This window comes from Curtobacterium sp. Curtsp57, assembly GCF_047324335.1.
Taxonomy (GTDB): Bacteria; Actinomycetota; Actinomycetes; order Actinomycetales; family Microbacteriaceae; genus Curtobacterium.
Genome location: NZ_CP168511.1, coordinates 857,339 through 1,085,490, shown reverse-complemented (window position 1 = coordinate 1,085,490; position 228,152 = coordinate 857,339). Strand labels below are relative to the sequence as shown.

Below are 228,152 nucleotides of genomic sequence, written 5' to 3'. Positions count from 1 at the left end.
TCGGGCGGCTCGGCATCGCCACCCTCGGGGAGTTCGCCGCGTTCACCGACGAGCAGGTCCGCGACCGCTTCGGGGTCGCCGGCGCGTTCCTGCACCGGCTCGCGGGCGGACGCGACCCGCGGGAGGTCTCGTCGCGGCCGGTCCCGCCCGAACTCCGGGTGGAAGCCGCGTTCGAGCCGCCGCTCGACCGTGCCGACCAGATCGCGTTCGCGTTCCGGCGGACGGCAGACGACTTCGCCGCCCGGCTCCGTGCCGCGGGGCTCGTCGCGACGACCATCCGCGTCGGCATCGTCGACGAGCGGGACATCCTGCTCGAACGCACGTGGGCGCACCCGCGCTGGTTCGACGCCGCCGACGTGGTCGACCGGGTGCGCTGGCAGCTCGCCGGCGGCGTCGACCCGACCGGGCTCGAAGCCCCCGTGACCTCGGTCGTGCTCGAACCGGTCGCGGTCGACGACATGGCGAACCACGAGCGCGGGCTGTGGGGGTCCGGGCCGGACGAACGTGTGCACCACGGCCTCGCCCGCGTGCAGGGCATGGTCGGTCACGACGGGGTGGTGACGCCGCGCGTCGGTGGTGGCCGCACCCTGTCCGAGCGGGTCGTGCTCGTGCCGTGGGGCGATGCTCCCGCCGCCGACCTCGCGTCCGTCGCCGACCGTCCCTGGCCGGGCAAGCTGCCGGGGCCGCCGCCGGCGACGGTGCTCGAACGGCCGCGTCCGGTGGACGTGGTGGCGTCGGACGGCGGCAGCGTCGACGTCGACGACCGCGGGGTGCTCTCCGGAGCGCCGGAGCGGTTCCGCGCCGAGGCGGACCGCGGTGGCCGGTTCGCCCCGGTCACGGCGTGGGCGGGGCCGTGGCCGCTCGTCGTGCGCTGGTGGGACGCCGGCGGACGACGACTGCACCGGCTGCAGCTCGTCGACGCCGAGGGACGCGCCTGGTACCTCGTGCTGGCGGACCACCGGTGGTGGGCGGAAGCGGTGGCGACGTGAGCGGGGGTGCCTGATGGGCTACAGCAACCCACCGATCCCGTGGTCGGAGTTCGAGCGCGCCCTGTCCGACAAGCGGAGCCCCGGTTCCACGAACGCCGGCGACGGCGGGGACAGCCCGGCGTGGTCCAGGAAGCGTGCGCCGTACGTCCCCGCGGAGCCGACGCAGTCCGACGGTCCGCCCGCCGTTCCCTACGCCGAACTGCACGCGCACTCGACCTTCAGCTTCCTCGACGGCGCGAGCCAGCCGGAGCACCTCTTCGAAGAGGCCGCCAGGCTGCGCCTGCACGCCCTCGCGCTCACCGACCACGACGGCTTCTACGGCGCCGCCCGGATGGCAGAGGTGGCAGAGGCCTACCCGGCCGTCGGCACCGTGTACGGCACCGAGCTGTCCCTCGGACTCACCGAACCGCAGAACGGCGTCCCCGACCCCGAGGGCTCGCACCTGCTGTTGCTCGCCGACGGCCAGGACGGCTACCACCGGCTCGCCGGCGCCGTGACGAGCGCGCACCTCGCGGCCGGGTCCGAGAAGGGGCGCCCGCGGTACGACCTCGACGACCTCGCGTCCCGCGCGGACGGACACTGGCGGGTGCTCACCGGCTGCCGGAAGGGCACCGTGCGCCAGGCGCTCGAGCAGGGCGGGGAGTCGTCGGCGGAGACGGCGCTCCGCGTGCTCCTCGACCGCTTCGGGACCGGCAACGTCGTGGTGGAGCTGCTCGACCACGGCGACCCGCTCGACAGCGCCCGCAACGACGTCCTCGCCGCCCTCGCCGCCCGGCACGCGCTGCCGGTCGTGGCCACCGGCAACGTGCACTACGCCACCCCCGACCGCTTCCCGGTGGCCACCGCCCTCGCCGCGGTCCGGGCCCGGCGCAGTCTCGACGAGATCGACGGCTGGCTGCCGGCAGCCGACTCGGCACACCTGCGATCCGGCGCGGAGATGGCCAGGCGGTTCGCCCGCTACCCCGGCGCCGTCGAGTACAGCGTGACGCTCGCCGACGAGCTCGGGTTCCGGCTGAAGACCGTCAAACCGGGGCTGCCCGACCTCGACGTGCCGGACGGCCACACGGCGATGTCGTGGCTTCGGGAACTCACCTGGGCCGGGGCACGGCGGCTGTACCCGGGCAGTGCGGACGGGGTCGACCCGCACAAGCGGCAGCGCATCGAACGCGAGTTGTCCGTGATCGAGGACAAGAACTTCCCCGGGTACTTCCTCATCGTCCGCGACATGGTGCAGTACGCCCGGGGACGGGGGATCCTCTGCCAGGGACGCGGGTCGGCGGCGAACTCGGCGGTCTGCTACCTGCTCGAGATCACGGCGGTCGACTCCATCCGGTACGGGCTGCCGTTCGAGCGGTTCCTGTCGGCGATGCGCGACGAGGAACCCGACATCGACGTCGACTTCGACTCGGACCGCCGCGAAGAGGTGATCCAGTACGTCTACGAGAAGTACGGCAGGTACAACGCCGCACAGGTGGCGAACGTGATCACCTACCGGCCGAAGGGCGCCGTGCGGGACATGGCGAAGGCGCTCGGGCACAGCCCCGGCCAGCAGGACGCCTGGTCGAAGCAGGTCGAGCGGTGGGGCTCGGTCACCGAGAGCGAGGACCACGACATCCCCCCGGCGGTCGTCGGGCTGGCGAGCGAGGTCCTGGGGTTCCCGCGGCACCTCGGCATCCACTCGGGCGGGATGGTGCTCACCGACCGTCCCGTGGGCGAGGTGGTGCCGATCGAGCACGCCAGGATGGACGGCCGCACGGTCCTGCAGTGGGACAAGGACGACTGCGCGTACATGGGCCTCGTGAAGTTCGACATGCTCGGGCTCGGCATGCTCGCGGCGCTGCAGTACTCGTTCGACCTGGCTGCCGAGCACTGTGGGGAACGCTGGGAGATGCACTCCATCCCGAAAGAGGAGCAGGGCGTCTACGACCAGCTCTGCCGCGCGGACACGATCGGGGTGTTCCAGGTGGAGTCACGTGCGCAGATGGGCACGCTGCCCCGGCTGCTCCCGAGACGCTTCTACGACCTCGTGATCGAGGTCGCGCTGGTCCGACCCGGGCCGATCCAGGGCGGTGCGGTGCACCCCTACATCCGTCGGCGCACCGGTGAGGAACCCATCACCTACCTGCACCCGGCACTCGAACCCGTGCTCGAACGCACCCTCGGCGTACCGCTGTTCCAGGAGCAGCTCATGCAGATGGCGATCGCGGTCGGCAACTGCTCCGGGGACGACGCCGACCTGCTGCGCCGGGCGATGGGGTCCAAGCGCGGGCACGAGAAGATCGACCGGCTCCGCGACAAGCTCTACGCAGGGATGGCCGACAACGGCATCCACGGCGCCGACGCCGATGCGATCTACGCGAAGATCCAGGCGTTCGCGAACTTCGGGTTCGCGGAGAGCCACTCGATCAGCTTCGCGCTCATCGTCTACGCCAGCGCGTGGATGCGGCTGCACTACCCCGGGGCGTTCCTGGCGGCACTCCTCCGGGCGCAGCCGATGGGGTTCTACTCGCCGCAGACCCTCGTCGCCGACGCCAGGCGGCACGGGGTGACGGTGCTCCGGCCGGACATCCTGCGCTCGGGTGTCGACGCGACGCTCGAGCCGACGGGGGAGCCGGCGCCGGCGACCGACGACGCGTGCCTCGACCCGGAGCAGGCACCCGTGCTGCCGTTCGACAAGGCGCTTCCCGACGACACGGCGAGACACCGCCGTGACGGTGCGTTCGCCGTGCGCCTCGGACTCGCCGAGGTCGCGTCGCTCGGACGGAAGAGCGCCGAGCGGATCGTCGCCGAGCGCGATGCACACGGACCGTTCGCCGACATGTCCGACCTCGCCCGCCGGGTCGGGCTGACCACCGCGCAGCTCGAGGCGCTCGCCGCCGCCGACGCGTTCGCACCGTTCGGAGTCGACCGCCGGGGTGGGATGTGGTCGGCGGCGCAGGCCGCCGCCGAGCGTGCCGACCAGCTGCCGGACACGCAGGTCGTCGTGCAGCCGCCGCTGTTCGGGCAGATGACCAGCGGGGACGTCCTCATCGCGGACATGTGGTCCACGGGCATGACGACGGACGACCACCCGGTCCGGCACGTCCGCGACCGGCTGCGTGCGAAACGGGTGCTCAGTGTCGGGGACCTCGCCGCTGCGGAGACCGGACTGCGGATCGAGGTGGGCGGGATCGTCACGCACCGGCAGCGACCGGCGACCGCATCCGGCATCACGTTCATGAACGTCGAGGACGAGACCGGGCTGGTGAACGTGATCTGCAGCGTCGGGGTGTGGGGACGCTACCGACGAGTCGCCCGTGAGTCGCCGGCGGTGATCGTGCGGGGCATCCTCGAGCGGTCCCAGGACGGCGTGGTCAACGTGGTCGCGGACCGCATCGAGCACCTGCCGCTCGCGGTGCGCACCCGCTCGCGGGACTTCCAGTGAGCGCAGCGCTGCCGCGGGCGCAGCGCTGCCGCGGGCGCAGCGCTGCCGCGGGCGCAGCGCTGCCGCGGGCGCGCGCCCGACTGGTCAGCGCACCTCGGGGACGCGGATGGTGACCTCGAGACCACCGGAACGGACGTTGCGGAGGGACGCAGTGCCTCCCGCCTGTTCCGCGATCGCGCGCACGATCGCGAGCCCGAGACCGGAGCCACCGGGCAGCGGGATGCCGCCGGTCGCCGGGTCCGGGTTCGGGCGGGACTTCCTGGCCTCGTCCGGCCGGGTGAAGCGGTCGAAGGCGACGGCGACGAACGACTCGGGGACCCCTGGCCCGTCGTCGGTGACCTGGAGCTCGCCGAAGCCCGGCGTGCTCCGCCACGTCACCAGGATGCCGCCGCCGCGGGGCAGCGCCGCGACCGCGTTGCCGGCGATGTTCGTCACGAGCTGCGCCATCGCGCCGGTGTCGAGCCGGTACCGGGGCTCCACCGTGCCGCCGCCGATACCGGGGCCGGAGCCGCCGACGGAGACCGGGGCCTCGAGGTCGAAGTCGACGGTGATGTCCTTGGTACCAGCGATCAGCCGGACGCGGTCGACGGCGGCCATCACCTCGTCGCCGAGGTCAGACCACGCGGTCAGCGTCTGGCGGTCCCCGTCCTCGGAACGACGCTCGGACTCCTCGATGCGCGACAGCGTCAAGAGGTCGTTCGCCAGTCGGGACAGCCGTGCGACGTTGTTCTTCGCCCGCTCGATGTGCTCGGCGAGCGCCCGGGCGTCGTCGGCGTCGAGCGAGGCGAGGTCGAGCTGGGTGGTGAGGATCGCGAGCGGTGTCCGGAGTTCGTGGCTGGCGTCGGAGACCATCTGGCGCTCGCGCTCGGTCGCCTGCCTGGTCCGCGCGAGGAACGCGTTCAGGGTCGTCGCGAGCGACGCCAGTTCGTCCTGCGCCGGGCCGACCGGCAGCTCCGCGCGCTCCGGGGCGACGGAGAGGCGCTCGGCCTCGCGGCGCATCCGGTTCACCGGGCGGAGAGCCGCCGTGGCGAGCGCCCACGACGCGACTCCGAACGCGACGAGGATCGCCAGGCCGGTGATCGACAGGGTGGTGGTGAGGTCGTCGACGACGATCGCCTCGGCCTGCGAGTTCCGCGCTGCGACGACGGTCCAGCGTCCGGCCTGGTTCACCGGGTGCTCGACGACGACGCGGTACTGGGACCCCGAGACGTCGATGACGCTCGTGCCCGCCTCGGTCGACGTCAGGCTGCCGAGGGCGCGCTCGACCCGCGTCGGCATCGTGGAGAGCACGATGTCGCCGGAGGGGGAGACGACGGCGACCAGCTGGGCGTTCCCTGGCGGGGAGAGATCAGGGTCGCTGTCGACCTCGAGCGTCGCCACGTACGGGTCGGCGTCGGCGTCGAGCAGCGTCCTGGTCGCGGAGGCGACCACGCTGACGACCTGGAAGCGCATGACCAGGACGAGCAACACGATGACGACCGCGGCGATCGCCGTCGAGCCGATCGTGATCCGCGACCGGAGCGAGAGCAGCCGGAGCGGCCTGACGAAGCGCATCGGTGCGACGGGCCTGCCCGTCAGGAACCGAGCAGGTCGAGCCGGTAGCCGCGGCCACGCACGGTGGAGATCGCGACCGTCGCCTCGTGCGACGTGAGCTTCTTCCTGAGGTACGAGATGTACTGCTCGACGACGTTCGGGTCGACGTGCTGCGACCCGTCCCAGACCTCTTCGAGGATCTTCGGACGGTCGACCACGGTGCCGACGGAACGGGCGAGCAGACGCAGGAGCGCGAACTCGGTCGGGCTGACGGCGACGCGCTGGCCCTGGATGGAGACGCGACGGGCCTCGGAGTCGATCGAGACGTCGCCGACCTCGATCGTCCGCGGTGCTCCGGTGGCCTCGCGCCGGCCGAGTGCTCGCAGTCGGGCGGTGAGCTCGGCGAAGGCGAACGGCTTCGTGAGGTAGTCGTCGGCACCGGCGTCGAGACCGAACACCCGGTCGTCGACGGCGTCGCGGGCGGTGACGAGCAGGATGCGGACGGGGTCCTCGCGTTCCCGGATCCGTCGAGCGAGCTCGAACCCGGACATGCCTGGCATCATCACGTCGACGACCGCGAGCTCGAATGCCTGCTCACCGAGCGCGATGAGCGCCTCGACACCGTTCTCGACCGCGGTGACGCGGTACCCCTCGGCAGCGAGACCGCGTTCCATGAGGGCGCGCATCTCGTCGTCGTCCTCGACCACCAACAACCGCATAGTGGACCTCCTGGGACCCATCGTGGCATCGAACCGGCGTTCACGGGAGGACCGACGGGCATCCCGACTGAATCTCGTCACAGTGAACACGGGGCGTGACCCACGATCGAGGGACGTGAGGACTGCTTGCGTCCTTGCTAGGCTCCCCGACCGGACGTCTGTACCCGACAGAACGTCCTGTCTCTGGGGGAGCCATGAACGACGAGCCGGACCACCCGGCCATCATCCGCCTGCGCACCGAGCTCGATGCCGCGTGGAAGGGGGTCGGGGCGCTGGGACAGATGGACGACGGTCGTCGTGAGCGCATCGTCGCCGAGCTGCGCGCCTCGGTGCCCGACGTCGCCAGTCGCGCGGCGCGCGAGGCCGGTCAGGAGGCGGTGTTCGCCGAGATCCGTCGGTTCGCGGACGCCGAGGTGGTGGTGTCCGATCCCTCGGTCCCGACGCGGACGATCTGGGGGCAGATCGTGCACACCGCGGCCGAGGCGGCGATCGCGGCACGCTGACGGTGGGGCGTTCCGCGCGTCGGAAGCTGAATCGCGCGTAGGAGGCCCGAATTTCCGACCTCCTACGCGCGAAACGACCTCCGACGCGCGAAGGCGCCCTACCCCGAAACGCCCCACCCCGAAACGCCCCCGCGCCCCCGACCGGTCAGTCGTCCTCGCCGAGGAGCTCCTCGCGGACGCGGCGGATGTCCTCGAGCAACGCCCCGATGAGGATCCAGTGCCGGGAGTTCGGCCGCACGACCTCGAGCGGCGCCGTCAGCGCGGGTTCCGCAGGGTCGTCGAACCCGTCGGCGGCGGACGCGGAAACCGACGACGAGGTCGCCGACGCCACGACGGCCGACTCGACCTGGGCGCCGAGCGCCCGGACGTCGGCACCGATCCTGGCGACCTCCGTGGCGATCCGCCCCACCATCGGGTCCGCACGGAGATCCGGCGCGGTGTTGTCCTGGATCGCGCGGGTCATCCCGGTCACGCGGGTGACGAGCACACGCAGGTGCTCGGTGACGACGACGTCGCGCTCGAGGATGGTGCGGTGCCGCCCACCGCGGGGGTTCATCGTGAGGGACTCCTGCGCGGAGGTCAGGGCCGCCTCGGCCTTGGCGTGCTGCTGTCGCAGGGATCGTGCACGGAGGAGGGCGTCGTGCCAACGGTCGCGGTCCCAGCCCTCGGTGAGTCCGATCGCCACCCGCTCGAACGCCACCGCGGTGTCGCGGGCGAGCCGGGCGACGGCCAGGTGGGCGGGGCCGAGCAGGACCGGCGGCACGATGACGGCGTTCACGACGAGCGCGACGGCGGCGCCGAGCACGGTCTCGAGGATCCGGTCGGCGGAGTAGTTCGGCGTGACGATCCCTGCGGTGAGCACGAGCATGCCGCTGATCGCGACCTGCGTGGCCGAGGTCGGGGTCAGGCGCAGGGCCCACGCGATGAGGATCGCGACCACGATGACGAGCAGCACGACCCACACGGAGTCACCGAGCGCGAAGTGCAGCCCGGTGGCGAGCAGCACCCCGAGCACGACACCGGCGCTCCGCTCGAGGCCCTTCACGAAGGACTGGTTGATGCTCGGCTGCACGACGAGGAGCGCCGCGATCGCCGCGAAGGTCGGGAACGGGCCGTTGATGACGACCTGGCACAGCAACACCGCCGCGACGACCGCGACCGCCGTCTTGACGACCTGCAGGAACGGCGTGCGACTCGAGCTGCGGAGGCGCGCGACGGGGTTCACGACGACCACGGTAGCCACGCGCACGACGCCGAGCCGTGCACGAACGCGACGAATCCGCGTCGACCCTGTTGACTGATGTCGTGTGGCCCAATCACGAGCGAGTCATCCCGGAGGCATTCGTCGGCTCCGGGACCACCGTCGTCGCCGCACGCGCCCACTCGGTGGAGCCATCCGGGAACGGGTACCTGTACGGCTACGAGGTCGACACGGTCGACCGGAACGGCCAGCGCGGGACCGTCCTGACGTACGTGGACACCGGTGGGACGCACGACCAGAACAGCGCGCTCGTCACGGATCCGTCGACGGGTGAACCGGTCTCGGTGTGGGCGTACCCGAACGACCCCGGTCTCCCCGTGCTGCCGCAGGTGACCTACCGCGACGCCGTCGCCGAGCTCCTGACCACGCTCGGGATGCCGGTGACCAACCCGACCCTGACGGTGGCGGCCTACCGTCCTGGCAAGCGTGCCGTGGTCCGGGTCGACGCGCCGGAGGGCACGCTCTTCCTCAAGGTCGTCCGGCCGCACCGCGTCGCGCCGATCGTGAAGACCCACGAGCAGTTCGTGGCGGCGGGGCTCCCGGTGCCACGCGTGCTCTCGAGTCGCGGTGACGGTCTGCTCGTGCTCGAGCGGATCCGCGGCGTGCCGGCGGGCAGCAGGATCCTCGACATCGCCGACGACCCGCGCTTCGTCGCGTCGCTCGCCGCGCTCACCGGACGCATCGCGACGGTGCCGATGACCCAGCAGGCCCGCGCCGACGCCATGGACCACGCGGACTGGCACCGGAGGACCCTGGTCTCGGCGCTGCCGCAGGACGCGCTGCAGATCGACGAGCTCTACGACGCGATCGGCCGCCGTTCGATCGGGTGGAACAACTCCGACAAGCAGGTCGTGCACGGCGACCTGCACCTCGAGCAGGTGTTCGTGGACGACGCCGAACCGTGGCGGATCTCCGGACTGCTCGACATCGACACGGCGGGGTGGGGCTACCCCGTCCGCGACATCGGCGCCGTGGTGGCGCACCTCGTCGTCACCGGGCTCTGGCACCGCTCCCGCGGCGACGCCGACCGCGGTGCCGCCGCTGAACGGCTCGCCGACGCGATCGCGCGCGACTGGGCGACCCGCAACCCCGCAGGGGCCGAGCGGCTGGGACCGGCCATCGGTGCCCAGCTGCTGGCCCACGCCGGAGGGCAGGCGACCACCGGCTCCGCGAACGGCATCGCCACCGCGGAACAGCTGCTGGCGGCGACACGTGCCGCGCTCGCGGAACCGGCCCCGGTCCTCCCGGCCCAGCCCACGGCCCGCCCGCGGTCCGCACCGCGCGTCTGAGACGCGCGTTTCGGCCACCGACGCGCGTTCCGTCCCGCGGTGGGCTGGGCGGGGCGGACGGGAGGCACGACTCGCGCGGGGTGCGCCGACTCGCCTCCGTCGGTGGTCCGGGAGTAAACTGAGCGCGCACGCACCGCGTGCCCGCGCGTCGGGTCGATTCCGGACACGACGAGTCGGTCACTTGACCGACGTGGGCACCGGATCCGCGACCGCCCTGGGACGACCCAGTCCTGCAGCGTCGCGTGCGTGCGACGGCGCCGGATCTCCGCGCAGACCGTCCCATCGACGAGGACTCCCACCCGGGTGTCCTCGACGGGAACGGTCGCACACACGTCGCGGGGATCGGCGGGCCACGGTGGCCCGTTGCCGGCATCGGTGCGACGGACGCACCGAGGAGACTTCCGCCCGCACGGGCGGCTCGCCCCGGTCTCGGGGTGGAACAGGAGGAGCCTTGGCTCGATCAGGCACGCGGCGTGCAGCCGGTGGGACGCGGACCGCGTCGCGCCGGACCCGGCCGCTCGACAACGACGGTGTCATCCCGGTGCTCGCCCGCGCCGTGCGCGAGGTCGAGGCGGCCGCGCAGCGCGGACCGTTGAAGGCGTCGAACCGCACGAAGTTCCAGGCGGTCGCGCTGCTCATGCGCGAGGAACGCGCCCGGGTGAAGGCGGACACGACCCTCACCGACGCGCAGCGCTCCGAGCAGATGAAGCGGCTCGACGGTGTCGCGCAGATCCTCGCGAAGACCGCAGCACGGGACACCAGTGTGATCCAGCTGCTCGCCGAAGAGGCATCGGTGTCGGAAGCGACGCGCACCGTGAAGCGGGACATGATGATCGCCGGTGGCGTCGAGATGCAGCCGGAGGACCTCGTCATCGCGGCGGAGCCCGCCCCCGTCGCGGTCGCGCAGGAACGCGCCGTCGTCCCGCAGGCGGTCGTGCAGCGCCAGCTCGCGAACCCGTTCCTGCCGCCGGACTTCGCCCTCGCCGACCAGCCCGTCGCGCACCCGCGTCGTCTGGCGAACTGGGAGCTGTTCGGCCCGCTGTTCAAGTCGTTCGAGTACGGCGCCGGCGGGGGAGCGGCGACGATGCCGCTCCCAGAGCCGCCGACGCAGCACTCCGCGTCGGGCACCACGCTCATGAAGCACCAGGCCGAGCTCATCGCCGCGGCCGCTGACGGGCACCGCACGTTCCTGCTCGCCGACGAGCCGGGTCTCGGCAAGACGGCGCAGTCGCTCCTCGCAGCCGACGCCGCGAACGCGTTCCCGCTCCTCGTCGTGGTGCCGAACGTCGTCAAGACCAACTGGGCACGCGAAGCCGAACGCTGGGTGCCGAACCGCCGCGCCACGGTGATCCACGGTGACGGCGACGACCTCGACGGGTTCGCGGACATCGTCATCGTGAACTACGAGATCCTCGACCGGCACGTCGGCTGGCTCGGCGCCTTCGGGTTCAAGGGCATGGTCGTCGACGAGGCGCACTTCATCAAGAACAAGGACTCGCAGCGGTCGAAGTTCGTGCTGCAGCTCGCCGAGAAGATCCGCTCCAGGACCTCGTCGCCGCTGCTCATGGCCCTGACGGGGACACCGCTCATCAACTCCGTCGAGGACTTCCGCACCATCTGGGAGTACCTCGGCTGGATCGACGACAAGAAGCCCCGCGCGAAGCTCATGAACGAGCTCGAGGAGATCGGGCTCACACCGGCCGACCCCGGCTTCTTCAGCGAGGCCCGTCGCGCCGTGATCGACATGGGCATCGTCCGACGCCGCAAGGTCGACGTCGCGGCGGACATCCCCGCCCGGCGCATCGCGGACATCCCGGTCGAGCTCGACGGCGAAGAGGGTCGATCGATCCGCGACGCCGAGCGCGAGCTCACCGCGAAGCTCGTCCGCCGGTACCACCAGGCGCTCGACGCCCGCACCGGTCAGGACCCGGTCGTCGGCATCGACCACAAGCTCGTGCGGCAGGTCGCCCGCTGGGAGCTCGAGGACCAGGACGCCTCGTCGACCGGCGAGAACGTGTTCTCGATGGTCCGGCGGATCGGCCGCGCGAAGGCGCAGCTGGCGGCGGACTACGCGGCGCAGCTGGCGTCGAACGTCGGCAAGGTCGTGTTCTTCGCGAAGCACCTCGACGTGATGGACCAGGCCGAAGAGGTCTTCGCACGCCGGGGCCTGCGGACCGCCACCGTCCGCGGCGACCAGACGCCGGCCCAGCGCACGGCGGAGATCGACTCCTTCGTGAACGACCCCGACGTCGCCGTCATCGTCTGCTCGCTCACCGCGGCGGGCGTGGGGCTCAACCTGCAGGTCGCGTCGAACGTCGTCCTCGCCGAGCTCTCGTGGACCTCTGCCGAACAGACCCAGGCGATCGACCGCGTGCACCGCATCGGGCAAGAGGAACCGGTCACCGCGTGGCGCATCATCGCGGCGCAGACGATCGACACCAAGATCGCTGACCTCATCGACAGCAAGGCGGGGCTGGCAGCGCGCGCGCTCGACGGCTCCGACGAAGAGGTCGTCGACTCCGGCGACATCCAGCTCGACGCGATGGCGGCGCTGCTGACCGAGGCGCTCGGCGGCTAGGGTGCGGCTCCCGCTCAGATGCGGGACTGCACCTCGGCCAGGGAGGGGTTCGTCGCGGTGCTGCCGTCGGGGAACACCAGCGTCGGCACGGTCTGGTTGCCGCCGTTCACCTCGGCGACGAGCTCGGCGGTGCCAGGGGTGGCCTCGATGTCGACCTCGCGGAACGGCACACCGGCCTTGGACATCTGGTTCTTCAGCCGTGCGCAGTAACCGCACCAGGTCGTGGTGAACATGGTGACCGCGCCGGCTTCGGGCACGAACGCGTCGCGGGTGATCGTCTCGCTCATGTCCACAGGCTAACCCGCGTGGTCCTCCGTACCCTGGACGGGCTGGTAGACAAGAGCGTGTGACGGACACGCACCTCGAGATCGAGCGCACGTACGACCTTCCAGACGGAGCCGAGCTCCCCGACCTCATCGGGGCAGGAGGGATCCTGCAGGTCGACCACCAGGACCCGTTCGAACTCGACGCCACGTACTGGGACACCGAGCGCTACGACCTCGTCGCCTCCCGCGTGACGGTCCGCCGTCGCACCGGGGGACCCGATGCCGGCTGGCACATCAAGCGCGCCGAGTCCGACACCGTCCGACACGAGCAGCACTTCCCCCTCACCGACGACGCCGACACCGTTCCCGAAGCCGTCCTCGCCGCGCTCTTCACCGAGCGCCGGGGCCGCGGACTGCACCCGGTCGTGCGCATCACCACCACCCGGACCGTCACCCGCCTCCTCGACGAGGACGGTGACCAGGTCGCCGAACTCGCTGACGACCGCGTCAGCGCCCAGCGCCTCGACGCGGACGCCCCCGCGGACCCGCGCACCTGGCGCGAGGTCGAGGTGGAGACCGTCGAGGGCGTCGACCCGCAGATCGCCCACGAGTTCCTCGGTTCGCTCGACGGCCGCTTCGCCGCCGTCGGAGCCGGCCCCGCCGCCGTCGCGTCCAAGCTGGCGCGTGGGCTGGCAGGTGCACCGGCACCGCGCCTCCAGTCCGCGGACAAGCCCGAGAAGGGCACGACCGCACGGATCCTCACCAAGCGACTCCGCAAGCTGCGTTCCGCACTGCTCAGCCAGGAGGCCCGGCTCCGCTCCGGCGACACGGCCGACCTCCGCCACGCCGCCGGGACGGCACTCGAGATCGCCGCGATCCTGGAGACGTACCGGTCGGCGTTCGCGACGGGCGACGCGGGTGACCGCGCCGCCTCGGCAGCAGACGGTCTGGCGAACGTCACGGCGCGTGCGGCGCTCGCGGAGTACCTCATCGACCGGCTGCCCAGGGCGTCGACGCCGGCGCAGGACGACCTCGTCGACGCGATGACGCGCGAGCGGATCCTCGCGTCGACGCGGGAGCGGCGCGACCACGCGGTGCGCGACGTCGTGGCGTTCCTGCACGGTGAGCCGTTCCTCGAGCTCCTCGACGCCCTCGACGACGCCGTGGAGCGTCCGGCACCGACGCCGTGGGCGCTCCGCTCCCCGAAGCACGTCGCGCAGGACGTCACTGCCGTCGTGAAGCCCGAGGTCCGAGAGCTCGTGCGTGCGGCGGTCGCCGACGACGAGTCCGAGACCGCCGCCGAGCGTGAAGCAGCCGACCGTGCGACGACCGAGCGGGCGTGGCAGGGCACGATGCGCGCCCGGATGGCGATGGACGTGCTCGGGGACGACGCGTTCCCGCACGCACTCTGGAAGCGCATCGGCACCGCGGCGGACGTCCTCACCGAGCGCGTGCGGTCACTGCACGCCCTGGACGCGCTGCGTACGAACGCCGGCATCGCCGAGCGCGGTGGCGAGGGGACGTTCGGGTACGGCGTGCTCGCGGGGGACCGGGTCCGCCTGGCCGAGGAGTCCTACGACGAGGCGGTGCACGCGCTCAACCGCGTGTGAGCGCGGGCGCCGCCGCGGGCGTCGCTCGCCACCGGTGCGGTGCGGTGCGGTGCGGTGCGGTCGGCTGACGCGCCCTCCGCGGGATCGATTGCGCAGCAATGCCGTCCTGGGGCGCCTGCGCGTCGCCGTTTCTGCGCGCTCGTTGGCTCGCCGTGCTGTAACCGACCGGCGGGCGGACAGTCCTTCGGCGCGACCGAGTGCGCAGCAATGCCGTCCTGGGGCGCCTGCGCGTCGCCGTTTCTGCGCACTCGTTCGCTCGCCGTGCTGTGACCGACCGACCGGCGGGCGGACGGGCCCCCTGCGCGATCGAGTGCGCAGCAATGCCGTCCTGGGGCGCCTGCGCGTCGCCGTTTCTGCGCGCTCGTTCGCTTGCCGTGCTGCGACCGACCGGCGGCAGGCCGGTCGACCGGACGTCAGGACGCGATCGGTGCTGCGGTCGCTGCGGCGGGCGAGACCTCGGCGAGACCGAGCGTGTCGAGGAGCCACGCGAGCTCGAACGCGCGCTCCTTCCACGACGCGTACCGCCCGCTCACCCCGCCGTGGCCCGCCGCCATCTCGGTCTTGAGGAGCACCGGAGCACCGACCTCCCGCAGCTTGGCCGTCCACTTCGCCGGCTCGACGTAGAGCACCCGGGTGTCGTTGATCGACGTCACCGCGAGGATCGCCGGGTACTGCACGTCGTCGCGGACGTTCTCGTACGGGGTGTACTCGCTCATGTAGCGGTAGACCTCGGCATCGTGCAGCGGATCGCCCCACTCGTCCCACTCGATGACGGTGAGCGGCAGGTCGGGGTCGAGGATGCTCGTCAGGGCGTCGACGAACGGCACCGCGGCGAGGATGCCGGCGAAGCGATCGGGGGCGATGTTCGCGACGGCGCCCATCAGGAGCCCGCCCGCGCTGCCGCCCTCGGCGACGAGCTGTCCCGCCGTGGTGCGACCGGTCTCGATGAGGTGGTCGGCGACCGCGACGAAGTCCGTGAAGGTGTTCTTCTTCGTGAGGGTCTTGCCGTTCTCGTACCAGTGACGTCCCATCTCGCCACCACCGCGCACGTGCGCCACCGCGAACACGACGCCCCGGTCGAGCATCGACAGTCGCATCACGCTGAACCCGGGGTCGATGGAGTGCTCGTACGAGCCGTACCCGTAGAGGTGCAGCGGGCTCGGCGTGCCCGTGTCGACGGCGTCACGACGCCACACGAGGGAGATCGGCACCCGTGTGCCGTCGGCAGCCGTTGCCCAGTCGCGCTCTTGCACGTAGTCGGCGGGGTCGTAGCCGCCGAGGACCGGCTGGCGCTTCAGCACCGTCACCTGCCCGGTCGCGAGGTCGAGGTCGCTCACCTCTGACGGGGTGACGAACGACGTGAACCCGATGCGGAGCGTCGGCTGGTCCCATTCCGGGTTGCCGCCGAGGCCGGCGGAGAAGAGCGCCTCGTCGAAGGGGACCTCGTGCGCATCGCCGAACCCGTCGCCCTCGATCGGGATGATCGCGACACGGGGCAGCGCTTCGGCACGGTACTCGAGCGCGAGGTGCCCGGCGAAGGCGTCGACGGACTCGATGCGGCGTTCAGCATGGTGCGCCACGACGACACGGCGGTCGGTGTCGGAGGTGGGGTCGTCGGCGGGGACGTCCACGAGCTCGAAGTTCTCGGCGCCGTCGTTGTGCAGGACGAGGAGCCGGTCGCTGCCGCCGACGATGGCGTGCTCGATCTCGTACTCCACGCCGTCCCGACGCGGCCACACCACGTGGAAGTCGCCAGTCGGGTCGGCCGCGTCGAGGATCCAGGCTTCCGAGGTGATCTTCGACCCGAGCTCGATGACGATGTACTGCGAGGACCGGGCGACCCCGACGCCCACCCAGTACCGGTCGTCCGGCTCTTCGAAGACGACGACGTCGTCCGTCGCGGCGGTGCCGACGGTGTGGCGCCAGATCCGGTCGGGACGCCAGGAATCGTCCACCGTGGGGTAGAAGACGTAGCGGCCGGACGGGTCGAACGTCGCACCGGACCCGGTGTTCTCGACGACGTCGTCGAGGTCCTGCCCGGTCGTCAGGTCCCGCACGTGCAGGGTGTAGCGCTCGTCGCCCTCGACGTCGACGCCGTACACCAGCCGGGTGCCGTCGTCGGAGATGTCGTACGAGCCGAGCGAGAAGAAGTCGTGGCCGTCGGCGAGGACGTTGCCGTCGAGGACGACCTCTTCCCCGGGGAGGGCACCGGCGCCACCGTCGAGTGACGGCGGCGTCCAGTCGTCCGGATCGCTGATCGGCGCCCGGCACTGCACGCCGTACTGGCTGCCCTCGCTGGTGCGGGTGAAGTACCACCACCCGCCCATGCGCACCGGCACCGAGAGGTCGGTCTCCTGCACACGGCCCTTGACCTCACCGAAGATCCGGTCGCGCAGCGGGGCCAGGTGGTCCGTCGCGGCCGCGGTGTAGGCGTTCTCGGCTTCGAGGTACGCGACGGTGTCCGGGGACTCCTTGTCACGCAGCCACTCGTAGTCGTCGACGAAGTCGATGCCGTGGTGCGACCGGGTGACCGGGCGCTTGTCGGCGGTGGGCGGGGTGGTCGCTCCGTGCTCGCTGCTCACCGCACCAGCCTAGGCCGCAGCGACGTCGAGACGCCTGCGCAGGCGGTCCATGTCGACGGTGGATCGAACGCGCTCGGCGAACGCGTCGACCTCCGTCGCGACGTCCAGCACGAGCCAGGCCCGTCGGCGGCGGCGGGACGTCACGGATCGGATGATGCCGGCGCGGTCGAGCGCGACCGCCAGGTCGTCCGGCGACCTGCCCGACTCCGCTGCGAGGGCGGTCAGGTCGTCCTCGGTCATGACGGGGTCGTGGAACAGCGCGCCGACGTCCCACGGCAGACGCCGTGCCGCATCCGCAGCGTGCTCGTCGAGCACCAGCGCCGTGAGTGCCGCTTCGTCGCAGGCGGTCCCGATCGCGATCGCCAGGTCGGCGACGAAGTCGTGGACGGACCCGAACCGGTAGCGCACCAGGTGGTCGAAGTACCGGGAACGGTCGGCGACGAGCGCGGTCGCGATCGGCACGGTCGTCCTGCTGACACCCCGGCGTCGCAGGACCGCGCCGATCAGCGCCCGCCCGATGCGACCGTTGCCGTCGGTGAACGGGTGGATCGACTCGAACTGGGCGTGGGCGATCGCGGCCTGGGCGACGGGGTGCAGGTCGTCGCGGGCGAGGAACACCAGGAGGTCCGCCATCGCCTCCGGGACCAGGTCCGGTGGTGGCGGGACGTACGTCGCGAGCCGCGGGCTGCTGCCACCGCCGATCCAGTTCTGGACGGTCCGGTACCGACCGGCGTCGCGTCCGTCCAGGGGGTCGTCCCGCATCAGGTCGAGGTGCGCGGCACGGACGGCGTCCGCCGTGATCGTGCCGGACGCCGCGTCCGTGACGAGGCGGTCCAGCGCCCTGGTCGCGGCCACCATCACCGTCGCGCTGTCGTTCGCACGGACACCGACGACGGCGCGGGCGTAGTCGTCGAGGCCGGCGTGCTCGTCCTCGATGCGGGAGGACGCCACTGCCTCGGTCCGGGCGAGGACACCGCCGAGTGCGCCGATCCGCGTCCCGTGCTCGCGATCGAGCCGTCGGAGCGCGGCGACCGCCCGGTCCAGCAGCGCGTCGTCGCCGGGTGCCGCACGGTACCGGGCGGTCGCGATGCGTGGCGGGATCCACGTGGTCACCGCGGTGCAGAGCCGGTCGGCGCGCGGTCCACGCACCCCGCTCCGCCACGGCCGCTCGGCTCGCTCGTGGCGCGGCCAGTCGGTGATCCGTGTCGTCGTGTCCTGGTGCACAGCGGCCTCCGTCCGTCCCGACGACGGTAGACACGGTCGGCCGGCGAGCGCCAGGAACCGGTATGTCGTACGTCGCCGGTCGTGTCGGCGGCGACGGCTACCGTGGACCGCATGACCAACTCCTTCGCCATCACCGGTGCCCACGTCGTCCCCGTCACGGCGGACGAGTTCGACGGGGGAGCGGTCGTCGTCGAGGACGGGCGCATCACGGCACTCGGTCCCGACGTCACACCCCCACCGGGGATGCCCGTCGTCGACGCTGCTGGTGCATGGCTCGTCCCGGGGTTCGTCGAGGCGCACGGCCACGTCGGCATCCACGAAGAGGCGAACGGCCCGGCCGGCAACGACACGAACGAGCTGACCGGGCCGAACATGGCAGCGGTCCGCGCGATCGACGCCGTCGACATCGACGACGAGGGCTTCCGCGACGCCCTGTCCGGCGGCATCACCTCGATCGTCGTCAAGCCCGGCTCCGGCAACCCGATCGGTGGTCAGTCCGTCGCGATCAAGACCTGGGGCGGCCGGACCATCGACGAACAGCTCATCTCCGACGCCGTGAGCGTGAAGAGCGCCCTCGGCGAGAACCCGAAGCGCGTGTACGGCGACAAGGGACAGACCCCGTCCACCCGACTCGGCGTCGCCAAGGTGATCAGGGAGGCGTTCGTCGCGGCCCAGGACTACCGCGCCGCCCGTGACGCCGCCGCTGCGAAGGACGAGCCCTTCACGCGCGACCTCACCAAGGAGACCCTCGTCCGCGTGCTCGACGGCGAGCTCGCCTGGGATCAGCACACCCACCGCCACGACGACATCGCGACCGCCGTCCGACTCGCCGAGGAGTTCGGGTACCGGCTCGTCGTCAACCACGGCACCGAGGCGCACAAGATCGCCGACGTCCTCGCCGAGAAGGACATCCCGGTCATCTACGGACCGCTCTTCACGAGCCGGTCCAAGGTCGAGCTCCGCGACCGCGGCATCCCGCACCTGGCCGCGCTCGCCGCGGCGGGCGTCCGGGTCGCGATCACGACCGACGCCCCCGTCGTGCCGATCGCCATGCTCGTCACGCAGGCGACGATGGCCGTCCGGGACGGACTCCCACGCCAGACGGCACTCGAAGCGCTCACCACGAACCCGGCGACGTTCCTCGGTTTCGGCGACCGCGTCGGGCGGATCGAGCCCGGCTACGACGCCGACCTCGTGCTCTGGTCAGGCGACCCGCTCGACGCGACGAGCCGCGCAACGCGCGTCTGGATCGAGGGCCGCCAGGTCTTCGAGTGGGCGGACGGCGTCGGCGTCACCTCGCCACGCTGGTAGCGCTCTGGTCGGACGGGAGGCCCGGATCGCGACGTGCGCGCACGTCGCGATCCGGGCCTCCCGTCCGACCGCCGGCGGTGCGGCGTCAGGACTCGCGCGACAGCAGGAAGTCGTTGATGCGGGTCGTGAGCTCGGCGTCCACGGGGACCTCGTCGCCGTTCACCAGCCGGATCGGCGCCGCCTGCCGGACGCTCGACACGAGCCAGAGCGCATCGGCCGCGCGCAGGTCGTCCATGGTGACCAGCTCGTAGGCGGTCTCGATCCCGGCCTCGTCGGCGAAGCGGAACACGTCCGCCTGCGTCGTGCCGGCGAGGATCCCGATGTCCGTGCGCGGTGTGACGAGTCGACCACCCACGGACATGATCAGGTTCGCGCGCGTGCCCTCGAGCACGTAGCCGTCCGTCGACACGAACAGCGCGTCGTCGGCCCCGCGGCGCGCGGCCTCGCGGAGCGCGGCCATGTTCACCGCGTAGGACAGCGTCTTCGCGCCCTGTAGCAGCCACGGCGACGTGCGTTCCACGTCGTGGCGGTACCCGCGGTCGAGCGTGACGACCGCGATGCCCTCGGTCCGGTCGGCGGTCGAGTCCGGCGACGCCGCGGCGTACACCCACCCGGTCGGACGCCCTGACCCCTCGACGCCGCGGGTGAGGACGGTCTTCGCGAACGCCTCGTGCACGGGGTCGAGCTCCGCGCACACGGCCTCGATCGCGCGGCGCCACGCATCGAGGTCCGGAAGCGGCAGGTCGAGCATGCGGGCGGACCGCTCGAAGCGGGCGAGGTGCGGCTCGAGGGCCTGCGGGCGACCGTCCACGACGGTGATCGTCTCGAAGACGCCGTCGCCCCGGATGATGCCGAGGTCCTGCACCTGGACGTGCTCCTCGAGCGGGGCCGCGAACGTGAAGGCGTCGGCGGACGGATCGTGCGGCGCGGCGTCGCGGGAGGGCTGGTTGAGGACGGCGAGCACGGTGTCGGTCATGCAGCCATCCAACCCCACGTCAGCGCTGCTCCGGTAGGGCGCCCATCAGCTTCCAGACCGCCTCGGTCAGTTCGGGGTGCTGCAGCGCGATGCGACGCAGGCGGTGGTACTCCTCACCGAGCTGGGTGCCGTGGCCGGACGCCGGGTGCATCGACCACTGTGCACTCCGCTGCCCGATCGCGGCGTCGAGTTCGAGGGCCTCTTCGCGGAGGATGAGCACGACCTGCTCGTCGACGGTGGGGAGCATCGGCATGAACTCCCACGGGTCGTCGCCCTGCCGCGAGCGGTGCTCGACGATCATCGAGATCTCTTCCGCCGCCTCGGCACGCAGCACTTCAAGGCTGCGCCCGAATCTCCGGTGCTCAGCCATGGTGCCCCCGCAGCACACCTGCCATGGAACGAGCGTACGCCAGATCATCGGCCACACTGGACACGTGACCGAGCGCGACGAGACGAAGAACCAGCACCCCCGCGTCGTCGTCGTGTACCTGCTCCGGGACGACGGTCCCGGGCCGTCGGTGCTGCTCGGCGAGAAGCGCCGCGGGCTCGGGAGCGGCCGCGTGGTCGGCCCCGGTGGCAAGCGTGAGCCCGGGGAGACGGCGGTCGAGACCGCCGTCCGCGAGGTCGCCGAGGAGGTCGGCCTGCGGCTCGACCCGGCCGACCTGGAGGCTCGTGGCACGTTGGACTACCGGTTCCCGTTCCGGCCGTCCTGGTCCCAGGTCTCCGACGTGTTCGTCTGTCGGGTCTGGTCCGGCACGCCGGTCGCGAGCGACGAGCTCGAACCGCGGTGGATCCCGCTCGACGACGTTCCCTACGACGCGATGTGGGACGACGCGAAGTACTGGCTCCCCGAGGTGCTGCGTGGTGGCACCGTCGCGGCGCGGTTCACGTTCGCCGAGGACAACGCCACGGTCGCCGGGTTCACCGGGGTCGGCGTCGACGCGCCGAACGCCTAGCGCTGCGTGCGGGTGCTGCCGGTCCTGGCTTCCTCGGCCGCGGCCATCACGTCGGCGTCACCGCTGCGGCCGCCGAGCGGACGGACGAAGAAGTCGATGATCCCGAACACGATCGCGCCGACCATCGAGAACATCGCCCAGCCGACGAAGAGCCCTGCGGTGTTCCGGCCGTCCGCTGGCGCGAGGATGACGCTCGCTGCGTAGAACACCACGGTCAGCGCCAGGAAGACGATGACGAGCGTGATGAGGAGACGGTGCCAGGCGCTACGGGTCATGATGCCTCAGGATACCGCTCAGCGCGCGGCGTGCCGGCTGTGCTGCTTCTCCCCGGACCGCTCGTGCTGCGCGGCATCGGCGGTCGGCCGGACGACGGGGATGCTCCTCGTCGTCAGTGGCTCGTTCTCGAGACCGTCGCGGCCACCCGTGAAGACGTCCCCTGTAGCGCGTTCGTCCTCCCAGAACTCGTCGTCGCGGAGGACCTTGAGGGTCCCCGTCTCGGTCGAGGTCAGCCCGTGGCGCTCGAGCTCCACGTCGCGCTGCTTGCCGAGGAACTCGCGGTTGGCGGTCTGGGCGTCCATGAACATCGTCGTACGCCCGGTGACGATCGCGCGGATGCGGCGGTGCTCCCACCACTTCTTGCCGAAGTACATGAGCACGAGGCCGGCCGCTGCGTAGCAGCCCATCGTGATGAGCCCACGCGCCGGACCCGGGCCGACGCCGTAGATCTGGTGCTTGATCATGTCGACCATGCTGGAGCCGACCACCACGTGGTTGAGCCAGGCGAAGGGCTCCGGCATGAACCACTTCGGATAGGCGCCACCGGATGACGGCATCGACAGGAAGACGAAGCAGATCATCGCGGGGGCGGCGATGAACCGGCCGACGAAGTAGCTCAGGCCGTTCACCGCGAGGCCGATCGCCACGATCCAGCCCCACGCGATGAGCACGAGTTCGATCCAGTGGCCGTGGATGGCGCCGACGACGGGCCCGGCGAGCGTGTTCGTGATGAGCGAGATGACGAGCCCGCCGATGACGATGACGGCCATCCTGGTGCGGTGGCGCAGCGGGCCGCCCATGATGCCGATGAACATCGACACCATGTAGCCGCCGATGCACCACGCGAGCATGACGTACATCGCGACGGTGCCGTACTCGTCGTACGCGGGGAGCGCGGCGAGCTCGGTGACCTTCGGTGTCGCCACCCCGGTCGCCGTCAGCACGGCCGACAACGTCGCGGGGACGAGGCTCGCGACCTGGAACTGGTGCGCGCTCGCCTTGAAGAACTCGTTCGTCGCGGGGTCGTACGCCACGGCCATCGATCCGGCGATCACGTCCCGCTTGGCGGCGACGAGGGAGTCGTACGTGTGGGAGACGTACTCGCCCGGCAGCGCCTTCTGCACCGCGGCGACGAAGCCGGGGTCGCTGCCGACGAGGGCGATCGGCACGTCGTGCGGGTGCGGCGCGTGGAACGCGAAGACGTAGCAGAGGCAGAAGCCGACGATGAAGAACAGCGGCATCCAGAGCTGCAGGCCGATGAGCTGGAGCGACGGGTGCAGCGTGCCGTACCAGCGGCGGTACGCGCTGATCTTCTGCGGTGCCGGGACGGGCGCCTGACGACGCTGCTTCGGACGCGAGGACCCGGCGACCTTCGAACCCCGACGCGGCTTGGTGCCTCGGGCGGAGGGGCGGGTGGTCCGCTGCTTCGGAACGGACTTCTGCTGCGCCCCACCGGAACGGTCCGGGGTGTCGGTGTTCTTCGGGACGTCGTTCCGCGGCGTGCTCACTCGGCGCTGTGCTCCTGGTTCTCGTGTCGGGTCCGGCCAGGATACGCCGCACGGCTGACCGCGTCCCGGGCAGACCGACCTCCAGGCCGCCTACGAGCGGCTGCGGGACGCCTGGGCCGAGTCCATCGCGAGCTCCTCCGCATCGAGCGTCACGAGCACCCGGCGCATCACCTCTTCGTCGAGGTTGCCGCGCTCGCGTTCCTCGAGCACGATCTCGCGACGGCGGTCGAGCAGCTCGCGGCGGATGTCCTGGATCTGCGCGCCGCTGAGCCGGACCGGTGCGTTCCGTTCCTCGGACTCCTCTTCCTCGGCGTCGCGTCGGAAGGTCTCCGCCTGACGCTCGAGACGGGCCTTGAGCCGGGAGACGACGGCCTCCACCGCGTCGGTGCCGAACTGCGCCGACCACTCGGGCTTCCGGTCGTCCAGGAGCTGGATCGCCGCCTCGGTCGTGCGCTGGTTGAGCCGCATCTCGCTGCGGATGTCCTCCTCGCCCTCCGCCGGGTCCTGCACCTTGAGCCGTCGGATCACGAACGGCAGCGACAGCCCCTGCAACAGGAGTGTCCCGACCGTCACGAAGAACGCGATCACGAAGATGGTGTCCTGTGCCTTGATGTCGACCGGGTTCGCGACGACGGAGACCGCGGCGGCGAGCGTGACCACGCCGCGCATGCCGGTCCACGAGATGACGGTGAGCTCACGCCAGTTCAGCTTCGGCTCGGCGGAACCGCGCAACCACCGCAACGAGGGATGTCCGCGGGACAGCCGGATCCGCAGCGGTCGAAGCCACCGGCCGTTGAAGCGGTTCCGGACGTAGGACTCGAAGACGAAGAGCGGTCTGACGACGATCACGACGGCGAGGACCACGGCGGCCGCGGTGATCGTCTGCCCGAGACTCCGCTCGCTCTTGATGAGGTCCTGCACGACCGTGTTGAGCTGCAGCCCGATGAGCGCGAACACGAAGCCCTCGAGGATGACGTCGATGCTCGTCCACAGCGGACGCTCCTGCAGCCGGGTGGCGTACCCCTCCTTCGGCGAGTTGTACCCGATGTACAGGCCGGCGGTGACGACCGCGATGACGCCGGACCCGGAGAGGTCCTCGGCCAGGATGTACGCGACGAACGGCAGCAGGATGCTCATGATCGTCTCGACCACCGGGTCGTTGATGCGCTGCCGGATCCAATGCACGAGCACGCCGAGGACCCCACCGACGGCGAGTCCCACGCCGATGGCGAGCCCGAAGATGCCGAGGTCCTGCCAGATGGTGAGCGACGTCCCCGCGGCGATGAGGGTGAACACCCGCACCAGGGTCAGCGAGGCAGCGTCGTTGATGAGGCTCTCGCCGGACAGCACCGTCATGACGCGACGGGGGAGTCCGAGCTTCCGGCCGATCGCCGCCGCGGACACCGCGTCCGGCGGCGCCACGATCGCCCCGAGCAGGATCGCCGCCGGCCAGTCCATGTCCGGGATGACGATGTACGCGGCCAGGCCGACGGCGAGGGCGGTGACGATGACCAGGAAGATGCCGAGACGACGGATCTGCTTGATCGACGTCCGGAAGCTCTGCCACGAGACGTCGAGCGCCGCCGAGTAGAGCAGCGGCGGCAGGATCAGCGTGAGGATGACCTCGGAGTCGATCTCGATCGGGGGCAGCCCCGGCAGGAACGACGCCGCGAGCGCCACCGCTGTGACGAGGAGCGGAGCGGGGAGCCCCTTCGCCCGTGCGAAGCCGGTCACCGCGAGCGATCCGACCAGCAGGATGAGGAGCTCGACGGTGTCCATGGACCCATTCTCCCATCGGAATGCCTCCGAACCTGAACGAGTCTGCAGTCGACATGAACGGCTGGTGACCGATCGGGGTTTGCTCGGAACGCCCCGGACTGGGACACTTGCCCGCGGTGGACATCACACTCATAGTCGTCCTGGTCATCGCGTTGGCCCTCTTCTTCGACTTCACAAACGGTTTTCACGACACCGCCAACGCGATGGCGACACCGATCGCCACCGGGGCCATGAAGCCCAAGGTGGCGGTCACGGTCGCAGCGGTGCTCAACCTCGTCGGTGCGTTCCTGAGCACCGCCGTCGCGACGTCGATCTCGCACGGCCTCATCAACGAGGGTCCCGGCGGCGTCGCGATCTCGCCGGAGATGATCTTCGCCGGGCTCATCGGCGCGGTGGTCTGGAACATGATCACGTGGCTGCGCGGCCTGCCGTCGTCGTCCTCGCACGCGCTGTTCGGCGGGCTGATCGGCGCCGCGATCGTCGGCGCCGGGTTCCAGTCCGTCAACTACCTCGCGCTGATGACCGTCGTGATCATCCCCGCGTTCCTGTCGCCGGTCATCGCTGCGCTGGTCTCGTACCTGTCGACGCGCATCGCGTACCGGATCACCCGGCGCCCGGTCTTCCCGAACGAGCGCGGCGGCTTCCGGATCGGGCAGATCTTCACCTCGTCGATGGTGTCGCTCGCGCACGGGACGAACGACGCGCAGAAGACCATGGGCGTCATCACACTCACGCTCATCGCGTCCGGTGCGCAGTCGTCGAACAGCGGCGTGCAGCTCTGGGTCGTCGTCGCCTGCGCCCTCGCGATCGCCCTCGGGACCTACACCGGCGGCTGGCGGATCATCCGCACGCTCGGCTCCGGCATCACGGAGATCCGCGCGACGCAGGGCTTCGCGGCAGAGGCCTCGACCGCCGCCACGATCCTCGCCTCCAGCCACCTCGGCTTCGCGCTGTCGACGACGCAGGTGTCCTCCGGCTCGATCATCGGTGCCGGGCTCGGTCGCCGCGGCTCGAAGATCCAGTGGTCCACGGCCGGCAAGATCGTGATCGCCTGGTTCATCACGCTGCCCGCGTCGGCAGCGGTCGGCGCGGTCGCGTCCGGGATCGCCCGGCTCGGTGTCGTCGGGCTCGTGATCGACGCGCTGGTCGGTGCCGCGGTCATCCTCGGCCTGTACCTGTGGTCGCTCCGGAAGCCGCACGGCTCCGCCTCCGCGATCGAGGTCGACGTCGCCGCCAACGCCGTCTTCACCCGCAAGGAGCTCCGCGACCTGCAGCGCAAGAAGCGCGCGGAGAACGTGGCCGCCCGCCGCGAGGAGCTGAGCCGCGAGCGCACGCTCCGCCGCATGGCCGCACGCAAGGGAGGGCGTCGCTGATGGGCATCGACTGGTTCGCATTCTTGACGGTGGCGCTCGTCGCCGTCGTGTCCTCCTGCTTCGTCGTCGCCGTGTACTCGGTCGGCCTCCGCTTCTGGAGCGCCGCCGACACCCGCGAGGGCAAGTTCACCGTGAAGGACGACGGGACGATCGGCCCGGCGACCGCAGGGTTCCCGAACCCGCAGGGCGCCACCACCGCCGTGCGCGGGTTGCGCGCAGCGGCCATCGCCTGCTTCGTCGTCTGCGGCGCCGTGGTGCTCTACGGCATCTACCTGATCGTCCCGCAGTTCCACTGACGGACGGGAGGCTCGTGGCGGGGCCGCCACGAGCCTCCCGTCCGCCGTCTGGTCGCCGCGCGCCCACCGGACCGGCTGGACGGGACGGACTACCCTCGTGACGTGATCCACGACGAGGAGGCGCACGTGAGCGTTGGTACCCGCACCGAGACCGATTCCCTGGGGTCGAGGGAGGTGCCGGCCGATGCGTACTGGGGTGTCAACACGCTGCGGGCGCTGGAGAACTTCCCGATCACGAGCGTGCCCATCGCGGTGTACCCGGACCTCATCGAGGCGCTCGCGACGGTGAAGCAGGCCGCGGCCCGTGCGAACAAGGCGATCGGCGTGCTCGACGACGAGCGTGCCGATGCGATCGACCGTGCGGCGCAGGAGGTCCGCGACGGAGCCCTCCGCGACCAGTTCGTCGTCGACGTCGTGCAGGGCGGCGCCGGCACGTCGACGAACATGAACACGAACGAGGTGCTCGCGAACCGGGCGCTCGAACTCCTGGGGCGCGAGAAGGGCGACTACGCCTACCTGCACCCGATCGACCACGTGAACCGCAGCCAGTCGACGAACGACACCTATCCGACGAGCGTGAAGATCGCGATGATCTTCGGCGTGCGACGGCTCGTCGAGCAGCTCGAGCAGCTCTCCGAGGCCTTCGCCGAACGCGGAGCGGCGTTCGCGGACGTGCTCAAGGTCGGACGGACCCAGCTGCAGGACGCGGTGCCGATGACCCTCGGCCAGGAGTTCACCGGCTTCTCGCACACCATCCAGGAGGACGTTCTCCTGCTCCGCCGGGTCACGCCGTTGCTCGCGGAGATGAACCTCGGCGCGACCGCGATCGGCACCGGGATCACCGCCGACCCGCTGTACCGCGACGAGGTGCGCCGTCAGCTGCAGGAGGCGAGCGGCATCGACGTGGTGACCGCCCCGGACCTCATCGAGGCGACGAGCGACGCCGGTGCGTTCATGACGCTCTCCGGCACGGTCAAGCGGAGCGCGATCAAGCTCTCGAAGATCTGCAACGACCTGCGGCTGCTGGCGTCGGGACCGCAGGCCGGGTTCGGGGAGATCACGCTGCCGGCTCGACAGGCGGGTTCGTCGATCATGCCGGGCAAGGTGAACCCCGTGATCCCCGAGGTCGTCAACCAGATCGCGTTCGCGGTCGCCGGTGCGGACGCCACGGTGACGATGGCGGCGGAGGGCGGGCAGCTGCAGCTCAACGCCTTCGAGCCGATCATCGCGCACTCGATCATGCAGTCGCTGCAGTGGATGACCCGCGGGTGCGCCACGCTCCGCGAGCACTGCGTCACGGGCATCGAGGCGAACGAGGCGAAGCTCGCGGCCCAGGTGGACACGAACGTCGGCGTCGTCACGGCCCTGACGCCGTACATCGGCTACGCGGCGGCGGCGTCGATCGCGCACACCGCACTGACCACCTCGACGCCGATCTCCACCCTCGTCGTCGCAGCGGGGCTCATGGAGGCGGACCAGGTGCAGCGTGTGCTCAGCCCGGCGCGGCTGTCCGGCATCGAACTGGCCACCGGCGCGATCCCGGTGATCACGGAGGCCATGCTCGACGCGGAGGCGGCCAGGAAGCAGTAGCGGCCAGGAAGCAGGAGCGGTCAGGACAGGGGGAGCGGCGGCTCGCCGACCCTGACCTGGTCGGCGACCGTGCGGAGGCGCTCCTGCTCCTGGTCGTGCGGCTCGGCCTGGGGGAGGCGTGCCGCCGCGGTCCTGACCTCGTGCGCCGCTGCGACGTCGGCGTCACGCCAGCGAGCGAGTGTGAAGTTGCGCGTGACGTCGCGGAGCGGGAGCCGGATGGCCTCGTCGGCCTCGATCCCGGCGAGGAGCTGCCGCATGCGGATCACCTCGGAGTCGAGTTCGCCGCCGACGACGAGCACGAAGTTCGAGAGGTACAGGTAGACGAGCAGCAGGATCGCGCCGCCGAGCCAGCCGTACGCCCTGTTGCCGCCGCCGACGGTCTCGACGTAGAGGGCGAACCCGAACGTGGCGATCGCCCACGCCACGATGGCGAAGGCGGCACCGGCGGACACCCACCGCAGCTGCGGCGTCTTCACGTTCGGCGTCGCGTAGTAGAGCACGGCGACCATCACGACGAGGTCCACCGCCAGGATCGGCCACTTCACGACGTTCCAGAGGTCGTCGATCCACGTCGCCCAGCCCAGCTGGTGGACGATCGCGGCCGAGATGGTCGGGGTCCCGAGCAGGATGACGATGGCGATCGCGCCGCCGACCATGACGAGCAGCGTGACGAGGAGCATCATGCTGCGGAACTTCCAGATCCGGCGGCCCTCCTCGACCTCGTACGCGGTGTTCATGGCGCGGCCGAAGGCGGTCGCGTACCCGGACAGCGACCACAGCGTCAGCACGACGCCGGTCGAGAACCCCAGCCACGGGTTGTCGAGGGTCAGGAGTTGGCGCAGTGGCTGTTCGAGGTGCTCGGCGGTCTCCGGCCGCACGATGAAGCCGATGATCTCGATGATGTCGGCCAGGCTGTCCCCGGCCCGGTCCACGATCGCGAGCGCCGACACCACGGTGAGCGTCGTCGGGAACACGGTCAGCAGGGCGAAGAACGTCAGGGATGCTGCTGCGTCGACGACACGGTGCCGGATCACCGAGTGGTAGGTGCGGCGTACGACGGCGCGGACCCCGGTCCGCTGGAGCTCGCGCGCAGTCGGGTCCGGCATGTGGACGAATCTACCCGTCCACGCGCCCTGGTCCGGTGACCCTGTCCCGGAACTGCCGGACGGTTGTTCCGCGAAAGTGACACTCTGCTGCGGAACTTCCGTCGCAGACTGTCGCTTTCGCGGGGCCCGGGCAGAGGCCGCGCGGGGCCCGGGCGGAGGCCGGGCGAGACGCGCGGGTCAGTTGGCGTGGGGGTGCAGGGCGTCGTAGCGGCGGAACGACGGGACGAGGCGCAGGAGCAGCGCGACGAGACCGATGATCGCGACGCCGCCGAGGATCGGCGGGACGGCGATGCCCGCGGCGACGACCAGACCGGCGTACAGGTCGCCGAGGCGAGGGCCGCCGGTGACGACGACGATGAAGATGCCCTGCAGCCGTCCACGCATGCCGTCGGGCGACGCGGACTGCAGGATCGTGTTCCGGAACACCGAGCTGACGTTGTCCGCGCCGCCGGCCAGGGCGAGGAAGAGCGCGGCGAACCCGAGCGCCGGCAGGATCCCGGTGCTGAACGCGTCGCCGGCACGACCTCCGAGCACGTGCGCGAGGGCGACGACCACACCGAACGCGGCGATCGCGGCGCCGTAGGCCGTGATCGCCCACCCGACGGCCTCGCCCTGACGGCGGACGTGGCCGAGCGGGCCGGAGAACACGCTCGAGAGCAGCGCACCGACGGCGTAGGCGGCGGTGAGCGTCCCGACCGTGACGGCGCCGCCGCCGATCACCAGGGCGCCGATCGCGGGGAAGAGCACGCGGGGCTGCCCGAAGGTCATCGCGACGATGTCGAGGACGAACGTCATCGTGATGTTGCGGGACTTCCGGAGGAACCTGGCGCCCTCGACGAGGGATCCGAGCCCGGGCTTCAGGGCACCGTGGTCGGCGGTCATCCTCGGCAGCGTGAACACGCCGGCGAACGCGAACGTGAACAGCACGACGTCGATCGTGTAGGTCGGCGCGAACCCGACCGACGCGATGAGGACACCGGCGATCGCGGGGCCCACCGTGACCTGGAAGCCCGAGGCGATGCCACCGAGGGCGCTCGCCGCCGGGAGCAGGTCGGTGCCGACGAGCCTCGGCACGATCGCGGAGCGGGAGGCGTTGCTGACGGTCGCCGCGACGGCGTTCACGGTCGCGAGGACGTAGAGCAGCGCGACGCTGTGCAGACCGAGCCACGAGTGCGTCGCGATGAGGGCAACAGCGGCCCAGGCCACGATGCTCGACACCAGTGCCACGGTGCGCCGGTCGAACGCGTCGGCGAGCATCCCGCCGTAGAGGCCCGCGACGATCATGGGCAGGAGCGCGATCACGCCGACGAGTGCGACGGCGAAGGTCGAGTGCGTGATGTCGTACACCTCGAGGCCGACGGCGACGGTCGTCATCTGCGTCCCGATGCCGGCGATCGCGGTGCCCGCCCAGAGTCGGGCGAACGCGGGGGACCGGCGGAGCGGGGTGAGGTCGGCGAAGACGCGGCGGCGCGGCGGTGCTGGGGTGGGTTGTGTCACGGTGGAACCATTCTGGGGGCTGTCCGCCGTCTCTGGTTGACTTGCGGCATGACTGACCTGAACAGCAAGCCCGAGTTCGACGCCCCCGAGGGCCCGGCCCCCACCGACCTCGTCATCACCGACATCGTCGAGGGCACCGGGGACGAAGCGTCCGCCGGCTCGACCGTGAAGGTGCACTACGCCGGCGTCGAGTACGAGTCCGGCGAGGAGTTCGACAGCTCGTGGAACCGCGGCGAGCCGATCGACTTCCCGCTCGCGGCGCTCGTCCGCGGCTGGCAGGAGGGCATCCCCGGCATGAAGGTCGGCGGGCGTCGCAAGCTCGTCGTCCCGCCGGAGCTCGCCTACGGGCCGGCCGGCGGCGGACACTTCCTGTCCGGCAAGACCCTGATCTTCGTGATCGACCTGCTCGGGGTGCGCTGATGGCGGCGGCCGTCCCACTCGCCCCGACGGTCGAGCTCAACGACGGGCACCAGATGCCCGTGCTGGGCCTCGGCACGTACTCGCTCGACGGCGACGAGGGTGCTGCCGCGATCGGCACCGGCATCGCGAGCGGGTACCGCCTGCTCGACACCGCGCTGAACTACGGCAACGAAGACGCCGTCGGTCGTGCGGTGCGGGAGTCGGACGTGCCGCGCGACGAGCTCTTCGTCACGTCGAAGCTCCCCGGTCGCCACCACGGCTGGGACGAAGCGCACAAGTCGATCGACGAGACCCTGGGGAACCTCGGCCTCGAGTACGTCGACCTGTACCTGATCCACTGGCCGAACCCGTCCGTGGACAAGTTCGTGGACACGTGGAAGGCGTTCGTCGACCTCCGCGACAGCGGCAAGGTCCGCTCGATCGGCGTCTCGAACTTCACGCCAGCGCACCTCGCACGCATCATCGACGCGACCGGGATCGCCCCCGCGGTGAACCAGGTCGAGCTGCACCCGTACTTCCCCCAGGCGGACCTGCGAGCGGTGCACGCCGACCTCGGGATCGTCACCGAGAGCTGGAGCCCGCTCGCCAAGCGGTCCGAGCTCCTCACCGAGGAACCGATCACCGCTGCGGCTGCCGCACACGGAGTCACCCCCGGGCAGGTCGTGCTGCGCTGGCACACCCAGCTCGGCGCGATCCCGGTGCCGAAGTCCGGCGACGCCGACCGGCAGCGCGAGAACCTAGACGTGTTCGGGTTCACGCTCTCCGATGACGAGGTCTCGGCGATCTCCGGTCTCGAGCGCGGCCGGCTCTGGGACGGCGACCCGGACACCCACGAAGAGATGTAGCGCGTCCGCCTGTCGGGACAGGGGGACTACACTGGATACCCCTGTCCCGAAGGGTGGCGTGTGTCCGAACCGACCGAGATCGACCGTGAGCGTACGTACGTCGACGGGCTCTTCGCCCGACTCGACGAACTGACCGCCGAGGCCGGACAACGCCTCACCGAGACCCGCCGTCAGGCGGTCGGTGGGAACCACCAGAGCCGCAGCGAGCGTGACGCGTTCGCCAAGCTCTACGAGGACACCATCCAGACGCTCGAGCGCGTCGGGGACCGGCTCGTCTTCGGTCGGCTCGAAGTCGCCGATCCCCCCGCCGGCGAGGACGCCTTCCGGTACATCGGCCGCGTGGGGCTCCGCGATCGAGACCACCGCCCGCTCCTGCTCGACTGGCGCGTCCCCGGTGCCAGCGCCTTCTACCAGGCCACTGCCGCGCACCCGATGGGCATGCGTGCCCGTCGGCACCTCTCGCTCGAGGGCCGATCGGTCGTCGGCGTCGAGGACGAGGTCTTCGACGCCACGCTCTACGACGACGAGCGCACGCACCTGCAGGGCGAGGGTGCGCTGCTCGCCGCGGTCACCGCCGAGCGCACCGGCCGGATGACCGACATCGTCGCGACAATCCAGGGCGAGCAGGACCGCATCATCCGCTCGCCGCTCGAGGGCGTCCTCATCGTGCAGGGCGGACCCGGCACGGGCAAGACCGCCGTCGCGCTCCACCGCGCCGCGTACCTGCTGTACTCCTACCGCGAGCGGCTCCGGGGCTCCGGCGTGCTCGTCGTCGGGCCGTCCCCGGCGTTCCTGACCTACATCGAGCAGGTGCTGCCATCCCTGGGGGAGACCGGCGTCGTGATGGCCTCGCTCGGGTCGCTCTACCCCGGTGTGCACGCGACGACGCACGACCGCCGGGACACCGCCGCGGTGAAGGGCTCGGCGGAGATCGCCGACCTGCTCCGTCGCGCGGTCCGCTCGCGGCAGGTCGTCCCCACGGAATCGGTGACCCTCGACGTCGAGGGTGAACGGCTCGTCGTCCCGCCGCAGCTCGTCGCGGACGCGATGCGCCGTGCCCAGGACCGTGGGAAGCCCCACAACGTCGCCAGGGTCACGTTCAACAAGATCGCGCTCGATGCCATGACGAAGCTCCTGGCCGACCAGCTCCGCGAGCGCGGCACCACCGTCGACGACGCGGACATCAAGGTCCTGCGCGAGGACATCCGCTCGTCGTACGACGCCCGCGTGCTGCTCAACACCGCGTGGCTGCCGCTGCCGGCGGAGAAGCTGCTCGAGGACCTGTACGCCCGGCCGAACTGGCTCGCGTCGCTCACCCCGAACTGGACTCCCGAGCGCCGTGCCCTGCTGGTGCGCGAGCGTGGGGCGACGTTCACGGTCGAGGACGTCCCGCTCCTCGACGAGGCCGCCGAGCTCCTCGGTACGTTCGACCCGACGGGCGGTGCCGCGAAGCGCCAGGCGAAGGCGAGTCGCAACCGGGACATCGAGAACGCCAGGCAGGCCATCGAGAACATGGGCGTCGAGGGCATCGTCACCGCCGAGCAGGTCGCCGGCGCCTTCGCCGAGGGCGGCGACCCCCGGAGCACCGCGGAGCGCGCCGCCGAGGATCGCGAGTGGACGTACGGCCACATCGTCGTCGACGAGGCGCAGGAGCTCTCCCCGATGCAGTGGCGCGTGCTGGCCCGCCGCAACCCGCTCCGATCGTTCACGATCGTCGGCGACATGGCGCAGGGGTCCTCGCCGGGAGCCGCCCGGACCTGGGACGACGTGATCGGCGCGCTCGCCCGACGCCGTCGGGGCCGTGCCCCGCAGGTGCCCCTCGACCACCGTGTCGAGGAACTCACCGTCAACTACCGCACGCCGCGGTCCATCGTCGAGGCGGCGGGTGCGTTCGCCGCGTCCGCCGGACTCACGGTCACCGCGAACCAGGCGGTCCGGGACGGCGACCCCGTCGTGCGGCTCCGAGCGTCCCGCGCCGAGGTCCTCGACACCATCGCCACGACGGTGGCGTCCGAGCGCGAGCACATCGGCTCGGGGACGATGGGCGTGATCGTGCCGGACGCCCAGGTCGACGTCGTGCGACAGCGTCTGGCGCAGGGCGACCTCGACGTCCGGAGCCTCGGGTCACCGCGTCCGGGGTCGGTCACGGTGCTCACCGGTGCCGACGCCAAGGGGTTGGAGTTCGACGGCGTGCTGCTCGTGGACCCGGACGGCGTCGGGGACGACGCGGCCCGCGCGGCGGCCGCGGTCTACGTCGCGATGACGCGTCCGACGCGTCGCTTGACGGTCATCGACGTCGCCTGACCGGTTCACGGTCGGGTCCGTCAGGTCGGGTCGCCCTCGGCACGCACCCGGTCCACGAGCGCGGCCCACTGGCCGTCGAGCTGGCTGCCCGGCATCCGCACGGTGGTCCTGGCGACGGTGATCGTCCACTCGAAGTCGTCCGGTACCCGTCCCCGGCGTCGGACCGGCGGCTCGCGGGGGAGGGCGTCGACGAGGTCGTACCAGCCGTCCGGGTCGTCGCAGGACTCCGTGTCCACGCGCCACCCCCGCGTGAGGCCGGCGACCCCACCACTCCGGCGGACGACGATGTGCATGCCCCGAAAATACCCCCGCGCGGCACTGTCCGGCCGGGAGATCAGGGGAGCACGCCGACCGTGCGCCACGCCTCGGTGACGGCGGACGACTCGCGGGAGTCCGCCCCGAACCGGGCGTCGGCCTCGGACACCGTGACACGGGCGAAGCCGGCGAAGTCGATCGAGGCAGTCACCTCCGCCGAGGTGAGCGCGTCCCACCACACCGCGCCGGCGCCGTCCCACGCACGACCGCCGATCGCCGTCGCCGCGAGGAAGAACGCGTGGTTCGGGATGCCGGAGTTCGTGTGGACGCCGCCCGAGTCGTCCTCGGTGTCGACGTACCCGGCCATGGTCGCGGGCTGCGGGTCCTTGCCGAGCACTGGGTCGTCGTACGCGGTACCCGGTGCCTGCATGGACCGGAGCGCCACCCCGTGCACGGCCGGCGTGAAGAGGCCCTCGCCGATGAGCCAGCTCGCCTGGTCGGCGGTCTGACCTGCGGCGTACTGCGCGACGAGGGAGCCGAACACGTCGCTCACCGACTCGTTGAGTGCCCCGGACTGCCCCTGGTAGGTCAGGTCGGCCGTGTACTGGGTGACCCCGTGTGCGAGCTCGTGCCCGATGACGTCGAGGGCGATCGTGAAGCGCTCGAAGACCTCGCCGTCCCCGTCGCCGAACACCATCTGCTTACCGTCCCAGTAGGCGTTGTCGTAGTCGTTCCCGTAGTGCACGCTCGCGTCGAGGGGGAGCCCGGCGCCGTCGATCGACACCCGCCCGAACACGTCGAGCCAGAACGCGTGGGTCGCACCGAGGCCCGCGTACGCCTCGTCCACGGCCGCGTCACCGGTGTCCGGGGCTCCTTCGCTGCGGACGAGGGTGCCGGGGAGCGAGGTCGACCCGTGCGCGTCGAAGATGCTCCGCTGCGGCGACCGGTCGGGGGCAGCGGCGGCGTGCCTGACGCCGAGCCGTGCTTCGCGCTTGGGTGCCTCGACGACGGCGAGCGAGGCCAACGCCGTGCGTGCGGCGGGAGTCGCGCGGGGGAAGGCGTCCGACGGTGCGTCCGCGATGGCGCGCAGCAGGTAGGGCGGGACGACGGATCGGCGGCCGACGGATCGGGGCTGGGCGGAGGTCATGGTGACCATGGAACCCCCGACAGCCGACAATCGGGGCCGAGCCGGGCCTCCTGTCAGTCGCCCTTGCGGTTCTCGACCAGGGCGAGCGCGTACGACTCCCACCACTGGCCGGCTGCCGGGCCGCCGTTGCAGGTGCCGTCGCTGAGCCCCGGCGTCTTCACCCAGAGCAGGGCGTCCAGCCGGCTCGACCCGGCGGTCACGTGCGGGTCCTGCCCGAGTCCGGCGCCCTTCGGGTTGCACCAGTCGCCACGCCAGCCCTGACCGTTCCTCGACACGTCGATGACGAAGTGCGGATCGCCACCGACGGCATCGGCCAGTCGGTCGGCGTACGCGCGCTCCTGGTCGACGCGGTAGAAGTTCGACACGTTCGTGAAGAACCCCTGCGTCTCGTCGATCCCGGCCTCGCGGAGCCACTTCGCCATCGACGCCGTCGGCACGCGGTTCTCGTTGCCGCCGTCGAGGTAGACCGTCAGCCCGTGGCCGGTGAGTTCATCCACCGCCTTCCTGAGCAGGGGCAGCCGGGAGTCCTGGAGCCGCTTGCACACCTGGATCTGCGCGATGGCGTCGGGTTCGACCAGCACGACGGCCTTCGACCCGGCCATCGCCCGCACCGCGGAGCGCACCCACGGGACGTACTCGGACGCGGCCGTGCCGCCCTTGGAGTAGTGACCGCAGTCCCGGTCGGGCACGTTGTAGAGGACGAACACCGGCGTCCTGTCCTGCTTCCTCGCGTTCGAGACGACGTCGCGGACGGTCTCCCGGGTCCGGGCGATCGAGGGGTTCGTCAACCACGTGGCGATCGGCTGGTCCGCGATGACGGCGATGCGGTCGGCGGTGTCCTGCTCGCCGTCCTGCCGGGCGGCTGACTCCCGCATGCCGGGCTGGTTCTCGTTCGCGGGCTGTCGTGCGAGACCGCCGGGGAACGCCTGGGCGGCGCTCTTCCGCTCGACGATGCGCCGGCCGTCCGGGCCGTTCGGTCGGTTCGGCAGCCAGAGCGCGACGGCCGCGACGACGGCGATCACCACGACGGCGGCACCGCCGATCCACAGCCACTGGCGGGCAGCACTCGGCACGCGGGTCCGGTGCGGGCGATTCGTCTCGTGGTCCGGCATCGGCGGTCCTCCCTGGTCTGACCGTTGTCCGTCGGGCGCTGCGTTCGTGCGGTTCCGGGCGGCCCTGTTCCACCCGTGGCCCCATGCTTCCACCCCGAGGACCCGCCTGACCACCACGGGCAGGCGTTCCCTCAGCATCGGCGGTGCTCCTGCCCAGGAGTGCTCCAGGTGTCGCGCAGGCCGGTGACCCACACTGTCCGGATGCTCCGGAAACTCCTCCTGCTCGCCCTCACGGCGGCCTACGCCTGGGTGATCTGGCGGATGACGTTGACCCCGCACGTCTTCTCCGACGCGCAGCAGTCCTTCGTCTCGCACGCGATCGTCTGGGCGCAGCAACTCCCGGGTGGCGCCTGGCTCACCTACGACCGGACGGAGTTCCTCGCGAACATCGCCATGTTCGTGCCCGTCGGGATGATCGCCGCGATGTGGTTGCCGCGCCGCTGGTGGTTCGTCGCCGCCGTGCTGGCGGTCGGCCTCTCCGCTGGGATCGAGATCGCGCAGGGCGCACTGCTGCCGTACCGCGTGGCCGACCCGCACGACGTGCTGTCGAACGGCATGGGCGGGCTGCTCGGAGCGACGCTCGTCGGGCTCGCGCGCAGTCTGATGCCGGCGCCGCGTCGTCGTCGACTCCGGGCCAGGACCGCGTAGCCCGTCTGGTAGTCTTGTGCGGTTGCCGTCGAACGGCCGCGGACAAAGAGCGCTCACGCATCCGGTGTGGGCACCGCGCAACGGACAGAAGGGGATCACCATGGCACTTGACGCGAAGGTCAAGCAGGAGATCATCGAAGAGTACGCGACCCACCCGGGCGACACCGGATCCCCCGAGGTCCAGGTCGCCGTTCTGACGCGTCGTATCAACGACCTGAACGAGCACCTCAAGGAGCACAAGCACGACCACCACTCGCGTCGTGGTCTGCTGCTCATGGTCGGTCAGCGTCGCCGTCTCCTCGGTTACCTCTCCGACGTCGACATCGCCCGCTACCGCGCGCTCATCGAGCGCCTCGGCCTGCGCCGATAAGGTCAGCGTCGCTCGTCGACCGACACACGCTTGACCGAACGCCCCGGTCCTCCTCGTGAGGCCCGGGGCGTTCTCCGTGTGCCCGGGGGCGTCGGCGCACCGGCGCACCGGTGCGTCGGATGCGTCGGATGCGTCGTCCCGAACCCGCCAAAGCGACAGTGTGCCGCGCACTGTCGGCAGCAATTTGTCGCCTTTGCGCTGTTGACGGTGTGGGGGTGCGGGGAAGTGTCGCTTTGGGGACGTGACGGGGACGCACGCGGAGGGGAATGGTTGCGAGGGGAGCCCGGTTGGGTACGATGTTCATGCAAACGCATTGAAGATCGGGAGTCACCATGACCACCATCGCCGTCGTCTCCGCCGGGCTCTCCGAGCCCTCGTCGACCCGCCTGCTCGCCGACCGCCTGGCCGCGTCCGCCGTCGCCGCCATCGAGCAGGACCGGAGGGGAGGCTCGCCCCGCGTCGTGCACGTCGACCTGCGTCCGCTGGCCCACGAGATCACCGACGCGATGCTCACCGGCTTCCAGGCCCCCGCCCTGGCAGCGGCGACCGCTGCGGTCGTCGAGGCCGACGCGCTCGTCTTCGTCTCGCCGATCTTCACCGCAGGCATGAGCGGCCTGGCGAAGTCCTTCCTCGACGTGATGGACAAGGACGCCCTCGCCGACATGCCCGTCCTGCTCGGCGCGACGGGCGGCACTGCGCGGCACTCCCTGGCACTCGAGCACGCGATGCGCCCGGTGTTCGCGTACCTCCGCGCGGCCGTCGTCCCGACCGGGGTGTTCGCCGCGACCGACGACTGGGGCACCCAGGGTGACCAGGCGGCCCTGGACGGTCGCATCCGCCGGGCCGGGACCGACCTCGCCTGGGCGATCGGAGCCTCCCGTCGGTCACCGCAGGAGGCGGACGCCCTGCCGGAGGTGCAGGACTTCGCGAGCCTGCTCGGCGGGCTCGGTCACTAGAGCGGGCGGACGAACAGCCGGAACCGGACCGGACGTCCGTCCGCGTCGGTGTCGGTCGTGCTCACGAACTCGCGGACGAAGGTGAAGCCGGCGCGCTCGGCGACCTTCGCGGAGGCGGTGTTGCGGACGTCGGCGCGGATAGCGGCACGGGTGCCGACACCTCCGGATCGGATGCGGTCGCAGATCTGCGCGACGGCGATCGCCGTCACGCCACGGCCGCGCATCCACGGGGCGATGCCGTAGGCGATGTTGACGTCGCCCGGATCGAGGCCGTCGTGGACGTCGGGGTCGTAGTCGATGGTGCCGACGCAGTCACCGTCGACGAGGACCGCGAACGCGCGTTTGCCCGCGCCGGCCGCTGCATCGCGGGCGAGTCGGTCGACGTAGGCCTCGGTGCCGACGACCGTGCTGCGGCCGCCGCTCAGCCAGCGGATCGTCTCGTCGTCCTCTGCCGCGACGATCGCCGCGGCGTGCTCGTGCCGCAGCGGCTCGACGATGACGTCCACGCGTCCACCGTACCGGGCTCTTAGGTGGACCACAGGGTTCCTCGGGGAGCGGCGCAGCTGACGCCCGGCGTCCTCATCGTCACCGCCGCGAGCCTCGTGGTGACGGCGAGGAGGAACGATGGACACCAGGGACAGTGGGAAGCGCTCCGCACGGATCACGAGCGCGCTGGTCGGTGCCGGCGGGCTCGTGGTGGCGCTGGTCACCGGCGGCGGGCTGTGGCTCGGGCACACCGAGACCGCGACGACCGGTGACACGAGCACGTCGACGTCGACCTCCACGGAAACGGACACCGGGACGTCCGCGGACACCGGGACGTCCGCCGGCACCGGGACGTCCGCCGGCACCGGGACGTCCGCCGGCACCGGGACGTCGTCCGACACGGGCGTCAGCCAGGGCACGACCGGTGGTACCGACGCGACGACGACGGGATCGTGACCGTGCGCGCCGCCACCTCGTGGGACGTCTGGACCACGACCGCCCGGGTCGTGCTCGACCACCGCGACCGCCGCCACCTCGCCGCGGCGGAGTCGTGCGTGCGCGAGGTCCTCGCCGCCGTCGACGCCGCGTGCAGCCGCTTCCGCCCCGACTCCGAGCTGCGCTCCCGTGCCGCGGCACTCGAACGCGGCGCCGTCGTCTCACCCCTGCTCGCGAGTCTCGTCCACCAGGCACTCGACGCCGCCGAGACCACGGGCGGCGACGTCGACCCGACGCTCGGGGCGCGCATGGTCGCACTCGGGTACGACGCAGCCTTCGCCGACGTCCCGCCGACCGACACCCCGACGGAGCTCGCCGCGGCGCTCGACGGGCGGCCGGCCTGGAAGCGCGTCCTGCTCTCCGGCACCTTCCTCCGGGTCCCGCACGGGGTGGTCCTCGACCTCGGCGCCACCGCGAAGGCCGCTGCTGCCGACATGGCCGCCGCGAGCGTCACCGCCCGGTTCGGCATCGGCGTGCTCGTCTCCCTCGGCGGGGACGTCGCCACCGCGGGTCCGGAACCGCACGGCGGATGGCAGGTGCTGGTGCAGGACCTCGACGACGACCCGACCGAACGGGTCACCCTGTCGCCCGGGTGGTCGATCGCGACGTCGAGCACCCAGAAGCGCCGATGGGAGCAGGACGGGGACGCACGGCACCACATCCTGGACCCGCGGTGGGGGCTGCCGGCTGACCCGGTGTGGCGGAGCGTGACGGTCGTCGCACCGTCGTGCGTCCTCGCGAACACGTTCACCACCGCAGCGGTCGTCCGAGGTCACCGTGCTCCCGCGATGCTCCGGGCGCACGGCGTCGCAGCGAGACTGGTGGGGGCGAACGGAGACGTCGTGCGCCTCGGGGGATGGCCGGACGAACGGCTGGTCGCCTGATGGACACCGCGCTGTGGGTCCTCGGGCGGGGCATGGGTGTGGCGGCCGTCGTGCTGCTCTCCCTGACGGTCGTGCTCGGCATCGTCACGCGTGGCGGCCGTCCACTCCGGGGCCTCCCGCGCTTCGCCGTCCAGCTCGTGCACCGGGACGTCGCCCTCGCCGCGACGCTCTTCGTCGTCGTGCACGTGGTGACGCTGCTCCTCGACACCGAGGCCGAACTGCGGCTGGTCGACACGGTCGTGCCCTTCGTCGGCACCTACCGCTGGTTCTGGCTCGGGCTCGGCACGCTCGCGGTGGACCTGCTCGTCGTCCTCGTCGTCACCGCGTTGCTCCGGCGGGTGATCGGCCCGCGGGTGTTCCGCGTCGTGCACTGGACGGCGTACGCGATGTGGCCGGTCGCGATGGCACACGCGATCGGCACCGGGACGGACGGGACCTCGGCGTGGTTCCTGGTCGTCGCCGGTTTCTGTGCGGCAGCGGTCACCGGTGCCGTCGTGTGGCGCTGCTCCGACCGGGTCACCGAACACCGCACGTTCCACCTCGAGAGGACGGCCCGACCATGACGACCACCACCGCGATCGCTCCACCACTCGGCGTCCGGAGACTCCTCGCAGCGCCGGGCCCGCACTCGCCGACCACGTGCGGACGCACGGCCCGATGCCGTCCGTCCGACCGGGGATCATCGACGAGCTCGGACTCGCCGGCATCGACGGCCGGGGCGGAGCCGGGTTCCCGCTCGCGCGCAAGCTCGCTGCGAGCGTCGCCGCCGCGCGCACCGAGCGGGCGGCCTCCGTCCACTCGCGCAGGCGCACACCCCTCGTGATCGGGAACGCCGCCGAGGGTGAGCCCGCGAGCCGGAAGGACGCCGTCCTGCTCGCGACGAGCCCGCACCTCGTGCTGGACGGACTCGTCGTCGCGGCGCTCGCCGCGGGGGCGACCGACGCGGTCCTGGCGACCGGCGCGGCGAACGCCGACGTCGTGCAGCGAGCACTCGCCGAGCGGCACGACGCAGTCGCGATCACGCTCCGGGTGCTCCCGCACACGTCGTTCGTGTCGGGCGAGGCCGCAGCGCTCGCGTCCGCCGTGGCCGGCGGTCCGGGGAAGCCGACGGACCGGGTCGTCCGGCTCGCCGAACGCGGCCCGAGCGGACGCCCGACGATCGTCTCGAACGTCGAGACCCTCGCGCAGGCCGCACTCGTCGCACGCTGGGGCGCGGCGTGGAACCGCTCGATCGGGACCGCGTCGGCACCCGGGACCCGTCTCGTGACCGTCAGCGACGTCCGTGACCCGGCCACGGCGGTGGTGCTCGAGGTGGCGGGCGGGACGGTGCTCGGGGAGGCGATCCGGGCCTCCAGGGCGGTCCCCGACCCCGCACGGACGCGAGCCGTGCTGGTCGGCGGATGGGGCGGGACGTGGGTGCCGGCGGCCGCGCTCGACGCGACGCTCGATGCGGACGGACTGGGGCCGTGGGGTGCCTCGCCGGGTGCCGGCGTGGTGGCGGTGCTCGACGACGCGACATGCCCGGTCTCGGTCACGGCCCGCATCGCGGCGGCGCTCGCCGGGGCGTCTGCGGGACGGTGCGGGCCGTGCGTGAACGGGCTGCCGCGTCTGGCCGACGTGCTCGGGGCGCTGGCCGCCGGTGCGCGTGGCGCTGACCTGGCGGGGGAGGTGCGTCGCCTGACCGGGCTCGTCGACGGGCGGGGTGCGTGTCACCACCCGGACGGTGTCGCACGGATGGTGCGGAGTGCGCTCAGCGTGTTCCACGAGGACGTGCAGGCACACCTCGGCGGCACCTGCGCGGTGCGGCGATGAACGGCCGCGCCGGGGCGAGCCCCCGCGCCGGGGCGACGGCGCTGCACGTGGACTGGACGCGGTGCCGTGGGCGCGGGCTCTGCACGGAGCTCCTCGCCGAGCGGTTGGACCGCGACGAGTGGGGCTTCCCGATCGCCCGTGACGGGGGTCCGACCCGCGATGTGCCGCTCGCCCCGTCGGACGTCGCTGCGGCACAGGACGCCGTCGCGATGTGCCCGGTGCAGGCGCTCCGACTCGTCAGTACCAGTGCGGGTTGACGCTCATCTCGTGGTTCCACGCGCCGCACGGGGTGCCGTAGCTCGACTTGATGTACGCGAGACCCCAGTTGATCTGCGTGTTCGCGTTGGTCCGCCAGTCGGCACCCGCCGCACCGAGCTTCGATGCGGGGAGTGCCTGGGGGATGCCGTACGCACCGCTCGAGGAGTTCAGGGCGTTCGCACGCCACCCGGACTCCTGGGTCCACAGGGAGACGAGGCAGCCGTACTGGTCGTCGCCCCAGCCGTAGTTGCCGAGGACGCTCCTGGCGTAGGCCTTCGCGGCCACCGGGTCGACCGTGACGCCGGAGGTGCTCGGGTACGAGGTGCCGGTCGACGGCGTGGTGACCGCGGCCTCGGCGGCGGCCTGCGCTGCTGCCGCCTGGGCCGCTGCCTGCGCCGCGACGGCCTGGCCGACCTCGTACTGCTGCTCGGTGGCGGCGGTCGTGTCGTTCAGCGACGCGAGCTGCGCGTAGAGCTCGTTGCTGTGGTCCTTCGTGGAGGCGACGGCGGCGTCCGCCTTCTGCTCGGCGGTCTTCGCCGCGGCGGAGCGTTCCTCGGCCGCCTGTGCGAGCGACGCACGCTCGTCCTCGGCGCGCTTCGCCTGGTCGTGCAGGGACGACGCGGTCTTCGCCGCGACCGATGCCTCGTCCATCACACCGGCCCACGTGCTCGACAGCTGGTCCATCGCGCCGAGCTGGTAGAGCAGCTGGTCCGGGTTCTTCGCGGTCGCGATGCGCGTGGTCATCTGGTTCGTGGACCCGTCGCGGTACAGGTTCGCGGCGAGCTGGCCGGCCCGCGTCTGCGCGCGCGTCGCGGTCGCCGACGCTTCGTCGGCCTGGGACTGGAGGCTCGTGGCGGTCTGGGTGGCCTCGCTCAGGTCCGCCTCGGCCTTCGTCGCCTTCGCAGACGCGTCGAGCGCGGTCTGCGACTTGGCAGCGGCGTCCGCCTGCGCGGACTGCAGCGCTGCCTGGACCTTCTTCACCTCGGCCGCCTTGGCGTCCGCGTTCCCCTTCGCCTTCTGCACGTCCTGCCAGGTCGGGTAGTCCGTCGCGCTCGCGGGTGCAGCGGTCACGACGGGGGCGACGAGCGCACCGACGACCACGGCGGCCGCGACGAGTACGCGTCTGGCAGGGGATCGACGCATGGACGCAGGCTATCGGGGACACGCCCGTTCGCCACGAGCCTCGCCGTCGATTCACCGCCGACTGCTAAAGTCGAGGCGTCCGGGGACCGTTTCCCGTGACGACACACAACATCGCACGCAGACCGGCACGAAGCTGGTCATCGGTGGTGGCATGCGGGCCGACCTCGTCCCGACTGCTTCTACTGCTGGCCAGGCATGCGTTCCGCGTCGTGGAGCGCACGTGCACGCGTGTGCCCGAGGCCGGGTCTGCTGCATCACAGACGCAAGGAGGCATCCTCTTGGAGGGTCCCGAGATCAAGTTCGCTGAAGCGATCATCGACAACGGTCGCTTCGGCACCAGGACGGTCCGGTTCGAGACCGGTCGTCTCGCGCAGCAGGCACAGGGTGCCGTCGCCGCGTACCTGGACGAAGAGACCATGCTGCTGTCTGCCACCAGCGCCGGCAAGCACCCGCGCGAGGGCTTCGACTTCTTCCCGCTGACGGTCGACGTCGAAGAGCGCTCGTACGCCGCCGGCAAGATCCCCGGCTCGTTCTTCCGCCGCGAGGGCCGCCCCTCGACCGAGGCGATCCTGGTCTGCCGGCTCATCGACCGGCCGCTGCGCCCGTCGTTCGTCGACGGCCTCCGCAACGAGGTCCAGATCGTCATCACCGTCCTGAGCATCGCTCCTGACGAGTTCTACGACGCGCTCGCGATCAACGCGGCATCGGCGTCGACGCAGATCTCCGGTCTGCCGTTCTCCGGCCCCATCGCGGGTGTGCGCCTGGCGCTCATCGGCGACCAGTGGGTCGCGTTCCCGAAGGCGTCGCAGCTCGCCGAGGCCGTCTTCGACCTCACCGTCGCCGGCCGTGTCGTCACGGACGAGGCGGGCAACGAGGACGTCGCGATCATGATGGTCGAGGCCGAGGCCACCGAGCACAGCTGGGACCTCATCCAGGGCGGCGCCACCAAGCCCGACGAGGCGATCGTCGCGCAGGGCCTCGAGGCGGCGAAGCCGTTCCTCAAGGTCCTCGTCGAGGCGCAGGCGAAGATGGCCGCGCAGTCGGCCAAGGAGATCCAGGACTACCCGGTCTTCCCGCCGTACGCCCCCGAGGTCTACGACGCGGTCGAGGCCATCGCCCTGTCCGAGCTCGGCGACGTCTACAAGATCGCCGGCAAGCTCGAGCGCCAGGACGCGGACGACGCGCTCAAGGCGCGCGTCAAGGAGGCCATCGCCGCCAAGGTGACGGCCGGTGAGCTCCCGGAGTCGGCCAACGGCCAGGTCAGCGGCGCCTACAAGTCGGTCACGAAGAAGGTCGTCCGCGGCCGCATCCTGACCGAGCAGGTCCGCATGGACGGTCGCGGCCTCGCCGACATCCGTCCGCTCGACGCCGAGGTCGCCGTGATCCCGCGCGTCCACGGCTCGGCGATCTTCCAGCGCGGCGAGACGCAGATCCTCGGCGTCACCACGCTGAACATGCTCAAGATGGAGCAGCAGATCGACTCGCTGTCGCCCGTCACGAAGAAGCGCTACCTGCACCACTACAACTTCCCGCCTTACTCGACCGGTGAGACCGGCCGCGTGGGTTCGCCGAAGCGTCGCGAGATCGGGCACGGCTTCCTCGCCGAGCGCGCCCTCGTGCCGGTGCTGCCGTCGCGCGAGGAGTTCCCCTACGCGATCCGTCAGGTGTCCGAGGCCCTCGGCTCCAACGGCTCGACGTCGATGGGTTCCGTCTGCGCCTCGACCCTGTCGCTCCTCAACGCCGGTGTGCCGCTCAAGGCCCCGGTCGCGGGCATCGCGATGGGCCTCGTCTCCGACACCGTCGACGGCCAGACCCGCTACGCGGCGCTGACCGACATCCTCGGTGCCGAGGACGCCCTCGGCGACATGGACTTCAAGGTCGCCGGTACCTCGGAGTTCGTCACGGCGATCCAGCTCGACACCAAGCTCGACGGCATCCCGTCGTCGGTGCTCGACGCCGCGCTGAAGCAGGCCAAGGAGGCCCGCTCGGCCATCCTCGGTGTCCTCACCGAGGCGATCGACGCACCCGATGAGATGGCGGACACCGCGCCGCGTGTCATCTCCGTGCAGATCCCCGTCGACAAGATCGGCGAGCTGATCGGCCCGAAGGGCAAGACGATCAACGGGATCCAGGACGAGACCGGCGCCGACATCTCGATCGAGGACGACGGCACCGTGTACATCGGCGCCGTCGACGGTCCGTCGGCCGAGGCCGCTCGCGCCCAGGTCAACGCGATCGCGAACCCGACCAACCCGGAGATCGGGGACCAGTTCCTCGGCACCGTCGTGAAGATCGCCACGTTCGGCGCCTTCGTGTCGCTGCTCCCGGGCCGCGACGGTCTGCTCCACGTCTCCGAGGTGCGCAAGCTCGCCGGTGGCAAGCGTGTCGAGAACGTCGAGGACGTCCTCGGCGTCGGCCAGAAGATCCTGGTCGAGGTCACCAAGGTCGACGACCGCGGCAAGCTCTCGCTCGCGCCGGTCGTGGCCGAGGAGTCGGACACCGACAGCAGCGGTGCACGCGAGGAGTCCTCGGACGCCACCGTCTGATCCACTCCTGCACGCAGAACGGCCGTCGTCCTTCGGGACGGCGGCCGTTCCGCGTGTGCGGGGTGCGCTGGCGGGGTGCGGGATGCGCTGGCGGCGGGCGGGGCACCGGCTGCCGACTCGGAACGACGAACTCGCTGTCGTACGACAGCGACCTTGTCGCTGCCGCGCGTCCGCAACAGTCCGCTGCCGCAAGGGACGACAGCGTCGTTGTCGAACGACAGCGGCGCTGTCGTTTCGAGTCGAGACGGGCGCGCTACTCCGCGGGGGTCTCCTGCGTGCCCATCAGCACGGCACGCGCGAGGAGGTGCTCCCGCAACATGAACCCGACGACCGCGGGGGTCGCATCGGCGGGGACCTCGAGCAGCGGGACGTCGAGCGCACTCAGCGTGAAGAAGTACCGGTGGGACCCGTGCCCGGCGGGAGGCGCGGCACCGAGGAACGTGTCCGACCCGAACTCGTTGTGCCGACGGAGCGCCGCGGCGGGCAGGAGCGCGTCGTCCGTGCCGGCACCGGCAGGGAGCGACGTGACGTCGGCCGGGATGTCCGACACACACCAGTGCCAGAAGCCCGATCCCGTCGGTGCATCGGGGTCGTACACGGTGAGCACGTAGCTCTGCGTGTCCTCGGGGGCTCCCGACCACTCGAGGGCGGGGGAGCGGTCCTCGCCACCGACGTCGCCGCCGCGCGCGGACGTCGGCAGCTCGTCACCGTCGGTGAAGTCGGAGCTGGTGAGGGTGAAGGTGGGCACCTCGGGGAGGCGCCAGAGCGGGTCGTTTGCCATGCACCCAGGCAACCACCCGTGCCATGGAGGCGACCGGAGGCGGACAGGCGCGGGCCGCTCAGCGGTGGCGCGAAGCGCCACGCGGCCCGCGCCGACCGAGCTTGCGAGGGAGGGCGGAGCGAGCGCGCACCGAGCCTCCTGTCCCACGGATCAGGCCGGGCCGGTCGCGCTCCCCGGGTTGCCGCTGGCGACGATCGCTCCGTTGACGCCCTCGGGGAAGAAGCCGCCCTTGTCGATCTGGTTCGGCGTCAGGAACACCACGTTGAGGACCCGTTCGGCGGTGCGACCGTAGGCGAGGGAGTTCGCGTCGGTCGGCACGAGGTTCACCGCGCCGCTCGACGTCGTGATGCCCTGGTCGTCGTCCGCGGGGCCGTCGAGCGAGTCCCGGGCGTCCGAGATCTTGTTCGCCGGCACCTGCAGGCCCTTGTCGGACAGCTTCGACCGGATGATGCCGGCGTGGTAGGCCTCGACGGCGAGGATGCCGGCAGCGGCGCTGAGGTACGTCTTGCTGGAGATCAGGGGAGCAGCGCCCTTGTAGGCGGTGACCCCCACGTCCTCGAAGACGTACGCCCCGAGGAGGAAGTTCTCCTCGCTCGCGAACGGGTCGAACGTGCCGGTGGGCCCGACGACCCCGGCGGCTCGGGCGGCGGCAGTGAAGCTGCCCACCAGGTCGATCTTGGGGCGGGACACCTTCGCGTCCCCGAGCGCGCTCCGGAGGAACGCGACGTGCGCGCGTTCGTCGTTCGCGATCTCGGTGGCGATCCCGCGGATCGCTGCGGTCTTGAACGGCACCTTCTTGCCACCGATGACCGGCCCCTGGGGGTCGATGCCGGTGATCATGCTGTCGGTCAGGCCCGTGCCGAACACGGCGCGGAGGTAGAACTCGGCCTCGAGGTACTCGAGGTTGAGCGCGAAGTTGAGGATCGCGGCGTCGGAGACGGCGGCGTCCTCCTCGGGGGTGGCGGAGGCGGGGGCGGCGGTGAGCACCGACGAGCCGAGCGCGGCGATGCCGGCTGAGGCGCCGGCGACACCGGCGGCTGCGAAGAAGCGTCGTCGGTCGAGCGCGTTCTCGGCGCTGCGGTCGATGGCGTGACGGATGAAACGGTTGTCGAACATCGTTGTCCTCGAGACGTGCGGGCAGCACGGGGCCCTGGCCGACGCTGCAGGGAAACGGGTCAACCGGGGCACGATCGGCGGGTTGGTCGACCGTGCGGTCACGGTACCCCCGAACAGGGGCCGTCACCAGGGGTGCGCGGAAACCGGCGGACGCGCAGCTTCGAGCCGGGTCCGGGCGCGGTTCAGATGGGTTCGGGCCAGGTTCAGCCGGCGAGGACGCGTTCGGCGACGCGACGGAGTGCCGCTGTCGCCGCGATGGCGTCGCCGGCGTAGGCACCCGACATGGCGCCGTCCCGCGCGAGCATGAGCTCGTCGGCGCCGTCGCCCGGGAGCGGGTGGCCGGCGGCCTGCAGGAGTTCCGCGAGACGTTCCGTGTACCAGTCGCGGTGACTCGCGACCACCTGGCGGACGGGGTCGCGCGGGTCGTGGTACTCGGCGGCGGCGTTGAGGAACGCGCAGCCGCGGAACTCCGCCTCGTTCACCTCGTCCGAGACGGCGTCGACCCAGGCGCGGACGGCCAGGGGCGCTTCGCCGGCGTCGGTGACGAGGCGCTCGAACCGGTCCTGCACGCGCTCGTGCTGCGTCCGGATGTAGGCCAGGATCAGGTTGTCCTTCGACCCGTAGTGCTTGTAGAACGTCGCCTTCGTGACGCTCGCCTCGGAGATGAGGCGGTCGACCCCGACGCTGTGGATCCCCTCTTCGTAGAAGAGTCGCGTCGCGGTCTCGAGGATGCGGACCTTCGCGCCGCCGGAGCGGGGAGCCGGGGGGACGCTCGACCCGTCCGACGACGCGAGGTTCGGATTGCTCGGCCCAAGGAGACGCTGGACGGCCGGTTGGGGGGAATCGACCGTCACAGCGTGGCTCCTTGGGACTCATCGGCTCCGCGGCTGAGTGGGGGGACTCGTGCCGCCGAGGACTGATGTCCCGAGCCACCGGATCGGAATCTAGGGGGGCTACCGATCCGGCGTACGCAACTGTAGCACATGGAGGACAGACAGACGTGTCGGTCTGTCCTCACTTTGTGTACCCCATTTCGAGGCACACGCGGACTTCGGCCCGGCACCCGGGGAACGTCAGTAGGCTCGACCGCGATGAACCACCCAGTGCCGTTGCCCCTCGAGGCCCCGGACACGTCGTTCCTGACGTCCGGGGGATCCTTCGTCCGCCGCACCGTCCTCCCCTCGGGCGTGCGCGTGCTGACCGAGGCCGTTCCGGCGTCCCACTCGACGAGCATCGGGTACTGGGTCGGAGTCGGGTCCCGTGACGAACGCGCCGGGCAGTACGGCTCCACGCACTTCCTCGAACACCTGCTGTTCAAGGGCACCACGACCCGCAGCGCGCTCGACATCGCTGTGGCGTTCGACTCCGTCGGTGGCGAGCACAACGCCGCGACCGCCAAGGAGTACACGTGCTACTACGCCCGTGTCCGTGACGCCGACGTGCCGATGGCCGTCCGGGTGATCGGTGACATGGTCACGAACTCGGTGCTCGAACCGGAGGCGTTCGACGTCGAGCGCGGCGTCATCCTCGAAGAGCTCGCGATGGCCGCCGACGACCCGGCCGACGTCGCCGGCGAGGCCTTCTTCGCCGCGGCCTTCGAGGGGCACGCGCTCGGCCGTCCGATCGGCGGGACGCCGGAGAGCATCCGCGCGGTGCAGCGCGACGAGGTCCTGTCCCACTACGCCGAGCACTACGCGCCGAACGGGCTCGTCATCACCGCGGCCGGAGCCGTCGACCACGACCGCTTCTGCGCCCTCGTGGAAGAGGTCTTCCAGAGCGCCGGTCGCGCCCGTCCGGTCGCCAGGCGCACGGCGCAGCCCGTGGCGGACCCCGCCGTCGAGAAGCTCACGGTGGTGCACCGTCCCACCGAGCAGGCCAGCATGCTCCGCGGCTCGCAGGGTCTGGACCTCCGTGACGACCGCCGTCCGGTGCTCAGCGTGCTGAACGCCGTCCTCGGTGGCGGCATGAGCTCCCGGCTCTTCCAAGAGGTCCGTGAACGCCGAGGGCTCGCCTACGCGGTGTCCTCGTTCGCGCCCGCCTACCTCGACAACGGTGCGTTCGGTGTTTACGCGGGCTGCGCTCCCGACAAGGTCGGCGGCGTGATCGAGATCGTCGACGCCGAGTTCGCGCGGATGGCCGACGACGGCATCACCGACGACGAACTCCGCCGCGCGAAGGGGCAGATCGAGGGAGCGGTGACGCTCTCCCTCGAGGACTCCGACGCGCGGATGACCCGGCTCGGCCGCGCCGAACTCGGCACCGGCGAGTTCACCGACCTCGACACCGCGCTCGAACGGGTCGACCGGGTCACGACGGACGACGTGCTCGAACTCGCCAGAGACCTGCTGACCCGCCCGAAGATCACGTCGGTGGTCGGCGACGTCGAGCGCTCGGCACTCGAGTCCGCGATCGGCATCGGCGGTCGATGACGGAGATGTCGCACTACCTCTACCTCGTCCGGCACGGCGAGCACCAGGACGCCGAGCACGGACTCCGCGACGGCAAGCTCTCCGAGCGCGGCAAGCGCCAGTCGATGCTCGTCGCCGACCGGCTCGGCGGCGTGCCGTTCGACGGCGTCTGGCACTCGCCGCTCGAAGCGCCGAGCGAGACCGCGTCGTTCCTCGCGCAGCGGTTGCCCGCGATCCAGCCGGAACCGTCGACGCTGCTGTTCGACTGCATCCCCTCCGGACCGACGCCGGACATGCCCGCTGCGTACAAGAAGTTCTACGGCGGCATCACCGAGGAGGAGATCATCGCCGGGCAGGCCCAGATGGGCGATGCGGTGGCGGAGTGGTTCACGCCGGCGATGCAGGACCGGCACGACCTGATCATCACGCACAACGCCGTGATCGGCTGGTTCGTGCGCGAGGTCTTCCGGGCGCCCGAGTGGCGCTGGATGGGGACGAACGTCGCCCACACGGCGCTGACGATCATCCGCATCCGGTCGGCGAAGCCCGCCGAGCTCGTGACCCTCAACGACACGGCGCACCTGCCGGTCGAGCTCCGGACCGGCCTGCCGGTCGACCAGCCGCTCTAGTCGCGACCGCGATCCGGACTGGAGGCTCGTAGCGGCCCCGCCACGAGCCTCTCCCCACCGGCACGGCCGGCCCGCCGCTGGCGCGTCGGTCCGGGACCGGCGGCGTGGGCCCAGCCCCCGTCAGCCCGCGTCCGGGGCCACCGGCTTGCGGTACCAGGCGGTCGCGTTCGGGTTGTCGTTGAACGGCTCGACGCGCGCGTAGCCCCGCGAGCGGTACATCGCACCGGCTGCGACGAGCGAGTCGTTCGTGTCGAGCACGATCGACGTCGCGCCGAGTCCGGCGGCCGCGCGCTCCAGCTCGTCCATGATCGCCGTGGCCACGCCCCGCCCGCGGCCCTCGGGCGTGACGAACACGTGCTTCACCTCGAACCGCACGTCGTCGCCGTCGTCCGCGATGCGCCGGAGCCCGCCACACCCGAGCGCCCGTCCCGCGTCGTCCGAGGCGACCGCGAACACGCCGTTCGGCGGGGTGAACTCCGCGGCGGGCGTCCGCTTCCGCGAGTAGCTGCCCTGCACGCTCGGGAACGTCGCCTCGCGCTCGTCGAGGTAGGCGTCGAGCAGCACGTCGACCTCCGGCAGGTCGGCCGGGACGATACGGACGGTGACCCGGGTGCGCTCGGTGGTCATGCGTCGATCCTAGGATGGGGCGCATGGTCACTCCCGTCGCCGTCGTCGGCGCCACCGGTCGTCTCGGGGGCCTCGTGGCCGCCGTCGTCGAGGAACTCCCCGGGTTCGAGCTCGTCGCCAGCCTGTCGTCCAAGGACGGCGCGCACGAAGCCGGGCCGTCGGTCTTCAACGGCGCCGGGATCGTCGTCGACGTCACCGTCCCGGCGCTCAGCCCCGCGATCGTGGCGAACGCGCTGGAGAGCGGTGCGAACGTGCTCGTCGGCACGTCCGGCTGGTCGGCAGACCGTCTCGTGAAGCTCCGGTCGTCGCTCGAGGCTCGTCCGGAGCAGGGCGCGCTCGTGGTGCCGAACTTCTCGATCGGATCGGTCCTCGGCACCCACCTGGCGACGATCGCCGCGCCGTGGTTCCCGGCGATCGAGATCGTCGAGACCCACCACGCGGGCAAGATCGACTCCCCGTCCGGCACCGCAGTGCGCACCGCCGAGCTCATCTCCGACGCCCGGCGGGCGGTCGGCCCGGTCGACGCTCCGCACGTCGACCAGCGTGCCCGCGGGCAGCAGGTCGCGAGCGTGCCGATCCACTCGCTGCGGCTGCCGGGAGTCACGGCCGTGCAGGACGTGGTGCTGAGCGGCCCGGGGGAGACCCTGACGATCCGGCACGACACGAACGACGACGTGGCCTACGCACCAGGCATCCGCGCCGCCCTCGCCGCTGTCGGCGACCTCCGCGGCCTCTCGGTCGGGCTCGGCACCGTGCTCGGCATCGGCTAGGAGCACCGCGTGAAGCCATCTCCCGGGAGCGCCGCGTGAAGCTCCGCTCGCCGTTCTGGGGCGCCGCCCTGATGACGGTGCTCCTCGCGCTCTACATCGTGCTCGTCGGGCAGCGCGCCGTGGCGTTCATCGCGACGGGCCTCGCCGTGGGCATCGCGATCGGCGTCGCGCTCTTCGTCGTCGCGGCCATCGGTGCGCTCCTGCTCGTGCTCGAGTTCCGGTTCGGGCTGCGCATCACGCGGCTCGGTACCCGCCTCGAACGCGAGCACGGCACCCCGGCCGACGTCGTCCCGCTGCGCCCGTCCGGCCGACCCGACCGTGCGGCGGCAGACGAGCTCTTCCCGCAGTACAAGGCCGCGGTCGAGGCCGCTCCGGACGACTGGCGTGCCTGGTTCCGACTCGGGGTCGTCTACGACGCCGCAGGCGACCGGAAGCGAGCCAGGGCAGCCATGCGGACCGCCCTGGCCCACTCCCGCTAGAACGCCGCGTCGACCGCGGCTTCTGCCCGGGTGTACCGGAACGCGTAGCCGGACTCGAGCAGCTTCGTCGGGACCATCTGCTGGCTCGACAGCAGCATCTCGTCCGCGGCGTCCCGCAGCAGCGCCTTCAGCGCGAACTCCGGGATCCGGAAGAGGTAGGGGCGGTGCAGGTCCTCGGCGACGCGCTTCGTGATCCGGTCGGCGACGGCCGGTTCCGGACCGGCGAGGTTCACCGGGCCGGACACCTCGGCCGCGGAGGACACGGTCGCGAGGTGCACGATCGCACCGACCTCGTCCTCGAGCGCGATCCACGGCCAGTGCTGGCCGCCGGTCCCGAGTCGTCCGCCGAGTCCGACCTTCGTGAGCGGTACGAGCGGTGCGAGCGCGCCCCCGCCCTTCCCGACGACGATGCCGGTCCGCAACGTGACCACCCTGACCCCGTCCGGCGCCCGGTTCGCGGCGGCTTCCCATGCGGTGCACACCTCGGCGAGGAAGCCCGTCCCGGCATCGGCGTCGTCCCCGAGCACGTCGGAGGGACGGTCGCCGTAGACGCCGGACGCGGACCCGGACAGGAACAGGCGCGGCGGGGTCGTCGCGTGCCGCATCGCCTCGACGAGCGTGTCCGTCGCGTCGACCCGGGAGCGCAGGATCTCCTGCTTGTACGTGTCCGTCCACGGCAGCTTGCCGATGTTCGCCCCGGCGAGGTTGACGACCACGTCCGCGCCGTCGAGGACCGCGGGGTCGAGCGGTCGGCTGCCGGGGGCCCACCGGAACTCCGTGGGGGTGTGCGGCTCGCGCCGCACCAGGGTCGAGACGTGGTGCCCGGCATCGCGCAGGGCACGCACCAGCGGGGTCCCGATGAAGCCGGACGCGCCGGCCACCAGGATCGAGAGCGGTTCGGTCATGGAGACCACGCTACGCAGTCGGTCTGGAGGCTCGGGGGACGTCGCGCACGTCGACTCGCCAGTGTGGGTGGTCGCGTTTAGGCTTCGGGTGTGACCGACACCGCGACCGTCCAGCCCGACGCCACCGTTGCCACCCCGTACGAAGACCTGCTCCGGCGCGTCCTCGACGACGGCGCTCCCAAGGGCGACCGCACCGGGACCGGCACACGCAGCATCTTCGGTGCGCAGCTCCGGTTCGACCTGTCGGAGGGCTTCCCCCTCATCACGACCAAGCGCGTGCACTTCAAGTCGATCGCGTACGAACTCCTGTGGTTCCTGCGCGGCGACGGCAACGCGACCTGGCTGCAGGAGCACGGCGTGCGGATCTGGAACGAGTGGGCGGACGGATCCGGCGACCTCGGCCCGGTCTACGGCGTGCAGTGGCGGTCGTGGCCGACGCCGTCCGGGGAGCACATCGACCAGATCGCCCAGGTCATCGAGCAGATCCGGACGAACCCCGACTCGCGCCGGCTCATCGTGTCGGCGTGGAACGTGTCGGACATCCCGGACATGGCGCTCGCACCGTGCCACGCCTTCTTCCAGTTCTTCGTCAACGACGGCAAGCTCTCGTGCCAGCTCTACCAGCGGAGCGCCGACATGTTCCTCGGCGTGCCGTTCAACATCGCCTCGTACGCGCTCCTGACGCACATGATCGCGGCGCAGACCGGGCTCGAGGTCGGTGACTTCGTGTGGACGGGCGGCGACTGCCACATCTACGACAACCACGTCGAGCAGGTCCGCGAGCAGCTCTCCCGCACGCCGTACGCGCCGCCGACGCTCGAGATCGCGCACCGCGACTCGATCGACGACTACGAGTACGAGGACTTCCAGGTCCTCGGCTACCACCACCACCCGGCGATCAAGGGCGCGGTCGCCGTCTGATGCCGCCGGAGCAGTGGGTCGAACCCGTCCGGGGTGTCGGCCTGGTCTGGGCGCGGTCGCTCGACGGGGTCATCGGCGCGGACGGGGGGATGCCGTGGCACGTGCCGGAGGACCTCGCGCACTTCCGGCAGGTGACGGGGGACGCCACCGTCGTGATGGGTCGGCGCACCTGGGACTCGCTGCCGGAGCGCTTCCGACCGCTCCCGGGTCGCCGCAACGTCGTGCTCACCCGCGATGCGTCGTGGTCGGCCGACGGCGCGGAGGTCGTGCACGACCTGGCGACGGCGCTCGACACCGACGAGCCCGTCTGGGTCATCGGCGGGGGACAGGTCTACGAGGCGGCGGTGCCCTTCGCGGACCGGGTCTCCGAGACCGTGATCGACACCGAGGTCGCCGGCGACACCGTCGCGCCGACGCTGGACGACGCGTGGGCGCTCGTCGACGAGGGCCCGTGGCAGACCTCCCGCACGGGCGTCCGCTACCGCTTCCTGGAGTGGCGCCGCCGCTCGTAGCGCGCGCCGCGCCCTCGATCTGGTGGGGGCCGTGTGTGGGGCGGGACCGGCGTGACGGACGCGCGCCGAGCCTCCCGGCCGGCCGCTGGTGCCGCACCGTCCGGGCGGACGGCCTCGCCCACGCGCATCCCCGGTACGCTGGTGGCCGTGTCCCCGCGTGAGAATCCCTTCGGTCAGGTCCTCGTCGCCCTCGTGACCCCCTTCACCGCCGACGGTGAAGTGGACTGGCCGGGCGTCGAGCAGCACATCGACGACTGCATCACCGCCGGTGCCGACGGCATCGTCGTGACCGGCACCACCGGTGAGACGTCCACGCTCACCGACCCGGAGAAGCTCCGGCTGGTCGAGGTCGGCAAGTCCGTCGCGAACGGCCGCGCGAAGATCATCACGGGCGGCGGCTCCAACGAGACCGCACACGCGATCCACCTCTACAAGCAGAGCGAGCGGGCCGGCGCCGACGGCGTGATGATCGTCACGCCGTACTACAACAAGCCGACGCAGTCCGGCGTGCTGACGCACTTCCGGATGATCGCGGACGCCACCGACCTGCCGGTGATCCTGTACGACATCCCGGGCCGCACGGGCATCCCGATCACGTACGAGACGATCGTGCGGGCCTCGCACCACCCGAACATCGTGGCCGTCAAGGACGCCAAGGGCGACTTCGCCGAGGTGTCCCGCGTGCTCAACAACACCGACCTGATGTACTTCTCCGGCGACGACACGAACGTGCTCCCGCACCTGTCGATCGGCGCGACCGGACTCATCGGCGTGACGGCGAACATCACGTCCACGCCGTACCGGACTATCATCGACGCGGTGAACGCCGGTGACCTGGCCACCGCGACGCGCGAGCACCAGCGCATCGAGCCGCTGGTCCGTGCCGTGATGACGCACGTCCCCGGCACCGTCGCGGCAAAGTACATCCTGCACGGGCTCGGGCGCATCGGCAGCCCCCGTGTCCGCCTGCCGCTCGTCGGCCCCGAGGACTCGGAGGCGTACGCCATCGAGACCTCCCTCGAAGCCGTGCACGGGATCCCCGGCGCCGACTTCTCCAACTTCCGCCCGGACCGCAACGCGGCCGCGGGAGGAGCGCTTCCGAAGGTGCCAGGCACCACCCGTTGATCGACCGCGGCGCGCAGGACGCGCGCCGCCGAAGCAGTCAGGACCGAATGCCCACGCAAGTCTCCGAACCCCAGCCCCTCGAGCCGGGCACCCTCCGGGTCATCCCCGTCGGTGGCCTCGGCGAGATCGGTCGCAACATGACCGTCTACGAGTACGAGGGCAAGCTGCTCATCGTCGACGCCGGCGTGCTGTTCCCCGAGGAGCACCAGCCGGGCGTCGACCTGATCCTGCCCGACTTCGCGCCGATCCGGGACCGCCTCGACGACGTCCTCGGCGTCGTGCTCACGCACGGTCACGAGGACCACATCGGCGCCGTGCCGTACCTGCTGAAGCTCCGCCAGGACATCCCGCTGATCGGGTCCACGCTGACCCTGGCGCTCGTCGAGGCGAAGCTCAAGGAACACCGGATCAAGCCGTACACGCTCGTCGTGCAGGAGGACCAGACCGAGCAGCTCGGCCCGTTCCACCTCGAGTTCGTCGCGGTGAACCACTCCATCCCCGACGCCCTCGCCGTCGCCATCACGACCCCGGCAGGGCGCGTGCTGCACACCGGCGACTTCAAGATGGACCAGCTGCCGCTCGACGACCGCATCACCGACCTCCGTGCGTTCGCGCGGCTCGGCGAGGCCGGCGTCGACCTGTTCCTGCCGGACTCCACCAACGCCGACGTCCCCGGGTTCACCGCTCCGGAGCGCGACATCGGCCCGGTGCTCGAGAACATCATCATGCGGGCGCGCAAGAAGGTCGTCGTCGCGAGCTTCTCCTCGCACGTGCACCGCGTGCAGCAGGTGCTCGACGCCGCGGCCGCCGCGAACCGCCGTGTCGCGTTCATGGGCCGCTCGATGATCCGCAACATGACGATCGCCGCCGACCTCGGGTACCTGCGGGTGCCGGAGAACGTGCTGATCGACACGAAGAAGGCCAAGGACGTCCCGGACGACCAGATCGTCTACATGTCGACCGGGTCCCAGGGCGAGCCGATGGCCGTCCTCGCCCGCATGGCGAACCTCGAGCACCAGATCGAGATCGGCGACGGCGACACCGTCATCCTCGCGTCGTCGCTCATCCCGGGCAACGAGAACGCCGTCTACCGCGTGATCGACGGCCTGACGAAGCTCGGTGCGAAGGTCGTGCACAAGGGCAACGCGAAGGTGCACGTCTCGGGCCACGCGTCCGCCGGCGAGCTGCTGTACTGCTACAACATCCTGCGTCCGCGCAACGTCCTGCCCGTGCACGGCGAGCACCGGCACCTCTACGCGAACGCCGACCTGGCGATCCAGACGGGTGTCCCGCCGCGCAACGTCATCCTCGGTCAGGACGGCATCGTCGTCGACCTGAAGGACGGTGTCGCGAACGTCGTCGGACAGCTCGACATCGGGTACGTCTACGTGGACGGTTCGACCGTCGGTGAGATCACCGACGCCGACCTCAAGGACCGTCGTGTCCTGGCGGAAGAGGGCTTCATCTCCGTCTTCTGCGCGGTCGACTTCGCAACAGGTCAGTGCGTCATCGGCCCGGAGATCCAGTCGCGCGGCTTCGCCGAGGACGACTCCGTCTTCGACGACGTCCGCCCGCAGATCGCCCGTGCCCTGGCCGACGCGGCCGGCAACGGCACGCGGGACCAGCACGCGTTCAGCCAGGTGGTCCGCCGGACCGTCGGACGCTGGGTGAACACGAAGCACCGCCGTCGTCCGATGATCGTCCCGGTGATCATCGAGGCGTAGGGCCCGCGCGCGGTCCGACCGGAGGCCCGCCGCACGTCCGTCCCGGACGCTGCGGCGGGCCGTTCTCATCCCTGAGCATGATCTTTCGTCGGGATGCCGGTCACTAGTATTCCTGTGTGATCGTTCTGCGACGCTGGGTGTGGCCCGGCCTCAAGTTCCTGGTGTTCGCCGCCATCGCAGTGGCACTCGTCCGGCTCGCGTTCTTCGCCGCTCAGCCGCCGGAAGCCGACAAGGTCCCGACCGGCAAGATCGACGACCCCGTCGTCACGGTGGAGAAGGGCGACATCAGCAACGACGTCGAGGCGAAGGGCACCATCCGCTCCGTCGCGTCCACCCCGGTGCGCTCGACGGCAGCCGGCACCGTGAACCGCCTCTTCGTGGCGAACGGCGACCACGTCGAGCAGGGTGCGGCGATCCTCGACGTCCGTGTCGAGACCCCGGTCGACGGTGTCACGGCCGACGGCAGCCCGCTCCCGCCCAAGGTCACCTTCTCGACCGTCGCCGCTCCGGCCGCGGGCACCGTGTCCGGGCTCGACCTGGTGTCGCAGCAGCCGGTCGACATCGGCACGACCGTGGCCCGCGTCGCCCCCGAGTCGTACCGCGCGAGCGCCACGCTCGAGGCCGCGCAGCTCTACCGCCTGATCAACCGTCCGTCCGAGGCGACGGTGACGGTGAAGGACGGCCCTGCGCCGTTCACCTGCACCAACCTGTCGTTGACGAGCGCGGCCGCGTCCGACTCCTCGTCGTCGGACACCGACGCCGCTGACGGGTCCGGCGCGGACGCCTCCTCCGGCGGGACGCAGCTGGAGTGCGACGTCCCGGGCGACGTCACGGTGTTCCCGGGGCTCGAGGTGACGGTGGCCGTGCCCGCCGGCAAGGCAGAGGGCGTCCTGACCCTCCCGACCACGGCCGTCCAGGGCACCGCGCAGAAGGGTGTCGTCACGGTCGTCACCGACGAGGAGAAGCACGAGACGCGCGACGTCGAGCTCGGCATCAACGACGGTGAGCTGGTGGAGGTGAAGTCCGGGGTGGCCGAGGGTGACCAGGTCCTGCAGTTCGTGCCGGGCAAGGAGCAGTCCGAGGACGACTCCGTCGAGGGTGGCGCGGTGATGGTCGGATGAGTCTGGTCTCCGTCCGCGGGCTGCAGAAGTCCGTCACGCTGCCGGACGGCTCCACGCTCGAGATCCTCCGCGGGATCGACCTCGACGTCGAAGCCGGCAGCACCACCGCGATCGTCGGCCGCTCGGGCTCCGGCAAGTCGACGCTGCTCAACGTCCTCGGGCTGCTCGACACCCCGACCGACGGCACGCACGAGTTCGGCGGGGTCGACGTCGGCCGGGCCGGGTCGCTCCGTCGCGACCGGATCCGCGGGGCCGACGTCGGCTTCGTGTTCCAGCAGTTCAACCTGCTGCAGGGCCGCACCGCGGTCGAGAACGTCGAGATCCCGCTCCTCTACGCGACCGGGAAGGACTTCTGGCGTCGTCGTCGTCTCGCCACCGAGATGCTCGACCGCGTGGGGCTGGCCGACCGGGCCGACACGCAGCCGCACCGGCTCTCCGGCGGCGAGCAGCAGCGCGTCGCGATCGCCAGGGCGCTCGTCCGCTCGCCCCGGCTCATCCTGGCCGACGAGCCGACCGGAGCGCTCGACGTCGACACCGGTCGCATCGTGATGGAGCTGCTCGAGACCGTCGCCGCCGAGACCGGTGCCGCGCTCATGACCATCACCCACGACGCCGCCGTCGCGGCCCGAGCGGAGACCGTCCACCGGATCGACCACGGCCTCGTGGTCGACGCGTTCGAGGAGGCCGCCGCGTGAACGGCGTGTTCAGCACCGTCGTCGGGACCTTCGTCGAGTCCTGGCAGGAGCTCCGCGTGCACCGGGGCCGTGTCGTCCTCAGCCTGGTCGGTGTGACCATCGCCGTCGCGTCGCTCGCCGTCGTGGTCGGGTTCGGATCGCTCGCCGAGAAGGCGACGGAGGCGTTCAACGAGCAGTACGGTGGCCGGCCGGCGACGTTCCAGCTCACCGCGTCGACGAAGTCGGGGGACGCCCTGCCCGACGAGGACGCGGTGTTCGACCAGCTCCGTGCCGGGGCTGCTCGATACGACGTGTCGTACGCGAGCGAGGCGGCGGAGGGGCCGCGGAAGGTCCAGTTCCCGGACGGCGTCGGCGACGTGTGGACGAAGACCGTCGATCCCGGGTACGCCGAGATGCACCGGGTCCGGATGGCCGACGGATCATGGTTCACCGAGTCCGACCGTGACCGGCTCGCGCCGGCGATCATCGTGAACCGGGCCTTCCTCGACCGTCTGGGCGACCCCGACCTCGTGACGCACCCGACCGTCCGACTGCCCGGGACGCCCGCGGTCACCGCGGTCGTCGTCGGGGAGTACAAGACGTCCGAGTACGACACCGAGCCCGGCATGTTCCAGCTCGCGCGCACGACGGCCGCCGCCGGGACCGTCGTCGACCCGGAGACGGGTGGCAGTCGCACGTTCGAGGTGTGGATCCCGGCATCGGGCGGCAAGCAGCTCGCGAAGCGGATCGCGAGCGACACCGAGCGGACCCTCGGCGGCGGCGTCGAGGTCACCGCGAGCCGCATGGACGCCGGTGCCACGGTGGACGGTGACCCGCTCGGGCCGCTGCGCTACGTCATCGCCGCGGTGTCCGTGCTGGTCCTGGTGCTCGGCGGGCTCGGGCTGCTCAACGTGTCGCTCGTGAGCGTCCGGCAGCGGATCCGCGAGATCGGCATCCGGCGCGGTGTCGGTGCCTCCGCCGGCCGGATCTTCGTCGCCGTGCTGCTCGAGAACGTCCTCGGGACCGCCGTCGCCGGGGGCGTCGGCGTGATGCTCGGGGCGGCGGTGCTCAGCAACGAGACCGTGCGGACCGCGATCACGGGCGGCGCCGACATCGGGGGAGCACCGTTCCCGCTGGAGGCCGCGTTCGTCGGGATCGGCGCCGCGGTGTTCGTCGGGGCGCTCGCCGGACTGCTCCCCGCGCTCGTCGCGGTGCGCGTCAAGGTCATCGACGCGATCCGGTACTGACCCGTCGGGAGCCCCGCCGCCTCGTGCGGCGGGGCTCCGTCGGTTTGTCCCCAGGTGGCGTTAGGGTCTACCCCATGGCCGGAGGCACCAAGTCGACCACGCGCTCACGCGCGTCATCGTCGTCCCGTGGAAGCGGGTCGCGCGGGACGTCGCGCACGCAGGCCACCACGAAGAAGCTGCCGCAGGCGAAGCCGTCGGTCGAGTTCACCGGGCAGAACCCGCTCGTGACCGCCTGGATGGGCATGGCCCACGGCGTCGGTGCGATGTTCCGGCTGCTCGGGTCCGAGACCCTCGAGAAAGACCAGCGTCGCGACGGCTTCCCGTTCTTCCTGTTCGTGCTGGCCATCGCCGGCGCGGTCGTCGAGTGGCTGAACCCGAGCAACGGCGTCTCGGTGGCGCTCGACGCGTACACGTTCGGCGGGCTGTTCGGCCGGCTGGCGTTCGCGCTCCCCGTCATCATGATCGTGTTCGCCGGCTGGCTGTTCCGGCATCCGGCGTCCGTCCACGACAACACCCGCATCGGGATCGGCCTCGGGCTGCTGCTCGTGTCGATCTCCTCCCTGTGCCACGTCTTCGGCGGCCAGCCGAGCGCGTCCGACGGCATGCCGGCGCTCGCCACGGCTGGTGGTGTGATCGGCTGGGTCGTGATCGGCTGGCTCGTCGCGGTCGCCACCGTCTGGATCGCCGTCCCGGTGGCGATCGTCCTGCTCGTGCTCTCCCTCTTCATCATCACCAAGACGCCGCCGAACAAGGTCGGGCGTCGACTCCACGAGCTGTACGCGTACCTGTTCGGCGCGCCGGCCCCTGCCGCCGAGGAAGACGTCCCCGCCGAACCGGCGAAGGCGCCGCGCAAGGGCGTCGCGGGCAAGACGGACTCGCAGGGCCTGCAGCTGTTCGACGACCTCGGGTTCGGCGACGGCGAGCAGCCGGACGACGACGCCGAGGCGCACATCCCGTGGTGGCGCCGCAACAAGTCCGGTCGCGAAGAAGACCCGGCGTACGACAGCCCGGTCATCCCGGCCTCGACCGCCGCGGTCGCACCGGCACCGGCACCGAGCCCGAACGCCGGTGCCGCTGCCGGCCTCGTCGACCACACGCCCGCCGAGCCCGCGTCGGTGAACCTCAACGACTCCCTCGAGCAGGACGTCGCCGCTGACCTCGACCGTGCCGAGCAGGCGCTCCGTGACTTCGGCGCCCCCGTCCCGGACGACCGCACCGAGGTGATCCGTCCGGAACGGGACCTGCCCGCGGCGGCCGCACCGAGCCTCCCGTCCGCTCCGGCCGACCCCGTCGACGACGCGACAGCTCAGGCGGACGACGCGATGGCGGCGGCATCGGCGGACGACCCGTCGAAGCCGTACCGGCTCCCAGCGGCCACGACGCTGAGCGCCGGGACGCCGTCAGTGGCGCGCAGTCAGGCGAACGACGACATCGTCGCCGCCATCACCGGTGTGCTCACCGAGTTCAAGGTCGACGCGAAGGTGACCGGCTTCTCCCGTGGCCCGACGGTGACCCGGTACGAGATCGAGCTCGGTCCGGGCGTCAAGGTCGAGCGCGTGACGGCGCTGTCGAAGAACCTGTCGTACGCGGTCGCCTCGAACGAGGTCCGCATCCTGTCCCCGATCCCGGGCAAGAGCGCCATCGGTGTCGAGATCCCGAACTCGGACCGCGAGATCGTGTCCCTCGGCGACGTCCTGCGCTCGAGTGCCGCGACCAAGTCGAAGCACCCGATGACGATCGGTGTCGGCAAGGACGTCGAGGGCGGCTTCGTCGTCGCGAACCTCGCGAAGATGCCGCACCTGCTCGTCGCCGGCTCCACGGGGTCCGGCAAGTCGGTGTTCATAAACTCGATGATCACCTCGCTGCTGATGCGCGCGAAGCCGTCCGAGGTCCGCATGGTCCTCGTCGACCCGAAGCGCGTCGAGCTCTCGATCTACGCCGGGGTCCCGCACCTCATCACGCCCATCATCACGAACCCGAAGAAGGCTGCGGAGGCGCTGCAGTGGGTCGTGAAGGAGATGGACATGCGGTACGACGACCTCGCGTCGTTCGGGTTCCGGCACGTCGACGACTTCAACAAGGCGATCGAGAACGACGAGATCGTCCTGCCCGCCGGCAGCGAACGGAAGCTCAAGCCGTACCCGTACCTGCTCGTCGTCGTCGACGAGCTCGCCGACCTCATGCTCGTCGCCCCGCGGGACGTCGAGGAGTCGATCGTCCGCATCACCCAGCTCGCACGTGCCGCCGGCATCCACCTGGTGCTCGCGACGCAGCGGCCGTCGGTGGACGTCATCACCGGCCTCATCAAGGCGAACGTCCCGTCGCGGATCGCGTTCGCTGTGACGAGCGTCACCGACTCGCGCGTGATCCTCGACCAGCCCGGCGCCGACAAGCTCATCGGGCAGGGCGACGGGCTCTTCCTGCCGATGGGGTCCTCGAAGGCCGTCCGCGTGCAGGGCGCATGGGTGCAGGAGAGCGAGGTCGCCGAGGTCGTCCAGCACGTCACCCGGCAGGCCCAGCCCGAGTACCGCCAGGACGTCCAGGCCGTGGTCGAGCGCAAGGAGATCGACGCCGACATCGGCGACGACCTCGAGCTGCTGCTCGCCGCGGTCGAACAGGTCGTCTCCACGCAGTTCGGTTCGACCTCGATGCTCCAGCGGAAGCTCCGCGTCGGGTTCGCGAAGGCCGGGCGGCTGATGGACCTCATGGAGTCGCGCGACATCGTCGGGCCGTCCGAGGGGTCGAAGGCGCGAGACGTCCTCGTCACCGGCGACCAGCTGCCGGCGGTGCTCGCGAAACTCCGCGGCGAGGAGCCGCCGCCGGAGCCGGCAGCGCCGGCACCGGTGTCGCCGCCGGTCCCGTCGCCGTCCGATGACGGGGACCGGTACAGCGCTGACCCGGTCGGCGACATGACGCGCGGGTACGATCGAGTCGAGGAAGAACCGGACGAGGACGCCTGGGGCCTCACGGGCAGGGAGTGAAGACGATGACCGCCTCGGAAGGCACCAACACGAAGCGGTTCCCCTGGCGGGGACGTCTCGTCCGCAAGGGACCGGGTCCCGCGTCGACGGCGAACGTCGCGAACATCATCACCGTCATCCGGATCCTGATGGCGCCGCTGTTCTTCGTCCTGCTGCTGGCCGATGCCGGGCAGGACGGGCCGACGCGCATCTGGGCGGCCGTGCTCTTCGTCGTGGCAATCGTCACCGACAGTGCGGACGGCATCATCGCGCGGCGTCAGGGCCTCGTCACGGACTTCGGCAAGCTCGTCGACCCGATCGCCGACAAGGTGCTCATCGGCGGAGCGCTCGTCGCCCTGTCCATCCTCGGCGAGCTGCCCTGGTACGTGACGGTCCTGATCATGGTGCGCGAGATCGGCATCACGGTGTTCCGGTTCGCGGTGCTCTCCGACCGGGTCATCCCGGCGAGCCGCGGCGGCAAGATCAAGACCGTGCTGCAGGCGGTCGCCATCACGCTCGCGCTCTTCCCGTGGTGGAACATCGCCGGCGACTTCGCCCACTGGACGAACGGGATCCTGATGACGGCCGCGTTCATCGCCACGGTGTGGAGCGGGCTGGACTACCTCTGGCAGGCGTGGAAGCACAACCGGACCGCAGCGTGACCCTCGCGTCATCGGTCGTCGCGGCGCTGAACGCGCGGGGTGAGACCGTCGCCGTGGCGGAGTCGCTCACCGGCGGGCTCGTCGTGTCGGAACTCGTCGGCGTCCCAGGAGCGAGCGCCGTCGTCCGTGGGGGAGTCGTGGCCTACGCGACGCCCGTCAAGGCGTCCGTCCTCGGCGTCTCCGCGGCGCTTCTCGCCCGGAACGGCGCGGTGGACCCGACCGTGGCGGCGCAGATGGCCACCGGCGTGCGGACCGCGCTGGCGGTCGACGGCGTACCCGCGACGTGGGGGATCTCGACGACGGGTGTCGCCGGACCCGACCCGCAGGACGGCCAACCCGTCGGCACGGTGTTCGTCGGCATCGCATCAGCGGCGGGCGCGGAGGCGTTCGAGTTGCACCTCGACGGGGACCGTCAGGCAATCCGGCAGGCCGCTGTCTCCGAACTCCTGACACGACTGCACGTCACGCTCGAGACCGGGGAATAGCCCGCGTTACCGCTGGGTTACATCTCACGCAATCTCCAGCAGGACGGCAGCCCAGGTGGCTAGCATGCTGCAACCGGCAACGCTAGTGTTGCTGAACCCGAACCCGGTCACCCTGGCCGGTCGGGCGCGGAGACGACAGAGAGGAGGAGTTCTCATGGTTCTCGTTCGTCAGGAAATCGGCGACGTTCTGCGGGACTTCCGCTTGCAGAAGGGCCGGACCCTCCGTCAGGTCGCGTCCAAGGCCAGCGTTGCTCTCGGGTACCTCAGTGAGGTGGAGCGCGGTCAGAAAGAGGCCAGCTCGGAGATCCTCGCTTCCGTCGCGGATGCGTTGGACACCCCGATCTCCACGATCATGCGCGAGGTGGGAGACCGCCTCGCCGTGGTGGAAGGTCTCACCCCGGTCCCGGACACGCTCCCGGACGAACTCGTCGCCGAGTTCGACAACGACCTCGCGGTGCGCTGAGACGCACTGCACACGAACGCCCCCGTCGGTCCGCCGGCGGGGGCGTTCGCCGTTCGTGCTGACGCTTAGGGTGGTCTGATGCGTGTGAGTGAGTTCTGGCGAGCCGTCGACCAGGTCTTCGGGGAGGCCTACGGCGCGGTCGTCGCCCGTGACGTGGTGCTCGAGGAGCTCGGCGGGCGCTCCGCTGCCGATGCCATCGCCGCCGGGATCGACACCCGGAAGGTGTGGGACGCACTGTGTGACTCGCAGGACGTCCCGCAGGACCGGCGGCACGGCAAGGGGCTGTTGGAGCCGCGCGACTAGCGTGCCGCCACCGAACATCTGTTCGGCGTGTCGCTCGAACGCGTGTTCGATGGGTGATAGCTTCCTGCACAGCGGCGTGATCGGCGGATTCATCCACAGTCAGCGCGGTGATCGGCATCGATGTCGGTGGCCCGCCCTAGGTTCGAAGCCATCGGGAACGTCCGAAGCCTTGTCGAAGAACCAGGGGCCTTGCACCACCGGCCCCGGGGGACGAGACAGCCTACAGGCGGCCGACATCGAGCACGAAGGAGCACACCATGCCATCACCCGCAGACCGCGAGAAGTCCCTCGAGACCGCACTCGCCCAGATCGACCGGCAGTTCGGCAAGGGCGCCGTGATGCGCCTCGGCTCCGACGAGCGTGCACCGGTCGCGACCATCCCGACCGGTTCCGTCGCCCTCGACGTCGCGCTCGGGATCGGTGGGCTGCCGCGTGGCCGCATCATCGAGATCTACGGCCCGGAGTCCTCGGGTAAGACCACCCTGACGATCCACGCCATCGCGAACGCGCAGCGCAACGGTGGCATCGCCGCGTTCATCGACGCCGAGCACGCGCTCGACCCCGAGTACGCCAAGAAGCTCGGCGTGGACATCGACGCGCTGCTCGTGTCGCAGCCCGACACCGCCGAGCAGGCACTCGAGATCGCCGACATGCTCGTCCGCTCCGGCTCGATCGACCTGATCGTCATCGACTCCGTCGCGGCGCTCGTGCCCCGCGCCGAGATCGAAGGCGAGATGGGTGACTCCCACGTCGGCCTCCAGGCGCGACTCATGTCGCAGGCGCTCCGCAAGCTCGCCGGTGGGCTGAACCAGACGCAGACCACGATGATCTTCATCAACCAGCTGCGCGAGAAGATCGGTGTGTTCTTCGGCTCCCCGGAGACCACGTCCGGCGGTAAGGCCCTGAAGTTCTACGCGTCGGTCCGCCTCGACATCCGTCGCATCGAGACGCTGAAGAGCGGCACCGACGCCGTCGGCAACCGCACCCGCGTGAAGGTCGTCAAGAACAAGATGGCGCCGCCCTTCAAGCAGGCGGAGTTCGACATCCTCTACGGCACGGGTATCTCGCGCGAAGGCTCGCTGCTCGACTTCGGCGTGGACCACGGCATCGTCAAGAAGTCCGGTGCCTGGTACACCTACGACGGCGACCAGCTCGGGCAGGGCAAGGAGAACTCGCGTTCCTTCCTGATCCAGAACCCGGAGATCGCCGCGGAGATCGAAGGCAAGATCCTCGCCAAGCTCGGCATCGGTGGTGCCAAGGCCACCGAAGAAGCAACGGCGCCGGTCGAGTCGCTCGAAGCCAAGCTCACCGCACGCAAGGGCGCGTGACCGGGCACGACGACGGCAGCGACGACCTCGCACCGGTCACCGACCTGTTCGGTGCGAGGTCCCGCCGCCGTCGGACACCGCCGCTGCCCGAACCGGAGAGCGAAGCGGACGCCCCCGGCGTCGAAACGACGCACGATGCCGATGCCGCTGCGAGCGCGCCGGTTCCGCTCCGTGGACACCGTGCGGAGTCCGAGTGGGTCTCGCCGGTCGTGGGGGACGGCTCCGGTCGCGGCGCCCGCGCCGAGCAGGACGGCTACGACACCGACGTGGCCGATGCCACGACGGCGTCGGTGTTCTCGATCGCCGGCGGTGACGAGATCGACCCCGCTGACGCGCCCCGGCCGCTGGACGAACAACGCGCCGACGCCGAGCGGCTCAGCATGCGCGCACTCGGCCGGAAGGGCGTGAGCGAGTCCGAGCTCCGGACGATGCTCCGGGGCAACGACCTCGACCCGGATGTGATCGAGCACGAGGTCGAGCGGCTCACCCGTGTGGGACTGCTCGACGACGTCGCCCTCGCGACCGACCTCGTGGACCGACTCCACGATCGCAAGGGACTCGGGCGCCAGGGTGTCGTCGCCGAGCTCCGCCGACGTGGCATCGACCAGGCGGCGATCGACGCAGCTCTCGATGCAGCGGCGGACGACGAGGACGACGAGTTCATCCGTGCGATCGAGCTCGCCGAGAAGCGTGTCGGTCAGCTCAGGGGACTCGACCGTGCGACCGCAGAGCGCCGGCTCTCCGGGTTCCTGATGCGCAAGGGCTACAACGGCGGTGTCGTGCGCATCGCGGTGGAGCGCGCGCTCGACGGCGGCGGGTCACGGAAGGGTGGGCCGCGCGGCACGGTCCGGTTCGAGTAGGCACCGATTTACACTGGGACGACCATGGCCACCGTCGCAGCGCAGCCCCGCACCTACGAAGTCCGCACCTACGGGTGCCAGATGAACGTGCACGACTCCGAGCGCCTCAGCGGGTCGCTGCAGGCCGCCGGGTACGTCGCGGCGGACGGCACTCAGGCGGACGTCGTCGTGATCAACACGTGCGCTGTGCGTGAGAACGCCGACAACCGGCTCTACGGCAACCTCGGGCAGCTCGCGGGCATCAAGCGGGACCACCCCGGCATGCAGATCGCGGTGGGCGGCTGCCTGGCGCAGAAGGACAAGAACGTCATCCTCGAGAAGGCGCCGTGGGTGGACGTCGTCTTCGGCACGCACAACATGGGGTCGCTGCCGACGCTGTTGGAGCGCGCCCGGCACAACGGTGAGGCGCAGCTCGAGATCCTCGAGTCCCTGGACGTCTTCCCGTCGACGCTGCCGACCAAGCGCGACTCGACGCACAGCGGGTGGGTGTCGATCTCCGTCGGCTGCAACAACACCTGCACGTTCTGCATCGTCCCGTCGCTCCGTGGCAAGGAGAAGGACCGTCGTCCCGGAGACGTCCTCGCGGAGATCCAGGCGCTCGTCGACGACGGCGCGATCGAGGTCACGCTGCTCGGTCAGAACGTGAACTCCTACGGCGTCGAGTTCGGGGACCGGCAGGCGTTCGGGAAGCTGCTGCGCGCGGCCGGGCAGATCGAGGGCCTCGAGCGCGTGCGGTTCACGAGCCCGCACCCGGCGGCATTCACCGACGACGTCATCGACGCGATGGCCGAGACCCCGAACGTGATGCCGCAGCTGCACATGCCGCTGCAGTCCGGCTCGGACCGGGTCCTCAAGGCGATGCGCCGCAGCTACCGGAGCGAGCGGTTCCTCGGCATCCTGGACCGCGTGCGCGCCGCGATCCCGAACGCGGCGATCTCCACCGACATCATCGTGGGGTTCCCCGGCGAGACCGAGGCCGACTTCGAGGACACGATGCGCGTCGTCGAGCAGGCCCGGTTCGCGTCGGCGTTCACGTTCCAGTACTCGATCCGCCCCGGCACCCCGGCGGCCACGATGGACGACCAACTCCCCAAAGAAGTCGTCCAGGCACGCTACGAGCGGCTCACCGCGCTGCAGGATCGCATCACCGCGGAGGAGAACCAGCGGCAGGTCGGCCGGACGGTCGACGTCCTGGTGGCGACCGGTGAGGGCAAGAAGGACGGCGCCACGCACCGGATGTCCGGACGCGCCGAGGACTCCCGCCTCGTGCACTTCTCGGTGCCGGCCGGCTCCGACGTCCCGCGCCCCGGCGACGTCGTCACGGTCGAGGTGACCCGTGCTGCACCGCACTTCCTGATCGCGGACACCGACCAGCCGCTCCGCATCCGGCGCACCCGTGCAGGCGAGGCATGGGACCGTGCGCAGGCCGAGTCCTGCGGTGTCCCGACCCCGGCGGCACCTGGTGACGGGCCGAAGCCGGTGTCGCTCGGTCTGCCGACGCTCCGTGTCGGCCGCTGACCCCGCACCGGGGCTGCACGACGAGCCAGGCGAGCCCGCGGCCGACACCCTCTCGCTGATCGCCGTCGTCGGCGCGACCGGCACCGGCAAATCCGACCTGGCGATCGCGATCGCCGATCGACACCGTGCGCACGGCCGGAACGCCGAGATCGTCAACGCCGACGCGATGCAGTTCTACCGCGGCATGGACATCGGGACCGCGAAGGTCCCGCTCGCCGAACGACACGGCATCCCGCACCACCAGCTGGACGTGCTCGACGTCACCGACGAGGCGAGCGTCGCCGCGTACCAGCGCGACGCGCGAGCGGTCATCGGCCGCATCGTCGACGACGGTGGGGTCGCGGTGCTCGTCGGGGGCAGCGGCCTGTACGTGTCGTCCGTCCTGCACGACCTCGAGTTCCCCGGCACCGACCCGGAACTCCGCGCCGCGCTGGAACGCGAGCACGCGGAGGACGGACCGAACGCACTGGTCGCGCGGCTGCGCGAACTCGACCCGGCGGCCGCCGAGACGATCGACATCCGCAACCCCCGGCGGTTGATCCGCGCCGTCGAGATCGCGAGCCGATCCGACCGGGTCACCCCGAGCCTCCCGTCCGCGCCGCGCGCGTGGCGACCCGCCCGTGTCCTGCACCTGCGTCGTGATCGTGCGCAGCTCGTCGCCGCGCTCCATGACCGCGCAGCGGGCATGTTCCGTGACGGACTCGTCGACGAGGTCGCCGCGCTGCGGACGCGCGGGCTCGAGCAGGGACGCACCGCGCGTGCCGCGATCGGGTACTCCCAGGCGCTCGACGTCCTGCGCGGCGACGCGACGGTCGCCGATGCCGTCGAGGCGACCGCGGTGGCGACGCGGAAGTACGCCAGGCGACAGGTCTCCTGGTTCAAGCGGTACGCGGACGCCGAGGACCTCGACGTGACGGGGGCGGACCGGCAGGAGCTCTCGGACGTGGCCCGTAGGATCGTCCCGTGACCGAGCTGCACTTCACCAAGGGCCAGGGGACCGGCAACGACTTCGTCCTGTTCGCCGACCCGGACGCGACGGTCGACCTGACCCCGGACCGGATCCGCGCGATCGCCGACCGACGGTTCGGTGTGGGGGCCGACGGCGTGATCCGGGCGGTGCGGGCCGATGCCCTCCCAGAGGGGCGCGCCATCGCTGCGTCCGCTCCCGAGGTCACGTGGTTCATGGACTACCACAACGCCGACGGCACGGTCGCGGAGATGTGCGGGAACGGCATCCGTGTCTTCGCGCGCTACCTGACCGAGTCCGGGCTCGTGGAGCTCGAACCCGGCGAGACCCTCTCGGTCGGGAGCCGCAAGGGCATCGTCGACATCCAGCGGCAGGCGAACGGGTTCGCCGCCGACCTCGGGCGGTGGGACCTCGGCATCGAGGGCGGTGGGTCCTCCGACGTGCTCGTCCGCGCCAAGAACCTCGACCGTGCCCGGCCGGGCCTCGGTATCGACGTCGGTAACCCGCACGTCGTGGTCGCCGTCGCGACGGAGGACGAGCTCGCCGACCTCGACCTGACCTACGTCCCCGTGCTCGACCCGGCACCGGCAGCCGGTGCGAACGTCGAGTTCGTACTGCCGGGGGACCCGCTCGTCCAGGACGGCGTCGGGCAGATCACGATGCGGGTGCACGAGCGAGGGAGCGGCGAGACGCTGTCCTGCGGCACCGGGGCGGTCGCCGCGGCGCTCGCGACGCGGTACTGGGCGGGAGCGAGCGCGCCGGACACCTGGCGCGTGCGGGTCCCTGGTGGCGTCGTGACCGTACGGATGTTCGCGGCCGAGGACGGCGAGCACGTGTCGCTCGCCGGGCCGGCCGAGCTGGTGTTCTCCGGCGACCTGACCGTCTGACGCGGGGCGCGCGGCGCGGCGGCGCGGCGCACGAGACGCCCGCCCGGCCGGCGATGGAGCCGAGAGGTCACGAAACCCCGCTCACTGCCGTTGAGTGGTCGCGAGCTGTCGCCTTTGCTCGCCGCGAACGACGATCGGTGACCGCTCGGCGACCGCAAGCGGGGTGTCGTGACCACTCGACGGCGGCCGCGGACGCAGGCACCGCGCGGGCACGGGCACCCGCGCGGTCACGGGCGCATGGGCGGGCACGCGTGCGGGCGCACGGGCGCTCGCACGGGCAGACGAACGCCTCGGCCGAGGTGCGCGCGCACCGCGTGCCCCACCTCGCTGGTCCGTGACGCGGCTACTCCGCCGTGCGGTGCACGCGCAGCACGCGGAACCCCTTGTCCGTCGATGCCCGCGTGACGTGGAACGACGGCCCGAGCGTGTCGTGGAGCCATCGCTGCAAGGAGTCACCACCGAGGTCCTTCGACACGACGAGCCAGGCGTCGCCGGACACCTCGAGCCGGGGGAGCCAGGTCATCAGGATGTCGTGGAGTTCGTCCTTGCCGACCCGGATCGGCGGGTTCGACCAGATCGTCCGGAAGCGCAGGTCCGCCGGGACGTCGGAGGGCACCCCGATCGTCACGTTCGTGACCCCGGCGGCTTCGGCGTTGGCGCGCGCGAGGCCGAGCACGCGCTCGTTCACGTCGACGCCCCAGACCTGGGCGCCCGGGGAGTGGAGCGCCATCGTGATCGCGATCGGCCCCCACCCGCAACCGACGTCGAGGAGTGCACCGTCGTGCGCGGGCGGCGGAACGGAGCCCAGCAGCACCCGGGTCCCGCGGTCGATGCCGTCCGGGCTGAAGACCCCGGACGCAGTGGTCAGCGCCAGGGAACGACCCGCCAGCGTCACGTGGATCTGGCGCGGGCGCGCCTGGCTCTCCGGGGTGGCCGAGAAGTAGTGGTCGTTCGCCATGGATGAACCGTACCGGCAACCCCGTGTGTCCTGGAGCCCGCAGAGGTACCCTGTGGACAGCATGACGGATACCCACAACCAAGCTGAAGGCGACGGCGTCGTCGAGCGCGTGCTGCGCAACGCCGACTCGCGAGCCAGCTCGTCAATCTTCGCGCCGGCACAGGCGATCCAGACCCGCTCGGTCGACGAGCACGGCTGGGCCGGTGACGGCGACCAGTACGACCGCGACGACCGCGCAGCGCTGCGCCGCGTGGCCGGCCTCTCCACCGAGCTCGAGGACGTCACCGAGGTCGAGTACCGGCAACTCCGGCTCGAGCAGGTCGTCCTCATCGGCGTGTACGCCCAGGGCGACGCGGCCGACGCCGAGAACTCGCTCCGTGAGCTGTCGGCACTCGCCGAGACCGCGGGTGCCGTGGTCCTCGACGGGCTGCTGCAGCGACGGCCCCACCCCGACCCCTCGACCTACCTCGGCAAGGGCAAGGCCGAAGAACTCGCGATGGTGGTCAAGGCCACCGGGGCCGACACCGTGATCGCCGACACCGAGCTCGCCCCGTCCCAGCGGCGTGCGCTCGAGGACGTCGTCAAGGTGAAGGTCATCGACCGGACCGCCGTGATCCTCGACATCTTCAGCCAGCACGCGAAGAGCCGCGAGGGCAAGGCGCAGGTCGAACTGGCGCAGCTCGAGTACCTCCTGCCTCGACTGCGCGGTTGGGGTGAGTCGATGTCCCGTCAGGCCGGTGGTCAGGTCTCCGGCGGTGCCGGCATGGGGTCGCGTGGTCCTGGTGAGACGAAGATCGAACTGGACCGTCGCCGCATCCACACGCGCATGTCGAAGCTGCGCCGGCAGATCGCGTCGTTCCGTCCCGCGCGAGAGGCCAAGCGCGCCGACCGGCACCGCAACGAGGTGCCGAGCGTCGCGATCGCCGGGTACACGAACGCGGGCAAGTCGTCCCTCCTCAACCGGCTGACGAGCGCCGGCGTGCTCGTGCAGAACCAGCTCTTCGCGACGCTGGACTCCACGATCCGCCGGACGAACACCGGCAAGGGCCGCGAGTACACCTTCGCGGACACGGTCGGCTTCGTGCGCAACCTGCCGCACCAGCTCGTCGAGGCCTTCCGCTCCACGCTCGAAGAGGTGGGCGAGGCCGACGTCATCGTGCACGTCGTCGACGGCTCGCACCCGGACCCCGCAGCGCAGCTCGCGACCGTCCGGGACGTCATCGGCGACGTCGGCGCCCGGGACATCCCCGAGATCGTCGCGTTCAACAAGTCGGACCTCATCGACGACGCCCAGCGGCTCGTGCTCGTGGGGCTCGCCCCGGACGCCGTGTTCGTCTCGGCGCGCACCGGCGAGGGCATCCCGGAGCTCCTCCGGGCGATCGAGGCGAGGCTCCCCGAGCCCGACGTCGAGCTCACCGTGGTGATCCCGTACGAGCGTGGCGACCTGGTGTCGTCCCTGCACGACGCGGGTGCGGTCGAGTCCGTGGACTACGTCGAGGCGGGGACGCGACTGCGCGTGCGCGTCTTCCAGCGCCAGGTCGCCGAGCTCGACCCGTTCGTGGTCGCGCCCGTCACGACGGCCTAGTCCCCGCAGGCTCGCTTCGTCGGCCTGGAGGCCCGGCTCGCCTCCGCCAGACACGGCTCGGTCCCTGAGACAGTCCTGGACACACGAAACGCCGCCGAATCCGGCGGCGTTTCGTCGTTCCCGAGGTGTCTCGCGCGTCAGATGCTGCGGAGGACGGCGACCACCTTGCCGAGCACCGTCGCGGCGTCGCCGAGGATCGGTTCGAACGCGGAGTTGCGGGGGAGCAGCCACGTGTGACCATCCCGCTGGCGGAAGACCTTGACCGTGGCTTCCTCGTCGAGCATCGCCGCGACGACGTCGCCGTTCTCGGCGGTCTGCTGCGACCGGACGACGACCCAGTCGCCGTCACAGATCGCCGCGTCGATCATCGACTCGCCGACGACCTTCAGCATGAAGAGGTCCCCGCTGCCGACGAGCTGACGGGGGAGCGGGATGATCTCGTCGACGTGCTGCTCCGCGGTGATCGGAACACCCGCGGCGATGCGTCCGACGAGCGGGACGAGGGTCGTGGCGTCGACATCGGGGCCGTCCGCGTCCGGAGTCGGCTCGTCGACCAGGACCTCGAGCGCTCGCGGGCGGTTGGGGTCGCGGCGGATCCAGCCGCCGAGCTCCAACTGGCCGAGCTGGTGCGACACGCTCGACAGTGACGAGAGGCCGGCAGCGTCGCCGATCTCGCGCATGCTCGGCGGGTACCCCCGGCTGGCGATCGACGCACGGATCGCGTCGAGGATCGCCTGCTGCTTCGCCGTCAGCGGTTTCTGTCCCCGCAGTTCGTCCGCCACGTCGTCTCGCCTTCTGGTCGGACCGGAGACGGCCTCTGCGGGAATGTCGGTGGTCCCCGTCAGGCTTGTCCCAGTCAGTCGAAACAGTATCCGACGGCATGCTGCCGGACAAACACCTGTTCGAGCGTGTCGCACGAAAACTCCCCAGAAATGTGTCCAGGGGACTTGTGCGGCTGCCCGTTCGAACGTATGTTCGGTACATCGCTTCGGTTCACCAGAGCAGGAAGGCACCACGACATGAGCACCATCGCACTCGCAGACATGCAGGGCACGGCCGTCCGTACCCGGCTCCGCATCACGCGCCGCGGCCGTGTGGTCTTCACGACGCTCGCCGCCCTGCCGGTCATGATCGTCGTCGGTCTGTTCGCGCTGAACGGTGGCCAGGCCGCTGCCGGCAACACCTCGGCGGACGTGCACTTCCAGACGGTGACCATCGAACCCGGGGAGACGCTCTGGCAGCTCGCCGAGCAGACCGCGCCCAACGCCGACCCGCGTGACTTCATCGCGGACGTCGTGAGCCTCAACGCGCTCGACGGCTCCGGTGTCCAGGCCGGCGAGCAGATCGCCATCCCGGCCAAGTACGCGCCGGCAAAGTAAGCACCACGCCCCGGCGAAGCAAGCACCACCCGTCGGCGGGTGCACAGGGCATGACCGTCCGGACGGCCGGTCACCGTGCAGCCCGACCGCTCTACGATGGATCGGTGGCATTCACGCTCGAAGACCTCCCGATCCGAGACGACCTCCGCGGTCAGAGCCCCTACGGGGCACCGCAGAAGCACGTCCGCGTGCAGCTCAACGTCAACGAGAACACGCATCCGGTGCCGCAGGACGTCGCGGACGACATCGTCGAGTCGGTCCGTCGGGCGCTCGAGACGGTGAACCGGTACCCGGACCGCGAGTTCACCGAGCTGCGCGAGTCGCTCGCGGGGTACCTCGGGCACGACCTCACAGCCGAGCAGATCTGGGCGGCGAACGGCTCGAACGAGGTCATCCAGCAGCTCCTCCAGGCGTTCGGTGGTCCCGGGCGCAGCGTGCTCGGTTTCCCGCCCACCTACTCGATGCACTCGATCATCGCGTCGGGCACCGGCACGCAGTGGATCGCTGCCGAGCGCGACGCGGAGTTCCGCATCTCGCCCGAGACCGCGGTCGCAGCCGTGCGTGCGCACCGCCCGGACGTCGTGTTCCTCTGCGGACCGAACAACCCGACGGGCACCCCGCTGGACCTCGCGACGATCGAAGCGGTCTACGACGCCACGGACGGCATCGTCATGGTCGACGAGGCGTACGCCGAGTTCATGCCGGTGGGGCAGCCGACCGCGCTGACACTGCTGCCCGGTCGCGAACGACTCGTCGTGTCCCGCACGATGAGCAAGGCGTTCGCGTTCGCGGGCGCCCGCGTCGGGTACCTCGCGGCGCACCCCGCCGTGGTCGACGCCCTCCGTCTCGTCCGCTTGCCGTACCACCTGTCCGCGCTCACGCAGGCGGCGGCGGTCGCGGCGCTCCGGCACGCACCCGAGATGCTCGCGATGGTCGATGACATCCGGGGTCAGCGCGACCGTATGGTCGACGGGCTCCGCGCGATGGGCTACTCGCCGTACGAGACGTGGTCGAACTTCGTCCTCTTCGGCGGTGTGGCCGACCCGCGTGCGGCGTTCGAGTCGCTGCTCGAACAGGACGTGATCGTCCGGGACCTCGGGATCCCGAACCACCTCCGGGTGAGTGCCGGCACCGAGGAAGAGACCACCGCGTTCCTCGACGCCATGCGCCGGGTGGCCGCCGCACAGCCGCCGGTTAGGGTTGCAGCATGACCGCGCGTACCGCCGAGATCACCCGCTCGACGAGTGAATCGACCGTTTCCCTGTCGCTCGACCTCGACGGCACCGGCAAGTCCGAGATCGCGACGAGCGTGCCGTTCTTCGACCACATGCTGACCGCGTTCAGCAAGCACTCCCTCATCGACCTCCGCGTGCAGTCCTCCGGGGACACCGACATCGACGTGCACCACACGGTGGAGGACACCGGGATCGTGCTGGGCCAGGCTCTCAAGCAGGCGCTCGGCAACCGGGCGGGCATCGGTCGGTACGGCGACGCGCTCGTCCCGCTCGATGAAGCACTGGCGCAGGCGGTCGTCGACGTGTCCGGCCGTCCGTTCCTCGTGCACTCGGGTGAACCGGCCGGCTTCGAGTTCCACCGGATCGGCGGCCACTTCACCGGGTCGATGGTCCGTCACGTCTTCGAGGCGATCACGTTCAATGCGGGCATCACCGTGCACGTCCGCGTGCTCGAGGGCCGCGATCCGCACCACATCGCGGAAGCGGAGTTCAAGGCGTTCGCGCGGGCGATGCGCCGTGCGGTCGAACTCGACCCGCGCGTCGACGGCATCCCCTCGACCAAGGGAGCACTGTGACCGCGAAGCCGAACGTCGTCGTCCTCGACTACGGATCGGGGAACGTGCACTCCGCGGCGAAGGCGCTCGAGCGTGCCGGCGCCGAGGTCACGCTGACGGCCGACAAGCGCACGGCGCTCGACGCCGACGGACTGCTCGTCCCCGGCGTGGGCGCGTTCGCGGCCGTCATCGACCAGCTCGAAGGCGTCCAGGGCGGCGAGATCGTCGACCACCGGCTCGCGGGTGGCCGTCCGGTCCTCGGGATCTGCGTCGGCATGCAGGTGCTGTTCTCCCGCGGGGTGGAGCGCGGCGCTGACGTCGAGGGCCTCGCGCAGTGGCCCGGGACCGTCGAGCAGCTCGACGCCGAGGTCCTGCCGCACATGGGCTGGAACACGATCGACGCCCCGGCGGACTCCGTGCTGTTCGACGGCATCCGCGACGAGCGGTTCTACTTCGTGCACTCGTACGGCGTCACCGATTTCCCGCTCGAGGCGTACGGGCCGTTCCGCGCGCCGAAGCTCACGTGGGCCGAACACGGTCAGCGGTTCGTCGCCGCCGTCGAGAACGGACCCCTCACCGCGACCCAGTTCCACCCCGAGAAGTCCGGCGAGCCGGGCATCCAGATGCTCCGCAACTGGGTGAACTCGCTCTGACCCGCGCCGCGTCGTGGGCCCGACCACGGTCCAGGTGAGGAGCGTGCCGGACCCGCACCGAGCCTCCCGTCCGGCCACGAGCCGGCACCGCACCCCGCAACGAAACCGACAGGACCATGACCGACCTGACCTCGACCCCGCCCCTCGTCCTGCTGCCCGCCGTCGACGTCGTCAACGGCCAGGCGGTCCGCCTGACCCAGGGCGAAGCCGGCAGTGAGACCTCGTACGGCGACCCGGTGACCGCTGCGCGGACGTGGCGCGACCAGGGTGCCGAGTGGATCCACCTGGTGGACCTGGACGCGGCGTTCGGTCGCGGCGACAACCGCAAGGTGATCGCGCACGCGATCAAGGAGGTCCACGGCGTCTCGGTCGAGCTCTCCGGTGGCATCCGCGACGACGCGTCGCTCGAAGCCGCGCTCGCGACCGGCGCTGCACGCGTCAACCTCGGGACCGCCGCGCTCGAGAACCCCGCGTGGGCCGCGCGGGTGATCGGGGAGTACGGCGAGCAGATCGCCGTCGGGCTCGACGTCCGCGGCACCACCCTGGCCAGCCGCGGTTGGACCGAGGACGCCGGCGACCTGTGGGAGGTCCTCGACCGCCTCGAGGACGCCGGGTGTGCCCGCTACGTCGTGACGGACGTCACGAAGGACGGCACGCTGCAGGGGCCGAACGTCGAGCTGCTGCGCCAGGTCTGCGACCGTACGGACCAGCCCGTCGTGGCGTCCGGCGGCATCTCGACCCTCGACGACCTCGTCGCGCTGCGGGAGCTCGTGCCGCACGGACTCGAGGGCGCGATCATCGGCAAGGCCCTGTACTCCGGCGCGTTCACGCTGCCGGCCGCGCTCGACATCGCGTCGGAGTAGCGGATGGTGGGCATCTCGAACGGGCGCGGCGGCGGGCCGGAGGACGGGGCGACACCCCACGACCACGCGGCGGACTCCGCCGGGTTCCCGTGGGCCGGTCGGACGTTCGACAGCCACGACGACGCGTTCGCCGATGACGACGGACTCGCCGACCCGGCCGTGCTCGCCGCGATCGCCGCGCTGCCCGCAGGCTCGTCGCAGGCTGACGTCGTCTCCGCGTTGCGAACGGCTCGCCTGCTGATCCCGCTGGTCGCCGAGGCCGGCGAGGTCGGGGAGACCCCGGACGGCCGGATCGTCGACAAGACGCAGGAGCTCTCGATCGTCACCGTCGCCGGGCCGGACGGCCGAACCGTCATGCCCGCGTTCACCTCGGTGGCGGCGATGCAGGCATGGGATGCCACGGCACGGCCGATCCCGGTCGAGTCCCGCCGGGTCGCGATGGCCGCCGCGAGCGAGGACACGCAGCTCGTGGTGCTCGACCCGACGTCAGCGAGCGAGTTCGTCCTCCGTCGGCCGGCGGTCTGGGCGATCGGGCAGGACCTGCCGTGGACACCGTGCTTCGAGGACCCGGGTGTCGCGGCTGCCTTCGCCGCCTCGGTGGACGGCGAGCAGAGCGTCGCCCGCGTCGAGCTCGAGCCGGGCGACCCGCTCGGCCGCTTCGCCGGCCCGGAACTGACCGTGGGGCTGGCACTGCACCCGGGGCTCGACCGCGCGCAGGTCGGTGAGCTCGTCGGGCGTCTGCAGCAGCGGTGGGCGGGCGACCCCGTCATCGCGGAGCGGGTCGACAGCATGCGGGTCGCGTTGCGGGCGGCCTGAGCCCGGCGGTGCGGCCCGGCTCCGGTCGCCCGCGCTTGTACGATGGCCCGGTGAGCACCAACCCGACGACACAGCCCGGCACCGGCGAGACCACGTACGGTCCGACCGGCCGGCCCGTTCGGGAGTTCCCCGTTCCGGAGGAACTCGACGGTCACGGGCCCGCACGCATCATCGCCCTCTGCAACCAGAAGGGCGGCGTCGGCAAGACCACGACGTCGATCAACCTCGGTGCCGCGCTGGCGGAGTACGGCCGCAAGGTCCTCGCCGTCGACTTCGACCCGCAGGGTGCCCTGTCCGCGGGGCTCGGTGTCCGCACGCACGACATCCCCACCGTGTACGACCTGCTGATGGGCTCCATCAAGGACCCGAACCAGGTCATCCAGCCGACGAACACGCCGTACCTCGACGTCATCCCGGCGAACATCGACCTGTCGGCGGCCGAGGTCCACCTCGTCAACGAGGTCGCCCGGGAGCAGATCCTCGCGAGCGTCCTGCGCAAGGTCGCGGGGGACTACGACGTCATCCTCGTCGACTGCCAGCCCTCGCTCGGCCTGCTCACCGTCAACGCCCTCACCGCCGCGCACGGCGTGCTGATCCCGCTGGAGTGCGAGTTCTTCGCCCTCCGTGGTGTCGCGCTGCTCATCGAGACGATCGACAAGGTGCGCGACCGGCTGAACCCCGCCCTGAAGCTCGACGGCATCCTCGCCACCATGTACGACTCGCGGACGCTGCACTCGCGCGAGGTCATGGAGCGCGTCGTCGACACCTTCGACGAGAGCGTGCTCGACACCGTGATCGGCCGCACCGTGAAGTTCCCGGACGCCACGGTGTCGGCCCGCCCGATCACCCAGACCGCTCCGGACCACGCTGCGGCGCACGCCTACCGGCAGCTCGCACGAGAGCTCGTCCAGCGTGGCGCCGTCGCCTGACGCCACCGACGGGTCGGGCTTCCGCGTCCGGCTGCGGAACTTCGACGGCCCGTTCGACCTGCTGCTGTCACTCATCACGAAGCACGAGCTGGACATCACCGAGGTGTCCCTCGGCGTCGTCACGGGGGAGTTCATCGCTTACGTCCGGCTGGCGGAGTCCGCGGACGAGCTCGACGAGGCGAGCGAGTTCCTCGTCGTCGCCGCGACCCTGCTCGACCTGAAGATCGCCGGGCTGCTGCCCCAGGGCGAGCTCGTCGACGCCGAGGACGTCGCACTCCTCGAAGCGCGTGACCTCCTCTTCGCCCGACTCCTGCAGTACCGGGCGTTCAAACAGGCCGCCGACTGGTTCGGTGCGCGCTGGAACACCGAGTCGCGCCGGCACGTCCGCAGCGTCCGGCTCGAGGAACGCTTCCGCGCCCGCACGCCGGAGCTCGTGTGGACGCTGTCGGTGCAGGACTTCGCGGCACTCGCCGCGCTGGCGTTCGCTCCGCGGGAGATCCCGACCGTCGGCCTCGACCACCTGCACGCGCCGCTGGTCAGCATCCGGGAGCAGGCAGCCGTCGTCGTCTCGATCCTCCGCACGCGCGCCGGATCGGGCGATCCGGACGTCTCGTTCCGGGAACTGGTCGCCGGCGTCGACATGACGGGTATCGTGGTGGCTCGCTTCCTCGCGGTCCTCGAGCTCTACCGGAACGCGTCGATCACCTTCGAGCAGGACGAACCGCTCGGGGAGCTCACCCTGCGGTGGACCGCGGAGCACTGGACCGACGAGAGCCTCGCCAATCTTGGAGCCGACTATGACGGATGACGTCCACGACGTCTCGAGTGCCGAACCGGGCGGTGCGGACGAGATCGCCGACGCCCGGGCGATCGAGCAGTCGATCCGTTCCGGTGCCGCCGATGCGCCCGTGTCGGACGCCCCGGTCGGGTCCGGTGCATCGGTGCGGTCCGACGCGCCGGTCGACCGGCAGCTCGAGGCGATCCTGATGATCGCGGACGAACCACAGTCCCTCGTGTCCCTCGGAGCGGCCGTCGGCGCGCCGGTCCCCGTCGTCCGCCAGGCCATCGAGCGCCTGGTTGCGGACTTCGACGGCGTCGACGGCACCGTCCGCCGCGGATTCGAACTGCGCGAGGTCGGCGGTGGTTGGCGCTTCTACGTCCGAGCCGACCTGGACGCCGTCGTCGAACAGTTCGTCGAGGCCGAGCGCCCGTCGCGGTTGTCGCAGGCCGCACTCGAGACGCTGGCCGTCGTCGCCTACAAGCAACCGATCACCCGCTCTCAGATCGCTTCGATCCGGGCCGTCAACGTCGACGGGGTCGTCAGGACGCTGGTGGCCCGCGGGCTCATCGAGGAGTCGTTCACCGACTCCGAGACCGGTGCCATCAACTACGTCACCTCCGGGTTGCTCCTGCAGCAGCTCGGCATCAACTCGCTCGACGAACTCCCGCTCATCTCGCCCCTCCTGGAGGACGGCGCCGACGGCTTCGAGCAGAACGAAGGGATCCCCGATGGCCGCGTATGAGGACGGACGACACGGCGGCGCCGGTCGCGGGGGTGCGGGCCGCGGAGACGCCGGCCGCTCCGGCGGTGGACGCACTGGAGGCTCGGGTCGCCCGGGCGGGTCGGGTCGCGACGGGGACCGGTACTCTGGTCGTCCCGGTGGTGCGGACCGCGGGTACGGCGACCGTTCCGGCGGTCGCTCGGGTGCCCCTGGCCAGCGCGACGACCGTGGGTACGGCCGCCGGGACGACGACCGCGGAGCGCCTCGCCGGGATGACCGTGGTGCGGGTGACCGTGGGTACGGTCGTCGTGACGACGACCGTGGGTACCGTCCGCGTCAGGACGACCGCGGGGTGCCCCGTCGGGACGACCGTGGTGGTCCCCGTCGGGACGACCGTCGCGATGACCGTGGTACCGGGAGCGGTGGGTACGGCCGTCGTGACGACGATCGTGGGTACCGTCCGCGTCAGGACGACCGCGGGGTGCCCCGTCGGGACGACCGTGGTGCGGGTGACCGTGGGTACGGTCGTCGTGACGACGACCGTGGGTACCGTCCGCGTCAGGACGACCGTGGTGGTCCGCGTCGGGATGACCGTGGTGGTCCGCGTCGCGATGACCGTGGCGCTGCGAGTGGTGGGTACGGCCGTCGTGACGACGATCGTGGGTACCGTCCGCGCCAGGATGACCGTGGTGGTCCCCGTCGGGAGGACCGTGGCGCCGGTGACCGTGGGTACAGCCGTCGTGACGACGACCGTGGGTACCGTCCGCGTCAGGACGACCGTGGTGGACCCGGTCGTGACGACCGCGGCGCCCCCCGTCGCGACGACGACCGCCGCGGCGCGCCGACCGGAGACCGACGGACGGATCGCCCCCGGTGGAGCAACGCCGACCGCGACCAGCGCGACCAGCGAAACCGCCGGGACGACCGCGGCCGGGACGACCGCGGCCGCGATCGCCGCGAGGACGACGGGCAGGCCAGCCGCGTCTGGCACAACGGTCGACGCTACGTCGGCGGGACCGCGACCGTCCGGAACCGTGCGACGACGCCACGACCAGCGGGGGAGCGCGACGCCGCGGGGACCCCGGTGGAGGGTACCCCGGAACGCCCGATCATCCCCGAGTGGGACGCAGCCGAGAGTGCGTCGACACCGGCCGACCTGCAGCCGGACGGTGAGCGCCTCCAGAAGGTCATCGCTGCGGCCGGTGTCGCGTCGCGTCGGGTCGCCGAGAACCTGATCGCCGAGGGGCGTGTCACCGTGAACGGTGCCGTCGTCGAGGCCCTCGGGCGTCGGGTCGACCCGGAGACGGACGCGATCGCGGTCGACGGTGTGCCCGTGCAGGTCGACACCTCGCGCCGCTACGTCCTGCTGAACAAGCCGACGGGCGTCGTGTCGAGCATGCTCGACGAACGCGGCCGTGCTGACCTGTCGCAGTTCGTCGAGAAGTTCGAGGAGCGTCTGTTCAACGTCGGGCGGCTCGACGCCGAGACCTCGGGCCTGCTGCTGCTCACGAACGACGGTGCACTCGCCCATGTGCTCGCGCACCCGTCGTTCGGCGTGACCAAGACCTACATCGCGAAGGTCGCCGGCAACGTCAACCCCGCCACGATCCAGCTGCTGCTCGACGGCATCGACCTGGAGGACGGCCCGATCGCCGCCGACAAGGTCCGCCTGCTCGAGTCGTCGCGGGGTGAGTCCCTGGTCGAACTGACGCTGCACTCGGGCCGCAACCGCATCGTCCGCCGCATGTTCGACGCGGTCGGTCACCCGGTCAACGAGTTGGTCCGCCGGTCGTTCGGGCCGCTGCACCTCGGGAGCCTGCCGAGTGGCCGGACCCGCGAGCTGAGCAACGTCGAGCTCGGCAAGTTGCTCGGCATCGCGCGCGGTGCGAGTGCGCCGACGGGACCGGACTCCGCGGAGACCAGCGACTGATCGCCCGGGCTCAGGAACGCTGCGCCGCACGGTAGGCCTCGGCCCCCGCGCGCCAGCGTTCCGCCTCGACGTCGAAGTCCGGCACGTCGTCGAGATCCGGGCCGCCGGCGGCGAAGTGCTCGACGATCGCCTCGTTCGCACTCCGTCCGATCGATGCACCGCGGTCGATCACGACGCGCTCGGCCGAACGGATCGCCTGGTCCAGGTCGGTGCCGTCCCGGAGCGCACCGACGATCGCCCGAGCCAGTTCGGCCGCGTCGAGCAGTGCGAGGTTCACCCCGTTGCCCCCGAACGGCGACATGACGTGGGCGGCGTCCCCGAGCAGGGTCACCCCGGCCACGGGGCGCCACTCCGTCGGCGTCGGGAGCGCCATGATCGGGCGGTTCGCGAGCGAGCCCTCGCTGTCGACGACCACGCGGAGCAGCTCGGGGGAGAAGCCCCGGAACCGCACGAGCAGTTCGTCGCGCACCCGCTCGGTGTCCGTTGCCTGCGTGGCGTTCGCGTCGAGCGCCGGGCTCTCGGCCAGCACACCGCCGCGCCCGTCCGCCGTGCCGAGGCCGGCAGCGGCGAGCCAGTCGAGGTCCACGCGCATCCCCAGGTAGCCGCGGACCACGTCGTCGCTGTTGCGCTGCAGGACCATCGTCCGGCCGTCGCCGTTCGCCCAGAGATGCCCGTCCCCGACGAGTTCGGCGATCTCCGGGTGTGCCGTGGAGACCGCCGTGAAGAGGACCTCGACGAAGCTGACGCCGGTGTAGTGGGGAAGCGTGTCCGTCAGTGCCGCCCGGACCCGTGACCACGCGCCGTCGGCACCGATGACGAGGTCCGCGCGTTCGACGGCACCGTCCGCGAAGACGAGCTCGTGTGGCGCGCCGGGCACGACCTCGGTCAGCTTCCGGCCCCACCGGATGGTCCCGGGCGCCAGCGACCCGGCGAGCATCGTCCGGAGCTGGGCACGGTCGATCTCGGGCGCAGCGAACTCGTCCGGTGACGCGACGTGCTCCATCAGCAGGGTGCCGTCCGGGGCGACCATGCGCTTCGACTGCCCCTCCGGCCGGGCGAGGGCGGCGAACTCGTCGACGAGCCCCGCGTCCTCGATCGCGATCTGACCGCTGTCGGCGTGCAGGTCGAGCGTGCCGCCCTGGTTCCTGGACGCGAGCGACGCGTCGGCGTCGTACACGGTGAGCCGCAGCCCCGCGAGCTGCAGCACCCGGGCGCAGAGCAGTCCACCCGGTCCGGCTCCGATGATCGCGATGCTCAGTTGGTCGTCCATGGTCCATCCCTTCCTCATTGCCGAACGATCGTTCGGTCAGCACGACGATATCCACCGAACGATCGTTCGGCAAGTAGGATGGCGACCATGAGCAACGCGACCTCGACCCGCCGACCCGGCAGCGAGACCCGCGCGGAGATCCTCCGCGTCGCGCTGGAGCTCTTCACCAGCCGCGGGTACGAAGGCACCTCCATCCGGGACATCGCCGAGGCGCTCGGCGTCACGAAGTCGTCGCTCTACTACCACTTCGCCAGCAAGGAGGCGATCATCCGCGCGCTGCTGGACGATCGCCGCGGTGAGCTCGACGCCCTGCTCGCCTGGATCGACGAGCAGCCGCCGGGCCCGGACCTGCTGCGCCGGACCGCCCTGCGCTGGGTCGACTCGACCTCACCCGGCCGGATCCGCGGGATGCGGTTCGCGCACGCCAACCGGCCGATGATGCAGAAGTTCGCGGAGGAGGGCGGCGACATCCGTTCGTGGTTCGACGAGGTCGTCGATCGGCTCGTCCCGGCGGACGCCCCCTGGACCGAGCGGCTCCGCGCGCGCATGGCGTTCGACACCGTGAGCGCGGCACTGTTCGCCGCGCTGGGAACCCGCGCATCGGAGGAAGAGGTCCTCGCGACCGCCCGTGCCGCGACGATCGCACTCACCGATCCGGAACGACCGGGACCGGTCGGTAGGGTTGCCAGGTGACCCAGACGCCCCATCCCGGCACGACACCGGAGCCCGACCGCCGGCTCCGCGGACCCGTGCGCGTGGTCGGCGCCGGCCTGCTCGGCGCGTCGATCGGCCTCGGTCTCCGACAGAAGGGCGTGGAGGTCATCCTCGACGACGTCTCACCAGCAGCGCTCGCGCTCGCCGTGGACTACGGCGCCGGCCGTCGTCCGGCCGACGGGGACGCTCCCGAACTCGTCGTCGTCGCGGTCCCGCCGGACGTCACCGCGCAGGTCGTCGAGCGGGAGCTCGCCGCCTACCCCGACGCGGTCGTCACCGACGTGGCAAGCGTGAAGTCGGTACCGCTCGAGCGTCTCCGAGCCGCTGGAGCCGACGTCACGCGGTACGTCGGGTCGCACCCGATGGCCGGTCGCGAGCGCAGCGGCCCGACCGCGGCGCGCGCCGACCTGTTCATCGGTCGCCCGTGGGTGATCGCCGGCCACGACGACATCACGCATCGCCGGGCGGCCGTGGTCGAAGCGCTCGCCCTCGACCTCGAGGCGACGGTCGTCCCGATGGAGCCCGAACCGCACGACCAGGCCGTGGCGATCATGTCGCACGTCCCGCAACTCGTCTCGACGCTGATGGCGTCCCGACTCCGCAGTGCTCCCGAGTCGGCGCTCGGACTGGCCGGCGGAGGCGTCCGCGACGTCACCCGGGTCGCGGCGAGCGATCCAGGGCTCTGGGTCCAGATCATCGGGGCGAACGCGGCGCACATCCGGCCGGTCCTGAGCGACCTGCGGGACGAGCTGACGAAGGTCATCGACGCCCTCGCCGACCCCGACGCACCCGGTGCTCCGCGGACGATCGCCGAGACCATGGCATCCGGCAACCGCGGCGTCGAGCGACTCCCGGGCAAGCACGGCACCACGAAGCGCTTCGCCCAGGTCGTCGTCCTGGTGGACGACCGACCCGGGCAGATCGCCGAACTCCTCACGACCATCGGCGAGATCGGCATCAACCTCGAGGACATGCGCCTCGAGCACTCACCCGGAGCACCGATCGGCATCGTCGAGGCGTCGGTCGTGCCCGAGCAGGAACAGCGACTCGTCGACGAACTCGAGAGCCGCGGATGGAGGATCGCAGCAGCATGGGCCTGAACGACCAGAACGAGTCCGGCGTGACCGGTGGGCCGGACGGCCCCGACACCGGGCTCCCCACACCCGTCGACCAGCCCGGCCCGGTGACCGGTGGCGACATCGGCGGCGCGGACGGCCAGGGCAGTGGCGAACCGGGCCTGACCCGCGAGCCGATGCCGGCCGGTCTCGCGGACGGCGCGTACGTCGCGAAGTTCGTGATCGCGGTGGACGGTCCGGCTGGCAGCGGCAAGTCCAGCGTCTCCCGGGCCGCCGCTCGGGCCCTCGGGTTCGGCTACCAGGACACCGGCGCCGCCTACCGCGCGCTGGCGTGGCACGCCCTGCAGCAGCAGGCCGACCTCGACGACGCCGACGCGATCCTGGCGAGCTGGGACACGTTCGACTACGAGATCGGCACCGACCCGGACGCGTACTTCGTGCGTGTGGCGGGCACCGACGTGACCGATGCGATCCGGACCCCGGAGGTGACGGCGGCGGTGGCGCACATCGCGAAGCTCCCCGACGTCCGGAAGCGCCTCGTGCAGCTGTTCCGGAACGTGATGCGCAAGACCGATGCGAAGGGGATCATCACCGAGGGCCGGGACATCACGACGGTGGTCGCGCCCGACGCCGACGTCCGGATCCTCCTGACCGCCGACGAGCAGGTTAGAATGGCCCGACGCTCGGCGGAGGTCACGACCCAGTCGGCCGCCGAGACCTCGGCTGCACTCGCCCGACGTGACGCAGCCGATGCGAAGGTCGTCGACTTCATGAACGCCGCAGACGGCGTGACGACGCTCGACTCCACCGACCTCGACTTCGACCAGACCGTGCAGGCGGTCGTCGACCTGGCCCGCGCGGCCGGACACTGACACCGGCCCGACGGGCCCGAACACACGCGGCCGACCGGCCGCCGGCAAGGAACCCACCATGGCGCAGCTGGACAACGGACCAGAGCACGACGACTTCCCGGAGTACGACGACGCCCTCGGCGAGCGTCTCGCGGGCCTCGACGAGTCGGAAGCGGAGCAGCGGGCGACCGCACTCCGCGCCGGCCTCGAGGACTACGACCTCGACGAGGAAGACGTCGCGCTCCTCGACTCCGCGCAGTTCGGCGAGGACGGCGTCGCGTACCTGCCGGCACTCCCGGTGCTCGCGATCGTCGGTCGTCCGAACGTCGGCAAGTCCGCGCTCGTGAACCGCATCATCGGTCGCCGCGAAGCCGTCGTGCAGGACGTCCCCGGCGTCACGCGCGACCGTGTGAGCTACAAGGCCGAGTGGAACGACAAGCGGTTCACCCTGGTGGACACCGGCGGGTGGGAGCCCGACGCGAAGGGCATCAACGCCTCGGTCGCGCTCCAGGCAGAAGTCGCGATCGACCTCGCCGACGCCGTGCTGTTCGTCGTCGACGTCACGGTCGGCATCACCGCGACCGACGAGCACGTCGTGAAGATGCTGCGCGGCACCGACAAGCCGGTGATCGTCGTGGCGAACAAGTCCGACGACGACCGCCGCGACCTCGACGCCTACGAGCTCTGGAACCTCGGGCTCGGCGAGCCGCACCCGGTCTCCGCACTCCACGGTCGTGGCGTCGCGGACCTCCTCGACCTCATCATCACCACCCTCCCCGACGTCTCCGCCGTCGCGAAGCAGGAGATCGGCGGCCCGCGTCGCGTGGCGATCCTCGGACGCCCGAACGTCGGCAAGAGCTCGCTGCTCAACAAGGCGGCCGGTGAAGAGCGCGTCGTCGTGAACGAGCTCGCCGGCACCACCCGCGACCCCGTGGACGAGCAGGTCGAGCTCGGCGGCCGTGTCTGGCGCTTCGTCGACACCGCCGGCATCCGCAAGCGCGTGCACCTCCAGCAGGGCGCGGACTTCTACGCCTCGCTCCGTACGACGGCCGCGCTCGAGAAGGCCGAGGTCGCCGTGGTCGTCCTCGACGTCACCGAGCCGGTGTCCGTCCAGGACCTCCGCATCATCGACCTCGTGCTCGAGTCCGGTCGCGCACTGGTCCTCGCGTACAACAAGTGGGACCTCCTCGACGACGAGCGTCGTCGGTACCTCGAGCGTGAGATCGAACAGGACCTCGCGCACGTGGCCTGGGCGCCGCGCGTGAACATCTCGGCGCGAACCGGCCGGCACCTCGAGAAGCTCGTCCCGGCCCTCGAGACCGCGCTCGAGTCGTGGGACACCCGCATCCCGACGGGCAAGGTCAACGCCTTCATCGCCGAGCTGGTCCAGGAGCACCCGCACCCGGTCCGTGGCGGACGCCAGCCGCGCATCCTCTTCGGCACCCAGGCCGCGAGCCAGCCGCCGACGTTCGTGCTCTTCACGACCCAGTTCCTCGACCCGCAGTACCGCCGGTTCATCACCAGGCGTCTGCGCGAGGTCTGGGGCTTCGCTGGAACGCCCATCACCGTCAACATGCGCGTCCGCGAGCGCCGGAAGCGCACCTGACCCCTCCCCGGAACGACATGCACGGGCGTACGCTCCGTGCATGTCACCCGGGCACGGGCCCACGCCGAACGGCTGGGCAGCGATCGGCGCGGCCGGCGTGATCGTCGCCGCGGCGGTCTTCTTCTGGCTGCTCGCTCCGGCCCCGACGGCGCACACGGCCGTCGAGCGTAGGCCGACGAACGCCATCGCGACCGTGCCACCGCACCCGGAGCCCTGGTACCGCACCGGGCTGCCGGTGGACGGAGACATCGTCCCGATCGGCGTCGACACGACGGGCCACGTCACGGTGACGAGGTCGGGCGAGCGTGCGCTGCGCGTCACGATCACGGACTTCCGGACCGACCTCGCGACCGCGGACGTCCGGGTGCAGCTGACCGGCGGCGACGTGGTGGGCACCGGGCAGGAAGCACGATGGGTCCCGGACGGCGACCCCGTCGAGGTCGGCACGATCCCGCACGGCGCGACGTCCGCGGTCATCGACCTGCGCGTCCCGCAGATCTTGCCGCCCCAGGTGCACTCGCTCGTGATCCTCGACTGGAACACGACCACCATCCTGGGTGGTGCCGAGCTGCTGCCAGCCGGCTGACGCCGTCGACCCCGCCACGCCGGTCGCGCAGGGTGCGCGCCGGTCGCGATCCGAGCCTCCCGGCTGGTCGGACGGGAGGCTCGTGGCACGTGATCCGCGCCGGATACGGCACCATGGACGGGTGACGCAGCAATCCATCGCGGACCGGGCCGACCGGCTCTGGTGTCGTCTCCGGCTCGACCGCCTGGCCGGCGGCCGCCAGGCCGACTACGTGATCCGTGAGGACATGCTCGCGCACCCCGCGACCGTGCGGTCGTTCCGGTGGATCCGCTGGTTGCTCGTCGCCGAGACCGTGGTGGGTCTCGCCGCGATCGTCGTGGCGATCCTGCTCACGCGGGCCGGCGAGACGATCCCGTGGGCCGTGTGGTTCCGGGCGACCGTGGTGCTCCTCATCACGCTGACGCTGTACGTGTTCGCCTGGCGAGCGCAGCTCGGGTACTACTGGGCATACCAGCGGTTGCGGTTGTTCAGCAGGATCTTCCCGATCGTGACGCTCATCATCGCGGCGATCCCCGGGCTCTACCCGTTCTGGATGGTGATCGAGCAGATCGTCTTCTCGGTGTTCATGATCGGCATCGGTGACGTGCTCACGTCCGACCACATGCGCTCGGCCTTCCCGAAGCCCGCGAAGCGTACGGCTCCGTAGGATCGCGTCATGACGATGTTCGGCGGGGTGCGGTTCGACCCGGAGGACCTGCCCCGGTTCGCCGGTGACCTGTTCGACCACGTGGCTGCGGGCGGGACGGCCCCCGACGTGGACGGCGCACCGTTCGCCGACGCGGTCGGGATCCTCGCCGGGTCCGGGGGCGGCGCGGTCGACGCCGACGTGTTCGACGCGGCGGAGTTGCTCGGGTACCTGCTCGCCGTGGTCCACGCGGAGACGTCGTTGCCCGACGCCGTGTTCGTCGAGCCTGTGGACGCCCGCGAGCGGCGTTCTCGTGTGGAGGAAGCGGTTCGCCGGATCGTCGGGTACCGCGCCTAGGACCCCGGGTCCCAGGGACCATCGGGGCCTGTCACCGATCCCGGTCCAGGAGGATCGTGGACGACATGACGAACACCACCCTCCCCGGCGGCACGTACCGTCTCGCCGACGACCTCGAACTCACCCGCGTCGGGTACGGCGCGATGCAGCTGGCCGGACCCGGGGCGTTCGGCCCGCCCGCCGACCACGACGAGGCGATCCGTGTGCTGCGCGAGGTCGTCGACCTCGGCATCACGCACATCGACACGTCCGACTACTACGGTCCGTTCGTGACGAACGGCCTCATCCGCGAGGCGCTCGCGCCCTACCCGGACGACCTGCGCATCGTGACGAAGGTCGGTGCCCGACGCGACGAGCAGGGTGGGTGGCCCGAGGCGCGGGAGCCGCACGAGCTCGTCGAGCAGGTGCACGGCAACCTCCGGAACCTCGGCGTCGAGCGACTCGACGTGGTGAACCTGCGCATGGGCGGCATGGAAGGCCCGCGGCCCGGATCGATCGCTCCCCAGTTCGAGGCGCTCGCCGAGCTCCAGCAGCAGGGGCTCATCAACCACCTGGGGCTCTCGACGGTGAACGCCGAACAGCTCGCGGAGGCGCAGGGCATCGCACCGGTCGTGTGCGTGCAGAACCTGTACAACGTCGCGCACCGTGAGGACGACCCCTTCGTCGACCTCACGGCTGCGCAGGGGATCGCCTTCGTGCCCTACTTCCCGCTCGGCGGCTTCTCGCCGATCCAGTCAGGGGCGCTCGACGCGGTCGCCGCCCGTCTCGAGGTGTCGCGCCTGACCGTCGCGCTGTCGTGGCTGCTGCAGCGGTCGCCGAACATGCTCCTGATCCCGGGGACGTCGTCGGTCGCCCACCTGCGCGACAACGTCGCGTCGGCGGGCTTCGCGCTGCCGGCCGACGCGGTGGCTGAGCTGGACGCGATCGGCACCGCCGCGTAGACGGGCCGTCCCGTCCGTCCTGTGGACACGTTGACGGGCTGTCGCGGCACGTCCATAAGATGGTCGCGGGGGTGACGTGTGAAACTCAAGATGACCATCGGCGGCACGGCAGGGGGCGATCGCGACGTCGTCGTGACGGCGGACGTGACCGCGACGATCGGGAGCCTCGCGAACCGGTTGGCGACCGGCAGTCCGTCCGGGGTGCACCCGCTCACGTTGCGCGTGCAGTTCCCGGACCGCCCGCAGGCCCGGCTGCTCAACCCGTCGGCGACGGTGCACGAGTCCTCGCTGCGGTCCGGCTGCCGGGTGGAGGTCGTGCCGGTCACCGAGCGGCGGCGTGGGGACGACGTGGAGGACGCGCCCGCCGCCGTCGTGCAGGTCCTCGCCGGTCCGGAGGCCGGGCACGAGTACACGCTCTCGCGCGGCGTGAACCTCATCGGACGCGACGCGATGGCGCAGGTGTACCTCGCCGGTGACGACGAGGTCTCCCGCCGCCACGCGTCGGTCACGGTCGGCGAGACGATCGAGGTCGTCGACCTCAACTCGGCGAACGGCGTCTCCGTCGACGGTCGGCTCGTCGCACGGGCCTTCGTCGAGCCGTCGTCCGAGGTGCAGGTGGGGGAGTCCCGGCTCCGCATCGTGCCACTCGCGTCCGGTGGACTCCCGACGCTCCCCGGCGCCGCCGAGATGCCGTCGGAGTTCTCGCGGTCCCCGCGGGTGGACCCCGCGTACCGGGGCCGGTCGTTCACGCTGCCGGAGATCCCCGTCCCCGGCGAGAAGCCACGACTCCCGATCATCGCGATCATCGCGCCGATCGTGCTGGGCGCCGTGCTGTTCCTCGTCACGAAGCAGCCGTACACGCTCATCTTCATCGCGCTGTCCCCGGTGATCATGATCGGGACGTGGATCGACCAGCGCGTGCAGGTCAAGCGGCGGAAGCGCGACGAACGGCAGCGCTTCGAGGACTCGCTCGCGGACGTCCGCACGCGGCTCGCGGCGGAGCGGGCGCGCGAGATCGACGCCCGGGTGGCCGAATCGCCCGCTCCCGCCGTCGTGACGGCGGCGATGCGGACGCGGTCCGAGCTGCTGTGGACGCGCAAACCCGAGCACACCACCTTCCTCGAGGTCCGGTTCGGCGCAGGGACCCAGCCGTCGCGCGCATCGATCACGCTGCCGTCGAAGAACACCGGCAGCGTCGACGACTGGAACCGCGCAGAAGCACTCGCCGACGAGTACGCCACCGTCGGTCCCGTCCCGGTCATCGAGACGTTCGAACGAGCCGGCGCGATCGGCGTCGCCGGGACCGGACTCGCTGCCGACGACGTCGCCCGGTCGCTCGTCGTGCAGCTCGTCGGACTGCACAGCCCGGCCGACCTCGTCGTCACGGCTTTCGCCGGCGGCACCACGACCGAACAGTGGGGGTGGTTGAAGTGGCTGCCGCACGTCGACTCCGCGTACAGCCCGCTCCGCTCCGGCGGGCTCGTCAGCGACTTCGCGGGCGCGTCGACGCTGCTCGCGGAACTCGAGGGGCTCGTCGCCACCCGCCGTGACGCCGGCGCAGGTCGCGGTGAGCAGGTGCGGTCGCGCCTGGACGAGGGGCACGCGCTCGACGAGGAGCACGGCGAGTCCGTCGACCGGCTGCCGGCGACCCCCGCGGTGCTCGTCATCGTCACCGCCGAGGCCCCGGCCGACCGCGCTCGACTGGTGGCGCTCGCCGAAGAGGGTGCGGACTTCGGCGTCTTCGTGCTGTGGCTCGCCCCGACGCAGCAGGCGCTGCCGGTGGTGTGCCGGACGTACATCTCCCTCGACCGCTCCACCGGGACCGCGACCGTCGGGTTCGTGCGGTCCGGCCAGGCGGTCGTGCTCGACGAGCTCGACCGCGTCGACGTGATCGAGGCCGCGACCGTCGCCAGGGCCATCGCACCCGTCCAGGACACCGGCGCCCGCGTGCTCGACGAGACCGACCTGCCGCACAGCGTCGCGTTCGTCGACCTGTACGAGGGCGACCTCGCCGGGGACCCGGTGGCCGTCGTCAGCCGCTGGGCGAAGAACGACAGCATCACCGCGGACTGGGTGCCTGGCGCCGGTCGCGAAGCAGGCGGGATCCGGGCGGTCATCGGGCAGGGACCGAGCGAGCCGCTCGCGCTGGACCTCAGGACCCAGGGCCCGCACGCGCTCGTCGGCGGGACCACGGGTTCCGGCAAGAGCGAGTTCCTGCAGACGTGGATCATGGGGATCGCGGCCGAGTACGCCCCGGACCGCGTGACGTTCCTGCTCGTCGACTACAAGGGCGGTGCGGCGTTCGCCGAGTGCGTCGGGCTGCCGCACACGGTCGGACTCGTCACCGACCTCAACCCGCACCTGGTCCGCCGCGCCCTGACGTCGTTGCGGGCGGAACTGCGGTACCGCGAGCACCTGCTCAACGAGCGGGGTGCGAAGGACCTCGTCACGCTCGAGCAGCGCGGCGATCCGGCAGCGCCGCCGTCGCTCGTGATCGTCATCGACGAGTTCGCCGCCCTCGCTTCTGAGATCCCCGAATTCATCGACGGGGTCATCGACGTCGCACAGCGTGGTCGTTCGCTGGGGCTCCACCTCGTGATGGCGACGCAGCGGCCGAGCGGGGTCATCAAGGACTCCCTGCGCGCGAACACGAACCTCCGCATCGCCCTGCGCGTCGCCGACGAGGTGGACAGCGCCGACGTCCTCGGTGTGCCCGACGCGGCGTGGTTCGATCCGGGCACCCCCGGGCGCGCTGCGGCGAAGACCGGACCGGGGCGTGTCCTGGACTTCCAGACGGCGTACCTCGGCGGACGGTCGGACGACATCGTGCACGAGCCCGACATCGACGTGCAGGACTTCCCGTTCGGGCCGGGCACGATGTGGCCGAGTGCCGCACGCGCTCCGCGGGACACCGCTCGCGCGAAGGACATCGAGCGGCTCGCCGGCACCATCGCGGCCGCTGCGGACCGACGCTCGCTCGCCGTCCCGCGGAAGCCGTGGCTCGACCAGCTCGGCGAGAGCGTCGACCTCGACGCGGTCGGGCGATCCGACGGAGCGTCGCTCGTCATCGGCACGCTCGACGTCCCGGAACACCAGCAGCAGACCGCCTACGCCGTCGACCTCGACGTCGTCGGCAACGTCGCCGTCCTCGGGACCGGTGGCTCCGGCAAGTCCACGGTGCTCCGCGCCGTCGCCATCGCGGCGTCCTCAGTGGCCGACGAGCACCCCGTGCAGGTCTACGGACTCGACTTCGGCGGCGGCGGGCTCTCGATGCTCGACGCGCTGCCCACCGTCGGGTCCGTGATCAGCGGGCCGGACGACGAACGCATCACGCGCCTCCTGGTCGATCTGGAGACGACCATCTCGGACCGTTCGCGGCGGTTCGCAGCGGCCCGAGCCTCCTCCCTGACCGAGTACCGGGCCGTCACCGGCGAGGCGGAGCCGCGCATCCTGGTGCTCGTCGACGGGATGGGCGCGTTCCGGAACGAGTACGAGTTCCGACCGGGCACGCTGCAACTGTTCGACCAGGTGCTCGCGATCGCCTCCACCGGGCGGGCGCTCGGCGTGCACCTCGTGATGTCGGCCGACCGTGTCGGGGCCTTCCCGACGAACCTGCAGGCGAACATCGGCGAACGGATCGTGCTGCGGCTCGCGAGCGACATCGAGTACAACGCGGCCGACGTCGCCGCGGACGTGCTCGAGGACGCCGTCCCCGGGCGTGGACTCGTGGGATCGCACGAGGTGCAGATCGCCGTCCCGAGCGGCTCTGCCGATCTCGTCGTGCAGGCCGCTTCGGTGGAGTCCCTGGCCGGTTCCCTGGTGGCGCGCGGCGTCCCGGCGACGCCGGCGGTCCGACGGCTGCCCGCCTCCGTCGGGATCTCCTCGCTGCCCGTGTCGGTCGATGGACGTCCGACGATCGGGGTGGCCGACGACACGCTGTCGGCCATCGGCATCCCCACCGACGGGCTGTTCGTCGTCACCGGACCGTTCGGGTCTGGACGGAGCACGACGATGCGCACGCTCATCGGGTCGGTCACGGCGACGTACCCTGCTCGCCCTGCGTACCTGGTTGTCGGCCGCCGGAGTGCGCTCCGGGACGCGGCGGACTGGGCCGCGGTCGCGAGTGACTCCGACTCGGCCGACGCGCTCGCCAGCCAGCTGGCGTCGTCGCTCGAAGCAGGCGGGACGATCGACCCGTCGCCGTTCATCGTGATCGAGAACGTCGGCGACTTCGAGGGGCTGCCAGCCGAGTCGCAGGTCGCGCGGTTGATCAAGGCCGCTCGGCGCGCAGGGGTGTTCGTCCTCGCGGAGGCCGACACCGTCACCGCGCCGAGCGCCTGGCAGCTGTTCGGGGAGCTCAAGACCGCCCGCGCGGGCATCGCCCTGCAGCCGGAGGAGACGGACGGGCTGACGCTGTTCCGGACCGCCTTCCCGCGCTGCACGCGGTCGGACTTCCCGCTCGGGCGGGGGTTCATGGTCGACTCCGGGCGGGTCACCCGGGTGCAGGTCGCGCTGCCTGTTTCCCATCGCATGGGTGAGGAATTCTCCTCCTCTGGTAGCGTGCCAGAAGTCGCCGGAGGGGCTGGCGACGAGAACCGAACAAGGGGATGACCATGCCGAACATCAACGTGTCCTACCAGGAGCTCAACGGCAACGCGGACCGGCTGCTTGCTGGTCGTGACGAGATCAACGCGACGCTGTCGAAGCTGCAGGCGCAGATCGCGTCGCTGACGCAGGCGGGGTTCCAGACGGACCGGTCGTCGGGGGCGTACAACGACGCGTACCAGCGCTTCACCTCCGGTGCGCAGAACACCATCGGTGGCCTGAACGACCTGGCGCAGTTCCTGCGCACCACGGCGACCACGCTGGGTGACGTGGATCAGCAGCTGGCATCGAAGCTGGGTCGCTGAGCCGGTCCGTCGTGTGCGGCATCCGTGTGATGCCGCTACGGGGGTGAACTGTGTACGGGGAGATGGCGAACCTGCGGGCCAAAGCCCGCACGCTCCGCGACGACGCCGCCGGTCTGCGCTCGCGAGCTTCCGGGCTCGTGGCGCAGGCCGACGCGCTCTCGTCGTCGTCCAAGGCCGCTGATGCTGTGCGTCGGCGCGTCCACGAATCCGGTGCCGAGCTCGGCAAGAAGGCCCAGCTGCTCGACGATGCAGCGGAGGCGCTCGAGGCGCATGCGAAGGCGGTCGATGCCGTCAAGGCGAAGATCGCCGAGGCGGAGCGGATCGCGCGTGATCTCTGGAACCAGGCGTCCAGCCTGGTCGCCAACGTCGTCGACAGGGTGAAGGACGTCGCCAGCGGTGCCGTGAACGGACTGATGAACGTCGTCGGGGCAGCGCTGTCCGGCAACCCGGACGAGATCCGCGTGTCCGTCCACGAGGTCAACGGACGAGAGGTCTCGAGTTCCGAGGTGTCGAGCGCCCGGGCGTTCATCGGGCAGGTGCCCGCACCGCCCGCAGCGGGGTCGAAGGACTGGCTCGACGTGCGTGGGGCAGCGATGCGGAACGGCGTCGGATGAGCGCGGCGCCGAGCACTGACGTCATCGAGTGGGAGCTGTCCGTGGACGAGCTCCAGACGCTGCGATCCCACCTGCCCGGCCTCGTGCTGCCGTCGTTCGTGCCCGCCGGCGACGGTCGGGACGACCTCGTGGCGGGGCTCGCTTCGCGAGGTGTGCTGGAGCGTTCTCCCGCTCTCGACGCCGATTCGTGGGCCGAGGACCTCGACGCGCCGTTCCTGCTGGCGCTCGCGCTGCAGAACGCCGGGTCGATCGTCATCCAGGTCACCGCGTGGACGCCGGGCGGGACGGCCGCGCACTCCACCGTGATCCAGGCGTCGGCCGCCTCACACCTCACGGTGCACGGCGACGGTTCCGCCCGTCTCCGGGGAACGACACTCGAGCAGGCCTGGCCGACCCTCGCAGGGCTCGTACCGGCAGTGTCCGTCGACGGCCCTGCACGCGGCGCGGTCACCGTCAGCACGGTCGCGTCGCAGGCACTCGTCGACGCGATCGGACAGCGTGATCCGCGCTTGCTCGACGCCGTCGTGCGCGAGCTCCAGGTGCCGGCCGAGGCGGTCGACCTGTTCCGCGGACTCGCGGACCCCGTGCACTCGGGGTTCCGAGTGAAGGCGTTCACGCTCGACCACGGGCCGGTGTTCGTCGGTAACTGGTTCGGTACCACCCGAGGCTGGCTGCGGATGGGCGTCGGACTCGAGCCCGAGGCGCGTGGCGCCGAGGTCACGCCAGAGCTCATCACCGATGCCGGGACCGTCACGGTGACGGCGCAGACCGACGAGGACATCCGTACGGAGCTGCTGAGCCTCGTCGCAGGACTGATCAGGGACAGGGACAGCGATGTCTGAAGGGCTGAAGGTCGACTTCGCCGAACTCGACCGGATGACGAACGGGCTGACGGACCTCAATGCGTACGCGTTGCCGTTGGTGCCGAAGGTCGGGGCGATCTCGGCAGATGGTGATCTGTTGGCGTCGGCGATCCTCTCCCCGGGAACGGCCGTGGCGGCTGAGTCGGCGGTGTTGACCGCGTCGGTGCAGCTCGGGGTGACGGTCGCGTCGACCGAGGCGCTCGTGGTGATCACGGCGTCGATCGTGAAGGTGTACCAGACGGCTGAGGCTGCGCTGGTCGTTGCGGCGACCGCGATCCGGGTGACCGCGGAACGTGCCGTCGACTTCGCGGGACGGGTCGTGACCGATGCCGTGCTCGCGGTGAAGACGGTTGTCTACACCGTGGTCCTCGTGAAGACCGTCGTTCACGAGGCGTTGGCGAGCGGACTCGTCGGCGACGTCGCAGGGATCGCGGTGCACTCGCTGAAGGAAGCCTTCGACAGTGCGCTCGAATCCGATGGCAGCCTCCTCGATCGTCTGGAGTTGTTCGCGACCGAGGCGGCCAACAATTTCTCGACGAACTTCATGGCGGCGCTGCCGGCGCTCAGCCCGAAGATCGTCGCTGTGGGACAGCAGTCGCTCGGGGACCTCCGGAGCATGGGCGTGTACGACGACCTCCTGGGCACACTCATCGCGGACGGTCACCGATTCGGGCTGTTCGAGGACGGGGTCCCCGAGTTCGTCACGGACGCTATCGATCCGGATGAGCGTCTCGCGAGAACGCAGGATGCGCTCTCCGACAGCGAAGCGGCCCTCGACGGCCGGCTGCAGATCGACGCGAACGGCAACATCATTCCGACCGATGTGGCCTCGCTCTTCGCGAGCTCCAGCCAGATCGACGGGATCGGTCAAGACGACTTCGCGAACATCCGCATCTTCAAGACGATCGGTGAGGACGGGACGGTCCGCTACACCGTGCAGATCCCCAGCACGCAGAGCTGGGACCCCGAGGCCGGGACCACGCCGAACGACCTCTCGTCCGACGTCATCGCGATGCGCTACGGAAACAACTCCGCATTGTCGACTGCCGTGATGGATGCGATGAAGCGAGAGGGCATCACCGACGAGCCAGTGATGCTCGTCGGGTTCAGCCTCGGTGGCATCACCGCGGGCACGATTGCCGCTGATCCGCATGGGTACAACATTCAGCAGGTGGTGTCTGCAGGCGCTCCGATTGGTGCGATGCCGATCCCGAGTTCGACGCACGTCACGTCCTTCGAGTCCACCAGCGACCCCGTCGCCGCCCTCGACGGGCGGCTCAACCCAGACTCCTCGTCGTGGCAGACGGTTCGTGGCGATGCTCCTGTGAAGCCGACCGAGGGCGGTCAGCAGCCCACGCTCGTGAATGCCCACGACGCGAATCGTTACGCTGTCATGGCGCAGGACAACCCGTCGGTGAACTTGTCGTCGGACATCGGGCAGTTCCTCGGGGGCAAGGGAAACCAGACCTCGGTCAACGACTGGGAAGTGGAACGGAAGCAGTGAAGTTACCTCGCGCCGCGATCGCGGTCGTCGCGGGCCTCGGTCTCGCGTCTGTGTTCGCGATCGCTGGATGCAGCCCGACCGACCCGGGAGACGAACCGACCATGACGACGTCCTCAACAGCTCAGGGCGGCGAATCACTCGATGCCGCGCGAGCACAACTCGCGGAGATGGCTGGACTCTCGGACGCGACCATCAAGGTCAACAAGACGGTGTCCGGACTGCAGACCAACCGGCGCATCTGGTTCGAGGCGACGAGCAGTGCGCTGTCTGCGGACGAGCAGACGAAGCAGGTCGAGCAACTCCTGGAGCTCGGTTGGTCCATCAACGACGTCGATGCGAACAACGGCGTCAGCGTGCGGCTGCACACCTCGCCGCAGGTGGTCGTCGGCGACCTCCTCGACTCGTCGTGGACGGACCTCGAGTACCGATCATCGCCCGAAAGCTTCAAGGAACTCGTCGTCGTCCCGCGCTCGTCGCTCGAAGCAAAGCTGGGGGCATGGCCGGGCGACGTCCCCGACCTCAGTTCGTGAAACTGAGCGCCTCGCTAAATGACACCGGGCTTCGTGCCCAGGGCGAGAAAGTGCCGTCCCGACTGCGCACGATGCGAATCGGTACGCCGTGATGGCGAACGGTGACCCGACCCTCAACAATGATGGCTCAGTTCTCGATGGCGATCAGTCGGTCACCGATTACCGGGTGGAGCGGCAGGAGGAACATGAAGCGTGCTGTGGTTCTTGTTGGGCTGATGGCGACGGCGCTGGTGCTCGCATCCTGTGCAGATAGCTCCCCTGTGGGACAGACGCCGGCGGCGGCGGAGAGTGCTCTGAAGACTCTGCCCGGGGTCGAGGACGCTTCGGTCTCAATAGAGAAGGACACGAGTGGCCTCTCGGCGGCGAACACGAGCCGTGCGGTGGTAATTCTCAAGATGGATTCTGGGACCACGAATGATCAGGTGAGCGACGCTGAGGTCGATTTCATCTTGCAGACAGGATGGTCGATGGGTGCAAGTAGGCCTCTGGTTCGAGGTGTCACCGTCGGCGTTGACGGTGCTGAGGCGCTCAGCGTCGGGAAGCTCTTGGATCGAGCAGGTTGGGTCGAGAGCGGCTCCCCAATTCCGGGTGCACAGTCGGGCAATGTGCCTGCCCGGCTGCTCGAGGACCCTTTCGGTAAGTGGCCAGGTAAGCCATCGGAGACGTACGGGAAGGAATGACGCCAACGTCGGGGCACCTACAGCTCGTGCAGGGAGTGCTTGGAAATCTGTACTGCGGGCCACGATCTGTTCATGACGAGGAGCCGATCATGAGAGTCACACGGATCCTCGCGATCACAATGGGGGTCGCACTCATGACCGGATGCGCCGCCAACACGTCGACTGTGGCGCAGAGTCCGAAGCAGCGAGTGGCCGACGCGAAAGCGCGAACACAACGGTTCGAACTGCGAGTCGCGGAACTCGTGCCGGACACGGTCATCGATGAGATCAGGCAGCTCCCGAATGGCTCGCTGCAGTCGTGCGAGCAAGGCGACATGTGGGCGGGCGGCGTCACGATCAACCTGCGCACGGACGCACAGCCAGACCTTGTCCTCGGCGAGCTCGGCCAGCGTGCGGGCGACGCAGGCTTGGAGGTGGAGCACAGCAAGTCGTTCAACGGGACGGAGCGCATCACGGTGTCGGACCATGAGGGGGTCTCTGTGTTGCTGGACAGCGCGCCGCACAGCATCGATGGAGGATCCTTCTCGGACTGCTTTTCTCTTCCGAAGGAGTTCTACCGAGGCGGTGAGTTCTGAACCGGCGCCGCAGGACGTTTGCGCAACGAGTGGATCGACCGGTGATGCAACAGGGCTTCGGGTGCGAGTGAGGTGAGAGCGAGTGATGCCGATCGTCAAGCCGGTCGACGTTGCATTCGTTGTGGGTGCCCTCGCCAGATGCGCGAGAAACTCTGCGGGTCAAGGCGACCCGTTGGAACGCCTCGCTACTGCGAAGCAGTTGACGATGACTCCAAGCAACTTCGCATCTACTGAGGTGCGGGACGACGACCGCTACGCTGCCGACCGTGGGGACGGAGCGGATCGCAGGAGCTGACCGCAACGGTTGGCGGCATCTCTGGTGGACACTGCCGCTTGCGACCGTGGTCGCCTTTCCTCCGTGGGTGCTCGCCGCGTTCGAGTGGGGAGGATTCGGCAGCCGTGAAGTGCTTCCCGCCGTCGCTGGGATCGTCGTCGTCGCCCTCGTGTACTTCGGCGCCGTCACCATCCCGACGAAGCTGACGGCCCGGTCCGGCACCGTCGGCGCACTCGTCGGGGTCGCTGCAGCCGCGATCGGCGCGCTCGTCATCGTGCTCATCACCCCATGAGCGCAGCGCCGCAGGAGACCGTCGATAGCATCGACTGATGACCTCGCAGCGACCGCCGTACCGTGCCGACATCGTCGGCAGCTTCCTCCGCCCCGCCAGCGTCAAGGACGCCCGTCAGCGCGCTGCCGCGGGCACGATCGACCCGATCGAGCTGCAGTCGGTGGAGGACGAGGCAATTCGCGGCCTGATCGACTCCGAGGTCGAGGCCGGGCTCCAGCTCGCGACCGACGGTGAGTTCCGCCGTGCCTGGTGGCACCTCGACTTCTGGGGTGGCCTGAACGGCGTGGAGGTCGTCGAACTCGACCACGGCATCGCGTTCCAGGGGGTCGAGACCACCCCGAAGGGCATGCGGGTCACCGGCCCGGTGTCCTTCCCAGCCGATCACCCGTTCCTCGTGCACGCCGCGTTCGTGGTTGCCGAGGCATCGCGGCGTGGTGTGACGGCGAAGATGACGATCCCGTCGCCGACCGTGTTCGACTTCCGGCTCGACGCCGACCAGATCCGCACGGACCACTACGCCGACCGCGATGCGATCACCGACGACCTCGTGCAGGCCTACCGCGACGCGATCGCCGCGTTCTACGACGCGGGCGTCCGTTACCTGCAGCTCGACGACACGGCGTGGGCGTACGCCTGCTCTGATGTGGAGATGGAGAAGGCACAAGCTCGGGGGATCGAGACCGACGGTATCGCGGAGCGGTTCGCCACGATCATCCGCCGGGTCCTCGACGGTCGGCCCGACGACCTGGTCGTGACGACGCACGTTTGTCGCGGGAACTTCCGGTCGACGTGGATCGCGTCGGGCGGGTACGAGCCGGTGGCGGAGCAGATGCTCGGACACACCGGCTACGACGGGTTCTTCCTGGAGTACGACAGCGACCGCGCGGGTGGGTTCGAGCCGCTGCGGTTCCTGCCGAAGGGCGACCAGGTCGTCGTCCTCGGGCTGATCACGTCGAAGTCGGGGGAGCTCGAGGACCCGGCGGTCATCGAGCGTCGGATCGCCGAGGCTGCCGAGTTCGCCCCGCTCGACCAGCTGGCGCTGAGCCCGCAGTGCGGTTTCGCGTCGACCGAGGAGGGCAACGTCCTGACCGAGGACCAGCAGTGGGCGAAGGTCCGTTCCGTGGTCGAGATCGCGGACCGGGTGTGGCCGACCGCTGCGCGCCCCTAGCCAGCCCGCACGGCGGCAAGACACCAGCCAGCCCGGACGGCGGCGGGACGCCCGCTACGCCACGGTAGCGAGCGCGAACGGCAGCACGGCAGATGCCCCCGCACGCCGCAGCTCCCGCCCGGCGACGGTCATCGTCCAACGGCTGTCGACGAGGTCGTCCACGAGCAGCACCGGTCCTTGGTGCGATTGCAGCGCTGAAGACAGAGCAGGCCCGACCGTGAAGCTGTCCCACACGCCGGCCAGCCGGTAGGCGCTGTTCGTCGCACCATCGCCACGCGGCGTCCCGCCGGTGCGGTCGAGCGTCCCGAGGAACTCGAGCTTCCCGATCGACGACAGTGACTGCGCGAGCGACGAGACGAGCTGCGGTCGGGACTGCGACGACATCGCCACGACACCGGTCGGCCGGGTCTCCCACGGCCAGTCCTTGAGCGCCCGGATGCACCCGTCGAGGAGTTCGCGCGAGACCGGTGCGTCGGCGACCCCGGACGCGAAGAGCGCACGCAGCGGACCACCCCAGCCGAGGTCGGTCAGACGGGCGACGGCGCGACCGGGTGCAACGACCTCGTCGGCGGCGAGCTTGCCGCGCACGGGCACGTTCAGCGCGGACATGCCCGAGGGCCACTGCGCGCGGGGAGCGATCTCGACGCCGACCTGGTCGAGCGCCGATGCCGCGCCGGTGGACGCACCTTCGGGGACGTCAGCCGGGTACCAGGCGCCCGCACAGTTGTCGCAGCGGCCGCAGGGTTCTGCCGATGGGTCGTCGAGGTCCTGCTGCAGGAGCTGCATCCGGCAGGCGGAGGTCGACTCGTAGTCGAGCATCGATGCGGCCTCGGCCGCACGGGCGGCGGCGACGCGTTCGTAGCGCGCGGCGTCGTACTCCCACGGCTGCCCGGTCGAGACCCATCCTCCGGTCACGCGACGAACGGCGCCGTCGACGTCGAGGACCTTGAGCAGGAGCTCGAGGGTGGACCGCTTGATGTCGACGAGCCCTTCGAGTGCGACCGTCGACATCGCCGAGTCGGTCGACAGCGCGCCGAGGACCGCGGAGGCGCGGGCTTCGGTCGGCATCGAGGCGCTGGCGAAGTACTTCCAGATCTCCTGGTCTTCGTACCCGGGGAGCAGGAGCACGTCGGCGTTGTCCGTCGCACGGCCGGCACGACCGATCTGCTGGTAGTAGGCGACGGGGGAGGACGGCGCCCCGACGTGCACGACGAAACCGAGGTCCGGTTTGTCGAACCCCATGCCGAGGGCGCTGGTGGCGACGAGGGCCTTCAGCTCGTTGCCCTTCAGCTGCTGTTCCAGCTGCTCGCGCTCGTCGGTGTCGGTGCGCCCGGTGTACGCACGGACGGCGTACCCGCTCTCTCGCAGGAGCCGCGCGATGTCCTCTGCCGCGGAGACGGTCAGCGTGTAGATGATGCCGCTGCCCGGCAGCTTACCGAGGTGCGCCAGGAGCCACCCGAGCCGGGCTCGGGCATCGGGGAGCGTGAGGACCCCGAGACGCAGGGAAGCGCGAGCCAACGACCCGCGGATCGTGAACACCGGATCGGCTGGACCCGCGGTGAGCTGCTCGGCGACGTCCTCGACCACGCGCTCGTTCGCGGTCGCGGTGGTCGCCAGCACGGGCACGCCGTGCGGCAGGGACCGGATGAGCTCGGCGAGGCGCCGGTAGTCCGGCCGGAAGTCGTGGCCCCAATCCGAGATGCAGTGCGCTTCGTCGACGACGAGCATGCCCATCCGGGCGATCAGCGTCGGCAGCTGTTCGTCGCGGAACTTCGGGTTGTTCAGCCGCTCGGGGGAGACGAGCAGGACGTCCACCTCGTCACGGGCGAGCGCGGCCTGCGTGTCGGACCACTCGTGGGCGTTCGCGGAGTTGATCGACACGGCCCGGACACCCGCTCGGGCAGCGGCAGCGACCTGGTCGCGCATCAGGGCCAGCAGCGGTGACACGAGCACCGTCGGGCCCCCGCCGCGACGCCGCAGGAGCAGGGTCGCGAGGAAGTACACCGCGGACTTGCCCCACCCGGTGCGCTGGACGACGAGTGCGCGTTGCCGGTGTTCGACCAGGGCCGATATCGCTTCGAGCTGGCCGGGGTGGAAGACGGCGTCGGGACGCCCGGTGAGCGCAGCGAGCGCAGCCTGCGCCTCGGCAGCGATGTCTGCAGAAGGCGAGGCGTTCGGCGGGGCTGCAACGGGGGTGTCCATGGCCCCATGCTGTCAGGACCGACCGACGAAACGCAGGCCGAGCCTCCAGTCTGTGGACAACCGGCGACCGGAACCCGCTACTGGTACGTGACCAGCGACGGCGTCGGCGCCACGGCCTGCATGGTCTGCGCAGGCGTCAGCATCGGATGGTCCTCGTCGTAGAAGTTCTTCCAGCCCCAGTGCGTGCCTGCTGGCGCATCGGCGTGCAGCGCCTTCCACGTCGCCTGCTTGTCCGGCTGCGATCCCTGCCCGTCAGCGTGGATGAGCAGGTCGAGCTCGGGGTGCGACTCCAGCGACGAGCGGTCCTGGATCATCGACAGCCGGAACTGGTGCAGGACGAGTGCCTTGGGCGGCAGCCCCTCGGATCGGACGAGCTGTGCGAGCCAGTCCGAGACCTGGTTCACCTCCGAGGCGTTCACGCTCCCGATCTGCTGCAGGGGCACCTGGTCCGCCGTCAGCCGCCACTCCGGGTCGAGCGCCAGCCATACACCAGGCTGCTTCAGGAGCGACTCGTACCGCTTCGCCTGGGAGAGGAAGTCCGAGCGGCCGGGCTGCAGGTCGATGATCACGGGCATGCCGGCGTCGTGCGCGGCGTCGACGTAGGGCTCCAGCGTCGAGACGGGGAGCTCGGTCGAGTAGTCCCCGTCGGCGCCGGGGTCACCGGCCGCGACGGTGGCGATGACCTCGAACGCGGGGGTCACGGGCTCGTCGGACACGTCGTCGTACGACGCCGCGAGCTGCTTCGCGCGCGACACGGACGCCGCCGGGTCCTGCTCGCCGAGCACGCCGAGGGCCGGGGCTCCTGGTGCGCCGTACATCGCGACGTACCGGTGTCCGTCGAACGGGCGCTGCCCGCCATGTGGCAGCTGGAAGCCGCTCTCCGCAGCGCGGACGGTCCACGTCGGGTCGCCGAGCCCACCGAACGCGGACCCGACGAACAGCGTCGGCGCGTCGCGGTGGTCGTGGAGCGCGGTCACGACGTCGGGTGCTGCAGCCGGGTCCGTGACGCCGTCCGGCATGGTCACCACGCGTGCACCGGCCGCCTTCGCAGTCGCCACCGGGGCGGCGTCGGCCGTCCCGTCCGCCACCACCACGGTCGTCGGCCGGGAGGACCGGGTCGACTCCGGCGCGTCCCCGTCCTCCGGCGCGGATCGCCGCTGGGCGTCGGTGTCGATGCGGACGTCGCCCTCGGCCTGGTACCAGGTGGCGCCGAGGCGGTCGAGCTCGCGGGCGACGGTGTGTTCCTGCTTCGGGCTGGTCAGGAGCAGGGGGACGTGTGCTCTCGTCGCAGCGTCGGCTGCGGTCTCGATGGCCCTGTCGTTCCCGGCTGGCGCGACGACGGCGCCGGGTGCGGTGGCGAAGAGCGCGCGACTCGCCCGGATCGACCGTTCGACGGGATCCTGTTCGTCCGCGACGGACACGGTGTCGGGGGAGGCCTTGGTCAGCGTCGGCCGGTCGTCGTGGGCTTCGGCCTTCGTGCATCCGGCGGCGCCGAGCACGAGGCCGGCTGCCGCGAGTGCGACGAGGGCACGGGCGGTACGGGAACGCATCGGGCCACCCTACGAGCCGGGTGCTGGGCGCCACATGTCCGGGGTGGGGTCGCTCTGGTGCTCTCTCGGGGGTCGCGTGGGCGCTGGCTCGGTGGCGCGCGAGATCGAGTGCGCGGACGTGGGGCCTTCCAGCTCCGGAAGGTCCCCGTTCCTGCGCACTCGATGCTCGGACGCGGGACCGGAACGGGACGTGGCGCGGCAGGGGTCCGGCGTCCGCTATGCTGGTCGGGCTGCTCCGCGCTCGGTCGGGTGCGAGTGGCGGAGTCCTCCGGGACTCCGGGTCCGCAAGGGCTCGCGGGCTGTGGCGCAGCTTGGTAGCGCACTTGACTGGGGGTCAAGGGGTCGCAGGTTCAAATCCTGTCAGCCCGACCGAATCGAACGAGTCCGTGTAGGACTCGACCGTCACGAGAGGCCCACAGCCAACTGGTTGTGGGCCTTTCTTCGTGATCCTGCCGCGCCCGGCCACGGAACGGACACGTCACCGCAGCCAGCGGTACTCGTACTCCGGTCGACCGGGCCCGCTGTACCGCACGTCCTTGTCCACCTGACCGACCGTCTTCAGGTGTTCGAGGTAGCGACGCGCAGTCACGCGCGACGTGCCGGTCTCCCTGGCGACTTCGGTGGCGGAGGCCCCGCTGGTCGACCGCATCAGGACCGCTCTGATCGATTCGAGCGTGTCGCTGGAGATGCCCTTCTCCAGATCCGGACGCGTCACCGGACGCAGGGCGCGGAGTCGCTCGTCGATGTCCGTCTGGCTGAGCGACCGACGGTCCTCGAAGCCCAGCCTGAAGTCGCGGTAGGTGGCCATCCGTTCGGCGAAGGTCCGGAAGCTGAACGGCTTGACAAGGTACTGCACGATGCCGAGCGCGATCGCGTTCTTCACTCCTCTGGCGTCGTTCGCGGCCGTCACCGCGATCACGTCGATGGCGGAACCGGCACTCCGGAGCGCCCGGACGAGCTGGAGACCGTGCGCGTCGGGCAGATCGAGGTCCAGCAGGACGAGGTCCGGCCGATCGGCGGTCACCGCGGCGAGCATCGCCCGGCCGGTCGGGACCGACCCGACGAGCTCGAACCCGTCGAGCCGAGCCAGGTAGGCAGCATGCGCCTCCGCGGTGAGCGGCTCGTCCTCGACGATGAGGACACGGATCGGTGCCGTCACGATCGGCACCGATCCGTGGGGAACTCGACCACGAACGCGCTCCCGGCGGGACCCGTGGTCACAGTCATGTGAGCGCCGATCCGGTCGAGCGCGGACCGCACCAGGCCGAGTCCGATCCCTCGTCCCTCCGGGCCGGAGGCCTTCGTTGACCAGCCGTGCTCGGAGGCGACCTCGATGTCGGTGATGCCCGTGCCGTCGTCCCGGACGACGAGGCGGACGGCGTCGTCGTCGGAGGTCACGGCGACCGAGACCCGTCCCTTCCCGGAACCCGCTGGACGCTCGGCGGCTGCGTCCACCGCGTTGTCCACGAGGTTGCCGAGGACGGTCATCACGTCACCAGCAGATCCCTGCACCGCTGTGCGGAGCCCCGTGGTGTCCGCCGTCAGCAGGACTCCGCGCTCGTGGGCCTGCGCTCGTTTGCCTCGGAGCACCGCCGAGAGCACCTCGGGTTGGACCGCGGAGCGCATCTCGGGCTGGACCGCCGAGCCGTCGGCGTCGGGACGCTCGGGCGATTCGATCGGCGCCGAGCGGTCTGCGCTCCGGTCGATCTCGTCCGAGGCGAAGCGGATCGCTTCACCGAACCGCTCGAGCTCGAGGAGCGCGACGATCGTGTGCAGTCGGTTCGCGAACTCGTGGGTCTGGGACCGGAGGGCGTCGGTGAGCGTCCGCGTTGCCGCGAGCTCGCCGGACAGGTGCAGCAGCTCGGTGTGGTCGCGGAGCGTCACGACGGTGCCGAGAGGCTTCGACGACGTCCGGGAGAACGCCATCTCCTGGTTGACGACGAGGACTCGGTCACCAGTCTCGTACGTCTCGTCGACGGCGCGGTCGCCGGACGCGAGCAGCGTCCGGAGGCCGTCGGAGAGGACGATCGAGTCGAGTGGGACCGGCGTCTGAGGGTCGGTCGGCGCAGGCAGGTCGAGGAGGTCCGCCGCTCGGTCGTTGTACAGCACGATGGTTCCGGAACCGTCGAGCACGACCAGTCCTTCGTGGACCGAGTGCAGGACTCCTTCGTACGAGGCGAACACGCGTGCGAGTTCCTCGGGTCCTCGGCCGGCGGTGACGCGGTCGAGGTACCGGCTCAGCAGCCAGGAGAACAGCGCGGAGACACCGATCACGGCCAGTGCCAGCGCGACGACCGACACCAGCCGGGGTACCAGCGCGGTCGCGATGTTCGCGACGGTCACGCCTGCTGACACGAGGCCGACGACGTGGCCTTCCGCGTCGGTGATCGGGGTCACGGCCCGGACGGAGGGGCCGAGTGTGCCGGCGGACGTCTCCGTGAAGGTCTCGCCTCGGAGCGCCGGTGCGATCGTGCCGCGGAACGGTCGTCCGATCTGGGATCGGTCCGGGTGGGTCCACCGAGTGCGATCGGGAGCCATGATCGTGATGAAGTCGGTGTGGGTCCGGCGCATGACGTCGAGGGCGTACGGCTCGAGCTCGGCCGAGGGATCGCGTGTGGTCGCCTGCTCGACCACGAACGGGTTCCTGGCGATCGTCACCGCGATCACGCTGCTCTGATGGGCCGCGGCCGCCTCGAGCTCCGACCGCGCGGACGCCCAGGCCCACACAGATCCCACCCCGACGCCGACGACCACGAAGAGCAGTTGCAGCGTGAACAGCCGCCGAGCGATGCTCCATCGACTCGATGTCGTCATCCACCCCTCCTCGCTCCGTCGCGGGACCCCATTCTGCGGCATCTCGACTCGGCGTGGTCGGACCGTGAACGCAATGAACGCAACCGACCCGAGCCGCGCATCGGGGACCAGGGTGTCCATGGTCGCCGAGAACGGGCCGACCGGAGCGACGGAGCTCCGGTCCTGATGACGAGGGAGTCTCATGGCATCGACGCAGCCGTCCACCGCACGTCCCGCACGGCGGAGGGGCCTCGACCGCTCGCACTGGCTCTACATCGCGGTGATCGCCGCGGTCGCCGCCGGTGTCGCGGTGGGGCTCGCCGCTCCGGACTTCGCCGTCGGCCTGAAGCCGATCGGTGACGGGTTCATCGCGCTCATCAAGATGATGATCGCTCCCGTGATCTTCTGCACGATCGTCCTCGGCGTCGGCTCGATCGCCAAGGCGGCGACCGTCGGCAAGGTCGGCGGGCTGGCGCTCGGGTACTTCATCGTCATGTCGACGTTCGCGCTGGCGATCGGCCTGCTGGTCGGCAACCTCATCCACCCCGGCGACCACCTCGACATGTCGAATGCGACGTACGAGGTGTCCGGCGGGTCGACGGAGGACGCATCGTCGACGAGCGGTTTCCTGCTCGGGATCATCCCCACGACGCTGATGTCGTCGTTGACGAGCGGCAGCATCCTGCAGACCCTCTTCGTGGCCCTGCTCGTCGGCTTCGCGCTCCAGGCCATGGGGCCGAAGGGAGCGCCGATCCTCACCGGGATCCGGCACATCCAGGCGCTGGTCTTCCGCATCCTCGCGATGGTGATGTGGGTCGCTCCCGTCGGCGCGTTCGGAGCCATCGCCGCCGTCGTCGGCGCGACCGGTGTCGCAGCGCTCGTGGCACTGGGGACACTCATGGTGGCGTTCTACATCACCTGCATCGTCTTCGTCGTGGGCGTGCTCGGGGTCCTGCTCCGCGTGGTCACCGGCGTGAACATCTTCCGTTTGATGAAGTACCTCGGTCGCGAGTACCTGTTGATCGTCTCCACGTCCTCCAGCGAGGTGAGCCTGCCGCGGCTCATCGCGAAGATGGAGCACCTCGGCGTCTCGAAGCCCGTCGTCGGCGTCACGGTCCCCACCGGCTACTCGTTCAACCTCGACGGCACCGCGATCTACCTCACGATGTCGGCGCTGTTCATCGCCAACGCGCTCGGGAAGCCCCTCGACCTCGCCGAGCAGGTCTCCCTGCTGGTCTTCATGGTCATCGCGTCGAAGGGCGCGGCCGGCGTGACCGGAGCCGGCCTGGCGACCCTCGCGGGTGGCTTGCAGGCGCACCGCCCGGACCTGGTGAACGGCGTCGGTCTGATCGTCGGTATCGACCGGTTCATGTCCGAGGCCAGGGCGCTCACGAACTTCACCGGCAACGCGGTCGCCACGGTCTTGATCGGCACCTGGACCCGGCAGATCGACACGGCACAGGTCGAGCGGGTCTTCGCCGGGTCGTCGCCGTTCGACGAGCGGACGATGTCCGCCGACGGGCACGGCGACGCGTCGGGACACCCGTCCACCGAGCGCATCTCCACCGACGCGGTCCGGACGATCGTCGACCCGGAACGCGCCGACGCATCGTCGGACCGGCGCTGACGTCCGGCCGTCATCTCTCTGAAGGGAGGCACGGTGCCGGCTGGCACCGTGCCTCCCGTCCGCCTGTTCGCCGGGTTCTCCACAACCGTCCACCCGGACGGCCGGGCACCGTGCCCCGTCCCCTACGATTGTCAGCGTGTCCAAGGTCCTGAGCAGTCTCCCCGTCGGCGAACGAGTCGGCATCGCGTTCTCCGGAGGTCTCGACACCTCCTGTGCCGTTGCCTGGATGCGTGAGAAGGGCGCGGTGCCCTGCACGTACACGGCCGACATCGGCCAGTACGACGAGCCGGACATCGACGCCGTACCCGGTCGCGCCCACGAGTACGGCGCGGAGATCGCCCGGCTCGTCGACGCGAAGAGCGCCCTCGTCGAAGAAGGCCTCGTCGCCCTGCAGACCGGCGCCTTCCACATCCGCTCCGGCGGCAAGACGTACTTCAACACGACGCCGCTCGGCCGCGCCGTGACGGGCACGATGCTCGTCCGCGCCATGAAAGAAGACGGCGTCGACATCTGGGGCGACGGCTCCACCTACAAGGGCAACGACATCGAGCGGTTCTACCGCTACGGCCTGATGGCGAACCCGCGTCTGCGCGTCTACAAGCCGTGGCTCGACTCCGAGTTCGTCGAGGAGCTCGGCGGCCGCAAGGAGATGAGCGAGTGGCTCGTCGCGCGGGGCTTCCCGTACCGCGACTCCACCGAGAAGGCGTACTCCACGGACGCCAACATCTGGGGCGCCACGCACGAGGCCAAGAGCCTCGAAGAGCTCTCCAGCGGCCTGGACATCGTCGAGCCGATCATGGGTGTCGCCGCCTGGCGTGACGACGTCGAGGTCGCGACCGAGGTCGTCTCCGTCCGCTTCGAGGCCGGTCGTCCCGTCGCGATCAACGGGGTCGAGTACGCCGACGCCGTCGCACTCGTCTACGAAGCGAACGCCATCGGTGGCCGCCACGGCCTCGGCGCGTCCGACCAGATCGAGAACCGCATCATCGAGGCGAAGAGCCGCGGCATCTACGAGGCCCCCGGCATGGCGCTGCTCCACATCGCCTACGAGCGCCTGCTCAACGCGATCCACAACGAGGACACCGTCGCGTCGTACCACAACGAGGGCCGCCGCCTCGGCCGCTTGATGTACGAAGGCCGCTGGCTCGACCCGCAGTCGCTCATGCTCCGCGAGTCGCTGCAGCGCTGGGTCGCCTCCGCCGTCACCGGTGAGGTCACCCTGCGTCTCCGTCGCGGCGACGACTACACGATCCTCGACACCACCGGCCCGGCGCTGTCGTACCACCCCGACAAGCTCTCGATGGAGCGTGTCGGCGACGCCGCGTTCGGCCCGGACGACCGCATCGGCCAGCTCACGATGCGGAACCTCGACATCGCGGACTCGCGTGCGCGCCTCGAGCAGTACGCGGCTGCCGGCCTCATCGGCGGGGCGACGGGTGAGCTCGTCGGCAAGCTCGAAGCCGGCGAGTCCGAGGAGATCCTCGGTGGCGCCGTCGTCACCTCCGACGCGGACGACGCGCTCGGCCGCGCGACGGACGCCGCGTCCGAGGGCGCGGCCTTCGACGCCGGCACCGACTGATCGGAACCAAGCCAGAGACGGACGGGAGGCTCGGTGCCAGCTGGCACTGGGCCTCCCGTCCGTCTGTGGTGGCGACCGATGCCGCAACGCACCCCGCCATGCACGTCGCGCCCCGTCGTGAGCGGGCGCGATGTCCACACGGGGGTGCGACCTGACGTCAGGCCAGCACCGACTCCACCACGTCGGCGACGATGTCGGGTCGGGTGATGAACGGGTGGTGCCCGGTCGGGACGTCGACGGCGCGTGTCGCGCGTGCCGCGTGCGAGCGCTGGAGCGCGACGGTGGTGCTGCGGTCGTCGGTGCAGACCAGGTACGTGGAGTCGACGCCCTGCCAGCCAGCAGCGCTCGTCGGGGTGACGAACGAGAGGGCGGTCTGGCTGGTCACGCGCTCCCAGGCGGCTCGCTGCACGGACTCGTCGGCATCCTGCAGGAACCGCGCGCCGAACGAGGCGGCGTCGTAGCCCGTGATCCCGAGGGTGCCGTCACCGGCGTCGCCGATCGACACGGGGTCCGGTTCGTCGGCCATGATCGCGCCCTGCGCCTGCCCGACGTCGGGGAGGTACGACGACATGTACAGCAGGTGCCGGACGGCAGGGTGGGATCCGGCCTCCGCGATGACGGTGCCGCCGTAGGAGTGCCCGACGACGATGGCGTCGTCCACCTCGTCGAGTGCTGCGCGGAGTGCTGCGGCATCGGCGACGAGGCCACCGGCGGGACGGCCGGAGGTGGTCTCCCCGCATGACGGGAGTTCGACGGCCCGACTGCGGATCCCGGTCCGTTCGAAGAGCAGGTCGGCGGTCGGCTGCCACCACCAGGCACCGTCTCGGACCAGGGCGCCGTGCACGAAGAGGAGTTCCATGGTGCCGACGCTACGACCTCAGCGCTCCAGGTGGGCGTAGTCAAGCTGCGCCGATTGGGGTGTACCACCAGGGCGTTCCACGTCAGCACTACGGCTCGTACCGTGGTGGGCATGTCGAACAAGGACGACGTCAAGGAGTTCCTGACCTCCCGTCGTGCAAGGGTGACCCCCGAGCAGGTCGAGCTCCCCGGCGGTCCCGGCCGTCGGGTGCCCGGTCTCCGGAGGACCGAGGTTGCGATGCTCGCGGGCATGAGCGTCGAGTACTACGCGCGTCTCGAGCGCGGGGACCTCTCCGGGGTGTCCGACGTCGTGCTCGCGTCCCTCGCCGACGCGCTGTTGCTCGACGACGCGGAGCGGGAGCATCTCTTCGACCTCGCACGAGCGGCCAACGCGTCCCCGGTGCGGCGCCGTCGACGCCAGCCCGCGCAGTCGGTGCGCACGAGCATGCAGTGGGCGCTCGACGGCTTCACCGCCGGTCCCGCGTTCGTCCGGAACGGTCGGATGGACGTCATCGCGGAGAACCAGCTGTTCCGCGGCCTGTACTGGGACATGTACGCGCAGCCCGAGCGTCCGGTGAACCTCGCCCGGTTCACGTTCCTGCACCGCGACCTCGCCGAGCGGTTCTACCCGAGCTGGACGACGGCGGCGGACATCAACGTCGGGATCCTCCGCACCGAGGCCGGCCGGAACCCCGACGACCGCGCACTGCAGGACCTCATCGGCGAGCTGTCCACGCGGAGCGACGAGTTCCGGACCCGCTGGGGTGCCCACGACGTCCGGCACCACGCGAACGGCAGCAAGCACTTCCACCACCCGGTCGTCGGCGATCTCGACCTCGTCTACGAGGCCATGGAGCCGATGGGCGACCCCGGACTGAACTTCCTCGTGTACTCGGCCGAGCCCGGCTCGCCGACCGAGGACTCCCTCCGGTTGCTCGCGAGCTGGGTGGCGACGCAGGAAGACGAAGCACGACAGAAGGAGCGCCATGCAGATCGATCCAAAGCAGCCCACGACCAAGAACCCGCCTGAGCAGTTCGTGGGCGACGTCTACCTCGACCCGATCGCCGGACCGAAGGAGCCGGGTCAGACGATGACCGTCGCCAAGGTCCGCTTCATGCCGGGTGCCCACACCGCGTGGCACTCGCACGCCAATGGGCAGACGCTCCACGTCACCGAGGGTGTCGCCCTGATGGGTACGCGTGACGGCGGCGTCATCGAGGTCCGCCCCGGGCAGACGGTCTACACGCCCGCCGGCGAGGAACACTGGCACGGCGCGACGCCGGACGACTCCATGGAGCACCTCGCGATGCTCGACCTCGCGGACGACCCCGCGACCACCACGACCTGGCTCGAGCACGTCAGCGACGAGGAGTACCACCGCCCATGAGCACCATCGCCATCATCGGAGCAGGCAAGGGGCTCGGCATGGCCGTCGCCCGGCGATTCGGACGCGAGGGCTTCTCCGTCGCGCTGATCGCCCGCAACCAGCAGCGCGTCGACGCACTCGTCGAGACCCTCGGCGACGAGGGGATCACCGCAGGCGGCTACACGGCGGACGTCCGCGACCAGGACGCCCTCCGCACCGCGCTCGTCCGTGCGAGCGAGGACCTCGGCCTGATCGAGGTCCTGCAGTACAGCCCGCTGCCGGCGAAGGAGTTCATGCGCCCGGTCCTCGAGACCGTCGCCGACGACCTCGTCGGCCCAGTGGAGTTCTCGATCTACGGCCCCGTCACCGCGGCGCACCAGGTCATCCCCGGGATGCGGGCGCTCGGCCGCGGCACGATGCTGTTCGTCAACGGCGGGAGCGCGGTCCGGCCCGGTGCCCGGGTGACCGGGACGTCCGTGGCGTTCGCGGGGGAGAGCGCCTACGCGCAGCTCCTGCACGACGCCCTCGCCGACGAGGGCATCCACGTCGGCCAGGTGATCATCCCGTTCGGGATCGACGACGGGGATCCGTCGCACTCGGGGGAGTCCGTCGCCGAGCGCCTCTGGTCGATGCACGTCGAGCGCGGCGACTTCCGTGTCTACGCGGAGGCCATGCCCGACTGAGTCGACGGTGCCGACGACGGCGGCGGCGCTGCCGTCGCTGTCGTCGTCCCCGCCGCCGGCGGCTGTGCTGCCGCTGCCGTCGTCACCGCCGCCGGACGAGCACCACGCTGTCGAGGAGCTCGTGCACGGTTCCGTCGTCGCGCTGCACCGATCGCGGTCGTGTCTCCGCAGCGACGACGTCCCACTCGTCGGGCGCGAGCGCGAGGGCGTCCAGGTCGTCCGACGGCGTCGGGAAGCGGTGGCCGTGGAACTCCTCGGGGACGCCGCCAGGGGGTGCGGCGTGCGCGGTGACGAGCAGGTGCCCACCGGGTGCGACGAAGCGGGTGGCCCGGTGCAGGATCGCGTCGCGGGGGATCTCGACCGGCCAGGACTGCAGGAAGGACGCCGTGACGAGGTCGAAGCGCTCGTCGGTGTCCCACACGGCGAGGTCCGCGGCCACGAAGGTCGTACGGTCCCCGAGCCCGGCAGCCTCCGCCGCAGCGCGTCCGCGGTCGGTTGCCGTGCCCGACAGGTCGACGCCGGTCGCCGCCCACCCCTGCGCCGCGAGCCAGAGGACGTCGCCGCCTTCCCCGCACCCGAGGTCGAGCGCACGCAGGTCCCGCGGATCCCGTCCGCTCCGCGGCGAGACGTGCCGTTCCACCGTGTCGGCGAGCACCGCGTTCACCCGGCCGGACCACATGCGGTCCTGGTCGGCGTAGCGGGCTTCCCAGTACGTCGCCGGGTCGGGAGACGCGTCTGCGGAGATGTCGTGATGCTCGTGCATCGTGCAATCCAGCCACACGCCGCGCTCGGCGGGCAAGCCCCGTTGCCGGATCAGCAAGGACCGGTGCTACTCCGTGGGGACCGGGTCGGCGTGCTCGATGCGGGCGCTCGCCGTTGCCATGTGCTCGTCCATCGCACGCTGGGTCGCCGCGACGTCGCGCGAACGCATCGCGTCGAAGACCGCACGGTGCTCGCGGTACGCGGCCTCGGTCGCCTCACGCGTGGTCACCCGGCGACCGACCCACACGCTGAGCATCGAACGGAGGCTCTGCAACAGGTCGGCGAGCACGTCGTTGCCACCGGCCCGGGCGAGCAGGATGTGGAAGCGGACGTCGGCCTCGATGAAGGCGGTCGGATCGTCGAGTGCCGCGTCCTGCTGGTCGAGGGTCGCGCCGAGTGCGTCGAGTTCCTCGTCCGTCGCGCGCTGCACGGCGAGGATCGCCGCCGTCCGTTCGAGCGACGAGCGGATCTCGAGGAGTTCCCGCGTCCGGTTGGACGCGAGCATCAGGCCCCAGGACAGCGTCGTGGGGAGGAGGTCCGACGTGCCACCGCGCAGGTACGTGCCCGATCCCGGCCGGATCTGCACGATGCCGAGGATCTCGAGTGCCGCGAGCGCCTCACGGACGGCCGAACGACCGACCCCGAGCTGCTCGGCGAGGATGCGCTCGGACGGCAGGCGCGACCCGGGGGCGAGGTCGCCGGCGGTCAGCAACGAGACGAGCTGACGGGCGACCTCCGAGGCGGGCGAACCCGTCGGCACGGACTCGAGCTCGAGTCGCATGTTGAGCGGGTCGTTCTCGCTGAACGCGGGCATGGGGAGATCGTACCGTTCGGTCAACTGGTCAACCGGTTGACAAATACGAGGGGTGCGATGCACACTGTCCTGGGCGCGCCGAAGCGCCCCGAACTCGTTCCGGAACCCGCACGCGCAGCAGCGCCGGACGAGGTCGACCACCCCATCGAGCAGGAGTCATCGTGGACATCCCCGCCACGCGAGGTATCCCCACCTCGGTCGTCGAGAAGACGACCATCCGCAAGATCGCCATCCGCATCGTGCCGTTCGTGGCGCTGATGTTCTTCATCAACTTCCTCGACCGCACCGCGATCTCGTTCGCGGCGCCGAACGGCATGGAGGCGGACCTCGGTCTGACCGCCGCGCAGTTCGGTTTCGCCTCCGGTGTGTTCTTCATCGGCTACCTCGTGCTCGAGGTGCCGTCCAACCTGGCCCTGCACAAGTTCGGCGCGCGGATCTGGCTCGCCCGCATCATGATCACGTGGGGCATCGTCTCGCTGCTCTTCACGTGGGTGCAGAACTACCCGCAGCTCGTCGGCCTGCGCTTCCTGCTCGGCATCGCCGAGGCCGGGTTCTTCCCCGGCGCGATCCTGTTCCTGTCGACGTGGGTACCCGCACGCCACCGCGGCAAGATGCTCGCGCTGTTCTACCTCGCGCAGCCGCTGACGAGCGTCATCGGCTCCCCGCTCGCCGGCTGGCTGATGACCCACGAGGGACTGCTCGGTGGACTCGCCGGCTGGCGCTTCATGTTCCTCTGCGTGTCGATCCCCGCGATCATCGTCGGCATCCTGTGCCTCTTCGTCCTCAAGGACAAGCCGTCCCAGGCCAAGTGGCTCGACGAGGACGAGAAGGTCTGGCTGGAGATCGCGCTCGCCAAGGACGCACAGGGCAAGAACGACGGCCACGGCAAGGGTGGTCTGCGCGCCGCGTTCGGCAACGGCCGCGTGTGGATGCTCGCGTTCGTCTACTTCGGCTTCATCTACGGGCTCTACGCGCTGAGCTTCTTCCTGCCGACGATCATCGACGGCTTCCAGGAGCAGTTCGGCACGTCGTTCGACCTGTTCCAGAAGGGGCTCATCACGGCCATCCCGTACGTGCCCGCCGCGGTCGTCCTGTACTTCTGGTCGCGTGACGCCTTCCGCCGCGGCGTGAAGGTCTGGCACATCGCGCTGCCCGCGCTCGTCGGCGGCCTCAGCATCCCGGTGGCGCTCTACATGAACTCCCCGGCGGCCACCGTCGCGGTCATCGCGATCACCGCGTGCTCGATCTTCGCCGCGCTGCCGAACTTCTGGACGGTGCCGACGCAGTTCCTGTCCGGTGCCGCAGCGGCCGCCGGCGTCGCGCTCATCAACACCGTCGGCAACCTCGGTGGGTTCGCGGCGCCGTACATCACGGGCGCGGTCAGCGAGTGGACCGGCGGGTACCAGATCCCGATGTTCATCGTCGGCTTCTTCATGATCCTGTCGAGCGTGCTCATGGTGATCGTGTCCCGGCAGCACCGCGGCACTGGCGACGCCGGCTCCGCACCGACGACGACCGACGCCGAGCGCGCGGTCACCACGGAGGCAGGCGCATGACCCGGCTGTTCAACGATCCGGCGGACTTCGCGGACGAGATGGTGGACGGGTTCGTGGCGGCGAACCAGCGGTGGGTGCGGAAGGTGCACGGTGGTGTCGCTCGGTCCACTGCGAGCCCGGACGGCACGGTCGCCCTGGTGATCGGTGGTGGCAGTGGCCACTACCCGGCGTTCGGCGGGCTCGTCGGCCACGGGCTCGCCGCCGGTGCGGCGATGGGCAACCTGTTCGCCAGCCCGAGCGCGCAGCAGGTCGCCGCGGTCGCCCGCGCAAGCCAGCACGGCGGCGGCGTGTTGCTGAGTTACGGCAACTACGCCGGCGACGTGCTCAACTTCGACGCCGCCGCCCGCGCACTGACCGAGGCGGGGATCGAGGTCCGCACGGTGCGCGTCACCGACGACGTCGCGTCCGCGCCGGCGGGCGAGACGCACAAGCGGCGGGGGATCGCCGGGGACCTGTGCGTGTTCAAGGTCGCCGGCGCCGCCGCCGAGCAGGGCAAGTCCCTGGACGAGGTCACCGCCGTCGCCACCCGTGCGAACGACCGCACCCGGTCCTTCGGCGTCGCGTTCTCCGGCTGCTCCCTGCCGGGCGCGGACGAACCGCTCTTCACCGTGCCGGAGGGGCGGATGGCGATCGGGATGGGCATCCACGGCGAACGGGGCATCGACGAAGCCGACGTCCCCACCGCTTCCGAGCTGGCGACGCTCCTCGTGGAGAAGCTCCTCCAGGAGCGTCCGGAGGGCGCCGGAGACCGGGTCGTCCCGATCCTCAACGGCCTCGGCAGCGTGAAGTACGAGGAGCTGTTCGTGGTGTTCAACGCTGTGCAGCAGCGCCTCACCGATGTGGGCATCACGATCGTGGAGCCCGAGGTCGGGGAGCTCGTCACGTCGTTCGACATGGCGGGGGTGTCGCTGACGCTGTTCTGGCCGGACGCGGAACTCGAAGCGCTCTGGGCGGCGCCCGCGAACGCGCCCGCGTACCGGAAGGGCGCTGCGGTCGCGCAGGAGCGTCTCCCCGAAGACGTCCTCACCGCCGGTGCGCAGGTCCAGGTCACCCCCGGCACCCCCGAATCCCAGGAGTCCGCCCGCGTCGTCGCCGAAGCGATCACCGCGATCCGCGCGACCATCGACCGCCATGCCGACGAGCTGGGTCGGATCGACGCGGTCGCCGGGGACGGCGACCACGGCATCGGCATGCAGCGCGGCTCCACCGCCGCCGACGCGGCAGCACGCGACGCCGCCGAACGCGGCGCGGGCGCCGGCGCGGTCCTCACGATCGCGGGGGACGCGTGGTCGGACAAGGCCGGTGGCACGTCCGGTGCGATCTGGGGTGCCGCACTGGAGGCTCTGGGTCGCGTCATCGGGGACGAGGAACGTCCGACAGCGGCGACCGTCCAGCGCGCGGTGCACGCCGCGACCGACGCGGTCCTCGCGTTCGGCGCGGTCGTGGGCGACAAGACCATGGTCGACGCCCTCGTCCCCTTCGACGACGTCCTCACCACCCGCATCACCGCCGGCGACGACCTGACCACCGCCTGGTCCGAGGCATCAGCGGCTGCCACCGGCGCTGCCGACGCGACCGCGTCCCTCCTGCCCCGCATGGGCCGGGCGCGCACCCACGGTGAGGACGCCGTCGGCACACCCGACGCCGGCGCGATCTCGTTCGCCCTCATCACCGCAGCGGTCCTGTCGACGATCTCCGTCCCGGCCTGACCCGCACGCACCCCCTGAAAGGCATCACCATGAGCACACAGTTCCGTCTGGTCGTCGGTTCCGACGACGCCGGGTTCGACTACAAGGAGATCATCAAGGCCGACCTGGCGAAGGACCCGCGCGTCGCGTCGGTCGTCGACGTGGGCGTCGACGCGGACGGGCACACCGCCTACCCGCACGTCGCCGTCGACGCGGCCCGCATGGTCGCGAACGGCGACGCCGACCGGGCGATCCTGATCTGCGGCACCGGGCTCGGTGTGGCGATCGCGGCGAACAAGGTCCCCGGGATCCGTGCCGTGACCGCGCATGACTCGTTCTCGGTCGAGCGGTCGATCCTGTCGAACGACGCGCAGGTGCTCTGCATGGGGCAGCGCGTCGTCGGGGTCGAGGTCGCCCGCCGGATGGCGAAGGAGTGGCTCGGCTACGAGTTCGACCAGACCTCCGCCAGCGCCGAGAAGGTCGCCGCGATCTGTTCGTACGACGGCTCCGCTCCGGTCGGGACGGACGCCTGATGACGGCCACGGCAACGCCCCGACTCACGATCGGGGTGTCACTGAAGATGTACTTCGGCCACGCCCGGACGGTCGAGTGGGCGTCCACCGTGGCCGACATCGCCCGCGAGCACCCCGCCGTCACGAGCGGCGCCGTCGACCTGTTCGTGATCCCCACGTTCCCGTCGCTCGTCCCGGTCCGGTCGGTCCTCGAGGGCACCCCGGTGCTCCTCGGTGCCCAGGACCTGGCGTGGGCTGACGAGGGTGCGTTCACCGGCGAGGTCTCCGGGCGTGAGCTCGCGGAGATCGGCGTCGAGCTCGTGGAGATCGCGCACGCGGAGCGTCGCAGCCTGTTCCACGAGACGGACGACGACGTCGCCGGGAAGGTCCACGCTGCCTTCCGCAACCACCTGCGTCCCGTGATCTGCGTCGGAGAGGCGACCCGAGCCTCCCGTCCGGAAGCGATCTCGGACGTGACGGCGCAGCTCGACCGGTTCGTCTCGACGGCCGTCGCCGACGGCATCGCCGGCCCGGTGATCGCGGCGTACGAGCCGGTCTGGGCCATCGGCGCGCCGCAGCCGGCGCCGGACGACCACATCGTCGAGGTGCTCGCGGGCATCGAGGCACACCTCGCGACCCGGCCGGAACTGGCCGGGAGCGTCGTGATCTACGGCGGGAGTGCCGGACCCGGCCTGCTCACCCGGGGGCGGGGAGGCATCGGAGGACTGTTCCTCGGCCGCTTCGCGCACGACCCCGAGGCGATCAGGACGATCCTGGACGAAGCGCAGGCCCTGGCGGTGACCGCATGACGTCGCTGCTCGGGCTCTCCACGTACGCCTACTTCTGGCGGATGTCCGACCGTGTGCCGTCGCCGATGTCGCTCGACGACGCGATGCGGGACGCGGCGGCGCACGGGGTCGACCTCTTCCAGATCTGCGACCACCTGCCGCTCGACACCGCGTCGGCCGAGCGTCTGGCTGCCATCCGCTCGCTCGCCGGGGAGCTCGGGCTCGTGCTCGAGGTGGGGACCAGGGGGACCGCGCCGGACCACCTCGCGCGGTACCTGCACATCGCGGTGGCGCTCGGCGCGACGCTCGTCCGCTCGATGTGGAGTTCCGGCGACGACCTGCCGTCCGGCGACGAGACCGAACGCCGGCTGCGTGCGGCGCTGCCCGCGTACGAAGCCGCTGGCGTGACGCTCGCCCTCGAGACGTACGAGGTCGTGCCGACCGTGGACCTCGTCGCCGTCGTCACAGCGGTCGCGTCCCCGTCCCTCGGGATCTGCCTGGACCCCGCGAACACCGTCGCGAACCTGGAACACCCGTCCGACGTCGTCGCCGCGTGCGCCCCGCACACCCGGAACTGGCACGTCAAGGACGCCGACTTCACCCGCTCGCCGGGATGGGTCGGGTTCCAGTACACCGGCGTCCCGATCGGCACCGGACGCATCGACCACGAGGCCGTCCGGGACGCGATCGACCCGCACGGTCGGGACATCAACCGGGTCATCGAGTTCTGGCTCCCGTGGCAGGACGCCACCGTGGGCGCAGACGGCGATCCGGCACAGACCACCACGCGCGTCGAGGCGGCGTGGACCGAACACACCATCGAGTACACCAGGAGCAAGGAATCATGACCGACACCGCCATCAGCCACACCATCGCAGCAGGTTCCGGCACCGCCGACGTCACCGTCGCCGTGATCGGTGCCGGCGGCAAGATGGGCACCCGCGTCTCGAACAACTTCGCGAAGAGCGAGTACACGACGCTCTACAGCGAGGCCTCGCCTGCGGGTCAGGAGCGCATCGAGGCCCTCGGCCGATCGATCACCGACAGCCTCGACGCCGCCAAGGCAGCCGACGTGGTCGTCCTCGCCGTGCCGGACGTCCTGCTCGGCACGATCTCCGAGCAGCTCGTGCCGGTCATGCGGCCCGGTGCGACGATCCTGACGCTCGACCCGGCCGCCGCGTACGCCGGGCTGCTCGCGAAGCGCGAGGACATCCACTACGCCGTCGCGCACCCGTGCCACCCGTCGGTGTTCCTCGAGCGCACCACCAAGGAGGAGTGGGACGACACCTTCGGTGGCATCGCCGCCCCGCAGGAGGTCATCGCTGCGTTCGACGCGTCGGAGTCCCTCGGCGACGAGGGCGATGCCGCCAAGGCCGTCGCCGAAGCCGTCATCTCGACCATGTACGCGCCCGTCATCCAGGTGCACTGGGTCACCGTCAAGCAGCTCGCCGTCCTGGAGCCGACCCTCGTCGAGACGATCGCCTGCATGATCGGCGACTTCCTCAACGACGCCCTCGAGGAGACCGTCACCGGTGTCGGGGTTCCCCGTGAGGCCGCCCGCGCGATGCTCTACGGCCACACCTGGATCGCGCTGACGAACGGGCTCCGCGGCTCGAACCCGTTCTCGGACGCCTGCCACATCGCGATGGGCTACGGCCGCGACAAGCTCATCAAGGAGGACTGGAAGCAGGTCTTCGACGACAGCGAGCTCGACAGCGTCATCGCGAAGATGCTCAAGATCGACGCCGTCAAGCGCTGACGCCGTCCGCTGGCGCCGTCCGCTGACCGCGGCGGCGCGGCCGGCCGGCCCCCAGTTCCTCGAGCAACGCGTCAACGGCGTGCTCGAGGGCCGGGAGCGCCACCGCGCCGTACCCGAGCACGACCCCGTTGCCCGCCGAGCCCCGCGTCACCTCGTAGTCCGCGAGCTCCGCCACGAGGACCCCGCGCGACGCCAGCCGGGCGACGACGTCGGCGGCGGCGGGGTGACCCGGCCACGAGACCACCGCGTGCAGCCCGCCGTTCAGGGCCCGAGCCTCCAGTCCGGTCGTGCCGGACGCACCGGCCAGCCGCGCCGCGATCAGCTCCCGTCGGTGCGCGTAGTCGCGCCGCACCCGCCCCAGGTGTCGGCGGAACGCGCCGGTCCTGAGCAGGTGCGCGACCGCCGCCTGCACGGGCTCCGCGACGACCGCACCACGCGCGATGCGTGCCGCGACGACGGCTTCGGCGACCACGGCGTCTGCTGCCCGGTCGTGGTCGGGCAGCACGACGTACGCGCAGCGCAGCCGCGGGTCGAAGGTCTTCGAGAACCCACCGACGTGCAGGACCGACGCGTCGAGCGCGGCGAGGGCCGGGACGGGCTGCCCGCGGTGCCGGAACTCGGAGTCGTAGTCGTCCTCGACGACGAGCGTGCCCGTGTCTGCGGCCCAGGCGAGCAGGCGCTGCCGGTTCGCGACCGGCATCACCGAGCCGAGCGGGTACTGGTGGGTGGGCGTGACCATGACGGCGTCCACGGTCGTGTCGGCGAGGTGTGACAGCGAGATGCCGTCCGGCCCGACGGGAACCGGCACGACGATCCCGCCCGCACTCGCGATCGCACGGTGGCCGGAGCGGTAGCCGGGGTCCTCGACGGCGACGCTTGGTGCGCGGCCGAGCGCGTTGCGGAGTGCCTCGGTCACGAGCGACACCGCGTCGGAGGTCCCGGCGGCGACGACCACCCGCGACGGGTCGGGGGCGAACCCGCGGCTCAGCCCGAGCTGCACGGCGATCTGCTCCCGGAGTGCCGGCAGGCCGAGCGGGTCGGACATGGTGTTCCGGAGTGGCAGGTCCGCCGCCGCACGCCAGGCGGCGCGCCAGTCCCGGGCGGAGATCGCGGTGACGGCAGGGATCCCGGGGCGTGCGTCGACGACGCCGGCCTCCGGAGCCCGCGCCGCCCCGGCGGCCCGCGCAGCCCCGGCAGCCCGTGCCGCCCCGGCGGCCCGCGCAGCCCCGATCGCCCGCGCGCCCGCGTCCGCTGACGGGTTCGTGCCCATGCCCGTGCCCGGGGCCGGGTCCACCGACGCGACGACCCGCGCCGCCGCCCCGTGCCTGGTCCGGATGTACCCCTCGCCGTCGAGCTGCTCGTACGCCGCGACCACCGTCCCGCGGGCGACCCCGAGCTCGGCAGCGAGCACCCGCGTCGAGGGCAGGGCGTCCCCGGCGCGGAGCGTCCCGTCGTGCACCATGCCGCGCACCCGGGTGACGACGCCGGCGGTCTTCCCGAACTGGTCCATCGCACTCGATCCGATCTGGACTACTGACTGGTCCACTCCCGAACCTAGCGTGATCGCCATGACCAGCACCCCCGCCGTCCCCTCGATGTCCGTCCGCCGGAAGCGCGACCGCCAGGCCACCGATCCCGAAGCCCTCCGCGAGGTCCTCGCCGAGGCGTTCGTCGCCCACGTCGGCTTGGTCCGCGACGGCCACCCGATCGTGCTGCCGTTCCTCTGCGGCGTCGGCGACCTCGGCGCAGGGCCGGTCCTGCTGCTGCACGGATCGACCGGGGGCGGCCTGTTCCTCGACGCCGGCGCCGATGGTGTGCCGGTCGCCGCGACGGTGACGCACCTCGACGGCATCGTCTTCGCCCGCTCGACCTTCGACAGCTCGGCGAACTACCGGAGCGCGATGATCGCCGGCCGCGCGACCGTCGTGCCCACCGAGCTCCGCGCCGAGGCGCTGTGGCAGGTCAGCGACCACCTCATGCCCGGCCGCCGTGACGAGGTGCGCGAGATGGCCGCCAAGGAGGTCAGGCAGACCCAGGTCCTGCAGGTCCCGCTCGAGCACGCGAGCGTCAAGATCCGGTTCGCCGGCGTCGGCGAGGACCCCGCGGACGGCGAGGACCACGGCGTCTGGGCGGGCGTCCTGCCGGTCGCGCTGCGCGCGGGAGCCCCGATCGCGGGGGACATCTCGGGGGACGCACCGGTCGACGCGTCGGTCCTCGGGCTGGCGGCGCGCCTCGACGACGTCGCGGCCGACCGGGAGGCCCGACTCGCCGCCGTCATGCGGCCGACGGTCGACGAGCCGGTCGCCTGAGGAACCTGGGAGACCGGGCGGTTCCTGTGACGGCCCGCAGGGACTCGCCGGTCTTCCCCAGCCGGGATCAGGTTCGTGACCAATACGTTATCTTCCCGAGTCGCCGTTCCCGACGGCGCGATCGCACCGCTGCGACCGTGCCCGTGCACCACCGCTCGACGGCTCGAGACCCGGAAGGAACCATGGGACGCCACGCACTGCCCGCAGCAGCCGACGACCGTCAGCCCGCGCCGCCCGCTCCTCCCACCTCCCGTGCCCGCGGTCGACGATCGGCATCCGGTCCCGTCGCGGCCCGTTCCACCTACGTCGAACACGCGAAGCCCGCCAGGGTGATCGCACTCCGGCAGGCGTCCTCGGGACGGCCGGTCGCCGTGGCCCAGCCGGCTGGCGCCGCCTTCGTGTCCCGCTCCGGCGCGCTCCGCGCGGAACGTGCGCTCGATCCCCGGCACGTGCGTCGTGCGACGAACGCCAAGCGTGCCGCGATCCTGCTCGCGCCGGCGCTCGCGTTCACCTCGGCGCTGACCCTGTCGATGCCGGCGAACGCCGCGACGCCGGACGTCACCGCGGCGCAGACCGTGTCCGCCGCCGAGCCGCTCCAGAACTACACCGTGGCGCACGACGTCGAGGTGCCGATCACCACGACCGACGGCATGAGCGCGACGACCACGACCGTCGTCTCGTACCCGACGCTCGTGACGCGCTTCGGCGTGACCACGGCCCAGGCGCAGGCCGCACTGTCCACGGCGCTCTCCGCGGGCGGGGACCGGGCGACGATCCTGTCGACGGCGCTGCAGTACCTCGGCGACCCGTACGTCGAGGGCGGGGCGAGCCACTCGGGCATCGACTGCTCCGGGCTGACGATGGTGGCGTACCAGGCGGTCGGCATCCAGCTGGCGCACTACGTCCCGACCCAGGACGCGGCCGCGACGACGATTCCGGAGTCCGAGGCGAAGCCCGGCGACATGGTCGTGTACGACAACGAGGACCACGTGGGCCTGTACCTCGGCGAGGGTCTCGTGCTGCAGGCGCCGCACCCCGGCGAGGTCGTCGACATCGTCCCGATGTACGCCGCCGCGCACCACTTCGCCCGCCTGCTGCCCGCCGGTTCCTGACCGGACGCCGGCCCGCGCCACGCGTCCCGTAAGCTGGAGTGATGGCCGCCGACACCCGAACCCCGTTCGAAGAGCAGCGCTCTGCTCGCCCGCAGGTGCGTCCGCGCACCGAGGGCTGGACCCAGGCCACCGACGGCGAGGGCCGTCCGCTCCTGCAGTTCGCGTCGCCGAAGCGCGGCAAGCCGCCGGAGCACCTCGCCGACCTGTCGGTGGAGGAACGCGAGGCCAAGGTGGTCGAGCTCGGCTTGCCGAAGTTCCGGGCCAAGCAGCTGTCGACGCACTACTTCACGCACTACTCGTCCGACCCGTCGACGATGACCGACCTGCCCGCCGCCCAGCGCGAGCAGCTCGTCGCCGGCATGCTCCCGCCGCTCCTCACCGAGACGAGGCGCCTCGCGACGGACAAGGGCGACACCATCAAGTTCCTCTGGAAGCTGCACGACGGCGCCCTCGTCGAGTCGGTGCTCATGCGCTACCCGGGGCGCATCACGCTCTGCGTCTCGTCCCAGGCCGGCTGTGGGATGAACTGCCCGTTCTGCGCGACCGGACAACAGGGCCTGACGCGCAACATGTCCACGGCCGAGATCATCGAGCAGATCGTCCGGGCGAACGCGGCCATCGCCGCGGGAGAGCTCGGGGGAGATCCGCGCAAGGGCGGCAAGGACCGTGTCGACGCCGAGCGCGTGACGAACATCGTGTTCATGGGCATGGGGGAGCCCCTGGCGAACTACAAGCGGGTGATGGACGCCGTCCGGACGATGGTCGCGCCACAGCCGCACGGCCTCGGCATGAGCGCTCGCGGCATCACGGTGTCGACCGTCGGGCTCGTCCCCGCGATCAACAAGCTCGCCGACGAGAACATCCCGATCACCTTCGCGCTGTCGCTGCACGCGCCGGACGACGAGCTCCGTGACGAGCTCATCCCGGTCAACTCGCGGTGGAAGGCCGACGAGGCCATCGATGCCGCCCACAACTACTACGTCAAGACCGGGCGACGGGTCTCGATCGAGTACGCGCTCATCAAGGACATGAACGACCACGCCTGGCGAGCCGACCTGCTCGCCGAGAAGCTCAACAAGCGCGGCAAGGGGTGGGTGCACGTCAACCCGATCCCGCTCAACCCGACGCCCGGATCGGTGTGGACCTCGTCGGAGGTCCACGTGCAGGACGAGTTCGTCCGTCGACTCAACGCCGCCGGCATCCCGACGACCCTCCGCGACACCCGTGGCAAGGAGATCGACGGGGCCTGCGGGCAGCTCGCCGCTGCCGAGTAGTCGGCCGTTCCACCTCGAGGGGCACAGTGCGTTCGCGCACTGTGCCCCTCGTCGTCCCGGGGGTCCGCCGGCACTGGAGCAACGCCGCCGTCGCTCGAAGGATCGAGTGCGCGGACGATGCGCTCCCGGCGCCGGAACGGCCGCCACTCCTGCGCACTCATGCTGATCGCCGCACCCGTCCATGGGCGCCCGGACGCGCGACACGCCCGGGGGGAGCGACGGTTGGCAGGGCCCCCGGGGCGTGTGTAAAGTAATCACTCGTTGCCGCTGAGGCGGAGAACGGAACGGCCGAGACGGACACCAGGGTGCAAGCCCCGGAAGTCGCAGTCCGGACGGGTTCCCGCTCTGGCAACCACCCCCCGCAGAAGCCGAAGAGATTCGGCGTGCTCGGGGAACAAGAACGAATGCCTCTCTGGCGGAACCTCTTTCGGGGTCGAGCGGGGAGTGCGTCTGGTCCTTGAGAACTCAACAGCGTGCACATTGTCAATGCCAATTTATTGACCCCGTGCTCGGCCGGTTTTGCTGGTCGAGTCGGAGACAATTCCTTTTGGATTGAAGATTGTCAGTAGACAGTCAACAGTCAAGATCAACTCGGCCTGACGCTTTCGGGTGTTGGGTCTGTAATTTTTTTACGGAGAGTTTGATCCTGGCTCAGGACGAACGCTGGCGGCGTGCTTAACACATGCAAGTCGAACGATGATGCCCAGCTTGCTGGGTGGATTAGTGGCGAACGGGTGAGTAACACGTGAGTAACCTGCCCCTGACTCTGGGATAAGCGTTGGAAACGACGTCTAATACTGGATATGATCACTGGCCGCATGGTCTGGTGGTGGAAAGATTTTTTGGTTGGGGATGGACTCGCGGCCTATCAGCTTGTTGGTGAGGTAATGGCTCACCAAGGCGACGACGGGTAGCCGGCCTGAGAGGGTGACCGGCCACACTGGGACTGAGACACGGCCCAGACTCCTACGGGAGGCAGCAGTGGGGAATATTGCACAATGGGCGAAAGCCTGATGCAGCAACGCCGCGTGAGGGATGACGGCCTTCGGGTTGTAAACCTCTTTTAGTAGGGAAGAAGCGAGAGTGACGGTACCTGCAGAAAAAGCACCGGCTAACTACGTGCCAGCAGCCGCGGTAATACGTAGGGTGCAAGCGTTGTCCGGAATTATTGGGCGTAAAGAGCTCGTAGGCGGTTTGTCGCGTCTGCTGTGAAATCCCGAGGCTCAACCTCGGGCTTGCAGTGGGTACGGGCAGACTAGAGTGCGGTAGGGGAGATTGGAATTCCTGGTGTAGCGGTGGAATGCGCAGATATCAGGAGGAACACCGATGGCGAAGGCAGATCTCTGGGCCGTAACTGACGCTGAGGAGCGAAAGCATGGGGAGCGAACAGGATTAGATACCCTGGTAGTCCATGCCGTAAACGTTGGGCGCTAGATGTAGGGACCTTTCCACGGTTTCTGTGTCGTAGCTAACGCATTAAGCGCCCCGCCTGGGGAGTACGGCCGCAAGGCTAAAACTCAAAGGAATTGACGGGGGCCCGCACAAGCGGCGGAGCATGCGGATTAATTCGATGCAACGCGAAGAACCTTACCAAGGCTTGACATACACCGGAAACGGCCAGAGATGGTCGCCCCCTTGTGGTCGGTGTACAGGTGGTGCATGGTTGTCGTCAGCTCGTGTCGTGAGATGTTGGGTTAAGTCCCGCAACGAGCGCAACCCTCGTTCTATGTTGCCAGCGGGTTATGCCGGGGACTCATAGGAGACTGCCGGGGTCAACTCGGAGGAAGGTGGGGATGACGTCAAATCATCATGCCCCTTATGTCTTGGGCTTCACGCATGCTACAATGGCCGGTACAAAGGGCTGCGATACCGTAAGGTGGAGCGAATCCCAAAAAGCCGGTCTCAGTTCGGATTGAGGTCTGCAACTCGACCTCATGAAGTCGGAGTCGCTAGTAATCGCAGATCAGCAACGCTGCGGTGAATACGTTCCCGGGCCTTGTACACACCGCCCGTCAAGTCATGAAAGTCGGTAACACCCGAAGCCGGTGGCCTAACCCTTGTGGAAGGAGCCGTCGAAGGTGGGATCGGTGATTAGGACTAAGTCGTAACAAGGTAGCCGTACCGGAAGGTGCGGCTGGATCACCTCCTTTCTAAGGAGCATCTGGCATCGCTTGCGATGTCCAGGCACCGGATCGAGACGAACGTTCTCGCCGGTAGCTCATGGGTGGAACATTGACAGTGCAGTCGGGAGCGCGGCTTCCGGTCTTAGTACGCCAGGTCTTCGGGTCTGGTTGGAAGGGGTCGGGGGTGAGCGGGCCGGCTGGTGCACGTTGTTGGGTCCTGAGGGACCAGGCTTCCTGCCGTCCACGTGAGTGGTGGTGGGGGTTGGGCCGGCGGAGTGATCCGCATGGTTCTTCGATGGGCCACATGAAGCTAGCTGTTATGGCTGGGGGAGTGTGGTGCCGATCGTATGTTGAGAACTACACAGTGGACGCGAGCATCTTAGATCGCTCGCAACGATGACTGCCTTTCGGGGTGGTCGTGTTGTCGATTCGATCGCAATTTTAATCTTTGTGGTCAAGTTTCTAAGAGCAAACGGTGGATGCCTTGGCATCTGGAGCCGAAGAAGGACGTAGAAATCTGCGATAAGCCTCGGGGAGCTGATAATCGAGCTGTGAGCCGAGGATTTCCGAATGGGGAAACCCCGCCAGGCGACTTGTCGACCTGGTGACTCCCGCCTGAATATATAGGGCGGGTAGAGGGAACGTGGGGAAGTGAAACATCTCAGTACCCACAGGAAGAGAAAACAACATGTGATTCCGTGAGTAGTGGCGAGCGAAAGCGGATGAGGCTAAACCGATCATGTGTGATAGCCGGCGGGCGTTGCATGGTCGGGGTTGTGGGACACGTCGCTCAGTTCTGCCGGACTGGGGCGGTTACAGCGCATCATAGTCGAACCGGTTTGAAAGCCGGGCCGTAGTGGGTGCCAGCCCCGTAGACGAAATGGTGTTATGGCCGGATGTGTATCCCAAGTAGCACGGGGCCCGAGAAATCCCGTGTGAATCTGTCAGGACCACCTGATAAGCCTAAATACTCCCAGATGACCGATAGCGGACAAGTACCGTGAGGGAAAGGTGAAAAGTACCCCGGGAGGGGAGTGAAATAGTACCTGAAACCGTTTGCTTACAAACCGTCGGAGCCTCCTTGTAGGGGTGACGGCGTGCCTTTTGAAGAATGAGCCTGCGAGTTAGTGATATGTGGCGAGGTTAACCCGTGTGGGGCAGCCGTAGCGAAAGCGAGTCTGAATAGGGCGATTCAGTCGCATGTCCTAGACCCGAAGCGAAGTGATCTATCCATGGCCAGGTTGAAGCGACGGTAAGACGTCGTGGAGGACCGAACCCACTTCAGTTGAAAATGGAGGGGATGAGCTGTGGATAGGGGTGAAAGGCCAATCAAACTTCGTGATAGCTGGTTCTCTCCGAAATGCATTTAGGTGCAGCGTTGCGTGTTTCTCGCCGGAGGTAGAGCTACTGGATGGCCGATGGGCCTCAACAGGTTACTGACGTCAGCCAAACTCCGAATGCCGGTGAGTGAGAGCGCAGCAGTGAGACGGTGGGGGATAAGCTTCATCGTCGAGAGGGAAACAACCCAGACTACCAACTAAGGCCCCTAAGCGTGTGCTAAGTGGGAAAGGATGTGGAGTTGCATAGACAACCAGGAGGTTGGCTTAGAAGCAGCCACCCTTGAAAGAGTGCGTAATAGCTCACTGGTCAAGTGATTCCGCGCCGACAATGTAACGGGGCTCAAGCACACCGCCGAAGTTGTAGATTTCGCATGTTAGACAAGCCTTCGTGGTTCAGTCGTGCGGAGTGGTAGGAGAGCGTCGTGTGGCGAGTGAAGCGGCGGAGTAATCCAGCCGTGGACGCCACACGAGTGAGAATGCAGGCATGAGTAGCGAAAGACGGGTGAGAAACCCGTCCTCCGAAAGACCAAGGGTTCCAGGGCCAGGTTAATCCGCCCTGGGTAAGTCGGGACCTAAGGCGAGGCCGACAGGCGTAGTCGATGGACAACGGGTTGATATTCCCGTACCGGCGAACAACCGCCCAAGCTAATCCAGTGGTGCTAAGAGTCCTAACCCGTATTCAGTGGATCCCTTCGGGGTGAAGCGGTGCGGTCTAACGCTCGACCCCATGCTGGTGCGGTTAGCGTATGAACAGGTGTGACGCAGGAAGGTAGCTGAGCCAGGCGATGGTATCCGTAAGGTGAACCTGGTGTAAGGATGTAGGGCTGACGATAGGCAAATCCGTCGTCTGTACGCCTGAGATCCGACGCGTACCCGTTAGGGGAAATCAGTGATCCTATGCTGCCGAGAAAAGCATCGACGCGAGGTTGCAGCCGCCCGTACCCGAAACCGACTCAGGTGGTCAGGTAGAGAATACCAAGGAGATCGAGAGAATCGTGGTTAAGGAACTCGGCAAAATGCCCCCGTAACTTCGGGAGAAGGGGGGCCGGACACGTGACCGGATTTACTCCGCGAGCGTTGAAGGCCGCAGAGACCAGTGGGAAGCGACTGTTTACTAAAAACACAGGTCCGTGCGAAGTCGCAAGACGATGTATACGGACTGACGCCTGCCCGGTGCTGGAAGGTTAAGAGGAGGGGTTAGGTTTCGGCCGAAGCTCTGAATTTAAGCCCCAGTAAACGGCGGTGGTAACTATAACCATCCTAAGGTAGCGAAATTCCTTGTCGGGTAAGTTCCGACCTGCACGAATGGCGTAACGACTTCCCAGCTGTCTCAACCGCGAACTCGGCGAAATTGCACTACGAGTAAAGATGCTCGTTACGCGCAGCAGGACGGAAAGACCCCGTGACCTTTACTACAGTTTGGTATTGGTGTTCGGAGTGGCTTGTGTAGGATAGGTGGGAGACTGTGAAGCGGGCACGCTAGTGTTCGTGGAGTCATTGTTGAAATACCACTCTGGTCACTTTGGATGTCTAACGTAGGACCCTGATCGGGTTCATGGACAGTGCCTGATGGGTAGTTTAACTGGGGCGGTTGCCTCCCAAAGAGTAACGGAGGCGCCCAAAGGTTCCCTCAACCTGGTTGGCAATCAGGTGGCGAGTGTAAGTGCACAAGGGAGCTTGACTGTGAGACTGACAGGTCGAGCAGGGACGAAAGTCGGGACTAGTGATCCGGCAGTGGCTTGTGGAAGCGCTGTCGCTCAACGGATAAAAGGTACCTCGGGGATAACAGGCTGATCTTGCCCAAGAGTCCATATCGACGGCATGGTTTGGCACCTCGATGTCGGCTCGTCGCATCCTGGGGCTGGAGTAGGTCCCAAGGGTTGGGCTGTTCGCCCATTAAAGCGGTACGCGAGCTGGGTTTAGAACGTCGTGAGACAGTTCGGTCCCTATCCGCTGCGCGCGTTGGAAATTTGAGAAGATCTATCCCTAGTACGAGAGGACCGGGATGGACGAACCTCTGGTGTGTCAGTTGTTCTGCCAAGGGCACCGCTGATTAGCTACGTTCGGACCGGATAACCGCTGAAAGCATCTAAGCGGGAAGCCGTCTTCGAGATGAGATTTCCATGCACCTTGAGTGTGAGAGGCTCCCAGCAGACTACTGGGTTGATAGGCCGGATGTGGAAGCGGGGACTAACGACCCGTGGAGCTGACCGGTACTAATAAGCCGAAGACTTGACAACACAATTATTTCCGTGGCCTTCGGGTCACGGGCTCGCGTCCACTTTGTGGTTCCCGACAGACGATCGGGAATCAATTGAATACTTCAGCAACGGCTTGAAGGAACATGTTGAGACCAGATCATGGTCGACAGTGTTCCGGTGGTCATAGCGAGAGGGAAACGCCCGGTCACATTCCGAACCCGGAAGCTAAGCCTCTCAGCGCCGATGGTACTGCAAGGGGGACCTTGTGGGAGAGTAGGACGCTGCCGGACTTCTTTTGCAACACCAGGGAACCCCTGACCAGTACTGGTCAGGGGTTTTCTGCATTCTACGACCGCTCCAGCGCCGTTCCCGGTCGTCGTCGCGAGAGCAGTGGCAATAGGATCAGCCAGGGTCGGCCGACGGAGGAACGATGACGCACACCTGGCCGGCGCTGCCGGATGGCTCCCGCCTGGCGCTGCGGGAGATCCTCATCCACGGGGTGCTGTCCCGTGCCGAGATCGCGCGGTCTCTCGGGCTCTCCAGGGCGAGTCTGACCCGGGCCATGCGACTGCTGGTCGCACACGGCATGGTCGTCGAGGTCGGGACCGATGTCCGTGGTGCGACCGGTCGTCCGTCCGAGCTCCTCCAGGTGAGCTCGGGGGCGTGGGAGTTCCTCGGGGTGAAGCTCACGAAGGACCGCCTGTACGCGGCGGTGACCGACCTCGGTGGACGGATCCTCGCGCTCCACGAGGAGGTCATGACGTCCACGGTGCCGGAGGACGTCGCCGCGCAGATCACCGTCGTCACGGCGCAGCTCCGGCAGTCGAACCCGGCCCTCTGTGCGATGGGGGTGTCCCTCCCTGGCGACGTGCTCGTCCGGAGCGGGGAGCCGATCGTCGCCGCGTCGGTGTTCCTCGGATGGGCCGACGTGCCGTTCGCGCGGATGGTGTCCGAACGGACGGGCCTCGCGACGTTCACCGCCAACGACGTGCACGCGCTGACCGCGAAGGAGCACTGGTTCGGTGCCGGCGCGGGCCGGGAGTCGATGGCGCTCGTCACCGTGGGTGAGGGTGTCGGTCTCGGGCTCATCGCCAACGGCCAGGTGTCGACCGGGCAGAACGGGCGGCTCGGGAGGATCGGACACCTGCCGGTCCTCGGCGGTGGTCCCGACTGCGGCCTGGGGCACCTCGGCTGTGCGTCGAGCTACCTGCCGAGTCCGGTCATCGTGCGGAACTCCGGACACGTGGGTGCGACGTACGACGAGGTCGTGGAGCTCGCCCGGGACGGGGACGCCCCGGCTCTCGCGGCCTTCGCGGATGCCGGTCGCGCGCTCGGGGTCGTCCTGGCGTCGGTCGTGCACGTCACCGATCCGTCGGCGATCGTGCTCACGGGCGACGGTCTGCCCGTGTACGACATCGCCCGGAGCGCGGTGGACGACGCACTGCGTGGTGCGCTCGTGCCGAACACCGACGCCCTGACGATCGAGGTCCAGCCGTTCGAGTTCTCCGAGTGGGCGCGCGCGGGTGCGGTGCTCGCGATCCGCGGCCTCCTCCAAGACTGAGGGCGACTTAGTTACACGCGTTGACAAACACCGGGCGAACCGGGAGGCTGGTGCGGTCCCACCATCGAAGGAGATGCCGTGACCGCTCGGACCACCCCTCCCTGGCCCACCGCCGGCCTGTCGTTCGGCGGTGACTACAGCCCGGAGCAGTGGCCGCGCGGGGTCTGGCACGAGGACGTCCGGCTCATGCGCGAGGCCGGGGTGAACCTGGTCACCGTCGGGGTCTTCTCCTGGGGGCTGCTCGAGCGGGCGCCGGGGGAGTACACGTGGGGGTGGCTCGACGAGGTCCTGGAGCTGCTGCACCGGAACGGCATCGCGGTGGACCTCGCGACGCCGACCGCCGCCGCGCCGAGCTGGCTGGTCGCGGCACACCCGGAGATCCGCCCCGTCGACCGTCAGGGCATCGTCCGGCAGTCCGGTGAACGGCTCGGCTGGTGCCCGGACTCACCGGTGTTCCGCGAGCACGCCACACGGATCGTCGACGCCGTCGCCGAGCGCTACGGCAGCCACCCCGCCGTGCGGCTCTGGCACGTCAGCAACGAACTGGGCGGTGGCAACGCGCGCTGCACCTGCGCGAACTCCACTGCGGCGTTCCGGGAATGGCTCCGTGCGCACCACGAGTCGATCGACGCCCTCAACGACGCCTGGGGTACGGCGTTCTGGGGACACACGTACACGGACTTCGACGAGGTGTCCCTGCCGCGGGGCCCGCGCGACGGTGCGCCGAACCCGGGGCTGTTCCTCGACGCCGAGCGGTTCTCGTCCGACTCCCTGCTCGCCCACTACCTGCACGAGAAGACCGTCATCGAACGGCATTCCGCCGTCCCCGTCACGACGAACTTCATGGTGGGCGCGGCATCGCAGACCGTCGACTACGCGGCATGGGCCGCGCACGTCGCGATCCCCGCGAACGACCACTACACGCTCGTGGAGGACCCGCGTCGTGAGCAGGACCTCGCGGCTGCTGCCGACCGGATGCGGGGGATCACCCGGGGGCGTGGCCCGTGGCTCCTCATGGAGCACTCGACCGGCGGCCCGAGCTGGCAGGAGCGGAACCGTGCGAAGGAGCCGAGCGAACTCGTGCGGAACGCGCTCGCCCACGTCGCCCGCGGCTCGGACGGCGCCCTGTTCTTCCAGTGGCGGGCGTCGACGGCCGGTGCGGAGCAGTTCCACTCCGCGATGCTGCCGCATGCCGGCACCCGGACCCGGATCTGGCGCGAGGTCACCGCACTCGGTCGGGCGATGCAGGCACTCGCGCCCGTGCAGGGCAGCGTCGTCGAGCCGGCCAGGGTGGCGCTCGTCGTCGACGACCCGTCCGGTTGGGCCGTGCAGTCCGGACTCAAGCCGCACCGGGCACTGTCCTACGCCCGGGAACTCCGCGCATGGCACCGCGCGTTCTTCGACCGCCAGGTGCTGACCGACGTGGTGCCGGTCGACGCGGACCTCGACGCCTACGACGTCGTGGTGCTGCCCACGCTGCTCGTCGTGGACGACGCCACGGCGGCTCGGCTCTCCGCCGTGGTGGACCGGGGCGCGACGCTCGTCGTGACGTACCTGTCCGGTGTCGCCGACGAGCACGCACGCATCCGCACCGGCGGGTACCCGGGCGCGTTCCGCGACGTGCTCGGCGCGTGGAGCGAGGAGTTCACCCCACTGCAGCGCGAGGAACGCTGGTCATTGGACGACGGCGAGGTGGTCACCGACTGGGCCGAGGCGGTCCTCGTGACCGATGCCGACGTCGTCCTCGCGTACACGGACGGGCCGCTCGCCGGTCGCCCGGCGGTCACCCGCCGACAGGCGGACGCCGGCGACGCCTGGTACGTCTCGGCGATGCTGTCGGACGACAGCATCCAACGGCTCGTGGACCGGATCGTGGCGGAGCGGGCGATCCCGCGGACCGTCACCGGGCCTCCAGGACTGGAGGCCGTGCGTCGCGTCGGACGCGACGGTTCCGCGTTCCTGTTCCTCCTCAACCACCGTGCGGACCCCGTCACGGTCGTCGCGTCCGGCACGGACCTGGTCGACGGCTCCGTCCACGGACCGGAGACCATCGTGCCGGCCGGACGCGTCCGCGTGCTCCGCGAGGAGCGTGCGGCATGACCGTCGTCGACCGCGGCGCGCGCCCGCTCGGTCCCGCCGAGCCGGTGCGGCCGGTCCACGTCCTCCGTGCGGCCGGGGTGTCGCTCGTGGTCGCCGCCGCGGTCGACGGGCTGCCGGAGGTGCTGCACTGGGGCCGTGACGTCGGCCAGATCGCCGACACCGACGCCGACGACGTGGTCATGGCGCTCGGCCGCCCGGTCTCGCCGAGCGCGTTCGACGAACCGTGGCCGCTCACCGTGCTGCCGACGGAGCGGGACGGCTGGGAGGGGCGGCCCGGGATCGCCGGGCACGTCGACGGCGCGCCGCTCGTGCCACGCTGGCGCGACGCCCGCGTGGCCTCCGACGGGATGGAACTCGTCGTCACGGCGCACTCCGACGTCCTGGCACTCCGGAGCGTGTTCGCGCTCGACGGTGCCGGCGTGCTGCGCGTGCGCCACGCGGTCACCGGTCGGGGCGACGTGCCCGTCCATCTCCAGGCGCTCGAGGCGACGCTGCCGGTGGGGGAGCGCGTGGCAGAGGTCCTCGACCTCGGCGGGCGGTGGACCCGCGAGCGCACGCCGCAGCGTCGCGCACTGACCGCCGGGAGCCATGCACGCGAGAGTCGCCGCGGACGGACGGGCCACGACGCGCCGACGTTGCTGGCGCTCGGGACGCCGGGGTTCGACGACGCCGCCGGTGAGGTGTGGGCGGTGCACCTCGCGTGGAGCGCCGACGCCGTCCACCGGATCGACCTGCTCGCCGAGGCCCGGCCGTTGCTCGGGGCGGGAGAACTCCTGCGCGCCGGCGAGGTGGTCCTCGGGCGCGGCGAGACGTTCACCACCCCTGACGCCGTGTTCGTCTGGAGCGACGAGGGGCTCGACGGTGTCTCCGCCCGGTTCCACGACTCGCTCCGCGCACGCCCCGGACACCCGCGACGGCCCAGGCCCGTCGTCCTGAACACCTGGGAAGCCGTGTACTACCGCCAGGAGCTCGCGCCGCTCGTCGCCCTCGCGGAGACCGCCGCGGACATCGGCGTCGAGCGGTTCGTCCTCGACGACGGGTGGTTCCTCGGGCGCCGGTCCGACAGCACCTCGCTCGGCGACTGGCGGGTGGACCCCGCGGTGTGGCCGGACGGGCTCCGGCCGCTCGTCGACCGTGTCCGGGAGCTCGGGATGGAGTTCGGGCTCTGGTTCGAACCCGAGATGGTGAGCCCGGTGTCCGAGCTCGCCGTCGCCCACCCGGAGTGGCTCCTGCAGCGCCCGGACGACGACGTGCGGACCTGGCGCAACCAGTACGTGCTGGACATGGCGAACCCGGACGCCCGGGCGTTCGTGCTCGAAGCGATGTCGGCGGTCATCGGCGAGCACCACGTGGAGTTCGTCAAGTGGGACCAGAACCGGGACGTCGTGCACGCGGTCCACGACGGGCGCGCGGGACTCGATGCGCACACCCGCGGGGTCTACGCGCTGATGGACGAGCTGCGTGCCCGGCACCCGTGGCTCGAGATCGAGGCCTGTGCGAGCGGAGGAGCCCGCGTCGACCTCGGGGTGCTCAAACGGACCGACCGGGTGTGGCCGTCGGACACGAACGACGCCCTCGAACGGCTGCCCGTCCAGCGCTGGACCGAGGTGCTCCTGCCGCTGGAGCTCATCGGGTCGCACGTCGGACCGGAGGTCTCGCACACCACCGGACGGCACCTCGACCTGGACTTCCGGATGGCGGTGTCGTTGTTCGGCTCGGCCGGGATCGAGACCGACGTCACCACGCTGACGCCCGTCGAGCTCGACCGGATCCGTGCCTGGACGGCGCTGTACCGGCGGGAGCGCGGGCTGCTGCACACCGGACGGCTCCGGCACCTCGACCTCGGCGACCCCGGTCTCGCGACCACCTCGGTCGTCGCCACCGATCGGTCCCGCGCGCTCGTCCGCGTCGCCAGGACGGCCACCGGGCCGCAGTCGCTCGCGGTACCGCTCCGGCTGCGCGGGCTCGACAGGACGCGGCGCTACCGGCTCGCCCCGGTCGCGGGCATCGGCGTCCCGCACGGTCTCGACATGGTGCCGCCGCAGTGGATCGAGCGCGGGTTCCTCGAGCTGCCCGGTGCCGTGCTCGAGGACGTGGGCGCGCGCCTGCCGATGCTCGCGCCCGGGACCGCGATCGTGCTGGAGTGCAGCGCGCTCGACTGACGCGTCCGAGCGGCGGCGCTACCCGCGCAGGTCCCCGGCGTGCCGGAGTACGAGCGGCGACCCGAGTGCCACGGTGTCGACACCTGGTGCGCCCGTCACGGTGAACGTCACGGACTCGCCTGGCAGCAACGACACGAGTCCGTCGTCCACGCGGGCGGCAGGGTCGACACGGTCCGGGAAGACCGACACGTCGCGGGCGTAGGACGTGGCGGTCACGGTCACCCTGGCGCCGTCCTCGGTGGGCGTCGCCGAGACGGTCAGGGGCGCAGGCGTGAGCCGCTGGTCGACCACCTCGGCGAAGTCGTGCACCGTGCGGCCGAGCGGACCCGAGACGACGAGGACCTCGGTCGCGGGGTCCTCCGGAACGGCGAGCGACACGGGCAGTGCCACCCGCGCGGCATCCGCGGGCGCAGCGCCGACGTCGAACGACCCCGATGCGAGGACCGAACCGTCGAACCCGACCCGCTCGACGGTCACGGTGTCCTCGACGCGAGCGCCCGACGCGTTCACCAGCACCAGGTCGAGGCCGGACCCGTCCCCGGGCTGCACGGTGAGCAGCACCGGCTGGTAGGCGTGCCGGACGGCGTACCAGACCGGCTTCCTGATCCCCGCGTGGTCCACGAGCGACCAGGACACCACCGGCCAGTCGTCGTTCAACTGCCACACGATCGTCCCGGTGTTGTGCGGGGTGCGCGACCGGAACCGCTCCATGCCGAACCGGATCGCGTGCGCTTGGTTCAGCTGCGCGGACCAGTGCCAGTCCTCGATCGACGCCGGCTTCGGCAGGTGCCCGCGCATGCCGTCGGCGAGCTTCCGGTTGCCCTCGTCCGCCTTCTGGTGCACGAGCATCTCGTGCCCGTCCGGGTCGAGCGGTTCGTCGTGCACCACCGCGGTCAGGGTGGACCACGCCGGCGGCCCCTGGAACCCGAACTCCGCGACGAAACGCGGGTCCCAGTCCGCGTAGGCGCGGTAGTCCAGCCGGTTCCAGACGTCCCAGATGTGCACGCTGCCGTTCCGCTCGTCGTTCGGCGTCAGGTACTCGTCGAAGGAGAACGGGCTGCCGGGCGTGTACGGCCGCGTCGGGTCGAGCTCCGCCACGATCGCGGGCAGCAGCGACCGGTAGTACCCGTTGCCCCAGGTCCGGCCGACGAGCGACGGCCGCCAGCCCCACTCCGCGTACGCCACGAGGTTCTCGTTGTTGCCGTTCCACACCACCAGCGACGGGTGCGGGGACAGTCGGGTGACGGCCTCGCGGGCCTCGGCCTCGACCTCGTCCGCGAGCCACGGCTCCTCCGCGTAGGCGGCACAGGCGAACAGGAAGTCCTGCCAGACGAGCACGCCGAGCTCGTCGCACCGGTCGTACAGGTCGGCCGACTCGTACACGCCGCCGCCCCAGACCCGCAGCAGGTTCACGTTCGCCTGGACGGCGTCGTCGATCCGGTCGGCGTAGCGCTCCGGTGTCATCTCGGTCAGGAACGCGTGGTCCGGGATCCAGTTCGCCCCGCGGACCAGCACCGGGCGCCCGTTCACCCGGAGCAGGAAGGGCGCGCCGTCGGCGTCCGCCGCCGTGTCGAGCGTGACCGTGCGGAAGCCGACGCGGCCGGTCCACACCGCGTCGCCGACCTCGACGCGGACGTCGTGGAGCGGCTGGTCGCCCTCGCCGCGCGGCCACCAGACCGCGACGTCGGGCACGACGACCCGGACGGTGGCCGTCCCGTCCACGACGGGGCGCGAGCCGACGATCCGGACGGGAGGCTCGGCGCCGGATCCGGGGGACGTGGCGGACGCGCGGTGCGGGGCCACGGTGATCCGTGCCTCCAGTCCGGTCGTTCCGTCACCGCCGGTGGACGTGACGGGTGTCCCGCCGATCGCCTGCGAGAAGGCGCCGGTGGAACCGGCGTGCTCGACCTCGACGTGTGCGGTGAGCACCCCGTCGGCGCCGTCCAGGTCGACGAGGGGGCGGACGGACGCGATGCGGACGCCGCTCCAGGACTCGATGCCGATCGACTTCCAGATGCCGCTCGTCGCGACGTCGATGCCCCAGTCCCAGCCGAAGTTCGACGCGTTCTTCCGCAGCGCGTTGTACGGGTGGTGGTTGACGTGCGGGAGCTCGCCGCCGTGCAGCGCGGATTCCCGCTCGGCAGCGGGCACCGGGGCGTCGAACGTGACGACGAGCTCGTTCGTGCCGGGGCGGAGCAGGTGTCCGACGGGGAACCGGTACGAGCGGTGCTGGTTCCTCGTGGTGCCGACGACGATGCCGTTCAGCTCGATGGTGGCCAGGGTGTCGAGTCCGTCGGCGACCAGGTCGTGGCGCTCGGCGTCGGGTGCTGCCCACTCGAACGTGCGGCGGTACCGCCAGACGGTGTCGCCGATCCACTGCGTCGCTGCTTCGTTGTCGCCGTCGAACGGGTGGGGGATCAGGCCGGCGCGCAGCAGGTCCGTGTGTGCGCAGCCGGGGACCGTCGCCGCGATCCTCCCGGTCGGTGCCTCGGCCGGGCCGTGCACCGCCTCGAGGGTCCACGTGCCGTCCAGTGTCGTCCGCTCCATCGCGTCTCCAGTGCTCGTCGGGCCGCGTCGTCGCTGCCTCTTGACCGACTTAGTTTATGCGTGTAACAATCACGCTCACAACGTGGACCTGCGACGACGCAGACCGAGAGGACAACGATGTTCAACCCAACCCGTTCACGGCTCGCCATCGGCGGAGCCGTTCTCCTCGCAGCCGGCCTCGCGCTGAGCGGCTGCAGCTCCAGCGGCTCCGCCAGCACCGGGGACGCTGCCTCCACCCTGATCGCCTACACCGGCCAGTCCGGCGACTACCAGATCAACTACAACCCGTGGTCGCCCTCCAACATCGGCGGCGTCGGCACGATCTACGAATCGCTGTTCTTCATCACCAACGTCAACACCAAGGACCCGAAGCCGCTCCTCGGCAAGTCCTACGAGTGGAACGGCGACGGCACGCAGCTGACGATCACGCTCCGCGACGGCGTGCAGTGGAGCGACGGCAAGCCCTTCACGGCGAAGGACGTCGTCTTCACGCTCGACATGCTCAAGAAGCAGAAGGCGCTGAACTCCATCGGCTACGACGGCACCGCGAAGGCCGACGGCGACGACACGGTCGTGGTGTCGTTCGACAAGCCGTCGTTCGTGCTCGGCCCGAACCTGCTCGGCAAGACGTGGATCGTCCCAGAGCACCTGTGGAAGGACATCGACCCGACCACCGACGTCGTCCGCAAGCCCGTCGGCACCGGTCCGTACACGCTCGGCACCTTCAAGGCGCAGGCGTTCACCCTCGAGGCGAACAAGGACTACTGGGGCGGCGCACCGGCCGTGAAGACGATCCGCTACCTCTCGCTCTCCGGCAACACCGCCGGCGCCGACGCCCTGTCGCAGGGCTCCATCGACTGGCAGACCGGTCCGGTGCCGAACATGGACGACATCCCCGGCAAGTACCCGGGCTACGACGGCATCACCATCGGGCAGAACCAGATGGCGCTCCTCACCTGCTCGTCCACCGCGCTCGGCTGCTCCGGTCCGCAGACCGACTCCGCCGTGCGGCACGCCATCGCCGACGCGATCAACCGCAAGCAGTTGAACTCGCTCGCGTTCTCGAACACGGCCAGCGAGATCTCGCCGACCTTCGCGCTCACCACGACGCAGAAGGACACCATCTCGAAGGACGTCTCGCCCACGGTCATGCCGTCCGGAGCCGACACGGCCGCCGCGGCGTCGACGCTCGAGGGCGCCGGGTACACGAAGGGCGCGGACGGCATCTACGCCAAGGACGGCAAGAAGCTGTCCCTGACCGTCGAGGTCGTCACCGGGTGGACCGACTACATCACCGCGATCGACACGATGACGCAGCAACTCAAGGCAGCGGGCATCGAGCTCAAGGCGCAGCAGTCGTCGTGGAACGAGTGGACCGACAAGAAGACGAAGGGGAACTTCGAGCTCGCGATCGACTCGCTCGGCCAGGGCCCGACCGCGAACCCCTACTACCTGTACAACAACTACTTCTCGACCGCGAACACCGCGAAGGTCGGCGAGGCAGCCCCGATGAACATCGCCAGGTACAGCAACCCCGAGGTCGACGCCGCGCTCACGAAGCTCGCCGCGATCAACCCCGAGGACACCGCGGCGACCCAGCCCGAACTCGACGTCATCCAGCAGCACGTCGTCGAGGACATGCCCTACATCCCCGTGATGACCGGCGGCACGACGAGCGAGTTCCACGCGTCGAAGTTCACCGGGTGGCCCACCAAGTCCGACCTCTACGCCTTCCCGGCCGTCTGGGCGAGCCCGGACAACGCCGAGATCTTCAAGGCGCTCAAGCCGGCGAAGGGCTGACGCCGATGGGATCGCGACCGAGGAGCACGCGACGATGACCTACTTCCTGCGCAAGATCGGCTTCTACGTCGTCGCACTCTGGGCGGCTCTGACGCTGAACTTCATCATCCCCAGGCTCCTGCCGGGGAACCCGGTGGACATCCTGCTCGCCAAGCTCCAGCAGCGCGGCGGACAGGTGACCCCGGCGACCCGGCAGGCGTACGAGCTGCTCCTCGGTGGCGATTCCTCGGAACCGATCATCGTCCAGTACGGCCGCTACCTCGGCAACGTGTTCCGGGGTGACCTCGGCGTGTCCGTCAGCTACTTCCCGGCGCCCGTCACCGAGGTCATCGCGAGCTCGCTGCCGTGGACCATCGCCCTCGTCGGCATCGCCACGATCCTCGCCGCGGTCATCGGCGTCGGCCTCGGTGCGTTCGTCGGCTGGAAGCCCGGCACCTGGCTCGACTCGTTCGTGCCGGCCACCACCCTGCTCGCCGCCGTGCCGTACTTCTGGCTCGCCCTGATCCTGGTGTACTTCTTCGCCACCGGCATGCACCTGTTCCCGGCGCAGGGCGGCTACGACGTCGTCCTGACGCCTGGGTTCAACCTGGAGTTCATCGGGTCGGCGATCAAGTACGGCGTGCTGCCCGCCGCGACGATCGTGCTCGCGTCCCTCGGCGGCTGGCTGCTCGGGATGCGCAACATGATGGTGTCGACCCTCTCCGAGGACTACATCACCACCGCGCAGGCGAAGGGCCTGTCCGACGGCAAGATCCTGCGGAACTACGCCGCCAGGAACGCCGTGCTGCCGTCCGTCGCCGGGTTCGCGATCTCCCTCGGGTTCATCGTCTCCGGGTCGGTCGTCACCGAGCAGGTGTTCTCGTACCCGGGCATCGGATCGAAGCTCCTCTCCGCCGTGACGAACAACGACTACGCGCTCATGCAGGGGATCTTCCTGTTCATCACCCTGGCGGTCCTCGGCGCGAACCTCGTCGTCGACCTGCTGTACGGGATCATCGACCCCCGCACGCGGGCACGGAGCTAGGGAGGAGACGACATGACCAACATCCAGGAAGAGACCGAACCGACCATCGGGGCGCTCGCCGAGGAAGCGGACACCACCACGTCGATCGCCACCCGGCGGCAGGCCAAGGGCGGCATCCGTCGGTTCCTCCCCGCGCTCACGCCGTGGCTCGTCACCGGCATCGTCCTCGTCGCCGGCGTCACGCTGTTCGGCGTCATCGGGCCGCTGCTCGTCGGCGACCCGACCACCATCCGCGACTCGGGGCTGCAGCCGCCGAGCGCCGAGAACATCCTCGGCACCACCCAGACCGGCCAGGACGTCCTCGCCCAGCTCGCCTACGCCACCCGCGGGAGCCTGCAGATCGGGCTGATCGTGGGGCTCCTCGCCACCGTGCTCTCCGCGTTCTTCGGGATCCTCGGCGCGTACCTCGGCGGGATCATGGACGAGGCGTTCTCGCTGTTCTCGAACGTGTTCCTCGTGATCCCCGGTCTGCCGCTCGTCATCGTGATCTCCGGGCTCGTCCCGCGCGAGGCACGAGGGCTCTGGACCATCGCCGTCGTCCTCGCGATCACGTCGTGGGCGGGGTCCGCGCGGGTCCTCCGCGCCCAGACGATGTCGATCCGCAACCGCGACTACGTCTCGGCGGCACGGGTCGCCGGCGAACGGCCGTGGCGGGTGATCGCGGTCGAGATCCTGCCGAACCTGCTGCCCGTGCTGGCGTCGCAGTTCGTGTTCGCGGTCATCGCGGCGATCCTCGGGGAAGCCGGGCTGTCGTTCCTGGGGCTCGGGGCGTCGAACTCCTCGACGCTCGGCACGATGCTCTTCTACGCGCAGAACGGCTTCGCGCTGGCCAACGGCGCCTGGTGGTGGTTCGTGCCGCCCGGGTTGTTGATCGCGCTGCTCGGTATGGGCCTGTCCCTCGTGAACTTCTCGATCGACGAGGTCATCAACCCCCGCCTGGCGAACGTGCGGGCACAGCGCCGCCGGGAACGCGCCCTGCGCCGGCTGAAGGGAGCCAAGCGATGACCGCCGTCCTGACCATCGACCACCTCAACGTGGTCTACGAGACCGAACACCCCGTGCACGCCGTGAAGGACGTCTCCCTGACACTCGCACCCGGCGAGATCCTGGGACTCGCGGGGGAGTCCGGGTGCGGGAAGACCACGCTCGCCTACGCCATCACCCGGCTGCACCGACCGCCGGCGAAGGTCGCGTCGGGGAGCATCACGTTCCACGACCGGGACGGCACCGACATCGACCTGCTCGGGCTGCCGCACGAGCAGCTCCGCGCGGTGCGCTGGTCGAAGCTGTCGATGGTGTTCCAGGGTGCGATGAACGCGCTCAACCCCGTCACGACCATCCGTGCGCAGCTCGACGACGCCCTCGTCGAGCACCGGAAGGGGCTCTCCCGCAAGGAGCGCCGTGCCATCGCCGAGGACGCGCTCAGCCGTGTCGGCGTGGACCCGTCCCGCATCACCGCGTACCCGCACGAGCTCTCCGGGGGCATGCGTCAGCGCGTGATGATCGCGATGGCGATGCTGCTCGAGCCGCAGATCATGATCATGGACGAACCGACGACCGCGCTCGACGTCGTCGTCCAGCGGGAGATCCTCCGGGAGATCGTGCGGCTGCGGGACGAGCTCGGGTTCGCCGTGGTGTTCATCACGCACGACCTGCCGCTGCTGCTCGAGATCAGCGACCGGATCGCGATCATGCTCCGCGGCGAGGTCGTCGAGTGCGACCGGGCAACGGTGATCCAGCACGACCCGCAGCACCCCTACACGAAGCGGCTGCTGCAGTCGTTCCCGAGTCTGTCCGGGGAGCGCGGCGCGTTCATCCGCAGCGGCGTCGATGAGGAGACCCTCGCATGACCAGCGTCACCGTCAGCCACCTCGGCAAGGACTTCCACACCCGCAAGGGGCTGAAGCGCACCACGCTGCGCGCCGTCGACGACGTGTCGTTCGAGCTGCTCCCCGGGCGCACCGTCGCACTCGTCGGGGAGTCCGGGTCGGGGAAGTCCACCATCGCCAGGATGCTCGCCAAGCTCGAGTCCACGACGCGCGGGTCGATCGACGTCCGGCTCGAGGACGGCACGCCCGTCGTCGGCAGCATGTACCGCCGGCACGTGCAGATGGTGTTCCAGGACCCCTTCGCCTCGCTCAACCCGTTCCACTCGATCGAGCACCACATCGCCCGTCCGCTCCAGCTGCACCACCGCGCCCGTGGAGCCGCCGAGACCGCCGATCGGGTCCGTGAACTGCTCGGGCGCGTGAACCTGGACGAGGACTTCGCCACCAGACGCCCGCACGAGCTCTCCGGCGGGCAGCGGCAGCGCGTCGCGATCGCCCGGGCGCTGGCACCGGGGGCGCAGGTGCTCGTCGCCGACGAACCCGTGTCGATGCTGGACGTGTCGATCCGCCTCAGCGTCCTCAACCTGATGGGGCGGCTGCAGCGCGAGGACCACCTCGCCGTGCTGTACATCACGCACGACCTGGCGACCGCGCGGCACTTCTCCGACGAGATCCTGGTGCTCTACCGCGGTCGGGTCGTCGAGCGGGGGCCGTCCGACGCCGTGATCCTCGATCCGCACCACGACTACACGCGGCTCCTCGCCGAGGCCGCCCCCGACCCGGAGCGCGGCGAGCGACGGGTCACGGCGGGTGCGCCGCTCGACCGCTCCACGATCGACAACACCACCTGCTACGACCACACCGTCGGCGCGTGGGTGTCGAGCGAGCCGGCGCCGGTCGGGGCTCGATGAGCGCGGACACCGTCGACTGGGTCACTGCCGGGTTCCGCGCGAGGTTCCGGCTCGCGCCGGACCGTCCCGCCGCCCTCGTCTCGTTCCAGCCGACCGGCGGAGTGGACGCGCGCGTCGGCGGACCCGACGGGCCCGCCGAACTCGACGACCCCGCCGATCTCGACGACGTGCAACCCCTCGTCGAGCTGACCACCATCGGCAACGGGCGGTTCCCCGGCGGGTACCGGCACGTGGACACCACGATCGGGGCGCGACTCCGCCCTGTCTCGCACCACGTGCAGGCGGACGGGACCGACCTGTGGTTCCGGATCCTGCAGGAGGACGCGGCCACGGGCCTCCAGGTCGAGTCGGTGTTCCGGGCCCGCGACGGCGTCGCGGCCTTCCGGACGTGGACCGAGGTCTCCGCGCTCGGCGACCGCGAGCACGTCGTGGACGCGGTGTCCTCGTTCACGACCGGAGCGTTCCTGACCGACTCGGGTCGCACCGTCGACGACCTGTCGCTGGTGCACGCCGCCAACGACTGGGCCGCCGAGAGCCGGTGGCGGACCGACGCCCTGCGGGACATCGGGCTCGCCCGGATCGACCGGGAGGCCCAGCACCACCCGCCCAGGAGCCGCGCCGTCGTGCAGAACCGCGGATCGTGGTCCACGGGGGAGGCGCTCCCGATCGGCGTGCTGCAGACCGACGGGTACGCGCTCGTCTGGCAGATCGAGCACAACGGGCCGTGGCTGTACGAGCTCGGGGAGACCCGGCGTCACGCGTACGTGCTCCTCAGCGGACCCACCGATCAGGAACACCAGTGGACGGCGACCGTCGCACCGGGACGCCCGTTCGTGTCCGTGCCGGTGTCCGTCGGCATCGCGGCGTCCGTCGACGGCGCGTTCGAGGTGCTCACCGCGCACCGCCGAGCGATCCGGACCGTGCGTGCCGCCGACGATGCGCTGCCTCTTGTGTTCAACGACTACATGAACACGCTCATGGGCGACCCCACCACCGCGAAGCTGCTGCCGCTCATCGACGCAGCGGCCGAGGCCGGCGCCGACCTGTTCTGCATCGACGCCGGCTGGTACGCCGAAGGGCACTGGTGGGACAGCGTCGGGGAGTGGCTGCCGGCCGCGACCCGGTTCCCGGACGGACTCGGAGCCGTCGTCGACCACATCCGGTCGCGCGGCATGCAGGCGGGGCTCTGGCTCGAGCCCGAGGTCATCGGCATCCACTCGCTCCTCGCGACGACCCTGCCCGACAGCGCCTTCGTGCAGCACCACGGCGTCCGCGTCGCCGAACACGGGCGGCACCTGCTCGACCTGCGCTCGCCGGACGCCCGGGCGCACCTCGACGAGGTCGTCGACCGGCTCGTCGGGGACCTCGGTGTGACGTTCTTCAAGATGGATGACAACACGATGACCGGGCCGTGGGCGGGCAGCGTCGACGGCGGGCGCGCGCTGCTCGACTGGCTCGACGACGTGCAGGCCCGGTACCCGGCGCTGCTCATCGAGAACTGCGCATCTGGGGCGATGCGCGCCGACTTCGCGATGCTGTCCCGGCTGCACATGCAGTCCACCTCGGACCAGCAGGACCCGGTGCTGTCCGCGTCGATCGCTGCCGCTGCGCCCGCGGCGATGCTCCCCGAGCAGGCCGGGAACTGGGCGTACCCGGCTCCGTCGATGTCACCGGACGTCTTCACGCTGTCGCTCGTCAACGGTGTGCTCGGACGGATGTACCTGTCCGGCCACCTCAACGAGATGTCGCCGTCGCAGCGCGCGGTGGTGTCCGAGGCGATCGCGGCGCAGCGGGCCGTGCTGTCCGTGATCACGACCGCGATGCCCGTCTGGCCGCTCGGGCTGCCCGCGTGGGAGGACACCTGGATCGCGCTCGGGCTCCGCGCGGCGTCCGGCGAGCTGTACCTCTCGGTGTGGTCGTTGCCCGGTGCGCCGGACGCGGTGACGCTGCCGCTCGACGGGTTCCTCGGGCAGGACGTCGTCGTCGAGTCGCTGTTCCCCGTCGAGGTGGCACCGTGGGTGCCCTCCTGGGATCGGGAGGAGGGGGTCCTCCGTCTCAGCAACGGCGGTGCCACCCCGACGGCGCGGGTGTTCCGCATCCGGCCTGCGGCCGGCTGACGGGCGGACGGACGCCGATGGCAGCGGCGTGCGTCGGGGACGGACTGGAGGCTCGTGGCGGGCAGGCACCGAGCCTCCAGTCCGGTGTGGGGTCGCGTCCGGGTGTGGGGTCGCGTCGGGGGCCGGCGCCGAGCTCGGCGCGGAGCCAGCGTGCGGTGCGACTCTCCGCGGACTGCGCGACCTCCGCCGGGGTGCCGGCAGCGACGACCTTGCCGCCCTCGTCGCCGCCGGACGGGCCCATGTCGATGACGTGGTCGGCCGCGGCGACGACCGACATCGCGTGTTCGACCACCACGACCGTGTTGCCGGCGTCCACGAGCCGGAGGAGCTGCGTCGTGAGGAGCTCGACGTCCGCAGGGTGCAGCCCGGTGGTCGGCTCGTCGAGCAGGTACAGGGTGTGTCCGGAGCGTGCCCGCTGGAGTTCGGTCGCGAGCTTGATCCGCTGCGCTTCCCCGCCCGACAGCTCCGGCGCCGGCTGTCCGAGGCGCAGGTACCCGAGTCCGACCTGTCGGAGGGTCTCCAGCGCGCGAGAGGCCACCGGCAGCGACGCGAGGAACGACGCCGCGTCCTCGACGGTCATCCCGAGCACGTCCGCGATCGTCGCGTCGTGCCACCGGACGTCGAGCGTCTCGGCCGTGTACCGCGACCCGTGGCACTCCGGGCACGGGGCCCAGCTCCCCGGCAGGAACAGCAGCTCCACCGACACGGATCCCTCGCCCTGGCACACCTCGCACCGGCCGCCGACGACGTTGAACGAGAACCGGCCGGCGGTCCACCCGCGGGCCTTCGCCTCGTCGGTGGCGGCGAACGCTGCCCGCACTGCATCGAACAGCCCGGTGTACGTGGCGAGGTTCGACCGGGGCGTCCGGCCGATCGCCTTCTGGTCGACCTCGACGACCCGGTCGATATCAGGGTGCTCGAGGGCCACGGACGGCAGGACCCCACCGACGAGCGACGACTTGCCCGACCCGGACACGCCCGTGATCGCGGTGAGGACCCCGAGCGGCAGGTCGACGTCGAGCCCGCGGAGGTTGTGCCGCGTGACGGCCCGGAGCTCGAGCGTGCCCGTCGGCGTCCGCGGCGTTCGCTCGACGTCGGGCCGGCGGGGCTGCAGGTAGCGGCGGGTGACGGATTCCTCCACGGACGCGAGCCCGGGCACCGGCCCGCTGTACAGCACCGTCCCGCCCGACGCGCCGGCACCCGGGCCGACGTCCACGATCCAGTCGGCCTGCCGCACGATGCTCATGTCGTGCTCCACGACGAACACGCTGTTGCCGCCGGCGCGGAGTCCGTCGAGGACCTCGACGAGCGGTTCGACGTCGGCCGGGTGCAGACCGGCACTCGGCTCGTCGAGCACGTAGACGACGCCGAAGAGCCCCGACCGGAGCTGCGTGGCGATGCGGAGCCGCTGCATCTCGCCGGGGGAGAGCGTCGGCGTCGCCCGGTCGAGCCCGAGGTAGCCGAGGCCGAGCCCGGTGAGCACCTCGACCCGGGTCAGCAGGTCCTTCGCGATCGCGACGGCGACCTCGGTGCGCTCACCCGACGAGGCGCGGGACGTCGCCGGCGCCGCATCCGTGAGCTCCGCGACGGGGCGGAGCACCTCGGCGAGTGCGGTGAGGGGGAGTGCGTGCAGCTCGGCGATCGTCTTCCCGCCGAACGTCACCGCGAGCGCCGCCCGCGTCAGCCCGGTGCCGCCGCACAGCGTGCACGGTCCGGACTCGACGAACTGCAGCACCTTCTTCCGCTGCGTCTCGCTCTGCGAGTCAGCGAGCGTGTGCAGCACGAACTGCCGTGCGCTCCAGAACCGTCCCTTGTAGGGCTTCGCGATCCGGTCGCGCTGCGGGTGCACCTCGACGACGGGCTGCTCCTCGGTGAACAGCAGCCAGTCGCGGTCCTCGCGGGACAGCTCCCGCCACGGCCGGTCGATGTCGTACCCGAGGACCGCCGTCACGTCGCGGAGGTTCTTACCCTGCCACGCACCGGGCCACGCGGTGATCGCGCCGTCGCGGATGCTCAGCGACGGGTCGTGCACGGCTGAGGCCTCGGTGACCTCGTGCGCGGTGCCCAGCCCGTGGCACCGCGGGCACGCCCCGGCGACGGTGTTCGGGGAGAAGGAGTCGGACTCGAGCCGCTCCGCCCCGGGAGGATACGTGCCGGCGCGGGAGTACAGCATGCGGGTCGAGTTCGACAGGGTCGTCAGCGTGCCCACCGTCGACCGGGAGCTCGGGGCGCCGCGGCGCTGCTGCAGCGCCACCGCCGGCGGGAGGCCCGTGATGGACTCGACGTGCGGCGTCGACCCCTGCGCGATGAGCCGCCGCGCGTACGGGGCGACGGACTCCAGGAAGCGACGCTGCGCCTCGGCGAAGATCGTCCCGAATGCGAGCGACGACTTCCCCGAGCCGGAGATCCCGGTGAACGCGACGATCCGGTCGCGGGGCACGTCCACGTCGACGCTCCGGAGGTTGTTCTCGCGGGCACCGCGGACGCGGATCATGCCGTCGATCGCGGTGGACGGGGTCGGTCGTGCGTGCGGGGCGGGCATTCGTTCGACTCTAGACGCGCGCGGCTGACCGCGGCCGTCAGAGGATGCGCAGCTCCATCGCGCGCGTCACCGCTCGGGTGCGGTCGCCCACGCCGAGCTTCTCGAACACGTGGCCGAGGTGTGTCTTCACCGTCGTCTCGCTGAGGAACAGCGTGCGACCGATCGCCGGGTTGCTCTGGCCCTGCGCGACGAGCCGGAGCACGTCGAGCTCCCGGGGCGTGAGCGATGGCCCGGTCGGCACGGCGCCGGTCGCCCGGCGGACCAGTGCGGCTGCTGCCGAGGGCGCGAGCGCCGTCTCGCCCCGCGCGGTCGCCCGGACCCCGGCGAGGATCTCGGACTCGGGAGCGGCTTTCAGCAGGTACCCGGTGGCGCCGGCCTCGATCGCGGCGAGGATCTGGTCGTCGGACTCATAGGTCGTGAGGATCAGCACGCGGATCCCGGGCTCCACGGCGAGGATCTGCGCGGTCGCGGCGTCCCCGTCGATCCCCGGCATCCGGAGGTCCATCAGCACGACGTCGGGTCGCTCGGCGAGCACCGTCGACACCGCTGACTCGCCGTCGGCGGCCTGACCGACCACCTCGACGTCGTCGGCGTCCTGGAGGAGCGCGACGATGCCCGCCCGGACGACGGGGTGGTCGTCCGCCACCACGACGCGGATCACCGGGTCACCGCCGCAGCGGGGTACTGGACAGCCGGGAGGCTCGGTGTGGCCCCGGCGGGCAGGCTCGCCTCGACGACGGTGCCGCGTCCAGGGTGGCTGGTGATCCGGCAGGACCCGCCCGCCAGGGCGAGGCGCTCCCGCAGGCCGCGGAGTCCGTGGCCCGCGGTCGGGTCCGATGCGTCGAAGCCGACCCCGTCGTCCGTGATCCGCAGGACGGTCTGCTCCGGCGAGGGGCGCAGTGCGACGCGCACCGAGGCGGCGCGAGCGTGCGCGCGGACGTTGCCGAGGGCCTCCTGGGCGACCCGGAGCAGCACCACCTGCGCGTCGCGGTCCAGCGCGCAGTCGGGCGCGTCCACCGTGACGGGCGTGCCGGTCTCGCGGGTGTGCCGCTCGCCGAGGCGGTGCAGCGCGCCGCCGAGGCTGTCGCGGGTGACACCGGCGGCACCGGCGGCGATGAGGGCTCGTGACTCCTCGAGTGCTGCGCGGGCGGATTCCTCGAGGACGGTGAGGCGTTCCTCGAGCGCGTCGGTGCGGTCGCTCGCGAGGTCGCTCTGCGCGCGCTCCGTGAGCATCACGATCCCGGCGAGGTTCTGAGCGACGGTGTCGTGGATCTCCCGGGCCAGGCGCTCCCGCTCGCTCGCGATGCCGGCGGTGCGGTTCGCCTCGGCGAGGGACGTCTGTGTCGCGCGGAGTTCGTCGAGGAGTCTGCGGCGCTCCTCGGACAGGCCGGCGACGCTCGAGATCCAGACGCCCATGGCGCACGCGCCGACGACGCTGATGCCCTCGATGAGGAGGGTGCTGACGAGCGCCCCGGCGCCGCTGGAGACCTGCAGGCCGATGCCGCTCGCGACGCCGATCGCGATCGAGAGGAGGACGGCGCTCCTGATGCGTTCGGACTGGACCCACACGAGCGGGAACAGGATGCACTGGACGAACGCGGTGCTCGGGGCGACGGCGGGCAGGACCAGCGCGGCGGCGACGAGCAGGGGGAGGAACGCCGCGGCTGCCCGGGGCTCGTCGTAGCCGCGATGCCCGAAGGCGGCGTAGGCGACGACCAGCACGGCGATCGCGGCGTACGCGGGCCAGCGGGTGCTCCACGGCGACCAGCCGTAGGCGGTGATGAACGCCGTGAGGGCCATCGTCGCGGCGAAGAAGGCGTGCAGCCACCGGTTCCGCACCCAGGTCGCACCGGTCATACCGTCAGCATCCCACCTGTGTCGCTCCCTTCCCGTGTTTCTCGGCATCATGCGTCCTTGCGGTTCCAGCGGAACGTCAGCACGCAGGCCACCGTGCCGAGGACCAGCCACGCGACCAGGACGAGCGTTCCGAGGCCGAGCTGCCACGAGCCTCCCGGCTCGGCGGACGCGAAGGCGTCCGGCAGGAAGACGGAGCGCATCCCGCTCGCCATCCAGCGGAGGGGGAAGACCGACGCGACGTTCTGCAGCCAGCCGGGGAGCTGCGTGAAGGGGAGGTAGACGCCGGAGATGAACTGCAGGACCAGGACCACGGGGACGATCGTCGCGGTGGCGCGGCGGCCCTCGCGGGGGAGTGCGGAGATCGCGATGCCGAGGACGCAGCTCGTCGCGATGCCGAGCAGCATGATGCCCGCGAAGCGTGCCCACTGCGCTGGCGCTGTCGGCAGGTCCACGCCGAAGACGATGCTCGCGATGCCGATCAGCAACGCCGTCTGGAGGATCGTCGTGACGAGGACCATGCCGATCTTGCCGATGAAGTAGCTCAGCACCGGGAGTGGCGTGCCGCCGAGGCGCTTCAGGGTGCCGTCGCTGCGTTCCGTGGCGATGTCGACGCCGAGGGACTGGGTGCCGGAGAGGAGGAAGCCCGTCGCCGCCAGGCCGGGGAGGTAGTACGTGGCGTAGTCGACGCTGGCGCTCCCTGCTCTGATGTCCGCGGCGCTGCTGAAGGCGACCGAGAAGAGGGCCAGCATGATGATCGGGAAGAGGAACGTGAAGAACACCGCGTCGGGGGCGCGGAAGTAGGAGCGGATCTCGTAGGTGATGCGGTTCACTTCGACCCCACCATCTCGAGGTAGACGTCCTCGAGGGACGGGCGGATGACTTCGAGGTCGTGCATCGGGTCTGTGCTTGCCCTGATCAGGGCTGCGGGGTCGGTCGTGCGTTCGTCGTGCTGTTCGTTGTCGCTCGTCCACCTGACTCGGGGGGTGCGTGCTTCGGCGCCGCCCAGCTCGTCGATCGGGGCGAGGTCGAGGAGCCTGCCGTCGGCGATGACGGCCGCCCGGTCGGCCAGGTGTGCGGCCTCGTCGAGGTAGTGCGTGGTCAGGAGGATCGTCGTGCCCTCGCCTTGGACCTGCCGGAGGAGGCCCCAGAACTGGCGGCGAGCCTCTGGGTCGAAGCCGGTCGTGGGTTCGTCGAGGAACAGGACCTCCGGACGGCCGATGATGCCGAGGGCGACGTCGACGCGGCGGCGTTGGCCGCCGGAGAGCCTCGCTATCCGGGTGTTGCGTTGTTCCGTGAGCCCTGTGGCGTGCAGGGTCTCTTCGACGTCCCGACGCCTCGGGTAGAGCGTTGCGAAGTGGCGCAGCTGCTCGGCCACGGTGACGTTCGGGGACTCCGCGCTGGACTGCAGGACGATGCCGATCCGGGCGTTGTGGCTGCGGCTCGTGCGGGCGGGGTCGTGGCCGAGGACCGTGACCGTGCCGTCCGTGCGCGATCGGTAGCCCTCGAGGATCTCGACCGTGGTGGACTTGCCGGCGCCGTTGGGGCCGAGGAGGGCGAAGGTCTCGCCGGCCTCGATGGTGAAGGAGACGTCGTCGACGGCGAGCTTGCCGGTGGGGTAGCGCTTCGTGAGGTGGTGGACCTCGACGGTGGGGGTGGCGGGCATGAGACCAGCGTGGTCCGTCTTCGGGCCGGCCAGATCGGCGGAGGGGGCGGGAGGGGGTCCTCCGATCGGAGGATCTCAGCAGACGAGCTCGCCGCGAGATCGTGCGAAGAGGGAGTCGCCGTCACCCAGGCGAAGCGCCGGGCTCACCAGAAACCGTTGGTGCTGAAATCATCGGGGACCACGAAACACTGGGAAGACGACTTGATCGAGATCGTGTCCGCGATTCCGCCGACACTCACCAAGTAGCCCTCACCGTCTTCGCCGAAGACCTCGACGTTCGGCTGGCCCGAGTCGTCTTAATGTCGTCCGCCGCAGCCGACACCTTCGCCGACGCCGCATCGAGGGCGGCGTAGACGACCTTGAGCTCACTGCTCACACGTCGCCCCGTGACACATGGTTCATCCCCTCAGATGGTGCAGACCGCCAGCCCCTCCGGCGACCCGCAAATCACGCTAGCAGACAAGAAATCCTCACCCATGCGATTGGAACGGCATGCGTCCATGGAGTTGAGAGCGAGCTTCGAGCGACCCTGTGCTGATATGTTGCCGATTGGGGTGATGCGAGATGGGAATCTGGGTGGGGAGACGGCGGGGGCTGCTCGCTTCGGCGCTCGTGCTGGTGTTCGGGACGGTGCTGAGCGGCTGCACGGTGTGGCCGGCAGCCTCGCTTTCGGTTGACGACGCGAAGCGTGAGGCGATTGCATTCCTCGAACAGACCGTGGGCCAGGAGGCCCACGTCGCCTGGCCAGTAACCCCGGATCCGATCGCCACTCGGTGTGCCGGTGGCGATGGTGTGCGGTTCCAGTACCTGGTTGTCGCCTCCACGAAGAAGGGGAGTCACCTCGCGGAATCGCTCGGCACGTACTGGACTTCGGCGGGATTCGAAGTGGTCCGGTCGCAGGAGGACTTCGGCGAACACGGGGTGCTGTACTCCGCGACTGCCCGTGCCGACGAGAAGCCATGGGGATCGTACGAGATCTCCCGTTCAGGCATCAACCTGTACATCGACTCGCGCTGTGCTGCAGGCGACGTTCGGAACTTCGAGTGAACCTGCGCAGGGTCGTCGGGGCCTTGTGCGGGGTCGTCACGCTCGTCGGCGCGGCTGGGTGTGCGGCGACGATCGATCGGGAGGAGCCGATCACCACCGCGGAGGCGCGGAGTCGCGCGGTCGAGGTGTTCCGCGACCTCACCGCGCTCGCACCCACCACCTGGCCTGACGGCGTACCGGATCCGATCGCGAACGACTGCCAGATGGGCAGGGACCGAGGGGTCCAGTTCACGTACTTCGCCGAAATCGATGCCCCCGCAGACCCACGTGCGCTTGTCCACCAGGCCGCTGCGCACTGGCGCGAAGACGGATACACGTTGACTGCAACGGACAAGCCGATCGATGACGAGACCGGTCACATCTTCACGGTGGTCGCTCGCGCCTCGGGGGAGTCGCGTGTGTCGATGAGTGCCACGCGAATCCGTGCCCACATCTACATCGACTCTGTGTGCGCCGGAGGGGACCCCGATGACTACCGGTGATCGCCTGGTCCGGAAGCGCAACAAGTCCAAGCGGACGAGCGCGCTCGTCTTGGGGACCGCGGCGATCCTCTCGCTGTTCATGCTCGTCGGATGCTCTACCGCGCAACCGGGTCCAGCAGAGGCGAAGCGGTCCGCGGTAGAGCTGCTGAAGAAGACCGAAGCGCGCGTCGCCGTCGACTGGCCCGGGACCCCGGAGCCGAGTGCGGAGCGATGCGACCGAGGGGTCCGGTTCGGATACTTCGTCGCGGTGCAAGCGCCGACGGATTCGAGAGCAGTCGTGCGCGAGCTGCAGGAGCTCTGGCGGTCCGAGGGCCTGGAAGTGTCCCCTTCGGAGACCGACTTCGGTCAGGAGACAGGAGTGCTCGTCTCCGCCACCGCGGACGCGAACGGAGGACCAGGCGCGGCCTACCAGCTCAGCGACGCGGCTCTGGTGATCCGCGTGACTTCCCCGTGCGCCAACGGGGCGATCGAGGACTACGAGGAGTGATCCGTTCAGCGCATCCGCGTCGACGCGATCCCGCCGTCGACGTCGATCGTGCCGCCGTTCACGAAGAAGGCTTCGTCGGAAACGACCCACCGCACGGCACGGGCGATCTCCACTGGCTGGACCGGACGGCCCGCGGGGGTCCCCTGCGTCATCGCCGCCAGCACGTCTGCTGAATCCGCGTTGCCCGGCGTCGCCGTCGCGACCGGGGCCACCGTCACCACGCGGATGCCACGCTGCCCGTACTCCGCGGCCCACGCCCGGGTCAGCTGCTCCACCGCTGCCTTCGTCGCCGGTACAGCGCCATGAACGGCACATCGACCCGTGCCATCCACGAGCCGATGTTCACGATGTTCCCGCCGCCGCGCGACACCATCGACGGCGCCAGCGCTGCGACGAGGACGTGCGGAGCGCGGATGTTCGTCGCGAGGAGTGCCTCGACCGTGTCGTCCGACATCGACTCCGTGGGACCGCCCGGGTACACGCCGGCGTTGTTCACGAGGACGTCGACGTGCCCGCCGAGCTGCGTCAGCGCCTCTGCTGCGAGGGCGCGGACGACGTCGGCGTTCTGGGACAGGTCGGCAACGACCGGGACCGCACGTCCGCCGCGCTCTTCGATGGCAGTCGCGACCGCTCGGGTGCGGTGCTCGTCGCGGCCGTGGACGGCGACGGTCATGCCGGCAGCGGCGAGTTCGTGGGCGATGGCCTCGCCGATGCCGCTCGACGCTCCGGTGTGGCGGGGGTCCTCCCCGCAGGAGACGTACGTCGCCGCTTTGCCCGGTCATCTGCGCGGCTGAGCGTGTACAGGCCTTGTGGCAGAGACATCCGGCACTCCCAAGCCAGGTAGGCTCGCGGGGTCTGTTAGACGCAAGTTAGGCAGTCTCGAACTCGTGATTGACGCATCCGCGCTCGCTCCGGATGGGAAGTTGAGGATAGTGCTCGATCCTAAGCCCTCGCTACCGCTGGCTTCGTTAGAGGAAGCCCCTGTCGGCGGCAACCCATCTCGTCCGCCAAGGGTGGGGCGATTCTCTCCCCCTCGCGTTCACCGTGCAATAGAAGCTCTGCGCGCTGACACCAGGCGAGCGCTCGAGTCCAAATGGCTAGCCGCGGTGTGTGCGTTTGCCAGTGAGGCTCGGCCAGATCTCAAGGAATCCTTCGAGACATTTTTAGGGATAACTTCCTCGAGCTCCAATTATCTACGCGGAATGACCATTGGCGAAGTTGGCGTAGTTTACGAAGCGCTCTTGGCAAATCTCGGTCGTAGTGAACGCAAGGCTAGCGGGCAATACTTCACACCCGACGACGCTGCAGCATTCATGGCTGAACAATCGCGCACGTTCCCAGACGAAGGCGTTTGGCTCGACCCTTGTACGGGCGTCGGGAACCTCGCCTGGCACCTCGCCGCTGCTCAGGCGGACCCTGCTTCGTTCGTTAAACACAGGCTCACCCTTATCGATCTGGATAAGACTGCTTTGATGACGGCTGTCGTAGTCCTCGTGAGCACCTACGCGGAGGAAAACGATCGAACCGCTCTGGCAGCGATATGGGGTCGGAGTCAAGTCCGGGATTTTCTCTCAGACGAGGATTTGCCGCCCCATGACTTTGCGATTGTAAACCCCCCGTACGCCAGGAGTGCTCGTCGGAGTGGGTTCAGAACGGCCGCGGCGAACGAGCTGTTTGCCTACTTTATAGAGCGAGTATCATCTACGTCTCGCGGTCTGATCGCTGTGACGCCAGCTGCATATTTGAATGCACCACGATATCAGACGCTACGTGATCATCTCGACCAAACTCAAACCGGAGGGTACGTATTCGTTTTCGATAATGTGCCAGACACGTTATTTCGAGGCTACAAGTACGGATCAACAAATACATCAAGCACCAACTTCGTTCGCGCTGCGATCACAGTTTGCGCCCCAGATAGTGCCGGATGGCGGATAACTCCAATCCTTAGGTGGGCTGCCGGATCGCGGAGTCGAATGTTTCTGCAAGCTCACGACCATCTTGTGAATCGGCGCATTGGACCTGACGGGCAATGGGCAAAAGTGATGCGCGGTACCGAGCAGTTGTGGCAATACCTAGAGAGTGCGACGCATTCGCTTTCAGATTTCCTCGTTCAAGGCCCGACTGAGTACCGCTTGGAAGTCGCTTCGACGCCGCGCTATTACGTCTCGGCATCAATCCGTCCGCTCGATCGCGCGAGCAAGCATATCCTATTCTTTGCGAACGTCGAAAGTCGCGATCGTGCTTATCTCATGATAAACTCTTCTGTAGCGTATTGGTGGTGGCGTGTGATCGACGGAGGGGTTACTTTGCCGCTTCGCGCGTTGCGATCTTTGCCAATGCCGGAGTTTGCTCCGGATGACTCTATTGTCGCTCGTCTTCGGCATTCTGAAACAACAGACGTGGTATCTAAACTTAATGCTGGACGTCACAATGAGAATGTCAAGCGGTCTCCGGCTTTGGTGGAGGCAGTGAATCGGTGCGTGTTGGGAGGTGCGCATTGGAGTTTTCGAGAGGTCTACGCTCCTGACTTATTCGCCGTCTGACTTTGGCCCTCGGACTGGGGTTTGATCATCTGAGAAGTAGTCGGTATTGTGACGCGTGTGAATCAGGGTGCTGACCAACGCGACGTTCGTAACCCCGAACCGTCTAGGCCGAGAACGCATCGAGTGGGTCTCGAGCGAGAGTTCATTCCTGCAGAAACTCTGACAGAGGCGACAACCCGAGTCCGAATGTTGACTGGTGTTACTCCTGAATCAACTCGGGGAGAAAAGCGTGCGCTCTTGGCTCTGCGCGACGCACTGGGTCTCGATATAGCAACCGTTGAAACGAACGCTGTACTCGGGTCTGCGCTTGCCGAGGCTCTCGATGTCGCCTGGTTGCCAGCGATTTACGTTGACGCAAATAGGCTCACTCTCGCTGGCGTGAATGCGCTTCTTGAAGGCGCGACGTTCGCGTACCAGGAGGGTGCACTGCGGGCTCTGCAGCCTAAGCGCTCCGACCATTTCGCTGCACCGGCCTGGGCTGACTTTCGGCCTGCAGTTTCCAAGATCGAGGCTGTGACTCGTATTGCGGCCCTGACCAACTCGAGCCCGGAGTGGTTGGGGCCTGGTAGTAAAGAACACAAAAGCGTCCTCGTCAACCTCGGCGCTAGCTTGCTGCCCAGTCTCGATCAAAGTGGATTGAGTAAGACGCAGCTGGCTGCCGCGATCGCTGAAGGTCTTGACGCGCCGTGGAGTGACGACTTCATTTCAACCGGGGAGACGATTCGGTTGAATGGATTGAATGCAATTCTGGCCGGCGCTGAGCGTCGACTTGGTAGGCTTGGGTCCTCTTACGCTGCTGGCTTGACGCCCGAAGGGGAAGGCGTTGCCCTGGTCGATGCGCTCTGGCAGAAAATGCTGACCGAAAAAGAAGAGCGTTGGGATGGTAGGAAGAAAATTGAATGGCTTCGCGACGAGGGTACCCGTCAGGAAAATCAGATGGAGTGGCCTGGTTTCTATTTCGAGTATCGTGGTCGCGACGTGCTCAATAGCACATTTCGCCCTAACCCGCACCCTTTGCGAGTGAAGTATGGACACACGGTCTTTGACTACTCGCTGAATCATGTTTGGGATCTGAAATCGCACACTGCTGAACGTGAACGGCCCGGCTATGCCACGGTGATGCGAGGTGACGACGAGGTTCAGCTCAATGATGCGTCTGCGGTTCGTGCTTGCGTCGACGAGCAAGGTCTTGGCTTCATTGTTCTCACCGGTAGGGCAGTCAGTGACGAAGACGGTGAATTCAAGCGCTGGCACGACGAGTTCAAGGGTAAACCGAGTCGGCCGAGCTTGAGTGGAAAATCACGTGCACGCAAAGCCGCGTTCCTGCCCCTGGCGGTGGAGGCGTTTTGGATTTCCAACACAGCCGCTTTGGACGCGGGGGTATTGAGTGGAGCGCTCAAAGCAGTACCGCAGGGCCGGCAATCATCTGGTGCAGCGAGGCCAGACAAGTTCCACATGAGGCTTGAGCCTGCGCGGCGGATCATGAGTGTCGCTTCGCGCGCTTCCCGTCTCGGGTCTTAGTGCCTAAGGCGATCCGCAGGGTGCTCGCCTTGAGGGCCTTCTGTCGGGAGGCCCCTCGAGGGACGTCGGGGATCTCCGTGACCTCCTCGAGTGGGATGCCGAACTCGGGACGGACGCGGTTGCAGCGGTCGGCGCGGTCGATGACGGACCCCACGCCGGACCGCAGCGACTGCCCGCCCTCGGCGACATCCGCGCTACCGCACGTACAACGTCGCCGGCTTCCCCGGCCCCTCCGCAGCCTTGGCGTCCGTCGCCGTCAGCAGCGGCACCATCGCCCGTCGGAACGAGTCCGGCAGCAGCCGCTCACCGAGGACGGCTTCGTGCAGCCCCCGGAGCGCGGACATGGTGAACGGCGAGGGCAGGAGGCCGTGCGGGTCCGGCGCCCCACGATGATCGGCACGGAGCCGAGCGACCGCGAAGCCGAGGATGTCGTCGTGCCCGTGGACCATGCCCGTCGCCTCGCCGATCGGCACGAGTCGTGCGTCGTCCCCGAGATCGAGCGACGCTGCCGGCACGACGTCGAGGTGCGCGACAGACAGCACCCACCCGCGGTCGTCTCGCGAGGGATCGTCGAACACGTGCAACTGCCGCGGCGCGAGCCCCGTGACGCCGGCCTTGTCGCGAAGCGATCGGAGCACAGCGTCCGCGAGCCGCTCGCCCTCGTGCACGAACGTTCCCGGCAGCCGCCAGTCGCCGTCTGACTGGTCCCGGACCTGCACGACCGCTAGCGCCCCGCCGACCGGGACGGTGAGCACAGCGGTGTCGACGGCGACGGAGGGTCGCGGGTAGTCGGCCAGGCGCTTGCCGTTCGCATCGCGATACTCGGTCACGGCACGAGTTTACGCATGCTTGCGTAAACCTGTCGACGGGTGCATGCTGGGTTTACGCAATTCCGCGTAAATCTGGAGGGGCCATGACGAACACACTCGACCGTGCAGTCGGCGCAGTCCTGGGATCCGCTGCGGGCGACGCCCTCGGCGCCGGCTACGAGTTCCAGCCACCCGTCCCGGAGCCCAAGCCCATCCGCATGAAGGGCGGCGGCGCGTTCAACTGGGCACCGGGGGAGTGGACCGACGACACGAGCATGGCCGTCCCGATCCTGCGCACCGCCGCTCGCGGCGGCTCGTTCGCGGACGACGCGGCGTTCGACGGGCTCGTCGCGGCCTGGGCGGACTGGGCACGGACCGCGCCGGATGTCGGCATCCAAACACGCAGCGTCTTGGCCGGTCTGGAGGCTCGGACCGCGTCCGCCTCGCGGGCGTCGGCCCGGCGGGTCCACGACCAGAGCGGTCGTTCCGCTGGCAACGGATCGTTGATGCGGACGACGCCACTGGTCCTGGCGTACCTGGACCCGGCGGAGGACACCGATCGTCGGCTCGCTGACGCTGCCCGGGCGGTCAGCGACCTGACGCACTACGAGGCCGATGCCGGCGATGCGTGCGTGCTCTGGTGTGTCGCGATCCGGCACGCCGTCCTGACGGGGTCTCTCGACGTCCGTCGCGGTCTCGACCAGCTGCCGAGCGAGCGGCGCCGACTCTGGGCTGAGCGACTGTCCGCTGCCGAGGCCGGCCAGCCCGTCGACTTCACCGCGACGAACGGCTGGGTCGTGTCCGCGCTGCAGGCTGCGTACGCCGCGGTCCTCCGGACGGACTCGCTCGAGGGGGCGCTCGTCGCAGCGGTCCGATCCGGCAACGACACCGACACGGTGGCGGCGATCGCCGGGGGACTGTCCGGGGCGCTGTACGGCGCGTCTGCGCTGCCGGGCGACTGGCGGGAGCTGCTGCACGGCTGGCCCGGGCTCCGAGCGGACGACCTCGTCGCGCTGAGCTCGCAGGCGCTGCGGGTTCGAGCGGCCTGATCTCAGCGGTGTTTTCGGCGGTGTCGGAGGCTTCGATGGGGGGAGCCTCCGGCGCCGCCATACACGTGGATAGGCTGCGGGTGATGGTCGAACTGGTGGAGCACCGAGCGGAGTGGGGCGCGCTGTTCCGTTCGGAAGCCGATCGGCTCGCTTCCGCCCTGGGCCCGGCCGTCACTGCGATCGAGCACATCGGGAGCACCGCGGTCCCAGGGCTCGTGGCGAAGCCGATCATCGACCTCGCGGCTCGTGCTGCTGCGGGCGTCGACCCGTTCACGCTGTCGTCCCTCGTCGCGCCGCTCGGGTACGAGCGGCACCGTCGCGGCCCGAAGAACCACGGTGTCTACGTCCGCTCGATCGGAGAGCAGCGGACGCACATCCTGCACGTGTTCGCGGCGGACGAGTGGGAGACCTGCAACCAGCGGCTCTTCCGCGACGCACTGCTCCGGGATCCCGCGGCTCGAGCGCGGTACGGGGAGCTGAAGCGGGCGCTCGCCGGAGCCGCTGACGGGCGGGACTACACGGCGGGGAAGCGGGACCTCGTGGAGGAGGTCCTCAACGTCGAGCGTGCGCGACGAGGGCTACCGCCGACGTCGGCCTGGGACAAGTGAGCGTCGGAGTCACTCGATGTCGTTGTAGTAGTCGTCGACGTTGCCCGAGCCGCACATCGACTCCACGGTGATGATCATGCGGCTCGTGGTTGCCGAGAACTCGATCGTGCTGACGATGTGATCCTGGGAACGGACCCGATGCAGGATTTCGCCGTCCGCGCGTTCGACGTTCTGCGTCCATGTGGGCAGTCCCTTGTCTCGCCAGGCATGGTCGACTCGTTCCATGACGGCTTTCGGGTTGTCCACGGCACCTTCGGAGATCTGATCCCACGAGAACGAGACCCCGGTGAAGCCGCGCGGCCTCGGGCACTCGTCCGGGGACGGGCCGTCGCTCGTGCTGGTCCACTCGCCTCCGGCGACGTCCATCGTGTCGCGAACCAAGGCCTGCATCTGGTCCGATGCGTCCTCCGCCGTCAGGAGGGGCGCTTCTGTCGTTCTTGTGCACCCTGTGACGGCAAGGAGGACCGTCACGACGAGTGCGGCGGTGCGGGTCCTCAATTGAAGTCGCTGGCGTTGCCTTCGGCGCAGTCCGACGAAAGCTGGATCACGGTGTTCATGGCACTGGCTCCCAGGCCGATCGTCGAACCTCCATCGCTCTCGGCGCCGACGTAGTACAGGGGTCGGTCGTCGTTCAGAGAGCTCTTGGTCTGGTGCGTGGAGTAGCCGTTCTCCTTGAGGACCGCTTCGGCCCGATTGATGTAGTCGCGAGGATCCGAAGGCGGTGCGCCTTCTACCGACCAGCTGAACTTCACGCCTTCATCAGATCGTGGTCCACAATCAGTCGCGGTCGGCTGACGGAGCTCCGGTATGGCCGCATCGTCCAGCGCACGGAGCTTCTCCACGATCGCCTCGCTGCCGCTACGTACTTCATCCGGGGTCATGCGCGATTCCGATGCGGTCTGGGGAGTCCCTGTCTGAGTTGCGCAGCCACTGGCGAGGAGCACCGCGGTGACGACTCCGACCCGGGAGGTCAATGCTCCGATCACGAGTACCGACGACGGTCCGAGAGCGACAATTCACCCGCCTGCCTCGGGGGCGTCTCATTCGTAGTCCGCAAGGTCGCCCCCCGCGCAAACCGAGTCGACGGTAAGGGAAGAGGTCTGCTGATTTGCGGTTGCCGACACCGCGGGGCGGTCGCTGTCCTTGGTCTGTACCTGGTAGAGAACGCCGTACTTGCCGAAGTCTGTGCTCCGAGTCGACACTGCAAAATCGTTCTTACGAAGAGTGGCTGCGACCGCATCGATCCACGCTTTGGGATCGGTCGGAGGTGTGCCGCGAGAGTCCCAGTGAAACTGGACACCTCCGTGCGGATCGCCGTCGTGGCTGCACTCGGTCGGGGCTGGTTCTGCTGTCCGACTGACCGATGACCATTCGGAACCGGCGACATCGAGCACGAGGTTGCGTGCTGCCTCTGCATCTTGGCGATTCCTTTGGACATCCATCGTGTCTTCTCCCGTTGCTGAGCAGCCACAGAGCGCCGTGACCACTGTGATGAGGATCGCTGTCAGCGGCATCCGCAAGTTCCACGTGCGCGTCACCATGGGTCCAGGGTCGCCTTTGCTGTGTTGATGAGGGCTGAAGTATCCGGGTCAAGATATCCGAATGGGTCGCTGTCCGACTTGTGTTTCACCGGGTCGTGAACGGTGACGCCGTATGTCGGGCCGTCGATGTTGCCGCCGTGAACAGAGTCAGCGTCCGTCGGAAGGTCCTCTGCCCCGAAGGCCGGAGCGCTCGGATCGGTGCGCCCGCTCACGAGGCGTCCACCAGGTGCGACCCATTCGTCTCCGGTGCCGGCGTAGACGTGTTCGGCACCAAGGTTCCCAGCATCGTGGATCCAGGAGGGGATTCCCGCGGAGCCGAGGTTGACCGAGCTCTGGATGCCGAGGTCAGGTTGCGTCGCCATGGCGATCGCCGTCGTGGTGGTGCCGTAGGAATGCCCGACCAGATTGAGGACAGCGCTGTCATTCCTGCTCGCGCGGAACCCGACGAGGTCGGACACCAGCTGCTTGGCACCGGCGTCCGCCTTGTCGTCGCTGAAGACTTCTCGCGATCCAGTGCCGAAGTTCTTCGGGGTGTCGTAGTTGATCCACTCGACAACTGCGGTCTCGCTCGGGTCGCCGGTGACGTGGTCTTGGACCTCCTTGAGGTTCCGCACGCCGCGCTGTAGAACTGTTGCGTCGCCGAGCGTCGTCCCCATGCCCGGCACCACGTAGCTCACGTTCGGTGCCGTGTCCAAGTCGCCGACCGAGATTGCTCCGAGCGGCGGCTTCCCCATTCGAAAGCTCACCACTTGGACAGGGGTAGCAGAGAAGGTCTCGTCTGGTAGCTGGCTGCCCCGAGCGGCGCTCGCGAAGTTCTTCAGCTGATCGTTCAAGAGCTGCTCCTCGACGAGCTCCTGAGCGAGGTCGTAGGGGCGGAGCCCGGCCGAGACGGCATCCTCGATGGACTTCTTCAATGCGCGGAGTCGATCATCCGACGCCTTCTTCTGGCGCTTGAGTTCCGCCCTGTTCGCGGTGTCCCGCGCCCAGTACGCGACGCCGTTGAGGTTCCCGATCACGGCAGGGAACGCCGCGATGAACGCATCCTGCGCGGCCGAGTGGGCGCCCTCCGAGCCCTTCCCGTCGTCACCGCCGAGATCAGACCACCACTTCGCGACTGCCTTCGGGTCGCTCACCTTGCCCAGGCGATCGGCGAGTGCCTTGTCGCCGGCGAACGCGGCGATCTCCTCCGGCTTCAGTCCGCCCAGGAACGCGAGCAGCTGCGCGTCGGTCATCCCCGCGATCGTTGCGGCGCTCGTCGCGAACGCGCCGATCACCTCGGACTCACCGAGCTTCGACGCGGTCTCCGCATCCGCAGCCTTGCGGCGAGCGACGAGGTCCTGCCACGACTGCTCGAGCGCGACCTTCAACACCTGCAGGCCGGCGGCTTCGGCGGAGAGCCCGAGCATCTTGGCGGGGGCGTCGTCGGCGTCGGACTTCTGCAGCTTGTCGACCGCTCGCGCGTTCGAGGTCAGGTCCTGGTGATTTCGGCTCTGCGCCGCTTTGATCGTCTGCGCTTCGGTCTGGATCTGCTCGATCCGTGTGGCGTAGGAGATGAGGATGGTCGCGGCCTGGTCGATGTGGCCGGCGATGCGCTCGCCGCCGGCACCCACCTCGGCCGCCGCGGAGACGAACGATGCCTTGTTCTTCGCCTTCCACTCTCCGTCGGAGACGACCTCCGCCTGCCGGTGTACCTGGTTCGAAGCGGTGCGGATCTTCGACGATCGCTGCTGCAGGCGCTGCGCGACGGAACGGATCGACTGGGGGTCGCCTGCAGTCGGGTCCGCGCTCACGAGCCGGCCGCCCGTGCTCGGGAGGCGTCCCACTCCTCGAAGGCAGCGACGACGCCGTGAGCCTGTTTCGCGACGGCGCCCGTGTTGTTCTCGAGCGCGGTGGTCATGTTGGTTTGCACGCGGAGCGACATCTCGAATGCGGACTGCACCTCGGCTGCACCGAAGTCCGCACCGCCGAGAACGGTGACCGCGACGCTGCTGAGCTGCGTCTGACTCTGCTCGATCTTGCCCGCGATGCCGCGGATTGCCCCCGCGTCGATGACGACGTCCGTCACGATGTTCCTTCCCCCGAAGTGGTACGTCCGGCAGCATATCAGCCACGGTCCCGGTGTCGGGCGCCGCTGTTACGGTGCAGCAATGCAGATCACGCCCGAGGGCCACGCGCTCCTCAGCCCGAGCGACCTCACCACGTGGGCGTCGTGCGAGTGGGCGTTCCTGCGCAGGCTCGACGCCAAACTCGGCCGCGGGGAAGCTCTGCCTGAGTCGCACGACGACATGCTCGACCGGACGGCGAAGCTCGGGGACAAGCACGAGCTCGACTACCTCGAGATCCTCAAGGCGACCCACGATGTGGTCGAGTTCGACCGCCCGGCGCCGCAGGACTACGGCACCGCTGCCGAAGCGGCACTGCAGACCATGCGCACGGGCGCGGACGTCCTCTACCAGCCGACGTTCCACCGACCGCCGACCGCGGAGGAGTCGGGCTTCATCGGCTTCGCGGACTTCATCATCCGCAACGACCGCGGCGAGTACGAGGTCTACGACACCAAGCTCGCCCGCCACGCCAAGATCAGCGCCCTGCTGCAGCTCGCCGCCTACGCCGAGCAGATGCGCGCACACGACATCCCGACGGGCGAGCAGGTCCACCTGGTCCTCGGCGACCGCACGACGACCACGCACGACCTTGCCGACATCACGCCGGTCTACCGCACGCAGCGCGCCGAGCTCACACGGGTGATCGCGGAGCGGATCGCAGCGGACGAGCCCCTGCGGTGGGGCGATCCGCGGTACAGCAGTTGCGGTCGCTGCGCCGTCTGCCAGACCCAGGTGGAGGAGCACCGCGACCTGGTCCTCGTCGCAGGGATGCGCCTCGACCAGCGGACGAAGCTGATCCGGCAGGGGGGTGCTGACGATCGACGACCTGGCGGTCCGCACCGCACCGGTGCCCGGCATGTCGAGCACGACGCAAGGTCGCCTGGTCCGTCAGGCGAGCCTCCAGGTCGAGTCGGAGCGGACGGCGACGAAGAAGCCGGCATGGGAGCTGGCAGACGCACGAGCCCTCGACGCGATCCCCGTACCGGACGCGGGCGACGTGTTCTTCGATTTCGAGGGGGACCCGCTCCACACCGAGGACGGCGTGCACTGGGGACTCGACTACCTCTTCGGCCTGGTCGACGACTGCGCGGCGTTCACGGCGTTCTGGGCGCACACGATCCGCGACGAACGACAGGCCCTCGTGGACTTCCTCGCGTTCGTCGAGGAGCGTCGACGCGAGCACCCCGGCATGCACGTCTACCACTACGCCGCCTACGAGCGGACGCACCTGCTGTCCCTCGCCGCGCGGCACGGCGTCGGCGAGGAAGCCGTCGACGACCTGCTCCGCGCGGGTGTGCTCGTCGACCTGTACCCGATCGTCCGCAAGGCGCTCGTCGTCGGCAGCCACAGCTACTCGATCAAGAAACTCGAGCCGCTGTACATGGGCGAGGACCTGCGCCTGAGCGACGTGACGAATGCCGTGGACAGCATCACGGCCTACGTCGACGCGATCGAGGAACTCCGGAACGGCGATGCCGCCGAGGGCCAGCGGATGCTCGACCAGGTCGCGGACTACAACGCGTACGACTGCCGCTCGACTCTGCGTCTGCGTGACTGGCTGCTGTCGCTCCGGCCGCCGTCCACGGAGGCGCCGGCCGAACTCGACCTGCCGCCGATCCCCGTCGAGCGCGAACCGAACCCCGTGTACGTCGCCCTGGCGTCCGAGCTCGAGCACGTCGAGGCGCTCGACCGCACCCCTGACCAGACCGCGTTGGCGCTCGCCGCGGCCGCGATCGACTACCACCGGCGCGAAGCCAAGACCTTCTGGCAGGACCACTTCGACCGGCTCCGCAACCCGGTCGACGAGTGGGCAGACACCCGCGACGTCCTCGTCGTCGAGCGTGCGTCCGTGGAGCGCGACTGGGACACGCTGCCGCGTGCCCGCTCGCAGTCCCGAGAACTCCGGTTGTCGGGGACGCTCGCGCCCGGCAGTCGGCTCCGGCCTGGAGGCTCGCCCCACCTCGTCTACGACGACCCACCTCCGCCATCGGTCGGCTCACCGGGCCCCGGGTCGAAGGGTGCGACGGACCGCGCCGTGATCCTGGACGTCCACGATGACGGCGAGGCAACAGAGGTACTCGTGCTCGAGCGCCTACCCGTCGGTGGGGAGCCGCACCACGAGTTCCCGGTCGCGCTCGCGCCGTCCTCGCCGCCGCGCGCGAAGCCCCAGCCCGAGGCGATCGCCGAGTGGGGTGCCGAGGTCCTCGACGCGCTGCCGGAGATGCTGCCCGACCCGGCGTTCGACCTGCTCCGGCGGGTGCCCCCGCGCGGGGCGATCACGCCCGTGGTCGGTGACGACACCGTCGCCGCGGTGATCGCGACGCTGCTCGGGCTCGACCGGTCGTACCTGGCGATCCAGGGCCCTCCCGGCACGGGCAAGACCTACGTCGGGTCGAACGTCGTCGCGCGACTCGTGCGTGAGCACGGCTGGCGCGTCGGCGTCGTGGGACAGTCGCACGCGACGAGCGAGAACTTCCTGACCTCGGTGGTCCGAGCGGGAGTGCCGGCCGACCGCGTCGTGAAGCAGCCGAAGGCCGGTGCCGACGCCGACGAGATCGAGGCGGCAGCGTGGACCCCGGTGAAGAACGGCGCCGCGATCGCCGCGTTCCTGGAGTCCTGCGAGCAGAGCGGCACCGGGGGAGTCGTCGGCGGCACGGCGTGGACGTTCGCGAACGAGTCGACGATCGCGCGGCGCTCCCTCGACCTGCTCGTCGTCGACGAAGCCGGACAGTTCTCCCTCGCCCCGACGATCGCGTCCTCGATCGCCGCGACCCGGCTGCTCCTGCTCGGTGATCCGCAGCAGCTGCCCCAGGTCTCGCAGGGGTCGCACCCCGAGCCCGTCGACGAGTCGGCACTCGGGTGGCTGGCGGACGGCGAGCACGTCCTGCCGGCGGAGTTCGGGTACTTCCTCGCACGGACCCGGCGGATGGAGCCGGCGCTGACGTCGGCGGTGTCGGGGCTGTCCTACAACGGACAGCTCACGTCGATGGCGACCGGGCGGCACCTCGAGGGCATCGACGCCGGTGTGCACCCGGTGCCGGTCGTGCACGCGGGGAACACCACGTCGTCGCTCGAGGAAGCGGCACGTGTCGTGTCCCTGGCGAAGGACGTCGTCGGTCGGTCCTGGACCGACGGCGACACCGTGCGGACGCTGACGGACGAGGACGTCATCGTCGTCGCGCCCTACAACGCGCAGGGCGCGGTGATCCGCCACGAGCTCGACCGCGCGGGCTTGACCGGTACCCAGGTCGGGACGGTCGACATGTTCCAGGGACGGGAGGCCGTCGTGTCGATCGTGTCGCTCGCGGCGTCGAGCGCGGCCGACATCCCACGGGGGCTCGACTTCCTGCTCATGCCGAACCGCCTGAACGTGGCGCTCTCCCGTGCGAAGTGGGCGGCGTACCTCGTGCACTCGCCCGCGCTGACCACGGCCCTGCCGCCCTCGATCCCCGGCCTGTCCCTGCTGTCCCGCTTCATCGAGCTGGTCGAGCCGCCTCGACCGCTCTGACCGCTTCGACCGCTCGGAGTCGCATCGCAGCCCTGCACGCCAGGCTGTCGCCCGAACGTGGGCTTTCCTCGAACAGTGAGTGATTGCGATGCTCGGATCGTGACGGACCTGACGACGCCCATCGCGAACGGTGCCGACCCGGAGCGCCCATCGGGATCTCGAGCGACGCCGGTCGGGTCCCTGCCGCTGACCCTCCGGGCTCGGCGGCCTGGGTATGCCGTGATGCAAGAGTGCCTACGCATCCAGTCCTCCGTGCCGAGCCGAACGAGTGCGCAGCGTTTCTGGGGTTCTGACCCGGTCATCCCAGCGGCACGTTCGTGGTTCAAGGGAGCGGTCGGAGAGCGGCGCGTCGCCGCGGAGCTCGAACGGCTCGGACCCGCGTTCACGGTCCTCCACGCCGTTCCTGTGGGCACGGGATCGACGGACATCGACCATCTGGTCATCGGGCCGAGCGGCGTCTTCTCGATCAACACGAAGAACCACAGCGGCCAGCGTGTCTTCGTCGGTGGCGGGTCGTTCATGGTCAGCGGGAAGAAGACGTCGCACATCGGAGCAGCGCAGAGTGAGGGCCGGAAGGCCACGCGGTTGCTCTCGGCGGCAGCAGGGGGGCCGATCGAAGTGGAACCACTCCTCGTCGTAGCTGCTGACCAGATCCGGTTCGGGAAGAAGCGTCCGCCCGTCGTCGTGTTGACGCCCGAGCAGGTGCGGCCCTGGATATCCGGCCGTGCTCGAGCCCACTCCGACGAGGCGGTCCGGTACCTCTCGATGCTGGCAGAGGATCGCGGGACCTGGCACGCTGCGGCAGTCGTGCTGGACGACACGCTCCGCCTTGAACAGCGCTTCGAGCGGCTCGTGCGAGAGGTCGAGGGGGCTCGACTGCGTCGGCGTCGAGTGGCGCTCGCTGTGTTCCTCGGTGTGGTCGGGGTCCCGGTGGCGGGATTGATCGCGCTGTCCAGCGTCGCGGCGTCGCTGCTCGGCGGTTGACCGCTGGTCGCCTCAACCCGACCCGGCCGGGGCCGCTTCTGCTGATGATGCTGACCGATCTGGTTCTCTGAGCCCGGACTTCGCGAACCGGATCGGTCACGGGTGAGCCCGGATGCGCTCCGGGCCGCTCATGCGCTCAGGCTTCGACGGCCGCCTCGTCAGCGACCGCGCCGCGGAGCTCGGCGCGGATGGCCGCGAGGGCGTCCGCGTGCAGGAAGTTCGCCGCCTCGCCGCTCGTCGGGTCGACGACGATGCCGAACTCCTCGGGCACGGCGGTCACGAGCTCGGCCATCCGGACCGGGCGTGCCTCGGTGTCGGGGAGCCCGGCGGCGAGCTCAGCTGGATCGGTGAACACCGGCACGAAGGGCAGGTCGCGGATCATCACGTGCGCGATGCTCCCGCCGTCCGGGGCGTCCGCTGACTTCCAGGGCACCCAGGCGGCACTCCCGAGGAACCCAGCCGCCGACGACGCCATGCGCCGCCGGAGCTCGCTCGCTGCGGTCGACGCCCTGTTCTCGACACCGCGGCCGAATGCCGACCCGGTCGACTGGTCGTTGCTCATCGGACTCCTCCAAGTGGTGGACGGCCATGGTCCCACGCGCGAGGGCAACGGGCCTGGATGCGCACTCCGGACACCGGTATCGGAGCCGGGGCATACAGTCCGATCCAGTGCCCGATCCAGTGCCGACGTCGTCCGATGAGTTCCGTGCCACCATCGCAGTTGACCCGCCGATCGCTGTTGACGGGTGTGTTCGGAGTCGCCGGCTCGGCGTCGCTGGTCGCACCGCGGCTCCGCGCGGCGCTCAGCTCGACGAGGCGGTCGCGGCCGACGCGGCTGTGACGCCGGCCAGCATGATGGCGGTCTGCACGTCCTGCAGCACCCGCTTCACGGCGACCGACGCCCAGGTGCCGGACGTGATGTCCTGGACACGCGCCTTGTCCACCTTGCCGAACTGTCCGCGCAGCGTGCGGGTGGCATCGAGCAGGCCGATGACCGCAGCTGCGAACGGGGTCGGTGCGGCATGCCCGTCGAGGACGCTCAGGACCGTGGTCCGGAGCTGCTGCTCGGGTCGCCCGTCCGCCTCGGGGAAGGACGTCGTCGTGAAGATGCGGAGCGTCGTGCGCTGCGTCGACGTCAGGAGCCCCTTGCTGACCAACTCGGCGTAGACGTCGTCGCGGAGCTGGCGTTTCCCGAGCCTGGTCACCCACCACTTCGCCCCTCGCGGTCCGCCCGACGCAGCGATGGTCCCGACCACGTCGTCGAGGACCGCACTGCCGGTGGGCGCGCCGCTGACCACCTGGACGTGCTTGCCGTCGAGCGAGACGACGCCGCGGACCGCGAGGTCAGCCAGGACCGCACCCGCGAGTCCGGCGTCGAACCGCTGGGCGTCGAGCACCCGACGACCGTCGGGCTCGGTCAGGAGCAGGGCGAACGCCTGCGGGACGGTGAGTTGCTCAGCCATGCCAGCATGCTGCCACGACCGGCGGAGACGAGTCGTGCCTCCTGACCGTCGCGCAGCCGTCTCGGGATCAGCACCGCTCGAGCACGCGGGACATGGCGTCGAGCTCCGCAGGGACGACCCACAGCCGGTACTCCGTCTTCACCGTGATCTGGTGCTCCACGTAGGTGCAGCGGAACGCGGTGTTCGCCGGCAACCAGGTGGCGGCGTCGCCGGAGCGCTTCTGCGCGTTCGAGTGCTGGTCGACGGCGAAGAGGTTCTCCGGATCGTTCGCCAGGGCCTCTCGCTCGGACTGGTCGAGCTGCTGCGCGCCCGTGATCCACGCGTTCTCGAGGGCGACGACGTGGTCGATCTGGACCTCGGTCGAGGTGGTGTCGCCCCGCACGAAGTCGATCGCCCCGCCGGTGTACGGCGAGACGAGCTCGCCACTCGTGACCGTGCACGGGCCGCGCTTGGTGATCTCGGTCAGGTCGCGTGCGAGGACGTCGTTCCGGGTGTCGCACCCGTTGCGGTCGACGTCGAGCCAGGCGGTGCCGAAGTCCGCCGTGCGGTCGTACCCGGTCGCCGCGGCCTTCCCCTTGACGGGCAGGGCCGCCAGCAGGGTGCGCGCACGCGCCGCGTCGGCCGGACTGGAGGCTCGGCTCGGCTCCGGCGCGCTCGCTGCGGTCGGCGTGTTCGTCGGTTCGCCGACCGGGCTCGCGCCGACGGACGTGGTCGCCGTTGGTGCCGCCTCTGCCTCGGTCGGCTGGAGATCCGTGGTGTGGAGGGCGTACCCGATGACGGCGATGCCGAGGGCGATCAGCGCGGAGGTCAGGGTCAGGCGGGTCCTGCGGCGTCGGCGTGACGGCATGGTGGGTGGTGCTCCAGGTGGTGCTCGATGGTGTGTCCCTCGATCCTGGTGGCAGCGTCCGACATCGCCGCGTAGACACGATGGCATGACCGATTTCGCAGAACCGTCCGTACCGGTGACCGGCGGAGCGATGCCGCTCCTCGGCTTCGGGACCTGGCAGATCGCCGACGCCGACGCCCCCGCTGCGGTGCACGCAGCACTCGAGGCCGGATACCGGCACATCGACACGGCCACCGGCTACAGCAACCAGCGTGGCGTGGGGAAGACCGTCGCGGCCTCCGGGCTCGCCCGCGACGACGTCTTCGTCACGACGAAGCTGCCGCCGGACAACGCCGACCGGGTCCGCGCCACGATCGAGGAGAGCCTCGACCAGCTCGGACTCGACCACCTCGACCTCTGGCTCGTGCACTGGCCGCCGAACGGCGAGGCGCGACCGGACGTCTGGGAGCAGGTCGTGCAGGCGCAGCAGGACGGCTTGACGAAGGCCGTCGGGGTGAGCAACTACTCGCTCGCCCAGATCGACGAGCTCACCGAGGCGACCGGTGTCACCCCGGCGGTGAACCAGATCAAGTGGAGCCCGGCCGAGTTCGACCGGACCGTGGCCGACGGGTTGCGCGACCGCGGCGTCGTGCTCGAGGGGTACAGCCCCTTCAAGGCGAGCAACCTGCAGGACCCGACGCTGGTCTCGATCGCCGAGGCGCACGACGTCGACACGGCGCAGGTCATCGTGGCCTGGCACGTGGCACACGGCTTCGTCGTCATCCCGAAGTCGTCCCAGCCGGAGCGCATCGCCTCGAACGCAGCCGGCGCCCGCGTCGAGCTCACCGACGACGAGGTCGACCGCATCGACGGACTCGGGAGGTAGCGTCGGCGGAGTGAACACCGCACTCCTCGTCATGGACTACCAGAACGGCATCGTCGAGCGTCTCGGCACCGACGAGGGACTCGCCGCCGCGACGGCCGCGGTGTCGGCGGCGCGGGAGCGGCGGATCCCGGTGCTGTTCGTCCGCGTCGCGTTCCGACCCGGCGCGCCAGAGGCTGCGGCGACGAACAAGATGTTCGGGGGCATGGCGTCACGGATGGCGCAGCAGTCGCCGGACGCGACCGAGATCCACCCGGCGTTCGGCGCCGGCGATGACGACATCGTCGTCACGAAGTTGCGGGTGAGTGCGTTCGCGGGTTCGGACCTCGAGGTGCTCCTGCGTGGGCTCGACGTCCGGGACCTCGTGCTCTGCGGCATCGCCACGAGCGGCGTCGTGCTGTCGACGGTGCGGCAGGCCGCGGACCTGGACTTCGGCCTGACGGTGTTGTCGGACGCGTGCGTCGACTCCGACCCGGAGGTGCACCGGGTGCTGCTCGAGAAGGTCTTCCCGCGCCAGGCAGACGTGGTCACCACGGCCGAGTGGACCGCGTCGCTCGGCTGAGCGTGCCGCGCCGGATCAGGCGAGCAGGGAACGGATGTCCTCGGCGGTCAGGTCGTCGGCGAACAGGGCGTCGTCGTCGATCATCGTGGCGAAGAGCTGGGCCTTGCGGGCCGCGAGTGCGAGGACCTTCTCTTCGATGGTGTCCTCGGCGATGAACCGGTTGACGTTCACCGACCGGGTCTGCCCGATGCGGTGGGTCCGGTCGACGGCCTGTGACTCGGCGGCGGGGTTCCACCACGGGTCGAGCACGAACACGGTGTCCGCTTCGGTGAGGGTCAGCCCGAAGCCGCCGGCCTTGAGCGAGATGAGGAACGCCGGGGCGGTGCCGTTCCGGAAGCGGTCGATCACCTTCGTGCGGGCCCGTGTCGAGCCGTCGAGGTACTCGTACCCGATGCCGCGGTCGTCGAGGGCCGTGGCCACCATGCGGAGGAACGACGTGAACTGGCTGAACACGAGTGCGCGACGGCCCTCTGCCGCGAGCTGCTCCAGTTCGTCGAGCAGCAGCTCGAGCTTGGCGGAGGGGATGTCCTCTGACTCACCCGACACCAGCGCGGGGGAGAGCGCGAGCATCCGGAGCAGTGTCAGCGACCGGAACACGATCATCCGGTTGCGGTCGAGGTCGTCGATGAGGTCGAGCACCTTGAGGCGCTCACGGTTGAGCGTCCGCTCGTAGACGTCCCGGTGCGCCGGGTCGAGCGTGACCCGGACGACCTGCTCCTGCTTCGGTGGCAGGTCGGCGGCGACGCTCTCCTTCGTCCGCCGCAGCATGAGCGGGCGGATCCGACGGCGCAGACGTGCCGTGAGCTCCTGGCGCGCGGAGCCGCGGAGGTCGGGAGAGGCGAGGGGCTTCACGTAGTCGTCGCCGAACCGCGTCCACGACGACAGCAGCCCGGGTGCGACGATCGAGAACAGCGCCCAGAGGTCGGTCAACCCGTTCTCGAGCGGGGTGCCGGTGATCGCGATCTTCACGGGGGCCTGCAGCTCCGCGGCCGCCCGGTGCGTCTGCGACTGCGGGTTCTTCACGAACTGCGCTTCGTCGAGGAGCAGCGCCGACCACGGCAGGTCGGTGTAGGCGCGGGCGTCGAGCCGGAGCAGCGCGTAGGAGGTCACGACGACGTCCGACGCGGCAGCGGTCCTGGCGACGAGCGCGGGGTCCTTCAACGAGGTCGTCTCGATCGTGGCGACCCGCAGCGACGGGACGAACCGTGCTGCCTCGGCCGCCCAGTTCCCGACGACCGAGGTCGGTGCGACGACGAGGAACGGCGGGTCGTCTGGCGCGGTACCCCGGCGCGCGGCGATCATGGCGAGCGCCTGCAGGGTCTTGCCGAGTCCCATGTCGTCGGCGAGCACCCCACCGATGCCGTTCGACACCAGGAACGACAGCCAGGCGTACCCGGACAGCTGGTACGGCCGGAGGTCTGCGTGGACGGTGTCCGGGACGGCGACGTCACCAGGGGGCGCCGCGTCGAGGAGCCGCGCCGCCATCGCCGCCCACCGTTCGTCGTGGTCGGTCTCGTCGGCGAGCTGGTCGAACTCGGACCACAGCCCGGCCTGCAGGGGGGTGACCGTCATCGGCTGCGACGGCTCCCACTCGTCCTGGTCGCGGGCTTCGTCGATGAGTTCCTTCAGCCGGTCGAACGCCGGGTCCGCGAGCGACAGGTACGAGTTGTCGACGAGCTTGAGCCGCCGCTGCCTGCTCGCGAGCGCGGTCAGGAGCGGCGTGAACGGGATCTCCTTGCCCTTGACGCTGACGATGATGCCGAGGTCGAACCAGTCGTGCTTGTCGGAGGGCATCGTCGTGACGCGGATGTTCGGCTTGCCGGTGAGGCGCTCGTAGTCGAGGCGCTCACCCTGCACGACGACCCGCACACCGTGGTCGGGGAGCGCGGGGAGGAGCTCGTTCGCGAGGACCGCGACGTCTGCTCCCTCGACCGTCCCGTCGACGAACCACGCCAGCGACTCCGCCACGTCGTCGGCGGCGCGGACACCGGTCAGGTCCGGCAGCGGCCCGTGCATCGACACCGGGTCCTTCCGGCCGTCGACGTGCCAGCGCCACTGCAGGTGTGCGACGTCGTCGGTCCGGGGTGCGCGGGCCGGTTCGAAGGTCACGGTGAGCACGAGTTCCGGCGGAGTCCGCTCGGGGAGCTCGATCGAGCCGTCCGAGCTGACGAGCCCGAGCGCGCCCCGGAGTCGTGGCGACCAGTCCGCCAGGAACTCGGACACCTCGGGAGCGGGGACCTGGATCCTGGTGCCCTCGACGAGCATGCGCCGCCGGTCCGCTGGGACGGGCTCCGGCGTCGGGGCGAGCTCGACGCGGAACTCCGGCGACTCGCGGAACACGTAGAGCCCGTGGTCACCGATGAGCCGAGCGGCGCCGTCCGCTACGGGACGGCCGTCGAGCACGGCGCTGGTGCCGATCACGATCCCGGTGTCCGAGCGAGCGACGTCGAGCAGCACGCGGGCGTCGGTGCCGAGCGTTGCCCCTCCCTCGCGCTTGCCGGTCACGAAGGCGACCCCGAGCGACGGAGCCTGTCGCAGCAGCGGCCAGAGGAGGGGGCTCTGGAAGTCGTCGAGGTGGATCCAGTCGCTCTCACCGGGGAGTCCGGCGAGCGCGCCCGCACGGTGCAGGGCGGCGAACTGCAGGAACCACGCGTGCTGTTCGGCGCCGAGGCCGAGCCGGTTCATCGAGTACGGGAGCGTGCCCCAGGTGAGCTGCCCGCGCACCCAGTTGCCAGCGTCGCTGCGGGTCACGGGGCGGACGCCGAGTCGGACCGACCGCGACGCCGTCGGCAGCGCCCGACCGGCCGATCGCGCGCGCGCAGCCATGCGCGCGGGCACCGCGTCGCGGAGCTCGAACTGCAGACCCAGCGGGGTCGACGTGGTGGACGTGACCGGTGGCGGGGTGTCGCCGGCGAGGCGGGCGACCTCGTGCCTCCAGTCCGGGGCCGGCGGAGCCGGTTCTTCGGCTCGTGGGCCGGCGTGCGCGGCCACGGCACGGGCGTTGATGGTGAGGAGCGCGGCGGCGACGTGCTTGCACTCGCCGCCGATCGGGCACGTGCAGCGCGACCTGACGGGGCGGACGAACTCGCCGCGTGCGGCGGTGGTGTCGACGTGCACCTCGTACGGTTCGTCGGCGGAGCCGGCCACGACCCCGGTGATCGTGCCGTCGTCGTGCCATGTGGCGTCGTCGACGAGCCCGCGGCGGACGATGTCCCGCGCACGACCGAACGTCTGCGGCCCGACGAAGCGGATGACGTCGACGGCGTCGATCATCGGGGCGGCTGGCACGGGTCCATCGTGCCAGCAACCACCGACCCCCGCGGCCGGAGCCGAAGGCGCACGGCCACCCGGACAGGGGCTGTCCGCGGCGGCGTCGGCAGGGCATGCTCGAACGCACGATGTTGCATTCACTGGTCTACATGAGCTCGGCTCGCGAGCGCTTCGACGACGACGAGCTGGAGACGATCCTGTCCTACGCGCGGGAGCGGAACACCGGCGACGGTCTCTCCGGCCTCCTGGTGTACCGCGCCGGTCGGTTCATGCAGCTCCTCGAGGGGCCGTACGACGCCGTGATGGCGACGTACGCGCGGATCCTCGAGGACGATCGGCACCACGACGTCTCCCTGCTCGTCGAGGAGTCGATCCACACCCGGCGCTTCCCGGAGTGGACCATGGCGTTCGACCGCGACGAGTCGTCGGAGCTGCCGGAGGGGTTCAGCTCGTTCCTGGGCTCGGGGGACGCCAGCGCGGACCAGAGTCGAGCGCGCGAGCTGCTCCGCTGGTTCCGGAACCACCCGCTGGCGGATCCGACCGCCGCGGCGGGCAAGCACCGACGCGAACAGGCCTGAACGTCGATCGGCGGTGGCCAGCACGCGTCCACCGTGCCGCCACCGCCGACCATCATCGACGGGGCGCGATCAGACCTTGGCGGCGATCGCGTCCACGAGCTTGTTGAACCAGACCGGCGTCTTGTTGTGTGCTTCTCGTGTGACGTCGAATTCGCGCGCGTTGATGACCTTCACGTCGTAGATCCCCGAGCGCATGAGGATTCCGAACTCTTCGCCGTTGAGCGAACCGAAGTAGCCAGCGCCCACGAGTGCGCCGCGGCTTCCGTCGTTGATGAGGTATGCCATTCCGAGGTCCTGTTCTTCGATCGGCGGCGTGACGACGCCACCGGGCACCGCGACGGGTGCATTGCTGAGGATGGAGCCGGGATCTGCTGATCCGGCCGTGGTGCGGTACTCGACGTGCAGATGTGGGCCGGTCGAGTCGCCGGTCGATCCGACGTCCCCGATGCGGGTGCCGGCGACGACCTTCTGTCCTGTTGATGCGCGGATCCGACTCATGTGTCCGTATCCGGTGGTGGAGCCGTCCGCATGTCGGATCCGCACGAAGTTGCCGTAGCCGCCGAGCACACCGGCGACGATCACTTCGCCGTCCCGCATCGCGTAGATCGGTTCGTTGTTGGGCGAACCGATGTCGACGCCGTCGTGGAAGGTCCTCACCCCGGTGATCGGGTGGATCCGGTACCCGTACGGCGACGTGACGGAGTACTTGCGGGTGTGCGGGTAGTACCAGGTCGTCGCAGCGAGTGCCGGAGCGGCGGCGAAGGCCCCTTCGGCTGCCATCGCCGCGACCGCTGCTGCTGCGAGTTGGATGATCCTTCGTCGTGTGACGTCAGGTGGTGAGCCTGAGGGCTCGTTCAGTTTCCCCATGCGATGAGCATGGCAGAACCATGGGTCTACTCGCTAGACCCGATCCGCCAGCTTGCTGTGCTTCCGCGAGTACCCGAAGTACACCCCGAGCCCGATCGCGAACCACACCGCGAACCGCACCCAGGTCTCCCACTGCAGGAACGTGACGAGCCACAGCGACGCGATGACGCCGATGATCGGGACGATCGGCATCAGTGGCAGCGTGAACTGCCGCGGCAGGTCCGGCTGGGTGTAGCGGAGCACGACGACGGCGGTGCACACCACCACGAAGGCGAGCAGGATACCGATGTTCGTCAGCTCGGCGACGACGCCGATCGGCAGTACCCCGGCGAGGACCGCCGACGAGATGCCGAGGATCCAGGTGACGCGGGTGGGGACGTGGCGCTTCGGGTCGGTCTTCGAGAACCACTTCGGCATCAGGCCGTCGCGGCTCATCGAGAACCACACGCGAGAGGCGCCGAGCATGAACGTCACGAGCACCGTGACGATGCCGACGATGGCTCCGATCGCGATGATGTTCGCCACGCCGCCGAGCCCGACGGACGCGAACGCCGACGAGAACCCGGACGCGGGGTCGATGTCCGTGTACTTCTGCATGCCGGTGAGCACCAGGGTCGCGAGCACGTAGAGCACCATCGAGATCGCCAAGGACAGCAGGATCGCCTTCGGCATGTGCTTGCGGGCGTCCTTCGACTCCTCGGCGGCGGTGGACATCGCGTCGTAGCCGAACACCGCGAAGAACACCGTCGCGGCACCGGTCATCACGCCGCCGAAGCCGAACGGGAAGTACGGGGAGTAGTTGGCGCTGTTGATGTGGAACACCCCGAGCACGACGATGAGCACCACGAGCAGGACCTTGATGCCGACGGCGACGAACTCGAACCGGGCGGCGCTCCGGATGCCGCGGGTCAGCACGAACGCGGTGAGCAGACAGAGGATGATCGCGAAGACGTCGATCACGTGGCCGTCCCCGGTCCCCGGCGCGCCGAGCATCCAGGCGGGCAGGTCGATGCCGAACTGACCGACCAGGAACCCGACGTAGCCGGAGATGCCGATCGCGACAACCGCCACGATCGCGGTGTACTCGAGCAGCAGGTCCCAGCCGATGAACCATCCGACGATCTCGCCGAGGACCGCGTACCCGTACGTGTAGGCGCTGCCTGCTTTCGGGATCATGCCCGCGAACTCCGCGTACGACAGGGCAGCGGCGGCGCTCGCGACCCCGGCGACGAGGAACGAGATGAGCACCGCAGGACCCGCGATGCCGTGCGCGACGGTGCCGGCGAGCGTGAAGATGCCCGCGCCGATGATGCCGCCGATGCCGATCGCGGTGAGCTGCCAGAGACCGAGGTGGCGTTTCAGGCCGTCCTCGCCCCCGGTCTCGTCGTCGATCTGGTCGATCGGCTTGCGGCGGAAGAGCGAGGGCTGCGGCGTCGTTGTCACCCGGCCACTCTGCACCCTGCGGCGCTCCTGCGCTCGGCCCGGCGGTCCGGCCGGCCAGACGCCGCCGGGGTGCTGAGGTGGCGGACGGGAGGCTCGTGGCGGGCCCGCCACGAGCCTCCAGTCCGTCAGCCCGGCAGGTACGGGGCCCACGGTGGCGGCGGCACCGCTCCGTGGGTCGTGATGGCGAGCGCCTGCCAGACGAGGGAGACGAGGCCGGCGCCACCGATCACGATCCCGACCCAGGCCCAGACGCGTGGTCCGATCCGCCTGCCGGAGATGGCGATGGCGCGCCAGCCGCTGAGCACGGCGACGATGCCGAAGACGGCGCACAGGAGGATGTGACGGACCATCGACTCGGCGGGGACGACGGCACCGAGGTACGCGGTGACGAAGCCGAGGACCACGGCGACGGACGCGGGTGCGGCTGGTGGCTCCTGATCGCGGGTCCGTGCAGCCATGTCCTGACCGTACCCGGGCTCTCAGACGTCCGGGAGACGCCGGTTCAGGGGGTACCACCGGGCGTCCGTCCATCGAGACGGGCATGCTGGGTGCATGCGTTCCTTCGTCCGTGTCCTGCTCGGTCTCGCGCTGGTGTTCGCCGGCACGTCCCACCTCACCTTCGCCCGCCAGGAGTTCCGCGCGCAGGTCCCCGAGTTCGTGCCGATCGACGAGGACACCACCGTCCTGGCATCCGGCGTCGCGGAGGTCGGCCTCGGTTCGGCACTGGTGCTGGCGTCCCGCCGTCGTCGGCTCGTCGGGACGGTCGTCGCGCTCTTCTTCGTCGCGGTCTTCCCCGGGAACATCGCGCAGTGGCTGAACCGGCGGGACGGCTTCGGCCTCGACTCCGACGAGAAGCGCATCGCCCGTCTCTTCGGCCAGCCACTGCTGGTCGCCGCTGCGCTGTGGTCCACGCGTGGCGGGTCCCGCCAGCGGTCGTGATGGCCGTGCCCGTGTCCGGACTGGAGGCTCGGCATCAGTTGACGGGTGGCCGTCGCGTCGCGGACATGGTCGCCACCATCGCCGTCCTCACCATCGCGACGGCGGCTGCGGTGGTCGCGGGGTGGGGGATCGTGTTCCTCTCGCTCGCGTTCCACTCGTGCACCGCACCGGGGAACCGGTGTGACGAGACGCTCGGCGGGGTCGTCGTCTACGCGGGGCCGGTGGCGGTCGCGTTGGTCCTGGTGCTCGCGATCCTCTTCTCGGTGCTGCGGATGGTGCGACGACGCCTGGCGTGGCCGATCGCGGTGATCGGCTTGGCGGCGGTCGTCGCGGCGTTCTTCGCAGCGCTGCTGCTGGTGGACAGCGCCATCTCCCACGGGATCTGAACCGGCTCCTCCACAGGGGATCGCTCTGCTCGGTCCGTCCACCGGGTCCGATCCGGGCGCCCTGCTCGGGGCCTCGGTCCGCGACCGTTGAGCCATGCCAGACACCGACGTGCTCGACCGACTCGAGCGAACCGCAGTCCGTACCGATGACGACGTCGTCGACCTCGTCGTCGCGCTCCTCGAACGCCCGCACCGCCGACAGTGCTGGGTGCTGTTCCTCGGCGCCGACGCCGTGCCGATCCGTTTCGTCATCCCCATCGGGGACCTGCCGTACCAGCCGGACGACCACGTCGAGGACTTCGGCGCCCTCGTGGCGGACATCGTCGAACAGATCGGCGCGGCCGATGTGATCCTGGCCTGGGAACGGCCGGGTGCCCTGCACATGTACCCGGTCGACTGGGAGTGGGTCGACGCGATGGCGTGCACGCTCGACGAACACCGGGTGCGGGTCCGCGGGCAGGTCGTGGTGCACGACGGCGGCGCGGCGTTCGTGGAGCTCGACGAGGACGAGGTGACCGAGGCCGCCGCGTGACGGTGGCGGTGGCGCAAACGGACCCGGCGCTGCGCGCTGGGTCAGCCCTGCGGCGCTGTGTCGGGGACGGTCTCGCCCGTCAGACCCTCGACGACCTGCTTCGCCGTCGGCCAGAACTTCGCGTAGTGGTCCGGGTCGGCGTTCACCTGCACCGCGTGCGCCATCTGCGTCGGCGTCATCGTCTTCCAGCCGGGGACCTTCACGAGCTTCGCGTAGAACATAGACGCCGCGGTGTACGGGTCCATCCGCTGCTCGTAGGTGCCCCACGCGCCGTTGTCCCGCTGCTGGAACAGTCCGCGGCTGTCGGGCCCGACGGCGTCGCCGTGGTCCAGGTTCTGCAGCCCGGACTCGCCGATCGCGGTCATCACGCCGACGGCCTGTGTGTGCGGCCCGATGCCGAGTGCCCGTGCGGCCTCGATCACGGCCGCTGCGTTGACGAGCCGGTCCTGGCAGTAGCCGGCGACCGGTCCCTCGGGCACCGCGATGCCGCCGACGGTCTTCGTGGCGGCGGCCGGGCAGGTCACGGCTCGCGGCGTGGACGACGAACCACCGATGCCGGACAGGGAGTTCACCGCGATGACCACGAGCACGACGACACCGATCCCGACGGCGACGATCCCCGCACCGAACACGGACGCCAGGGTGATGCCGACGCGGTGCATGCGGGGGTCCTCTCGTCCGGGTGCCTGAACGAGGGTACGAGGGCGACCTGGGAAGCGCCGCCCTCGTACCCGCCCCAGTTCGGGTCAGTTCCGGTGGTCTCCCTCGTGCGAGCCGCCCTGTGCTCCGTCGCGGACCACGCTCGTCGGTTCCGTGACGAGGCCGGTCGGCGCCTTGTCGGCCTGCTTCCTGCCGTGCGTGAACCACGTCACGATCCACAGCAGGATCCCGAGTCCGAGCAGGGCCCCGGCGATCTGGTATTGCTCGATGTCACGTCCGGACGAGAACGGCAGGACGAGCCACAGGCACGTGACGACACCGATGACCGGGATGACGACGCCCGCCCGGAAGTGCTTGTGCCCGACCTTGTCGCGGCGCAGCACCAGCACGGAAAGGTTCACGACGGCGAACACCGAGAGCAGCAACAGGGACGTGGTGCCGCCGAGCACGACGACGATGGGGGAGTCCGGGCTGAGCGAGACCCAGCCGATCAGCGCCAGCGAGATGAGCGTCGTGAAGACGATCGCGGTGGACGGGGTGCGACGGGTGGGGGAGACTTTCGACAGGAATCCCGGCAGGACGCCCTGCTTGCTCATGCCGTACAGCAACCGGGACGCCATCATCATGTTGATCAGCGCGGTGTTGGCGACGGCGAACATCGAGATGAACGGCAGCAGGTCCGCGATCGGGAAGTCCGGGGCGGCGGTCTGGACGACGGTGACGAGCGGCGTCTCGTTGCCGGCGAGCTGCCCGATCGGCACGACGGCGACGGCGCAGATCGACACGAGCACGTAGATCACCGCCGTGATCCCGAGGCCCGTCAGCATCACCTTCGGGAAGATCCGGGACGGGTCCTTCGTCTCCTCAGCCATGTTCACGGAGTCCTCGAATCCGACCATGGCGAAGAAGGCCAACGACGTCGCGGTCGACACCGACAGCAGCAGGCCCTTGTCTTCGGGGGTGTCGAACATGACCACGCGCGAGAAGTCCGCGTTGCCCCCGGCGATGGCCCAGAACCCGATCATGATCACCATGACGAGACCGCTGAGCTCGACGAGCGTCAGCACGACGTTGGTCCTCACGCTCTCGCTGACGCCCCGGAAGTTGACCGCCATCACCAGGAGCATGAAGCCCATGCCGATGAGCATCACGACCACGTTCGGCAGTTCGAGCCCGAAGCCGGCGCCGAGGTTCGCAGCGAACGCGCGGGATGCCGTCGACGCCGAGGTGATCCCCGAGCACATCACGATGAACGTGACGATGAACGTGACGAAGTGGATGCCGAACGCCTTGTGGACGTACAGCGCGGCTCCCGCGGTCTGCGGGTACTTCGTCACGAGTTCCAGGTACGAGAACGCGGTGAGCAGGGCGACGGCGAACGCGATGAGGAAGGGGAGCCACGCTGCTCCGCCGACCTCGGCCGCGACCTGACCGGTGAGGGCGTAGACGCCCGTGCCGAGGATGTCCCCGACGATGAACAACAGCAGGAGTTTGGGGCCGATGACCCGACGGAGCTCAGGCTGCTCCTGCTTCGGGGCCTCGGTGTTCGTGGTGGTCATGCACCACCCTCTTCCGGGGGACAGTATGCTGTCCGGCTTCACAGGGTTCTCCCCGGCGATCGCAACACGAACGTGTCCTGCTCGAAACCGGGCAGTCGCCGGACCGCACGGATACGCTGCGCACCATGGACGACGAGTCGAACACCACCGAGGAACCCGTCGAGTTCGCCGACTTCAACGCGAAGCTGCTCGTGCTCGACGTGCTCTGCTACGACCTCGACGTCATCGAGTCGTACGACGTGGAGTCCGCTGACGAGACCGAGGAGGACCTCGACGTCGAGGGGCAGGACGACCGGGCCCGTGAGTACTACGACGACATCGACCTGCTCCCCTCGCACCTGTCCCTCGTCACCGAGATCACGTTCGATCCGGACCTCGAGATCCTGCAGGACGTGCACCCCGGTTGGGACGGGTCCGACGACCGCTACGACCCGCAGAACTGGGACGACCTGCTCGAGCTCCCCGCGCTCACGACCGTGTACGCGACGACGAGGCTGCCCGCCCACGTGGCGGATGCCCTCGCCACGAAGGGCGTCGAGGTCCAGTCCGCCTGACGCCCCGTCAGCGGTTCAGCGCCGCGAGCTGCTCCGTGAACTGCGTCGCGCCGCCCTGCGCCGGGTGCCGGACCGCGATCGCCTCGATGCCGGCGAGCGCGAGCGACCCCTGGGCCTTCCGCCCGACGGCGATCACCCGCGATGCCCCGAGCGCCTCGATGAGCGCGAGCGCGACCGGCGCCCCGTCGCGGACCTCGGCCGGACGCGGCGTCCGGTTCGTCAGCCGGTCGGGTGCGACGAACGGGTGGTGCGGGAAGATCGCCCACGCGACGGGGAGCGGTCCGCTCCAGTCCTGGAGTGCCGCGTGCACGACCCGCGACGACGCCTCCCACGGCGCGGTCGGCTCCGGCGGCATCCGGTAGGTCGGGCCGAGTTCGCGGACGCTCGTGAACGGCACCCCGGTGTTCGTCATGCCGCGCCACCCCGGGGCCTCCGCGACGAGCAACGTGTCCGCGCCGTTGCCGACATCGGACAGGTACCGCGACAGGTTCGCCCGGCGCAGTCGCCCCTCCGCGGTACAGACGTCGTAGAGCGCCTCGGCGTCGTCCGCCACCGGCACCGCGTCGAGCGCTGCCCAGAAGCCGTCGAGGTCCGGTGCGGTCACGAGCGACCGAGCACCCGACCGTAGACCTGCTCGAGCCCGGCGGCCGAGCGTTCCCAGCTCAGGTGCTCCGCGTGTTCGCGCCCCGCTGCCGACAGCTCGGCGGCGTACGACGGCTCGGTCAGGATGCGCTCGATCTCCGCGGCCCAGACCTCCGGCGCACGGGACTCCAGCACGACGCCGGTCTCCCCGTCGACCACCGCCTCGCGGAGCCCACCGGCAGCGGCGGCCACGACGGGCACACCGGACGCGGATCCCTCGAGCGCGACGAGGCCGTACGTCTCCGAGTGCGACGGGACCAGTACGGCTGCCGCGCCGCGGAACAGGAACGCCAGGTCGGCCCGTGACTGCGGTCCGATGAAGGTGACGCGGTCGGCGATGCCGTGCGCGGCCGCGAGCCGACGCAGTTCGGCGAGGTAGTCGCCCGCTTCGCTCGAGGAGTCTCCGGCGATGACGAGGGTGGGACGGGCCTCCTGGCTGATGCCGGCGATCGCCTCGATCGCCAGGTCCAGGCCCTTGAGCGGCTGGACGCGTGCTGCGGCGACCACGTACGGGACGTCGGCGCGGCGGGCGCCGGCGGCAGCCGGTCGGAACACCGAGCCGTCGACGCCCGGGGGCACGATCCACAGGCGGCCGGGGTCGCCGCCGAGTCGGGTGCGCACGGTCTCGGCCTCGGACTCGCTGACGACGACGACCGCGTCGGACTCGCGCGCGAGCATCGCTTCGCCGGCCATGCGACCAGCGGACTCCGGGCGTTCGCCCTCCGACAGCGGGGTCGCGGAGTCGGCGGCGATCGAGTGGAAGGACTGCACGTGCGGGATGCCGCGGTCTCGGGCGACGGGCAGCGCGGCCGCGCCGGAGAACCAGTGGTGCGAGTGCAGCACGTCGAACGGGCCGAGCGCTGCGAGTCCGTGCCGGAACGGTTCGATGAACGCGTCGTGCTCGCCCTTCGGCACGGGTTCGGCCGGCCCGGCGGACAGGAACCGCAGGCAGACGCCGGGCACGAGCGACACGGAGTCCGGCTGCGCCGGTGCCGAGCGGCGGGTGATGATCTCGACGTGGTGGCCGCGGTCGGCGAGGGCCTCTGCCTGGTGCCGGACGACGACGTTCATGCCGCCGACCTCGCCGGAACCCGGTTCGTCACCGGGGGAGGTGTGCAGCGAGACGAGCCCGATGCGCAGCGGTTCGGTCGTCGTGCTCACGACTCCAACCCTAGCCGCGGGCGCCGTTGCGACTCACGGGTCGGGGCCACGACCACCGGCTTCCGGCCCGCCTCGTCCACCGGGTCGGACGGGAGGCTCGGATCACCTCCCAGCACCTGCACCCGTCGGTCGCCGTGCCGGTCCCAGAACGCGGCCGTCCAGGCGCACAGCACGCCGTCGAGCAGGTCTTCCCGGTGCTTGTGCGTCGGGCCGTGCAGCACGGACGGGTCGGCGAGCGCAGCCGTCAGCGGGTGCGAGTCGAGGGCGAGTGGTGGGTCGAGCGGCGTCTCCCGAAGTCGTCGCACGAGGTCGTCGAACGCCTCGGCCCGCCTGGCCCTCGCCGTCGCGGGCGTGATCCTGGTGTCGAGGCGCTTGTACCGGGGGCGTTCGTCGTCGTAGCCGAGCTCTGCTACCCCCACGAGCGTCGTGTAGGGGTAGCACTCGAACAACACGGGCGTGGTCCGCGCGTGCATCCCCGCGGTGTCCGAGACGTACCCGACTCCGAGCGCGGTGAGCCGATCGAGCAGCCGCGCGCCGGCGCTCGCCGCTGATGCGAGGTTCGTCGGGTTCGCGGCGACCTTCCACCGGCCGTAGCGCTGTCCGACCTGTCGCTCGGCCTCGCGGATGCCCGTCGGGTTCGTCACGACGAGCGACGCGTCCACGCCGATGAGGGTCCGAGGGCCGAGGTGTTCCACGACCCACGCGGTCACGGCGTCCACGCCACGGGCCCACCCGGCGTCGAGGACGTTCCCGTGCTCGTCGAGCGCCGCGAGCCCCGTCTCGTTCGCAGCTCGCCGTGCGGTCCCGAGTCCCCACGCCAGGTCCACTCCGAGGTACGCGCTCACACGCCCATCCTCTCGCGCGGCCGGTGTAGGTTCCGCTGCATGGCGAGCGAAGCGACGACGCTGACCGTTCCGGGGCCCGACGGCGACCGGGAGGTCCGACTGACGAGCCCGTCGCGCGTGCTCTGGCCGGACGCCGGCGTCACGAAGCTCGACCTCGCGAACTACCTCGTCACCGTGGGAGACGCGTTCGTCCGGGCGAACGGGGACCGCCCGGTGTCGCTGCAGCGGTTCCCCGGTGGTGTCGACGGCGAGCAGTTCTTCTCGAAGAACCCGCCGAAGGGAGCGCCCGACTACTTCCGCTCCGTGACGGTGACGTACCCGAGCGGTCGGCAGCACCCGCAGCTCGTGCTCGACGAACCGGCCGTGGCGGTGTGGGCAGCACAGATGAACACCGTCGTGTTCCACCCGTGGGCGTCCAGGGCCTCGGACAGCGACCACCCGGACCAGCTCCGGATCGACCTCGACCCGCAACCCGGCACCGACTTCCACGACACCGTCCCCGTCGCCGAGGAGCTGCGGAAGGTCCTCGACGAGGTCGGGCTCACCACGTGGATCAAGACGAGCGGGAACCGCGGGCTGCACGTCTTCGCGCCGATCGTCCCCGAGTACGAGTTCCTGGACGTCCGGCATGCCGTGATCGCCGCGGCACGCGAACTCGAACGGCGGATGCCCGACCGGGTGACGACGGCGTGGTGGAAGGAGGAACGGGGGAGCCGGGTGTTCGTCGACTTCAACCAGGCGAACCGTGACCGCACGATGGCGGGTGCCTACAGTCCACGGGCGTTGGCGCACGCCTCGGTCTCGGCACCGATCACGTGGGACGAGCTCCCGGATGCAGACCCGACGGCGTTCACGGTGCTGACGATGCCCGACCGGCTGCGGGCAACAGGGGACCCGTGGGAGACGATGGGCGCGGAGTCGGCGTCGATCGCGCCACTGCTGACGTGGTGGGAGCGTGACCTGGAGAACGGTCTCGGTGAGCTGCCCTTCCCGCCCGACTTCCCGAAGATGCCCGGCGAGCCCCCGCGCGTCCAGCCGTCCCGGGCGAAGAAGCCCTAGAGCGCGGAGTCGTCCGGGAGCAGGTCCTCGACGCGGGTCGTGTGCATCGGCAGCTCGATCGTGGCGGAGTGCAGCCGCGCGAGCTTGGACCACGTGGGGCGGTGTGCCTCGCTGATGCCGTCGACGATCATGCGCCGAGTCCGATCGTGACGAGTGCGAGCGCGGTGGCGGTGACGCCGGCGATGCCGCTGATGACTGCGCTGAGCTGCAGCATGCGCTGGTGACGTGCTTCGCGGACCTCGCTCAGCGGGCTGCGCTGCGTGTGTCGGACGAGAGTTGCGTTGCTCATGTCGGTCCGCTCCGATCCGTGGTGGCACCCTTGGTCGGCTGCCGTGACCCGATCATTCCACGAAGTTACTAGTTTGGCTAACTAGTTCGGAGATCGGACATCACGAAGCGGCAACACCGTCAGGACAGCACGTCGCGCAGGTCGTAGGCAGCGGGGACCTCGAGTTGCTCGAAGCCGCACGACCGGGCATCGCGGTCCGGCCGCCAGCGCTCGAACTGCACCGTGTGCCGGAACCGCGCGCCCTCCATCTGGTCGTACCGGACCTCCAGGACCCGCTCCGGCGACAGGCGGACGAAGGACGTGTCGCGACCCGACGAGAACCGCGACTTCTCCCCGTCACCGGTCACGGGCGTCCCGTCCGCGTCGCGGAGGACCACCGGGTCGAGCTCCTCGACCAGCGCGAGTCGGCGCTTGTCGGAGAAGGCGGACACGCCGCCGACCTGCCGGAGCTCGCCGTCCTCCCCGTACAACCCGACCAACAGCGAGCCGACCCCGCTGCCGCTCTTGTGCACGCGGTACCCGATCGCGACGACGTCCGCCGTCCGGTGGTGCTTGACCTTGAACATCGATCGTTTGCCGGGCTCGTAGGGCCGAGCCCGGGGCTTCGCGACGACTCCGTCGAGCCCGGCACCCTCGAACGTCGTCAGCCACTCGCGCGCCAGGTCCACGTCGAGGGTGGTCCGCGTCACGAACAGCGGGTCGGCGAGTTCGTCGGCCAGGGCCTGCAGCCGGGTACGCCGCTCGTCGAACGGCAGGTCCACGAGCTCCTCGCCGTCCGCAGCCAGCAGGTCGAAGGCCACGAACTGCGCAGGGGTCTCCGCACTGAGCTTCCGGATGCGGGACTCCGCCGGGTGGATGCGTTGGGACAGTGCTTCCCAGTCGAGCCGTTCGTGTCCGGGTTCGCCGGCGCGCAGCACGACCTCGCCGTCGAGGACCACCGGGTGGTCACGCCCGCCGAACTGGGTGCGGAACGCCTCGACCAGCTCGGGGAAGTACCGGGTGAGTGGCTTCGCGCCACGACTGCCGATCTCGACGTCGTCGCCGTCGATCGTCACGATGCCCCGGAACCCGTCCCACTTCGGTTCGTACCGGAGGCCACCCGTCACACGGTCGGGTTCCGGTACCTCGGGGACGGCCTTGGCGAGCATCGGTGCGATCTCCATGGGTCATGTGTACGCGCTGTCGCGCACGCGGCCTGGAGGCTCGGGGCATCCGGGTGCGCCGGTCCGGCTCGCTAGGGTGGCCGGGTGACGACCGTTCCGCCCGCATCGCCGTCCCCGACGCCGATCAGTCCCGTGCAGGCGGCGGCGCTCGCCGACGGAGTGCTGCCCCCGGTCGAGGAGGTCCGCCCCGGCGTGTGGACGCTCGCCGTCCCGTTCCGGTTCGGTGTGCCCGACGCCACGCTCGTCTACGTCGTCGAGGCCACGGACGGCTCCCTGGCGCTCATCGACCCCGGGTGGAGCGACGACGGCGCGCTCGACGTCCTGGACGCCGGGCTCCGGTCGATCGGCCGGTCGGTGCGGGACGTCGGACTGGTCGCCGTGACGCACCTGCACGCCGACCACCTCGGCGCCGCGACCGCCGTCCGACGGATGTCCGGGGCGCCCATCGCGATGCACGCGGCCGAGGTCCGGGCGCTCGACCACGAGCGCGACGACGCAGCAGCGCACGAGGCCGAGATCGCCACGTGGGGCGTACCGCACGGGCTGCGCGACGGACTCACCGCGGCGTGGGGAGCGGGTCGGCACATCGGGCTCGGCGCGATCGAGCCGCCGTACGCCGACGTCCTGCTCGACGACGGGGACCTGCTGCCGATCGCCGGGCGGACGATCCGGTCGCTCTGGACGCCGGGGCACACCGCAGGGCACCTCTGCTTCCTCGACGAAGCCGACGGGCTGCTCTTCACGGGCGACCACGTGCTGCCGCGGATCAACTCCGGCATCGGGCTCGGCGGCCGCACCGACTCGAACCCGCTCGGGGACTACCTGGCGTCGTTGGCGAAGCTCGACCCGTACGTGGAGCTCGAGGTGTGCCCGGGGCACGAGTACCGGTTCCGCGACGTGGTGTCCCGCGCGCAGACCCTCGTCCGGCACCGGGAGGAGCGGAGTCGCCACGTCGCCGAGGCGCTCGACACGCTGGACGCCCCGACGCTGTTCGAGGTCGCGTCGCGCGTGCCGTTCAGTGGCGGCATCGAGTCGATGACGGGGTTCCTGCTCGCGAGCGCGCTGACGCAGACGGCGTTCCACGCCGACCTGCTCGGGCGGGCCGACGAGATCCGCCCCGCCTGAGCGCACCCGGCGTCGCCGGCCCCGGCCGCCGGGCCCGCTCCGGTCAGGCGACAGTGGTCAGACGACGGTGGTCGCGAGGCGCTCCAGCGTCGTCTTGGCGTCGTGGAACTCGGCGGCCGCGTGGTCGGCCAGCGGCGCGAGCGCCGGGAGCCGGTCCGCGAGTGTGGCGCTCACCGTGATCGGGTACTGACGCATCCCCAGGGCGGTCCCGAGGATGAGCTCCAGCACGGGCGATCCGTGGTCCCAGTGCTCGGTCGGGGTACCGGCGTCGTAGGTCGCCCCGCGGCTGACGATCGTCACGACGGGCTTGCCGGCGAGGGGCTGTGCGTCCCCGTCGAACGCGGGCGCGAGGACTCCCGGCACGTGGATGCGATCGATCCAGGCCTTGAGCGACGACGGCACCGTGTAGTTGTAGAGCGGCGATCCGACCACGACGGCGTCGGCGTCGAGCAGCTCGTCGATGATCTCCTGGCGGAGCGCTTCGGCCTCGGGCGCGACGGACTCCTCGGCGGTGCGGTCGGCGGCGGCCCAGTGCAGTGCCGAGCTCTCCAGGTGCGGGAGCGGTGCCGTGTGCAGGTCCCGGTGCACCACGGTGTACTCCGGACCCCGAGCGCGCCACGCGTCGGCGAACGCAGCGGTCAGCGCACGGGAACGGGAGTGGGAGAGGTCGGCGGACGAGTCGATCTGGAGCAGCGTGGGCATACCCCAACGCTATCGACGTCTGCCGTCCTCCGGCGGGCGATCAGGCAGTCGGCGGTGCGTAGAACTGCAGGTCGTTGCCCTCCGAGTCCTTGAAGGGGGCGATACGACCCCACTCGTGGTCCGAGATGCCGCCCGTGAAGTCGACGCCCGCGTCGCTCAGCCGCTCGACCTCGGCATCGATGGTGCCGTCCGGCTGGAAGGTGATCACCGCGCCGCCGTCGACGGAGCCGGAGGCGTCCTCGCGGCCGTTCAGCCCGATCATCAGGCCGTTCGCGTCGATCTCCGACCAGTCGTCGTCCTGGCTCGTCACGGTGAGACCGAGGGCGTCCCGGTAGAAGGCCACCGCCCGGTCCATGTCGGTCACCGGTACCCACACTGCTGCGACTCCGCTTGCCATGTGCACTCCTCGGGTCATGGGTGGGCCGAGGCCCGCCCGCTCGGGGCCTCCCGCATCCGCGGCGACCCGATTCGAGTGTGCGCTGCCGCACCGGTGTGCCCTCACGGCTCCGGCGCCGGTCGCGGCCACAGGACGGACGGGAGGCTCCTGCCGGACTCCGGCAGGAGCCTCCCGTCCGGACCGTGGAACGCGACAGCGCCGGTCGGCCTGGACGGTCGACCGGCGCTGTGCGGATCAGTGCTGGGTGCGGATCAGCGCTGGGTGCGGCGACGCAGCGCGCGCAGGCCGACCAGGCCGGCACCGGCGGCGAGCATCGCGAGCGCCCACGGCAGGGCGCCGGTGGCGTCCGAGCCGGTGTAGGCGAGCTGGCCCTTGGCCGTCGTCGGCGTGACCGCTGCGACCGGGGCCGTCACCACGGTGGGGTTCACCGTGACGGGGAAGGAGACGGAGAGCCCGTCCTCGGCGACCGTCAGCACGTGGGTGGACGCGTGCGGGAAGGTGACCTTGGTCGAGAACGAGTCGTCGTCCCAGGCGATCTGGTCGTCCGCGTGGTCGCTCGTCACGGTCGCCATCGGGAAGTTGCCGTCGTCGTCGAACTCGACGGTGCTGTTGCCGAACTCGTCCACGGGGGAGCCGTCCACCCACAGCGAGCCGCCCTGCTGCACGGTCGGCTGTCCACCGTCGGTGATGGTCGGCTCGGCGTCCAGGTCGGCCGGGAAGGAGATCGAGGTGATCGCCCCGTTCGGCTCGATGATCCACACGTTGGACGCGTGGACGCCGTCGAACGCGTCCTGGGCCGAGGTGTCGGTCGCGGAGGCCATGACGCCCACCGCGGCACCCGGGTCGACGACGACCTCGACGTACTCCGTCGCCTTCGAGGTGCCGTTCGAGGCGACGACCGTGAAGTCGAAGGTGCTCGCGGCCGTGACCTCGCCGCGCAGTGTCGCGGTCGCAGCGTCGAAGACCGTGTCGTACGGCAGGTAGGACTCGGGCTGGTCGTCCGGGTCGGTCGGGTCCGAGCTGTCCGGGTCGGTGTAGCCGATGGCGTAGGTGACGTCGCCGCTGCCCTTCGACACGACGAAGGTCTCGTCGAGCGTGTCGCCCGCCGTGACCTCGATCCTGCGCGGAGCGTCGGCGGTCGTCTTCGTGTCGTACGCGACGTCCTCGGTGACGACGTCGGTCTCGGCGGTCGCGGTGTTCCCGTTCCCGTCGGTGACCAGGACGGAGATCCGCTTGCCGAGGTCGGCGGTCGTCACCGAGTAGGCCGGCGTGATCTCCGCGACGGTCTGTCCGCCGTCGGTCGACCACGCGTACTGGTAGGTGCCGCTCAGTTCCGGGGCGTCGACGCGGAGGGTGGTGCCGACCTTGGCGTCGCCGACGATCTTCGCGTCGGAGGCCACTGCGGCCTTCGAGGAGACCGCCGAGTCCGTGGTGGTCGACGGGGTGGTCGGGGCCTGCTGGGCTGCCGGGTCGGTCTGGTCCGTCGTGGTCGAGGCACCCGGGTCCGTCGACGGCGCGGGGTCGGTCGACACCGGGGTGGTGGGATCGGTGCCGGGCTCGTCGGCGGTGGGCGTCGTCGGCGTCTCCGATGAAGCGGGCGTCGTGTCGGTGTTCGTCTGCGCGTTCGGGTCGGCGGGCGCGGAGACGGCTGGCGTCGAGTCGTCGGCGTACGCGGCGGTCGCGGTGACCATGCCGAGGCCGGTGGTCAGGCCGATGAGTGCGATCGTGGTGCCGACGGCGCAGGCGCGTCGGACACCGGAGGTGCTGCGGTGCACGGGTTCCCCCAGTGTTCGGGTCCGGACGGTGCCGGATCGTAAGAATCCGCCGAGAATCTCAGGCGTGCTCGGATCGTACTGATGAGCGCGCACCCGCAGGAACACGGCTGTCCGGAATGTGACCCGGGTTGGGGGTCCAGGTCCCGACGCACGGACGAGGCAGGCACGACCGTGTCGGACGTGCCTGCCTCGCGCCGGTCGCTCAGGTGGCGTTGACGCTCACGCGCGGCGTCGCCGCATGCGTGCGACGACGAGCGCAGCACCCGCGCCGAGCAGTCCGAGCGCCCATGCGAGCGGCCCGCTGGTGTCCGCGCCGGTGTACGCCAGCTGGCCGGAGGGGGTGCGCGTCGTCGTCGATGAGGTCGACGTGACCGCGGGCAGTGGATCGACCTGGATCGTGAAGGTCTGGGTGAGTGAACCCGATCGGACGGTGATCACGTGTGGGCTCGCGTGCGTGAACCGAAGCGTGACGGTGTCGGTGCTGTCCGTCGGGGTGAAGGTGTCGCCGTCCACGGACGAGGACCAGGTCAGGTCCGGCAGCTCGGCGACGTTGTCGAGTCGGTCGAAGCCGAGCGCGCCGAGCTCCAGCGAGCCGTCCTGGCGGACGCGGATCGGCTTGGTCGGGTCGCCGGTCTGGACCTCGGTCGAGTCGCTGTAGGTGACGGAACCGTCCGTGTCCACAACCCACGACGGCCATCCGGTCGACGTGATCTCGCCGCGGACGACGACACGCAACCCGACCACCGGACCGGACGACACGTCGAGCACGACCTTCGAGATCTCGCTGCCGTTCGGGTGCAGCCCCGTCGAGGTGTGCAACCAGAACTCGGACACACCGAGCGAGGTCGGCGTGCCCGACAGCGTGCCGTCAGCGGAGAACGTCACACCGTCCGGCAACACACTGTCGTCCGCCGGGGCATCGGGGCCATCGCTCACGAAGTACTGCAGCCCGTCGCCGTCGAACGCGGCGAGGCTCTGCGAGAACGGCTCGTCGATGGACGCGTGGACGGTCTGGGTGCCCAGGTAGCCCCAACGCATGTCCGGGTTCTCGGCGACCGGCGCGGTCAACTCGCTCGTGACGGTCGTCGGCTCCTGTCCCGGAGCGGTCCCGGTGACCCGGACACGCAGCCGGTCGAGCTGGCCGAGCGTCGGGCTGATCGTCATGCTCGCGTCGGTGGCGCCGACGACGTCGAGCGGCTCGCCATCGGCGAAGGACGACTGCCACTGGTAGGTGAACGTCGTGCCCTCTGGCCAGCCGGCCGTGTCGGCGGTCAGGGTGTGCCAGTCCTCGACGATTCCGCTGACGGTGACCGTGCCCGCGGGTGTGACGTCCGTGCTCGAGACGTCCGTGCTCGGGACGTCCGTGCTCGAGACGTCCGTCGGGGGTGCTGTCGGAGCCGAGGCGGCACCGGACGGTGTCGGACCGGCGTCGGTGGTGCCGCCCGCGTCGGCCGGGGTGACGGCATCGGCCGTGGCGGTCGTCGTGGACGTCGCAGTCCCCGTTTCGGTCGGGGCATCGGCATCGGCGGTCGTCGCGGACGTCGCCGTGGACGTGTCGTCGGCGACGGCCGCTGTGGCGCCGAGTCCGAGCGTCGTCGAGCAGATGCCGACGAGCACGGCGGTGACGACCGTGCAACGGCGGATGGTGGTGGTGCGGAACAAGGAGGCCCCCAATGAGCGTCAGGTGGTGATGAAGGTCGCGACGGGGTGTCAGGCGCGGCGTCGCCGTGCGCGATGCACCAGGAGTGCGCCGCCGGCGGCGAGCAGTCCGAGCGCCCAGGCGATCGGACCGGTCGCATCGGCACCCGTGTACGCGAGCTGGCCCGTACCGGACGTCGGCTTCGTCGCGACCACGGTCGTCGCCGTCGGGGTCACGTCGATGGTGAACGAGATCGACAGGTCGCCGTGGGTGGCGGTGATCACGTGCTCGCTCGCGTGGGCGAACGTCAGGCGAGCCGCCCCGGCATCCAGGGCCCCGGGGGACAGCGACGTGTCGAACGAGTCCCCGGCGACCGAGGAACTCCACCGCACACCGCCGTCCTCGAAGAGCACGGTGTCACCGAACGCGTCGGTCCCGGCGACGTCGAGGTTGACCTCCGCGGTCTGGGGGACCCGCAACGGCGTGGCCGGATCGCCGTACCAGTCCTGGGGGTTGCTCGTGTAGCGCGTGGACCCGTCAGGGGCGATCTGCCACAGGTCGTACGGACGGTCGTCGGTGGACGTGTACGCCCACACGCGCATGGAGACTGCCGGGGCGGCCTCGGTCGTGAAGAACACCCGCATCGCGGTCCCGCCGTCCGGGTGCCTCGACGTCGAGACGTGCACCCAGAGCATGGTGTACCCAGCAACGGTCGGTGTCCCGGACAGCGTCCCGTCCGGGCTGAAGGACACCCCCGCCGGCAGGACGCCGGGGTCCGAGGAGCCGCCCGGTTGGTCGTTGACGAAGTACTGCAGGCCGTCTCCCTCGAACGCGGCGAGGCTGACCGAGAACGGTTCGCCCACCCGTGTGGGCACGTCGCGGATGGCCAGGGGGCGGAATCCAGTCGGGTCGTCCGCGATCGGGGCGGTCGCGGCGCTGGTGACGGTCGTCGGGTCCTCGCCGGGCGCGGTGCCCGTCACGCGGACCTGCACCGTGCCGTCCACGTCCTGCGGGTCGACGACGTAGGTGTCTGTGGTCGCCCCCGCGACGTCGGTCGATCCGTCCCGGTCGGTGAACACCCACTGGTAGGTGAACGTCGTGTCCGCGGGCCAGCCGTCCGTGGACGCCGAGAGCGTGTGGAAGATCGTCGTCGTGCCGGTCACGGCGACGGTGCCGGCCGGCGTGACGGCATCGGTCGTGACGTCGGGACCGCCCTCGGCCGACGTCTCGCCCGTGGGCGCTGCGTCATCTGCTGGCGCTGCGTCGTCCGCTGGCGCCGCGTCGTCCGTGGGCGCCGCGTCGTCCGCGGGCGCCGCGTCGTCCGGTGTGGCTGCGTCGTCCGCGGGCGTGTCGGTTCCCGCCGGAGCCGTGTCCCCGGCCGGCTCGTCCGCAGGAACCGGTGCGGTGGTGCCGTCGGTCGGGGCGGGATCGTCCGTGGCGGTCGCGGTCGGGGCCACCTCGGGCGTCGCCGAGGCCACCGGAGTCGTGCTCGCGGCGCTCGTCGTGCTCACCGCGCTCGTCGCCGCAGCAGCCTCGGGCTCGGCGGCGGACGCCGTGGTTGCGCCGAGCCCGAGGCCGAACGCCGACGAGCCTGCGACGATCGCGACGGCAGTGCCGACGGCCGCGTACCTGCGAACCCTCGACGTGGAGTGTGTGGTCATCGTTTCCCCCCAGAGGAACGTGTCGTCAGTGGCGGTCCGGAGTGGCCGCTCAGCAGTGAGCGTAGGGTGAGCGGGCGCTCAGGAACCGCCTCGTTCGATCACGATCCGGCAACGGAAAAAGTTCCGCAAACCTTGTCATGATCGGGGATTTTCCGACATGGAGCGCTCAGGAACGCGGGGCGGCTGCTGCCCGTTCGAGGGCGTCGCGGAACGCCGAGACCGCCGGTGACTCGGCACTCGCGATGCGCTGCGCGGTGAAGAGCGTGCGACGTGCCGGATCGGGGAGCTCGAGCAACCGGCAGCTCGTGGACCGACCGGCCCAGACGAGGTCGGGCATGAGTGCGACGGCGTTCCCGGACTCGATGAGCCGGATCTGGGCCTGCAGGTCGGCGGTCTCGTAGCGGACGTCGGGTTCGAAGCCCGCGCGGCGGCAGGTCTGCTCGGCGAAGTGCCGTGATGCGGCCCCTCGCGGCTCCATGACCCACGGCAGCTCGGCGGCCTCGGCGAGGGACGACACCGGCCAGAGGGCCGTGTCCTCCGGGGGGAGTGCGAGTCGCACGGGGTCGGTCGTCAGGTCGCGGCTGTCGAGCCCGGGGAAGCGCGGAGCCGCGTGCGCGGGGTACTGCTCGGCGACGACCATGTCGAAGTCCCGCGCCCAGGTCTCGCCAAGTGCCGTCTCCGGTTCGCGCTGCACCATCTCGACGCGGACGTCGGGGTGCTCGATCGCCATGGTCCGGAGCGCGCTCGGCATCAGGGCGAGCGCCGCCGACTGGAACACGGCCACCCGGATGCGTCCCTGCACGGTGGTCAGTGTCGACTCGACCGACGCCTGGGCACGCTCCAGGGTGTCGAGGACGTCGCTCGCCGCGGCCACGAGCACCTCCGCCTGCGGGGTGAGCTGCAGCCGCCGTCCCGCCTTGCGCAGGAGCTGGACGCCGGCCTCCCGCTCGAGGACCGCGAGCTGCTGCGACACCGCCGACGGGGTGAAGTTCAGCGCCTCGGCGACGGCCGCGACGGTGCCCCGGATGGAGAGTTCCCGGAGGAGGACGAGACGGCGGACGTCGAGCATGCAGAAAGGATAGGTGAACTGAACGGATCCGATCAGAAAGAGTTGCTTCCGCTACCGAAACGCGGAGCAGCACACTGATGCCATGACCGACGTCCAGCCGCACGCCGACGCTGCGCCCACGACCGACCACGACCTCCTCGCCGACGAGTCCGTCGCGCTCGTCAGACAGTGGCTCGCCGAGGCGGAGACGTACCCGGTCGACGGGTCCGCGAAGCAGCTCGCCGGGGTGCTCGCCGACCCGAAGGGCCTGGCGTTCGCCGTCGGCTTCGTCGACGGCGTCGTCCGTCCGGAGGACCTCGGCGTCGCGGCACGTCGTCTCAAGCAGATCGCGCCGGACGCACCCGGGTTCCTGCCCAGCGCGCTCCGCGGACTGGTGCGCCTCGGTGGCGGACTGGCACCGAGCCTCCCGGGTGTCGTCGTCCCCATCGCCCGACGCGTGCTGCGGAACATGGTCGGCCACCTCATCGTCGACGCGACCGATGCGAAGCTCGGTCCGGCCATCGCGAAGATCAAGCAGGACGGCGTCCGGCTCAACGTGAACCTGCTCGGCGAGGCCGTGCTCGGTGAGCGCGAGGCGTCTCGACGCCTCGACGGCACGCACAAGCTGCTCGCGCGGGACGACGTCGACTACGTGTCGATCAAGGTCTCCTCGACGGTGCACCCGCACTCGCCGTGGGCGTTCGACCACGCGGTGGACGACATCGTCGACAAGCTCCGCCCGCTGTTCTCGCGGGCAGCGGCATCGTCGCCCGCCAAGTTCATCAACCTCGACATGGAGGAGTTCAAGGACCTCGACCTGACGATCGCGGTCTTCACGAAGCTCCTGGACGAGCCCGCCTTCCTCGGGCTCGAGGCGGGCATCGTCCTGCAGGCGTACCTCCCCGACGCACTCTCCGCGATGCAGCAGCTGCAGGAGTGGTCCGCCGCTCGTCGCGCCCGTGGCGGTGCCGCGATCAAGGTGCGCCTGGTGAAGGGCGCGAACCTGCCGATGGAGCAGGTCGAGGCCTCGGTGCACGGCTGGCCGCTCGCCACCTGGCACACGAAGCAGGACTCCGACACGAACTACAAGCGGGTGCTCGACTGGGCGCTCACCCCGGACCGGATCGCGAACGTGCGGGTCGGCGTCGCCGGGCACAACCTGTTCGACGTCGCGCACGCCTGGCTGCTCGCCGGGGAGCGCGGTGTCCGCGACGGGATCGAGTTCGAGATGCTGCTCGGGATGGCGCAGGGTCAGGCCGCCGCGGTCCGTCGCACGGTGGGGTCCCTGCTGCTGTACACACCGGTCGTCCACCCGGGTGAGTTCGACGTCGCGATCGCGTACCTGATCCGTCGGCTCGAAGAAGGCGCGTCGCAGGACAACTTCATGTCAGCGGTGTTCTCGCTGCAGTCCTCGCCGACGCTGTTCGAGCGGGAGGAGTCGCGGTTCCGCGCGTCCCTGGCGCCGCTGTCGCTCCCCGGTGGGCTCGACGCGCCGGATTCGCACCGTGTTGCCGACCGGTACGCCGCCGTCGGCCGCCCGGCACCAGGCCACTTCGAGAACACGCCGGACAGCGACCCGTCGGTCGCCGCGGTGCGCGAATGGGGTGCGGCGATCACCGCTCGGGTCGCGTCGTCGACGCTGGGCGAGTCGGCCGTCCGGGAGGCTCGGGTCGAGTCGGAGTCGCAACTCACGTCCGCCCTGGAGCGCGTCCGCGCCGCTGGTTCCGTCTGGGGGACCTGGTCCGGTCCGGCGCGTGGCGCGGTGCTCCACGCCGTCGGCGACGCGCTCGAGGCGAACCGCGCTGCCCTCGTCGAGGTGATGGCGTCCGAGACCGGGAAGACCATCGACCAGGCCGACCCCGAGGTTTCGGAGGCGATCGACTTCGCCCACTTCTACGGCGAGCTCGCGGCGTCGCTCGACGACGTCGACGGTGCGACGTTCTCGCCGGCTGCGCTGACCCTGGTCACGCCGCCGTGGAACTTCCCCGTGGCGATCCCCGCCGGGTCCACGCTCGCCGCGCTCGCCGCCGGGTCGGCCGTCGTGCTGAAGCCCGCGCCGCCCGCTGCCCGGTGCGCGGCCGTGCTGGCTTCGGTGATCGACACGGCGCTCGACGCGATGGGTGCGCCCGCCGACGTGCTCGCGTTCATGGACGTGCCCGAGTCCTCCTTGGGGGAGTCGCTCGTGTCGTCGCCGCTCGTCGATCGCGTGATCCTGACCGGCGCGTACGAGACGGCGTCGCTGTTCCGGTCGTTCCGGAAGGACCTGCCGCTCCTCGCCGAGACCTCTGGCAAGAACGCGATCATCGTGACGCCGTCGGCGGACCTCGACCTCGCCGTGAAGGACGTCGTGGCGTCGGCGTTCGGGCACGCGGGGCAGAAGTGCTCGGCGGCGTCCCTCGTGGTGCTCGTCGGCTCCGTTGCGAAGTCGCGGCGCTTCCGGTCGCAGCTCCTCGACGCGGTGTCGTCGCTCACGGTCGGCTACCCGACCGACCCGACCTCGCAGATGGGGCCGGTCGTCTCGCCGGCGGAGGGCAAGTTGCTCGAGGGGCTGACCACGCTCGAGCCCGGGCAGCGCTGGGCCGTGCAGCCTCGGCAGCTCGACGAGTCCGGTCGTCTGTGGAGCCCGGGCGTGCGCGCCGGCGTTGCGCGCGGTTCCGCCTTCCACCGCACGGAGTACTTCGGCCCGATCCTCGGCATCATGACCGCGTCGTCGTTGGACGAGGCGATCGACATCGTCAACGAGGTCGACTACGGCCTCACCTCGGGGCTGCACTCGCTCGACCCGTCGGAGATCGGCACGTGGCTGTCGCGTATCGACGCTGGCAACCTCTACGTCAACCGCGGCATCACCGGGGCGATCGTGCGCCGGCAGCCGTTCGGCGGGTGGAAGAAGTCGGCCGTCGGTGCCGGGACCAAGGCTGGCGGCGTGAACTACCTGTTCGGGCTGGGCTCCTGGGCGCCGGCTCCGGCCACCGCGGGGGCTCCCGTGTCGGCAGCGGTCGCGGCGTTCGTACGCGACTCCGGTGTCTCGTCGTCCTCGGTGTCCCGAGCAGTGGCGTCCGACGAGCTCGCGTGGACGTCGTTGTTCGGCGTCGCGGTGGACGTGTCCGCGCTGTCGGCGGAGCGGAACGTCGCGCGGTACCTGCCGTACCCGGGCGTGCACGTGCGGGTGGGGTCGTCGTCTGCGTCCGCGTCGTCCTCGTCGGAGGACCTGGTCCGGGTCGTCGCTGCTGCGCTCCGGGCCGGTACGACGATCGACGTCTCCTCGGCGGGTGACGTGCCGGCCGCGATCGCCGCGCTCGACTGCGTGCGGTCGGTCACGTCGTCGGAGTCCGACGCGGCGTTCGCTGCTCGCGTGGCCGACGGCCCGTCGACCCGGGTGCGGCTCATCGGCGGGTCCGCGTCGTCGCTGTACTCCGCGGTCGATGGGCGCCCTGACATCGCGGTGTACGACTCGCCGGTCACCGAGGCAGGGCGCATCGAGTTGCTGCCCTTCCTCCGCGAGCAGGCGGTGTCGATCACCGCGCACCGTTTCGGCACGGCCAACCACCTGACGGACGCGTTGATCTGACGCCTGGGCCGGCTGGTCCCTCGCATCTGCTGCCGAATCGCGCCCCCGTGTGGACATCGCGCCCCGTCCTGGCGGGGCGCCATGTCCGTACCGGGGCGCGACATGTCCGCGGTGCGTGGGGGATCCGTCGCGCTGTCCGGTCGGCGCGCGAGCACGGGGCGCTCCGAGGCGCCGGGCGTTGGGTCGACGGCATGAGTGAACCGTTCGCCCGTCCCACCGCCCTCGCCCACGTCCGCGTCACGGTGACCGACATCCACCGCAGCAAGGCGTTCTACCAGCAGCTGCTCGGCACCGATCCGGCGATCGACTTCAGCGACCAGGTCGACGAGCCGGGCATCCGCGAGGACCGCGAGCGCTTCTACGGCGGCAGCGTCTTCCGGCTCGGTGATCAGGTGTTCGGGCTGCGTCCGGTCGCACCGGCTGGGCAGCGGTTCGACCCGGACACGGTCGGACTCGACCACGTGAGCTTCGTCGTCGGCTCGGTCGACGAACTGCACCAGGCGGCCGCGCGACTCGACGCCGCGGGGGTCGAGCACGGTGCGGTGACGGACCTCGGCGACGCCGGCATGGTGATCTTGTCCGTGCAGGACCCCGACGACATCAACCTCGAGCTCGCCGCGCTGAAGGGCTGACGCGCCGCCCGACGTCGGTGCTCTCGCACAACCGAAAGCAGTCCGCGCCGCGAAACTCCGCGGCGCGTACTGTTTTGGGTTGTGCGGCAGCAAAACGCGCCGCGCGGCCGCGGACGCGGTCAGGCGGCGACGGACACCATCGTGGACGTGACGAGCGCGCGGAGGGACTCCGGCAGGGGGATCGGGCGGCGGGCACCCTCGCGGTCGATGATGACGTGCGCGAACTCACCCGTCGCGAGCAGCGCACCGTCGGACTGCCGGAACAGGCCGAACTCCCACGACAGGCTCGTGTTCCCGAGGTGCTTGGAGCGCATCCCCACCTCGATGACGTCCGGCCACACGGCGGACTCGACGAACCGGCAGCTCGACGAGACCAGCACGGCGATCCACTCCGACGTGAACGGGTCGAGCCCGGCTTCCGAGCGGAACCAGTAGGTCGATGCGTTGTCCATCGCGCTGTAGTAGATCGTGTTGTTCACGTGCCCGAACATGTCGTTGTCGTTCCAGCGCGTGGGGTACTGGCGGCGGAACGGGTACTCGTCGATGGTCATCGGTCTCCGATCGGTCGGGCGGGGCGCAGCACGTACGAGAAGGTCGCTCGGGCTCGTGCGGGGTCTGGGGTCTCGCCGGAGATGAGGTCGGCGTAGGTGAACGACTCGGAGATCCGCACGAGCAGCCGCGCGAGCTCCTCGGCGGACAGCGGGGACGGGTCGAACGAGTCCGCCACCAGCGCCGTGATCGCGGTGACGAGCCGGCCCTGGACATCGCTGTCCGAGGTGGTGAGGAGCCGCAGCGCACGGGCGGGTTCCCTCGTGAGGAACGCCCGGAAGTACGGCGCGGCGATGAGGTCGGCGGTGAACCGGTCCAGCACGTCGACGACCCGCTCGGCACCGGACGGCGCCGCCGATCGGGAAGCGGCGTCGAGCGTCGGGACGGCGAGGGACCAGAGGATCTCGGACAGCAACCGGTCACGGTTGCCCACCCACCGGAACAGGGACGTGCGGTCCACGCCGAGCGACGCGGCCAAAGCGCCCATGTCGATCCTGGACCCGGCGATGAAGGTGTGACGAGCCTCCCGGAAGGCGCGCAGCGCGGAATCCGACGTGTACACGCGAGCCTCCCTTGCAACGTTTCCGAGAATGATGCATCGTTGGTCCCATGTCAACGACGACGCCCACCACGACCCTGCTCGAATCGGACTTCTACGGCTTCGCGCTGCAGCTGACCGACCAGGAGCGGGCGTCGATCGGGCGACTCCGGGAGTACCTCGAGCGCGATGTCGCGCCCATCGCCGACGAGTACTGGGCGCGCGCCGAGTTCCCGATGCAGGTCATCAAGCCGCTCGCGGAACTCGGCATGTACGGGCCGGGTGTCCCGCTCGTGCGGCAGTTCGAGAACTCGGCCGTGTACCGCGGGTGGGCGGCGCTCGAGCTCGGTCGCGTCGACGCCAGCGTGGCCACGTTCATCGGCGTCCAGTCCGGCCTCGCGATGAACTCGATCGCCGTCGCCGGCAGCGACGAGCAGCAGCAGGAGTGGCTGCCGCGCATGGCCGCCGGCGAGCTGATCGGGGCGTTCGGCCTGACCGAACCGTACTCGGGCAGCGACTCCGCGAAGGGGCTGCGCACCACCGCGCGGCGCGAGGGCGACGAGTGGGTCCTCGACGGCGAGAAGCGCTGGATCGGCAACGCCACGTTCGCGGACGTCGTCGTGATCTGGGCGAAGGACGTTGCGGACGGGCAGGTCAAGGGCTTCCTCGTCACGACGGACACCCCCGGGTTCACCGCGACGAAGATCGAGGACAAGATCGCGCTCCGCGGCGTGCAGAACGCCGACATCGTGATGCAGGGCGTCCGGGTCCCCGAGTCCCGCCGGCTGCAGCGTGCGACGTCGTTCCGCACCACGGCCGAGGTGCTCCGCCTGACGCGTACCGAGGTCGCGTGGCAGGCCGTCGGCATCGCGGTCGGCGCGTACGAGGCAGCGCTCGACTACGCCAAGACCCGCATCCAGTTCGGCAAGCCCATCGCCGCGCACCAGATGGTGCAGGACCTCCTCGTGAAGTCGCTCGCGAACATCACGGCGTCGATCGCGCTCTGCACCCAGGCGTCGGCGATGCAGGACGCCGGCGTTGGTGGCGACGAGCACTCGGCGCTGGCGAAGGCGTTCGCGACGGCGCGGATGCGCGAGACGGTCGCATGGTGCCGCGAGGTGCAGGGCGGCAACGGGATCGTGCTCGACAAGGGCGTCGCGCGGTTCTTCGCCGACTCCGAGGCGATCTACTCGTACGAGGGCACGCGTGAGGTGAACACCCTCATCGTCGGGCGCGCGATCACGGGCCAGGCCGCGTTCGTCTAGCTCGCGGCCCAGAACTCCGCGATCCGGTCCGCGATCGCGGAGGCCTGCGCGCGACCGGCCTCGGCGCTCGGTCGCTGGGTCGACAACGACAGCGAGTTCGCGCCGAACGCCTGCGTCGAGGCGCTGTCCGCGACGACGACCTCGACGCTCGACCCGCCCGCCCGGAGCGCCTCGACGGACTGGTCGAGCCACGGCCCGAGCGGAGACGGAGCCTCGGGGCCGCAGGCGATGACCAGGACGCGCTCGTACCCGGCGGCGACGTCGGCGTTCGTCGCCGAGCGCATCCCGCCGTCGATGTACGGCCGCCCCTCGATGTGGACGGGCGACCACACGAACGGCACCGAGCAGCTCGCGGCGACGGCGCGGGGGAGCGGGACGCCGTCCGCAGCGGTGAGGACGTGGAAGGTGCCGTCGGTCGCGTCGATGGTCGTGATCGCGAGCGGGCGGTCCGGCCACGTGGTCGACGGCAGGGTCTCCGAGAAGGTCGCGGCGCGCTCGTCGTCGGACTGCCCGGCGGTCACCTGCTGCGCCGCGTGGCCGAGTCGTGCGCGGCCGTCCTGCTCGGAGGTCGCGCCGGCGAGCACCTGCCCGATCTGCTGCTGGATCGCCTCGCCGTCGATGACGCCGGGCTCCTCGTAGCTCGTCGGCAGCGGTGCGATCTGCTGCTCGAACGCGCCGCGGACGCCCCCGCTCCGCACGAAGGTCCCGACCACGCTGCCGGCGCTGGTGCCCACCACGAGGTCGGCTGCGGCGAGGTCCACGCCGGCGTCCTCGAGTGCCGAGAGGACCCCGAGCTCCCACGCGATCCCGGCGACTCCACCACCTCCGAGGACGATCGCTCGGGTTCCGGCAGCGGGCGGCACGAGTTCGCTCATGCACCATGCTTACCAACCCGCGGGGTCCACGACCGGCGAGCGGGCGAAATACCCGGGTGGGCATGCGTGATCACCCTGGTGTTTCGCCCACTCGGGGGAACGCATGCCGCCGCCGGAATGCCGATCAGCGCGGACGAGCACGCGGACGGGCGCGAGCCACGGACGGACGGGAGGCACGGTGCGGGCCCGCACCGTGCCTCCCGTCCGACCTGCGGTCGCGTCGGACGACGCGACCCGGCCTGCCGACTACAGGCCCGCCGACTACAGGCCCGCGGTCTGGGCGATCCAGTCGCCGCTCTGCGACAGGATCGCGTAGTTCGACCCGGCGTTCGTGTTCGAGCCCGGGTCGGCGACGTCACCGGTGGAGCAGACACCGACGACCTCGCCACCGACGATGAGCGGCCCGCCGGAGTCGCCGTGGTTCGACGCTCCCGAGATCCCCGTCACGTGCTGCGCGTCGCCGGAGTACGCGTCCGTGGAGTGCCCGGAGAGCGAGACGCTCGCCTGGTAGAGCCCGTCGGTCGGCTCGCTGTCCGCCCGGTTGCCGTAGCCCATGATCGTGCCCGTGCCCGACGTCTTCGTCGTGTAGCCGAGGTCGAGCTGCGCGTACGAGCTCAGCGTGACCGGGGTGGAGAGGTGCACGAGGGCGATGTCGCCCTCGGGTGCGCTGTAGAGCTCGTCGGCGGCGGTCGCCGGGCCCCGGTCGGCGGTGCTGTTCGAGTGGTAGACGTTCATCGCGGTGGTGCCGTCGACGCAGTGGTTCGCGGTGAGGACCCACTCGGCGTTGAGGGCCTCGCCGGTGCAGCCGTAGCTGGCGGTGCCGCCCTGCTGGAAGACGAGCTGCACCTCCCACGGCGTGTTCGGCGCCTGCTCGCCGCCGATGACCTGCGGAGACGCAGTGGCGGCGTTGGCGGTGGTCGCGCCGAGGGACCCGCCCACCAGGGTGAGGGCGGCGGCTGCGGTGATGGTGAGTGCTCGGAGAGCGCGATGCTGCATGACGATTCCTCTCATCGAATGTCATGCAATCGTGGTGTGCCCCCTGTTCGAGGGACAAGTCGGGTCTGTTGTGGACCCGGTGTGTCACCCGTCCGCCTGGACGGTGGCTCCGTTCGACCGGGCCGAGCGGGCGAGGGCCTCGAGTTTGTGGCTCAGCTCGAAGCGCCGTTCCTCCCGCCGGTGCACCAGGTACTCGGCGTGCACGAGGGCGTGCAAGAGGCAGTACGCCGTGGGGAGCGGGAAGCCGAGGACATCGGCGACCTCCTTGGCGGTGGCGCTGCCGCGTTCGGCGACCGCCTCGAGGATCGCCAGGGTCTTCGCGACGGTCTGCACGCTCGAGTCACGGGCGGGTTTCGAGGCGGTCTCGCGGGTGGTGGAGCCCGAGGTGACGGGGTGGAGCGGATCGACACTGATGCGCGTTGGTCGATGCTCCACCCATCACACCCGCGATGGCAAGGAGGTGCCGCTACTCCGGCTGCACGTCGATGAGCACCTTGCCGACCGTGTCGTTCTCGACCGCGTCGTGTGCCGCGGCGGTGTCGGCGAGATCGAACCGGGTGATCGGCAGTCCGGCGTCCGCACCGACCGGCAGGACTCCGTCGTGCAGCGCCTCGGTGACGTCCTCGGCAGCAGCCGTCAGGGCTTCGTCGCCGATCGTGTAGAGCAGCAGGAACTGGTACCGGGCGTTGACGCTCATGTTGGGGCGGATCGGGAGCGTTGCCTCGTCGCCGCCGTTGTTCGCGTAGATCGACACGACGCCGTGGTTCGCCAGGACGTCCGCGACGAGGGCGGCGTTCTGCGGGATCGACACCTCGACGACGATGTCGACGCCGTCCGGGGCGATCTCGCGGATCCGCGCGGCGGCGTCGTCCTGCCGGTAGTTCACCGTGTGGTGCGCACCGGCGGCCGTCGCCAGCGCGGCCTTCTCGTCGGAGCTGATCGTCGAGATGACGGTCGCGCCAGCCCACCGTGCGAGCTGGATCGCCGCGTGCCCGACCGCACCGGCACCGCCCGCGACGAGCACGGTCACGCCGTCGAGCGCGCCGGGTCCGAGGCGCGAGGGGCCCTCTTCGTGTGTGGTCAGTGCCCGGTGCGCCGTCATCGCGGGAACGCCGAGCGATGCGCCGACGTCGAACGAGACCCCGTCCGGGAGTCGGACCGCGCGGGCCACCGGGACGACGGTGTACTCCTGTGCGGTGCCGGTGGGGCGACCGGACACGGACATGTAGAGCCACACCCGGTCACCGACGGCGAGTTCGTCGACCCCGGGACCGACGGCGTCGACGATCCCGGCGCCGTCCTGGTTCGGGGTGATCTCCGGGAACGGCAGACCGTCGCCGTACGTTCCGCCCTGTCGGGCCTTCCAGTCCGTCGGGTTCACGCCGGAGACGACGACGCGCACGCGGACCTCCCCGGCGCCTGGATCCTGCGGCTCGCGGTCGGCGAGGGAGAGGACGGACGAGTCACCGGGCTTCGTGTAGACGATCGATCGCATGCCTCCACGCAACCACGTCAGCGCCGGGGAGATTCCGAACGTGCGGTGTCGTACTCGTCACGCGCGACCTCGACGTCGGCCATGTGCGTCGTCGCCCACCGCTCGAGCGGCTCGAGCACGGTGCGGAGCGATCGCCCTGCGTCGGTCAGCTCGTACTCGACGTGCGGCGGGATCTCGGGGAACACCGTCCTGGTCACGAGCCCGTCGCGCTCGAGGGCCCGCAGTGTCTGCGTGAGCATCTTCTGCGACACCCCCTGTACGCGATTCGCGATGACGGAGTACCGCTGGGGTCCGTCCGCCAGGGTGCCGATCGTCAGCACGCTCCAGCGGTCGCCGATCCGGTCGAGCAGCTGCCGGCTGGGACAGTCGGCCGCGTACGGGCTGTACTCGAGTGCACTCACGACGACCTCCGTTACGCACCACGAGGTGCCTACTTACCAAAAGAGAGTAACGCCCCTAAGGTGAGTCGAGCAAGCACGCACCACCACGAGAGGAACACGCATGTCCACCATCGTCGTCTTCGGAGGCACCGGGTACGCCGGCTCCGCCATCACCCGCGAAGCGCTGTCCCGCGGCCACCAGGTCGTCGCCGTCGCCCGCGACACCACGAAGCTCGAGCCCGCCGAGGGTCTGACCCTCGCGCAGGGCGACGCGTTCGACGCCGCCTTCGTCGCCGAGGTCACGAAGGGCGCCGACGTCATCGTCGTCGCACTCCACGCGGTGCAGGCCGACGGCAGCGAGCTCAAGGACCGCTTCCAGCCGTTCGTCGACGCCGCAGAGGCCGCGGGGGCACGCCTCGGGATCGTCGGCGGTGCCGGGTCGCTGCTCGTCGCCGACGGTGGCCCCCGACTGTTCGACACGGCCGAGTTCCCGGACGCGTTCAAGGGCGAGGCGAAGAGCCACGGGCAGATCCTCGACGACCTCCGTGCATCCGACACGTCCGTGGACTGGTTCTACGTCAGCCCGGCAGCGGCCTTCGGTGGCTACAACCCCGGCGAGCGTCGTGGCACCTACCGGACCACCGACGAGGTGCTCCTCACCGACGCCGAGGGCAACTCCGACATCTCGGGCGAGGACTTCGCGATCGCGTTCGTCGACGAGATCGAGACGCCGGCGCACCACCAGGCACGGTTCGGCGTCGCCTACTGAGGTTCGTCGACACCGTCGCGGGTGGCTGGCACGGCCCGCTGAACAACCGAAAGCCGTTCGAACCGCGGAACTCCGCGGTTCGGACGGCTTTTGGTTGTGCGGGAGCGGATGGAACCGACCACCACCGGACAGGAGGCCCGGTGCGGGCCCGCCACGAGCCTCCTGTCCGTCAGCGGTGTCCGACGATCGCCGGGAGCGGCACGTGGTGCCGCATCCGGACGCCGAGGTGGAACCCACCGCGACGGGCGAGCACCAGGCCGATGACGGCCGCTGCCGCGGCCGGCACCCCTCCGGCGACGACCATGCCGACGTGGGCGCCGAAGTGGTCGACGACCTGACCCATGAGCGGTCCGCCGATCGCCTGTCCGCCGAGGAGCACGAGGATGTAGAGCGACATCACGCGGCCGCGGATCGCGACGTTCGACGACAGCTGCACGAGTGAGTTCGATGCCGTCTGGAAGAGCAGCTGTGACATGCCGACCGCGACGAGCATCACGGTGAACGGCGCGATCACGGGGATGCTGCCCGACACGACGAGCAGGATCCCGGTCCAGAACACGCCGCCGACGATGGTGCGCAACCGGACGACGGCGCGACGCGTGGACAGCAGGGCACCGACGAGGGCACCGACGGCGATCGCCGAGTTGAACACGCCGTAGCCGCCGGCCCCGACGTCGTACACCTGGGAGGCGAAGGCGGACAGCAGGACCGGCATCGTCAGCGCGAAGACCGAGAAGAACGCGACGAGGACGACCGGCACGATGATCGTCGGCTTCCCGAGCGCGTAGCGGAGCCCCTCGACGAGCTGGCCCTTCGCCCGCGGTGCCGGCGGGGTACGGTGCAGCTCCGAGACGCGCAGGAACCCCAGCGTCACGACGACCGCGGCGCAGGCGACCGCGTTCACGCCGAACGACCACCCGGCGCCGACGGCGACGAGCAGTGCCCCGGAGAGCGCCGGGCCGATCATCCCGCCGAGCTGGAACACCGAGGAGTTCACGCTGATGGCGTTCCTGAGGTGCTCGTGGCCGACGATCTCGGTCACGAAGACCTGGCGAGCCGGGTTGTCGATGACGGTCACCATGCCGACCACGAAGGCGATCGCCCAGATGTGCCACGCCTGCACCACCCCGGCGAGCGTCAGCACCGCGAGCAGGGCCGACAGCACCGCGAAGGCACCCTGCGTGATCATCATCAGCGCGCGCTTCGAGAAGCGGTCGACGATGACCCCGCCGAACAGACCGAAGAACAGCATCGGGGCGAACTGGCACGCGACCGTGATGCCGACCTGCGCGACCGAGCCGGTGAGCTGCAGGACGAGCCAGTCCTGCGCGATCCGCTGCATCCACCCGGCGGTCATCGCGACGAGGTTGGTCGCGGTGAAGAGCCGGAAGTTCGGGACCGACAGGGCGATGAGCGTGTGCCGCCAGGGCGGTCGGGTGGCCTGGATCGGCAGGGGTTCGGTCGGCGGGTAGAGGGTCGTCGATGACGCGCTCACGGGGTGGGGTCTCCGGCTGTCGGTGGCGGAATCGGTACCCCATCGAAACTACTTGCGACGAACCCATTCGATCCCCGTATGGTTGCTATCACTCCATTGCGATGTCGAATGAGGTGCCCGTGCTCGATCCCGTCCTGCTGCAGACCTTCCTCGCCGTCGCCGAGACGCAGAGCTTCACCCAGGCGGGGGCGCGACTCGGCATCAGCCAGCCGACGGTGTCCCAGCACGTGCGCCGGCTCGAGACGGCGGTGTCGCGGACCCTCGTCGCCCGGGACACCCGCGGCGTCAGCCTCACGGACAACGGGGACGCGATGGCCGGGTTCGCGCGGACGATCCTCGCGGCCCACGCGACCGCTGATGCCTACTTCTCCGGGTCGGCCACACGCGGGCGGCTCCGGTTCGGCGCGGCGGACGACCTCGCGATCACGCAGCTGCCGCGGATCCTCCGGGACTTCCGGCGACTGCACCCCCAGGTGAACCTCGAGCTCACGGTGAACCAGTCGTCACCGCTCCTGCGCCGGGTGCACGCCGGGCAGCTCGACCTGGTGTTCATCAAGCAGACCGCGGGGGAGTCTGCCGAGGGCACCAGGGTCGCGACGGACCAGATGGTGTGGATGGCGCAGGACGGCATCGCGGTGGAGCGGGACGAGCCGGTGCCGCTCATCGCGTACCAGGCGCCGAGCATCAGTCGGCAGATGGCGATCGACGCGCTCGAGGCCGCCGGTCGCACGTGGCGAATCACCTGCAACACGCGTGACGTGAACGGCGTGCTCGCCGCCGTGCGCGCAGGGATCGGCGTCGCGGTGTTCCCGCACTCGCTCATCCCCGCCGACCTCGTGAAGGTGTCGCAGCGGTTGGGGCTGCCCGACCTGCCGGCGGTCGACTACGTCCTCATCGCGAACCCGACCGTGCAGCGCGAGCCGATCGACGCCCTGACGAACGCGATCCTGTCCAGGGGCGTCGTCCGCGCGGTCTGACCCGGTTCGTGCCCGCCTGGTCGCCCGGTCGGGGGCATCGAGTGCGCGGAAGTGGTGGGCGCGAAGGGCGGGAGGTCCCCGTTTCGGCGCACTCGATGCTCCGACAGGGGCGCGGGAGCCGGAGCGGACGCGCTACGGGACGAGGGTGGGGGTCAGGCCCGAGCCGGTGAGGTCCGGCAAGGTCACGCCGGCCATCGGGAGGACGGCGGTCGCGACGGCCCAGAGCAGCGCGAGCGTCCCGACACCGCCGAGGACGGCCCCGAGGAGCGCGACCGGCCGCTGCCACGTCGCCGCCGGGTTCCGCAGGGTGGCGATCGAGAGCACGACGCCGAGCGCGCCGATCGCGACACCCGCCGCGTGCACGGACGCGGGGGCGAGGAACCACCACGCCGCGAGTCCGAGCGACGCGATCCCGGCGACGGCGCCGAGGACCGCACCCGGCGTCGCGCCGAGCGGGCGGCGTGCGGTCCGCTTCGTGGTCGCCTCCGCTCCGGACGGGAGGCTCGGCTCGGCCTGGGTGTCGACGGTCACCTCCGCCTCATCACGGGTCGCGGCGCGGGTCGCCTCGGGAGCTCCCGTGACGACCGGGGCCGGGGCGGCCGCTGGACCGGCGGCCGGGGCCAGGACGGCGGCAGCCAGGTCGGCGGGGGCCGGTGCCTCGGCGATCGGGAGCGCCCGGGTGACCTGCTGGTGGGCGAAGCGTGCGGGGGTCCGGTACCCGACCGGACCGACGGGAGGCGGCTCGGTCCCCGCGACGACGACGTGCTCGAGCCCGGGCACCGAGAACCGCGGCTGCCCTGCCTGCGGGACGACGGGGCTGGCGGGCGCGGTCGGACGAGGTGCGGGCGCACCGACGAGCACGGGCGCGTCGACCGGGGAGACGGGCGCAGTTGGGACAGGCGCAGTGGAGACGGACGCAGTGGAGACGGGCGCAGGTGACTCGGCGACGAGCTGGTCGAACGGCACGGTGTGCACGGTCGGCGACGTCGGGGCCGGCGGGAGGTGCTCCTCCACGGGTGGGTAGTCGGGCGCGACGGCGTCCGGATCGAGCACCGCGGCGGCGTCGGGAGCGCTGGACGGAGCCGGTGTCGAGGCGGCGACGATCTGCGGCGGGGTGGACTCGACCGTCTCGGGGACGGGTGCCGAGGCGGCGGACGCGGGTCGGGCCTCCTGATCGGCCGCGCCGTCGACGAACGGGGTCGTCACCCAGGCAGGGACGGGACGGCGGGGTCGTTCGGAATCGGGTAAGCGATGCGACGCCACTGTTCGGCTCCCTCCGTAGGCTGATCCATCGTCAGTTCTAACGGCAACCGGTGCCGGTGTCGCAGCCCCAGTTCCGGGGACGCCGGTACGGTCGGTGCATGGCAGCGATCGAACACCGTCCACTCGGCCCCTCCGGGCTCGTCGTCTCCACCGTCGGCCTCGGCTGCAACAACTTCGGCAGGCCGGACACGGTCACCGAGACGCAGGACGGCACCGACGCCGTCGTGCACGCCGCACTCGACGCCGGCGTGACGCTCTTCGACACCGCCGACATCTACGGCGGGACCCCCGGGCAGTCGGAGTCGATGCTCGGCAAGGCGATCGCCGGACGTCGCGACGAGGTGGTCCTCGCGACGAAGTTCGGCATGGACATGCGTGGCGCGAACGGACCGGACTGGGGCGTCCGCGGGTCCCGGCGCTACGTGCGGCTCGCCGTCGAGTCGTCGTTGCAGCGCCTCGGCACGGACTGGATCGACCTGTACCAGATGCACCGGCCGGACTCGGTGACGCCGATCGAGGAGACGCTGTCCGTCCTCGACGACCTGGTCCGCGAGGGCAAGATCCGCTACGTCGGGCACTCGAACTTCGCCGGGTGGCAGATCGCCGAGGCCGAGCTGACCGCGTCGATCGCCGGCACCACGGCGTTCGTGTCCGCGCAGAACGAGTACAGCCCGCTCGCGCGCGCCGCCGAGGCCGAGGTCCTGCCTGCGGTCCGCGCGTACGCGCTCGGGTTCCTGCCGTTCTTCCCGCTGTACAACGGGCTGCTCAGCGGCAAGTACACCCGCTCCGGCGGCCCCACCGACGGTCGGTTGTCGAAGCGCAAGCCGGAACTCCTCGAGAGCGCGCCGTGGGACGTGCTCGAGGAGTACCAGGGCTTCTGCGACGAGCGCGGCGTCACGATGCTGCAGGCGACGTTCGCGTGGCTCCTGGCGCAGCCGGGGCTGACGAGCGTGATCGCGGGGGCGACGAAGCCCGAGCAGATCACGCAGAACGTGGACGCCGGCACCGCGTGGACGCCGAGCGAGGACGACATCGCCGAGATGACGGTGATCTTCGACGCGGCATGATCGCGGCCGTGGGCACCGTCGCGGGGGCTCACATGTCGCGGTAGCGCTTCGCGTCGGCCACGGCCTGCTCGAGCTCGACGGCCGCGTACGGCTTGACGTAGCCGGGGGTGTCGCGCTGGATGCGCCATCCCTCGGCGAGCGGGCCGATGTCCACCGGGTCGAAGCCGAACTCGTCGAGCAGGTCCGACACGACGCGCTTGGCGTCGGCGTCGTCGCCGGCGACGACGAGGGCACGGCGACCGGCGGTACCCGTGGGGGTCCCGGCTGTGGTCAGGTCGCCGGCCATGATGTGGTTGAAGGCCTTGACGACGCGGGCACCCGGCAGGTGGTCCTGCAGCAGTTCGGCCGTGGTCGTCGTCTCGTCGTCGAGCGCCGCGATGTGTCCGTCGCGCTGCGGGTAGTAGTTGTTCGTGTCGATCACGACCTTGCCGACGAGGGGCTCCACGGGGATCGTCTCGATCGCCGCGAGGGGGGTCGTCACCACGACGAGGTCCCCTGCTGCCGCTGCTTCGTCCCGCGTGACCGCCCGTGCCCGGTCGCCGAGTTCGGACACGAGGTCCGCCAGTGTCTCCGGTCCGCGCGAGTTCGCGATCGCCACGTCGTACCCGTGCTGCACCGCCAGTCGTGCCAGCTGTCCGCCGATGTTGCCTGCTCCGATGATCCCGATGGTCGTCATGCCTCCAGACAACGCCGTGCCCCTCGGTGCATTCCGAGGCATGATGGCGGCATGGCACACGAGTTCCGCGACGAGGCAGACCGCTCGAGGTACGCGATGTACGTCGACGGCGCGCTGGTGAGCGTGCTCGACTACCGCGAGAACGACGACGCCGTCGCGTTCCCGCACACGTACACGGTCCCGGCGCACCGCGGGCACGGCTACGCCGCCGAGCTCGTCGAGTACGCCGTGGCCGACGTCGAGTCCAGGAACGACAAGCGCATCGTCCCGATGTGCTGGTTCGTCGGCAAGTGGTTCGACGACCACCCGGACAAGGCACCGCTCCTCAGTCGCAGCGTCGCGGACTGAGCCCGACGACAGGACCCACCGTGCGACAGATCGTCCCCTTCATCTGGTACGACGGGCAGGCCGAGCAGGCCGCCACGTTCTACACCTCGGTCATCCCGGACTCGTCCGTCGACCACGTCGAGAAGCTCCCGGACGGGACGACCCTGGTGGTGGAGTTCCGCCTGAACGGGCAGCCCTACCGCGCGATGAACGCCGGCCCGGGGCACCCGCACACCGACGCGATCTCGTTCCAGGTCGACGTGGAGGACCAGGCAGAACTCGACCGCATCTGGGACGCGTTCGTCGACGCCGGCGGCACCCCGGTGGCGTGCGGCTGGATCACGGACGCGTGGGGCGTGTCCTGGCAGGTGACCCCGGCGGACATGGGCGAGATCATGAGTGCCGGCGGCGACCAGGAGGGCGCGGCGCGGGCGTACCAGGCGATGCGGCAGATGGTGAAGCTCGACATCGAGGCCCTGCACGCGGCGGCACGCGGCGACTAGCCCGGCTGCGGGTTCGCGCAGACCGTCGGCGGATCGCGCACTGCTCGGCGGTTCACCGGGGTCCGGGGTTGTACCCCACCGGTATGGTGACGGGCACGGAACGACAGGTTGGAGTCAGGATGGACCACCCGAGGTCCGACGTGCGGGACGCCGACATCGGACGCGCCTACACCGAGCTCTCCCGGATCACCCGGCGGGCGAGCATCAGGGCCCGCGGGGACGACGCCGTGCTGAGCATCGTCGACCAGTCGCTCGTCGACTTCGTCGTGCTCCACCCCGGCTGCATGGCCATCGACATCGCCCGGTACCTCCGCTTGAACCGGTCGACGATCTCCCGGCAGCTCGCCGGGCTGCTCGCCGCCGGGCTGATCCGGACGACCGACGGCGGCACGGGGAACGCGAAGCCGCTCGAGGCGACCGACGAGGGACGCGCGGCACTCGCCCGATCCGTGAAGCTGCACCGCGACGCCCTCGACGAACGGATCGCGAGCTGGTCGGACGACGACATCGCCCTGCTCGCCGGGCTGCTCGAGCGGCTGGGCGCCTCGGACGAGGCCGGTCTGCCGATGCCGGCCCGGGCGACGGACACGGACGTGGACCCGGACCTGCCGAAGGCATGACGACCTCGATCGTCCTCTTGTCGGACACGCACCTGCCGAAGCGGGCGAAGGACCTCCCCGCCGGGTTGTGGGACGACATCGACGCCGCGGACCTCGTCGTGCACGCGGGGGACTGGGTGGACCTGGCGACGCTCGACGCCGTCGAGGCGAGGGCCGCGCGGTTCGTCGGGGTCCGCGGGAACAACGACGGCCCCGAGTTCGACGACCGGCTGCCGCTCGTCGCGCACGTCGACGTCGAGGGGCTCCGGTTCGCCGTCGTCCACGAGACCGGCGCCGCGACCGGCCGCGAGCGTCGTGCGGCAGCGGCGTACCCGGACGTCGACGTGCTCGTGTTCGGGCACTCGCACATCCCGTGGGACACCGTGGCGCCAGGGGGCCTCCGGCTGCTGAACCCCGGCTCGCCGACCGACCGTCGGCGCCAGCCGGATCACACCTGGATGCGCTGCACCGCCGCGGACGGGTCGCTCGACGTCGAGCTCGTCCGGCTGGCGCCGAAGTCCCACGGCATGCCGAGCTCGTAGGGCATCAGGAAGAACGCCAGCTCCCACCGGGTCGACTCGCGGAACGCCCGGGCCATGTCGCCGCGCACCGCCGGCGTGGCCGCGCGCGCGAGTTCCTCGACGAGGTCCGTCGCACGGGCGCTCGACGCCGCGAAGTCCGGGTCGCCGTAGGCCGCGATCCAGTCGGCGAACGGGTGTCCGACCGGTGCGGTGCCGAGCTGCGCCCCGACCCACGCGTACACGCGGAAGCAGGGCAGGACGGCGGCGGCGAGCACGGCCACGTCGGGGTGCGTCGCGGCCGCCGCCAGGTGCGCGAGGTAGCCGGCGCACGTCGGGTGCACCGGGTCGTCGGCGTGGGTGCCGGCGAGTCGGCGGTGGTGCAGGGTCGCCGCTTCCTCGCCGCAGCCGGCAGCGGCGGCCGCCCAGAACGCGGCATCGCTCCCGGTCGCGCGGTGCCCGATCGCCGCGAGGTGCTGTTCGTACGCGCGGAGGTAGTGCACGTCCTGCGCGAGGTAGCCCGCGAACACGTCCGGCTCCAGCGTGCCGTCGGCCATCCGCCGGATGAACGGGGCCGCGATCGTCGCGTCGAGCAGCTCGCGGACGTCGTCCCACCAGGCGTCGGTGAACCGGGGGGACGGCAGGGCGGCGCGGACGAGCGCCCCGTGGTCGATCGGCCCGTTGCCACTGCCGACCTCGAGTGCGTCCGCGCCGGCGAGCGCTGCCGTCAGCCAGTCCTTCGCCGTGCCGACGGCGACCTCCCAGTCGCCGTGCCTGGCCACGAGCGTCGCGATCGCACTCGACAGGGAGCACCCGGTGCCGTGCGTGTTGGTCGTGTCCACCCGCCCCGCGGAGAACACCCGGACGGTGCCGTCCGGTGTGACGAGGACGTCGTCCGACCGGTCGCCGCCGGCGTGCCCGCCCTTCGCCAGCACGAGCACGTCCCACGCGGCGGCCACGCCCCGTGCCGCTCCGATCGGGTCCGCGTCGTCGACACCAGCCAGCCCGGCGAGCACCGCGAGCTCGGACCGGTTCGGCGTCACGAGGTCGGCCTGGGCGAACAACCCCGTCATCGCCCGCTCGGCGTCCGCGTCGAGCAGCCGGTCGCCGCTCGTCGCGACCATCACCGGGTCGACGACCACGGACGGCGGGCGGTTCGTGCGGAGCCAGTCGGTGACCTCGCCCACGACCGCGGTCGTGCCGAGCATGCCGACCTTCACCGCGTCCACGACGACGTCGTCCGACACGGCGTCGAGCTGGTCGCGCAGGACACGGACGTCCGGCACGTGCACGGACCGGACGCCGCGGGTGTTCTGCGCGACGACGGCCGTCACGACCGCCATGCCGTAGCCGTCGTGTGCGGCGATCGCCTTGAGGTCGGCCTGCAGTCCGGCACCGCCGGTCGGGTCGGTGCCGGCGATGCTCAGCACCCGGGGCGGCCGGCTCACCGCGAGCCGCCCCACGCAGCCACGTACGCGGCGGCCGCCGCGCCGGGGTCCGGTGCCGCGCAGATCCCGGAGACGACGGCGACCCCCGCTGCACCGGCAGCGCGCAGGGGCGCCACGTCGTCGAGGTCGACGCCGCCGATCGCCACGCACGGCACGTCCGTCGCGGCGGCGAGGCGTGCGAACCCGTCGTGCCCGAGTGCCGGCGGGTGGTCGGCCTTCGTCGCGGTCGGGTGCACGACACCGACGCCGAGCAGGTCCACCGTCCCGCGGGGGAGCCGGGCGACGACGTCGAGGTGCGCCGGGGTGTTCGCGGTCAGCCCGACGTGGGCGTCCGGACCGAGGAGCGCGCGCGCAGCCGTCACCGGGACGTCCGACTGCCCGAGGTGCACCCCGGCGACCCGGTGCCCGGCGTGCCGAGCGGCCAGGGCGACGTCGAGCCGGTCGTCGACGACCACGGCCGCACGGTCGCCCACCGCGTCGGCGACGGCGGCCGTCAGTGCGAGGAGGTCCCTCGCGCTCGCGTGCTTGTCCCGCACCTGCACGATCCCGACCCCGGCGTGCACGGCAGCCCGGACCACGCCGAGCACCCCGTGTCCGTGCCGGTCGCAGAGCGTGCCGTCGGTGACCAGGTAGACACCGAGCCCGGTCATGCGGCGACCTCCTCGGTGATGCGTGCCGTGGCGACGACGTCGGCGGGCGTCAGCGACGCCAGCCGGTCGAGGAACAGCGGCTGGAACGTCCCCGGACCGCCGGCGTCCCGCGCGGCGAGCTCCGCGGCGATGGTGTGCACCGCGGTGCCGGCGACGGTCGCGGCGAGCGGGTCGTCCGGGGCGACGGACGTGAACGCCGCGATCACCGCGCCGAGTGCGCACCCGCCGCCGGTGATCCGGGTGAGGAGCTCGGTCCCGTTCGCGATCCGGACCACCGTGCCGGAGCCGCCTGGGGCACTGGAGCCGGACACCAGGTCGACGGGACCCGACACGGCCACGGCGCCCACGAGCCTCCCGGCAGCGTCGACGGCGGACGCACGCGCGTCGTCGGTGCCGGCCGTGCTGTCGACCCCGCGCCCACCGGCGGAGTCGCCGAGCAGTGCAAGGACCTCGGAAGCGTTGCCGCGGAGCACCGTCGGCCCGATGCCCAGCAACTCGCGGGCCAGGGCGGTGCGCACCGGGAGCGACCCGACCGCCACCGGGTCCAGGACCCACGGGGTGCCGTGCTCGGCCGCTGCGCGGGCGGCCTCGACGGACGCGACCAGGGGCGCGGCGTGCGGGGTGCCGGTGTTGACGAGCAGCGCGTCGGCGACCCGGGCGAACGGACCGGCCTCGGTGGGGACGTCGACCATCGCGGCCGAGGCGCCGAGTGCGAGCAGCACGTTCGCGGTGACGTTCTGCACCACCGAGTTCGTGATGCACTGCACGAGCGGCGCCCTGGACCTGACGGCCTCGAGCAGTTCGGCGGAACGGTCGGCCCAGGCAGGAGCGGGCGCAGGAGTGTTCATCGGACGATCCCTTCGCGAGTACGAACTCGAGCAGGTTCGACGGGTGTGATCTCAGCCGCCGGATGCGGCACCCCGTGTCTTCGGACGAAACGGTACACGACCTCCGCGGTCACATGACGGGTGCCGTGTGACAGGCTTGGGGCGTGCCAGACGCGCTGCCCCCAGGTCCGCCGCCAGGTCCCCGCGACCCCGGCGACGCCTGGGCGTACGGACCCGACGGCACCAAGGCGTGGGGTGTGTTCGGTGCAGCCGGCCTGCTCGTCGACGACGGCCGCGGACGCGTCCTGCTCCAGCACCGCGTCGAGTGGAGCCACCACGGCGGCACGTGGGGGATCCCCGGCGGTGCCCGGCACGAGCACGAGGACGCCGTCACCGGAGCGCTCCGGGAATCCGCCGAGGAAGCCGGCGTGCCGCTCGACGGGGTCGACCTGCGCCACACGTCGGTGCTCGACCTCGGGTTCTGGACGTACACGACCGTGGTGGGGCGGGCCTCCCGGCCGTTCGAGCCGGTCATCGCGGACCGGGAGAGCCTCGCGCTGTCCTGGGTCCCCGTCGACGAGGTCGACGACCTGCCGCTGCACCCGGGCTTCGGCGCGTCGTGGCCGGCGCTCCGTTCCGCGATCGAGGTCACCCCGCACGTGGTGGTCGATGCCGCGAACGTCGTCGGCAGCGTGCCGGACGGCTGGTGGAAGGACCGAGCGGGTGCCGCGTCCCGCCTGGTCGACGGGCTGACGGCGCTCGCCGCGGTGGGTGTCCCGGCGCCGCTGCTCGACCTCGGGTTCACGCGGTGGTGGCCGCGGTGGACCGTCGTGCTCGAGGGGGACGCCCGCGGGGCGACGTCGGAGCCGGGGCCCGGGGTGTCCGTGGTGCTCGCGGATGGGTCAGGGGACGACGCGATCGTGGCCGCTGCCTCGGCTGCGGTCGCCGCCGGTGAAGCCCCCGTGGTCGTCGTGACGGCCGACCGGGAGCTGCGCGCCCGCGTCGAGGCGATCGGCGCGACGACCCGCGGCCCTTCGTGGCTCCGCGACCAGCTGTAGCGCCCGTCGACGCGCCGGCGGCACAGCACGGCCCGGCGGCACGGCCCGGCGGCACGGCCCGGCGGCGCGGACGCCCGGCTACGCCGGGATGTTGCGGCGTGACGAGATCAGCACCGCGATCCACGACACGACGCCGAGCACCACGATCACCCAGAGCACGAGCGGCAGCGCCACGACGTTCGCCACCGCCGCGATGACGGCCGGCGCGAGGAACCCGGCGTACGCGGCCGCGTAGAACACGCCGGTCAACCCGGCGAGGTCCCGAGCGCCCGCGATCCGCTGCACCTCGAGCAACGACGACACGAGCGCGATGCCGATCCCGACGCCGATCACCACGTTCGCCGCGATGCCGATCCACACCGACTGCAGCTCGATCGCGACGGTGACGACCGCGATCCCGAGGGTCATCAGGAACACCGCGGTCGCGATGCCCCGCGCCGACGCGATCGAGTGCACGTGCTTCGCGAGCGGCTGGATCGCGCTCGACACCCCGAGGGCGACGACGGTCGCCGCGGTCGCGAAGACGAGCCCCCACGTGCCGGTCGCCCCCTCGAGCCGGGTCGGGAGGTACCCGTAGCCGATCGCGGCGGACCCGAAGATCCACGGCGCGCCGACGAGCACCACGCGGGTGAACCGACGGTGCCCGGCGCTCGGGACGCGGAGTTGCCGCCACCAGGGGCCGGCGAGCCCACCGGAGCGCTGGGTCTCCGGCGTCCGCCAGACGATGACGGCGAACGGCAGCGCGACGGCGATGTGGACGAGGAAGGGCAGGACCTCGGGGATCGGGCCCCACTGCGCGATGAGCCCGGCGACGAGTGCACCGGAGGCGGATCCGAGGGTGAACGCGAGCGATGCGCGACGGGCCCCGGAGCCGGCGTCAGCCGTCGGGTCGAACCGGCCCTGCGAGAGTTCCTTCACCCAGCTGTTGCCGACGGCCATCGCGATGCCGACCGTGACACCCGCGAACAGGCGCCCCGCCATCAGGAAGCCGGGGCCGAACGGGCCGAGCGCGAGCAGGCCGCTGCCGACGACGGCGGAGGCGATGCCCGCGAGCATGAGCGGGCGTCGGCCGTGCCGGTCGGACAGGGACCCGGCGACGAGGAGCGCCGGCGCGAGCCCGAGCACGTACACGCCGAGGAACACGTTCACGAGCACGGACGAGTAGTGCGCGCGCTGTTCGTACATCAGCAGCAGCGGGCTGAACTGGTTGCCGCCCCACGAGCACACGAACACGGCACCCCAGACGGCGACCCACGGCATCACCCGGGCGCGGGGGACCGCCAGCGAGCCGGTCGTGGGGATCGACCCGGTGGCGCTCACAGTGCGCCCCGGTGCGACGCGACGTGGGCGCCGAGCACCTCCGCGTAGCGGGCGGCGTCGCCGTCCTCGAGGGCGCGGGCGAGCGCACGGTGGTCGTCGAGCGACGCCTGCAACTGGGACGGCTGCACCCGCATCAGCTGGTGCCGGAGCCGCTGCTGCCGATCCTGCAGCGTCCGGGCGAACAGGACGGCGATCGCGTTCCGCGACGCGCCGATCACGGCCCCGTGGAACTCCGCGTCCACCTCGATGAACCGGTCGACGTCGCCGTCGCGGACGGCCGCCTCCTGCTCGGCGAGCATGGCCTGGAGGCTCGGGGCCAGGTCCGCCACGCGGCCGTCGGTGACGACGCGGTTCGCGGCCGTCGACTCGATCGCCTCACGCATCTCGAGCACGTCCGCCGCCTCGTTCGGGGACATCGGGCGGACGACGGCGCCCTTGCGGGACTCCAACGCGATGAGCTCCTCGGCGGCGAGCCGGAGGAACGCCTCGTGCACCGGCGTCCGGGAGATCCCGAGGTCCTGGCAGATGGCGTTCTCGCTGATGGCGGTCCCGCCGGCGAGGTCCCCGCGGATGATCGCCCGCTTGACGTGGTGGTAGGCGCGGTCGGATGCCGCCTGGGTCGTCGCCGTGCTGTTCACGATCTCCGATCCTACGCCTTGCATGCAAGGCTGCATGCACGCGGGCACCTGGCCGAGGAACGCACTTGCGCATGCATGCGGATGGATCGCGACATCGCAGCACCGGGGCGGATACGCTTGCCTCCACGCCGGTGCCCGTCAACGGAGGCGATCGCGCCGGCCATGGCACGTCAACGACGACGACCACGACAGGAGCGGGCACTCATGGAGCGCATCACCAAGGCCGACGACCGGGTCCACCGTCCCGCGGGGCCGTGGACGCCCACCGTCCACCGGCTCCTCGCGCACCTCCACGAGCAGGGCTTCGTGGCCGCGCCGGAGCCGATCGAACTCGACAACACGCTCGAGACGGTCTCGTTCGTCCCGGGGGTCGCTGGCGAGTACCCGTGGACCGAGGACGTCGCGAGCGAAGCCGCACTCGTCACGAGTGCCCGGATGCTCCGGCACTACCACGACGCCGCGGCGACCTTCCCGCTCGACGAGGACGCCGACGTGTGGTCGCAGACCCCGTCCACCCCGGTCGAGACCGTCGTGCACGGTGACTTCGCGCCGTACAACTGCGTCTACGACGGGATCGCCGCGGTCGGCATCATCGACTTCGACACGGCCCACCCCGGCCCGCGGGTCTGGGACGTCGCGAGCGCGGTCTACCGGTTCGCGCCGTTCACCACCGGAGCCGTCGAGGGCGCGACCGCCCCGACGCTCGACGCGCGACTCTCGCGGGCATCGGAGTTCTGCCGCGCCTACGGGCTCGACCAGGCGTCCCGGTCGGTCCTCGCACCGACGATGCTCGCCTCGATCACCGCACTCCTCACCATGCTCGAGACCGAGGCGGCAGCCGGGAACCCGAAGTTCGTCAGCGACCTCGAGCACGGCCACGCCGACCTGTACCGCGCCGACGCGGCGTACATCGAGCAGCACGCCGACGACATCACCAGAGCAGTGGTGTGACCCGGTCGCCGACCCCTGCGGCCCTCCGCTCGATGCGTCTCGCCGCGCAGCGCATCGGTGTGCGGGGCGCGACGGCGCTCGACGTCGTCACCCACATGACGGCGCTGCAAGGGCAGGACCTCGGCCAGTCGCTGTGGGCGATCGGCGTCAGGGCCCTCGGCCTGACCCGGGCTGACGTGCACGCGGCCTTCGACCGGGGGGAGTTCGTCCGGTCGTGGCCGATGCGCGGGACCCTGCACGTGCTGCGTGCCGACGACCTCCGGATGCTCCTCTCCCTGACCGCGACCAGGACCATCCGCCAGACCGCCAGACGCGCGGCGGAGCTCGGACTCGACGAGGCCACCGTCGACCGTGCCCGGGCGCTCACCATCGCGGCACTCGAGGGCGGCCGGTCCCTGGACCGCGACGGCGTGCTCGCCCGCTACCGGGACGCCGGGATCGACCCCGCCGGCGGGCGCGGCTACCACCTGCTGTTCCGGCTGGCGCAGGAGGGGCTCGTGGCGTGGGGCCCGATGAGCCGTGTCGGGCAGGACCTCGTGCTCCTCGACGAGTGGGCACCGGCGGCGTCGCCCGTCCCGGACCCGGACGACGCCCTGCGCCGGACACTCCTCGGCTTCCTCCGTGGCAGGGGACCGGCGACCGAGGTCGACGCCGCGAGCTGGACGAAGCTGCCCCTCGGGGACGTCCGACGTGGTGTCGCGGCAGCGGGCGAGGCGATCGAGGACCTCGGCGGCGGCCTCCTCGCGCTCGCGGACCGGCCGGAGCCGGGCGGCATCCCGACCGGGCAGCTCCTGCCCGGGTTCGACGAGTACCTGCTCGGGTACGCGGACCGGACCGGGCACCTCGACGCCGTGCACGCCGACCGTGTCGTGCCGGGCGGCAACGGCATCTTCCTGCCGATGGTCGTGCACCGCGGGCAGGTCGTCGGCACCTGGAAGCGCACCGAACGCACGCGGGACGTCCGCGTCACCGTGACATCGTTCACGCCGCTCACCCCGGCAGTGCGCCGCGCCGTCGAGACGGCAGCGACGGCGTACGCCCGGTTCGTCGGCCTCCCACTCACCCTCGACGTGGGCTGATCGTTCCAGCGACTGCCCAGCATCCGTGCGGCTGCTCCCGACGCTCCCTCGGGTAATGTTCCAAGGCCATGACCGACAGCCCGGCCGACGCCACCCCCTACGAAGTCCTCGGCGTCGCCGCGACCGCCGACGACGAGGAACTCCGCCGCGCCTACCGCCGAGCGGCCCGCGAGACCCACCCGGACCTCGGCGGTGACGCCATCCGCTTCCGCCGGGTGCAGGTCGCATGGGAGCGCATCGGCACCCCCGCGGCGCGACGCGCCTACGACACGGGGTCGCGCCCGACGTCCGCCCCGTCGGCTCCGTCCGGCAGCTCGTCGTG

At 70.4% G+C, this 228,152-nt stretch carries 211 protein-coding genes, 1 tRNA gene, 3 rRNA genes, 1 pseudogene and 1 riboswitch (2 of these 217 running past the window's edge); of the genes and pseudogenes, 132 read left to right on the top strand and 84 right to left on the bottom strand.

Annotation, left to right across the window (positions count from 1 at the left end):
* Together ACEN9V_RS05080 and ACEN9V_RS05075 are read left to right on the top strand one after the other, a co-directional pair.
* A protein-coding gene (locus ACEN9V_RS05080; protein ID WP_413602389.1) for a DNA polymerase Y family protein crosses the window boundary here: on the top strand, positions 1–989 show its 3' portion. It extends 631 nt beyond the left edge of the window; the window shows 989 of its 1,620 coding nt (coding positions 632–1,620); its start codon lies beyond the left edge, outside the window; it ends in the stop codon at positions 987–989.
* Between the two features lie 13 nt (positions 990–1,002).
* The gene (locus ACEN9V_RS05075) at positions 1,003–4,413 is read left to right on the top strand and encodes an error-prone DNA polymerase (RefSeq protein WP_413602388.1); all 3,411 of its coding nucleotides are present in this window, start codon (positions 1,003–1,005) and stop codon (positions 4,411–4,413) included.
* An 84-nt stretch (positions 4,414–4,497) separates the two neighbouring features.
* Here the strand turns inward: ACEN9V_RS05075 and ACEN9V_RS05070 are convergent, their stop codons facing one another.
* Together ACEN9V_RS05070 and ACEN9V_RS05065 are read right to left on the bottom strand one after the other, a co-directional pair.
* The gene (locus tag ACEN9V_RS05070; RefSeq protein ID WP_402729251.1) at positions 4,498–5,967 is read right to left on the bottom strand and encodes a sensor histidine kinase; all 1,470 of its coding nucleotides are present in this window, start codon (positions 5,965–5,967) and stop codon (positions 4,498–4,500) included.
* 20 nt (positions 5,968–5,987) lie between these two features.
* Complete coding sequence (locus ACEN9V_RS05065) at positions 5,988–6,665, bottom strand: response regulator transcription factor (protein ID WP_402729252.1); 678 nt, start codon at positions 6,663–6,665, stop codon at positions 5,988–5,990.
* A 194-nt stretch (positions 6,666–6,859) separates the two neighbouring features.
* On the opposite strand from ACEN9V_RS05065, the gene ACEN9V_RS05060 reads away from it, so the two are divergent.
* A complete protein-coding gene (locus ACEN9V_RS05060) occupies positions 6,860–7,168 on the top strand; it encodes a hypothetical protein (protein WP_281267398.1) in 309 nt (102 codons plus the stop codon).
* A 145-nt stretch (positions 7,169–7,313) separates the two neighbouring features.
* Here ACEN9V_RS05060 and ACEN9V_RS05055 read toward each other — a convergent pair whose 3' ends face one another.
* Positions 7,314–8,393, bottom strand: a complete 1,080-nt coding sequence (locus ACEN9V_RS05055; RefSeq protein ID WP_281267399.1) for an FUSC family protein — start codon at positions 8,391–8,393, stop codon at positions 7,314–7,316.
* Positions 8,394–8,473: 80 nt separating this feature from the next.
* On the opposite strand from ACEN9V_RS05055, the gene ACEN9V_RS05050 reads away from it, so the two are divergent.
* Positions 8,474–9,718 carry an aminoglycoside phosphotransferase family protein gene (locus tag ACEN9V_RS05050; protein WP_413602387.1) on the top strand — a complete coding sequence of 415 codons (1,245 nt, stop codon included), beginning with the start codon at positions 8,474–8,476 and terminating at the stop codon, positions 9,716–9,718.
* Between the two features lie 451 nt (positions 9,719–10,169).
* Positions 10,170–12,296: a DEAD/DEAH box helicase gene (locus ACEN9V_RS05045; RefSeq protein WP_413602386.1), complete on the top strand. Its 2,127-nt coding sequence runs from the start codon at positions 10,170–10,172 to the stop codon at positions 12,294–12,296.
* Positions 12,297–12,310: 14 nt separating this feature from the next.
* Here ACEN9V_RS05045 and ACEN9V_RS05040 read toward each other — a convergent pair whose 3' ends face one another.
* Positions 12,311–12,583 (bottom strand): mycoredoxin, encoded by a 273-nt coding sequence (locus ACEN9V_RS05040; RefSeq protein WP_123653932.1) that lies wholly within the window; start codon positions 12,581–12,583, stop codon positions 12,311–12,313.
* A gap of 59 nt (positions 12,584–12,642) precedes the next feature.
* Between ACEN9V_RS05040 and ACEN9V_RS05035 the strand changes: the two genes are divergently transcribed.
* Positions 12,643–14,172, top strand: a complete 1,530-nt coding sequence (locus ACEN9V_RS05035; protein ID WP_413602385.1) for a CYTH domain-containing protein — start codon at positions 12,643–12,645, stop codon at positions 14,170–14,172.
* 413 nt (positions 14,173–14,585) lie between these two features.
* On the opposite strand, the gene ACEN9V_RS05030 is transcribed toward ACEN9V_RS05035, so the two are convergent.
* Positions 14,586–16,754: a S9 family peptidase gene (locus ACEN9V_RS05030; RefSeq protein ID WP_413602384.1), complete on the bottom strand. Its 2,169-nt coding sequence runs from the start codon at positions 16,752–16,754 to the stop codon at positions 14,586–14,588.
* A 9-nt stretch (positions 16,755–16,763) separates the two neighbouring features.
* On the bottom strand, positions 16,764–17,978 hold the full coding sequence (locus tag ACEN9V_RS05025; protein WP_413602383.1) for a Fic family protein: 1,215 nt from the start codon (positions 17,976–17,978) through the stop codon (positions 16,764–16,766).
* Between the two features lie 111 nt (positions 17,979–18,089).
* Here ACEN9V_RS05025 and ACEN9V_RS05020 point away from each other — a divergent pair, with 111 nt between their 5' ends.
* Positions 18,090–19,289 (top strand): amidohydrolase, encoded by a 1,200-nt coding sequence (locus ACEN9V_RS05020; protein WP_413602382.1) that lies wholly within the window; start codon positions 18,090–18,092, stop codon positions 19,287–19,289.
* 85 nt (positions 19,290–19,374) lie between these two features.
* Here ACEN9V_RS05020 and ACEN9V_RS05015 read toward each other — a convergent pair whose 3' ends face one another.
* Both ACEN9V_RS05015 and ACEN9V_RS05010 read right to left on the bottom strand, forming a co-directional pair.
* Positions 19,375–20,265 carry an aminodeoxychorismate lyase gene (locus ACEN9V_RS05015; RefSeq protein WP_413602381.1) on the bottom strand — a complete coding sequence of 297 codons (891 nt, stop codon included), beginning with the start codon at positions 20,263–20,265 and terminating at the stop codon, positions 19,375–19,377.
* 19 nt (positions 20,266–20,284) lie between these two features.
* Positions 20,285–20,566 carry a tryptophan synthase subunit alpha gene (locus ACEN9V_RS05010; protein ID WP_413602380.1) on the bottom strand — a complete coding sequence of 94 codons (282 nt, stop codon included), beginning with the start codon at positions 20,564–20,566 and terminating at the stop codon, positions 20,285–20,287.
* Between the two features lie 133 nt (positions 20,567–20,699).
* Here ACEN9V_RS05010 and ACEN9V_RS05005 point away from each other — a divergent pair, with 133 nt between their 5' ends.
* Positions 20,700–21,221, top strand: a complete 522-nt coding sequence (locus ACEN9V_RS05005) for an 8-oxo-dGTP diphosphatase (RefSeq protein WP_281267408.1) — start codon at positions 20,700–20,702, stop codon at positions 21,219–21,221.
* Here ACEN9V_RS05005 and ACEN9V_RS05000 read toward each other — a convergent pair.
* From ACEN9V_RS05000 to ACEN9V_RS04990, 3 genes are all read right to left on the bottom strand, one after another.
* Positions 21,218–21,496 (bottom strand): hypothetical protein, encoded by a 279-nt coding sequence (locus tag ACEN9V_RS05000; RefSeq protein WP_402729261.1) that lies wholly within the window; start codon positions 21,494–21,496, stop codon positions 21,218–21,220. The two genes, ACEN9V_RS05005 and ACEN9V_RS05000, sit on opposite strands and share 4 nt — an antisense overlap.
* A gap of 18 nt (positions 21,497–21,514) precedes the next feature.
* On the bottom strand, positions 21,515–23,005 hold the full coding sequence (locus tag ACEN9V_RS04995) for an ABC transporter permease (protein WP_413602379.1): 1,491 nt from the start codon (positions 23,003–23,005) through the stop codon (positions 21,515–21,517).
* Positions 23,006–23,095: 90 nt separating this feature from the next.
* Positions 23,096–24,784 (bottom strand): cation:proton antiporter, encoded by a 1,689-nt coding sequence (locus tag ACEN9V_RS04990; protein WP_413602378.1) that lies wholly within the window; start codon positions 24,782–24,784, stop codon positions 23,096–23,098.
* Between the two features lie 116 nt (positions 24,785–24,900).
* Here ACEN9V_RS04990 and ACEN9V_RS04985 point away from each other — a divergent pair, with 116 nt between their 5' ends.
* The 3 genes from ACEN9V_RS04985 (at position 24,901) to ACEN9V_RS04975 (ending at position 28,043) form a co-directional block, all read left to right on the top strand.
* Positions 24,901–26,157 (top strand): inorganic phosphate transporter, encoded by a 1,257-nt coding sequence (locus ACEN9V_RS04985; protein ID WP_413602377.1) that lies wholly within the window; start codon positions 24,901–24,903, stop codon positions 26,155–26,157.
* The gene (locus ACEN9V_RS04980) at positions 26,157–26,453 is read left to right on the top strand and encodes a hypothetical protein (RefSeq protein WP_413602376.1); all 297 of its coding nucleotides are present in this window, start codon (positions 26,157–26,159) and stop codon (positions 26,451–26,453) included. The genes ACEN9V_RS04985 and ACEN9V_RS04980 overlap by 1 nt, the downstream gene beginning before the upstream one ends.
* A gap of 102 nt (positions 26,454–26,555) precedes the next feature.
* Positions 26,556–28,043, top strand: a complete 1,488-nt coding sequence (locus tag ACEN9V_RS04975) for an aspartate ammonia-lyase (RefSeq protein WP_413602375.1) — start codon at positions 26,556–26,558, stop codon at positions 28,041–28,043.
* 20 nt (positions 28,044–28,063) lie between these two features.
* Here the strand turns inward: ACEN9V_RS04975 and ACEN9V_RS04970 are convergent, their stop codons facing one another.
* Together ACEN9V_RS04970 and ACEN9V_RS04965 are read right to left on the bottom strand one after the other, a co-directional pair.
* Positions 28,064–29,149, bottom strand: a complete 1,086-nt coding sequence (locus ACEN9V_RS04970) for a YihY/virulence factor BrkB family protein (protein ID WP_413602374.1) — start codon at positions 29,147–29,149, stop codon at positions 28,064–28,066.
* 177 nt (positions 29,150–29,326) lie between these two features.
* The gene (locus tag ACEN9V_RS04965; RefSeq protein WP_413602373.1) at positions 29,327–30,646 is read right to left on the bottom strand and encodes an MFS transporter; all 1,320 of its coding nucleotides are present in this window, start codon (positions 30,644–30,646) and stop codon (positions 29,327–29,329) included.
* A 48-nt stretch (positions 30,647–30,694) separates the two neighbouring features.
* On the opposite strand from ACEN9V_RS04965, the gene ACEN9V_RS04960 reads away from it, so the two are divergent.
* The 3 genes from ACEN9V_RS04960 to ACEN9V_RS04950 are packed head-to-tail and all read left to right on the top strand — an operon-like array spanning position 30,695 to position 34,215.
* The gene (locus ACEN9V_RS04960) at positions 30,695–31,066 is read left to right on the top strand and encodes an FKBP-type peptidyl-prolyl cis-trans isomerase (protein ID WP_281267417.1); all 372 of its coding nucleotides are present in this window, start codon (positions 30,695–30,697) and stop codon (positions 31,064–31,066) included.
* The gene (locus ACEN9V_RS04955) at positions 31,066–31,911 is read left to right on the top strand and encodes an aldo/keto reductase (RefSeq protein WP_413602372.1); all 846 of its coding nucleotides are present in this window, start codon (positions 31,066–31,068) and stop codon (positions 31,909–31,911) included. The genes ACEN9V_RS04960 and ACEN9V_RS04955 overlap by 1 nt, the downstream gene beginning before the upstream one ends.
* 60 nt (positions 31,912–31,971) lie before the next feature.
* Positions 31,972–34,215 (top strand): HelD family protein, encoded by a 2,244-nt coding sequence (locus ACEN9V_RS04950; protein ID WP_413602371.1) that lies wholly within the window; start codon positions 31,972–31,974, stop codon positions 34,213–34,215.
* Between the two features lie 20 nt (positions 34,216–34,235).
* Here the strand turns inward: ACEN9V_RS04950 and ACEN9V_RS04945 are convergent, their stop codons facing one another.
* The 3 genes from ACEN9V_RS04945 to ACEN9V_RS04935 are packed head-to-tail and all read right to left on the bottom strand — an operon-like array spanning position 34,236 to position 36,729.
* Positions 34,236–34,508: a protealysin inhibitor emfourin gene (locus tag ACEN9V_RS04945; RefSeq protein ID WP_281267420.1), complete on the bottom strand. Its 273-nt coding sequence runs from the start codon at positions 34,506–34,508 to the stop codon at positions 34,236–34,238.
* A gap of 41 nt (positions 34,509–34,549) precedes the next feature.
* Positions 34,550–35,617, bottom strand: coding sequence for a M4 family metallopeptidase (locus tag ACEN9V_RS04940; RefSeq protein ID WP_413602370.1), 1,068 nt, complete (start codon positions 35,615–35,617; stop codon positions 34,550–34,552).
* Between the two features lie 53 nt (positions 35,618–35,670).
* Entirely contained in the window at positions 35,671–36,729 is a 1,059-nt protein-coding gene (locus ACEN9V_RS04935) for a glycoside hydrolase family 6 protein (protein ID WP_413602369.1), read from the bottom strand.
* A 201-nt stretch (positions 36,730–36,930) separates the two neighbouring features.
* Between ACEN9V_RS04935 and ACEN9V_RS04930 the strand changes: the two genes are divergently transcribed.
* From ACEN9V_RS04930 to ACEN9V_RS04920, 3 genes are all read left to right on the top strand, one after another.
* Positions 36,931–37,377, top strand: a complete 447-nt coding sequence (locus ACEN9V_RS04930) for a VanZ family protein (RefSeq protein WP_281267423.1) — start codon at positions 36,931–36,933, stop codon at positions 37,375–37,377.
* A 100-nt stretch (positions 37,378–37,477) separates the two neighbouring features.
* Complete coding sequence (gene rpsO / locus ACEN9V_RS04925; RefSeq protein WP_070416523.1) at positions 37,478–37,747, top strand: 30S ribosomal protein S15; 270 nt, start codon at positions 37,478–37,480, stop codon at positions 37,745–37,747.
* 332 nt (positions 37,748–38,079) lie between these two features.
* Entirely contained in the window at positions 38,080–38,703 is a 624-nt protein-coding gene (locus tag ACEN9V_RS04920; protein WP_413602368.1) for a CE1759 family FMN reductase, read from the top strand.
* Here the strand turns inward: ACEN9V_RS04920 and ACEN9V_RS04915 are convergent.
* Positions 38,700–39,209 carry a GNAT family N-acetyltransferase gene (locus ACEN9V_RS04915; RefSeq protein WP_413602367.1) on the bottom strand — a complete coding sequence of 170 codons (510 nt, stop codon included), beginning with the start codon at positions 39,207–39,209 and terminating at the stop codon, positions 38,700–38,702. The genes ACEN9V_RS04920 and ACEN9V_RS04915 overlap by 4 nt on opposite strands.
* A gap of 118 nt (positions 39,210–39,327) precedes the next feature.
* Between ACEN9V_RS04915 and ACEN9V_RS04910 the strand changes: the two genes are divergently transcribed.
* From ACEN9V_RS04910 to ACEN9V_RS04890, 5 genes are all read left to right on the top strand, one after another.
* Positions 39,328–39,645, top strand: coding sequence for a hypothetical protein (locus ACEN9V_RS04910; protein WP_413602366.1), 318 nt, complete (start codon positions 39,328–39,330; stop codon positions 39,643–39,645).
* Positions 39,642–40,568: an FAD:protein FMN transferase gene (locus tag ACEN9V_RS04905; protein ID WP_413602365.1), complete on the top strand. Its 927-nt coding sequence runs from the start codon at positions 39,642–39,644 to the stop codon at positions 40,566–40,568. Before ACEN9V_RS04910 ends, ACEN9V_RS04905 begins: the two co-directional genes overlap by 4 nt.
* Positions 40,568–41,131: a ferric reductase-like transmembrane domain-containing protein gene (locus ACEN9V_RS04900; RefSeq protein WP_402729275.1), complete on the top strand. Its 564-nt coding sequence runs from the start codon at positions 40,568–40,570 to the stop codon at positions 41,129–41,131. The genes ACEN9V_RS04905 and ACEN9V_RS04900 overlap by 1 nt, the downstream gene beginning before the upstream one ends.
* A 94-nt stretch (positions 41,132–41,225) precedes the next feature.
* Positions 41,226–42,380 carry an NADH-ubiquinone oxidoreductase-F iron-sulfur binding region domain-containing protein gene (locus ACEN9V_RS04895; protein ID WP_413602364.1) on the top strand — a complete coding sequence of 385 codons (1,155 nt, stop codon included), beginning with the start codon at positions 41,226–41,228 and terminating at the stop codon, positions 42,378–42,380.
* Complete coding sequence (locus tag ACEN9V_RS04890) at positions 42,377–42,637, top strand: ferredoxin (RefSeq protein ID WP_413602363.1); 261 nt, start codon at positions 42,377–42,379, stop codon at positions 42,635–42,637. The genes ACEN9V_RS04895 and ACEN9V_RS04890 overlap by 4 nt, the downstream gene beginning before the upstream one ends.
* Here ACEN9V_RS04890 and ACEN9V_RS04885 read toward each other — a convergent pair.
* A complete protein-coding gene (locus ACEN9V_RS04885; protein ID WP_413602362.1) occupies positions 42,618–43,781 on the bottom strand; it encodes a coiled-coil domain-containing protein in 1,164 nt (387 codons plus the stop codon). The genes ACEN9V_RS04890 and ACEN9V_RS04885 overlap by 20 nt on opposite strands.
* Positions 43,782–44,059: 278 nt before the next feature.
* Here ACEN9V_RS04885 and ACEN9V_RS04880 point away from each other — a divergent pair, with 278 nt between their 5' ends.
* Positions 44,060–46,327, top strand: a complete 2,268-nt coding sequence (locus ACEN9V_RS04880) for a polyribonucleotide nucleotidyltransferase (protein WP_413602361.1) — start codon at positions 44,060–44,062, stop codon at positions 46,325–46,327.
* 253 nt (positions 46,328–46,580) lie between these two features.
* Here the strand turns inward: ACEN9V_RS04880 and ACEN9V_RS04875 are convergent, their stop codons facing one another.
* From ACEN9V_RS04875 to ACEN9V_RS04865, 3 genes are all read right to left on the bottom strand, one after another.
* Complete coding sequence (locus tag ACEN9V_RS04875; RefSeq protein ID WP_413602360.1) at positions 46,581–47,108, bottom strand: YbhB/YbcL family Raf kinase inhibitor-like protein; 528 nt, start codon at positions 47,106–47,108, stop codon at positions 46,581–46,583.
* A 150-nt stretch (positions 47,109–47,258) separates the two neighbouring features.
* Entirely contained in the window at positions 47,259–48,224 is a 966-nt protein-coding gene (locus ACEN9V_RS04870) for a ferritin-like domain-containing protein (RefSeq protein WP_413602359.1), read from the bottom strand.
* Between the two features lie 203 nt (positions 48,225–48,427).
* Positions 48,428–49,078, bottom strand: coding sequence for a TetR/AcrR family transcriptional regulator (locus tag ACEN9V_RS04865; RefSeq protein WP_413602358.1), 651 nt, complete (start codon positions 49,076–49,078; stop codon positions 48,428–48,430).
* 237 nt (positions 49,079–49,315) lie between these two features.
* On the opposite strand from ACEN9V_RS04865, the gene ACEN9V_RS04860 reads away from it, so the two are divergent.
* Positions 49,316–50,653 carry a M16 family metallopeptidase gene (locus ACEN9V_RS04860; RefSeq protein WP_413602357.1) on the top strand — a complete coding sequence of 446 codons (1,338 nt, stop codon included), beginning with the start codon at positions 49,316–49,318 and terminating at the stop codon, positions 50,651–50,653.
* Positions 50,654–50,658: 5 nt separating this feature from the next.
* Entirely contained in the window at positions 50,659–51,261 is a 603-nt protein-coding gene (locus ACEN9V_RS04855) for a histidine phosphatase family protein (RefSeq protein WP_413603035.1), read from the top strand.
* A gap of 120 nt (positions 51,262–51,381) precedes the next feature.
* Here ACEN9V_RS04855 and ACEN9V_RS04850 read toward each other — a convergent pair whose 3' ends face one another.
* Complete coding sequence (locus tag ACEN9V_RS04850; RefSeq protein WP_413602356.1) at positions 51,382–51,888, bottom strand: GNAT family N-acetyltransferase; 507 nt, start codon at positions 51,886–51,888, stop codon at positions 51,382–51,384.
* 23 nt (positions 51,889–51,911) lie between these two features.
* On the opposite strand from ACEN9V_RS04850, the gene ACEN9V_RS04845 reads away from it, so the two are divergent.
* Entirely contained in the window at positions 51,912–52,658 is a 747-nt protein-coding gene (locus ACEN9V_RS04845; protein WP_413602355.1) for a 4-hydroxy-tetrahydrodipicolinate reductase, read from the top strand.
* A 35-nt stretch (positions 52,659–52,693) separates the two neighbouring features.
* Positions 52,694–53,137 carry a tetratricopeptide repeat protein gene (locus ACEN9V_RS04840; protein ID WP_413602354.1) on the top strand — a complete coding sequence of 148 codons (444 nt, stop codon included), beginning with the start codon at positions 52,694–52,696 and terminating at the stop codon, positions 53,135–53,137.
* Here the strand turns inward: ACEN9V_RS04840 and ACEN9V_RS04835 are convergent.
* The gene (locus ACEN9V_RS04835; RefSeq protein WP_413602353.1) at positions 53,134–54,042 is read right to left on the bottom strand and encodes a TIGR01777 family oxidoreductase; all 909 of its coding nucleotides are present in this window, start codon (positions 54,040–54,042) and stop codon (positions 53,134–53,136) included. The genes ACEN9V_RS04840 and ACEN9V_RS04835 overlap by 4 nt on opposite strands.
* Before the next feature lie 90 nt (positions 54,043–54,132).
* On the opposite strand from ACEN9V_RS04835, the gene ACEN9V_RS04830 reads away from it, so the two are divergent.
* The 17 genes from ACEN9V_RS04830 to dapF all read left to right on the top strand — a co-directional run bounded on the left by ACEN9V_RS04830 (position 54,133) and on the right by dapF (position 71,799).
* Positions 54,133–54,963 (top strand): thymidylate synthase, encoded by an 831-nt coding sequence (locus tag ACEN9V_RS04830; RefSeq protein WP_413602352.1) that lies wholly within the window; start codon positions 54,133–54,135, stop codon positions 54,961–54,963.
* Positions 54,963–55,475, top strand: coding sequence for a dihydrofolate reductase (locus ACEN9V_RS04825; RefSeq protein ID WP_413602351.1), 513 nt, complete (start codon positions 54,963–54,965; stop codon positions 55,473–55,475). Before ACEN9V_RS04830 ends, ACEN9V_RS04825 begins: the two co-directional genes overlap by 1 nt.
* Positions 55,476–55,622: 147 nt before the next feature.
* Positions 55,623–56,600, top strand: coding sequence for a 4-hydroxy-tetrahydrodipicolinate synthase (dapA, locus tag ACEN9V_RS04820; RefSeq protein WP_413602350.1), 978 nt, complete (start codon positions 55,623–55,625; stop codon positions 56,598–56,600).
* A gap of 47 nt (positions 56,601–56,647) precedes the next feature.
* Positions 56,648–58,324, top strand: coding sequence for a ribonuclease J (locus ACEN9V_RS04815; protein ID WP_281267444.1), 1,677 nt, complete (start codon positions 56,648–56,650; stop codon positions 58,322–58,324).
* A 116-nt stretch (positions 58,325–58,440) separates the two neighbouring features.
* Complete coding sequence (locus ACEN9V_RS04810) at positions 58,441–59,445, top strand: HlyD family efflux transporter periplasmic adaptor subunit (protein WP_413602349.1); 1,005 nt, start codon at positions 58,441–58,443, stop codon at positions 59,443–59,445.
* Complete coding sequence (locus ACEN9V_RS04805; RefSeq protein ID WP_413602348.1) at positions 59,442–60,140, top strand: ABC transporter ATP-binding protein; 699 nt, start codon at positions 59,442–59,444, stop codon at positions 60,138–60,140. The genes ACEN9V_RS04810 and ACEN9V_RS04805 overlap by 4 nt, the downstream gene beginning before the upstream one ends.
* Positions 60,137–61,366: an ABC transporter permease gene (locus ACEN9V_RS04800; protein WP_413602347.1), complete on the top strand. Its 1,230-nt coding sequence runs from the start codon at positions 60,137–60,139 to the stop codon at positions 61,364–61,366. The genes ACEN9V_RS04805 and ACEN9V_RS04800 overlap by 4 nt, the downstream gene beginning before the upstream one ends.
* 74 nt (positions 61,367–61,440) lie before the next feature.
* Positions 61,441–64,347 (top strand): DNA translocase FtsK, encoded by a 2,907-nt coding sequence (locus ACEN9V_RS04795; protein ID WP_413602346.1) that lies wholly within the window; start codon positions 61,441–61,443, stop codon positions 64,345–64,347.
* Positions 64,348–64,352: 5 nt separating this feature from the next.
* A complete protein-coding gene (gene pgsA / locus ACEN9V_RS04790) occupies positions 64,353–64,988 on the top strand; it encodes a CDP-diacylglycerol--glycerol-3-phosphate 3-phosphatidyltransferase (RefSeq protein ID WP_413602345.1) in 636 nt (211 codons plus the stop codon).
* Positions 64,985–65,473 (top strand): CinA family protein, encoded by a 489-nt coding sequence (locus tag ACEN9V_RS04785; protein ID WP_413602344.1) that lies wholly within the window; start codon positions 64,985–64,987, stop codon positions 65,471–65,473. Before pgsA ends, ACEN9V_RS04785 begins: the two co-directional genes overlap by 4 nt.
* Positions 65,474–65,627: 154 nt before the next feature.
* On the top strand, positions 65,628–65,936 hold the full coding sequence (locus ACEN9V_RS04780) for a helix-turn-helix domain-containing protein (RefSeq protein ID WP_058725115.1): 309 nt from the start codon (positions 65,628–65,630) through the stop codon (positions 65,934–65,936).
* A gap of 78 nt (positions 65,937–66,014) precedes the next feature.
* Entirely contained in the window at positions 66,015–66,239 is a 225-nt protein-coding gene (locus tag ACEN9V_RS04775) for a DUF3046 domain-containing protein (RefSeq protein ID WP_123656394.1), read from the top strand.
* A gap of 257 nt (positions 66,240–66,496) precedes the next feature.
* Complete coding sequence (gene recA, locus ACEN9V_RS04770) at positions 66,497–67,567, top strand: recombinase RecA (protein ID WP_281267451.1); 1,071 nt, start codon at positions 66,497–66,499, stop codon at positions 67,565–67,567.
* Complete coding sequence (locus ACEN9V_RS04765) at positions 67,564–68,427, top strand: regulatory protein RecX (RefSeq protein WP_413602343.1); 864 nt, start codon at positions 67,564–67,566, stop codon at positions 68,425–68,427. The genes recA and ACEN9V_RS04765 overlap by 4 nt, the downstream gene beginning before the upstream one ends.
* A 24-nt stretch (positions 68,428–68,451) precedes the next feature.
* Complete coding sequence (miaB, locus tag ACEN9V_RS04760; protein WP_413602342.1) at positions 68,452–69,945, top strand: tRNA (N6-isopentenyl adenosine(37)-C2)-methylthiotransferase MiaB; 1,494 nt, start codon at positions 68,452–68,454, stop codon at positions 69,943–69,945.
* Entirely contained in the window at positions 69,932–70,912 is a 981-nt protein-coding gene (gene miaA / locus ACEN9V_RS04755) for a tRNA (adenosine(37)-N6)-dimethylallyltransferase MiaA (RefSeq protein WP_413602341.1), read from the top strand. Before miaB ends, miaA begins: the two co-directional genes overlap by 14 nt.
* Complete coding sequence (gene dapF, locus ACEN9V_RS04750; protein ID WP_413602340.1) at positions 70,909–71,799, top strand: diaminopimelate epimerase; 891 nt, start codon at positions 70,909–70,911, stop codon at positions 71,797–71,799. The genes miaA and dapF overlap by 4 nt, the downstream gene beginning before the upstream one ends.
* 343 nt (positions 71,800–72,142) lie before the next feature.
* On the opposite strand, the gene ACEN9V_RS04745 is transcribed toward dapF, so the two are convergent.
* Positions 72,143–72,757: a class I SAM-dependent methyltransferase gene (locus tag ACEN9V_RS04745; RefSeq protein WP_413602339.1), complete on the bottom strand. Its 615-nt coding sequence runs from the start codon at positions 72,755–72,757 to the stop codon at positions 72,143–72,145.
* Between the two features lie 61 nt (positions 72,758–72,818).
* On the opposite strand from ACEN9V_RS04745, the gene hflX reads away from it, so the two are divergent.
* Positions 72,819–74,342 (top strand): GTPase HflX, encoded by a 1,524-nt coding sequence (hflX, locus tag ACEN9V_RS04740; protein ID WP_281267456.1) that lies wholly within the window; start codon positions 72,819–72,821, stop codon positions 74,340–74,342.
* A 137-nt stretch (positions 74,343–74,479) separates the two neighbouring features.
* Here hflX and lexA read toward each other — a convergent pair whose 3' ends face one another.
* Positions 74,480–75,124: a transcriptional repressor LexA gene (gene lexA / locus ACEN9V_RS04735; protein WP_413602338.1), complete on the bottom strand. Its 645-nt coding sequence runs from the start codon at positions 75,122–75,124 to the stop codon at positions 74,480–74,482.
* A gap of 237 nt (positions 75,125–75,361) precedes the next feature.
* On the opposite strand from lexA, the gene ACEN9V_RS04730 reads away from it, so the two are divergent.
* The 9 genes from ACEN9V_RS04730 to scpB all read left to right on the top strand — a co-directional run bounded on the left by ACEN9V_RS04730 (position 75,362) and on the right by scpB (position 82,294).
* Complete coding sequence (locus ACEN9V_RS04730) at positions 75,362–75,721, top strand: hypothetical protein (RefSeq protein ID WP_281267458.1); 360 nt, start codon at positions 75,362–75,364, stop codon at positions 75,719–75,721.
* 104 nt (positions 75,722–75,825) lie between these two features.
* Entirely contained in the window at positions 75,826–76,932 is a 1,107-nt protein-coding gene (locus ACEN9V_RS04725) for a histidinol-phosphate transaminase (RefSeq protein WP_413602337.1), read from the top strand.
* On the top strand, positions 76,929–77,531 hold the full coding sequence (hisB, locus tag ACEN9V_RS04720) for an imidazoleglycerol-phosphate dehydratase HisB (protein WP_402729305.1): 603 nt from the start codon (positions 76,929–76,931) through the stop codon (positions 77,529–77,531). Before ACEN9V_RS04725 ends, hisB begins: the two co-directional genes overlap by 4 nt.
* Complete coding sequence (gene hisH / locus ACEN9V_RS04715) at positions 77,528–78,163, top strand: imidazole glycerol phosphate synthase subunit HisH (RefSeq protein WP_413602336.1); 636 nt, start codon at positions 77,528–77,530, stop codon at positions 78,161–78,163. The genes hisB and hisH overlap by 4 nt, the downstream gene beginning before the upstream one ends.
* 116 nt (positions 78,164–78,279) lie before the next feature.
* Entirely contained in the window at positions 78,280–79,026 is a 747-nt protein-coding gene (priA, locus tag ACEN9V_RS04710) for a bifunctional 1-(5-phosphoribosyl)-5-((5-phosphoribosylamino)methylideneamino)imidazole-4-carboxamide isomerase/phosphoribosylanthranilate isomerase PriA (protein WP_413602335.1), read from the top strand.
* A gap of 3 nt (positions 79,027–79,029) precedes the next feature.
* Entirely contained in the window at positions 79,030–79,842 is an 813-nt protein-coding gene (locus ACEN9V_RS04705; RefSeq protein WP_413602334.1) for an SseB family protein, read from the top strand.
* Between the two features lie 50 nt (positions 79,843–79,892).
* The gene (locus ACEN9V_RS04700) at positions 79,893–80,771 is read left to right on the top strand and encodes a ParA family protein (RefSeq protein ID WP_281267464.1); all 879 of its coding nucleotides are present in this window, start codon (positions 79,893–79,895) and stop codon (positions 80,769–80,771) included.
* Complete coding sequence (locus tag ACEN9V_RS04695) at positions 80,755–81,579, top strand: segregation and condensation protein A (RefSeq protein WP_413602333.1); 825 nt, start codon at positions 80,755–80,757, stop codon at positions 81,577–81,579. The genes ACEN9V_RS04700 and ACEN9V_RS04695 overlap by 17 nt, the downstream gene beginning before the upstream one ends.
* Positions 81,569–82,294 (top strand): SMC-Scp complex subunit ScpB, encoded by a 726-nt coding sequence (gene scpB / locus ACEN9V_RS04690; RefSeq protein ID WP_413602332.1) that lies wholly within the window; start codon positions 81,569–81,571, stop codon positions 82,292–82,294. The genes ACEN9V_RS04695 and scpB overlap by 11 nt, the downstream gene beginning before the upstream one ends.
* Here the strand turns inward: scpB and ACEN9V_RS04685 are convergent.
* Positions 82,221–83,264, bottom strand: coding sequence for a hypothetical protein (locus tag ACEN9V_RS04685; RefSeq protein WP_413602331.1), 1,044 nt, complete (start codon positions 83,262–83,264; stop codon positions 82,221–82,223). The two genes, scpB and ACEN9V_RS04685, sit on opposite strands and share 74 nt — an antisense overlap.
* A gap of 165 nt (positions 83,265–83,429) precedes the next feature.
* Here ACEN9V_RS04685 and ACEN9V_RS04680 point away from each other — a divergent pair, with 165 nt between their 5' ends.
* Entirely contained in the window at positions 83,430–84,203 is a 774-nt protein-coding gene (locus ACEN9V_RS04680; RefSeq protein WP_413603034.1) for a pseudouridine synthase, read from the top strand.
* Between the two features lie 10 nt (positions 84,204–84,213).
* Here ACEN9V_RS04680 and ACEN9V_RS04675 read toward each other — a convergent pair whose 3' ends face one another.
* Positions 84,214–85,473 carry an FAD-dependent oxidoreductase gene (locus ACEN9V_RS04675; RefSeq protein WP_413602330.1) on the bottom strand — a complete coding sequence of 420 codons (1,260 nt, stop codon included), beginning with the start codon at positions 85,471–85,473 and terminating at the stop codon, positions 84,214–84,216.
* A gap of 87 nt (positions 85,474–85,560) precedes the next feature.
* On the opposite strand from ACEN9V_RS04675, the gene ACEN9V_RS04670 reads away from it, so the two are divergent.
* The 18 genes from ACEN9V_RS04670 to ACEN9V_RS04585 all read left to right on the top strand — a co-directional run bounded on the left by ACEN9V_RS04670 (position 85,561) and on the right by ACEN9V_RS04585 (position 103,639).
* On the top strand, positions 85,561–86,166 hold the full coding sequence (locus ACEN9V_RS04670; RefSeq protein ID WP_413602329.1) for a TetR/AcrR family transcriptional regulator: 606 nt from the start codon (positions 85,561–85,563) through the stop codon (positions 86,164–86,166).
* Positions 86,163–87,287 carry a prephenate dehydrogenase gene (locus tag ACEN9V_RS04665; RefSeq protein WP_413602328.1) on the top strand — a complete coding sequence of 375 codons (1,125 nt, stop codon included), beginning with the start codon at positions 86,163–86,165 and terminating at the stop codon, positions 87,285–87,287. The genes ACEN9V_RS04670 and ACEN9V_RS04665 overlap by 4 nt, the downstream gene beginning before the upstream one ends.
* Positions 87,288–87,439: 152 nt before the next feature.
* On the top strand, positions 87,440–88,135 hold the full coding sequence (gene cmk / locus ACEN9V_RS04660) for a (d)CMP kinase (RefSeq protein ID WP_413603033.1): 696 nt from the start codon (positions 87,440–87,442) through the stop codon (positions 88,133–88,135).
* A 58-nt stretch (positions 88,136–88,193) separates the two neighbouring features.
* On the top strand, positions 88,194–89,720 hold the full coding sequence (der, locus tag ACEN9V_RS04655) for a ribosome biogenesis GTPase Der (protein WP_281267471.1): 1,527 nt from the start codon (positions 88,194–88,196) through the stop codon (positions 89,718–89,720).
* A gap of 40 nt (positions 89,721–89,760) precedes the next feature.
* The gene (locus tag ACEN9V_RS04650; RefSeq protein WP_413602327.1) at positions 89,761–90,306 is read left to right on the top strand and encodes a hypothetical protein; all 546 of its coding nucleotides are present in this window, start codon (positions 89,761–89,763) and stop codon (positions 90,304–90,306) included.
* A 121-nt stretch (positions 90,307–90,427) separates the two neighbouring features.
* The gene (locus tag ACEN9V_RS04645) at positions 90,428–90,952 is read left to right on the top strand and encodes a hypothetical protein (RefSeq protein ID WP_413602326.1); all 525 of its coding nucleotides are present in this window, start codon (positions 90,428–90,430) and stop codon (positions 90,950–90,952) included.
* A 9-nt stretch (positions 90,953–90,961) separates the two neighbouring features.
* Complete coding sequence (locus tag ACEN9V_RS04640) at positions 90,962–91,288, top strand: hypothetical protein (protein WP_413602325.1); 327 nt, start codon at positions 90,962–90,964, stop codon at positions 91,286–91,288.
* 65 nt (positions 91,289–91,353) lie between these two features.
* Positions 91,354–92,229: an oxidoreductase gene (locus ACEN9V_RS04635; RefSeq protein WP_413602324.1), complete on the top strand. Its 876-nt coding sequence runs from the start codon at positions 91,354–91,356 to the stop codon at positions 92,227–92,229.
* A 78-nt stretch (positions 92,230–92,307) separates the two neighbouring features.
* Positions 92,308–96,840, top strand: coding sequence for an FtsK/SpoIIIE domain-containing protein (locus ACEN9V_RS04630; RefSeq protein ID WP_413602323.1), 4,533 nt, complete (start codon positions 92,308–92,310; stop codon positions 96,838–96,840).
* Between the two features lie 2 nt (positions 96,841–96,842).
* Complete coding sequence (locus ACEN9V_RS04625; RefSeq protein WP_071270879.1) at positions 96,843–97,139, top strand: WXG100 family type VII secretion target; 297 nt, start codon at positions 96,843–96,845, stop codon at positions 97,137–97,139.
* Between the two features lie 62 nt (positions 97,140–97,201).
* Complete coding sequence (locus ACEN9V_RS04620) at positions 97,202–97,753, top strand: hypothetical protein (RefSeq protein ID WP_413602322.1); 552 nt, start codon at positions 97,202–97,204, stop codon at positions 97,751–97,753.
* Complete coding sequence (locus tag ACEN9V_RS04615) at positions 97,750–98,595, top strand: hypothetical protein (protein WP_413602321.1); 846 nt, start codon at positions 97,750–97,752, stop codon at positions 98,593–98,595. Before ACEN9V_RS04620 ends, ACEN9V_RS04615 begins: the two co-directional genes overlap by 4 nt.
* Before the next feature lie 340 nt (positions 98,596–98,935).
* Positions 98,936–100,120, top strand: a complete 1,185-nt coding sequence (locus ACEN9V_RS04610) for a hypothetical protein (RefSeq protein WP_413602320.1) — start codon at positions 98,936–98,938, stop codon at positions 100,118–100,120.
* 167 nt (positions 100,121–100,287) lie between these two features.
* The gene (locus tag ACEN9V_RS04605; RefSeq protein WP_413602319.1) at positions 100,288–100,650 is read left to right on the top strand and encodes a hypothetical protein; all 363 of its coding nucleotides are present in this window, start codon (positions 100,288–100,290) and stop codon (positions 100,648–100,650) included.
* A gap of 122 nt (positions 100,651–100,772) precedes the next feature.
* A complete protein-coding gene (locus ACEN9V_RS04600; protein ID WP_413602318.1) occupies positions 100,773–101,330 on the top strand; it encodes a hypothetical protein in 558 nt (185 codons plus the stop codon).
* 89 nt (positions 101,331–101,419) lie between these two features.
* A complete protein-coding gene (locus ACEN9V_RS04595; RefSeq protein WP_413602317.1) occupies positions 101,420–101,905 on the top strand; it encodes a hypothetical protein in 486 nt (161 codons plus the stop codon).
* Between the two features lie 341 nt (positions 101,906–102,246).
* Positions 102,247–102,471, top strand: coding sequence for a hypothetical protein (locus ACEN9V_RS04590; protein ID WP_413602316.1), 225 nt, complete (start codon positions 102,247–102,249; stop codon positions 102,469–102,471).
* Between the two features lie 37 nt (positions 102,472–102,508).
* Complete coding sequence (locus ACEN9V_RS04585; protein WP_413602315.1) at positions 102,509–103,639, top strand: 5-methyltetrahydropteroyltriglutamate--homocysteine S-methyltransferase; 1,131 nt, start codon at positions 102,509–102,511, stop codon at positions 103,637–103,639.
* 54 nt (positions 103,640–103,693) lie between these two features.
* Here ACEN9V_RS04585 and ACEN9V_RS04580 read toward each other — a convergent pair whose 3' ends face one another.
* Both ACEN9V_RS04580 and ACEN9V_RS04575 read right to left on the bottom strand, forming a co-directional pair.
* Positions 103,694–105,841 carry a RecQ family ATP-dependent DNA helicase gene (locus ACEN9V_RS04580; protein WP_413602314.1) on the bottom strand — a complete coding sequence of 716 codons (2,148 nt, stop codon included), beginning with the start codon at positions 105,839–105,841 and terminating at the stop codon, positions 103,694–103,696.
* 77 nt (positions 105,842–105,918) lie between these two features.
* Positions 105,919–107,391, bottom strand: coding sequence for a hypothetical protein (locus tag ACEN9V_RS04575; RefSeq protein WP_413602313.1), 1,473 nt, complete (start codon positions 107,389–107,391; stop codon positions 105,919–105,921).
* Between the two features lie 295 nt (positions 107,392–107,686).
* Here ACEN9V_RS04575 and ACEN9V_RS04570 point away from each other — a divergent pair.
* Positions 107,687–107,760, top strand: a tRNA-Pro gene (locus ACEN9V_RS04570).
* Between the two features lie 109 nt (positions 107,761–107,869).
* On the opposite strand, the gene ACEN9V_RS04565 is transcribed toward ACEN9V_RS04570, so the two are convergent.
* Positions 107,870–108,550 carry a response regulator gene (locus ACEN9V_RS04565; RefSeq protein ID WP_413602312.1) on the bottom strand — a complete coding sequence of 227 codons (681 nt, stop codon included), beginning with the start codon at positions 108,548–108,550 and terminating at the stop codon, positions 107,870–107,872.
* Positions 108,547–110,205: an ATP-binding protein gene (locus ACEN9V_RS04560; protein ID WP_413602311.1), complete on the bottom strand. Its 1,659-nt coding sequence runs from the start codon at positions 110,203–110,205 to the stop codon at positions 108,547–108,549. The genes ACEN9V_RS04565 and ACEN9V_RS04560 overlap by 4 nt, the downstream gene beginning before the upstream one ends.
* Positions 110,206–110,386: 181 nt before the next feature.
* On the opposite strand from ACEN9V_RS04560, the gene ACEN9V_RS04555 reads away from it, so the two are divergent.
* Together ACEN9V_RS04555 and argG are read left to right on the top strand one after the other, a co-directional pair.
* A complete protein-coding gene (locus ACEN9V_RS04555; RefSeq protein ID WP_413602310.1) occupies positions 110,387–111,811 on the top strand; it encodes a cation:dicarboxylate symporter family transporter in 1,425 nt (474 codons plus the stop codon).
* A 136-nt stretch (positions 111,812–111,947) separates the two neighbouring features.
* Positions 111,948–113,390: an argininosuccinate synthase gene (gene argG / locus ACEN9V_RS04550; RefSeq protein WP_413602309.1), complete on the top strand. Its 1,443-nt coding sequence runs from the start codon at positions 111,948–111,950 to the stop codon at positions 113,388–113,390.
* Between the two features lie 157 nt (positions 113,391–113,547).
* On the opposite strand, the gene ACEN9V_RS04545 is transcribed toward argG, so the two are convergent.
* A complete protein-coding gene (locus ACEN9V_RS04545) occupies positions 113,548–114,249 on the bottom strand; it encodes an alpha/beta hydrolase (RefSeq protein WP_413602308.1) in 702 nt (233 codons plus the stop codon).
* A gap of 111 nt (positions 114,250–114,360) precedes the next feature.
* Here ACEN9V_RS04545 and ACEN9V_RS04540 point away from each other — a divergent pair, with 111 nt between their 5' ends.
* The 3 genes from ACEN9V_RS04540 to ACEN9V_RS04530 are packed head-to-tail and all read left to right on the top strand — an operon-like array spanning position 114,361 to position 116,298.
* Positions 114,361–115,278, top strand: a complete 918-nt coding sequence (locus tag ACEN9V_RS04540; RefSeq protein WP_413602307.1) for a helix-turn-helix domain-containing protein — start codon at positions 114,361–114,363, stop codon at positions 115,276–115,278.
* Entirely contained in the window at positions 115,235–115,636 is a 402-nt protein-coding gene (locus ACEN9V_RS04535) for a cupin domain-containing protein (RefSeq protein ID WP_413602306.1), read from the top strand. Before ACEN9V_RS04540 ends, ACEN9V_RS04535 begins: the two co-directional genes overlap by 44 nt.
* Positions 115,633–116,298, top strand: a complete 666-nt coding sequence (locus ACEN9V_RS04530) for an SDR family NAD(P)-dependent oxidoreductase (protein ID WP_413602305.1) — start codon at positions 115,633–115,635, stop codon at positions 116,296–116,298. The genes ACEN9V_RS04535 and ACEN9V_RS04530 overlap by 4 nt, the downstream gene beginning before the upstream one ends.
* Before the next feature lie 82 nt (positions 116,299–116,380).
* Here ACEN9V_RS04530 and ACEN9V_RS04525 read toward each other — a convergent pair whose 3' ends face one another.
* Positions 116,381–117,061 carry a class I SAM-dependent methyltransferase gene (locus ACEN9V_RS04525; RefSeq protein WP_413602304.1) on the bottom strand — a complete coding sequence of 227 codons (681 nt, stop codon included), beginning with the start codon at positions 117,059–117,061 and terminating at the stop codon, positions 116,381–116,383.
* Positions 117,062–117,127: 66 nt separating this feature from the next.
* The gene (locus tag ACEN9V_RS04520; RefSeq protein WP_281267500.1) at positions 117,128–117,874 is read right to left on the bottom strand and encodes a FadR/GntR family transcriptional regulator; all 747 of its coding nucleotides are present in this window, start codon (positions 117,872–117,874) and stop codon (positions 117,128–117,130) included.
* Between the two features lie 161 nt (positions 117,875–118,035).
* Between ACEN9V_RS04520 and ACEN9V_RS04515 the strand changes: the two genes are divergently transcribed.
* Genes ACEN9V_RS04515 through ACEN9V_RS04490 form a run of 6 tightly spaced genes read left to right on the top strand, consistent with a single transcriptional unit; the run spans position 118,036 to position 124,177 of the window.
* Complete coding sequence (locus ACEN9V_RS04515) at positions 118,036–119,430, top strand: MFS transporter (protein ID WP_413602303.1); 1,395 nt, start codon at positions 118,036–118,038, stop codon at positions 119,428–119,430.
* Complete coding sequence (locus ACEN9V_RS04510; protein ID WP_413602302.1) at positions 119,427–121,139, top strand: dihydroxyacetone kinase family protein; 1,713 nt, start codon at positions 119,427–119,429, stop codon at positions 121,137–121,139. Before ACEN9V_RS04515 ends, ACEN9V_RS04510 begins: the two co-directional genes overlap by 4 nt.
* A gap of 29 nt (positions 121,140–121,168) precedes the next feature.
* Complete coding sequence (locus ACEN9V_RS04505) at positions 121,169–121,651, top strand: ribose-5-phosphate isomerase (protein ID WP_281267503.1); 483 nt, start codon at positions 121,169–121,171, stop codon at positions 121,649–121,651.
* Positions 121,651–122,439: a triose-phosphate isomerase family protein gene (locus tag ACEN9V_RS04500; protein ID WP_413602301.1), complete on the top strand. Its 789-nt coding sequence runs from the start codon at positions 121,651–121,653 to the stop codon at positions 122,437–122,439. The genes ACEN9V_RS04505 and ACEN9V_RS04500 overlap by 1 nt, the downstream gene beginning before the upstream one ends.
* On the top strand, positions 122,436–123,266 hold the full coding sequence (locus tag ACEN9V_RS04495; protein ID WP_413602300.1) for a sugar phosphate isomerase/epimerase family protein: 831 nt from the start codon (positions 122,436–122,438) through the stop codon (positions 123,264–123,266). The genes ACEN9V_RS04500 and ACEN9V_RS04495 overlap by 4 nt, the downstream gene beginning before the upstream one ends.
* A complete protein-coding gene (locus tag ACEN9V_RS04490) occupies positions 123,263–124,177 on the top strand; it encodes a phosphogluconate dehydrogenase C-terminal domain-containing protein (RefSeq protein WP_413602299.1) in 915 nt (304 codons plus the stop codon). The genes ACEN9V_RS04495 and ACEN9V_RS04490 overlap by 4 nt, the downstream gene beginning before the upstream one ends.
* Here ACEN9V_RS04490 and ACEN9V_RS04485 read toward each other — a convergent pair.
* Complete coding sequence (locus tag ACEN9V_RS04485; RefSeq protein WP_413602298.1) at positions 124,167–125,723, bottom strand: PLP-dependent aminotransferase family protein; 1,557 nt, start codon at positions 125,721–125,723, stop codon at positions 124,167–124,169. The two genes, ACEN9V_RS04490 and ACEN9V_RS04485, sit on opposite strands and share 11 nt — an antisense overlap.
* Positions 125,724–125,745: 22 nt before the next feature.
* On the opposite strand from ACEN9V_RS04485, the gene ACEN9V_RS04480 reads away from it, so the two are divergent.
* The 9 genes from ACEN9V_RS04480 (at position 125,746) to ACEN9V_RS04440 (ending at position 140,359) form a co-directional block, all read left to right on the top strand.
* Positions 125,746–126,486 (top strand): pyridoxamine 5'-phosphate oxidase family protein, encoded by a 741-nt coding sequence (locus tag ACEN9V_RS04480; protein WP_413602297.1) that lies wholly within the window; start codon positions 125,746–125,748, stop codon positions 126,484–126,486.
* A gap of 182 nt (positions 126,487–126,668) precedes the next feature.
* Positions 126,669–127,598 carry a C40 family peptidase gene (locus ACEN9V_RS04475; protein WP_413602296.1) on the top strand — a complete coding sequence of 310 codons (930 nt, stop codon included), beginning with the start codon at positions 126,669–126,671 and terminating at the stop codon, positions 127,596–127,598.
* A gap of 41 nt (positions 127,599–127,639) precedes the next feature.
* Positions 127,640–128,872: a 23S rRNA (adenine(2503)-C(2))-methyltransferase RlmN gene (gene rlmN, locus ACEN9V_RS04470; protein ID WP_281267509.1), complete on the top strand. Its 1,233-nt coding sequence runs from the start codon at positions 127,640–127,642 to the stop codon at positions 128,870–128,872.
* Between the two features lie 628 nt (positions 128,873–129,500).
* Positions 129,501–131,022, top strand: a 16S ribosomal RNA gene (locus ACEN9V_RS04465).
* Positions 131,023–131,447: 425 nt separating this feature from the next.
* Positions 131,448–134,575: ribosomal RNA gene (locus ACEN9V_RS04460) — 23S ribosomal RNA — on the top strand.
* A 134-nt stretch (positions 134,576–134,709) separates the two neighbouring features.
* Positions 134,710–134,826 (top strand): 5S ribosomal RNA (rrf, locus tag ACEN9V_RS04455).
* Together the 16S, 23S and 5S rRNA genes form the textbook arrangement of a ribosomal RNA operon.
* A 140-nt stretch (positions 134,827–134,966) precedes the next feature.
* Complete coding sequence (locus tag ACEN9V_RS04450; RefSeq protein WP_413602295.1) at positions 134,967–136,097, top strand: ROK family transcriptional regulator; 1,131 nt, start codon at positions 134,967–134,969, stop codon at positions 136,095–136,097.
* A 78-nt stretch (positions 136,098–136,175) separates the two neighbouring features.
* Positions 136,176–138,197, top strand: coding sequence for a beta-galactosidase (locus ACEN9V_RS04445; RefSeq protein WP_413602294.1), 2,022 nt, complete (start codon positions 136,176–136,178; stop codon positions 138,195–138,197).
* Positions 138,194–140,359 (top strand): alpha-galactosidase, encoded by a 2,166-nt coding sequence (locus tag ACEN9V_RS04440; RefSeq protein ID WP_413602293.1) that lies wholly within the window; start codon positions 138,194–138,196, stop codon positions 140,357–140,359. The genes ACEN9V_RS04445 and ACEN9V_RS04440 overlap by 4 nt, the downstream gene beginning before the upstream one ends.
* Before the next feature lie 18 nt (positions 140,360–140,377).
* On the opposite strand, the gene ACEN9V_RS04435 is transcribed toward ACEN9V_RS04440, so the two are convergent.
* The gene (locus ACEN9V_RS04435; protein ID WP_413602292.1) at positions 140,378–142,906 is read right to left on the bottom strand and encodes a glycoside hydrolase family 2 protein; all 2,529 of its coding nucleotides are present in this window, start codon (positions 142,904–142,906) and stop codon (positions 140,378–140,380) included.
* Positions 142,907–143,023: 117 nt separating this feature from the next.
* On the opposite strand from ACEN9V_RS04435, the gene ACEN9V_RS04430 reads away from it, so the two are divergent.
* The 6 genes from ACEN9V_RS04430 to ACEN9V_RS04405 are packed head-to-tail and all read left to right on the top strand — an operon-like array spanning position 143,024 to position 150,587.
* Positions 143,024–144,706, top strand: coding sequence for an ABC transporter substrate-binding protein (locus tag ACEN9V_RS04430; RefSeq protein WP_413602291.1), 1,683 nt, complete (start codon positions 143,024–143,026; stop codon positions 144,704–144,706).
* A 34-nt stretch (positions 144,707–144,740) separates the two neighbouring features.
* The gene (locus ACEN9V_RS04425) at positions 144,741–145,730 is read left to right on the top strand and encodes an ABC transporter permease (RefSeq protein WP_281267515.1); all 990 of its coding nucleotides are present in this window, start codon (positions 144,741–144,743) and stop codon (positions 145,728–145,730) included.
* A 12-nt stretch (positions 145,731–145,742) separates the two neighbouring features.
* Complete coding sequence (locus ACEN9V_RS04420; RefSeq protein WP_402728331.1) at positions 145,743–146,735, top strand: ABC transporter permease; 993 nt, start codon at positions 145,743–145,745, stop codon at positions 146,733–146,735.
* Positions 146,732–147,580 (top strand): ABC transporter ATP-binding protein, encoded by an 849-nt coding sequence (locus ACEN9V_RS04415; RefSeq protein WP_281267517.1) that lies wholly within the window; start codon positions 146,732–146,734, stop codon positions 147,578–147,580. Before ACEN9V_RS04420 ends, ACEN9V_RS04415 begins: the two co-directional genes overlap by 4 nt.
* Positions 147,577–148,470, top strand: coding sequence for an ABC transporter ATP-binding protein (locus ACEN9V_RS04410; RefSeq protein WP_281267518.1), 894 nt, complete (start codon positions 147,577–147,579; stop codon positions 148,468–148,470). Before ACEN9V_RS04415 ends, ACEN9V_RS04410 begins: the two co-directional genes overlap by 4 nt.
* Entirely contained in the window at positions 148,431–150,587 is a 2,157-nt protein-coding gene (locus ACEN9V_RS04405; protein WP_413602290.1) for a glycoside hydrolase family 36 protein, read from the top strand. The genes ACEN9V_RS04410 and ACEN9V_RS04405 overlap by 40 nt, the downstream gene beginning before the upstream one ends.
* Here ACEN9V_RS04405 and ACEN9V_RS04400 read toward each other — a convergent pair.
* Genes ACEN9V_RS04400 through ACEN9V_RS04380 form a run of 5 tightly spaced genes read right to left on the bottom strand, consistent with a single transcriptional unit; the run spans position 150,526 to position 156,649 of the window.
* Complete coding sequence (locus ACEN9V_RS04400) at positions 150,526–153,129, bottom strand: ABC transporter (protein WP_413602289.1); 2,604 nt, start codon at positions 153,127–153,129, stop codon at positions 150,526–150,528. The genes ACEN9V_RS04405 and ACEN9V_RS04400 overlap by 62 nt on opposite strands.
* 37 nt (positions 153,130–153,166) lie before the next feature.
* Positions 153,167–153,790, bottom strand: a complete 624-nt coding sequence (locus ACEN9V_RS04395) for a response regulator transcription factor (protein WP_413602288.1) — start codon at positions 153,788–153,790, stop codon at positions 153,167–153,169.
* Entirely contained in the window at positions 153,787–154,986 is a 1,200-nt protein-coding gene (locus tag ACEN9V_RS04390; protein WP_413602287.1) for a sensor histidine kinase, read from the bottom strand. Before ACEN9V_RS04390 ends, ACEN9V_RS04395 begins: the two co-directional genes overlap by 4 nt.
* A 47-nt stretch (positions 154,987–155,033) precedes the next feature.
* Positions 155,034–155,816, bottom strand: coding sequence for an ABC transporter permease (locus ACEN9V_RS04385; RefSeq protein ID WP_413602286.1), 783 nt, complete (start codon positions 155,814–155,816; stop codon positions 155,034–155,036).
* The gene (locus ACEN9V_RS04380) at positions 155,813–156,649 is read right to left on the bottom strand and encodes an ABC transporter ATP-binding protein (RefSeq protein ID WP_413602285.1); all 837 of its coding nucleotides are present in this window, start codon (positions 156,647–156,649) and stop codon (positions 155,813–155,815) included. The genes ACEN9V_RS04385 and ACEN9V_RS04380 overlap by 4 nt, the downstream gene beginning before the upstream one ends.
* A gap of 564 nt (positions 156,650–157,213) precedes the next feature.
* Between ACEN9V_RS04380 and ACEN9V_RS04375 the strand changes: the two genes are divergently transcribed.
* From ACEN9V_RS04375 to ACEN9V_RS04365, 3 genes are all read left to right on the top strand, one after another.
* Positions 157,214–157,696: a hypothetical protein gene (locus ACEN9V_RS04375; protein ID WP_413602284.1), complete on the top strand. Its 483-nt coding sequence runs from the start codon at positions 157,214–157,216 to the stop codon at positions 157,694–157,696.
* 125 nt (positions 157,697–157,821) lie between these two features.
* A complete protein-coding gene (locus ACEN9V_RS04370; RefSeq protein ID WP_413602283.1) occupies positions 157,822–158,178 on the top strand; it encodes a hypothetical protein in 357 nt (118 codons plus the stop codon).
* Positions 158,165–158,665 (top strand): hypothetical protein, encoded by a 501-nt coding sequence (locus ACEN9V_RS04365; protein ID WP_413602282.1) that lies wholly within the window; start codon positions 158,165–158,167, stop codon positions 158,663–158,665. The genes ACEN9V_RS04370 and ACEN9V_RS04365 overlap by 14 nt, the downstream gene beginning before the upstream one ends.
* Positions 158,666–158,670: 5 nt before the next feature.
* On the opposite strand, the pseudogene ACEN9V_RS04360 reads toward ACEN9V_RS04365, so the two are convergent.
* Positions 158,671–159,338: pseudogene (locus tag ACEN9V_RS04360) on the bottom strand (SDR family NAD(P)-dependent oxidoreductase).
* Positions 159,339–159,867: 529 nt separating this feature from the next.
* On the opposite strand from ACEN9V_RS04360, the gene ACEN9V_RS04355 reads away from it, so the two are divergent.
* Both ACEN9V_RS04355 and ACEN9V_RS04350 read left to right on the top strand, forming a co-directional pair.
* Positions 159,868–161,211, top strand: coding sequence for an N-6 DNA methylase (locus ACEN9V_RS04355; RefSeq protein WP_413602281.1), 1,344 nt, complete (start codon positions 159,868–159,870; stop codon positions 161,209–161,211).
* A 237-nt stretch (positions 161,212–161,448) separates the two neighbouring features.
* Positions 161,449–162,732: a hypothetical protein gene (locus tag ACEN9V_RS04350; RefSeq protein ID WP_413602280.1), complete on the top strand. Its 1,284-nt coding sequence runs from the start codon at positions 161,449–161,451 to the stop codon at positions 162,730–162,732.
* 194 nt (positions 162,733–162,926) lie between these two features.
* Here the strand turns inward: ACEN9V_RS04350 and ACEN9V_RS04345 are convergent, their stop codons facing one another.
* Positions 162,927–163,562, bottom strand: coding sequence for an NUDIX hydrolase (locus ACEN9V_RS04345; RefSeq protein ID WP_413602279.1), 636 nt, complete (start codon positions 163,560–163,562; stop codon positions 162,927–162,929).
* Positions 163,563–163,645: 83 nt separating this feature from the next.
* Between ACEN9V_RS04345 and ACEN9V_RS04340 the strand changes: the two genes are divergently transcribed.
* Positions 163,646–164,590 carry an ADP-ribosylglycohydrolase family protein gene (locus ACEN9V_RS04340; protein WP_413602278.1) on the top strand — a complete coding sequence of 315 codons (945 nt, stop codon included), beginning with the start codon at positions 163,646–163,648 and terminating at the stop codon, positions 164,588–164,590.
* An 83-nt stretch (positions 164,591–164,673) separates the two neighbouring features.
* On the top strand, positions 164,674–165,198 hold the full coding sequence (locus ACEN9V_RS04335) for a GrpB family protein (RefSeq protein WP_413602277.1): 525 nt from the start codon (positions 164,674–164,676) through the stop codon (positions 165,196–165,198).
* 9 nt (positions 165,199–165,207) lie between these two features.
* Here ACEN9V_RS04335 and ACEN9V_RS04330 read toward each other — a convergent pair whose 3' ends face one another.
* From ACEN9V_RS04330 to ACEN9V_RS04310, 5 genes are all read right to left on the bottom strand, one after another.
* A complete protein-coding gene (locus tag ACEN9V_RS04330) occupies positions 165,208–165,696 on the bottom strand; it encodes a hypothetical protein (RefSeq protein ID WP_413602276.1) in 489 nt (162 codons plus the stop codon).
* Positions 165,693–166,079: a hypothetical protein gene (locus tag ACEN9V_RS04325; RefSeq protein ID WP_413602275.1), complete on the bottom strand. Its 387-nt coding sequence runs from the start codon at positions 166,077–166,079 to the stop codon at positions 165,693–165,695. Before ACEN9V_RS04325 ends, ACEN9V_RS04330 begins: the two co-directional genes overlap by 4 nt.
* Before the next feature lie 159 nt (positions 166,080–166,238).
* Positions 166,239–166,739, bottom strand: a complete 501-nt coding sequence (locus ACEN9V_RS04320) for a hypothetical protein (RefSeq protein WP_281267549.1) — start codon at positions 166,737–166,739, stop codon at positions 166,239–166,241.
* Entirely contained in the window at positions 166,733–168,529 is a 1,797-nt protein-coding gene (locus tag ACEN9V_RS04315) for an alpha/beta hydrolase (protein WP_413602274.1), read from the bottom strand. The genes ACEN9V_RS04320 and ACEN9V_RS04315 overlap by 7 nt, the downstream gene beginning before the upstream one ends.
* Positions 168,526–168,804, bottom strand: coding sequence for a hypothetical protein (locus tag ACEN9V_RS04310; RefSeq protein WP_413602273.1), 279 nt, complete (start codon positions 168,802–168,804; stop codon positions 168,526–168,528). Before ACEN9V_RS04310 ends, ACEN9V_RS04315 begins: the two co-directional genes overlap by 4 nt.
* Before the next feature lie 848 nt (positions 168,805–169,652).
* On the opposite strand from ACEN9V_RS04310, the gene ACEN9V_RS04305 reads away from it, so the two are divergent.
* Together ACEN9V_RS04305 and ACEN9V_RS04300 are read left to right on the top strand one after the other, a co-directional pair.
* Entirely contained in the window at positions 169,653–172,352 is a 2,700-nt protein-coding gene (locus tag ACEN9V_RS04305; protein WP_413602272.1) for a TM0106 family RecB-like putative nuclease, read from the top strand.
* A 252-nt stretch (positions 172,353–172,604) separates the two neighbouring features.
* Positions 172,605–173,336 carry a nuclease-related domain-containing protein gene (locus ACEN9V_RS04300; RefSeq protein ID WP_413602271.1) on the top strand — a complete coding sequence of 244 codons (732 nt, stop codon included), beginning with the start codon at positions 172,605–172,607 and terminating at the stop codon, positions 173,334–173,336.
* A 136-nt stretch (positions 173,337–173,472) separates the two neighbouring features.
* Here ACEN9V_RS04300 and ACEN9V_RS04295 read toward each other — a convergent pair whose 3' ends face one another.
* The 3 genes from ACEN9V_RS04295 to ACEN9V_RS04285 all read right to left on the bottom strand — a co-directional run bounded on the left by ACEN9V_RS04295 (position 173,473) and on the right by ACEN9V_RS04285 (position 175,646).
* Positions 173,473–173,898 (bottom strand): SseB family protein, encoded by a 426-nt coding sequence (locus tag ACEN9V_RS04295; protein ID WP_413602270.1) that lies wholly within the window; start codon positions 173,896–173,898, stop codon positions 173,473–173,475.
* 241 nt (positions 173,899–174,139) lie between these two features.
* On the bottom strand, positions 174,140–174,799 hold the full coding sequence (locus ACEN9V_RS04290; protein ID WP_413602269.1) for a GOLPH3/VPS74 family protein: 660 nt from the start codon (positions 174,797–174,799) through the stop codon (positions 174,140–174,142).
* Between the two features lie 67 nt (positions 174,800–174,866).
* Entirely contained in the window at positions 174,867–175,646 is a 780-nt protein-coding gene (locus ACEN9V_RS04285; RefSeq protein WP_413602268.1) for an HNH endonuclease family protein, read from the bottom strand.
* Positions 175,647–175,731: 85 nt separating this feature from the next.
* On the opposite strand from ACEN9V_RS04285, the gene ACEN9V_RS04280 reads away from it, so the two are divergent.
* Both ACEN9V_RS04280 and ACEN9V_RS04275 read left to right on the top strand, forming a co-directional pair.
* The gene (locus ACEN9V_RS04280; protein ID WP_413602267.1) at positions 175,732–176,511 is read left to right on the top strand and encodes an aldo/keto reductase; all 780 of its coding nucleotides are present in this window, start codon (positions 175,732–175,734) and stop codon (positions 176,509–176,511) included.
* Between the two features lie 10 nt (positions 176,512–176,521).
* On the top strand, positions 176,522–177,070 hold the full coding sequence (locus ACEN9V_RS04275; protein ID WP_413602266.1) for a cysteine hydrolase family protein: 549 nt from the start codon (positions 176,522–176,524) through the stop codon (positions 177,068–177,070).
* Between the two features lie 15 nt (positions 177,071–177,085).
* Here ACEN9V_RS04275 and ACEN9V_RS04270 read toward each other — a convergent pair whose 3' ends face one another.
* Positions 177,086–180,358 (bottom strand): SNF2-related protein, encoded by a 3,273-nt coding sequence (locus tag ACEN9V_RS04270; protein WP_413602265.1) that lies wholly within the window; start codon positions 180,356–180,358, stop codon positions 177,086–177,088.
* Positions 180,359–180,453: 95 nt separating this feature from the next.
* Here ACEN9V_RS04270 and ACEN9V_RS04265 point away from each other — a divergent pair, with 95 nt between their 5' ends.
* Positions 180,454–180,918, top strand: a complete 465-nt coding sequence (locus ACEN9V_RS04265) for a BLUF domain-containing protein (RefSeq protein WP_413602264.1) — start codon at positions 180,454–180,456, stop codon at positions 180,916–180,918.
* Between the two features lie 69 nt (positions 180,919–180,987).
* On the opposite strand, the gene ACEN9V_RS04260 is transcribed toward ACEN9V_RS04265, so the two are convergent.
* The 3 genes from ACEN9V_RS04260 to ACEN9V_RS04250 form a co-directional block, all read right to left on the bottom strand.
* The gene (locus ACEN9V_RS04260; RefSeq protein ID WP_413602263.1) at positions 180,988–181,698 is read right to left on the bottom strand and encodes a M23 family metallopeptidase; all 711 of its coding nucleotides are present in this window, start codon (positions 181,696–181,698) and stop codon (positions 180,988–180,990) included.
* 120 nt (positions 181,699–181,818) lie between these two features.
* On the bottom strand, positions 181,819–183,228 hold the full coding sequence (locus ACEN9V_RS04255) for an amino acid permease (RefSeq protein ID WP_413602262.1): 1,410 nt from the start codon (positions 183,226–183,228) through the stop codon (positions 181,819–181,821).
* A 125-nt stretch (positions 183,229–183,353) separates the two neighbouring features.
* Entirely contained in the window at positions 183,354–183,686 is a 333-nt protein-coding gene (locus ACEN9V_RS04250) for a hypothetical protein (protein WP_413602261.1), read from the bottom strand.
* Positions 183,687–183,780: 94 nt separating this feature from the next.
* Between ACEN9V_RS04250 and ACEN9V_RS04245 the strand changes: the two genes are divergently transcribed.
* The 3 genes from ACEN9V_RS04245 to ACEN9V_RS04235 all read left to right on the top strand — a co-directional run bounded on the left by ACEN9V_RS04245 (position 183,781) and on the right by ACEN9V_RS04235 (position 185,085).
* A complete protein-coding gene (locus tag ACEN9V_RS04245; protein WP_413602260.1) occupies positions 183,781–184,167 on the top strand; it encodes a hypothetical protein in 387 nt (128 codons plus the stop codon).
* Between the two features lie 65 nt (positions 184,168–184,232).
* Positions 184,233–184,553 carry a hypothetical protein gene (locus tag ACEN9V_RS04240; protein WP_281264103.1) on the top strand — a complete coding sequence of 107 codons (321 nt, stop codon included), beginning with the start codon at positions 184,233–184,235 and terminating at the stop codon, positions 184,551–184,553.
* A 94-nt stretch (positions 184,554–184,647) separates the two neighbouring features.
* On the top strand, positions 184,648–185,085 hold the full coding sequence (locus tag ACEN9V_RS04235; RefSeq protein WP_413602259.1) for a hypothetical protein: 438 nt from the start codon (positions 184,648–184,650) through the stop codon (positions 185,083–185,085).
* Positions 185,086–185,126: 41 nt separating this feature from the next.
* On the opposite strand, the gene ACEN9V_RS04230 is transcribed toward ACEN9V_RS04235, so the two are convergent.
* Entirely contained in the window at positions 185,127–185,747 is a 621-nt protein-coding gene (locus ACEN9V_RS04230) for a hypothetical protein (RefSeq protein ID WP_281264105.1), read from the bottom strand.
* 84 nt (positions 185,748–185,831) lie between these two features.
* The gene (locus ACEN9V_RS04225; RefSeq protein ID WP_413602258.1) at positions 185,832–187,304 is read right to left on the bottom strand and encodes an APC family permease; all 1,473 of its coding nucleotides are present in this window, start codon (positions 187,302–187,304) and stop codon (positions 185,832–185,834) included.
* Between the two features lie 125 nt (positions 187,305–187,429).
* On the opposite strand from ACEN9V_RS04225, the gene ACEN9V_RS04220 reads away from it, so the two are divergent.
* Positions 187,430–187,858, top strand: coding sequence for a DUF6892 domain-containing protein (locus ACEN9V_RS04220; protein ID WP_413602257.1), 429 nt, complete (start codon positions 187,430–187,432; stop codon positions 187,856–187,858).
* Positions 187,859–187,865: 7 nt separating this feature from the next.
* On the opposite strand, the gene ACEN9V_RS04215 is transcribed toward ACEN9V_RS04220, so the two are convergent.
* Genes ACEN9V_RS04215 through ACEN9V_RS04205 form a run of 3 tightly spaced genes read right to left on the bottom strand, consistent with a single transcriptional unit; the run spans position 187,866 to position 190,506 of the window.
* The gene (locus tag ACEN9V_RS04215) at positions 187,866–188,462 is read right to left on the bottom strand and encodes a uracil-DNA glycosylase (RefSeq protein ID WP_413602256.1); all 597 of its coding nucleotides are present in this window, start codon (positions 188,460–188,462) and stop codon (positions 187,866–187,868) included.
* A complete protein-coding gene (locus ACEN9V_RS04210; RefSeq protein ID WP_413602255.1) occupies positions 188,459–189,661 on the bottom strand; it encodes a glycosyltransferase in 1,203 nt (400 codons plus the stop codon). The genes ACEN9V_RS04215 and ACEN9V_RS04210 overlap by 4 nt, the downstream gene beginning before the upstream one ends.
* Positions 189,658–190,506, bottom strand: coding sequence for a DUF429 domain-containing protein (locus ACEN9V_RS04205; protein WP_413602254.1), 849 nt, complete (start codon positions 190,504–190,506; stop codon positions 189,658–189,660). Before ACEN9V_RS04205 ends, ACEN9V_RS04210 begins: the two co-directional genes overlap by 4 nt.
* Before the next feature lie 39 nt (positions 190,507–190,545).
* On the opposite strand from ACEN9V_RS04205, the gene ligD reads away from it, so the two are divergent.
* A complete protein-coding gene (gene ligD, locus ACEN9V_RS04200) occupies positions 190,546–191,565 on the top strand; it encodes a non-homologous end-joining DNA ligase (RefSeq protein ID WP_413602253.1) in 1,020 nt (339 codons plus the stop codon).
* Here ligD and ACEN9V_RS04195 read toward each other — a convergent pair.
* The 3 genes from ACEN9V_RS04195 to ACEN9V_RS04185 all read right to left on the bottom strand — a co-directional run bounded on the left by ACEN9V_RS04195 (position 191,562) and on the right by ACEN9V_RS04185 (position 193,017).
* Positions 191,562–191,696: a hypothetical protein gene (locus ACEN9V_RS04195; RefSeq protein WP_413602252.1), complete on the bottom strand. Its 135-nt coding sequence runs from the start codon at positions 191,694–191,696 to the stop codon at positions 191,562–191,564. The genes ligD and ACEN9V_RS04195 overlap by 4 nt on opposite strands.
* The gene (locus ACEN9V_RS04190; RefSeq protein WP_413602251.1) at positions 191,693–191,854 is read right to left on the bottom strand and encodes a hypothetical protein; all 162 of its coding nucleotides are present in this window, start codon (positions 191,852–191,854) and stop codon (positions 191,693–191,695) included. Before ACEN9V_RS04190 ends, ACEN9V_RS04195 begins: the two co-directional genes overlap by 4 nt.
* 119 nt (positions 191,855–191,973) lie before the next feature.
* A complete protein-coding gene (locus tag ACEN9V_RS04185) occupies positions 191,974–193,017 on the bottom strand; it encodes an ATP-dependent DNA ligase (RefSeq protein ID WP_413602250.1) in 1,044 nt (347 codons plus the stop codon).
* A gap of 84 nt (positions 193,018–193,101) precedes the next feature.
* Here ACEN9V_RS04185 and ACEN9V_RS04180 point away from each other — a divergent pair, with 84 nt between their 5' ends.
* Positions 193,102–194,142 carry an MBL fold metallo-hydrolase gene (locus ACEN9V_RS04180; protein ID WP_413602249.1) on the top strand — a complete coding sequence of 347 codons (1,041 nt, stop codon included), beginning with the start codon at positions 193,102–193,104 and terminating at the stop codon, positions 194,140–194,142.
* A gap of 57 nt (positions 194,143–194,199) precedes the next feature.
* Here ACEN9V_RS04180 and ACEN9V_RS04175 read toward each other — a convergent pair whose 3' ends face one another.
* From ACEN9V_RS04175 to ACEN9V_RS04150, 6 genes are all read right to left on the bottom strand, one after another.
* The gene (locus ACEN9V_RS04175) at positions 194,200–194,844 is read right to left on the bottom strand and encodes an FMN-dependent NADH-azoreductase (RefSeq protein ID WP_413602248.1); all 645 of its coding nucleotides are present in this window, start codon (positions 194,842–194,844) and stop codon (positions 194,200–194,202) included.
* Positions 194,845–194,884: 40 nt separating this feature from the next.
* Positions 194,885–195,241, bottom strand: a complete 357-nt coding sequence (locus ACEN9V_RS04170; protein ID WP_413602247.1) for a VOC family protein — start codon at positions 195,239–195,241, stop codon at positions 194,885–194,887.
* Between the two features lie 251 nt (positions 195,242–195,492).
* Positions 195,493–197,016: a hypothetical protein gene (locus tag ACEN9V_RS04165; protein ID WP_413602246.1), complete on the bottom strand. Its 1,524-nt coding sequence runs from the start codon at positions 197,014–197,016 to the stop codon at positions 195,493–195,495.
* A gap of 219 nt (positions 197,017–197,235) precedes the next feature.
* Positions 197,236–198,678, bottom strand: coding sequence for a hypothetical protein (locus ACEN9V_RS04160; RefSeq protein ID WP_413602245.1), 1,443 nt, complete (start codon positions 198,676–198,678; stop codon positions 197,236–197,238).
* A gap of 48 nt (positions 198,679–198,726) precedes the next feature.
* Entirely contained in the window at positions 198,727–200,316 is a 1,590-nt protein-coding gene (locus ACEN9V_RS04155) for a hypothetical protein (protein ID WP_413602244.1), read from the bottom strand.
* Between the two features lie 166 nt (positions 200,317–200,482).
* Positions 200,483–201,385 (bottom strand): LysR substrate-binding domain-containing protein, encoded by a 903-nt coding sequence (locus ACEN9V_RS04150; protein ID WP_281264120.1) that lies wholly within the window; start codon positions 201,383–201,385, stop codon positions 200,483–200,485.
* A gap of 82 nt (positions 201,386–201,467) precedes the next feature.
* Between ACEN9V_RS04150 and ACEN9V_RS04145 the strand changes: the two genes are divergently transcribed.
* Both ACEN9V_RS04145 and ACEN9V_RS04140 read left to right on the top strand, forming a co-directional pair.
* The gene (locus ACEN9V_RS04145; protein WP_413602243.1) at positions 201,468–204,935 is read left to right on the top strand and encodes a bifunctional proline dehydrogenase/L-glutamate gamma-semialdehyde dehydrogenase; all 3,468 of its coding nucleotides are present in this window, start codon (positions 201,468–201,470) and stop codon (positions 204,933–204,935) included.
* Positions 204,936–205,126: 191 nt separating this feature from the next.
* Positions 205,127–205,567 (top strand): VOC family protein, encoded by a 441-nt coding sequence (locus ACEN9V_RS04140; protein ID WP_413602242.1) that lies wholly within the window; start codon positions 205,127–205,129, stop codon positions 205,565–205,567.
* 119 nt (positions 205,568–205,686) lie between these two features.
* Here the strand turns inward: ACEN9V_RS04140 and ACEN9V_RS04135 are convergent, their stop codons facing one another.
* Complete coding sequence (locus ACEN9V_RS04135; protein ID WP_413602241.1) at positions 205,687–206,118, bottom strand: acyl-CoA thioesterase; 432 nt, start codon at positions 206,116–206,118, stop codon at positions 205,687–205,689.
* Positions 206,115–206,678: a QsdR family transcriptional regulator gene (locus tag ACEN9V_RS04130; RefSeq protein ID WP_413602240.1), complete on the bottom strand. Its 564-nt coding sequence runs from the start codon at positions 206,676–206,678 to the stop codon at positions 206,115–206,117. Before ACEN9V_RS04130 ends, ACEN9V_RS04135 begins: the two co-directional genes overlap by 4 nt.
* 47 nt (positions 206,679–206,725) lie before the next feature.
* On the opposite strand from ACEN9V_RS04130, the gene ACEN9V_RS04125 reads away from it, so the two are divergent.
* Entirely contained in the window at positions 206,726–207,919 is a 1,194-nt protein-coding gene (locus ACEN9V_RS04125; RefSeq protein ID WP_413602239.1) for an acyl-CoA dehydrogenase family protein, read from the top strand.
* On the opposite strand, the gene ACEN9V_RS04120 is transcribed toward ACEN9V_RS04125, so the two are convergent.
* From ACEN9V_RS04120 to ACEN9V_RS04100, 5 genes are all read right to left on the bottom strand, one after another.
* The gene (locus ACEN9V_RS04120) at positions 207,916–208,794 is read right to left on the bottom strand and encodes a patatin-like phospholipase family protein (protein WP_413602238.1); all 879 of its coding nucleotides are present in this window, start codon (positions 208,792–208,794) and stop codon (positions 207,916–207,918) included. The two genes, ACEN9V_RS04125 and ACEN9V_RS04120, sit on opposite strands and share 4 nt — an antisense overlap.
* A 261-nt stretch (positions 208,795–209,055) precedes the next feature.
* Complete coding sequence (locus ACEN9V_RS04115) at positions 209,056–209,790, bottom strand: S1 family peptidase (RefSeq protein WP_281264130.1); 735 nt, start codon at positions 209,788–209,790, stop codon at positions 209,056–209,058.
* An 84-nt stretch (positions 209,791–209,874) separates the two neighbouring features.
* Positions 209,875–210,225, bottom strand: coding sequence for a helix-turn-helix domain-containing protein (locus ACEN9V_RS04110; protein WP_413602237.1), 351 nt, complete (start codon positions 210,223–210,225; stop codon positions 209,875–209,877).
* Positions 210,226–210,256: 31 nt separating this feature from the next.
* The gene (locus ACEN9V_RS04105; RefSeq protein WP_413602236.1) at positions 210,257–211,285 is read right to left on the bottom strand and encodes an NADPH:quinone reductase; all 1,029 of its coding nucleotides are present in this window, start codon (positions 211,283–211,285) and stop codon (positions 210,257–210,259) included.
* A 17-nt stretch (positions 211,286–211,302) separates the two neighbouring features.
* Positions 211,303–211,686, bottom strand: coding sequence for a winged helix-turn-helix transcriptional regulator (locus ACEN9V_RS04100; RefSeq protein WP_413602235.1), 384 nt, complete (start codon positions 211,684–211,686; stop codon positions 211,303–211,305).
* Between the two features lie 100 nt (positions 211,687–211,786).
* Between ACEN9V_RS04100 and ACEN9V_RS04095 the strand changes: the two genes are divergently transcribed.
* Positions 211,787–212,434, top strand: coding sequence for an NAD(P)-dependent oxidoreductase (locus ACEN9V_RS04095; RefSeq protein ID WP_281264134.1), 648 nt, complete (start codon positions 211,787–211,789; stop codon positions 212,432–212,434).
* 169 nt (positions 212,435–212,603) lie between these two features.
* Here the strand turns inward: ACEN9V_RS04095 and ACEN9V_RS04090 are convergent, their stop codons facing one another.
* Positions 212,604–213,929 (bottom strand): MFS transporter, encoded by a 1,326-nt coding sequence (locus ACEN9V_RS04090; RefSeq protein WP_413602234.1) that lies wholly within the window; start codon positions 213,927–213,929, stop codon positions 212,604–212,606.
* A 119-nt stretch (positions 213,930–214,048) separates the two neighbouring features.
* On the opposite strand from ACEN9V_RS04090, the gene ACEN9V_RS04085 reads away from it, so the two are divergent.
* A complete protein-coding gene (locus ACEN9V_RS04085) occupies positions 214,049–214,906 on the top strand; it encodes a LysR substrate-binding domain-containing protein (RefSeq protein WP_123653040.1) in 858 nt (285 codons plus the stop codon).
* Between the two features lie 132 nt (positions 214,907–215,038).
* On the opposite strand, the gene ACEN9V_RS04080 is transcribed toward ACEN9V_RS04085, so the two are convergent.
* Positions 215,039–216,112, bottom strand: a complete 1,074-nt coding sequence (locus ACEN9V_RS04080) for a hypothetical protein (protein WP_413602233.1) — start codon at positions 216,110–216,112, stop codon at positions 215,039–215,041.
* Between the two features lie 155 nt (positions 216,113–216,267).
* On the opposite strand from ACEN9V_RS04080, the gene ACEN9V_RS04075 reads away from it, so the two are divergent.
* Entirely contained in the window at positions 216,268–217,236 is a 969-nt protein-coding gene (locus tag ACEN9V_RS04075) for an aldo/keto reductase (protein WP_413602232.1), read from the top strand.
* A 28-nt stretch (positions 217,237–217,264) separates the two neighbouring features.
* On the opposite strand, the gene ACEN9V_RS04070 is transcribed toward ACEN9V_RS04075, so the two are convergent.
* Positions 217,265–217,912 (bottom strand): NADPH-dependent F420 reductase, encoded by a 648-nt coding sequence (locus ACEN9V_RS04070; protein WP_413602231.1) that lies wholly within the window; start codon positions 217,910–217,912, stop codon positions 217,265–217,267.
* A gap of 51 nt (positions 217,913–217,963) precedes the next feature.
* On the opposite strand from ACEN9V_RS04070, the gene ACEN9V_RS04065 reads away from it, so the two are divergent.
* From ACEN9V_RS04065 to ACEN9V_RS04050, 4 genes are all read left to right on the top strand, one after another.
* Positions 217,964–218,260, top strand: coding sequence for a GNAT family N-acetyltransferase (locus ACEN9V_RS04065; protein ID WP_281264140.1), 297 nt, complete (start codon positions 217,964–217,966; stop codon positions 218,258–218,260).
* Positions 218,261–218,280: 20 nt separating this feature from the next.
* On the top strand, positions 218,281–218,742 hold the full coding sequence (locus ACEN9V_RS04060) for a VOC family protein (protein ID WP_413602230.1): 462 nt from the start codon (positions 218,281–218,283) through the stop codon (positions 218,740–218,742).
* Positions 218,743–218,861: 119 nt separating this feature from the next.
* Positions 218,862–219,362, top strand: a complete 501-nt coding sequence (locus ACEN9V_RS04055; RefSeq protein WP_413602229.1) for a MarR family winged helix-turn-helix transcriptional regulator — start codon at positions 218,862–218,864, stop codon at positions 219,360–219,362.
* Positions 219,359–219,883 (top strand): metallophosphoesterase family protein, encoded by a 525-nt coding sequence (locus ACEN9V_RS04050; protein WP_413602228.1) that lies wholly within the window; start codon positions 219,359–219,361, stop codon positions 219,881–219,883. The genes ACEN9V_RS04055 and ACEN9V_RS04050 overlap by 4 nt, the downstream gene beginning before the upstream one ends.
* Here ACEN9V_RS04050 and thiD read toward each other — a convergent pair.
* From thiD to thiM, 3 genes are all read right to left on the bottom strand, one after another.
* Positions 219,790–221,307, bottom strand: coding sequence for a bifunctional hydroxymethylpyrimidine kinase/phosphomethylpyrimidine kinase (gene thiD, locus ACEN9V_RS04045; RefSeq protein WP_413602227.1), 1,518 nt, complete (start codon positions 221,305–221,307; stop codon positions 219,790–219,792). The two genes, ACEN9V_RS04050 and thiD, sit on opposite strands and share 94 nt — an antisense overlap.
* Positions 221,304–221,957, bottom strand: coding sequence for a thiamine phosphate synthase (gene thiE / locus ACEN9V_RS04040; protein ID WP_413602226.1), 654 nt, complete (start codon positions 221,955–221,957; stop codon positions 221,304–221,306). Before thiE ends, thiD begins: the two co-directional genes overlap by 4 nt.
* Positions 221,954–222,805 carry a hydroxyethylthiazole kinase gene (thiM, locus tag ACEN9V_RS04035; RefSeq protein WP_413602225.1) on the bottom strand — a complete coding sequence of 284 codons (852 nt, stop codon included), beginning with the start codon at positions 222,803–222,805 and terminating at the stop codon, positions 221,954–221,956. The genes thiE and thiM overlap by 4 nt, the downstream gene beginning before the upstream one ends.
* A riboswitch (TPP riboswitch) is annotated at positions 222,795–222,890 on the bottom strand. It overlaps the preceding gene by 11 nt.
* A gap of 58 nt (positions 222,891–222,948) precedes the next feature.
* Between thiM and ACEN9V_RS04030 the strand changes: the two genes are divergently transcribed.
* Positions 222,949–223,842: an NUDIX domain-containing protein gene (locus ACEN9V_RS04030; RefSeq protein WP_413602224.1), complete on the top strand. Its 894-nt coding sequence runs from the start codon at positions 222,949–222,951 to the stop codon at positions 223,840–223,842.
* Positions 223,843–223,920: 78 nt separating this feature from the next.
* Here the strand turns inward: ACEN9V_RS04030 and ACEN9V_RS04025 are convergent, their stop codons facing one another.
* Entirely contained in the window at positions 223,921–225,162 is a 1,242-nt protein-coding gene (locus tag ACEN9V_RS04025) for an MFS transporter (protein WP_413602223.1), read from the bottom strand.
* On the bottom strand, positions 225,159–225,800 hold the full coding sequence (locus ACEN9V_RS04020) for a GntR family transcriptional regulator (RefSeq protein WP_413602222.1): 642 nt from the start codon (positions 225,798–225,800) through the stop codon (positions 225,159–225,161). The genes ACEN9V_RS04025 and ACEN9V_RS04020 overlap by 4 nt, the downstream gene beginning before the upstream one ends.
* 204 nt (positions 225,801–226,004) lie before the next feature.
* Here ACEN9V_RS04020 and ACEN9V_RS04015 point away from each other — a divergent pair, with 204 nt between their 5' ends.
* The 3 genes from ACEN9V_RS04015 to ACEN9V_RS04005 form a co-directional block, all read left to right on the top strand.
* Positions 226,005–226,751, top strand: coding sequence for a phosphotransferase (locus tag ACEN9V_RS04015; RefSeq protein WP_413602221.1), 747 nt, complete (start codon positions 226,005–226,007; stop codon positions 226,749–226,751).
* The gene (locus ACEN9V_RS04010; protein ID WP_413602220.1) at positions 226,748–227,830 is read left to right on the top strand and encodes a winged helix DNA-binding domain-containing protein; all 1,083 of its coding nucleotides are present in this window, start codon (positions 226,748–226,750) and stop codon (positions 227,828–227,830) included. Before ACEN9V_RS04015 ends, ACEN9V_RS04010 begins: the two co-directional genes overlap by 4 nt.
* 68 nt (positions 227,831–227,898) lie before the next feature.
* Positions 227,899–228,152, top strand: partial view of a DnaJ domain-containing protein gene (locus ACEN9V_RS04005; protein ID WP_413602219.1) — the start only. The gene runs 688 nt beyond the window's last position; 254 of the gene's 942 nt are visible here — the first part of the coding sequence; it begins with the start codon at positions 227,899–227,901; its stop codon lies beyond the right edge, outside the window.

Excerpts from the sequence above, each read along its gene's own strand:
- ACEN9V_RS04615 (WP_413602321.1), top strand. The coding sequence starts at position 97,750 with ATGAGCGCGGCGCCGAGCACTGACGTCATCGAGTGGGAGCTGTCCGTG.
- ACEN9V_RS04155 (WP_413602244.1), bottom strand. The coding sequence starts at position 200,316 with ATGACCACACACTCCACGTCGAGGGTTCGCAGGTACGCGGCCGTCGGC.
- ACEN9V_RS04285 (WP_413602268.1), bottom strand. The coding sequence starts at position 175,646 with ATGCCGTCACGCCGACGCCGCAGGACCCGCCTGACCCTGACCTCCGCG.
- ACEN9V_RS05020 (WP_413602382.1), top strand. The coding sequence starts at position 18,090 with ATGACCAACTCCTTCGCCATCACCGGTGCCCACGTCGTCCCCGTCACG.
- ACEN9V_RS04190 (WP_413602251.1), bottom strand. The coding sequence starts at position 191,854 with ATGAGCAACGCAACTCTCGTCCGACACACGCAGCGCAGCCCGCTGAGC.
- ACEN9V_RS04320 (WP_281267549.1), bottom strand. The coding sequence starts at position 166,739 with ATGGTGACGCGCACGTGGAACTTGCGGATGCCGCTGACAGCGATCCTC.
- ACEN9V_RS04670 (WP_413602329.1), top strand. The coding sequence starts at position 85,561 with ATGAGCAACGCGACCTCGACCCGCCGACCCGGCAGCGAGACCCGCGCG.
- ACEN9V_RS04625 (WP_071270879.1), top strand. The coding sequence starts at position 96,843 with ATGCCGAACATCAACGTGTCCTACCAGGAGCTCAACGGCAACGCGGAC.
- ACEN9V_RS04430 (WP_413602291.1), top strand. The coding sequence starts at position 143,024 with ATGTTCAACCCAACCCGTTCACGGCTCGCCATCGGCGGAGCCGTTCTC.
- ACEN9V_RS04290 (WP_413602269.1), bottom strand. The coding sequence starts at position 174,799 with ATGGCTGAGCAACTCACCGTCCCGCAGGCGTTCGCCCTGCTCCTGACC.
- ACEN9V_RS04150 (WP_281264120.1), bottom strand. The coding sequence starts at position 201,385 with ATGCTCGACGTCCGCCGTCTCGTCCTCCTCCGGGAACTCTCCATCCGG.
- rpsO (WP_070416523.1), top strand. The coding sequence starts at position 37,478 with ATGGCACTTGACGCGAAGGTCAAGCAGGAGATCATCGAAGAGTACGCG.
- ACEN9V_RS04415 (WP_281267517.1), top strand. The coding sequence starts at position 146,732 with ATGACCGCCGTCCTGACCATCGACCACCTCAACGTGGTCTACGAGACC.
- ACEN9V_RS04535 (WP_413602306.1), top strand. The coding sequence starts at position 115,235 with ATGCAGATCGATCCAAAGCAGCCCACGACCAAGAACCCGCCTGAGCAG.
- hflX (WP_281267456.1), top strand. The coding sequence starts at position 72,819 with ATGACGGATACCCACAACCAAGCTGAAGGCGACGGCGTCGTCGAGCGC.
- ACEN9V_RS04120 (WP_413602238.1), bottom strand. The coding sequence starts at position 208,794 with ATGAGCGAACTCGTGCCGCCCGCTGCCGGAACCCGAGCGATCGTCCTC.
- ACEN9V_RS04075 (WP_413602232.1), top strand. The coding sequence starts at position 216,268 with ATGGCAGCGATCGAACACCGTCCACTCGGCCCCTCCGGGCTCGTCGTC.
- ACEN9V_RS04870 (WP_413602359.1), bottom strand. The coding sequence starts at position 48,224 with ATGTTCGACAACCGTTTCATCCGTCACGCCATCGACCGCAGCGCCGAG.
- ACEN9V_RS04825 (WP_413602351.1), top strand. The coding sequence starts at position 54,963 with ATGCCGCCGGAGCAGTGGGTCGAACCCGTCCGGGGTGTCGGCCTGGTC.
- ACEN9V_RS04420 (WP_402728331.1), top strand. The coding sequence starts at position 145,743 with ATGACCAACATCCAGGAAGAGACCGAACCGACCATCGGGGCGCTCGCC.
- ACEN9V_RS04230 (WP_281264105.1), bottom strand. The coding sequence starts at position 185,747 with ATGCACCGCGTCGGCATCACCCTGGCGTCCGTGTTCGGTGCGGGGATC.
- ACEN9V_RS04125 (WP_413602239.1), top strand. The coding sequence starts at position 206,726 with ATGTCAACGACGACGCCCACCACGACCCTGCTCGAATCGGACTTCTAC.
- ACEN9V_RS04910 (WP_413602366.1), top strand. The coding sequence starts at position 39,328 with ATGGACACCAGGGACAGTGGGAAGCGCTCCGCACGGATCACGAGCGCG.
- ACEN9V_RS05060 (WP_281267398.1), top strand. The coding sequence starts at position 6,860 with ATGAACGACGAGCCGGACCACCCGGCCATCATCCGCCTGCGCACCGAG.
- ACEN9V_RS04500 (WP_413602301.1), top strand. The coding sequence starts at position 121,651 with ATGACGGCCACGGCAACGCCCCGACTCACGATCGGGGTGTCACTGAAG.
- ACEN9V_RS04990 (WP_413602378.1), bottom strand. The coding sequence starts at position 24,784 with ATGGACACCGTCGAGCTCCTCATCCTGCTGGTCGGATCGCTCGCGGTG.
- ACEN9V_RS04835 (WP_413602353.1), bottom strand. The coding sequence starts at position 54,042 with ATGACCGAACCGCTCTCGATCCTGGTGGCCGGCGCGTCCGGCTTCATC.
- ACEN9V_RS04640 (WP_413602325.1), top strand. The coding sequence starts at position 90,962 with ATGACGATGTTCGGCGGGGTGCGGTTCGACCCGGAGGACCTGCCCCGG.
- ACEN9V_RS05010 (WP_413602380.1), bottom strand. The coding sequence starts at position 20,566 with ATGATCGTCGAGCACCGCTCGCGGCAGGGCGACGACCCGTGGGAGTTC.
- ACEN9V_RS04105 (WP_413602236.1), bottom strand. The coding sequence starts at position 211,285 with ATGCGATCGATCGTCTACACGAAGCCCGGTGACTCGTCCGTCCTCTCC.
- ACEN9V_RS04920 (WP_413602368.1), top strand. The coding sequence starts at position 38,080 with ATGACCACCATCGCCGTCGTCTCCGCCGGGCTCTCCGAGCCCTCGTCG.
- ACEN9V_RS04365 (WP_413602282.1), top strand. The coding sequence starts at position 158,165 with ATGACTACCGGTGATCGCCTGGTCCGGAAGCGCAACAAGTCCAAGCGG.
- ACEN9V_RS04065 (WP_281264140.1), top strand. The coding sequence starts at position 217,964 with ATGGCACACGAGTTCCGCGACGAGGCAGACCGCTCGAGGTACGCGATG.
- ACEN9V_RS04220 (WP_413602257.1), top strand. The coding sequence starts at position 187,430 with ATGGACGACGAGTCGAACACCACCGAGGAACCCGTCGAGTTCGCCGAC.
- ACEN9V_RS04775 (WP_123656394.1), top strand. The coding sequence starts at position 66,015 with ATGCGTGTGAGTGAGTTCTGGCGAGCCGTCGACCAGGTCTTCGGGGAG.
- ACEN9V_RS04795 (WP_413602346.1), top strand. The coding sequence starts at position 61,441 with ATGGCCGGAGGCACCAAGTCGACCACGCGCTCACGCGCGTCATCGTCG.
- ACEN9V_RS04730 (WP_281267458.1), top strand. The coding sequence starts at position 75,362 with ATGAGCACCATCGCACTCGCAGACATGCAGGGCACGGCCGTCCGTACC.
- ACEN9V_RS04280 (WP_413602267.1), top strand. The coding sequence starts at position 175,732 with ATGACCGATTTCGCAGAACCGTCCGTACCGGTGACCGGCGGAGCGATG.
- ACEN9V_RS05000 (WP_402729261.1), bottom strand. The coding sequence starts at position 21,496 with ATGACCCGTAGCGCCTGGCACCGTCTCCTCATCACGCTCGTCATCGTC.
- ACEN9V_RS04410 (WP_281267518.1), top strand. The coding sequence starts at position 147,577 with ATGACCAGCGTCACCGTCAGCCACCTCGGCAAGGACTTCCACACCCGC.
- miaB (WP_413602342.1), top strand. The coding sequence starts at position 68,452 with ATGGCCACCGTCGCAGCGCAGCCCCGCACCTACGAAGTCCGCACCTAC.
- ACEN9V_RS04055 (WP_413602229.1), top strand. The coding sequence starts at position 218,862 with ATGGACCACCCGAGGTCCGACGTGCGGGACGCCGACATCGGACGCGCC.
- ACEN9V_RS04260 (WP_413602263.1), bottom strand. The coding sequence starts at position 181,698 with ATGGCAGCCGAAGGGGCCTTCGCCGCCGCTCCGGCACTCGCTGCGACG.
- scpB (WP_413602332.1), top strand. The coding sequence starts at position 81,569 with ATGACGGATGACGTCCACGACGTCTCGAGTGCCGAACCGGGCGGTGCG.
- ACEN9V_RS04855 (WP_413603035.1), top strand. The coding sequence starts at position 50,659 with ATGTCGCACTACCTCTACCTCGTCCGGCACGGCGAGCACCAGGACGCC.
- ACEN9V_RS04440 (WP_413602293.1), top strand. The coding sequence starts at position 138,194 with ATGACCGTCGTCGACCGCGGCGCGCGCCCGCTCGGTCCCGCCGAGCCG.
- ACEN9V_RS05040 (WP_123653932.1), bottom strand. The coding sequence starts at position 12,583 with ATGAGCGAGACGATCACCCGCGACGCGTTCGTGCCCGAAGCCGGCGCG.
- ACEN9V_RS04525 (WP_413602304.1), bottom strand. The coding sequence starts at position 117,061 with ATGCACGAGCATCACGACATCTCCGCAGACGCGTCTCCCGACCCGGCG.
- ACEN9V_RS04240 (WP_281264103.1), top strand. The coding sequence starts at position 184,233 with ATGGTCGCCACCATCGCCGTCCTCACCATCGCGACGGCGGCTGCGGTG.
- ACEN9V_RS04745 (WP_413602339.1), bottom strand. The coding sequence starts at position 72,757 with ATGGCGAACGACCACTACTTCTCGGCCACCCCGGAGAGCCAGGCGCGC.
- ACEN9V_RS04620 (WP_413602322.1), top strand. The coding sequence starts at position 97,202 with ATGGCGAACCTGCGGGCCAAAGCCCGCACGCTCCGCGACGACGCCGCC.
- ACEN9V_RS04490 (WP_413602299.1), top strand. The coding sequence starts at position 123,263 with ATGACCGACACCGCCATCAGCCACACCATCGCAGCAGGTTCCGGCACC.
- ACEN9V_RS04015 (WP_413602221.1), top strand. The coding sequence starts at position 226,005 with ATGGAGCGCATCACCAAGGCCGACGACCGGGTCCACCGTCCCGCGGGG.
- ACEN9V_RS04495 (WP_413602300.1), top strand. The coding sequence starts at position 122,436 with ATGACGTCGCTGCTCGGGCTCTCCACGTACGCCTACTTCTGGCGGATG.
- pgsA (WP_413602345.1), top strand. The coding sequence starts at position 64,353 with ATGACCGCCTCGGAAGGCACCAACACGAAGCGGTTCCCCTGGCGGGGA.
- ACEN9V_RS04705 (WP_413602334.1), top strand. The coding sequence starts at position 79,030 with ATGGTGGGCATCTCGAACGGGCGCGGCGGCGGGCCGGAGGACGGGGCG.
- ACEN9V_RS04580 (WP_413602314.1), bottom strand. The coding sequence starts at position 105,841 with ATGGACACCCCCGTTGCAGCCCCGCCGAACGCCTCGCCTTCTGCAGAC.
- ACEN9V_RS04505 (WP_281267503.1), top strand. The coding sequence starts at position 121,169 with ATGAGCACACAGTTCCGTCTGGTCGTCGGTTCCGACGACGCCGGGTTC.
- ACEN9V_RS04070 (WP_413602231.1), bottom strand. The coding sequence starts at position 217,912 with ATGACGACCATCGGGATCATCGGAGCAGGCAACATCGGCGGACAGCTG.
- rlmN (WP_281267509.1), top strand. The coding sequence starts at position 127,640 with ATGGCCGCCGACACCCGAACCCCGTTCGAAGAGCAGCGCTCTGCTCGC.
- ACEN9V_RS04585 (WP_413602315.1), top strand. The coding sequence starts at position 102,509 with ATGACCTCGCAGCGACCGCCGTACCGTGCCGACATCGTCGGCAGCTTC.
- ACEN9V_RS04520 (WP_281267500.1), bottom strand. The coding sequence starts at position 117,874 with ATGCCCGCGTTCAGCGAGAACGACCCGCTCAACATGCGACTCGAGCTC.
- ACEN9V_RS04390 (WP_413602287.1), bottom strand. The coding sequence starts at position 154,986 with ATGACCGGTGCGACCTGGGTGCGGAACCGGTGGCTGCACGCCTTCTTC.
- ACEN9V_RS04575 (WP_413602313.1), bottom strand. The coding sequence starts at position 107,391 with ATGCGTTCCCGTACCGCCCGTGCCCTCGTCGCACTCGCGGCAGCCGGC.
- ACEN9V_RS04935 (WP_413602369.1), bottom strand. The coding sequence starts at position 36,729 with ATGCCGGACCACGAGACGAATCGCCCGCACCGGACCCGCGTGCCGAGT.
- ACEN9V_RS04325 (WP_413602275.1), bottom strand. The coding sequence starts at position 166,079 with ATGACCCCGGATGAAGTACGTAGCGGCAGCGAGGCGATCGTGGAGAAG.
- ACEN9V_RS04115 (WP_281264130.1), bottom strand. The coding sequence starts at position 209,790 with ATGCAGCATCGCGCTCTCCGAGCACTCACCATCACCGCAGCCGCCGCC.
- ACEN9V_RS04815 (WP_281267444.1), top strand. The coding sequence starts at position 56,648 with ATGCCCACGCAAGTCTCCGAACCCCAGCCCCTCGAGCCGGGCACCCTC.
- ACEN9V_RS04185 (WP_413602250.1), bottom strand. The coding sequence starts at position 193,017 with ATGGAGATCGCACCGATGCTCGCCAAGGCCGTCCCCGAGGTACCGGAA.
- ACEN9V_RS04375 (WP_413602284.1), top strand. The coding sequence starts at position 157,214 with ATGGGAATCTGGGTGGGGAGACGGCGGGGGCTGCTCGCTTCGGCGCTC.
- ACEN9V_RS04895 (WP_413602364.1), top strand. The coding sequence starts at position 41,226 with ATGCCGTCCGTCCGACCGGGGATCATCGACGAGCTCGGACTCGCCGGC.
- ACEN9V_RS04475 (WP_413602296.1), top strand. The coding sequence starts at position 126,669 with ATGGGACGCCACGCACTGCCCGCAGCAGCCGACGACCGTCAGCCCGCG.
- ACEN9V_RS04970 (WP_413602374.1), bottom strand. The coding sequence starts at position 29,149 with ATGCCGGACCCGACTGCGCGCGAGCTCCAGCGGACCGGGGTCCGCGCC.
- ACEN9V_RS04480 (WP_413602297.1), top strand. The coding sequence starts at position 125,746 with ATGACCAGCACCCCCGCCGTCCCCTCGATGTCCGTCCGCCGGAAGCGC.
- ACEN9V_RS04635 (WP_413602324.1), top strand. The coding sequence starts at position 91,354 with ATGACGAACACCACCCTCCCCGGCGGCACGTACCGTCTCGCCGACGAC.
- ACEN9V_RS05065 (WP_402729252.1), bottom strand. The coding sequence starts at position 6,665 with ATGCGGTTGTTGGTGGTCGAGGACGACGACGAGATGCGCGCCCTCATG.
- ACEN9V_RS04355 (WP_413602281.1), top strand. The coding sequence starts at position 159,868 with ATGACCATTGGCGAAGTTGGCGTAGTTTACGAAGCGCTCTTGGCAAAT.
- ACEN9V_RS04850 (WP_413602356.1), bottom strand. The coding sequence starts at position 51,888 with ATGACCACCGAGCGCACCCGGGTCACCGTCCGTATCGTCCCGGCCGAC.
- ACEN9V_RS04805 (WP_413602348.1), top strand. The coding sequence starts at position 59,442 with ATGAGTCTGGTCTCCGTCCGCGGGCTGCAGAAGTCCGTCACGCTGCCG.
- cmk (WP_413603033.1), top strand. The coding sequence starts at position 87,440 with ATGCCGGCCGGTCTCGCGGACGGCGCGTACGTCGCGAAGTTCGTGATC.
- ACEN9V_RS04945 (WP_281267420.1), bottom strand. The coding sequence starts at position 34,508 with ATGCACATCGTCGTCCGCCGGAGTGGTGGGGTCGCCGGCCTCACGCGG.
- ACEN9V_RS04425 (WP_281267515.1), top strand. The coding sequence starts at position 144,741 with ATGACCTACTTCCTGCGCAAGATCGGCTTCTACGTCGTCGCACTCTGG.
- ACEN9V_RS04135 (WP_413602241.1), bottom strand. The coding sequence starts at position 206,118 with ATGACCATCGACGAGTACCCGTTCCGCCGCCAGTACCCCACGCGCTGG.
- ACEN9V_RS04650 (WP_413602327.1), top strand. The coding sequence starts at position 89,761 with ATGTCACCCGGGCACGGGCCCACGCCGAACGGCTGGGCAGCGATCGGC.
- thiM (WP_413602225.1), bottom strand. The coding sequence starts at position 222,805 with ATGAACACTCCTGCGCCCGCTCCTGCCTGGGCCGACCGTTCCGCCGAA.
- ACEN9V_RS04530 (WP_413602305.1), top strand. The coding sequence starts at position 115,633 with ATGAGCACCATCGCCATCATCGGAGCAGGCAAGGGGCTCGGCATGGCC.
- ACEN9V_RS04145 (WP_413602243.1), top strand. The coding sequence starts at position 201,468 with ATGACCGACGTCCAGCCGCACGCCGACGCTGCGCCCACGACCGACCAC.
- ACEN9V_RS04605 (WP_413602319.1), top strand. The coding sequence starts at position 100,288 with ATGGCTGGACTCTCGGACGCGACCATCAAGGTCAACAAGACGGTGTCC.
- ACEN9V_RS05070 (WP_402729251.1), bottom strand. The coding sequence starts at position 5,967 with ATGCGCTTCGTCAGGCCGCTCCGGCTGCTCTCGCTCCGGTCGCGGATC.
- ligD (WP_413602253.1), top strand. The coding sequence starts at position 190,546 with ATGGCGAGCGAAGCGACGACGCTGACCGTTCCGGGGCCCGACGGCGAC.
- ACEN9V_RS04510 (WP_413602302.1), top strand. The coding sequence starts at position 119,427 with ATGACCCGGCTGTTCAACGATCCGGCGGACTTCGCGGACGAGATGGTG.
- ACEN9V_RS04340 (WP_413602278.1), top strand. The coding sequence starts at position 163,646 with ATGACGAACACACTCGACCGTGCAGTCGGCGCAGTCCTGGGATCCGCT.
- ACEN9V_RS04780 (WP_058725115.1), top strand. The coding sequence starts at position 65,628 with ATGGTTCTCGTTCGTCAGGAAATCGGCGACGTTCTGCGGGACTTCCGC.
- ACEN9V_RS04225 (WP_413602258.1), bottom strand. The coding sequence starts at position 187,304 with ATGACCACCACGAACACCGAGGCCCCGAAGCAGGAGCAGCCTGAGCTC.
- ACEN9V_RS04175 (WP_413602248.1), bottom strand. The coding sequence starts at position 194,844 with ATGCCCACGCTGCTCCAGATCGACTCGTCCGCCGACCTCTCCCACTCC.
- der (WP_281267471.1), top strand. The coding sequence starts at position 88,194 with ATGGCGCAGCTGGACAACGGACCAGAGCACGACGACTTCCCGGAGTAC.
- ACEN9V_RS04050 (WP_413602228.1), top strand. The coding sequence starts at position 219,359 with ATGACGACCTCGATCGTCCTCTTGTCGGACACGCACCTGCCGAAGCGG.
- ACEN9V_RS04875 (WP_413602360.1), bottom strand. The coding sequence starts at position 47,108 with ATGGCAAACGACCCGCTCTGGCGCCTCCCCGAGGTGCCCACCTTCACC.
- ACEN9V_RS04335 (WP_413602277.1), top strand. The coding sequence starts at position 164,674 with ATGGTCGAACTGGTGGAGCACCGAGCGGAGTGGGGCGCGCTGTTCCGT.
- ACEN9V_RS04595 (WP_413602317.1), top strand. The coding sequence starts at position 101,420 with ATGAGAGTCACACGGATCCTCGCGATCACAATGGGGGTCGCACTCATG.
- ACEN9V_RS04450 (WP_413602295.1), top strand. The coding sequence starts at position 134,967 with ATGACGCACACCTGGCCGGCGCTGCCGGATGGCTCCCGCCTGGCGCTG.
- ACEN9V_RS04400 (WP_413602289.1), bottom strand. The coding sequence starts at position 153,129 with ATGCCCGCCCCGCACGCACGACCGACCCCGTCCACCGCGATCGACGGC.
- ACEN9V_RS04555 (WP_413602310.1), top strand. The coding sequence starts at position 110,387 with ATGGCATCGACGCAGCCGTCCACCGCACGTCCCGCACGGCGGAGGGGC.
- thiE (WP_413602226.1), bottom strand. The coding sequence starts at position 221,957 with ATGACCGGGCTCGGTGTCTACCTGGTCACCGACGGCACGCTCTGCGAC.
- ACEN9V_RS04380 (WP_413602285.1), bottom strand. The coding sequence starts at position 156,649 with ATGCCCGCCACCCCCACCGTCGAGGTCCACCACCTCACGAAGCGCTAC.
- ACEN9V_RS05015 (WP_413602381.1), bottom strand. The coding sequence starts at position 20,265 with ATGACCGACACCGTGCTCGCCGTCCTCAACCAGCCCTCCCGCGACGCC.
- ACEN9V_RS04940 (WP_413602370.1), bottom strand. The coding sequence starts at position 35,617 with ATGACCTCCGCCCAGCCCCGATCCGTCGGCCGCCGATCCGTCGTCCCG.
- ACEN9V_RS04540 (WP_413602307.1), top strand. The coding sequence starts at position 114,361 with ATGTCGAACAAGGACGACGTCAAGGAGTTCCTGACCTCCCGTCGTGCA.
- ACEN9V_RS04930 (WP_281267423.1), top strand. The coding sequence starts at position 36,931 with ATGCTCCGGAAACTCCTCCTGCTCGCCCTCACGGCGGCCTACGCCTGG.
- ACEN9V_RS04245 (WP_413602260.1), top strand. The coding sequence starts at position 183,781 with ATGCGTTCCTTCGTCCGTGTCCTGCTCGGTCTCGCGCTGGTGTTCGCC.
- ACEN9V_RS04265 (WP_413602264.1), top strand. The coding sequence starts at position 180,454 with ATGCTCGAACGCACGATGTTGCATTCACTGGTCTACATGAGCTCGGCT.
- ACEN9V_RS04675 (WP_413602330.1), bottom strand. The coding sequence starts at position 85,473 with ATGGACGACCAACTGAGCATCGCGATCATCGGAGCCGGACCGGGTGGA.
- ACEN9V_RS04435 (WP_413602292.1), bottom strand. The coding sequence starts at position 142,906 with ATGGAGCGGACGACACTGGACGGCACGTGGACCCTCGAGGCGGTGCAC.
- ACEN9V_RS04560 (WP_413602311.1), bottom strand. The coding sequence starts at position 110,205 with ATGACGACATCGAGTCGATGGAGCATCGCTCGGCGGCTGTTCACGCTG.
- ACEN9V_RS04890 (WP_413602363.1), top strand. The coding sequence starts at position 42,377 with ATGAACGGCCGCGCCGGGGCGAGCCCCCGCGCCGGGGCGACGGCGCTG.
- ACEN9V_RS04195 (WP_413602252.1), bottom strand. The coding sequence starts at position 191,696 with ATGATCGTCGACGGCATCAGCGAGGCACACCGCCCCACGTGGTCCAAG.
- ACEN9V_RS04955 (WP_413602372.1), top strand. The coding sequence starts at position 31,066 with ATGGCGGCGGCCGTCCCACTCGCCCCGACGGTCGAGCTCAACGACGGG.
- ACEN9V_RS04845 (WP_413602355.1), top strand. The coding sequence starts at position 51,912 with ATGGTCACTCCCGTCGCCGTCGTCGGCGCCACCGGTCGTCTCGGGGGC.
- priA (WP_413602335.1), top strand. The coding sequence starts at position 78,280 with ATGACCGACCTGACCTCGACCCCGCCCCTCGTCCTGCTGCCCGCCGTC.
- ACEN9V_RS04235 (WP_413602259.1), top strand. The coding sequence starts at position 184,648 with ATGCCAGACACCGACGTGCTCGACCGACTCGAGCGAACCGCAGTCCGT.
- ACEN9V_RS04545 (WP_413602308.1), bottom strand. The coding sequence starts at position 114,249 with ATGGAACTCCTCTTCGTGCACGGCGCCCTGGTCCGAGACGGTGCCTGG.
- ACEN9V_RS04960 (WP_281267417.1), top strand. The coding sequence starts at position 30,695 with ATGACTGACCTGAACAGCAAGCCCGAGTTCGACGCCCCCGAGGGCCCG.
- ACEN9V_RS05075 (WP_413602388.1), top strand. The coding sequence starts at position 1,003 with ATGGGCTACAGCAACCCACCGATCCCGTGGTCGGAGTTCGAGCGCGCC.
- ACEN9V_RS04860 (WP_413602357.1), top strand. The coding sequence starts at position 49,316 with ATGAACCACCCAGTGCCGTTGCCCCTCGAGGCCCCGGACACGTCGTTC.
- ACEN9V_RS04900 (WP_402729275.1), top strand. The coding sequence starts at position 40,568 with ATGGACACCGCGCTGTGGGTCCTCGGGCGGGGCATGGGTGTGGCGGCC.
- ACEN9V_RS04980 (WP_413602376.1), top strand. The coding sequence starts at position 26,157 with ATGGGCATCGACTGGTTCGCATTCTTGACGGTGGCGCTCGTCGCCGTC.
- ACEN9V_RS04250 (WP_413602261.1), bottom strand. The coding sequence starts at position 183,686 with ATGGCTGCACGGACCCGCGATCAGGAGCCACCAGCCGCACCCGCGTCC.
- recA (WP_281267451.1), top strand. The coding sequence starts at position 66,497 with ATGCCATCACCCGCAGACCGCGAGAAGTCCCTCGAGACCGCACTCGCC.
- ACEN9V_RS04600 (WP_413602318.1), top strand. The coding sequence starts at position 100,773 with ATGGCTCAGTTCTCGATGGCGATCAGTCGGTCACCGATTACCGGGTGG.
- hisB (WP_402729305.1), top strand. The coding sequence starts at position 76,929 with ATGACCGCGCGTACCGCCGAGATCACCCGCTCGACGAGTGAATCGACC.
- ACEN9V_RS04885 (WP_413602362.1), bottom strand. The coding sequence starts at position 43,781 with ATGCGTCGATCCCCTGCCAGACGCGTACTCGTCGCGGCCGCCGTGGTC.
- ACEN9V_RS04095 (WP_281264134.1), top strand. The coding sequence starts at position 211,787 with ATGTCCACCATCGTCGTCTTCGGAGGCACCGGGTACGCCGGCTCCGCC.
- ACEN9V_RS04170 (WP_413602247.1), bottom strand. The coding sequence starts at position 195,241 with ATGGCAAGCGGAGTCGCAGCAGTGTGGGTACCGGTGACCGACATGGAC.
- ACEN9V_RS04295 (WP_413602270.1), bottom strand. The coding sequence starts at position 173,898 with ATGAGCAACGACCAGTCGACCGGGTCGGCATTCGGCCGCGGTGTCGAG.
- ACEN9V_RS04140 (WP_413602242.1), top strand. The coding sequence starts at position 205,127 with ATGAGTGAACCGTTCGCCCGTCCCACCGCCCTCGCCCACGTCCGCGTC.